The organism is Saprospiraceae bacterium, from assembly GCA_016715965.1.
Taxonomy (GTDB): Bacteria; Bacteroidota; Bacteroidia; order Chitinophagales; family Saprospiraceae; genus Vicinibacter.
Window position 1 is genome coordinate 115,344 of record JADJXG010000001.1, and the last position, 230,686, is coordinate 346,029.

Annotated in this window: 170 protein-coding genes and 2 tRNA genes (2 of these 172 only partly in view); 71 read left to right on the forward strand and 101 right to left on the reverse strand. The window is 39.6% G+C overall.

Annotated features, from left to right (window positions below):
* Window positions 1-414, forward strand: partial view of an Rrf2 family transcriptional regulator gene (locus IPM48_00420; GenBank protein ID MBK9270034.1) — the 3' portion only. Its footprint begins 78 nt before the window's first position; 414 of the gene's 492 nt are visible here — the last part of the coding sequence; its start codon lies off the left edge, out of view; its stop codon occupies window positions 412-414.
* A gap of 51 nt (window positions 415-465) precedes the next feature.
* Here IPM48_00420 and IPM48_00425 read toward each other — a convergent pair whose 3' ends face one another.
* Window positions 466-2,475, reverse strand: coding sequence for a fused protease/ribonucleoside-triphosphate reductase (locus IPM48_00425; protein MBK9270035.1), 2,010 nt, complete (start codon window positions 2,473-2,475; stop codon window positions 466-468).
* A gap of 299 nt (window positions 2,476-2,774) precedes the next feature.
* Here IPM48_00425 and IPM48_00430 point away from each other — a divergent pair, with 299 nt between their 5' ends.
* On the forward strand, window positions 2,775-3,320 hold the full coding sequence (locus IPM48_00430) for a hypothetical protein (GenBank protein ID MBK9270036.1): 546 nt from the start codon (window positions 2,775-2,777) through the stop codon (window positions 3,318-3,320).
* 315 nt (window positions 3,321-3,635) lie between these two features.
* On the opposite strand, the gene IPM48_00435 is transcribed toward IPM48_00430, so the two are convergent.
* The 17 genes from IPM48_00435 to IPM48_00515 all read right to left on the reverse strand — a co-directional run bounded on the left by IPM48_00435 (window position 3,636) and on the right by IPM48_00515 (window position 28,868).
* Window positions 3,636-4,220 (reverse strand): methyltransferase domain-containing protein, encoded by a 585-nt coding sequence (locus IPM48_00435; GenBank protein ID MBK9270037.1) that lies wholly within the window; start codon window positions 4,218-4,220, stop codon window positions 3,636-3,638.
* Window positions 4,221-4,626: 406 nt separating this feature from the next.
* Window positions 4,627-6,213, reverse strand: coding sequence for a DUF1501 domain-containing protein (locus IPM48_00440; protein ID MBK9270038.1), 1,587 nt, complete (start codon window positions 6,211-6,213; stop codon window positions 4,627-4,629).
* A 19-nt stretch (window positions 6,214-6,232) separates the two neighbouring features.
* On the reverse strand, window positions 6,233-7,894 hold the full coding sequence (locus IPM48_00445) for a DUF1800 domain-containing protein (GenBank protein ID MBK9270039.1): 1,662 nt from the start codon (window positions 7,892-7,894) through the stop codon (window positions 6,233-6,235).
* 222 nt (window positions 7,895-8,116) lie between these two features.
* Window positions 8,117-9,163 (reverse strand): response regulator, encoded by a 1,047-nt coding sequence (locus IPM48_00450; protein ID MBK9270040.1) that lies wholly within the window; start codon window positions 9,161-9,163, stop codon window positions 8,117-8,119.
* The gene (locus IPM48_00455) at window positions 9,160-9,537 is read right to left on the reverse strand and encodes a response regulator (protein ID MBK9270041.1); all 378 of its coding nucleotides are present in this window, start codon (window positions 9,535-9,537) and stop codon (window positions 9,160-9,162) included. The genes IPM48_00450 and IPM48_00455 overlap by 4 nt, the downstream gene beginning before the upstream one ends.
* 138 nt (window positions 9,538-9,675) lie before the next feature.
* The gene (locus tag IPM48_00460) at window positions 9,676-14,925 is read right to left on the reverse strand and encodes an AAA family ATPase (protein MBK9270042.1); all 5,250 of its coding nucleotides are present in this window, start codon (window positions 14,923-14,925) and stop codon (window positions 9,676-9,678) included.
* 39 nt (window positions 14,926-14,964) lie between these two features.
* On the reverse strand, window positions 14,965-15,600 hold the full coding sequence (locus IPM48_00465; GenBank protein ID MBK9270043.1) for a DUF1361 domain-containing protein: 636 nt from the start codon (window positions 15,598-15,600) through the stop codon (window positions 14,965-14,967).
* Entirely contained in the window at window positions 15,597-16,763 is a 1,167-nt protein-coding gene (locus IPM48_00470; GenBank protein ID MBK9270044.1) for a small-conductance mechanosensitive channel, read from the reverse strand. Before IPM48_00470 ends, IPM48_00465 begins: the two co-directional genes overlap by 4 nt.
* A gap of 192 nt (window positions 16,764-16,955) precedes the next feature.
* A complete protein-coding gene (locus tag IPM48_00475) occupies window positions 16,956-17,387 on the reverse strand; it encodes a nuclear transport factor 2 family protein (protein MBK9270045.1) in 432 nt (143 codons plus the stop codon).
* 22 nt (window positions 17,388-17,409) lie between these two features.
* Window positions 17,410-20,961 carry a DNA polymerase III subunit alpha gene (gene dnaE, locus IPM48_00480; protein ID MBK9270046.1) on the reverse strand — a complete coding sequence of 1,184 codons (3,552 nt, stop codon included), beginning with the start codon at window positions 20,959-20,961 and terminating at the stop codon, window positions 17,410-17,412.
* A gap of 261 nt (window positions 20,962-21,222) precedes the next feature.
* A complete protein-coding gene (locus IPM48_00485; protein ID MBK9270047.1) occupies window positions 21,223-25,224 on the reverse strand; it encodes a S8 family serine peptidase in 4,002 nt (1,333 codons plus the stop codon).
* A 9-nt stretch (window positions 25,225-25,233) separates the two neighbouring features.
* A complete protein-coding gene (locus IPM48_00490) occupies window positions 25,234-25,770 on the reverse strand; it encodes a hypothetical protein (GenBank protein MBK9270048.1) in 537 nt (178 codons plus the stop codon).
* Window positions 25,767-26,429 carry a hypothetical protein gene (locus tag IPM48_00495; protein MBK9270049.1) on the reverse strand — a complete coding sequence of 221 codons (663 nt, stop codon included), beginning with the start codon at window positions 26,427-26,429 and terminating at the stop codon, window positions 25,767-25,769. The genes IPM48_00490 and IPM48_00495 overlap by 4 nt, the downstream gene beginning before the upstream one ends.
* Complete coding sequence (locus IPM48_00500) at window positions 26,426-26,947, reverse strand: archaeosortase/exosortase family protein (protein ID MBK9270050.1); 522 nt, start codon at window positions 26,945-26,947, stop codon at window positions 26,426-26,428. Before IPM48_00500 ends, IPM48_00495 begins: the two co-directional genes overlap by 4 nt.
* A gap of 3 nt (window positions 26,948-26,950) precedes the next feature.
* Window positions 26,951-27,523: a hypothetical protein gene (locus IPM48_00505; GenBank protein ID MBK9270051.1), complete on the reverse strand. Its 573-nt coding sequence runs from the start codon at window positions 27,521-27,523 to the stop codon at window positions 26,951-26,953.
* 137 nt (window positions 27,524-27,660) lie between these two features.
* Complete coding sequence (locus tag IPM48_00510; GenBank protein ID MBK9270052.1) at window positions 27,661-27,855, reverse strand: hypothetical protein; 195 nt, start codon at window positions 27,853-27,855, stop codon at window positions 27,661-27,663.
* A gap of 176 nt (window positions 27,856-28,031) precedes the next feature.
* Entirely contained in the window at window positions 28,032-28,868 is an 837-nt protein-coding gene (locus IPM48_00515) for a hypothetical protein (protein ID MBK9270053.1), read from the reverse strand.
* Between the two features lie 1,530 nt (window positions 28,869-30,398).
* Between IPM48_00515 and IPM48_00520 the strand changes: the two genes are divergently transcribed.
* The 4 genes from IPM48_00520 (at window position 30,399) to IPM48_00535 (ending at window position 39,015) form a co-directional block, all read left to right on the forward strand.
* Window positions 30,399-30,746 carry a 4Fe-4S dicluster domain-containing protein gene (locus IPM48_00520; GenBank protein ID MBK9270054.1) on the forward strand — a complete coding sequence of 116 codons (348 nt, stop codon included), beginning with the start codon at window positions 30,399-30,401 and terminating at the stop codon, window positions 30,744-30,746.
* A gap of 134 nt (window positions 30,747-30,880) precedes the next feature.
* A complete protein-coding gene (folP, locus tag IPM48_00525; protein MBK9270055.1) occupies window positions 30,881-31,738 on the forward strand; it encodes a dihydropteroate synthase in 858 nt (285 codons plus the stop codon).
* Between the two features lie 66 nt (window positions 31,739-31,804).
* Window positions 31,805-36,619 (forward strand): hypothetical protein, encoded by a 4,815-nt coding sequence (locus tag IPM48_00530; protein MBK9270056.1) that lies wholly within the window; start codon window positions 31,805-31,807, stop codon window positions 36,617-36,619.
* On the forward strand, window positions 36,619-39,015 hold the full coding sequence (locus IPM48_00535; GenBank protein MBK9270057.1) for a Smr/MutS family protein: 2,397 nt from the start codon (window positions 36,619-36,621) through the stop codon (window positions 39,013-39,015). The genes IPM48_00530 and IPM48_00535 overlap by 1 nt, the downstream gene beginning before the upstream one ends.
* Here IPM48_00535 and tsaD read toward each other — a convergent pair.
* Complete coding sequence (tsaD, locus tag IPM48_00540) at window positions 39,009-39,977, reverse strand: tRNA (adenosine(37)-N6)-threonylcarbamoyltransferase complex transferase subunit TsaD (GenBank protein ID MBK9270058.1); 969 nt, start codon at window positions 39,975-39,977, stop codon at window positions 39,009-39,011. The genes IPM48_00535 and tsaD overlap by 7 nt on opposite strands.
* A gap of 112 nt (window positions 39,978-40,089) precedes the next feature.
* Between tsaD and IPM48_00545 the strand changes: the two genes are divergently transcribed.
* Window positions 40,090-40,707, forward strand: coding sequence for a DUF3822 family protein (locus tag IPM48_00545; GenBank protein ID MBK9270059.1), 618 nt, complete (start codon window positions 40,090-40,092; stop codon window positions 40,705-40,707).
* 9 nt (window positions 40,708-40,716) lie between these two features.
* Entirely contained in the window at window positions 40,717-41,283 is a 567-nt protein-coding gene (locus IPM48_00550; GenBank protein ID MBK9270060.1) for an RsmD family RNA methyltransferase, read from the forward strand.
* 357 nt (window positions 41,284-41,640) lie between these two features.
* On the opposite strand, the gene IPM48_00555 is transcribed toward IPM48_00550, so the two are convergent.
* Window positions 41,641-43,293: a sodium:solute symporter gene (locus IPM48_00555; GenBank protein ID MBK9270061.1), complete on the reverse strand. Its 1,653-nt coding sequence runs from the start codon at window positions 43,291-43,293 to the stop codon at window positions 41,641-41,643.
* A gap of 108 nt (window positions 43,294-43,401) precedes the next feature.
* Entirely contained in the window at window positions 43,402-45,870 is a 2,469-nt protein-coding gene (locus IPM48_00560) for a PIG-L family deacetylase (protein ID MBK9270062.1), read from the reverse strand.
* A 99-nt stretch (window positions 45,871-45,969) separates the two neighbouring features.
* Between IPM48_00560 and IPM48_00565 the strand changes: the two genes are divergently transcribed.
* Entirely contained in the window at window positions 45,970-47,049 is a 1,080-nt protein-coding gene (locus tag IPM48_00565; protein ID MBK9270063.1) for a bifunctional 3-deoxy-7-phosphoheptulonate synthase/chorismate mutase type II, read from the forward strand.
* A 21-nt stretch (window positions 47,050-47,070) separates the two neighbouring features.
* Here IPM48_00565 and trxB read toward each other — a convergent pair whose 3' ends face one another.
* Together trxB and IPM48_00575 are read right to left on the reverse strand one after the other, a co-directional pair.
* Window positions 47,071-48,003 carry a thioredoxin-disulfide reductase gene (gene trxB, locus IPM48_00570; protein ID MBK9270064.1) on the reverse strand — a complete coding sequence of 311 codons (933 nt, stop codon included), beginning with the start codon at window positions 48,001-48,003 and terminating at the stop codon, window positions 47,071-47,073.
* Between the two features lie 24 nt (window positions 48,004-48,027).
* Window positions 48,028-48,528 (reverse strand): shikimate kinase, encoded by a 501-nt coding sequence (locus IPM48_00575; GenBank protein MBK9270065.1) that lies wholly within the window; start codon window positions 48,526-48,528, stop codon window positions 48,028-48,030.
* A 50-nt stretch (window positions 48,529-48,578) separates the two neighbouring features.
* Between IPM48_00575 and IPM48_00580 the strand changes: the two genes are divergently transcribed.
* From IPM48_00580 to IPM48_00595, 4 genes are all read left to right on the forward strand, one after another.
* Window positions 48,579-49,052 (forward strand): DUF1573 domain-containing protein, encoded by a 474-nt coding sequence (locus tag IPM48_00580; GenBank protein MBK9270066.1) that lies wholly within the window; start codon window positions 48,579-48,581, stop codon window positions 49,050-49,052.
* A gap of 61 nt (window positions 49,053-49,113) precedes the next feature.
* Window positions 49,114-49,404 carry a preprotein translocase subunit YajC gene (gene yajC, locus IPM48_00585; protein ID MBK9270067.1) on the forward strand — a complete coding sequence of 97 codons (291 nt, stop codon included), beginning with the start codon at window positions 49,114-49,116 and terminating at the stop codon, window positions 49,402-49,404.
* A 69-nt stretch (window positions 49,405-49,473) separates the two neighbouring features.
* A complete protein-coding gene (locus IPM48_00590; protein MBK9270068.1) occupies window positions 49,474-49,929 on the forward strand; it encodes an energy transducer TonB in 456 nt (151 codons plus the stop codon).
* A gap of 2 nt (window positions 49,930-49,931) precedes the next feature.
* Entirely contained in the window at window positions 49,932-51,095 is a 1,164-nt protein-coding gene (locus IPM48_00595) for a T9SS type A sorting domain-containing protein (GenBank protein ID MBK9270069.1), read from the forward strand.
* Between the two features lie 991 nt (window positions 51,096-52,086).
* Here the strand turns inward: IPM48_00595 and IPM48_00600 are convergent.
* Window positions 52,087-55,173, reverse strand: a complete 3,087-nt coding sequence (locus IPM48_00600; GenBank protein MBK9270070.1) for a histidine kinase — start codon at window positions 55,171-55,173, stop codon at window positions 52,087-52,089.
* Window positions 55,174-55,298: 125 nt separating this feature from the next.
* On the opposite strand from IPM48_00600, the gene IPM48_00605 reads away from it, so the two are divergent.
* Entirely contained in the window at window positions 55,299-55,592 is a 294-nt protein-coding gene (locus tag IPM48_00605; GenBank protein MBK9270071.1) for a hypothetical protein, read from the forward strand.
* Window positions 55,593-55,694: 102 nt separating this feature from the next.
* On the opposite strand, the gene IPM48_00610 is transcribed toward IPM48_00605, so the two are convergent.
* Entirely contained in the window at window positions 55,695-56,705 is a 1,011-nt protein-coding gene (locus IPM48_00610; GenBank protein MBK9270072.1) for a DUF1028 domain-containing protein, read from the reverse strand.
* A 146-nt stretch (window positions 56,706-56,851) separates the two neighbouring features.
* On the opposite strand from IPM48_00610, the gene IPM48_00615 reads away from it, so the two are divergent.
* The 8 genes from IPM48_00615 (at window position 56,852) to IPM48_00650 (ending at window position 65,743) form a co-directional block, all read left to right on the forward strand.
* Entirely contained in the window at window positions 56,852-57,523 is a 672-nt protein-coding gene (locus tag IPM48_00615; protein ID MBK9270073.1) for a ribulose-phosphate 3-epimerase, read from the forward strand.
* A gap of 73 nt (window positions 57,524-57,596) precedes the next feature.
* Window positions 57,597-60,080: a carboxypeptidase-like regulatory domain-containing protein gene (locus IPM48_00620; protein ID MBK9270074.1), complete on the forward strand. Its 2,484-nt coding sequence runs from the start codon at window positions 57,597-57,599 to the stop codon at window positions 60,078-60,080.
* A gap of 127 nt (window positions 60,081-60,207) precedes the next feature.
* Entirely contained in the window at window positions 60,208-60,942 is a 735-nt protein-coding gene (locus IPM48_00625) for a T9SS type A sorting domain-containing protein (protein MBK9270075.1), read from the forward strand.
* Window positions 60,943-61,174: 232 nt separating this feature from the next.
* Complete coding sequence (rpsP, locus tag IPM48_00630; protein ID MBK9270076.1) at window positions 61,175-61,717, forward strand: 30S ribosomal protein S16; 543 nt, start codon at window positions 61,175-61,177, stop codon at window positions 61,715-61,717.
* Between the two features lie 146 nt (window positions 61,718-61,863).
* A complete protein-coding gene (locus tag IPM48_00635; GenBank protein ID MBK9270077.1) occupies window positions 61,864-63,249 on the forward strand; it encodes a hypothetical protein in 1,386 nt (461 codons plus the stop codon).
* Between the two features lie 89 nt (window positions 63,250-63,338).
* A complete protein-coding gene (locus tag IPM48_00640; GenBank protein ID MBK9270078.1) occupies window positions 63,339-63,938 on the forward strand; it encodes a PorT family protein in 600 nt (199 codons plus the stop codon).
* A 7-nt stretch (window positions 63,939-63,945) separates the two neighbouring features.
* On the forward strand, window positions 63,946-64,437 hold the full coding sequence (locus tag IPM48_00645; protein MBK9270079.1) for a hypothetical protein: 492 nt from the start codon (window positions 63,946-63,948) through the stop codon (window positions 64,435-64,437).
* A 70-nt stretch (window positions 64,438-64,507) separates the two neighbouring features.
* Window positions 64,508-65,743: a metal ABC transporter permease gene (locus IPM48_00650; GenBank protein MBK9270080.1), complete on the forward strand. Its 1,236-nt coding sequence runs from the start codon at window positions 64,508-64,510 to the stop codon at window positions 65,741-65,743.
* Window positions 65,744-65,767: 24 nt separating this feature from the next.
* Here IPM48_00650 and IPM48_00655 read toward each other — a convergent pair whose 3' ends face one another.
* Together IPM48_00655 and IPM48_00660 are read right to left on the reverse strand one after the other, a co-directional pair.
* Window positions 65,768-66,100 (reverse strand): hypothetical protein, encoded by a 333-nt coding sequence (locus IPM48_00655; protein MBK9270081.1) that lies wholly within the window; start codon window positions 66,098-66,100, stop codon window positions 65,768-65,770.
* Between the two features lie 33 nt (window positions 66,101-66,133).
* On the reverse strand, window positions 66,134-66,667 hold the full coding sequence (locus tag IPM48_00660) for a CvpA family protein (protein ID MBK9270082.1): 534 nt from the start codon (window positions 66,665-66,667) through the stop codon (window positions 66,134-66,136).
* Between the two features lie 255 nt (window positions 66,668-66,922).
* Between IPM48_00660 and IPM48_00665 the strand changes: the two genes are divergently transcribed.
* Window positions 66,923-67,861, forward strand: a complete 939-nt coding sequence (locus IPM48_00665; GenBank protein MBK9270083.1) for a hypothetical protein — start codon at window positions 66,923-66,925, stop codon at window positions 67,859-67,861.
* Window positions 67,862-68,802: 941 nt separating this feature from the next.
* On the opposite strand, the gene IPM48_00670 is transcribed toward IPM48_00665, so the two are convergent.
* Window positions 68,803-69,834: a pirin family protein gene (locus tag IPM48_00670; protein MBK9270084.1), complete on the reverse strand. Its 1,032-nt coding sequence runs from the start codon at window positions 69,832-69,834 to the stop codon at window positions 68,803-68,805.
* A gap of 181 nt (window positions 69,835-70,015) precedes the next feature.
* Here IPM48_00670 and IPM48_00675 point away from each other — a divergent pair, with 181 nt between their 5' ends.
* Window positions 70,016-70,957, forward strand: coding sequence for a hypothetical protein (locus IPM48_00675; protein MBK9270085.1), 942 nt, complete (start codon window positions 70,016-70,018; stop codon window positions 70,955-70,957).
* A 124-nt stretch (window positions 70,958-71,081) separates the two neighbouring features.
* On the opposite strand, the gene IPM48_00680 is transcribed toward IPM48_00675, so the two are convergent.
* The 9 genes from IPM48_00680 to IPM48_00720 all read right to left on the reverse strand — a co-directional run bounded on the left by IPM48_00680 (window position 71,082) and on the right by IPM48_00720 (window position 82,312).
* Complete coding sequence (locus IPM48_00680) at window positions 71,082-71,624, reverse strand: hypothetical protein (protein MBK9270086.1); 543 nt, start codon at window positions 71,622-71,624, stop codon at window positions 71,082-71,084.
* Window positions 71,625-71,797: 173 nt separating this feature from the next.
* Window positions 71,798-72,763: an NAD(P)-dependent alcohol dehydrogenase gene (locus IPM48_00685; GenBank protein MBK9270087.1), complete on the reverse strand. Its 966-nt coding sequence runs from the start codon at window positions 72,761-72,763 to the stop codon at window positions 71,798-71,800.
* 60 nt (window positions 72,764-72,823) lie between these two features.
* Window positions 72,824-73,723, reverse strand: a complete 900-nt coding sequence (locus IPM48_00690) for a glycosyltransferase (protein ID MBK9270088.1) — start codon at window positions 73,721-73,723, stop codon at window positions 72,824-72,826.
* A gap of 196 nt (window positions 73,724-73,919) precedes the next feature.
* Complete coding sequence (locus tag IPM48_00695; GenBank protein MBK9270089.1) at window positions 73,920-74,612, reverse strand: DUF1003 domain-containing protein; 693 nt, start codon at window positions 74,610-74,612, stop codon at window positions 73,920-73,922.
* 131 nt (window positions 74,613-74,743) lie between these two features.
* Entirely contained in the window at window positions 74,744-78,943 is a 4,200-nt protein-coding gene (locus IPM48_00700) for a gliding motility-associated C-terminal domain-containing protein (protein MBK9270090.1), read from the reverse strand.
* A 429-nt stretch (window positions 78,944-79,372) separates the two neighbouring features.
* The gene (locus IPM48_00705; GenBank protein ID MBK9270091.1) at window positions 79,373-79,762 is read right to left on the reverse strand and encodes a hypothetical protein; all 390 of its coding nucleotides are present in this window, start codon (window positions 79,760-79,762) and stop codon (window positions 79,373-79,375) included.
* 5 nt (window positions 79,763-79,767) lie between these two features.
* The gene (locus IPM48_00710; protein MBK9270092.1) at window positions 79,768-80,109 is read right to left on the reverse strand and encodes a hypothetical protein; all 342 of its coding nucleotides are present in this window, start codon (window positions 80,107-80,109) and stop codon (window positions 79,768-79,770) included.
* 80 nt (window positions 80,110-80,189) lie between these two features.
* Window positions 80,190-80,417 carry a YtxH domain-containing protein gene (locus tag IPM48_00715; GenBank protein MBK9270093.1) on the reverse strand — a complete coding sequence of 76 codons (228 nt, stop codon included), beginning with the start codon at window positions 80,415-80,417 and terminating at the stop codon, window positions 80,190-80,192.
* Window positions 80,418-80,800: 383 nt separating this feature from the next.
* Window positions 80,801-82,312, reverse strand: a complete 1,512-nt coding sequence (locus IPM48_00720; GenBank protein MBK9270094.1) for a right-handed parallel beta-helix repeat-containing protein — start codon at window positions 82,310-82,312, stop codon at window positions 80,801-80,803.
* Window positions 82,313-82,540: 228 nt separating this feature from the next.
* On the opposite strand from IPM48_00720, the gene IPM48_00725 reads away from it, so the two are divergent.
* From IPM48_00725 to IPM48_00735, 3 genes are all read left to right on the forward strand, one after another.
* Window positions 82,541-83,230, forward strand: a complete 690-nt coding sequence (locus IPM48_00725) for a glycosyltransferase family 2 protein (protein MBK9270095.1) — start codon at window positions 82,541-82,543, stop codon at window positions 83,228-83,230.
* Between the two features lie 93 nt (window positions 83,231-83,323).
* Complete coding sequence (locus IPM48_00730) at window positions 83,324-84,802, forward strand: glycosyltransferase (protein ID MBK9270096.1); 1,479 nt, start codon at window positions 83,324-83,326, stop codon at window positions 84,800-84,802.
* A gap of 25 nt (window positions 84,803-84,827) precedes the next feature.
* Entirely contained in the window at window positions 84,828-86,177 is a 1,350-nt protein-coding gene (locus tag IPM48_00735) for a hypothetical protein (protein MBK9270097.1), read from the forward strand.
* A 62-nt stretch (window positions 86,178-86,239) separates the two neighbouring features.
* Here IPM48_00735 and IPM48_00740 read toward each other — a convergent pair whose 3' ends face one another.
* The 6 genes from IPM48_00740 to IPM48_00765 all read right to left on the reverse strand — a co-directional run bounded on the left by IPM48_00740 (window position 86,240) and on the right by IPM48_00765 (window position 107,374).
* Window positions 86,240-87,235 carry a hypothetical protein gene (locus tag IPM48_00740; protein MBK9270098.1) on the reverse strand — a complete coding sequence of 332 codons (996 nt, stop codon included), beginning with the start codon at window positions 87,233-87,235 and terminating at the stop codon, window positions 86,240-86,242.
* A 72-nt stretch (window positions 87,236-87,307) separates the two neighbouring features.
* The gene (locus IPM48_00745) at window positions 87,308-88,594 is read right to left on the reverse strand and encodes a hypothetical protein (GenBank protein ID MBK9270099.1); all 1,287 of its coding nucleotides are present in this window, start codon (window positions 88,592-88,594) and stop codon (window positions 87,308-87,310) included.
* Complete coding sequence (locus IPM48_00750; GenBank protein MBK9270100.1) at window positions 88,591-89,136, reverse strand: RNA polymerase sigma factor; 546 nt, start codon at window positions 89,134-89,136, stop codon at window positions 88,591-88,593. The genes IPM48_00745 and IPM48_00750 overlap by 4 nt, the downstream gene beginning before the upstream one ends.
* Window positions 89,137-89,389: 253 nt before the next feature.
* Window positions 89,390-102,127: a DUF11 domain-containing protein gene (locus IPM48_00755; GenBank protein ID MBK9270101.1), complete on the reverse strand. Its 12,738-nt coding sequence runs from the start codon at window positions 102,125-102,127 to the stop codon at window positions 89,390-89,392.
* Window positions 102,128-102,417: 290 nt separating this feature from the next.
* The gene (locus IPM48_00760) at window positions 102,418-106,506 is read right to left on the reverse strand and encodes a T9SS type A sorting domain-containing protein (protein MBK9270102.1); all 4,089 of its coding nucleotides are present in this window, start codon (window positions 106,504-106,506) and stop codon (window positions 102,418-102,420) included.
* Between the two features lie 256 nt (window positions 106,507-106,762).
* Window positions 106,763-107,374 carry a uridine kinase gene (locus IPM48_00765; protein MBK9270103.1) on the reverse strand — a complete coding sequence of 204 codons (612 nt, stop codon included), beginning with the start codon at window positions 107,372-107,374 and terminating at the stop codon, window positions 106,763-106,765.
* Window positions 107,375-107,460: 86 nt separating this feature from the next.
* Between IPM48_00765 and IPM48_00770 the strand changes: the two genes are divergently transcribed.
* Window positions 107,461-108,738 carry a Na+ dependent nucleoside transporter gene (locus IPM48_00770; GenBank protein MBK9270104.1) on the forward strand — a complete coding sequence of 426 codons (1,278 nt, stop codon included), beginning with the start codon at window positions 107,461-107,463 and terminating at the stop codon, window positions 108,736-108,738.
* A gap of 183 nt (window positions 108,739-108,921) precedes the next feature.
* Here the strand turns inward: IPM48_00770 and rimM are convergent, their stop codons facing one another.
* The 3 genes from rimM to mnmA are packed head-to-tail and all read right to left on the reverse strand — an operon-like array spanning window position 108,922 to window position 111,335.
* Complete coding sequence (gene rimM, locus IPM48_00775) at window positions 108,922-109,509, reverse strand: 16S rRNA processing protein RimM (protein ID MBK9270105.1); 588 nt, start codon at window positions 109,507-109,509, stop codon at window positions 108,922-108,924.
* The gene (locus IPM48_00780) at window positions 109,454-110,203 is read right to left on the reverse strand and encodes a hypothetical protein (GenBank protein ID MBK9270106.1); all 750 of its coding nucleotides are present in this window, start codon (window positions 110,201-110,203) and stop codon (window positions 109,454-109,456) included. The genes rimM and IPM48_00780 overlap by 56 nt, the downstream gene beginning before the upstream one ends.
* A gap of 10 nt (window positions 110,204-110,213) precedes the next feature.
* Entirely contained in the window at window positions 110,214-111,335 is a 1,122-nt protein-coding gene (mnmA, locus tag IPM48_00785; protein MBK9270107.1) for a tRNA 2-thiouridine(34) synthase MnmA, read from the reverse strand.
* Between the two features lie 237 nt (window positions 111,336-111,572).
* Here mnmA and IPM48_00790 point away from each other — a divergent pair.
* From IPM48_00790 to IPM48_00810, 5 genes are all read left to right on the forward strand, one after another.
* A tRNA-Gly gene (locus tag IPM48_00790) sits at window positions 111,573-111,645 on the forward strand.
* A gap of 7 nt (window positions 111,646-111,652) precedes the next feature.
* Window positions 111,653-111,738: transfer RNA gene (locus IPM48_00795), tRNA-Leu, on the forward strand.
* Between the two features lie 170 nt (window positions 111,739-111,908).
* The gene (locus IPM48_00800; protein ID MBK9270108.1) at window positions 111,909-112,196 is read left to right on the forward strand and encodes a GIY-YIG nuclease family protein; all 288 of its coding nucleotides are present in this window, start codon (window positions 111,909-111,911) and stop codon (window positions 112,194-112,196) included.
* Window positions 112,197-112,541: 345 nt separating this feature from the next.
* Window positions 112,542-112,829: a GIY-YIG nuclease family protein gene (locus IPM48_00805; protein MBK9270109.1), complete on the forward strand. Its 288-nt coding sequence runs from the start codon at window positions 112,542-112,544 to the stop codon at window positions 112,827-112,829.
* Window positions 112,830-113,653: 824 nt separating this feature from the next.
* A complete protein-coding gene (locus tag IPM48_00810) occupies window positions 113,654-113,950 on the forward strand; it encodes a hypothetical protein (GenBank protein ID MBK9270110.1) in 297 nt (98 codons plus the stop codon).
* A 32-nt stretch (window positions 113,951-113,982) separates the two neighbouring features.
* Here IPM48_00810 and IPM48_00815 read toward each other — a convergent pair whose 3' ends face one another.
* The gene (locus tag IPM48_00815; protein MBK9270111.1) at window positions 113,983-115,110 is read right to left on the reverse strand and encodes a hypothetical protein; all 1,128 of its coding nucleotides are present in this window, start codon (window positions 115,108-115,110) and stop codon (window positions 113,983-113,985) included.
* 520 nt (window positions 115,111-115,630) lie between these two features.
* On the opposite strand from IPM48_00815, the gene IPM48_00820 reads away from it, so the two are divergent.
* Complete coding sequence (locus IPM48_00820; GenBank protein ID MBK9270112.1) at window positions 115,631-116,914, forward strand: T9SS type A sorting domain-containing protein; 1,284 nt, start codon at window positions 115,631-115,633, stop codon at window positions 116,912-116,914.
* A 316-nt stretch (window positions 116,915-117,230) separates the two neighbouring features.
* Here IPM48_00820 and IPM48_00825 read toward each other — a convergent pair whose 3' ends face one another.
* The 4 genes from IPM48_00825 to IPM48_00840 form a co-directional block, all read right to left on the reverse strand.
* Window positions 117,231-117,929 (reverse strand): Crp/Fnr family transcriptional regulator, encoded by a 699-nt coding sequence (locus IPM48_00825; protein ID MBK9270113.1) that lies wholly within the window; start codon window positions 117,927-117,929, stop codon window positions 117,231-117,233.
* A 302-nt stretch (window positions 117,930-118,231) separates the two neighbouring features.
* Window positions 118,232-119,614, reverse strand: coding sequence for a vanadium-dependent haloperoxidase (locus IPM48_00830; GenBank protein ID MBK9270114.1), 1,383 nt, complete (start codon window positions 119,612-119,614; stop codon window positions 118,232-118,234).
* 31 nt (window positions 119,615-119,645) lie between these two features.
* Window positions 119,646-120,128: a hypothetical protein gene (locus tag IPM48_00835; protein MBK9270115.1), complete on the reverse strand. Its 483-nt coding sequence runs from the start codon at window positions 120,126-120,128 to the stop codon at window positions 119,646-119,648.
* 297 nt (window positions 120,129-120,425) lie between these two features.
* Window positions 120,426-121,472 (reverse strand): hypothetical protein, encoded by a 1,047-nt coding sequence (locus IPM48_00840; GenBank protein MBK9270116.1) that lies wholly within the window; start codon window positions 121,470-121,472, stop codon window positions 120,426-120,428.
* 45 nt (window positions 121,473-121,517) lie between these two features.
* On the opposite strand from IPM48_00840, the gene IPM48_00845 reads away from it, so the two are divergent.
* The 3 genes from IPM48_00845 (at window position 121,518) to IPM48_00855 (ending at window position 125,823) form a co-directional block, all read left to right on the forward strand.
* Window positions 121,518-122,246: an outer membrane beta-barrel protein gene (locus IPM48_00845; protein ID MBK9270117.1), complete on the forward strand. Its 729-nt coding sequence runs from the start codon at window positions 121,518-121,520 to the stop codon at window positions 122,244-122,246.
* Between the two features lie 15 nt (window positions 122,247-122,261).
* Entirely contained in the window at window positions 122,262-123,119 is an 858-nt protein-coding gene (gene nadC, locus IPM48_00850; GenBank protein ID MBK9270118.1) for a carboxylating nicotinate-nucleotide diphosphorylase, read from the forward strand.
* A gap of 466 nt (window positions 123,120-123,585) precedes the next feature.
* Complete coding sequence (locus IPM48_00855) at window positions 123,586-125,823, forward strand: hypothetical protein (GenBank protein ID MBK9270119.1); 2,238 nt, start codon at window positions 123,586-123,588, stop codon at window positions 125,821-125,823.
* Here IPM48_00855 and IPM48_00860 read toward each other — a convergent pair.
* The gene (locus tag IPM48_00860; GenBank protein ID MBK9270120.1) at window positions 125,808-126,593 is read right to left on the reverse strand and encodes a segregation/condensation protein A; all 786 of its coding nucleotides are present in this window, start codon (window positions 126,591-126,593) and stop codon (window positions 125,808-125,810) included. The two genes, IPM48_00855 and IPM48_00860, sit on opposite strands and share 16 nt — an antisense overlap.
* A 99-nt stretch (window positions 126,594-126,692) precedes the next feature.
* Here IPM48_00860 and IPM48_00865 point away from each other — a divergent pair, with 99 nt between their 5' ends.
* From IPM48_00865 to IPM48_00875, 3 genes are all read left to right on the forward strand, one after another.
* Entirely contained in the window at window positions 126,693-127,403 is a 711-nt protein-coding gene (locus IPM48_00865) for an SAM-dependent methyltransferase (GenBank protein MBK9270121.1), read from the forward strand.
* 129 nt (window positions 127,404-127,532) lie between these two features.
* A complete protein-coding gene (locus tag IPM48_00870; protein ID MBK9270122.1) occupies window positions 127,533-127,745 on the forward strand; it encodes a DUF2892 domain-containing protein in 213 nt (70 codons plus the stop codon).
* Between the two features lie 48 nt (window positions 127,746-127,793).
* Entirely contained in the window at window positions 127,794-128,069 is a 276-nt protein-coding gene (locus IPM48_00875) for a heavy-metal-associated domain-containing protein (protein MBK9270123.1), read from the forward strand.
* Window positions 128,070-128,117: 48 nt separating this feature from the next.
* Here IPM48_00875 and IPM48_00880 read toward each other — a convergent pair whose 3' ends face one another.
* Entirely contained in the window at window positions 128,118-128,534 is a 417-nt protein-coding gene (locus IPM48_00880; protein MBK9270124.1) for a hemoglobin, read from the reverse strand.
* A 25-nt stretch (window positions 128,535-128,559) separates the two neighbouring features.
* The gene (locus tag IPM48_00885; GenBank protein ID MBK9270125.1) at window positions 128,560-129,933 is read right to left on the reverse strand and encodes an FAD-dependent oxidoreductase; all 1,374 of its coding nucleotides are present in this window, start codon (window positions 129,931-129,933) and stop codon (window positions 128,560-128,562) included.
* A gap of 1,274 nt (window positions 129,934-131,207) precedes the next feature.
* On the opposite strand from IPM48_00885, the gene IPM48_00890 reads away from it, so the two are divergent.
* From IPM48_00890 to IPM48_00920, 7 genes are all read left to right on the forward strand, one after another.
* Window positions 131,208-131,525 carry a hypothetical protein gene (locus IPM48_00890; protein ID MBK9270126.1) on the forward strand — a complete coding sequence of 106 codons (318 nt, stop codon included), beginning with the start codon at window positions 131,208-131,210 and terminating at the stop codon, window positions 131,523-131,525.
* The gene (locus IPM48_00895; protein ID MBK9270127.1) at window positions 131,522-131,863 is read left to right on the forward strand and encodes a hypothetical protein; all 342 of its coding nucleotides are present in this window, start codon (window positions 131,522-131,524) and stop codon (window positions 131,861-131,863) included. The genes IPM48_00890 and IPM48_00895 overlap by 4 nt, the downstream gene beginning before the upstream one ends.
* A 9-nt stretch (window positions 131,864-131,872) precedes the next feature.
* Window positions 131,873-132,319 carry a DUF3592 domain-containing protein gene (locus tag IPM48_00900; protein MBK9270128.1) on the forward strand — a complete coding sequence of 149 codons (447 nt, stop codon included), beginning with the start codon at window positions 131,873-131,875 and terminating at the stop codon, window positions 132,317-132,319.
* 24 nt (window positions 132,320-132,343) lie between these two features.
* On the forward strand, window positions 132,344-132,982 hold the full coding sequence (locus IPM48_00905; protein ID MBK9270129.1) for a hypothetical protein: 639 nt from the start codon (window positions 132,344-132,346) through the stop codon (window positions 132,980-132,982).
* Window positions 132,983-133,078: 96 nt separating this feature from the next.
* Complete coding sequence (locus tag IPM48_00910; GenBank protein MBK9270130.1) at window positions 133,079-133,897, forward strand: hypothetical protein; 819 nt, start codon at window positions 133,079-133,081, stop codon at window positions 133,895-133,897.
* A gap of 11 nt (window positions 133,898-133,908) precedes the next feature.
* Window positions 133,909-134,163, forward strand: a complete 255-nt coding sequence (locus IPM48_00915; protein ID MBK9270131.1) for a hypothetical protein — start codon at window positions 133,909-133,911, stop codon at window positions 134,161-134,163.
* A 47-nt stretch (window positions 134,164-134,210) separates the two neighbouring features.
* Entirely contained in the window at window positions 134,211-134,654 is a 444-nt protein-coding gene (locus IPM48_00920; protein ID MBK9270132.1) for a DUF3592 domain-containing protein, read from the forward strand.
* A gap of 24 nt (window positions 134,655-134,678) precedes the next feature.
* On the opposite strand, the gene IPM48_00925 is transcribed toward IPM48_00920, so the two are convergent.
* Genes IPM48_00925 through IPM48_00935 form a run of 3 tightly spaced genes read right to left on the reverse strand, consistent with a single transcriptional unit; the run spans window position 134,679 to window position 136,228 of the window.
* Window positions 134,679-135,287: a hypothetical protein gene (locus tag IPM48_00925; GenBank protein ID MBK9270133.1), complete on the reverse strand. Its 609-nt coding sequence runs from the start codon at window positions 135,285-135,287 to the stop codon at window positions 134,679-134,681.
* Window positions 135,288-135,311: 24 nt separating this feature from the next.
* Complete coding sequence (locus IPM48_00930; GenBank protein MBK9270134.1) at window positions 135,312-135,629, reverse strand: hypothetical protein; 318 nt, start codon at window positions 135,627-135,629, stop codon at window positions 135,312-135,314.
* Window positions 135,630-135,661: 32 nt separating this feature from the next.
* Window positions 135,662-136,228: a hypothetical protein gene (locus IPM48_00935; GenBank protein ID MBK9270135.1), complete on the reverse strand. Its 567-nt coding sequence runs from the start codon at window positions 136,226-136,228 to the stop codon at window positions 135,662-135,664.
* 151 nt (window positions 136,229-136,379) lie between these two features.
* Here IPM48_00935 and IPM48_00940 point away from each other — a divergent pair, with 151 nt between their 5' ends.
* Window positions 136,380-137,678 carry a serine hydrolase gene (locus tag IPM48_00940; protein MBK9270136.1) on the forward strand — a complete coding sequence of 433 codons (1,299 nt, stop codon included), beginning with the start codon at window positions 136,380-136,382 and terminating at the stop codon, window positions 137,676-137,678.
* Between the two features lie 12 nt (window positions 137,679-137,690).
* Here the strand turns inward: IPM48_00940 and IPM48_00945 are convergent, their stop codons facing one another.
* Window positions 137,691-139,031 carry a hydroxymethylglutaryl-CoA reductase gene (locus tag IPM48_00945; protein MBK9270137.1) on the reverse strand — a complete coding sequence of 447 codons (1,341 nt, stop codon included), beginning with the start codon at window positions 139,029-139,031 and terminating at the stop codon, window positions 137,691-137,693.
* A 5-nt stretch (window positions 139,032-139,036) separates the two neighbouring features.
* Window positions 139,037-140,050, reverse strand: coding sequence for a type 2 isopentenyl-diphosphate Delta-isomerase (locus IPM48_00950; GenBank protein ID MBK9270138.1), 1,014 nt, complete (start codon window positions 140,048-140,050; stop codon window positions 139,037-139,039).
* A gap of 68 nt (window positions 140,051-140,118) precedes the next feature.
* On the opposite strand from IPM48_00950, the gene IPM48_00955 reads away from it, so the two are divergent.
* Together IPM48_00955 and IPM48_00960 are read left to right on the forward strand one after the other, a co-directional pair.
* Window positions 140,119-142,050 carry a hypothetical protein gene (locus IPM48_00955; GenBank protein MBK9270139.1) on the forward strand — a complete coding sequence of 644 codons (1,932 nt, stop codon included), beginning with the start codon at window positions 140,119-140,121 and terminating at the stop codon, window positions 142,048-142,050.
* A 113-nt stretch (window positions 142,051-142,163) separates the two neighbouring features.
* Window positions 142,164-143,387 (forward strand): MFS transporter, encoded by a 1,224-nt coding sequence (locus tag IPM48_00960; GenBank protein ID MBK9270140.1) that lies wholly within the window; start codon window positions 142,164-142,166, stop codon window positions 143,385-143,387.
* A gap of 85 nt (window positions 143,388-143,472) precedes the next feature.
* On the opposite strand, the gene IPM48_00965 is transcribed toward IPM48_00960, so the two are convergent.
* Entirely contained in the window at window positions 143,473-144,192 is a 720-nt protein-coding gene (locus IPM48_00965; GenBank protein ID MBK9270141.1) for a hypothetical protein, read from the reverse strand.
* Window positions 144,193-144,261: 69 nt separating this feature from the next.
* Window positions 144,262-146,931, reverse strand: coding sequence for a hypothetical protein (locus IPM48_00970; protein ID MBK9270142.1), 2,670 nt, complete (start codon window positions 146,929-146,931; stop codon window positions 144,262-144,264).
* A gap of 146 nt (window positions 146,932-147,077) precedes the next feature.
* Between IPM48_00970 and IPM48_00975 the strand changes: the two genes are divergently transcribed.
* Window positions 147,078-147,728, forward strand: a complete 651-nt coding sequence (locus tag IPM48_00975) for a hypothetical protein (GenBank protein MBK9270143.1) — start codon at window positions 147,078-147,080, stop codon at window positions 147,726-147,728.
* A gap of 326 nt (window positions 147,729-148,054) precedes the next feature.
* Complete coding sequence (locus tag IPM48_00980) at window positions 148,055-148,702, forward strand: hypothetical protein (protein ID MBK9270144.1); 648 nt, start codon at window positions 148,055-148,057, stop codon at window positions 148,700-148,702.
* A 105-nt stretch (window positions 148,703-148,807) separates the two neighbouring features.
* On the opposite strand, the gene IPM48_00985 is transcribed toward IPM48_00980, so the two are convergent.
* Window positions 148,808-153,883 (reverse strand): HYR domain-containing protein, encoded by a 5,076-nt coding sequence (locus tag IPM48_00985; protein MBK9270145.1) that lies wholly within the window; start codon window positions 153,881-153,883, stop codon window positions 148,808-148,810.
* Between the two features lie 314 nt (window positions 153,884-154,197).
* Between IPM48_00985 and IPM48_00990 the strand changes: the two genes are divergently transcribed.
* The 4 genes from IPM48_00990 to IPM48_01005 all read left to right on the forward strand — a co-directional run bounded on the left by IPM48_00990 (window position 154,198) and on the right by IPM48_01005 (window position 157,370).
* Window positions 154,198-154,956 (forward strand): glycosyltransferase family 2 protein, encoded by a 759-nt coding sequence (locus IPM48_00990; protein ID MBK9270146.1) that lies wholly within the window; start codon window positions 154,198-154,200, stop codon window positions 154,954-154,956.
* Window positions 154,957-155,114: 158 nt separating this feature from the next.
* On the forward strand, window positions 155,115-155,975 hold the full coding sequence (locus IPM48_00995) for a UDP-2,3-diacylglucosamine diphosphatase (GenBank protein ID MBK9270147.1): 861 nt from the start codon (window positions 155,115-155,117) through the stop codon (window positions 155,973-155,975).
* Window positions 155,941-156,963, forward strand: coding sequence for a glycosyl transferase (locus IPM48_01000; GenBank protein MBK9270148.1), 1,023 nt, complete (start codon window positions 155,941-155,943; stop codon window positions 156,961-156,963). The genes IPM48_00995 and IPM48_01000 overlap by 35 nt, the downstream gene beginning before the upstream one ends.
* 44 nt (window positions 156,964-157,007) lie before the next feature.
* Window positions 157,008-157,370 (forward strand): CoA-binding protein, encoded by a 363-nt coding sequence (locus IPM48_01005; protein MBK9270149.1) that lies wholly within the window; start codon window positions 157,008-157,010, stop codon window positions 157,368-157,370.
* A 58-nt stretch (window positions 157,371-157,428) separates the two neighbouring features.
* On the opposite strand, the gene IPM48_01010 is transcribed toward IPM48_01005, so the two are convergent.
* From IPM48_01010 to IPM48_01030, 5 genes are all read right to left on the reverse strand, one after another.
* Entirely contained in the window at window positions 157,429-158,172 is a 744-nt protein-coding gene (locus IPM48_01010) for a hypothetical protein (GenBank protein ID MBK9270150.1), read from the reverse strand.
* Window positions 158,173-158,259: 87 nt separating this feature from the next.
* Window positions 158,260-159,048 (reverse strand): TIGR00266 family protein, encoded by a 789-nt coding sequence (locus IPM48_01015; protein ID MBK9270151.1) that lies wholly within the window; start codon window positions 159,046-159,048, stop codon window positions 158,260-158,262.
* Between the two features lie 624 nt (window positions 159,049-159,672).
* A complete protein-coding gene (locus IPM48_01020; protein MBK9270152.1) occupies window positions 159,673-162,351 on the reverse strand; it encodes a TonB-dependent receptor in 2,679 nt (892 codons plus the stop codon).
* Window positions 162,352-163,350: a FecR domain-containing protein gene (locus IPM48_01025; protein ID MBK9270153.1), complete on the reverse strand. Its 999-nt coding sequence runs from the start codon at window positions 163,348-163,350 to the stop codon at window positions 162,352-162,354.
* 46 nt (window positions 163,351-163,396) lie between these two features.
* Window positions 163,397-163,963 (reverse strand): sigma-70 family RNA polymerase sigma factor, encoded by a 567-nt coding sequence (locus IPM48_01030; protein ID MBK9270154.1) that lies wholly within the window; start codon window positions 163,961-163,963, stop codon window positions 163,397-163,399.
* Between the two features lie 127 nt (window positions 163,964-164,090).
* Between IPM48_01030 and IPM48_01035 the strand changes: the two genes are divergently transcribed.
* The gene (locus tag IPM48_01035; GenBank protein ID MBK9270155.1) at window positions 164,091-164,999 is read left to right on the forward strand and encodes a hypothetical protein; all 909 of its coding nucleotides are present in this window, start codon (window positions 164,091-164,093) and stop codon (window positions 164,997-164,999) included.
* Window positions 165,000-165,112: 113 nt separating this feature from the next.
* Window positions 165,113-166,531 (forward strand): L-serine ammonia-lyase, encoded by a 1,419-nt coding sequence (locus tag IPM48_01040; protein MBK9270156.1) that lies wholly within the window; start codon window positions 165,113-165,115, stop codon window positions 166,529-166,531.
* A gap of 5 nt (window positions 166,532-166,536) precedes the next feature.
* Here the strand turns inward: IPM48_01040 and trxA are convergent, their stop codons facing one another.
* The 22 genes from trxA to IPM48_01150 all read right to left on the reverse strand — a co-directional run bounded on the left by trxA (window position 166,537) and on the right by IPM48_01150 (window position 195,755).
* Window positions 166,537-166,851, reverse strand: coding sequence for a thioredoxin (gene trxA / locus IPM48_01045; GenBank protein MBK9270157.1), 315 nt, complete (start codon window positions 166,849-166,851; stop codon window positions 166,537-166,539).
* Window positions 166,852-167,060: 209 nt separating this feature from the next.
* Complete coding sequence (acs, locus tag IPM48_01050) at window positions 167,061-168,962, reverse strand: acetate--CoA ligase (GenBank protein ID MBK9270158.1); 1,902 nt, start codon at window positions 168,960-168,962, stop codon at window positions 167,061-167,063.
* Window positions 168,963-169,011: 49 nt separating this feature from the next.
* Entirely contained in the window at window positions 169,012-170,298 is a 1,287-nt protein-coding gene (locus IPM48_01055; GenBank protein MBK9270159.1) for a DUF5103 domain-containing protein, read from the reverse strand.
* Between the two features lie 152 nt (window positions 170,299-170,450).
* Complete coding sequence (locus IPM48_01060) at window positions 170,451-171,749, reverse strand: hypothetical protein (GenBank protein ID MBK9270160.1); 1,299 nt, start codon at window positions 171,747-171,749, stop codon at window positions 170,451-170,453.
* 584 nt (window positions 171,750-172,333) lie between these two features.
* Window positions 172,334-172,783 (reverse strand): DUF1573 domain-containing protein, encoded by a 450-nt coding sequence (locus IPM48_01065; protein MBK9270161.1) that lies wholly within the window; start codon window positions 172,781-172,783, stop codon window positions 172,334-172,336.
* A gap of 81 nt (window positions 172,784-172,864) precedes the next feature.
* Window positions 172,865-174,892, reverse strand: coding sequence for an OmpA family protein (locus tag IPM48_01070; GenBank protein MBK9270162.1), 2,028 nt, complete (start codon window positions 174,890-174,892; stop codon window positions 172,865-172,867).
* Between the two features lie 28 nt (window positions 174,893-174,920).
* The gene (locus IPM48_01075) at window positions 174,921-175,943 is read right to left on the reverse strand and encodes a PorP/SprF family type IX secretion system membrane protein (GenBank protein MBK9270163.1); all 1,023 of its coding nucleotides are present in this window, start codon (window positions 175,941-175,943) and stop codon (window positions 174,921-174,923) included.
* Window positions 175,944-176,915: 972 nt separating this feature from the next.
* Window positions 176,916-178,343 carry a cell division protein FtsZ gene (gene ftsZ / locus IPM48_01080; GenBank protein ID MBK9270164.1) on the reverse strand — a complete coding sequence of 476 codons (1,428 nt, stop codon included), beginning with the start codon at window positions 178,341-178,343 and terminating at the stop codon, window positions 176,916-176,918.
* Between the two features lie 93 nt (window positions 178,344-178,436).
* Window positions 178,437-179,804 carry a cell division protein FtsA gene (gene ftsA / locus IPM48_01085; GenBank protein MBK9270165.1) on the reverse strand — a complete coding sequence of 456 codons (1,368 nt, stop codon included), beginning with the start codon at window positions 179,802-179,804 and terminating at the stop codon, window positions 178,437-178,439.
* Between the two features lie 39 nt (window positions 179,805-179,843).
* Window positions 179,844-180,635 carry a hypothetical protein gene (locus IPM48_01090; protein ID MBK9270166.1) on the reverse strand — a complete coding sequence of 264 codons (792 nt, stop codon included), beginning with the start codon at window positions 180,633-180,635 and terminating at the stop codon, window positions 179,844-179,846.
* A 1-nt stretch (window position 180,636) separates the two neighbouring features.
* The gene (locus tag IPM48_01095; protein ID MBK9270167.1) at window positions 180,637-182,016 is read right to left on the reverse strand and encodes a UDP-N-acetylmuramate--L-alanine ligase; all 1,380 of its coding nucleotides are present in this window, start codon (window positions 182,014-182,016) and stop codon (window positions 180,637-180,639) included.
* Window positions 182,013-183,110, reverse strand: coding sequence for an undecaprenyldiphospho-muramoylpentapeptide beta-N-acetylglucosaminyltransferase (gene murG, locus IPM48_01100; GenBank protein MBK9270168.1), 1,098 nt, complete (start codon window positions 183,108-183,110; stop codon window positions 182,013-182,015). Before murG ends, IPM48_01095 begins: the two co-directional genes overlap by 4 nt.
* Window positions 183,091-184,290, reverse strand: coding sequence for an FtsW/RodA/SpoVE family cell cycle protein (locus IPM48_01105; protein ID MBK9270169.1), 1,200 nt, complete (start codon window positions 184,288-184,290; stop codon window positions 183,091-183,093). Before IPM48_01105 ends, murG begins: the two co-directional genes overlap by 20 nt.
* Complete coding sequence (gene murD, locus IPM48_01110; protein ID MBK9270170.1) at window positions 184,287-185,603, reverse strand: UDP-N-acetylmuramoyl-L-alanine--D-glutamate ligase; 1,317 nt, start codon at window positions 185,601-185,603, stop codon at window positions 184,287-184,289. The genes IPM48_01105 and murD overlap by 4 nt, the downstream gene beginning before the upstream one ends.
* Entirely contained in the window at window positions 185,604-186,851 is a 1,248-nt protein-coding gene (locus IPM48_01115) for a phospho-N-acetylmuramoyl-pentapeptide-transferase (GenBank protein ID MBK9270171.1), read from the reverse strand.
* Window positions 186,852-186,958: 107 nt separating this feature from the next.
* A complete protein-coding gene (locus tag IPM48_01120; protein ID MBK9270172.1) occupies window positions 186,959-188,416 on the reverse strand; it encodes a UDP-N-acetylmuramoyl-L-alanyl-D-glutamate--2,6-diaminopimelate ligase in 1,458 nt (485 codons plus the stop codon).
* A gap of 40 nt (window positions 188,417-188,456) precedes the next feature.
* A complete protein-coding gene (locus IPM48_01125) occupies window positions 188,457-190,580 on the reverse strand; it encodes a transpeptidase family protein (GenBank protein MBK9270173.1) in 2,124 nt (707 codons plus the stop codon).
* Window positions 190,581-190,584: 4 nt separating this feature from the next.
* Window positions 190,585-190,914 (reverse strand): hypothetical protein, encoded by a 330-nt coding sequence (locus IPM48_01130; GenBank protein ID MBK9270174.1) that lies wholly within the window; start codon window positions 190,912-190,914, stop codon window positions 190,585-190,587.
* Window positions 190,915-191,826: a 16S rRNA (cytosine(1402)-N(4))-methyltransferase RsmH gene (gene rsmH / locus IPM48_01135; GenBank protein MBK9270175.1), complete on the reverse strand. Its 912-nt coding sequence runs from the start codon at window positions 191,824-191,826 to the stop codon at window positions 190,915-190,917.
* Entirely contained in the window at window positions 191,819-192,271 is a 453-nt protein-coding gene (gene mraZ, locus IPM48_01140) for a division/cell wall cluster transcriptional repressor MraZ (GenBank protein ID MBK9270176.1), read from the reverse strand. Before mraZ ends, rsmH begins: the two co-directional genes overlap by 8 nt.
* A gap of 358 nt (window positions 192,272-192,629) precedes the next feature.
* Entirely contained in the window at window positions 192,630-193,340 is a 711-nt protein-coding gene (locus IPM48_01145; GenBank protein MBK9270177.1) for a polyprenol monophosphomannose synthase, read from the reverse strand.
* 18 nt (window positions 193,341-193,358) lie between these two features.
* The gene (locus IPM48_01150) at window positions 193,359-195,755 is read right to left on the reverse strand and encodes a transketolase (protein ID MBK9270178.1); all 2,397 of its coding nucleotides are present in this window, start codon (window positions 195,753-195,755) and stop codon (window positions 193,359-193,361) included.
* Between the two features lie 222 nt (window positions 195,756-195,977).
* Here IPM48_01150 and IPM48_01155 point away from each other — a divergent pair, with 222 nt between their 5' ends.
* Entirely contained in the window at window positions 195,978-196,406 is a 429-nt protein-coding gene (locus IPM48_01155; GenBank protein ID MBK9270179.1) for a DUF1573 domain-containing protein, read from the forward strand.
* A 70-nt stretch (window positions 196,407-196,476) separates the two neighbouring features.
* Here IPM48_01155 and IPM48_01160 read toward each other — a convergent pair whose 3' ends face one another.
* On the reverse strand, window positions 196,477-196,995 hold the full coding sequence (locus IPM48_01160; protein MBK9270180.1) for a hypothetical protein: 519 nt from the start codon (window positions 196,993-196,995) through the stop codon (window positions 196,477-196,479).
* 62 nt (window positions 196,996-197,057) lie between these two features.
* Between IPM48_01160 and IPM48_01165 the strand changes: the two genes are divergently transcribed.
* A complete protein-coding gene (locus IPM48_01165) occupies window positions 197,058-198,857 on the forward strand; it encodes a hypothetical protein (GenBank protein ID MBK9270181.1) in 1,800 nt (599 codons plus the stop codon).
* Window positions 198,858-199,060: 203 nt separating this feature from the next.
* On the opposite strand, the gene IPM48_01170 is transcribed toward IPM48_01165, so the two are convergent.
* Window positions 199,061-200,383 carry a T9SS type A sorting domain-containing protein gene (locus IPM48_01170; GenBank protein MBK9270182.1) on the reverse strand — a complete coding sequence of 441 codons (1,323 nt, stop codon included), beginning with the start codon at window positions 200,381-200,383 and terminating at the stop codon, window positions 199,061-199,063.
* Between the two features lie 321 nt (window positions 200,384-200,704).
* Window positions 200,705-201,448, reverse strand: a complete 744-nt coding sequence (gene mtgA / locus IPM48_01175) for a monofunctional biosynthetic peptidoglycan transglycosylase (protein ID MBK9270183.1) — start codon at window positions 201,446-201,448, stop codon at window positions 200,705-200,707.
* Window positions 201,449-201,603: 155 nt separating this feature from the next.
* Between mtgA and IPM48_01180 the strand changes: the two genes are divergently transcribed.
* On the forward strand, window positions 201,604-202,035 hold the full coding sequence (locus tag IPM48_01180) for a hypothetical protein (protein MBK9270184.1): 432 nt from the start codon (window positions 201,604-201,606) through the stop codon (window positions 202,033-202,035).
* A gap of 78 nt (window positions 202,036-202,113) precedes the next feature.
* On the forward strand, window positions 202,114-207,648 hold the full coding sequence (locus IPM48_01185; protein ID MBK9270185.1) for a gliding motility-associated C-terminal domain-containing protein: 5,535 nt from the start codon (window positions 202,114-202,116) through the stop codon (window positions 207,646-207,648).
* Between the two features lie 5 nt (window positions 207,649-207,653).
* On the opposite strand, the gene IPM48_01190 is transcribed toward IPM48_01185, so the two are convergent.
* Window positions 207,654-208,085, reverse strand: a complete 432-nt coding sequence (locus tag IPM48_01190; GenBank protein MBK9270186.1) for a hypothetical protein — start codon at window positions 208,083-208,085, stop codon at window positions 207,654-207,656.
* A gap of 116 nt (window positions 208,086-208,201) precedes the next feature.
* Between IPM48_01190 and IPM48_01195 the strand changes: the two genes are divergently transcribed.
* Window positions 208,202-209,170: a GSCFA domain-containing protein gene (locus IPM48_01195; GenBank protein MBK9270187.1), complete on the forward strand. Its 969-nt coding sequence runs from the start codon at window positions 208,202-208,204 to the stop codon at window positions 209,168-209,170.
* Between the two features lie 12 nt (window positions 209,171-209,182).
* On the opposite strand, the gene IPM48_01200 is transcribed toward IPM48_01195, so the two are convergent.
* Together IPM48_01200 and IPM48_01205 are read right to left on the reverse strand one after the other, a co-directional pair.
* Window positions 209,183-209,902, reverse strand: coding sequence for a rhomboid family intramembrane serine protease (locus IPM48_01200; GenBank protein MBK9270188.1), 720 nt, complete (start codon window positions 209,900-209,902; stop codon window positions 209,183-209,185).
* 7 nt (window positions 209,903-209,909) lie between these two features.
* On the reverse strand, window positions 209,910-210,569 hold the full coding sequence (locus IPM48_01205; GenBank protein ID MBK9270189.1) for a hypothetical protein: 660 nt from the start codon (window positions 210,567-210,569) through the stop codon (window positions 209,910-209,912).
* A gap of 131 nt (window positions 210,570-210,700) precedes the next feature.
* On the opposite strand from IPM48_01205, the gene IPM48_01210 reads away from it, so the two are divergent.
* Complete coding sequence (locus IPM48_01210) at window positions 210,701-211,288, forward strand: thymidine kinase (protein ID MBK9270190.1); 588 nt, start codon at window positions 210,701-210,703, stop codon at window positions 211,286-211,288.
* A 100-nt stretch (window positions 211,289-211,388) separates the two neighbouring features.
* Window positions 211,389-219,416, forward strand: coding sequence for a DUF11 domain-containing protein (locus tag IPM48_01215; protein ID MBK9270191.1), 8,028 nt, complete (start codon window positions 211,389-211,391; stop codon window positions 219,414-219,416).
* A 3-nt stretch (window positions 219,417-219,419) separates the two neighbouring features.
* Here the strand turns inward: IPM48_01215 and IPM48_01220 are convergent, their stop codons facing one another.
* Window positions 219,420-219,845, reverse strand: coding sequence for an SET domain-containing protein-lysine N-methyltransferase (locus IPM48_01220; GenBank protein ID MBK9270192.1), 426 nt, complete (start codon window positions 219,843-219,845; stop codon window positions 219,420-219,422).
* A gap of 64 nt (window positions 219,846-219,909) precedes the next feature.
* Between IPM48_01220 and IPM48_01225 the strand changes: the two genes are divergently transcribed.
* Together IPM48_01225 and IPM48_01230 are read left to right on the forward strand one after the other, a co-directional pair.
* A complete protein-coding gene (locus tag IPM48_01225) occupies window positions 219,910-220,845 on the forward strand; it encodes a ribose-phosphate pyrophosphokinase (protein MBK9270193.1) in 936 nt (311 codons plus the stop codon).
* Between the two features lie 153 nt (window positions 220,846-220,998).
* Window positions 220,999-221,583 carry a 50S ribosomal protein L25 gene (locus tag IPM48_01230; GenBank protein ID MBK9270194.1) on the forward strand — a complete coding sequence of 195 codons (585 nt, stop codon included), beginning with the start codon at window positions 220,999-221,001 and terminating at the stop codon, window positions 221,581-221,583.
* 83 nt (window positions 221,584-221,666) lie between these two features.
* Here IPM48_01230 and IPM48_01235 read toward each other — a convergent pair whose 3' ends face one another.
* The 3 genes from IPM48_01235 to IPM48_01245 are packed head-to-tail and all read right to left on the reverse strand — an operon-like array spanning window position 221,667 to window position 223,355.
* Window positions 221,667-222,116, reverse strand: a complete 450-nt coding sequence (locus IPM48_01235) for a hypothetical protein (protein ID MBK9270195.1) — start codon at window positions 222,114-222,116, stop codon at window positions 221,667-221,669.
* Window positions 222,117-222,154: 38 nt separating this feature from the next.
* Window positions 222,155-222,820 (reverse strand): hypothetical protein, encoded by a 666-nt coding sequence (locus IPM48_01240; protein MBK9270196.1) that lies wholly within the window; start codon window positions 222,818-222,820, stop codon window positions 222,155-222,157.
* Entirely contained in the window at window positions 222,792-223,355 is a 564-nt protein-coding gene (locus IPM48_01245; protein MBK9270197.1) for an RNA polymerase sigma factor, read from the reverse strand. The genes IPM48_01240 and IPM48_01245 overlap by 29 nt, the downstream gene beginning before the upstream one ends.
* Window positions 223,356-223,493: 138 nt before the next feature.
* On the opposite strand from IPM48_01245, the gene IPM48_01250 reads away from it, so the two are divergent.
* From IPM48_01250 to IPM48_01260, 3 genes are all read left to right on the forward strand, one after another.
* Window positions 223,494-224,039, forward strand: coding sequence for a lysophospholipid acyltransferase family protein (locus IPM48_01250; GenBank protein MBK9270198.1), 546 nt, complete (start codon window positions 223,494-223,496; stop codon window positions 224,037-224,039).
* Between the two features lie 110 nt (window positions 224,040-224,149).
* Window positions 224,150-224,986: a T9SS type A sorting domain-containing protein gene (locus IPM48_01255; GenBank protein MBK9270199.1), complete on the forward strand. Its 837-nt coding sequence runs from the start codon at window positions 224,150-224,152 to the stop codon at window positions 224,984-224,986.
* Between the two features lie 65 nt (window positions 224,987-225,051).
* Window positions 225,052-227,421, forward strand: a complete 2,370-nt coding sequence (locus tag IPM48_01260) for a 3-hydroxyacyl-CoA dehydrogenase (GenBank protein ID MBK9270200.1) — start codon at window positions 225,052-225,054, stop codon at window positions 227,419-227,421.
* A 741-nt stretch (window positions 227,422-228,162) separates the two neighbouring features.
* Here the strand turns inward: IPM48_01260 and IPM48_01265 are convergent.
* Together IPM48_01265 and IPM48_01270 are read right to left on the reverse strand one after the other, a co-directional pair.
* Window positions 228,163-228,567 carry a biopolymer transporter ExbD gene (locus tag IPM48_01265; GenBank protein ID MBK9270201.1) on the reverse strand — a complete coding sequence of 135 codons (405 nt, stop codon included), beginning with the start codon at window positions 228,565-228,567 and terminating at the stop codon, window positions 228,163-228,165.
* Between the two features lie 25 nt (window positions 228,568-228,592).
* Complete coding sequence (locus IPM48_01270) at window positions 228,593-229,288, reverse strand: MotA/TolQ/ExbB proton channel family protein (GenBank protein ID MBK9270202.1); 696 nt, start codon at window positions 229,286-229,288, stop codon at window positions 228,593-228,595.
* Window positions 229,289-229,572: 284 nt separating this feature from the next.
* On the opposite strand from IPM48_01270, the gene IPM48_01275 reads away from it, so the two are divergent.
* Window positions 229,573-230,686, forward strand: partial view of a cation:proton antiporter gene (locus tag IPM48_01275; GenBank protein MBK9270203.1) — the 5' portion only. Its footprint extends 488 nt past the window's final position; only the first 1,114 of its 1,602 coding nucleotides appear in the window; it begins with the start codon at window positions 229,573-229,575; its stop codon lies off the right edge, out of view.

Sequence of the window (230,686 nt, forward strand, 5' to 3'; positions counted from 1 at the left end):
GGCATAGCGTCGGTGGCGGAAGCAATTGATGCGCCCAAATCTTTTACGGCAAAAATTCTTCAGAAATTGACCAAAGACAATTTCCCGGTTTCCTCTATTCCCGGACCCAATGGAGGTTTGTTCATGACCCACGAAGGAAAAAATACAACTGTTCTGCAGGTACTGGTACTCTTGAATGAGGACCACGTAATCAATAAATGTGTTTTGGGTTTGCAGGAATGCTCTGAAATAACTCCCTGCCCCATGCATTCCAGGTATAAGCTCATCAAACCTTTGCTGCAGGATATGTTTAACACCAAAACCATTGGAGAATTGGCTCAGGAATTGGCAGACCACCGCATCACCTTAAACAATACAATTGTTCAAAAAAAGAAAGAGCGGAAACGAAATCAAACGCTCAGCAATAACCAATAGAAAAACTATCTTCTATCGGTGAATTCATCTTTTCAAGAGGGTCAGCTGCTTTTATAAAATCACACATTTGTCATTGGTGCAATACCGATCTCCCAAAACATCCTCTCCTAGGCTGACATGGGTGGTTTGACCAATTTTATCCAATAGTTCTACATATCGCTCCCTCGAAATGGCTTCATAGGGCATTTGGGCATAGGCCAATTTTTCTAATCTTGGCAGAAAGCTGATCGACTTTAAATCATATCGGTAAAAATCCAAAACTGTTTTGATTTGTCGGGCTTCATCCGATTTAAAGCTTACCGTTGAAGACACTTGATTGTCCGACCAGTACTTTTGCAGAAAGGCAGCCAAAGCTACTTGTTCCCATACAGTCACTTCCTCCAGATTTCTTCCCGGATTGTGAATGGGAAAAGAAACCACCCAGGAGCTGGGATCCACAAAATCCGGCTCCATCTCAAAGCCAGCAGATTTTAAAATTGGGAGCAAGTGAGAATCCGAAGCCATTCGAATTCTTCTGATGTAATAACTGAATTCCGGAAAATGGCAACCCGGATTGACTCCTGCCAGTAGACTGACTGTTCCACTTGGTTTGACGCTGGTGGTTTTAATGCTCTTCGGAACACAAAGCCAGGATGAATAGATCAGATCCCAGTCCTGAATAATCTGATAGCCATTGACCAGCCATTTGCGCAAGGTTTCGAGGCTGTGTTTTTCCAAAAAATTGGTGATTCCGGAAACAGAGGTACCAATTCTTCTATTCCTTTTCTGCACCCTGTTTGTTTCGGCCCATGTGGTATTGACGAGGGTGGCCGTTTTACCCAATAAATATGCAAACTTTAAGGTGCGAAAGAAATCTTCTTTGGAATCCGCACGAGAAGGAAAGGTCTCTACCAGGCAACACAATTCATAGCTTTCCAAAGTTTGTTCTCCACAAGGATTGGTGCCTTCAGCTTTTATGTCCTTGTGGTCTGGAGGGGCACACATTCTGGAATAAGCCCTAATGTTGTCCATAAAAATATAACCCGGTTCTCCATTTTTTACCGTCTGAGCCACTGATTCGGTCAAGTCAGAGTCCATGTCTGCAATAATGCTGTTGTTGGATGTCCAGCCATAAGCAGCCCGATAGGCCATACTACCTTCATAATCCTGTTTTTCAGAATTCCACTGATAATCTTTTAGGCTTTCATATTCTCTGTTGGATGCAGGGCCCAGAGCAATCTGAGCTGTTCGCCTGACATTACCTGCCACCACACATTGCCCAATTAAATTCATAATGTCCACAATATTGGTGATATTAATGGGCCGGCCATCCATGGATTCCAATAATCTAAAAATCTGCCGGTGCAATTCCTTCAAAGGTCCGGAGCCTGAAGATTTACCACCAAATCCTTTAATGGGCTCGCCTGCTTTTCTGATGTGTGAATAATCGAAATGAACGCTCTTGGTCTTTTCGCCTGAAAAATGCTTTGAAAAAAACGAATTCAATAGCAACTTCAAACTTTCCACCCAGCCCTCTCTGGAGTCGGGGATCTGATAATCCATGACATCCTCCGAAGAAGGGACATGCACCACAAGCTCCCCTGCTCCTTTGACGTCAAATCCAACTCCAACACCCACCATGCTCATGTCCATCATGAAGGCAAATGGTTTTACAGCGTTTTCCGGGGACTCGGAAATGGACGAGGTGGAAACAAAAGCGCAATTGAACAAAGCCTGTCCTATTCTTTTGGTATGGACCAATTCGGTGCCCAGGGCCCACAACATTCTACCCGGAGGCAGAAACTTCATTTTAAACATCCGGTCGTACATTTCTTCTGCAGAGGCCTGTGCTTTGGCTTCATTCCAACCCAGTTGGTTAAAAAGGATATGCTCCATTTGGATGCTGTAGGCGCCTTCCACCACCCTTCGCACGGTCTCAAACCAGGCCTCCTTGGTGCCGTCTGGTTTTATTCGGGAGTAGGTCCTGTAATAAGTCACCATACCCAGTCCGTTGAATCCGAATTCAGGATTCATGTGTCTGTATTTATCCACAAATGAATCGGAAAGCTTAAATATTAACATATAATATATTTGTATTTTATTGTTATATAATTTTTTACACCATTAATATAAAGACTTTTGAATCCTTTAATTGGGCAAATATATTAAGATAATTAAATATACAATTTTTTCATCATATTAAAATGAACCGAATGAAGCAGATCCAAGAATAAAAAACACAAAATACATTTATTATTGTATTGTTATAGAGCTATTTAAACATATATATTATATATTATATAAATTCAGATTAAAAAATATTTTAAAAATAGTTTGTCTGGTGAACTTTAAAAGATATTTTTGTCTTTTATTTTAAATACATGAAAACTTTACGAATTATTCTTTGCCTCTGTGGAATCCTGTTCCGGCAATTTCTCATGGGCCAATTTGATTCCACCACCTCTTCGCTTACTCCAGCCGGACCTCTACGAGGTTTTCACGCAGGAATCGTGCAACCCATTTTGAGCGTCCACAAAGGCAATCTAAACTGGCATGACCGGTTCGACCTGTACTCCATCGGGTTTCCATTTGGCTTTACCCTAAATACCGGAGGGAGATTGCTGTTTGATTTTGAGCTGGTGCCATTTGTACAACCCTTCCTGCTGTCGGAGCAATCCTATCAGGTGCATCTGTTGATTCATCCCGGTGTTTTGCTTCCCTTAACCAAGGGCTGGACCCTGGGACTAAGAGCGGCATTCGAGGCCGGGGCTAATCAATTTGGCTTTACGCCACTGCTAAACAAAGGATTTAAGATAAAATCCGGGCAAGTATTGTATATTGAATTGGTGTTACCTGCCAGATTTGGCCCTCAAAAGGAGGCATGTTATACACAGGTCGCAGGATTGCATGTGGGGATTGGGTTTTAAAGAACTGGGATATTTTGCCCATGACGAGTGAAGAGCTTGTTTGTGATGGATATTACCTCTTTAGTTTGATAATGGATGCCGGAATTGAAAGTAGTTCGATTCAGTCCATCGAGGATATAACCATTTCCAAATGCCAAACGCAGAAATTATGACGCCTTTGGCGTCACAAGTTTTGCCGCATGCGTCACATCGCGGAGTTTATAACGATTAGGCTTAGCTCTGCATTTCCACATTTCTACATTTCTACATTTCTACATTTTCACATTTTCACATTTTCACATTTCCACATTTTCACATTTTCACATTTTCACATTTTCAAATTTTCAAATTTAATTCCATCCAAAGCTCATTGCCCATTCTGGCGGGGATGCTATTGTTGCAGGGCTCCATTTTTCGAATGTGAAAAAAGGGTTCGAACAAGGCCTTGTATTCTTCTGCTGTGCCTCCGAATGGAGGACCTTCCGCATTAAAATGACTGGCGAACAAGAGGCCCACCAATTTTCCACGGGAGCCAAGCAGTGAAGCAGATTTTTTGACATAGGATTCGCGGAGAACGGGATCCAAGGCACAAAAAAAGGTCTGCTCCAGAATCAGATCGTAATTGCCTTCGTGGGAGAAAAAATCATCACAAACCACTTTGATCCCATCCCATCCACCAAATCTTTCGGATAGTGTTTTGCAGGCAGTCGGAGAAATGTCCAATAAAGTAATGTTATGAAAACCCAGTTCGTACAAGGCATTAGCTTCATACGCATTTCCACAGCCCGGGATTAAAATGCTGTCCGAGTGGTCAGGATATTGCTTCATATACTCCACGAGGGGTGTGGAGGGGTATCCGATGTCCCAGCCTGTCTGGCCTTCTTCCCAACGCTTGTCCCAAAAATTTTTATCTAAGCCCATGGATTCAATCTATTCCAAATTAAAATCCAAAAGTATTTTGAATTCTGCACTCACAGCTGTTCAAATTATTTTTTTAGAAAAACAATTTCCAAGTTTTTGTCAACGTTGCTAAAAAACATAGTAAAAGCCCGCCTTGAAAGAAATAGATCATCCAATGGACGCAAAGAAAAACGCGCAAGGAACTTAAGGCCGATTCTACACAATCATTTTCTTTCATTCACATAACGCTTGTGTCTTCACCGCGCTGCGCTTGAATTTCCAATTTCACTAAAAATCAAATTTCCACGTTTCCACATGGCGCTGAAGCAGAATTTAGTACGCTGCAAGCGCACCCTACGCGGAGTTTATTACGCTTCAAGCGTAGCTGCGGTTATCACAATTCCCCATTTTCATATTTCCACATTTTCTACTGTACAATCACCAAAGGTTCTGTTTTCTGATGGTTCCCATTTTGAACCCTGATGTAATAATTCCCCGGCGGATAATTGTCATTCTGGAGTGACAGCTGGTGATGACCGGCTTCCATTTTAGCTGTACAAATATTTTTGACCATCCTTCCCAAAGGATCGATCAAATGAACCGTCGTATAAGCTGCATTGGGAAGGTGAACATGGATCTGAGTCCTTTCCATCATTGGATTCGGAGCAGCCACGATGCTGAGTTGTGCATCCAAATTTTGATAGTCGTCCAGCGAGGTCGTGGTGCATTCATTTTTGATTAAAGGAAGCGATTGAAAGTTCTTAAAAAGAATTTTATCGACCACATCTTGCTTGAGGCAAAACCAATCCTTTAATACCGATGAATAGACCGATCTGAAATCGTATTGCATGGGAAGATTGTCATCAAATGTCGCATTCTGAGGTATGGTTGGGTTCGCTCCGATAATACCGGACTGAACCTTGGAGCCAAACATAAATAAAGGGGCGGCAGCGCCATGATCGGTTCCATTGCTGTCATTGGACTTGACCCTTCTGCCAAATTCTGAAAAAGTCATTCCCAATACGCGCTGATCCAAACTCATTGCTTCCAAATCCCTTTGGAAGGCAAATATGGCCTCTGACAACAAACCCAATAAATTAGCATGTGCTCCGGTTCTTTTGTCGGAAGCTACGACCTGATCCGCGTGGGTGTCAAAACCTCCCAATTCCACCAAATACAGCCTGCTTTTGAGACCGCCCTTGATGATGCGGGCAATCAGTTTGAGGATATCTGCTAGATAATTGCCTGCCGGATAATTTCCGACATTGGTCCCCCTCAAAAAACTCGCCACCAAAGCGTCTGCATAAGATTTGGACTGCCTTGCAATGGTACGTATGTAAGTCAGTTCCTTCCCCAAAGGGGTATTGGGTGCCGGATCGTCAATGCGGGTGGGCCAGGCTCCGAAAATATCCGGATTGGATAGATTCATGGACATCTGTGCATTGGGACCGAGAAACAGCAAGGGCAAATTGCCTCCCACTTGAACGGCCAGCGGATCGGGATTGCTTGCATTCGGATAATCCAGCGGATAGCCGGGAAATTCCTCGTGCAGATATCTTCCCACCCAACCCGTATCGATGTATTTTTCAGAATCGCTCGCGCTGGTCCAGATATCGGTGGATCTGAAATGCGAAAAATTGGGATTGGGGTATCCAACATTTTGTACGATATTTAATTTCCCTTCATTGAACAGGGTTCTTAAGCCGGTCATGGCAGGATGCAAACCCGTATTGCTTACTCCATTAAGTCTCAGGATGGAATTTTCAGGAAGCACGACCTTTTCTCTGGCAGCCACCAATTTGCCATACTGATCAATGGGAATCACCGTATTGATTCCGTCATTACCACCATTCAAAAAAATAAGCACCATCACATGGTCTGTCTCAACAGAGGGGTTCAGCATGCTGTGCAGCCAGCTGTTGGTGCTGTGCGCTTGAAGAGGAATACCATTTACCATGGCAGGAACAGCTACACCTGCTGCTGCGGCATTTCGCAAAAATTTACGACGTTTCATTCAACAACAATTTTATGGGTTAAGATAAATGATATTCTGCCTGACTCAATATTTCCTTGTACAATGCATTCAATCGAATGGTCACCGTATTTTTCAAGGCGGGATCGTTTGGATTGGCAATGTATTCCAGCCATATATCTGTCCAATAGGATTCATTTGGAAGTCCCGCAATTAAATTGGATTTTAGAAAATCAATGGATTTATCAGATATGCTGTAATTGTATAATAATTCTACAGAGTCTTTCACCAATTGGGTGGCGTCTTCCGGCTTTGACAGGGCGGAGGCAAAGCCTATGGTATTCAGCTTCAAACTTACTCCATTGTATTCGATCCCACGGGTGCTGGTAGCCGTTTCTGAGACATTGTTCCTGCTTGCCAGAGTGTCTGCATTGATCCAAATTTCATGATACTGAGGAAACTGATACCAGGCCTGCCATCCTGAAACCAATGGCGGATCTCCAAGATTCAATCCCTGATACGCAGATTCTAAAGTGACGGCGCCCCAGCCGTAGTACAAATTTTGAATTTGGCTGGCGGGAGGAAAAGCCACATTGAATTCCTTGCAGAGGCCCACGTTGAAATCAAGCGGGGACTTAATCACACAACCAATATTGAGCGAATCATAAAAATGTTCGGACTTGAACAATACTTCCAGTGTAGACTTGATGTCGTAGCCCGAAGATTTAAAAATATCGGCCAATGGCCGAATGACATCGGTTTCTGCTTGTGGGCTTATTTCATAATACACAAAAAACTGATACAATTTTCGCACCAGATGTCTTGCAGTTTCCACTTGATCTGTCAGCATGGTGATCAATTCTCCCAATTCCTGCTCTCCATTCGGTCCAAATTTGCCCGTAATCGATTTATTGCCATAAAACGCGGAAAATCTCTTTGTGCTCAGATCGTGCTGGTTGAAATCAAAATAATAGGACACCGGATTGGTCAGTGGGTTGATTCGAAATCCAGTGAGAATTTTAGCCGCCGCTTTTACATCGTCTTCGGTCCAGCCCGCATCCGGTCCCTTGCCTACTGTAAATAATTCCTGCAGTTCTCTTGCATAGTTTTCATCGGGTGCGTTTTTGCTGTTGTACTGTCCATTCAGATAAAAGAGCATGGCAGGATGTACGGAAACCAATTTTACCAATTGGACAAAATTACCCAGCGCGTTTGCCCTCAGTAATTTATAGTAATCATAAGTCACCTGAGCGACGGTCACCGTATCGGACTCTACCGGAAAATGATTAAACCAGAAAAGGGTCATCTTCTCCAGGATGTTCATCTTTTGCTGGATGATATTTCCAGTCCACCAGGCTTTGAACGTATTGGTTCTTGCAATATAATATTGGGGTGGTATCGGGGTGACTACCGGAGCATTCACCCAGGTTTGACCAAAAGGAGTGGTCGGATCCGGCTCTTGCGGTGTGCTGTAGATATTGACCGGAGGTGAAGGCAATGGGTCGTTGGAAACATTCAGGATTCTATTGACCGCCTGCTGCATCCCCAAAGCCACCACTTGCTGCACTTCTTCCGGTTTTACTCCAAAGGTGGTTCTTCTGAGCAGATGTATGGCTTCTTTGCGCGTCCAGGGTCCTCCGTATGGATTGAGACTTCCGCTCGGTCCGGTGGTCGTATTCCTGTTCGAAAAATTCATTGATTTGAGAAAATCCGATCTCTTCATGCGATTCAATTTATTCAAAAATTAACATCCAATTGATTCCATTCAGGATTTTGGAAATAAAAACTCCGTTTGGAATTAATGCATTCCACCCTTCTTAGATGGCAAAACTAAACCAAAAGTTGCATTGCGCTTAAAAATAATTTTGGTGCTTACCCAAATACAATTCGGATGCTCGTTGATTGAAATACATTTATTTAAAAGATAATAAAAGGATGCAATGCATTAATTTTTTGCATCTAATTCGTACAATATGACTTCTTTTAGTTTGTTCTTTAATTTTACATATCCAATGGAATGACAGCGGTACAAATGTTTTATTTGCTGGTAGGCCTCCTCTGTGATGAGGATTTGGTTGGCCGTAGCGGCTGATTGCAATCTTTGGGCGGTATTTACACTGTCCCCGATCACGGTATAATCCAATCTTCGAATGGTGGCCGAACCTATGTTGCCAGAAACCATTTCGCCAAGATTGATCCCGATTGAAATCTTTGGCACAAAATGGCTTTCGAGTGATGAGGCTGGCAGTTTGATAAATTGATCTCTGATGGCCAAAGCCGCATCGATGGCCCGCTCCAGATGGCCTTCAGCTTTAAAAACAGCCATCACACAGTCACCCATAAACTTGTCAATGGATCCATCGTGGGCAATAATGGATCGCGCCATTAAATCAAAATATTCATTGAGCAGAGCGACCACGGTATCAGGCGGTGCAGTTTCACTGACGGAGGTAAATTCACAAATATCAAAAAACGCCACGGTGGCATGAATCATCTCACTTTTCATCAGGGTCTCCTCATAAGCCTGATTGCCCATAAAATGGATGACACTTTCGTCCACATACATTTTGAGAATATTGTTCTCTTTGATTGCCTTGATCGTTTCTTTGAGTTGTTTGACGTGATGGGATGTTTTGATTAGGGTCAGGGTCAAATCTTCAAAATCGATGGGCTTCATGATAAAGTCAAATGCACCGCGGTTCATTGCCGTGCGGATATTGTCCATGTCGCCGTAGGCTGATACAATAATGGATTTTAAGAGCGAAAATTGTTCTGCCATTTTTGACAAAAGCGTGAGACCATCCATTTCAGGCATGTTGATGTCGCTCAGGACTACTTCGATGTCATTGATTTGATGCAGTTTTTCCAAAGCCTGGACGCCATTTCCCGCAAAATAAAATTCCAGTTCCTTGTCGCGGATTTGCTGCCTGAACTTTTGCCGGATTAGGATTTCCAAATCCTCCTCATCGTCTACCACCAATACCCTTGTCATTCCTTTCCAATGTTTAACTTCTCCTTCAACTTTTGAAAGTCAACAGGTTTTGTCAAAAAATCGTCCGCACCTAATTGGATCGCCATGTTGTAATTATCGGCATCGCCATAGGCCGTAATCATATATACCACCGGAGGTGGGGTTGAATATCTCTCCTTAATAATTTTCAACAATTCCAAGCCGCTCATTCCGGGCATATTGATGTCGGACAATATCAACACGGCTTCGTGATCGTGGAGGTTCAGATATTCCAAAGCTTCTTCTCCGGAAAAAGCAAAAATAAATTCCACCCAGCCATCTTTTAGCTCCTTTCTAAACCGCTGTTCGAACAGAATTTTCACATCGGTCTCATCATCTACCACCAATATTTTCATGGATTCAATTCAAATAATTCTGTAAAGATAAAATAGTTTCACCAGATAAGTTCCTGCCAGAGCCCAAAGAGTTTATTGCAGGCCATCTTCTTCAAATAAACAATTGACATGCAAAATACATCAAAATGAAAGCCATGCTCAGGCCAGCGGCAGATCAATGATGAAGTCACTGCCCTTTCCTTCGATGGACTCTACCTGCAATTCTCCGGCATGGGCCTTTACAATATCATAACTCAGGGAGAGACCCAGTCCTGTTCCTTGTCCGGTGGGTTTTGTCGTAAAAAAGGGCTGAAAGATTTTGTCTTTCAAATGCTCCGGTATTCCCACCCCATTGTCAGAAACAGTGATTCTGATCTTATTGCCTTTTCTGACAGATGAAACGACCACGCGGGGTTCGTAATCAGATTTTGTCTGCTTGCATTTCTCATTGACTGCATGAAATGCATTGGTGATCAGGTTGAGTATCACCCTGCCTATGTCCTGAGGAACCACAGAAATTTTTGGCAGGTCTTCGGCCAAATTCAATTCGTACTTTGAATTGAAAAATTTGTCTTTTGCCCTCAATCCGTGGTAAGACAATCTGAGGTATTCATCACACAAATCATTGATGTTGATCCATTCCCTTTCTCCTGTACTGCGCCTGCTGTGCATCAACATGGATTTTACGATGGCATCTGCCCGCTTGCCATGGTGGTTTATCTTGCTGAGGTTGGATTTCAAATCTTCTGCAATTTGGATCGCGTCTTCATAATGTCCCGACTTCAGTTCCTGATTCATCTCGTCCACCAACTCTGCACTCACATCGGCAAAGTTGTTGACAAAATTGAGTGGATTTTGTATTTCGTGTGCGATTCCGGCGGTAAGCTCCCCCAGAGAAGCCATTTTTTCAGCCTGCACCAACTGGGTTTGGGTATCCTTCAGACGATTGTAAGAATTGGTGAGTTCTTCGGTTCTCTGAGCGACCTTCTCTTCCATGCTTTCATACAGCACCGCATTCTGAATGGAAATGGCAATTTGAGAAGATAGCAGATTCAAAAGTTGGATGCGCTCATTGGCAAAAGCCCCGGCCATTTGATTGTTCTCGAGATAAATAATGGCGTACAATTTATTCAAATGGATGACTGGTGTGCCGAGAACTGAACGGATTTTATGGGTTTTGATATAGTCATCGTTTGTGAAATTTCCCTGCCGGAAAGCATCCTCCAACACGAGAGATTCTTTGAGATGGGCCACATAATTGATGACAGATTTGGGATAGCTGAGTGAGGTGTTTTGAGATTCATCCAGGACAAACACCTGATCATTTTCAGCAAAAGCCTTTGGCAATAATCTTTCTCCATCCATTAAAAAAAGAATGCCCTTTTCTGATCCCGCGTTCATCATCAGAATGCGCATCATCTTATCAAGCAGAGATTCCAATCTGATCTGTCCGGCCAGGGCATTGGCAGCATCCATCAGGCTGTTGAGATCGATGTTGTATTCTAAATGACCGGCGTTGGCTTGCTGGTACAAACGGCCAAAAGTCTGTTGAGATTGGCGGACCAATGCATCCAGTTCCTCTTTAAGAATTTCCGATTTTCGAACATAATCCATTTGCAAATAGATACCATGCGACATCTGAAGCAGAGAGATGGCAGGCAATGATCCATCCATATTCAGCAGATACCGCCCGTATCGTTCGAAAATGATGGCCAAATCGATCGGGTATTCAATGGCTTGAGCGTGTTGGATGCTTTTCTGAAAATTGGAAATGACCTGGGCATGGTCGGAAAGATGGATGGCCAATTCTGCAGACATCAGCGCGTAGATGTGTTCAAAATGGACCGGGTTAAAATCCCTCCACAATTTTACCTTCTTCATTCGCTTCCGCATCAATTTGATCCATTTGGTCTTTTCAAGTCCTGTTTTGCCCAAACAAATCTGGCTGTACATCATAAAAGAGAGGAAGGTCCAGCGGGTGACGTTGACCAAACCTATGATCGATTTCAGCAGTGGCTCAGACTTCTGAATAAAATTCAGACCCTCCTCATATTGTCCATACAAAAAACATATTTCTGCCTTCGCAATATAATACATGGCGATCCCGGAAGCATAACGCCTTTTTACCATATCATCCAGCAATACATTCTCATCAAAGTCTTGATAACTCAAACTGGAATTTGAATCTGTCTGGCCCAATAAATTTTTGGTCACGCAAATCTGAATTTGCGAAGTAGCGCTTGCATCAGCAAAATTGATTTCCTTCAGCAAAGGGATGTTTTTCAATTGCTCTTCCAGTGACTTCTTCAAAGGCAGGCTGTTGTTCCAGTAAATGCTGTTGACAACACAATATCCCAAAAAGAACAAATCGCCGGATGCATATCCAGCTTCAATGCCTTTGCGAAACCATTCGGTGGTTCCTTTCAGATGATTTTTCCGATGAAACATTAGCACACCATAAGCAGCAATGACGCGGCATCTGTATTCTAAACTTTCCAGGCGGACATTGAGATCAACAGCGAGTTGGCCAAAATCATCGCATGCTTTGTAATCACCGAATGCTTCACCAAGGACTGCACCGTAAGCGGTATAAGCAAAACTGGATTCCGGGCAATTGCCATATTCCAAACTAAGCTGGACCACTTTTAGGGATGTGAGGGCATATAAATTTTCACGACCCAGAATGTAGGCAGCCGGTCCGATTTCGGTCAGCAGTTTTGCTGCAAGCGTTTTTTCTTTTTGGTCCATTCTTTTGTGCTCCAGAAGTTGAGCTGCCGTCTTGCCCCGCATTTTCCACTTAATGCTCAATATTTCGCCAAGCACGCTCAACTGTCCGGGATTCTCAGCCATTGAAATTCCCAGAAGTTTTAATCCCTTGACACCTTCTCGAATGGCATCTTCGGTTTTACCAAGGGTGGTGTATTGCCTGCTTTTCAGTGCCAGCACATAGGCTTTGTCAAAATCATTCTCCACATTCTGCAAAAGGACTTGTATGCTGTACTCTGCATCTTTCAACTGACCCAGCTGATATGAATTTTGGGCCAAACCGTAATAAAGTTTGTAGCTGGTATCGTATTGTTCCTTCCAAGATTCCTGATCCAGGAGATCTATTCCCGATTTGAAATATCCCAATGCCGTATTGTACGCCATCGACCCCTGGGCTTTTATTCCAGCCCTCAAGTTGAACTCAATTAAGCTTTGGCGCTCCTCTGGATCCAATATAAGCGGCAAGGCCTGATTGTAATGATTGACAATTTCAAGCAGTTGATCTTCCACATCGGGAGCAGACAATGATTTCAATTTTGACAAGGCGGCAAAATGGTGAATGTGCGGTATTCTGGACGGATCCGATGCCTCCAGCACAGTCTCCATAAGACTGTCATGCTGAAATCTGAATTTGGCTTTAAAATCGGAATCGCCGGTTACCAAAAGGAAATTTTCATTGGTAGGAATAATTAATTCTTGCTCAATTGCGGGTTGAAGTCTTTCCAATACAAGGGATGGAGAGAGGTACAAACAATCCGATATGGCCTTCAGATCAAAATGGAAACCGAAGCAAGCGGCCACTTGAAGAACTTCCAGGGTATGTTCCGGTAATTTTTTGATTTTTCCCTTTAATATGTCGAGTACATTACCTGAGGCTTGTACGAATTGAAATTTTTCGTGGTGGATGACCCACTGCTGAATCGCATCCTGATACTCGATCATTTGATCCCGGTGGAGCGTCTTTAAAATCTCTTTCAGATGCATTGGGTTTCCATCGGTCTTTGAAAGGAGCAATCTTGTCAGCAACGAATGATCCTGCTTGCTCAAATTGAAGGTATCGGTCAACAAATCTGAAATATCCTGTTCCGATAAATTTTGCAAATGAATCCAATGCAAATCAGAAAGACCTTTCCATCCTTCGATCATTTTATTGACCGGATGGTAGGGTCCCAAGCCCTCCTTTCGGTAAGAAAGAACCATCAAAAAATGATCGATTTTACCGGCAAAGTCAGTGAGCAATCTCAATGAAGATTCATCGCCCCAATGCACATCATCCAAAAACAAAACCAAAGGGTGTTCAGGCTTCGCAAAAATTCGGATAAATTCTTTAAACGCAAATATCAACCTGGTTTCAATGGCAGACAAACTCAAATCCGTTTTATCCCTGCTGGCACCCGTCAACTGACCCAACTCCGGTATGTAGTCAATCAAAACAGGCAGATTAAGACCAATCGCATTTTTTATTTCTGTAACGATGTCTTGTATCTTTTCTTCTGACTCTGCAGCAATGAGTCGAATCAGATTGCGAAATGCCACCGAAATGGCACTAAATGGAATATTGGATCTTGATTGATTGAATGTATCGGATACAAAATAAATTCTGTTTTGGACCAAATTCTTTTGTACTTCACCCACCAAACTCGATTTACCGGTTCCGTTGTCTCCTTCTACAAGGATGATCCCGGAAGCACCAAAACTCAAACTCTTTATTTTCTCTTCCAATAAATTCAATGCCACCTCTCTTCCATACAATTTCTCCGAAATGGCCAATCCGGAGACCGAATCAGAACTCCCTGGTTTAAAATCAAAATCCCAAAGACCCTCCTTAAATTTATTCAAACAAAGTTTCAAATCAGTTTCCAACCCAAGGATGCTCTGATATCTGTCTTCAGGCATCTTCGAAATCATTTTTTCAATGATCATTCTCAAAGGACCCGGTCTATTCATCTTCTCCAAAAGATTCAGGTCAGGTATTTTGGTGATGTGTCCGTAAGTCAATTCCTGTATGTCATTTGATCCAAAAGTGTCTGTTCCGCTGAGCATGAAATAAAATACCAGACCCAGTGAATAAATATCCGACCTGAAATCAATGGACCTGTTCATCCTTCCGGTCTGCTCCGGAGAAATATATTTCAGATCATTCATCCAATACAATGCACTCTTGAAAGTACTGTATTCCTTCTCTGAATGAGATACAAGGACCAGATCCGTCAGCATGGCCTGGTTGTTGTCTGCATGGTAGAAAATGGTGTCAGGATTTAAATTCTTATGAGCCAGTTGCTTGATATGAATTTGATGCAATACCCCGCATATCGCCAAAGCTTGTTGAAGAAATTCTATATGATCCGGCAAATGATTTCCCACCAACGAACGCAAGGATTGGCCATTAAAATTCTCATACAAAATTCCATGCTTTGACAAAACTTCCAGATTGTCAACAGGCGCAGGAACTCCTTCGATATTTAGCTCCTCGATGATCCGGAGCTCTCTTTGGAGAATGGCCATATCGATGGAAAAATTTGAATCATCTTTCAAACATTTAAACATATAAATCCGATCAGAATCTCTCTTTCTCAATCGAATCCATTCGTATCGCTTCGGGTTTGAAATGCGATCAAAAACAATAAACTCGTTTAAATCCATGCAGTATTTATCTAATTACGCAGCAATAACTTCAAAGCCTCATCGATCGAGATCGACCGTCAATATCAAAATAAAAGACTGTATAAATGTGTAGAGCAATATGATATAGTAGGTCTGTGGATTGTCCGTAACAGGCCAAAGATGGTCAAAAATATCAATGACTACTTTTCCGGGATGGGTAAATAAATCCCATGAATTTAACCTTAAAATTCTCCCTAGATAAATTCCAAAGCTGCTCAGCAATATCGATAAGATAACCATCCAGCCCGCCATGCGTGGACTGAAAACGGTCAGCCATAAACTGTGAATCAACTTAATGGAAAAAAATCCAAAAAACAAGGAAAGAATGGCATACGAAAAAATAATCAGGGTATCATAAATAACCGCTTTGCTTTCAGGCTCAACATGAATCAAATCAGTAATCATGTACGGGGAATTGGGATAGAACAATAACCATAAGCCACTTGCCAATAGTATCCAAATAATTTTACCGCCTTTCAATATCCTGGTCGAAAAGTAAGCGATGACAAAAGGAATCACTCCTAAGAATAAATTGAAAATGATAAAATTGTAGGTATTGTCATCTAAAATGAAGTTCCGAATCATCAAAATGATCAGGTTCAAAAGTGTAATCACCAAAAGTCCGGTGGTACCATAATTTTTTAACCAGCTCATGACAATGGATATGAAGTGGAGGAATCAATGTCAACCGTCGGATCAAAGTCAAAGAGATACGCGACGGTTAACCACAATACCCAGCATACTATTCCAAACAGCAAATAACCAAAATAACCCAAAATCGGCATTTCTGAAAAGATGTGAATTTTGTCCAGATAGGGCACGGAATATTTCCAATAGTTAGGATTGGTAGGAGCATAATCGTGAAACCATTCGCTTCCAAAATTCCAAAATTCCCAAAAAAATCCGGTGAGCAGCGTCGCCAATGCAATCAGAATAATTTTTGACCAATCACCCTTGTTGCTGATATCAACAAATGGTGTCCAGTATTTTCCAATATGCATGGCAGGTATCAGTATGGGCACCAGGGACACCCACAACAGCCAAAACAAAGGATAAGGATAATATCCCATCGCCAACATCGAGCCACAACCCACTGCCAATAAAACGTATTGCAATCCAATGGGAATTTTGATGCGGGGTCCGGTGGAATATTTTTTGTCCAGCTTTGGAAATGTCCTGAGCAGAAAATAGAATTCAAAAATAACAGGCAGGACTGTGGTGTACGACAAGAGTTGCCATGAAATGTTTCCAAAATTGGTAAATATATTGGCGTTTGGATAATACCAGTTTTCCAAAACAAAAAAATTGAGATACTCAAAAACAAACCAACTGAAACTGGAAACCACAGCCAACAACTTCATGGTGTTGATTCTCTCGGATATCAATGATTTTCCTCCATTTCTCTTGTAAACCCATCCATCCAGAAACAAGATGAAACCCCACCACAGCGGAACGAAGGTGTAGTGATCTATGGGCTCTACCAGATCAAACCGGCCCCACATAAAAAACCAACTGACCAACATCAGAATGAGACCCGGTGTGTACCACGCCGGAAATCCTGCTTGATCTCTGGACGGAGCAGGCTCCGATTTTTTAAATCCAAACAAGCTGGGAAAAAGTAGAAAAATCAAAATGAACAGAGCTACCCCACATCCGAAAATAAAAAATGTCTCATTAAATCCGGGTGGTTCATCCACCAACTGAGCCGGAAAATCACCATAACCCGGAGGAGGGCCGCCAAATTTTAAATAGCTTCCCACAAAGGGCAATGTCAGCGTCAAGGCAAAAGCTGCCAAAAGGAGAAAGTAACGTTTCATAAAGGATCTTTTGTTTTGTTTACACAAATGTAAACAAAACCCTAAGAAAATGTAAAAAAGATCTATTATTTATATATTAAATAATTTATTTATTTATATAATTTTAATTATAAATCTTTTGTGTATTAAAAATATACGATAAGTCCTCTCTATTCAGTGGATTTGGCGCGTATTCAATCTATACTTCGGCCATCAACTGGTGAGTTTTGTGCTCTGTCTGAAGAGCAATTTCCAGCCTCCGTATTTTTTTCTCCATACCTGAGCGACGTGCATTTTTAATCCAATCGGTTTTCCCTGCCACTCAACGTCCACGAGAACCTCATACCGGATGAATGCAATTTTTCCTTTCCGTTGAACCCATAGAGACGAACTGTCCACAAGGATCTTCCGATAGATTAATAACTCTTCGCGGTTGTTTTTGAGCAATTCTTCTTTCGTTTCCACCCATCCATTGGAATGGCCATAGCTAAGGTCTTTGTCCAATAATTTCTGAAGACTTTTTTGATCCTTTTGAATCAATGCCTCATTTAATTGGAAACTGTATTGATCAATGGAATGCTGGGCTTCTAGAATACGGACTCCTGAGCAGCTTGAAAAAACAAAAAAAAAGATCCAGGATTTCATTTGTATTTTCATTTTATTTCGCTCATGGATTGATCACATAACTAATTCCCATATCGTCCAAACCTTTTAAAAAATCAGAAGAAATTTGAACTTTTATTTTTGGACCCAGATAGTTTAATTTTATTTCCTGTTCGGTATCCAGAAAAATAATCCGGGGCACCATTTTGTCTCTATGATTTTTAATGAGCTCGCTGAAGTTTTTTAAAAATGAATGATTGATGCTTTTGATATTGATCAGGATATTTATTTTTTTCGCCACTTGCTCCAGAGCCGATGAAAGCAGTGAAATTTTTTCCACCCTCAGTTGGTATTCGCTTTCATTTTGCCTCCAATTGTCTTTGCCAAAACTTCCTTCCACAAAAACGCATAAGCCAGGTTCCAGCAGATTCTTAAAATTCCGATAGTTCTCTTTGAATAGAAAAACGGTTTGAGATCCAAAATGATCCTGCAATACAAAATTACCAAATCCTTCACCGGATTTGTTGATTTTATGAGACACGTTGCTCACAAATCCTGCGAGTCTCACTTTGCGTTCCGGAGCGCCACTTGCCTGCAGCTGTGCCAGTGTTTCCATGGTGGCGTTGGCAGCATATTTCAATTCATATTCATAATCATCGAGGGGGTGACCACTCAAATAAATGCCCGCCACCGACATTTCCTTCTCCAATTTCTCCAAAGTATTCCAAACTTCCGCATCCGGTGGCATTGGAGCTTTGATCTCTTCGTATTCTGCTTCTCCAAAAAGAGAGCCGGCGGTGTTTTTTAAGGAATTCTGATATTGAGCACCCCACCGGACCATGTATTCGATGTAGGAACCAAACTTGTCAAAGGGTGCAAAATACTGCGCCCTGTGAATCTCCTTAAAACTATCAAAGGCTCCACCCATCACACAACTTTCCAATATTTTTTTATTGATGCTATTGCCCAATCGTTTCAAAACATCGGTAAAATCAAGAAAGGGCCCATTGGCATCCCGTTCTTTTAAGATTTCTTCCACCGGCCCCTCTCCTACCCCTTTCAAGGCAGACAGTCCAAATCTTATTTCATTGGAATTGTTGACGGTAAAATCCATGTCGCTTTCATTGATATCGGGACCGAGCACTTTTGTTTTCATTCTTCCACATTCCTGCAAATAAAATTTTAGATTATCGATGGTTCCTTTGTTGGCAGTCAATACGGCTGCCATAAATTCTGCAGGATAATGTGCTTTTAAGTAGGCTGTTTGAAAAGCCAAAATGGAATAAGCAGCAGCATGAGAACGGTTAAATCCGTATTCTGCAAACTTAGCCATTGTATCAAAAATCTGGTTGGCCAAATCTGTCTCAATGCCTTTGGCAATCGCGCGTTCGGTAAAAATGGATCTGTGTTTATCCATTTCTTCTTTTTTCTTCTTGCCCATGGCTCTGCGAAGCATATCTGCTTCACCAAGAGAATAGTCAGCCATAATTTGTGCGACCAACATGATTTGCTCTTGATACACCATAATGCCATAGGTTGGAGCCAGTAAATCGCTGAGATTTTCGTGCGGATATTGGACGGGAATTCGGCCCCACTTCCTTGAAATAAATTCGTCAATATTGGCCATGGGACCGGGCCTGAACAAGGCATTCATTGCAATAATATCCTCAATGTTACCTGGTTTGAGATTTCTCAGGTGGCCGCGCATTCCGTCCGATTCAAATTGAAATATACCGATGGTTGCGCCTTCCTGAAACAATTCTAATGTTTTGGGATCATCCAATGGAATGTTCTTGATGTCAAGTTGAAAATCCTTCCCGAATCTTTTCTTGATATTGAGAATGGTGTTGTCAATGATACTCAATGTAGCCAATCCCAAAAAGTCCATCTTCAGAAGACCAGTGGCTTCAATGACACTTCCCTCCACCTGCGTCACCCACAGGTCGGTATCTTTGGCCGTGGATACCGGAATGTAATTGGTGATATCATCCGGCGCAATAATCACTGCGGAAGCATGAACGCCGGTACTTTTTACAGAACCCTCCAATTGGAGCGCTGTCTTCAGTACCTGTGCTTCCAGATTTTCACCCTGATATATTTTCCTCAACTCCTGCACCCTGGCTTTATCGTCCGGGGTAAACTCATCTGAAATAGTCTGATCCAAATTGAGTAAATCACGCAGGTGCACACCGGGTCTTGTGGGCACCATTTTAGCCAAGCGATCTGCAGAACCCAAATCAAGACGCTTGACCCTGGCCACATCCCGTATGGATGATTTGGCGGCGAGGGTGCCAAAGGTTACGATTTGAGCCACCTGGTTTCTTCCATATTTTTCTACGACATAGTTCAGCACTTTGTCTCTTCCTCTGTCATCAAAATCAATGTCGATATCAGGCATTGAAATTCTTTCCGGATTCAAAAATCTTTCAAAAAGTAAATTGTATTTGATGGGATCAATGTCTGTTATAGTAAGACAATACGCGACTGCTGAACCTGCGGCTGAACCTCTGCCCGGACCAACCCCGACGCCCAACTTGCGTGCAGCCTGACAAAAATCCTGCACGATGAGGAAATATCCCTCAAAACCCATATTGCGGATGATCTCCAACTCATAGTCCAATCTTTGTCTCGTCTTGTCATCCAACAGACCATATCGGTCGCGGGCCCCTTCCATGACCAAATGCCGCAAATAAGCATATTGATTTTCAAACTCTGACGGAATGGGGAATGCAGGCAACAAAATATCCCTTTCCAGATTGGGAGAGAAACATTTGTCCACAATCTCAAGGGTCTGATCCAAGGCCACTGGTAGATCAGAAAAGCGGTCCAGCATCTGAGATTGGGTTTTAAAAAAATACTCTGAGCTTGAAAATTTGAACCTCTCGGGCTCATCAACAAAACTGTTCGTATTGATGCAAAGCAGGATGTCATGGGGCAAGGCATCATCCTCCTGCAGGTAATGAACATCATTGGTGGCAATTACTTTGACCTTGTATTTGTCGGCCAACCAAAGCAATTTTTGATTGACAAACTCCTGACTAATCCCCAGTCCATCTATGTTCTCGTTTCCTTTTTGTCTTTGAATTTCGATGTAAAAATCCTCCCCCAATAGATCCAACCACCATTTTAACAATCTTTCTGCCTCATCCATTCTTCCATGCACAATGGCTTGCGGAATTTCGGCTCCAATACAGCAGCTGGTTGCAATAATGCCCTTGTGGTGCAGTTGAATCAACTCTTTATCTATCCTTGGGAATTTTCCATACATGCCTTCAATAAATCCCAAAGAACAGAGTTTGGAAAGATTGATATATCCTTCCTGACTTTTGGCAAGCAGAAGTTGATGGTACCGCTCATCTTTTTCACCGGATGATTTGACGAATGAATGTTTGTGGCGATCGGGCACCATGTAAAATTCACATCCGAGAATGGGTTTTAATTTTTGTTTTTTGGCTTCCTTCACAAAGGAAAAACAACCAAACATATTGCCGTGATCCGTCAAGGCCACCGCCTTCATTCCATCCTGCTTTGCCTTTACCATCATGTTTGCCACATCCGTTGCACCATCCAATAATGAAAATTGAGTGTGACAGTGCAGGTGACAGAATTCAGGCATGGACAATTTTATTAAGGCCAACAAAGGTAATACAGAACAAGAATATATAAGAAATATTCACATGTATCCAAAGAGATAGACTTCACGACAATTGACCAGCAAATGCAGGCACTTTGGTCAGATGGACTCATTTTCAAAAGACCTTTAGACAGAGTCAATTGCCTCACATCCAATCCATCAGCTTACTGAACTTACCCTCAAAAAAAATGCACGGGTCTTTTACAGACATCCGTAAATCGATGAGAAAAGAAATGGATCCAATTAGGATTTAATCATTCTTTTGAACACCGTATTGGTTGAAGTCCTGATTTCAACGAAGTAAACTCCACTTGAAAATGCAGCAGTATTGAGCTTTATTTCTTTTTCCCAATTGGAATCTTTTTGTTCAAACATCAATCGGCCATCCACCGAATAAATTTTGATGAACAGAAGCTCTTGTTCAGATTGAATATGAACAAAATCACCAAATGGGTTTGGCCTTATTTCGAGGAAAGATCGATTCAAATTCTCACTGGAGGTTCCCGCAAGATCGACCGTTCTAGTGAGAGAGTTGGTCCCGCAATCATTGGAGACTGTCATCTTCACCTGATACATACCTGATCCCGCATAGGTATGGCTTGGATTCAATTGGGTACTGCTGTTACCGTCTCCAAAATCATAGACCACGTTCTCAACAAAGGTCGATAGATTCGTAAAGTCTACGGTCCGTCTATCCGGTCTTATGTTGAATTGAAAACTTGGCGCCGGTGCATTGATCACACTCAACTCCCTTGTTTTAATAATGTCTATGGTGGGTGAAACCAATCTCAAAGAAATAATTCTGGGTCCAATGGAAGAAAAACGAACATTGTGAGGTCCTGCACCATTCGCTGTGCGAGGACTTGAATTAGGTCCGAAATCCCAGCGATAAAGTCCAATACGGGCGTCAGCTGTGGCTGAAAAAGTAGTACTCCTGGTGATACAAACTACTTCCGGATTTCTGGTAATGCTGATCGGAATGGTCTCATCCAATCTTTCATTGACATTGATGTTGTCCAGGTAAAAATGACCATTTACCCCTCTCATAAATCCAAAATTGATAACGACTTTCTTCCCCACAAAATCAGAGAGATCGAAGGTCATTTTTTTCCAATTATTCCCTGCAGTGGGCACCCAGCTTCTATTTCTGCTGGTATCCACCGTCATGATGTCAAAATGTCCGGAATAAAAAATTCTTTTTGCGGCAAAAGAACCTTCACATACCGGCAACACTTCAATATATAGAGAATCGGGAGATCCAACACTACCGCCAAACTTGTGGTAGGCGTAATCAAAATACAAATAAGGATCTGTTGATTGGGTCAAATCAACCGTGGATGAATACAATTCGATCGGTATGCCCAAATAACTAAACAATGGATTGGAATAGCCCAAAACCCGACCTATTGTACCATTTGCCTGAATTTCATGGCTGATGTTCCAATCTGAAACCGGTATTGTATTTCGTGGGATCCAGTTGGAAGGAAATGTGGGACTTTCAAATGTTTCGGTTAAAGGATAAACACCATTTTCATCCGCTATTTTGTCAATTTCAAGCGACAAATAAGCGGTGTCGTTGTAAGGATTCTCATCGGTCTGAAGCGATACCCACAAAGGAATGTCTTTCTTTCCTTCAAAATCAATGGCCAATCCTTCTTTCAGGCTAATCAAAATAGAATCCCTGTAATTGATATTGAGGTTCCATTGTTCGCTTACCAACTGTCCTGCCGAAATGTAATTGATCTGAAATCCGGTAACCTTGTTGACGTTTCGATTGTACACAAATATCTCCGGTCGAATGATCGTCTGACTCCCGCAAGCCACAAAATGCCTGTTGCTCCAGGATGGTCTTATTTTAAGTGCCAGATCATTCTGCACGCTACACGCTACCAAGGTGTCGGGAACATTAATTGCCTTGGTTCGTCTGGACAATACACCATCTCTGTATCCAGCCACTGAAAACCACCATTCATTAAGGGGAGGTGTAATGGGAATGCTTACAAAATTTGTGTCTGTTACAGTGAGTGGTTCCATGTATTTTTCTCCCATGGTATAAATCTGAAAGCTATCCCTGATACCGAGGTTCCAACTCAATGTGACTTCTCCCGGACAATATTTGGAGACCTTCAGGCCAATGACTGCAGCTGCAATGGTAAAATATTCGGATCGGACAGTTCGGTTGCCCTGAATGATTTCAATAAGACAGGAATCCGAATTGATATTAATGGGTACGGTCCAATTGGTCAATCTTGAAGCACCCGGTAATCTGCGGATACTGGTCCAGGTTCTGCCGCCGTTTGGGGAAAAGTTAATCTGTACGGAATCGGGTAATAGAGAAGTATAGTGAATATAAATATTCTCCAAATTGTTTAACTTCTCTCCTCCAGAAGGAAATGTCAGTGTAAGTGGTGCTTCTTCAAAATGATGCAACAAGAAATAAGTTACATTTTGATCCGGCAGGAATTTGCCTTTTACCCTCAGTTTGTATTCTCCGGCTTCCGGGAGATCAATGCTCACCTGTTCAGCATTGTTGAGAGAATCAATTCCGGGACGGGCCTCCTCTGCGAGTGTGTTAGGATTGGGTCTGTGGTCGGGAACCAAAGGTAAAATGACTGTACCTGAGGGACTGATTAATTCCATGTCCAGATCATTAATTAAGACTTTCCTTGCACCCAGTGCGGATTCCCTTTCAGCCCAGTAAATCATAAACTTTGCCTGCAAAACTCCTGACGGCACTGCCATGGTATATTCCTGTGTTTCGCCATGTCCGATGGTTAATTGCTGGTATTTTTTGAGCTCAATGGTCTTGAAGGCCTGATAAGCATCAATGACACCATAACCAAAAACAAAATCCGGACCTCTGGCTCCAATGTCTGTTGCCGTATTCATGATGGCCGCTTTAATCAAAGCAGAGGGTGGATTCTGGCCATTGTTAAACTGCTTGTATGCGTCGTAGAGTAGCGTCGCGACACCGGCCACTCCGGGACTTGCAGCAGAAGTACCTCCTCCTACCTGATAAATATTTCCATCCTGGGTGGTCAGCTGATTGGTGCCCCTCGCTGAAATATGCGGGCTTAAGCGACCGTCTTTTGTCGGTCCGCGACTGCTGCTTCCTTCAATGTCTGCGTTTATTCTCAAATTGGCGGCTGTTAAGACGTTTTTTCCAATTTTGTGACCTCCCGTTATATTGCCCCATTGATTGCCTGCACCATACCCGCAATCCAAATTATTGGAGTTTCCTGCAGAAAATACATGCAATAGGCTTGGGTTCTCCCATATTTGATTGTCGACAATTTGCGTGATGGCTGTATATCCTGCATTGCATCCATTGGAATACGAAGAATTGGTAATCACCACACCGTTCACCTGGTGCAACTCCAGCGTCTTGTCCAGAAAGTCATCCTGATAATTGATCACATAAAGTTCTGCTCCAATAGCCATACCATCTATAACAGGATCAATATTGCCTGCACCGCACAAAATACCGCTGACCATGTCGCCATGGGTGCCATTGCCTCCAAATACTTCGTTGGTGATTCTGTTTTTAAAATCAATGTGGGGCCCAACAAAGCCATCATCTCTGACACAAACTTTTACCCCTTCTCCGGTCAAAAATAAATTTTCCTTGCCGTTTGAAGCCACCCGATGGACTCTGTGCATGGATCTCCCTTCCCGGTCTTCGGGTTGGCCTGGTGCCGGAGCACATGATACGTGCTGAATCCAGGACTCCCTGACCAATTCCAAAACCCTGGATTTATTGACATAAGCATAAAAGATTCTGTATTTGGGCGAATAGCCGATGGGTTGTAAGCCGAATTCATCCGCAAATTCAGTCATATTATGTTCTGAGATTCCAGGCATGTGTTGAATCATCAATTTTTTCTCCAATCTGTCCTCGATCCCACACGGCTGATTCAACCAGATTTCTTCCGTCAGCTTATAAGAAAGATCCAATTTGCTCAATTTGCCATAGGTGGAAGAAACAGAATTTTCGGACAAAAGGGAAGGAATCATGACTAAATACCGCATTTCTCCCAGGTATTCAAGCAACTGAATGTTTTGGCCTGCCAGCATATTTCTCATTTTGTGATCAGGCAGTTTGAGAAACTCAATCACCCGATAATTCATTCCTCCAATCGGAGTACCATGGTCTGTTTGTTCGACGAATCCAATATTATTCTGGGCAATAAGAGAGATAGTACCTGCACTGACCATTGCAATGAGGAGGAAACGAATTAAAATCATACTTAAAATTTAGTCTTTGTTCAAATCAGGAGCCAATTCCGCCTCTAAGATAGAGATATTTTTGATACAGGGGTGCTTGCTCAGGTCCAGGACATTTTTAATGCCTGTTTCCATTTTGATAAAAGAGTTTTTTTCTGCCGTGATCTTGCCATATTCACTCAGACTTTCCGGAGCCATGGGGCCAATGGATTGAAGGATGAGTACCACATTTCTGTTTTCGCCTTTTTCAATTTCTGAAAGTGCTGTTCCGCCTGCTACTTTTTGATCGGGTGTCAGCGCAGATAATTTTACAATGGGAGTTTTGTTCAGGTTTGATTTTTCAAAACTCTTCTTCCATACTCCCTGATAAATATTCTCAAAAATATAATCCTGGATCACCATACCCTGCTTTTCCAAATTTGTTTTATCCAGATCTGTCAATAATCTTCTTGTTTCAATTTGCCCATACACCAAATTCGTACAGAGGTCTTCATTTAAGTTGTATAATCGGATGGGCGAAGAACATGCGCCGAATAAAATGATGAAAGCCAGTAAAGAAAATCTCATAACTGTTTAGTATTGAATAAGCTTAAAAATTGATTCACAAACGAACTTTTTCTAAATCCAAATATCAACCAAAGAATAAAAGCCAGACTCATGTTGAAACCCAGGGTAAAAACGGATACCAGCCATGACAAATTGCCCATTGCAGATTCGGACAATTCATAGATCCCAATTTGTTCGCTTGAGATATGATATAAGACCAGAAAAATACATCTCAAAAATAAAAACATACCTAAGATCAATAAACTCCATACCAGTCCTTTCCATTTCGTTTTCAACTGAATGTTGGTAGCCAGAAAAATAGAAATCAGAAAAAAGAGCGGTACCAAAAACATTTCAAATAATTTAAAACGAACTGATTTGGTAGGAACACTAACCTCTGATAAGCCTGCTGCTCTGGCATCTTCAATGGCTTTTTGGACCAAATAAGGATTGCCATACACCAGATACATGGAAGAATGATCTATTTGACCCGTACTGATATCTTTGTAAATCTGTCCCTCGATATGAGCGGATGGCAAAGCTGCTTTGACTGAAAAGACTACCATCGATCGAATAAAAGCATAGCTGCTGTTGGATAGAAATGACTGGGTTAATATCAAAATGCAAAAGAGGTAGCTCAGAAAAAAAAAGCCAATAAATTTTAGCAATTCCGATCTCATGTATTGGTTTTTGTTTTACCCATCACCCACTGTACCCAAATCAACCACATCAGGATACTGATCATCATAAAAATGACAACACCCCCGTGCAAATGCAGGAATTCAAAAAGAGAAGGGTAATGTATTTTGGCCAAAAACAGGCCTGCGATGCGAATAATATTGAGGATCACCAAAATGATCAAACCATAAATTAAGGCCGGGTATTTGTACTTTGCTGCTACCAATGGTAGGGAGAGTACTGCCGCAATGTATAAAAAAGTGGCTTCCATTCCATCGCAACCCCCTTTGATGCTAACGCCATCCACCTGATTGTGAATTGAATCTCCAGTTACTTCCACTTTAACACCGAACACTGACAAAAACAATTTTGCCATATTGGCTTCAAAATTCAATAGGCCCGGCATGATATAATTCTCGTAAAACCTGGAATAATAAAAACTGTAGAATAAGAGCATCAGGATGATGAAATGTACAAAAAACCTGGCGATCGGCGATAGGTTTCTGTAATATTGAATCATAAGTTAATATTTAACATATTTGACTTGATGAAAATGCAGCAAATCCAATGAATCCGCTTTGTAAAAGGCCAAACGCCCGAGATTCCAACCATCCACCATCAAAAAACAGGAGTGTATGGCCAAAATGAAATAGACACTATCCGGTGACATCAATTTGGTTTTCAAATCCATTTTTACATAAGGCACCATTGAGTTTGCATAATATCGATACGGAATTGTATCCTGAATGGTCAAACTCGAAAAATCTACTCCGTAATATTGGACAGTATCTTTCACGGATCGAAATTGTCGGTAAATTTCCAATCGTTCGTTCTCAAAAACACTATCGTGTGAAAACATTTCCTGCTGCACACGAATGGTACTGTCCGGAACCTTTGTTGCGACCAGAGTTTCTAAAAATTCTTTTTTGGTTGGAATAATTTTGTCCAGAAGAACGGTGTCGTTCAACTTTATGGAATTCATTACCCAGTCTGTCATTTCCTGAGGCCCTTTGATCAGCCTATCCGGACCCTGACAAGAAGGCAAGAAAAAAAGGACAATCCCAAGCAAACAAAGAAATGATAAATTTTTAACCATAATTAAAAAGGGAAGGAAGCGCGTTCATTAATAAAACAATATTTTGCCATCCAAAGAAAATGGATCAATTGGATACAAAAAGTGATAAGGTATCCAGCTTTTTGAGCCGGAGGATCATGAGAACGAATGGAATAAAATCAATCTTTCTCATTAAATAAGAACAATACATGGATCAAGTAGGCCAATATTGGCGTGGCCACCAGCATGCCGATGATATCAGAAGGTGTAAACTCTCCCCAAATGAGGTAAATTAAAATCCAACCCAAAATGGCCAATAAAAAAGCAACCCAAAATGCTTTTTCAAATTTAGATTTGTTAAATGGAAAAAACATCTTGAGTTGCTCTAATTATATTCCAGCTAAAATACCGGTTGATATATTCCGAAAATTAAATTATATATTAATTACTAGTTGGAATGAAAACTGATGGAATGCACCATTCTTTAATAAGTACAAAACATCATAAATTCCTCAGCCATGCGAACTGAATCGCAGAGCGGAAATTGATATTATGCTACTTTTCCTCTTCTTGAGAAGTTGAAAACAGTCACAACAGCAAGGGTCAACAAGACCAATCCAAAAAGGAACAAGCCCCATTGAGTCATGGTTGGTACTGGGTTTCCTCCGATCACCAATCCACCTGCTCCTGCACAAAGATTGATGTCATATCCCAATCCGTTCATACCAAAAGCAGCAACAGCAGCACACATGGCTACCGGAGTCCAAGCCGGACAAGCAGCACCACCAAATGGTGCACCTGAATAGCGACAAGCCATCGGTACGTTACCATTCGCGGTATTGGCGGCTGGAGAAGTCATTCCCCAAAATACACGTGGGTTACCGGTACCTGCTCCTACTGGAAGTAAGCCATAGAAGCTGATCCAATAGCTAGATCCCTGAGTAAGGGTACCAGCCACCTGAGCAGGAACATCGTATCTGGTCAATCCCAAATGAACGAAACCAACTGCAAAATCTGGTGATCTGTGGATCAAAGTACCAGGTATGTTACCTGCGCTGGTCCACAATTCAAAATTACCTGCAATAGCAGTGAAACCCTGAACAAAAGTTGGGATTTCAATGGCACCAAGCCTGTAAGAACAGGATGGGATTACCGGCAATGTAATTCTCTGAGCCAACACCAAAGTACCTCCCCAGTTTTGAGTGGAGTGCAATGCGTTGTTGACGTCATAAGGGTTAAACAATCTGGCGCAAGGATTGCCAGAAGCACAGGGAACGGCCTGAGACGGGATCTGAGACGGGTCGTAAGTAGTAGAAACACCGAACTGTGCGTTCAATCCCGCAACTGTCAATGCCATTACAACTAGTAAATTGGATAATTTTTTCATCATGATTTGGTTTAAATATTTTAAATTAATTTTGGTTGCTTCGTTGGGTGCAACGACCAAATCACAATCAGAACTACAGCGTTCTGAGGAAGTTTTGACTGCTTTGGTAATTACACATAGATATCTCTATCTATGAGGCGAAAGTATGGCGAGTTAATAGACTAGTATATAACAGTATATGGGTATTTTTTATATTTAAACTAATAATCATGTTTAATAATATCATTTATAACTGATTACACCAATAATAAAAGTCCTAATTGCCAGTTGGTGCTAAAAAATCTTTCATTCATTTTTCATTTTTAGAAGCTCCAATGATCGGATCCACTCAAATTCTTGCTTAATTCTACTCCAAATCAAGGACCATTTCGCCAAAAGCCGTTCCGCATGCTTCTTCTGAATTTAAATCAAACCTACAAACTACCAAGGGTTTGTTTCATTTTTATTGCCCCACCAATAATTCTTAAAAGGAGCGCTCTTAACAGGAACCCCCGGTTGGAAGGATGATTGTCAGATATTTAGTGGACTGGGGCCTGCTTCCTCCAAATCCTATTATATTGTTTTCAAAAAAAGAGGCTTCCCTGCCAATTAAAACCCGGGAACTTTTAATCCTTCCCGGAAATCAAGAATTGTGCCTATCTTTTCTCCCTAACCGCTTCTTTAAGCAGTTTTGAATCATACCTTTGATGGAATAGGTGCACCCAATCGATCAAGCTTTTATTGGGTCTTTTTTGATAGGCTTCTGATATGGACGACTCCAAAACATTTGGCTCAGGTATTTGGCCAAAAAGACGTTTGTCCTATATATAAGGTATAATTTCGGCCAAATTTACAAAATTCAGCTAAAACCTTCATTTCGGATTTTTTTCAATGATTTCCGGGTCCTATCATTAAGGCATACACCATTACAGGGATCATCTCAAATCCAGATTTGATCCCAAATTTCAATGCCTTGTATTTTCAGCCATTGGAAATAAAATAATTCTGCTTTTACTCATTGTACTTTTCAACGAATATTGAAAAACCACAGATCGAAAATATAATTCTAAGGATGAACGCCCGCAAATACAGAAGACGACTTGTCTTTTCCAGAATTTTCTGAAATATCATTTGTGATGGCTCTCGATTGGACAAATCCATTTTTAAGAAATAATAAGACCTAAGTATTGAACCCAAATGATGTGTTGGAAATACTAACGCATCTTATTTACTGAAAGCCTGTTTGTCCAAAACATTTGATAAAAGCTGAAATTCAAATCGCAATGGTTATGTTATATACCATCTAAACCCAATAATAAAACCAGCTTAAAAACAAGGTAATTTCCAAGAACTCTTTAATTATATATAAATATTTTAAATGCATATATAATTGAATATGTATAGTATATGTATTTGATTGCGTGTTGTCAACTGCATTGACATTTTATTATTAACTTTTGCCAAACGATCTTGTTATTTCAAAACGTTTCAATAATAATTTCTAAAATATTGAAATACAAATTTTTAAGTCATTCATTTTGAAATCTTCTCATGGCGATTATCATTACTGAAGAATGTATTAACTGCGGAGCCTGTGAGCCTGAATGCCCAAACAATGCCATCTACGAAGGGGGAATCGAATGGGCCTTTTCAGATGGCACCAGCTTGCAGGGTTTGTATCAAATGGAATCCGGTGATGAGGTGGATGTCTCACAAAAAAATGTTCCGATATCCAATGACTATTATTACATCGTTCCGGATAAATGCACGGAATGCACAGGATTCCATGAGGAGCCCCAATGTGCTGCAGTTTGTCCCGTCGATTGTTGTGTTCCGGATCCTGACCGTGTTGAAACAAAGGAGCAGTTGATGCTTAAAAAGGAAAAGTTGCATTTGTAGGTATTTCTTTCAAGTGGCAGGTTTTTAATCACAAGCTTGATTTTCAGTCATTAAAGTGCGCGAAATTGCATACCTTTGACTTGTTTAATCCACACGAGCAAGGACCTGTAAGCCTTTCTTATAGAATATCTAAAATGAATCATACCCAACAATCCATTTTTAGTTGTAGAGGAAATTTATTTACGATAAACTATCCTGCGGTAATGGGGATCATAAACCTGACGGATGATTCATTCCATTCAGAGAGCAGGGTTCAAAAAAGAGATGACATCCTTCGTTTGGCAGAAAAACATTTGCAGGATGGCGCTCAAATATTAGACCTTGGTGCCTCTTCTTCAAGGCCCGGATCTTTGCCGGTGGAAGAAGCCTTAGAAACGGATAAGATTCAAAATGCTGTTTTGACCATTTTAAAAGAATGGCCGGAGGCCATCATCAGTGTGGACAGTTGGCGATCCAGTGTCTGTTCTGAAGCCTTGCTTGCGGGTGCGAAAATGGTCAATGACATCTCTGCTGGAAATTTGGATCCGGAAATTCTTGTCGTGGTTGGAAAATACAGATGTCCTTACATCATGATGCACATGAAGGAGAGTCCAAGCACGATGAACCAATCTCACAATCTGGAATATCAAAATCTGACCTCTGAAATCATCCGATACTTTTCTTTAAAAATCAAAGAAATGGAGCAGTTGAACATCCACCAAATGATCATTGATCCTGGCTTTGGTTTTAGTAAAAACTTACATCAGAATTATACTTTGCTCAGAGAATTGAATTTTTTAAAAATTATTGAAAAGCCAATTTTGGTAGGTATCTCCAGAAAATTTATGATTCAGAAAATCATAGGTGACAGCAGCCAGAATGCACTCAATGGTACAACTGCGGCCCATATTTTGGCACTGCAACAGGGAGCGCAAATTTTAAGGGTTCACGACACAAAGGAAGCCATCGAGGCCATTGCCATTCACAATGCATTCCTTGGAAAACTAAGCTAAATAAATGTTAAGGTATACCAACAGATTGATTTCAATGCGAATAGAAAGCGTTTAAGGAAGATGGCGATGGATCAAAAGAAAAGAGGAAGAATCATTTTAAAAAGGCTTTGGAAGGTGATCCGCATCTTTGGCAGTCTCTTTCTCTTAATATTGACCTTGGCCCTTATTGCATTTGCCTTGCTTTCATTGCCAGGTTTTCAAAAATGGAGTAAAGCTCAACTTCAAATCTGGCTGGACCAACAAATTGAAAATGGAATCAGTTATTCCGATTTTGATTTCAATATCTTTCATGGGGGTAAAATAAATGATCTACTCATACTGGATCATCACAAAGATACTTTGATATATGCCAAGGAATTGCTTTTTACCAACAGCAAATCCTTGACCTCCATCTTCAACAACGAGCTTAAAATAAACCACATCAGCTTGAATCAATCCGTGCTTAGGATTGCCCTGTACAAAGGTGAGTGGGAAAACGGACTGGATTTGTTTATTCGACAATTTGATCGAAAAAGTAAGGAACCCAGAAAAAAGAAAAAACCATTTGAAATTGGGATCCACCATGTTCAAATCAATCAGTCTCGTCACATCAGAATCAGAGAAGATAGTGGGATCAAAGAAGAGTACTTCATTCATTCGGCCAATTTGGAAATTGGAGCGCTCATGTTGCCGGCAAATTACTTTTACTTTAAGGAAGTCCATGTCAGTCAGTCTTCAATACACATTCAAAAATCCAATCCCACTCCACAAGATCAATGGCCCAAAGCACCTGAAAGGGATAGTTCCATTTATTATTGTCGCAATCCATTTATCCTCTATTTTGGAAAAATCTTAATTACTCAGAGTGATTTTCATTATAGCGACCTTTCAAATAAACTTCCAACCACATCCGGGGGATCATCCATTAACTATAAACAATTTTCATTGCACGACATTACCACCGATGTCAGAAACTTTCAATATAGCAATCTTGAAGGTACAGGAGCAATCCAATTGTTTTCCTGCGATATCAATCAATCCAAAAAGCTGCTTGAATTATCATCAAAAAATATAAAAGTCTCCAGAACTGAAATGCAGCTGAATGATTTCAAGTTTGAGACCGAACAAAGCTTGTTAAAAGATACCCTCCATTTGTACTACACACAATACTCCGATTTTTTAACTTTCAACGATGATGTTATTTTGGATTTCAAAACCCATTCAAGTAAAATCAACGTGTCGGACATCTCCTTTTTTGTAGAATCAGCGTCCCGAAACTCTTTCTTTCAAAACAATGAAAGCCTATGTCTGAATTTGGAAGGTGAAATTGTGGGAAGAGTAAACAGCCTGAAGGGATTTGGCATTCAGGCCAGTGTAAAAGATGAATTAAAGTTTGAAGGAGATTTCAGCATTCGCAATACGACACAAAGGGGACGGGAGTTTTTGGACATTAAAATTGATCAACTAAATACTCAATTAGAATTCTTATCGCGAATCATTCCAAATCTAAAAATTCCGGATCCATTAAAAAATATAGGTTCAATTAACTACAGAGGCAACTTTACGGGATATTTTGAAGATTTTGTAAGTTATGGTAGTTTTACCAGCACACTCGGAAAAATAAATTCAGACATCCGGTTGAATTTGCGTCCTGGAATCGCCATGGCCAATTTTTCCGGAGACCTGAGATTTGATCAATTTGACCTTGGCCGTTTGTTCAAAAATGAAGATTTGGGCTATGCCAATTTTAATACCTACATCAAGAATGGGAAGGGTCTTACCCTGCAATCCATCCACGCAGATCTGAAAGCAAACATTGCCAATCTGGGATTCAAAAAATACGATTACAAAAACATTGCGTTTGATGGCAACATTAGTCCAGATCATCTGAATGGTAAAATAGTGATTAAAGACAAAAATCTGGATGTTGATTTTACAGGAAAAATAAGCAACTTCCAAAAAGAACCTAACTTAAATTTTACAGCAATACTGAAGAAAGCAGATTTGAAAGAACTCAAGCTATCAGATGTAAGTATCATTGTGTCAGCGGATGTTCAGGCAGATTTCCGAAATACCTTGATTGACCATTTGGATGGAGATTTGAATTTGTCTAAAATAAGCTTCTATGATTACGGAAAAAATAAGGTACTCTCACTGGGTGACATTTCATTTACACAACAGAGAAAAAATAAAATATTAAGCACAGAAATTAAATCCAATTTCCTCAATGCCTCCATCTCAGGAGAATACAGAACAGCCGGAGTGTACAATCAGCTCATCAGTTATTTACAAAAACATTATGGTCCATTCATTGATTTTCTGAAACCAAATGTAAAAAACAACACAGAGCTCTATAGTTATCATGGTTACATCAAAGGACAAAACCTGTACAGGATTTTCCATTTTATGGATTGGGATGTGCAGATGGATCAATTTATGGTCGATATCAACAATGATTTTAGATCCGATTCAATATTCATGAAAATCAGCATCGACCAATTGTCACAAGGAAAAATCACCATTCCGTATATTGGTCAGACGATTTCAGGAAATTCAAGTTTACTGACCGTGCACACAAACAGTCCGTCCATCCTTTTCAACAAAAAGGCCGTTGCGAATGAAGTTGATTTAAAAGCCATATTCAGCAATGACCGCGCCAGGGTTCTTTTATACTCCAAAGATTCTTCCCGACTAAATACACTGTATGATCTTGGCATCAATATTCTTCTGGCTGGGAAAGACAAATACATCAGTTTTGTGGATCCCAATGTAATCCTGCATGGCAAAAATTGGAAAATCAACGAAAGTTCCAAAATTGAAATTTACCAGACCGATTTTGAAATCAATAACTTCAGTCTTGAAGATTCCACCAGTAAAATTGAAATCGATGACAAGGGCAGACAAGGATTAAGATTGCTGTTTGTCAATTTAAATCTCAATTCTCTAAACAGGTTTATCGGCAGTCCAACTGTGCAGTTTGAAGGATTGTTTGACAGCAGAATTGATATCAAAAATATTTACAAGTTGGAGGATATTAATGCCATTGTCAATATTTCAAACCTTAGAGTCAATCAAAACAATTATGGGAGGACCAAAATAGATTTTGGCTTATCAAATCCAATGGAATCTGCCAAATTGAGTTTTTCCAATCAGTACAAGGAGACCAAAGTAGAGGGAAAGGGCACTTTCAATCTTCCTTTAACCGGCAAATACAAACTTCCCAAATATGAGTTGGACCTTAATTTTAACATACATTCCTTTCCAATCTCTTTTCTGGAAAATTTTATCAGTTCCATTCAAAATACCCAGGGTAGTTTTAATGGCGAGGCCAATCTGAAATATAGTAACAAGAAACTTACAGCCAAAGGAGAACTTATTACCAAAGATGGTTCTACCAACATTAATTATCTCAACACGGCTATAAAATTTGACGAGCAGAAAATTATACTGGATGGAAACCAGATCATATTCAACGACATTATCCTGAGAGATGAGCTCAACAACCCCTTAAGTCTGGTGGGAATTCTTACCCACAAAAACTTTGTAAACTATTCCATTCATGCAAACATCAATAGTCCAAAGGCTCTCATTTTAAATACTTCAAAAGGTCAAAACCCGTATTTTTATGGATATGGACTCAGTTCTGTCAACGCTGATTTTGATGGCCCTCTGGATAGATTGGATATGGGAATATCCGCCAGATCACTCAAAGGGAGTAAGTTAATCCTTCCGATCGATCAGGATCAGGTGGCTGAAGAAAATAAATTTATTCAGTTTGAAATCACAGATACCTCTTCTGAAAAGCTGCCAATAACTCCCAGACCCATTAAAGGATTAAGTCTTAATATGAACATGGATATTACAGAAGATGCTGAAATTCAAATTTTATTTGATGAAAAGACCGGTGATATTCTCAAAGGTACAGGACGTGGTAATCTGCAAATCCAATCCTTGCGAGACAATACGTTTTCTATAAAAGGCTCTTATGAGATTGAAGAGGGACAATACTTATTTACTTTGTTTAATTTTGTCAACAAGCCTTTCAAACTGAAAAGAGGAGGTACCATCCAATGGACCGGTGATCCATTGGATGCGAATATTCAAATCGAAGCTAGCTACGAAAAACTCAGTGTTTCTCCTGCTCCATTGCTCCAGGAATATACGAATTTGGATCAGGTACTTCAGCAAGAGATTAGGAATCGTACGAATGTTGATTTGACCATGTTGCTGACGGGTTCTTTGTTAAAACCAGATATTCATTTTGATCTTTCCTTTCCCGACGCCACCGGCAATTTGAAAAATCTACTCGAAAATAAACTAAGAATTCTCAGACAGAATCCAGATCAACTCAATCAGCAAGTGGCTTCGCTCATTGCATTTCGCACCTTCCTTGGAACAAATACGGGTATTGTCACCGGCTTAAGCACCACCACCATTAGCACCATGAGTGAGTTTTTATCCAATCAATTGTCCATTTTTGTATCCAACTTACTTTCTGAAGCTTTTGAAAATGTGGACTTCATATCTGGGGTTGATTTCAACATAAACTATGATGTGGACAAGAACCCTTTGGCAGAGACAAGACTCAATGAAGGAGAAGTGGCCTTTAGTCTGCGCCACCGTTTGTGGAACGATCAGTGGGCAGTGACCTTAGGTGGCAATTATGGATCCAATTCTCCCATCCTGGGAAATGCCTATTTTAATCCTGAAAGTGTCATTGAATGGAATACTCCGGTGCCGGGACTTAAAATGAGAATTTACTACAAAGCGGTGGAATCCCTTCAGGGCCTTCGACACAGAATAGGTGCGGGCGTGAGTCGAAGGAAAGAATTTGATTCTCTGCTTGATTTTAAGAAAGCACTCAAAAAGGAGTCACAAGAAATCCAAAAAGGCTTAAATTAATGAATTCAAAAAGAGTAACACTTCTCCCGAAAAGCTTAAAAGAAGATTTGGGTTTTGACAAACTCATTCAAATCTGTAGTCAATATGCTGTGGGTGAGGAAGCCAAAAATCAAATTACAAAAATAGAAATCAGCTTTGACACCGATCATATAAACCATCAGCTAAAGACCACTGAACAGCTGTATGAGATCATTTCTCAGCAGTCGATTTTCATTCAGCCTTACAGCCAGGTTGAAAGCGAACTAAAATATCTTAAAATTGAAAATTACTGTCTCTCTGTGGAAGAGATTGTTGCCATTCGCATTGTATTGGAAAATTTATTGCAAATCCGAAACATCGTTGCGCAAAAAGAATGGAGTCATTTGGATTTCATATCCCGGAAAATCGTTCAGGTACCGGATGTGGTATTTTTGGTAAAAACCATCGCTAAGATCATACAAAATGATGGAACCATTCATGATAAGGCTTCAGATGATCTATTTCTCATCCGCAAGAAAATACAAGATCGGAAATCTGATGTCTATCGGGTATTCAAAAAAGTCCTGAATCAATTAAAAATGGCAGAAGTTTTGGCAGAGGGTGAAGAGAGTATCCGCAATGGAAGGTTTGTCTTGCGGGTACTGGCAGAACACAAAAGAAAGATAGATGGAATCGTGCACGGTGAATCAGAGAAAGGGAAAACGATATTTATCGAACCAAAGGAATTGGTAGAATTGAACAATGAAATTCTGGAATTGGAATCAGAAGAAAAAAAAGAAATCTATAAAATACTAACTGCGCTTTGTCAACAAATCAGACCTCATACAGACAGCATACAAGAAAGTTATCATCAATTGGTCGAATGGGATATTTTCCTCGCCAGGGCAAAACTTACCCAATTGCTGGATGCCAAAGTACCCGGACCATCCGAAAATGATTCCATCCAGTTGGTGAGAGCGCGTCATCCATTGTTGTATCTCAAACTGAAGGACCAGGAAAAAACTTTGGTGGCTTCAGACATTGCCTTTGATGAAGCACATAGAATCATTGTGGTTTCTGGACCCAATGCCGGGGGAAAAACCATTTTGTTAAAAACAGCCGGATTGCTTCAATGCATGTACCAGGCCGGTTTACCCGTAACGGTGGATAAGGGTTCGAGGTTGAAGGTATTTAAAAAGATTTTTGCCGACATTGGAGATCATCAGTCTCTTGATGATGATTTGAGTACATACAGCGCCAAACTGAAGAATATGAGGGATTTTGATCGGCTGGCTGACAAGGATACTTTTATCCTTATCGATGAATTGGGTTCCGGCACCGAACCCGTCATCGGTGGAGCCATTGGAGAAGCTTTTCTCGATTCGGTCAATCAAAAAAAAGTAACTGGAATTGTCAATACCCATTTTTCAAATCTGAAAACATTTGCGCATCGAGAAAAAGGACTGCAAAATGCAGCAATGATTTTTGATGATAAAAAGCTATTACCCACCTACCGTTTACAAATTGGCAGACCCGGTGGATCCTTCGCATTAGAAATCGCTCAAAAAATAAAATTACCGGAACACATCGTTCATTCTGCAAAGAAAAAGGCTGGAAATCAAACGGTCCAATTTGAAAACCTCTTAACCAAGCTGGATCAGGAAAATCAAAATCTACAAAAGCAAATTGAAGAATTTAAATTCAAAAAAGCAGAATTGGACAAGCTTATCAAAAGCTATCATGAGCTGCAGAAACAAAATGAATTTAAAAAATTGAAGCTGAAGCTTGACCAAAAACAAATGGAACTTCAGCTGAGCATGAATAAGCAAAAAGAAATTGACAAATATTCAAAAGAGCTTCGAAAGGAAAAAGACCTTGAAAGATTATTGTCAAAAGCTGAAGCGGAAAAAAACAAAGTCGAGAAAAATACGGAAGATATACTCAGGCTGAGCACCGAGATCCTAAATGCACAGAATGGTGGTTCCAATCATGATCTGAAACCAGGCGATTCCGTAAAACTAATCCTAACGGGTATGTTGGGAAAAATAAGCAAGATCGAAAAAGGCAAAATCACGGTGGACACAGAAAATATGACATTCAAGTTAAAGAGAAACGAAATTGTCAAAGTCAAACCGATTATTCATGTAAAACCGGAACGGAGTATAAAATCCGATGTCGAATCTTCGGGTAAAGCATTTCATCCGGTCCTGGATCTGAGAGGAATGAGATTGTTGGAGGCAGAACAACTTTTGGAACAATTTATCGACAAAGCGTTGATATCCAATGTCAACAAGGTACATATCATTCATGGAAAAGGAAGTGGGGCCTTGAAAAAAACCGTCCTTAAAACACTAAGGCATCAGAATTATATCAAGCAGATTTCCCATCCTGAAGAGGACCCGGGAGGAGAAACCATTTCTATTGTTGAATTTCAATAATCTTCACTGACCAATGGCATCCTGGGCATGGGCATCATTTGTTCATCTGCAAACAGCTTCTTCAAATACTTCTGATATCCCAAATAAGCAATCATGGCCGCATTGTCAGTGCAATATTGCAAAGCAGGGAAATACACCTTCCAATGTTTTTGTACCGCCATGGACAAAATGCTGGCCCTCAATCCAGAATTGGCAGAGACCCCACCAGCAATCCCAAGATGGTTGAGTCCTTCATTTTCCATCGCCAAATCAATTTTCCGTATGAGAATTTCTACAATCGTGTGCTGGATCGATGCACAGAGATCGTTGAGGTTCTCTAAAATAAAATGAGGGTTTGCCTTCATTTCCTTTTGCAAAAAGTACAATACAGAAGTTTTAAATCCTGAAAAACTGTAATTGTATCCTTCCATCACCGAAACCGGAAATTTAAATCTGGGATTTCCTTTTGCGGCCAGCTGATCGATCAGGGGTCCTGCTGGATAATCAAGTCCCAACAATTTACCTACTTTGTCAAAGGCCTCTCCAGCTGCATCATCCAGTGTGCCGCCAAGAATTTTATAATTACCAATGGCATTGACCCTAACCAATTGGGTATGCCCACCCGATACCGTGAGACACAAATATGGAAAGCCGGGTTTGGGTTCTTCTATCAGCAACGAACACACATGGGCCTCCAGATGATTTACTTCTATCAAGGGTATGTCTAAAGCCAGTGTCAAGGATTTTGCAAAACCGATTCCCACCAGGAGCGAACCCATGAGACCCGGACCTCTGGTCACTACGATTCCATTGAGGTCCCTTTTATGAATGTTTGATTTATCCAGGGTCTCTCTAAAAATAGGGATCATGGCCTCCAAGTGTTTTCTCGATGCCCATTCCGGGATCACACCCCCGTACTTCCTGTGAATCTCCTGATTATATATAACATTTGTCAGAATTTTTCCATCCTCCATCACAGACATTGAACTATCGTCACAGGAAGTTTCAATGCCGAGCAAAATCACCTTTTCAGATTCCAAAATAAACTTTATCTTGTGCAAAATTACGATAATTAGAATCAAATATTGAGAAGACGTGTTAACATTTGTAGATAGCCATCATTACATTCAAATCAATTCTGAAGGTGAATTGGAATCTGTGGATGAAGCGAAGATAACAGACCACTCTTCGAGGATGATTTCCATCACAGAAAAATTTTATATCCGACCTATCTCCTCCAATGAAGGAACTAATCAAACTTTAATTCCGCTTTATCCAAATGAACAATTGCGGAGACATCCAATTTCCAATTTGAATTACGAGGTTGAATTTACCACTGATAGATCATATTCTCAAAATAAGATACAACACATCGCCGAGTTTGCACAACAAATTGCAAAGGCAGAAGCATGCCGAGAAGCAAGCTGCACTTTTGTACTGATTATTCAGAACAAGGCCGTTGTTATTTCGAAAAGACTGGAGGAATATTTGTATTTTGCTTGTTTGCACTTTACCAATCCGACAGAACTTATTTATCATCTGCAATCCATCTATCTTTCAAAAAACCTGGACAGAGAAACCGATCGACTCATATTCAAAGGCGAGATCAGAGAAGAATCTCAAATCATCCATTTGGCTAAAATTTATTTCAGAAACATAAGCGTACAGGGAAATTTTTCTGATTTTTTGAGTTTTGGATGGCCAATCAATTGATTTGAGAGAATGAGAATTTCTTCGGGATTTCTGAAGGGAAGAACCTTTTACCCACCTGCTGACAACTGGCCCACCAGACCTACCACAGACATAGCTCGTACCGGTCTTTTTAATATTCTGACCAATGAATTGAACTTTGAAATCATCAAAGTTTTGGACTTATTCGGTGGCACCGGCGCTCATTCCTACGAATTTATTTCAAGGGGATGTCATTCTGTAACCTACGTTGATAAATTTGTACCAGCGGTCAAATTCGCAAAACAAAAGGCCAAAGAATTCGACATCGAGGATAAGATAGAAATAATCCATAGAGACTATTTAATGTATATCCAAAAATGTACTCAATCTTATGATTATATTTTCGCCGGTCCTCCCTATGGCTTAAAAGAATTAAATCTGATACCGGATCAAATTTTAAACAGCACGATTTTAAATAAGGACGGATTGTTTGTGATGGAGCACAATCCGGACCATTTTTTTGAGGATCACTCAAATTTTATCAAAAAGAGAAATTATGGTCAAACCATATTCTCTTTTTTTAAGCATGGGTTAAAAGAAGAGACTCTAAATGATTAGTTGAAATTGCGGCTTGCACCCAAACTATTCTTTGCAATGCATCATTTTCTGCTTCAGAAGATTTTGGTGATGAAATTTTTGGGTTTAAATTTCATCACCAAAATCTGCCTCTTTGGGGCTGCTGGTTTAGAAAGGCTCTTTTACTTGTCGGAGATAAATTGTCAAAAATTCAGTCTTCAATAACGTCTAAGGCGTCATGTCGCGGAGTTTATGGCGCTAAGGCTTCGCCCCATTTTCTAATAAACTAAATTCCACACTTATCTTCCCTCATTTTCACATTTTCACATTTTCACATTTCCTCATTTCCCCAATTCTCTAATCCCACCAACTGCGTCGGGGGGGCACGCGAATAATTCTCTAATTAACCAATCTTCCCCTACCCTTCTCAATCAATGCCCCCAAAATAATTACCAACAAGGCACCAACAACATTGTACCAAAGGAAGCCGATGTCAGAAAAGTTGTAAAGCAAAAGGACGGTCAATTGTGCCACGCAAGCCGCTGTAAACACCGCTGTTCCCTTGATCCATTTGACAAAAAAAGCAACCAGAAAGATTCCCAGTACACTGCCATAGAAAAGGGATCCAATGATATTAATAAATTGGATTAAGTTTTCGAACAAACTTGCGTAAAAGGCAAAACCAATTGCCACACAACCCCAGAATACCGTAAATATCTTGGACCATTGCAGTTCAGAAAATCTTTTTCCGGTATCGGGGAATAGTCGCTTCTTTAGGTCCACAGAACTAGTCCCCGCCAACGAATTTAACTCAGCAGAAATAGAGGACATGGCTGCACAAAGTATGACTGCCAATAAAAGTCCAATCAGGCCTTTTGGTAAATAATTTAAGATAAAATACAAGAAAATGTAGTCCCGGTCATTGGCCTCTTCGGCAACACGATTGGTTTGGACATAGTTCTTGACCTCTTCTCTGATTCTATTTTGCGCCTGATCCAATTGATGAAATTCTTTCGAATCGTAGGAGCTATTTTGCAACAATGAAATTCGCTGATTGTGTACCTTCTCCAACTCAGAAGATTTGCTTTGATAAAATAAGTTGTGCTGAATGGCGAGGGTTTCATTCAACTTCTGATTGTAGGTCAGAGGTGTCTTTTCAAACTGAAAATATGAAAATAACAAAACCCCACACAACAATATAAAAATCTGCATGGGAATCTTAACCAAACCATTAAAAAACAAGCCCATTTGACTTTCCCTGATGTTCTTACCACTCAGATATCTCTGCACCTGGGACTGATCGGTTCCAAAATAAGCAAGCGCGAGAAAAAAACCTCCCGTAATGCCCGCCCAAACATTGTAGCGGTTGTTAAAATCCAAATTAAAATCAATGGCTTCCATTCGTCCTGCGTTACCCGCCAGGGAGAGTGCATCCCAAAAATCAAAAGATTCCGGAAATGAATACAATAAAAAGACAAAAACAAATACCATCCCTATCAGGATAATTGCCATCTGTTGGATCTGGGTAACCGTCACTGCTTTGGCACCTCCACCAACGGTATAAAAGATTACCAAAATTCCTACCAAAACCTGAGTTAGTTGAAGGTTCCAGCCAAGAACTGAGGACAAGATAATGGCCGGAGCATAGAGGGTAATGCCTGCAGCCAGTCCTCTTTGAATTAAAAAAATAAAAGCTGCAAAAAGTCTGGTCTTCAGATCAAATCTCTGCTCCAAATACTCATAAGCTGTCAGTACTTTCAACTTGTAAAAAGCCGGAATAAAATAAAACATAATCACCCACATTGCCAATGGCAATCCAAAATAAAACTGCACAAACCGAAGGCCATCGCTAAAGCCTTGTCCCGTCGTGCTGATAAATGTGATTGCGCTGGCTTGTGTGGCCATCACCGTGAGTCCAACTTTCCACCAGACAGAACTGTTGTCGCCTACCACAAAATCCCTCAGGTCAGATTGCTTTCTTGTTCTGTACCAACCATAGATGGCAATAAATCCAAGTACAGCGAGCAATACGATCCAATCAAATACTGACATGCTATTGGGAAAAACGATGCGTAATTAAAAACAAAATGGCGATAATTAATGTCAGGCTCGTTAATAACAAAGCAAGACTCTTCCATTTATCCATTGATGGCCTCATGCTCAGAATGACAATAGATTTGCCCACAATCGAAATGCTCCCGGGACCCCTGCTGGTAATTGTCTAAACCAAGCGATGGAACTGTAAATTAAATACCCCTTGCCCTGTTTTTTGACAAGAAGGCCTGAGTGGAGGGCTTTTTCGCCCGGATCTGTAAAGGAAAGCAATTCATCAAAACCAGAATACAAATCCGGGAAATAAAGTCCCCTTTCTTGTACCCAATGCTCAAAATCATGCGTTGTAATTTTATTGGGTGTGGTAAAAACAGGATGCTCAGGAATCAGAATCTCAACAGGAGAATTTTCATCAGTGACTCTTGCCCTGGAAATTCTAAATGAATCTCCGAGAAAGTCCTTGCTCACCAATTGTTGGGAGGTATTGTATTGAAAAATAACTTTTCCACCTTCATTTGCAAAACGCTCAATACCCGGCTTTGCTTTTTTTAAGTCTCCCTGTGTATTGAAAGCCCGAATTCCAAATACCAGCACATCGTAGTCGGATTTTCCAATGGTTTCAATGGCAGAGGCCGGAAGGATCGTGCATGTAAAACCCATGTCCCTTATTGCTTCATCGGTAAAGTCTCCGGCACCGTCTATGTAAGCGACTCTCTTTTGTTTAATTTTCAAATCAATAACGGTCAGATTTACCAATGCAGGTAGCAAAACATTCTGCCATGAAATGTGCGGGTATTCAATTTTATGATGGGTAAATAATTTCTGTTGATCACTTCGGATGGCCAGTTCCAATTTTCGCGCATTAAAGTCCTTTGTGTATAGAAGAAACTTTACTTTAAGTTTGTCTGATTTTTTTTCAAGTTGGAAATCGATCGATTCCGGCGTCACAGTGATACCTGCTGGCACTTCTAAACTTAATTTGCCCTTCTGATGATCGATGTTGGATGAAATTTCAAACTCAAGCTCACATCCCTTGTCGGAAGAGAGCAGGTACATTTGTTTCAGCTGTTTGACTGTGATTGCAGGTAATACATCCAATCCCTGTATCACTTCCCCCAAGACAGGATCGTCTTTTTTAAAGACAACATCTCTGGTGTACACATAATTCTTACCATGAATCTCAAACTGAAATGCACATTTCAAGGACTTGGCAGCTTCAGATGCATTGACCTGTTGGATGTCATCTACTTCATAATGACCCAAGCCTCTGCCGTGCAACAACCAGAAAGGAGAAGTAAATGGCAGGGAAGGAATGCTCAGCTGTGCAGACCAAAATACCGGTTTGTTCAATTCAACAAATGTGTTGTAATTGGTATCGTGGAGAGATGGTAAAAATTGTATTTTTTTTAGAAGTACCCCTTTCTGGAGTCTGCTGATAAACTCTGCATTCAATTTTTTATGTTCGCCATGGCCAATCGTTTGCTCATCGGCATAAGCTTCGGCGTAGATGCCGGCGCATTGAAAAATAAGCTGACGAACTTCTTTCAGTTTGATTTCCTTCCAATGTCCCAGATTTAATTCTTCAATAAATGATTCTGTTTTTTGCAACAATGGAATGCTTAATTCCGGATGATCCACATCGTAATTTTTGATCAGCTCGTCGATGATTTTCTCCACGTTTCCTCCTCCGTTGAATCTCGACCAACTCAGGTTCAGACCATCAAAGGGAGAAATTTCGTTGGCCCCCTTGGGAGCATCCAATCTTTCAAAATATTCCATTTGACTGCCTCGCTGGCTGTTAATTCCAAAACCCTGTGATTTGTGCATGCTTCTGCTGCGAGCGGAAACCTCCCCATTGGACAATCCTAGAGCAGGATAATATGCGCCAATGTCCAAACTGTACAAATGCGATTTGTCGGCTTCTTCAAATTTCTCGCGGGTTCCCCAAAAAAACCAGGAGGTATTAAAAAGCAATCTTGAAACCCTTACGGGTTCAAGATTTTTGAGTTCATTCACTTTATACAAACTGTTTCTGGCCTGATCGAAGGCCTCTTTGGCAAGGATGGCAGAAGCAGTGTGGTGACCGTGGGTTTTGCCGCTGGTGCGATGATCAAATCTATTGATGATGACATCCGGTTGGATGGTGCGTATGAGTCTCACCAAATCCAATAATATGGTATCCTTCTCCCAGATAGAAAAAGTTTCTTCAGCAGTTTTGGAGTATCCAAAATCGTTGGCTCTGGTAAAATACTGTTGCCCGCCGTCAATTTTGCGGGCCTCCAGCAATTCCTGGGTTCTGATCACACCGAGTAATTCATCCAATTCAGGACCAATTAAGTTTTGACCTCCATCTCCCCGAGTCAAGGATACATAGGAAGTGCGGAGTTTGAGTTCATTGGACAGATAGCTGATCAGTCTGGTGTTTTCATCATCGGGGTGTGCTGCGACGTAGAGAACGGAACCCACCACTTTTAATTTTTTAAGATCCTCCAGAATTTGGGCAGAGTTGGAGGTTTGAGAACCGAGTTGAGACTGTATAAAAATTAAAGCGAAAAAGAATAAGTAAAATCTGTTCATAGACTAAATGCAATAAAACGCGAAGATCCTATTTTGTGGTATAATTAGGTCTAAACAAAGACGGTCTTTTTACATTATTACTCACAAAATCAGTCCTACTTGGATTTACAAAAGGCCATAGAACCTAAAAATCACAGGCAGGTGCTCATTTTGGGGCCCTGCAGCGCTGAATCTCCTGAACAACTGAATGCTCTGGCAAAATCGATCAGGGAGTTTAAACCTGATCTCATCAGAGCAGGGATCTGGAAGCCAAGGACCAGACCGGGACAGTTTCAGGGAAAAGGCGAAATGGCTTTGCACTGGTTACAGGATTTGAAGCAGGAATTTGGGTATAAGGTCTGTACCGAAGTCGCCAATCCCAAACATGTAGAACTCTGCTTAAAGGCAGGTATCGATGTATTGTGGATCGGTGCAAGAACCAGCGTCAACCCTTTTTATGTAGAGGAGATTGCAGAAACCTTAAGGGGAGTCGACATCCCAGTTATGGTCAAGAACCCAATCAATCCTGATTTGGCCCTGTGGCAAGGCGCTATAGAGCGGTTTTACGCGGTAGGAATCCGGCGACTTGCTGCCATTCATAGGGGGTTTTCTTTTTATGGAAATTCGATTTACCGCAATGTTCCTCGCTGGCAAATCCCCATCGAATTGAAGAGAAAATTGCCCGATTTGCAGCTCATTGCAGACATCAGTCATATCAGCGGGCATCCCGAAAATCACCTTGAAATTGCCCAAATTGCGACTGATTTGCACTACGACGGCCTTATGGTAGAAGTACACCCTGACCCAAAAAATGCCCTGAGCGATGCCGATCAGCAGGTTACGGCAGAGTTTTTGAAAAAGGAGATTTTAGACAAACTGATCTACCGCAAGCATAAAACAGAAAATCAGAAATTCAATCAGAGCATCGAAACCATCCGATCCAAAATTGACGGACTGGATCAGCAACTGATCAATCTATTGTCAGACAGAATGCAGCTTGCCAGACAGATCGGCATCGAAAAAGAGAAAGAAGGAATTTCCATTTACCAACCCGATCGCTGGAATCAGATTGTGCACCAATTGCTGGAGACTGCCAAAGAAAATCAGCTGAGCGAAGAGTTTATCTTTTCCTTGATAGAAGCCATTCACATCGAATCCATCCACCATCAAAGCGAGATGATGAACAGGAGACATCAATAAAATTTGAAAAATTAAATTTCTTTATATAACCCCTTTATCCGTTAAATACCTTTCAGCATCCAGGGCCGCCATACAACCTGAACCAGCGGCCGTCACAGCCTGCCTGTAAATCCTGTCCTGCACATCGCCAGATGCAAAAACTCCGGCTATATTGGTTCTGGATGTGCCCGGGATGGTCTTGATATATCCCTGATCATCCATGTCCAACCAATTGACAAATGGATCAGAATTGGGTTTGTGACCAATGGCGATAAAAAAAGCGCTTACAGGTATCTCATTGATTTCCTGTGTCTTGTTGTTGATAATTTTCATCCCCGTGACTTCTTCATCCCCCAGAATTTCAAGGGTTTCTGTATTCCAATGGATCTGAATGGCCGGATTGTTGGCTACCCTCTCCTGCATAATTTTGGAAGCCCTCATTTGATCCCGTCTCACCAATAAATGTACTTTCGGACATAGTTTGGCCAAATAACTGGCTTCCTCTGCGGCCGTATCTCCGCCGCCCACGACTGCCACTTCCTTGCCTCTGAAAAAGAATCCATCGCAAACCGCGCAGGCGGACACTCCCTTATTCATGAGTCTTTGTTCAGATGGAAGTCCAAGCCACTTGGCACTTGCACCGGTGGAAATGATAACCGTATGGCTTAGAAGGACTTCACCGGACTCAGTCCACAATTTGTGAACCGGACCTGTAAAATCCACTTGCGTAATTCTCTCATAACGAATATCCGTCTGAAACCTTTCCGCCTGGGCTTTAAAATCTTCCATCATTTGAGGCCCGTGGATGCCCTTGGGATAACCTGGATAGTTTTCCACTTCAGTGGTTATCATCAACTGGCCTCCCGGCTCAGATCCTGTGAATAATATGGGCTTCATATTTGCTCTGGCTGCATAGATAGCGGCCGTATATCCTGCCGGACCAGAACCGACGATGATGGTATGATGAATGTTCATTTTTAATCTGTATATTTATAAGCTCTACATTAAGAAATGATATTCAAAAAGGTTTAAAAGCTTGGACTGATCTATAGCCTCCAAGACAATATCCGCGCGATTGTAAATGGGATGTCTTTGAAGGTACAATTCAGTGATTTGGGAAATTGAAGGAAGCTCATTCTGGAAAAGAGGTCGGGATCCATGCTTAAGAAAATTAACTAAATTCTCGGGGGCTTGAAACAAATAAACCGAATGTCCTCTTTTTTTCATCCAATGCAGATTGTCAAACCAACAAGGCAAGCCACCTCCTGTAGCAACAACAGAAGGATTTTCTTCCATCAGGGCCAGTAAATACTTCCTTTCAAGCGCTCTGAACTGGATTTCGCCGGATTCCTGCCAGATTGCAGAAATTGATTTACACTGAGCTTGTTCGATTCTAGCATCGGTATCAATCATGGGCAGTTGATACTTTTTAGACAGGGCCAGCGCAAGACTGGATTTTCCAGAGCCAGGCATTCCTATTAAAAAAATGTGCTTTTTCAACGGCATATTAAACAAAGCGAGGTTTATTGGATTTTGTTTTAATTTGAACCATGAAAGAAGTATTTACCATTTTTTGCCTGGCCTTGCTAATGGGCAATTGCAAACCAAAAAGTCAGGATCAAATTAAGGAAGATGACAAAAGCTATTTGGACCCCTACCTGGACGCCATCCGCATTTCAGCCAGCGCAGAGCAACCGGAAGACAGCACACATGGTGCAAAAATTCATTTTAAAGAAACGGAGTTTAATTTTGGGGACCTCAAAGAAGGCGATACCGTAAGAATCAGTTTTCCATTTGTAAACAAAGGAAATGCAAGATTACTGGTCAATAGAGTCAGCACGAGCTGCGGCTGTACACGACCCGAATGGCCTAAAGGATTTATCCAGCCAGGAGATTCCGGAGTAATTACAGCCTTATTTGTGTCAAATGAAAAATCAGGATTGCAAGAAAAGATCATTTCAGTATTTACCAACAGCAATCCCCCGCAAACAGATCTAAAAATCAAAGGAAATGTATTAAAATAGGCCTCTCAATCCTCAGGCTGAATGTTATCTTTGCGAATTAAATCATAAAAACACAATCAATATGGACGGTTTATTGGGCCAATTGCTTCCTTTTCTCTTGATATTTGTGATCATGTATTTTTTCTTTTTGCGACCTCAGATCAAAAAGCAGAAAGAGCAGAACAACTTTCTGGGAAATATTGCAAAAGGAGATCAGGTGGCCACAGGGTCAGGAATGATTGGCAGAATTACAAAAATCGATGATCAGGTGGTAGAATTGCAACTGGATTCCAAATCTTTTGTAAAGGTCCTAAAATCGGCCATTTCAAAAGAAGCAACAGAGTCTTTGAAAGGCAAAAATTATCTGGACTGACAGGATTTGGGATTTTTATTCCATGGGTAAGCGGGTACAACTGTCCTGATATTTGTTTTACTTTATAACATGACCCATCGTCCGAAGAAAAAAAAAGATTTTCTTCCTCAACCAAAATACGAAGGAGGACCCAAAGCCATGGGCTTGTTTATAGACTCCCATTTGGTCTATCCCAAATCGGCCATCGAACATAAAATATCCGGTATTGTCAAGGTTAAAATCGAGATTGACTACCATGGCAATGTCATCAATGCCAGGGCGATGAACCATCTTGGTCATGGCTGTGATGAAGAAGCAGAGAGGGTATCTTCTCTATTAAAATTTGATGTGCCCAAACTTCGTCAAGGTAAGGTCCGGTACTTTAAAACCATCCATATACGCTTTGGTCTGAAACAAACCGCTGTGACCAAACAGACTTTTAAATATCAATTGATACCCGACACCCATGAAACAGAAGTAAAAGGAAATACGAATTATCAATATAAAATTACACTTACAAACACCCATAAACCCAATAATGATTGAAGATGTTAAATCCTGCAGTTTTATCAACGATTGTTTTTTTCTATTCAACCGGAATATTGAGCGCTCAACAAAGGATTGATAAGACATTATACTCAGAATCTGAAAAACGTGAATACATCGTTGCTCTGCCCTCTGATCAAGCTCCTATCGGAGGATTTCCTGTTGTTTTTATGTTTCATGGCACGGGGGGAGATGGAGAAAAATTCTACCAGATTTCAGGATGGAAAGAAAATGCCCTGGCCAATGATTTTATTGCAGTGTTTCCAAGTGCTTTGAGGTATTGCCTTATTGAAGATGGACAACAAAACAGGACCACCAAATGGAATTGCAAAGACCTTTCCGAGAATTTATGCTCCGGTCAACAAATGAAAGATGATGTACTTTTCTTTGAGCAGATGTTGGATTCGCTTAAATCTGAGTTTGAAATTAATCCTTGTAAAATTTATGTAAGCGGTTTTTCCAATGGTTCTTGCTTTGGCTCAAAACTTAGTGTAAAACTTGGGCATAAAATTGCTGCCTATGGGGGTGTTGGCGGATTCATGGGCATTGATGATACTTTGCAAAATGTGGTTTCCGCACCTTTGTGGCTGATGGTAGGAACGAAAGACAATCGCTTTACAGAAGGTTTTGGAATTAAAGAATTTCCATTTAATGATAGTATTTTGATTTATTTTAATGGAGCCGTCCAGAGATATCTCTACTCTCTTCAATTAAAACACGAATACACCAAAGAAGAATTACCCAATGCACTGACGTATCGATTTAATACATCCATCCATCCAAATAAAAATGCGGAGTTTAAATTTACGCTTATTAAAAATTTAACGCATCAATATCCAAATGGCAATAATTTTCCTGTCAATATCAGTCAAATTTTTTGGGACTATTTTAAGGATCTTTGCCAACTTGTGGACGCTGAAGAAATCGCTGAAAAACGTAGCTATTTTCAGATCTATCCCAATCCGAGCCTTTCGGGTGATCTGATCATCGAATCAGAAACAACAGCAATGCTGGATTTGTATCATTTAAGTGGTGAAAATCTGATTTCAGGACAATGGATACAAAGTGGACTCAACAAAATAAAATTGAATCTATCGCCTGGATTTTATTTTTTGAAAATTTATTCCGGGAAGCATTCCCATATTGAAAAACTGATGGTCAATTAAAAGTACCTTTTGGACATCCATGAATGTTAAATGTCCAGGTATTTTTTACATTTTATTTATTGCTTAATGGACAAAAGTAGGACAAGAAAAATAATGTTTAAAAAGACTTAATTTGGTTGGATAAATAATGCTTTTACAATACACCTGTCCAAAATAAATTTAAATTTGAAATGTGACCATTGATTTACAAGTGAATACTAATTTTGAACCGTTATTATAAAATTGAACCCTCATAACAGTTATTGCAATTTAAAAAATATCTTTTGTTTATCAAACTTCATGTATGTTACTTTCTTTTGGCCGTCAAAAGAAAGTAACCAAAGAAAACTCGCGGCTGGACTCCTCGCTCACCCAACTGCAGCTCTTTCGCTATGTGACTGACTGGTGTTCCCCATACGGGGAACATTGGAGTGACACAAAGTCACTCCAAAAGGAGGGAACCGTCCCTCAAAGGGCGGCTTGGAGTGCGCCGCCTCGATGGGCTGTTCTTTTGTTTAGCTTCCCACAAGCGCTAACGCGTTCTTTCGCTTCTCGTGCTGTCGCACTCGACCACTCCTAAAGTCGTGGATCGCTCAATCACTGCGGAGCCCTAAGCCGCATTGAAATGCATAAAAACCATCATTATTCCTGATATTTAAATCTAAATAATGAGTAATATTACGAGCCTTTTCGTCAGCGGCCCAAGAAGGACAGATTTTGGAAATAGCGCCTTATATTGTCGCTCCTTTAACTGAAACTAATATGATGTACCCATCAAACAAACTATCATAATGAAATCATATTATGGAGCGGCAATATACAGCGCCCAAAATCTGTCCCAACAGTGAACTTTGCAAAATGAACCCAATTAAGCCAAATAGAACCAAGGAAGATGCCGCCTTAGAAAAGGCTGCGTTTTTGTCCACTTTTTGAGCGACAAAAAGTGGGAATGTTGATTTGTAAAAATTATTTTGGACATATGTGCTTTTACAATATTATTAAAATACAAGCACTATGAAGCTGAATACGGAATCCGAATTATCACCTTGGTCCCTAAGCTCATATTATCCTCATCCAATAAATCAATAATTTCTTGAGAACCGGTGATGGTTTCGCCATTGTTAATGTACCGCAAACGCTCTTCAGTGAGCTTCATCCCCAAAGATTTTCGGGTTGAATTCATTTGCTGCTTTTGTTGTGCAGAAGCTTGTCGACCGATTCCATTGTCTGTAATTTCTATAATCAGATAAGGCTCGGAAAGGTACAGGTCAATGTGTAATTTTGCATCAGCTTCTTTAGGCAAGAGTCCATGCCATATTGCATTTTCCACATAAGGCTGGAGGAGCAAAGGTGGAATTTCAATAAACTCGCAAGGAACATCAGGGCTAACTGAAACCTGATACACAAATTTATGGTCAAATCGCAATTGCTCCAATTCAATGTAGAGTTTCAAAGATTCGAGTTCACTTTCAAGAGAGACCAACTGGTGTGCCGAATTATCCAAAATAATTCTGATCAACCTTGCGAACTTAGTCAGATACAGCGAAGACTTTTTTAAATCACTTTTAATAATGTACCGATTGATCGAATTCAGACAATTAAAAATAAAATGTGGATTCATCTGAGCGCGCAATGCAGCCATTTTGGATTCTTCAACTTGCTTGTTAAATTCTGCTTTCAGACTTTCTGTGCGACGAACCTGAAATATACGCCATTGGTAAATTCCAAAAATTAATCCTGTCAGAAAAAATAGAACCGAAATTTTAAACCAATTGTGTTGATAAAATGGAGCTTCCACCAAAATATCCAATTTGATTGGATCGCTCCAAACACCACCCACATTGGCTACTTTCACATGGAAGCTATACCTTCCTGCCGGCACATTGGCAAAATGAGCAAATCTCTGATTGATGATGTAATGCCATTCTTTGTCTCTATTGACCAACTGATATGCAAATTGGTGGTAGTCCTGATTGGCATAATCCAGACATCCGAACTCTATGGAAAAATATTCCACTCCCGACCTGATGACAAGCAATCCGGGGAGGCTATCTGACAATGAAACTGAACCCGCATTTGTGCTCATCTCATCCAGATAGACCGTTGGTTTGGTGAGTTGATGGTCAAAAAGTTCGTAGTTCACTTTACAATATTGACCAGGCGCAGACATATAAAAACTTCCCTGTCCTGCATTCGAATAACGAACCAGCAAATTGTATCGGTCAATTCCTACATTTTGCTTGAACTGCATGAATCTATTCTTCTCAATATCGTATTTTAAAATTCCCTTGTAAGTAGAGAGCCACAGGTTGTTTCTCTGATCCAATGCCATTCTGGAAATGATGGGGGTGGTCAAACCTTCATTCACACCAATCACTCGAATCTCAGGTGGTCCGTCCTTCTTCATTGAAATTTTAACCAATCCGATATTGTTGACCGCCAACCACAAATTAGAATTTGCATCTGACGAAACACCAACGATCTTCGCTTCCTTTGCGGTTAAAATATGATCAATTGGAATGTAATTCAAACGATGATCCGATTCAGTGAAGTAGGCCAACTTGGTATCACTGCTCACCCACCTGCGGTGATCGGGTGATATACATGCGTTGGAAATTCGCATGGGTTTGTTTTGAGAATCTGTGTGGATTAACGTCAGCTCATTGAGTTTTTCACTCCGGGTATTCCACTGAAAAAGTGTGCCATTTTCGGTCAACACAAAAATGGAAAGTGAGGAATCCTGAATAAATGATTTAAAAGTGTTGGATGTTTCCGGGCGATGATCGCTGTAAAAATTCTTAATCCTTCTAAGTTTTCTCCTTTCCGGCAAAAACTGGTACAGATAATCCCGTGTCAACAACCAATATTTTCCGTCTGCATCCAATACCAAATCTTTAAGTAAAACTTTGTGATCGATGGACTGATTTGTTTCTACAGAGAGTGCATACAATTCATTGGTGTTCGTATTTAACACATTGAGACCATTGCCCATAAAGGTGGCGAAATAAATTTCATTCCTTTGTGGGTTTTCCAGTATTTTAAAAATATTAAACAGCTCACCATGCTGACTGGACTTGATGGGTAATCGCTTAAATTGAAAAAGACGATTAAAGGGACTGTATTTATAAAATCCGATTTCATCACTAAGGATGATTTCGCCATTTCGACCCAATAATATTTTAGTGATGAAACAAGCCTTTGAATCAAGATTCAGAAGAGGATCCAAAGAATATTTTCCTGTCAGTTTATTAAACACAAGTAAACCCCGATCACCGGACGCCACCCAAAACTCATCTTCGCTTTTAATTTGGAGGTCAAAAGATAAATTAAAATGTCCTTGTTGGATGGAATCAATGAGGTAGTCTCTGGACTTTCCGGATTTTGGATCAAACCAACTGATGGCATTTTCTTCAAAAGAAAGCCACATGGTGGAATCGGAATCATAAATTAATTTATTACAAGACTTGTGTCTTTTATGTTGGAACACGTGCAACAGAGAAAGGTCCTGTTCATTCCATTTGTACAAACCATTTTTGGTGCAAAGCCAATAATTTCCATTCCCAAGATCATGTACAAATTGGACCATATTCAGCTCAGGCCGAATGGGAATATTTCCATTGTCTGTACCTGAGGTAAGGTGCACCTGTAAAAATTCATTTGTTTGCGGGTGATAAATCTTTAATCCCAAATTATACCCACTATACCAGATGCGTCCTTTCTTGTCCTTGTGCAAAATTTTAAATTCATCGTCTATGGCTTTTGATATTTGTGTCTTTTCATTGGAAAAGTGGGAAAACTTTTGGGTCAAAGGATGAAATGTGCTAATGCCACCTTCATGGTACGCAATCCAGATAATCCCATCCTGATCGACATAGAGGTTTTGGCCATAATCATGAAGCAATGAGGTAGAGTCGGACTTGTTGTGTCTGAATACTTTGAATTTGTAGCCATCAAAACGATTTAGACCATCTCTTGTTCCCACCCACAAGAATCCGGAAGAATCAAATGAAATATGGCTGACCCAATTGTTGGATAATCCTTTTAGTTCATTGTACAGTTCAAAAGTTTCAGAAGATTGAGCTCTTATTGAACCTATCAATAAATATATCAAAGCCAGGCAAGTTGCTAAGCTTCTTGAATGTGTTTGTCTTTGAATATTAAATTTAGAAATGCTTGATTTAGAATGCAAAATTTTAGAATGAAGAGGTAAAAGTAGGAAAAATTGTGAATTGGTTTGATGGATATGCAGACTTAGAATTTGAGTTCATTTATGATTGCTTACTGATTCATGAAAATTCTCTCCTTATTTTATTCTTACTTTCTTTTTCCGCAAAAGAAAGTAAGCAAAGAAAACTCGTCACAAAAAAAGGCGATCACGCCGTTGGCGTGACCAGGTTCTCCGAGCGGGCGTCCCCAAGAGTACTTGGAGACTTGATTTCCCGCTCTACTAACCTTTCGCTGGTTTTTTGTGACAATCCCAAATATGAGAAATATTTAGTTGCCGAATATATTTCCTAATTGGATTAAAAGAATCTTACTTTAATTCATGCAACACCTACTGAATGTCTCGTGATGGTCATTCATTTGAAAAATTAGAATTCAGTCTACTGTTGAAATTTTTTACTCAGCAATAACCAACTTCCTACTGCTCCATTGGTCCATTCCCTTGATCAAGATAACATAGGTTCCTGGTTTTATAACATCTGGCAATACGAATATATTCTGTTTAGAATCGCTGTTTTGCAAAACAAATGCTTGCCCTGTCTGATCAAAAAGGGTCATTTCTTGAACAATTGCATCCACGGTTGATTCGACGATGATCTGTCTTCCCTGAATCCACAATTTAAAATTAAACCCAGTATTTTCTCCTTTTGGATCAGCATTGGATTGAATGGTTTTCCAGGCTTCATATCTGGTGTCCAAAGAATCTATTGGATCCAAACCTCTTCTCACTGAACCCACACTGATGTCCAGAAAAAATTCTCCCGGCAAGTCTGTTGGCCTAGCCACACGAATAAAAGAAGATCTCGATGAAAGTCCCTCATTGAGACAGCGGCTGTCTGCTCCAGGGATTTTAGCCGCCCTCATGGCTTCCATCAAGCGGTCTGCCAAACTACCTGAGGATCTTAAAAATCTCGCTTCCATAGAATCAATGACATAATTGCCAATCAAAATATTTCCCTGTATGCTGTAATACCTTCCGGCAACATGCTTTTTTGAATTGAGGCAGTTGGCACCGGTGTATCCTGCAGCAGTAGGATCTGACTGAGGACCTAAAACTGCAGCACCATATTGCCGGATGGAAGGATTCCCTTCAGCATCATTGATGACCAACCAATTGAGCAACTCCTGAGCGTTTAATCCTTCTTCCAATTTGACCGAACCGTTGCCCTGGTTGACCGGATGCCAATAAGACTGGGTATGCAGGGCACCTACTCCCGGCAACAAATGACTTATAATCAATGCCTGATATCCTTCTCTGTCCAAGGATAGACAGGTGGCACCTGCTCCTCCTACTTCTCCGGTCATCGTATCGACAGCTACTATAGAAAAAGTGTGTTGGGCCGGTAATTTATTCTGATATGCTTGAAATAAAATAGAAATGATCAGAAAACAGAATCCAATTTTCATTTTTTGAAATTTAAACAAAGATATTCTTTTGATTCGTAATTGCACAACTAAATTTTCGCGATCTTATAACAATAAAAATTTAACCAATGCAATTTGCCAACATACTACTGTTGAAAAACCATACCTTTGCATGACAATCCAATTCAATGTCCTCAGCTCTTATTTCACCTTCCTTACTTTCCTGTGATTTTTTAAAGATCGGCAAAGAAGTCGAAATGCTCAATGAATCAGAAGCAGACTGGTTGCATCTGGATGTGATGGACGGTTCATTTGTTCCCAATATTTCATTTGGGCTTCCAGTTATTTCTGCCGTCAAAAAAATAAGCAGACTGCCCCTGGATGTCCATTTGATGATTGTGAATCCAGAAAAATACCTCAGTGATTTTAGAAATGCGGGTGCCGACCACATCACGGTGCATTATGAAGCTTGTACGCATTTACACCGCACCCTGCATCAAATCAAAGAAACGGGCGCAAAGGCTGGCGTTGCCCTCAATCCTCATACTCCGGTCGAAGTTTTGTTTGATGTTTTGGAAGAGGTGGATCTGGTCATTATGATGTCGGTCAATCCCGGTTTTGGCGGACAAAAATTTATCTACCGAAGTTTGGATAAGATCAAAAGGCTACGAAAAGAAATCATAGAAAGAAATCTAAATACACTCATCGAAGTGGATGGCGGCGTGGGTTTGCAAAATGCTGAAGTCATCCTCTCTGCGGGAGCACAGGTTTTGGTAGCCGGAAATGCGGTGTTCAATACAGCTGATCCAAGCAAAACCATCCAACAGTTTAAAATGATCTCAGCAGGCAATTTTGTTTGATTTCAATCGTTTGCATTCGATGAGTTTTTCCGGTATAAGGCGGGCGATATACCCATCTTTATTTTTCCTTCTAATGTTGCCATTGGCAAATGGTCAATCAACCATCAAGGGACTAATTACTGACTTTACAACCGGTGAGCCTTTATCTGCTGTAATAGTTTACATCCCACAAACCAATTACTGGACAGAATCCGATGTAAAAGGTCAATACAGTTTAAAGCTAGGAGATCAAATGACTGGGATTTTGAAAATTCAGAAGTTGGGATATGAAACTTTGGAATTTGATTTGAAAAATATTTCTGCAACCGAAAGACTAAATTTCAATCCTAAACTAAAACCCATTATTTCCCAAGAGGTCGTCGTTAAAGATCTGCGCAAAAACGATGAATCGATCATACGCGAAAAAGCCGAATCTTTTGCACTTTTACCTACCGCCAATTCCAATTTGGAAAGCATCTTACCCAGCATTGGTTTGGGAGTCAGGTTTAGCGCCGGCGGTGAACTCTCCAGCCAATACAGCGTGAGAGGTGGCAGCTATGATGAAAACTTGGTTTTCATTAATGATTTTGAAATTCTACGACCACAGCTCATCCGCAATGGTCAGCAAGAAGGTTTGACTTTTCCAAATCCGGATTTGATCAGGGATCTTAGTTTTTCTTCAGGAGGATTTGAAGCTAAGTATGGAGAAAAATCTTCTTCGGTTTTGGATATCAAATACAAAGTACCCGATTCACTGAGGGCCAGCGTGAGTGGCAGTTTATTGGGTTTTTCAACACATTTGGAAGGCTCTTCAGGATTTCTATCCAAAGATAAATCAAAAAATTTCAAATTCCTTTCCGGCTTTCGATACAAAACCAATCAATACTTACTCAATACTTTGGCGGTAGAGGGAGAATACCAACCCCATTTTTTTGATTTTCAAAATCTGCTGAGCTGGGATTTCCATCCCAACTGGCAATGGAGTTGGATTGGAAACATCAACAGTTCCCGATTTAGTCTTATTCCTGAATCCGGAAGTCAGGCCAAGGGATCTTTGTTTTTTATTATCCGGCTAAATACGGCTTTTGAAGGCAGCGAAAGTGACTACTTCAACCAATGGATGACAGGGACCAGTTTGAGTTATTTTCCAAAAAACAGGAAAAATCTGTTTTATGTCAAATGGATTTCTTCTCTCTACCGGGGTCAGGAGGCAGAGCGCTTTGATGTCTTGGGATATTACAGACTTTCAGAAATTGAAAATGATCAAAAAGACGTAGAAGGCCGTGAAGTGCAGTTGTTGGGGACCGGTACCCAACATTTATATGGCCGCAATTATTTAGACAATCTGGTCCATCATCATGAGATTCGATCGGGAATTCAGTTGGGAAATGCAGGCAGTCATGGAAGTCATTATTTACAAGCCGGATTAAACATACGGCAGGAACTATTTCTGGACAGAATTTTAGAATGGGAAAGAATCGATTCAGCGGGATACTCCATTCCATATCTACACGATTCTATAGTATTGAGTCAGTATGTTTCTTCACAAAATCAATTTTCAAATATAAAATCTGCATTCTGGCTGCAAGATCAATTTATTTATTCTATTTCCAACAAATGGAAATCACAGATTAATGCCGGTATCAGAACCCATTACAATCATTTGAATGGCGAATTTTTAATCAACCCACGTCTTAAAATAGAACTCATTCCCAACGATCATCCACAAAATCTTAGATTATGGTTGGCCGGTGGACTTTATCCTCAGGTGGCTTTTTATCGGGAAATGAGGAATCCGAACGGCAGCTTTAATGAAGATCTTCGCGCCCAAAAGTCCTGGCATCTCATCGCCGGACTCAAAAAAGATTTTCTTTGGCCCAGCGTGAGTTCCACCCGTTTTAGGTGGATTTCAGAGATGTATTATAAATCCATGTGGGACATGGTCAGTTATAATCTGGACAATGTTCGCATCCGGTATTCCGGACAGAATGATTCAGAGGCATACGCCATCGGTTGGGACAATCGAATTCACGGAGAGTTTGTGCCAGGTGTGGAATCGTGGGTCAATCTGTCGATTCTGCGGACGCGTGAAAAATTGAATGGAATCCAACATCTGATTCCGGGTAAGAACATCGCAGAATCCACCGAGGTCAATGATGTGCCAAGGCCGGTGGATCAATTGGCTGCCATCAGCTTATTTTTTCAGGATTTTTTGCCCAACAGACCCCAATTTAAAATGCACATGCAGGGGACTGTGGCCAGTGGTATTCCGTATGGCTTTAAAGAGGCCAATGAAATTTTCAGAAACATCTACAGACTAAGACCCTATCACAGAGTGGACATTGGTTTTTCTTACAGCCTTTGGGATCGGGAAGCGAAAAAAAATATCCAAAGCAGAATGTTCAAATGGCTGCATTCCACCAGAAAAGCCTGGGTGAGCATGGAGGTTTTCAATTTGCTCAACACCAAAAATGAGGCCTCTGTCCGATGGATCAAGACCACCAACAATTATGAATTTGCGCTACCCAACTACCTAACTTCCAGACGGATCAATCTTAGGATCAGATTTGATTTTTAATCACTATATTTTTCAATATCTCTTTTGACTTTTATTTACCTGAGATCGTCTTAGCTTGCTTTATAACCGATTTGACGAAAGTCTCAAAACAATGGCTCAGAATGATCTCTCTCATCAGATTAAGAGGATGAAACAATTTGGAATAACTAATTATTTTCAGAAAAATGCCAATATTTATATAAGAGATTTTGATACTTCTTATAAAGAAAATAGGGAAGACTTAATAATTCTTGATAAAGACGGAAAGCTGGTTGAAGAAATAATCTTTACAGGACCTTGGAGCGATCCTTTTGGTAAGTTCAGCGGAGCTATTAAACTTAAGGATGAACCAGGAATGTTGGTGCTGATTGAATCCAACAATAATCCTGCACCAAACCGCGACCGTATCTACTTTTATAAGACAGATGGTGAAGGTAATATGTCCTTGCTGAAAGAAATTAAAGTTAATACTGATTATGTACCTCTTTTAAATTATTTATTAGAACTCGAAAATGGCGATATTCTTTGGAATGCGCTATTTAGAGTAAGGGGCGGTCCAAGCTTTATTGATGACCGCACAATTACCTCTAGATGGTCCAGAGAGAGCCTTGGACTTAGTTCTTCAGCAGATCATGAAAAGGACAATGGGATGAAAGTATATCCCAATCCGGTTAAAAGTACATTGCTTATGTCCAACCCCGATTTTGAAATCAATAGAATCCAAGTATTCGATCTTGAAGGTAAAAAACACATGGATGTAAACTTTTCACCTTCCAATCAACAAACTGTTGAAATCTCTGGCTTGTCTCCAGGCATGTATCTGGTTCAGGCTATAGGTAAACAAGGTCAATTGATTTATACTGGCAAAATAATAAAGGAATAAGATGTTGTTATTAAATTCAAATAAGTACCATTTTAATATTAACTAGTTAATAGATTGTAATTTATATATATTAAATTTTATTAATGAGTCTGAAATAATAATTTTTCAAAACAAATTATTAGTCTGATACTATATAAATCCATACCTTTGCACCCGCTTTAGCCCGTAGAGCCGGATTTCCGGGTAAACGGGCCATGGTCGAATCAAATTATTATTAAATAAAAGCTTACAAATGGCCGTTAAAATCAGACTACAGCGCAAAGGGCGCAAAAAGGCTCCGTATTATCACATCGTCATCGCGGATGCCAGATCTCCAAGAGATGGAAAATTTATCGAAAGGTTGGGATTTTACAATCCCACCACCGTTCCTGCATCCATTGATCTGGATAGAGACAAAGCCTTCGATTGGTTAATGAAAGGTGCTCAGCCAACAGACACTGTTATGGCGATTTTGAAGTACAAGGGCATCCTGTACCGCAAACATTTGGCCAGAGGAGTGGCCAAAGGAGCCATGACCCAAGAGGTCGCTGATCAAATGTACCTCGATTGGATTCAAAACAAGGAAGGGAAAATCGAGCAAAAAATGGCGGAGAGAAAACAGAAGGTGGAACAGTTTCACTCTTCAATGCTCGCTGTCACAAGGGCTCCAAAAGTAAAAGAGGTGGTTTCAGAAGTTGAACCTGTTGAGGCCTTAGCAGAAATTGCCGAAGAACCTGTCAGTACTCAAAATGAAGAAGGAGTAACTGAAGGGAATGATACCCCATCGGAGTCTTAATCCATTTTCGTGAAACTAGATTATTGGAGAAAATAATCTATCCTTTTCACAACATGGAAGTTTTAAAATGACGTTAATCTCACTAAACGCCTGAAAGGAGCCTGTTTCTTTCAGGCATTATCTTTTGAAAAAGTAAATCCAAAAAAATGCAACAAGAACTCGAACTAGACTATAAAGAGAGACTTCAGGCTGTCGCAGAGGTGATACAATCCTCCGACGAACTCGCAGCCTATCTGGAGGAAGAAACTCCCGAACTCTACAAAGCCTTGCAAGAAGCTTATGAGCCTTTGGTGTCTGAGATTTATGAGGAAGTTGCGAAAGACCATCCCCTGCAGTTGATCGCGCTCGAGACGGTTCTTCTGAATCCATTTTTTGAAGGTCTGTTTTTGCCCAGAATTTTAGGATATACTGTATTAAGGGGTGAAATCAACGATCAGGTCAAATACAGCAGACCACAAGAACACTTTAAAGAAGTTTTGGTGGCGATCGCCAATTCTGCCAATTTTGACATGATCAAACAGAGAATTGGTCAAACCGTACAGCTGGGATTTTCACTGAGCAGTGATATTTGGCTTGCCTCCTTGTTGGACCGGATTGAAAACAAGAAGGTCAAATCCTTTTTGCAAAGCATGATCATCGATCGCTTCAGAGACCCAAAAGAGCGATTGGGATTTTTCCAAAGGTATAAAAAACAATTTTCTCACTACAACTACCTAACTTGCAATTTTCCATCCACCATTGGAGAATTGAAAGTAGAAGAAGAGAGTCTCCGCAATTTTCTACTCAACAGAATCAGTCACCAGCTTCCTCATCAAAACTACATTCCCTTCATCTTGCAATTAATTGCAAGAAAAGAATTTCATCGCGAAGCCGAATTCCTTGAGATTATTGCCATTACCGCCAATTTTATCGACCTTGGCACGGAGGGAAATGAGCAACTAATGCAGGTCATCAATCAAAACAGAAACAGTACATTCAACAACATGTATTTTTCCTTTTTGAAAAAAAGTTACAAGGAGGGTATCATTTTCGGAGCAAGCGCGGATCAAAAATTCTACCAGATGTTGGATAATAACATCATCGATGATCTTTTCAAATACTATCGCTTACTGGACACCATTCATTCCAAAGGCTTTGTGCATGAAGATTCCATGGATGCGGTCAGCGCATTTTATAGCCAATACGAAGGTATGTCCATTAACAATGAATGCATTCGATTGAATTTATTGCAGCAATTTCGCAAAGTGGTAGAAAATCTTACCGAGCCTGAATATCATGCCTATTTTGAGATATGCCGCACTTTTGCCATGTACATGAATATTTTTGATCATTCGGCATTCAACAACGAGCTTAAAATTCTGGGAATGACCTATGTGCGCAAATTGCTTGAATTTTATCAGGACAAGCGATCAAAGGAATACCAGGATGTAAAGAAATTTGTCAGTTCTGCCTTTGTGGAATATGAATTTCTGACGGACAAAGAAGTAGCTGAATTATTCAAGGTAAAGAGAAAAGCCAAAACAGCTGAATAAGTTTTGGGGTAGAAAGAGTCACATTTGAATTCTTCCTGTTTGCTGGCAGGTATCGTCAACAATACATTTTACAGAACGTTTATTAACACATGGTCAGAATCCTGATTGCGCTATGTTTTATTGCTTTATGTGTCTGTTCCACATTTGGGCAGGAACGATTTTTCTACGGAGGACTTAAATCGGGTTTAAGTCTGTCACAAATCGATGGTGATGATGCGCTGGGATATGACAAACTGGGAGTACAGGCAGGAATATTTGGAGGATTTGGACTGGGGGGAATCAAAGAACTACAAATAGAATTTTTATACAGTCTCAGGGGATCCAGATCCACTAAAAATGATACCGCCAATGTGAAAATTAATTTGCATTATATTGACATACCCATTATCTTTTGTCTCAAGGACTGGCTGATTGAGGATGACAAATCAGAATATTACCGAATTCATTTTCAGGGAGGTATTTCCCCGGGATTTCTGTTCAATTCCAGCACGTTGAGAGCCGATCATCAATTTAAGAAATTGGATATCAGTTGGTTGGTTGGCGTCCAATACAATGTTTCTCAAAATTTAGGCATTTATAGCAGATACACCTCCTCATTCACCCCGCTTTATACCTATCAAAGGGGAGGAGAAGAAATCAAAATGATCAGTTATTTTATATCTTTGGGCCTGAATTACAGATTTAATTAATCCACTTATGAAGCAATTTCTGTTTTTTATCTGTGCGCTATTGTGTTTAAGCAATTGCCAAAACGACAAAAAATCCAATAAAACGGAAAACAAAACGGTCAACAGAGTGGCCGAATTAAGCACCTTAAGTCCGGAAGTTTTGTCTGAATTAAATAAAAGCTGTACGAGCATTGATGTGATTTCACTTAAAAAGGAAGTCAATGCAAGTATGAGTTTTTCCAATGCCCAAGCGATCCAGTATGTCATTTCATTTATAACCGACGAGAAAGGGTTCTTGTCCGTCTGTCCACCTGATGCCCATTTGGTTTTTCAGAAGAACGGTGAAATTACACATGAAGCAGATATTTATTTTAGCGGACAATGCAACGCCATCGTTTGGACGGATGGTACAAAAATGACTCATGCCAATAAGTTTACACCTGAAGGAGTTGACTTTTTTAAGAATTTTTTGAAACCGCGAAATCCCAACCCGCCAGATTCTGCCATTCAACAACAATAAATGAAATACAGGACGTTCAATCCTTGGTGGCGAGGGTCAAAAATTTCAGTCTGTGATTGAGTCCTTTTTTATGATGGAATCCGGCCTAAGGGCTGCGATGGCCTCTATTCTAGTAGGAGGTTTGTGCGGATTACTTGGATGTTTTATCGTCTTGAGAAACATGTCATTGATCGGTGATGCACTTTCCCATTCCATACTACCAGGAATTGTCATTGCCTTTATGTTTTTTGGATATTCCACCACCGCTTTTTTTTTGGGTTCTGTGATTGCGGGACTCGTATCCGCTTTTCTGATTACACTTCTTCAAAATCACATTCGGGTAAAAAATGATGCCGCCATTGGAATTATTTTCACTTTTATGTTTTCCCTTGGAGTAATTGGCATCAGTTGGCTTTCAAATAGTGAGGGTGTCCATCTGGACCTCAAGGATTTCTTATTTGGAAATGTATTGGCGGTGGAAACGAATGAGTTGATCATTTCTGCCTTCATGGCTGTTTTTGTCGTGCTTCTTTTGATCACGATGTACAGGGGATTATTTACCACCTCTTTTCAATCCGAAATTGCAGCAACGCTTGGTTTCAATAGTCATCTTTTTCACAATATCATGATGTTGATGTTGTCTTTGGTCGTGGTAGCTTCCCTGAGAAGTGTCGGAGTAATCCTCGTAGTTGCGATGTTAATTACACCTGCTTCCGCTGCCTTACTCATTTCAGACCGGTTGCCCAAGGTAATGGTCAGCTCTGCACTGATTGGTATGGTATCTGCTTTTACGGGATTGCTTCTTTCGATTTTGCTCGATACGCCTCCCGGACCATCCATGGCGGTAGTGACCACGCTATTTTACCTATTTGTTGTCCTATTTTCTCCAAAGCGAGGCCTTGTCCCCAACTGGAGAGCAAGGCAAAAGCATGAAATGCGCGTGGTCATAGAAGATATACTTAAGAGATTATTGAGCGATCAATCCGCTAAAAATAACAAGCTTTCAGAATTGCAAGACAGATTAGGACATTCCAATGCCACCTTAAAAAAGTGGCTTAAAAAAATGAAAAAATTAGGCCTCGTGCAATGGGATGGAGAAGATATCCAGCTCACCGAATCTGGTCACTTGAGGGCCCATCAATTGTTGAGAGCCCACAGATTATGGGAGACATTTTTAGCGGAAGAATTGGGATTGGCACCAGACCAAATTCACGATGAAGCCGAGCGTATTGAGCATCACCTGAGTGATGAAGAGATCAATGAGGTGGATGATAGTCTTGGATTTCCCAATACAGATCCACACGGTTCTCCCATACCTAGAAAATGAAAATATTTTCTCTAGATCTCTCCTTTAGTTTTTCCACTGAGACCAGCGTTTTCTGAACCGAAGATAGCTCAAGTCCGATTCATTTGCATAAGCCTCGCGTTCGAAAGAGATCTTTTGGTAAGCCTGCTGGTGATTGTTTCCCTTTAATTTAAAATACAAGAACTCAGCGAGATAAAAGACATAGAAAAAGACAACTCCCAATTCAATCTGCTGCTGCAAATGAATTTTTTCATGATTTATCAGGACGAGGTCCTTCATGGAAGATCTTCTTTTCAACAGCACAAATGGCCACAGACATATTGCTTCAAACTGGTGGAGTCGCAATAATTTGAAAAACCAGGATGCCGCAAGTATCATCTTATGTCAATGGTTCGGTCTAATTTCAATCGGTTATATTTTGTCATCTACCTGATCCATTGCTCTTTGCGTCTTATCCCAAAACTCACTAAAATAGGGTTTGAGGCCGCTAAATACTTCTTTGCTCAGTTCGGGCATTTTTTCAAGTACCGGATAAGCAATGGACTGCTCCTTTGTTTGAGGCCCGATTAATCTGACCTGATCCAAAAACCAAATCAATGAACTGAAAACAACAAGCGTCATAAATCCTGCAACAACTCCTCCTGCTACCTTATTTAAAATATTGAGATGGATTGTTTCAAGAACTTTCTCCAGACCGTGACCGATCATCCGAATCGCTATCATCACCAAAATAAACGTGAGGGCAAAGCCCAATATGATATTGATTCTTGGGTCTGTATCCAAGATTTTTTCCAGTAAATTAATCATCACAAATGAAAACTTCAAAGTGGCCAATAATGCAAATAAGATGGCCAATACACCAAATACAGTTTTGATGATGCCCTTGGTATATCCAAGATAAAAGCTGGTTCCCACCAATATAAGACATACAATATCGACTATCATACAATACTTTTTATTAGTAAAGTGTCAAATAACTCCAGTAAATCCAATCATTTAACCGACTGTAAAGATAAATCTTAAAACATACGGCAAAACATTTTTTTGACCAATGAACTTAAAAACCAGACAGATCCTGATTTTTTATTATTTTTGTCATAATAAGTTAAGTCAGAAGCATTTTATTTTCTCCCCAAAGAATGAAGGGAATTTTTAATTTTTTTGCTGTTGTTTTTATCCACTAAACATCGAATTCAAACTTTGAAGCAACTGATTGTTGTTGCCATTTTTTTTGTATTCCTCTTTTCCTGTCAACAAGAAGAATTCGTCAGCTACCGGAGTTTTTCAACCGGTGTTAGGGATGAATTGACGGGGATTCTGTTTTTTGATGAATTAAACGGAGTCGCTGTGGGTGGAAAGGACTGGACCCTTGGTTTACATATACGGACCGAGGATGGAGGAATCAGCTGGACCCGGGATTCATTGTATGACAAACAGATCTACACCATTGGTAGATCGGTGTACTCTGATCAGTTCCTGGGAGCCGGCATTGATCAACAAATCTATATTTTCCATCCTCAAAAAACCGAGATCGTTAAGTTTGGAGGATATTCATTTTACAGGGGACTTTGCTTTTTAGACGATCGCAAATTATTCTTGGTCGGAGGAGAATCTTTTGGCACAGGTTATGTGGATGTCTTCGATTTTGAAACTCAATCCGCAAAAAGGCTCATTGAGTTGGAGAGGGAAATGGACGCCATCGTACGGATGGGTGAAGATCACTTTATTGCGGTGGGTTGGGGTGTCATAATGATTAGTCATGACAGAGGAGTGAATTGGGATAGCATTAAAATGAATGATCATTGGAGGGACCTGTTTACCATCAATGATACACTGGCTTTTGCAATTGGCATCGGAGGAAGCATTATCAAAACGGAAGATGCTGGATATACCTGGCAAATGATGCGTAACGGCAATAGCCTTTTTGTTAAAGATTTACCACTGCGATGTGTTGCATTTAAAAATCCCATGGAAGGATTGGCTGCTGGAGAAAATGGAACCGTTATCAGAACGGTCGATGGCGGCAAAAAATGGCACAGCTTGGATGGCTTTCCAAAAATAAATTATCTGGATATCATGATCCATCGCGGACAATTCTGGATGTGCGGATCGGAAGGCACGCTTCTTGTGCTGGAATAATTATTCCATTGAAATTATTTTATAAGAAATAACACATCTGTCCAAAATAATTTTAATTGAAAATATGGCTATTGATTTACATGTGTATACAAATTTTGTAACGATATTTTAAAATTGAACCCCATAACAACTATTGCAATTTAAAAAATATATTTTGTTTATCAAACTTCATGTATGTTACTTTCTTTTGGCCGTCAAAAGAAAGTAACCAAAGAAAACTCGCGGCTGGACTCCTCGCTCACCCAACTGCAGCTCTTTCGCTATGTGACTGACTGGTGTTCCCCATACGGGGAACATTGGAGTGACACAAAGTCACTCCAAAAGGAGGGAACCGTCCCTCAAAGGACGGCTTGGAGTGCGCCGCCTCGATGGCCCATTCTTTTGTTTAGCTTCCCACAAGCGCTAACGCGTTCTTTCACTTCTCGTGCTGTCGCACTCGACCACTCCTAAAGTCGTGGATCGCTCAATCACTACGGAGCCCTAAGCCGCATTGAAATGCTTGAAAACCATCATTATTCCTGATATTTCAATCTAAATATTGATTAATATTAAGAGCCTTTTCGTCAGCGGCCCAAGAAGGACAGATTTTGGAAATAGCGTCTTATATTGTCGCTCCTTTAACTGAAACTAATATGATGCACCCATCAAACAAACTATCATAGTGAAATTAAATTATGGAGCGGCAATATACAGCGCCCAAAATCTGTCCCAACAGTGAACTTTGCAAAATGAACCAAATTAAGCCCAATAGAACCAAGGAAGATGCCGCCTTAGAAAAGGCTGCGTTTTTGGTACTCCGCTTTCGCGGCTCCTTCACTTAGAGTGCTGTCGCACTCTACCAAGCTTTTAGCTTGGATCGTTCAGTCGTGCGCGACAAAAAGTGGGAATGTTGATTTGTAAAAATTATTTTGGACAGGTGTGAAGAAATAACTTATTTGAGTCTATGCTCCTTTTTCAAATTTACCGTCTGCGTGTTTTGCAAATCTGCCTTCGCTGCGATCGTGTACCTGATCATACCGACTCCAGGGCCAGCCACCAAACTTGGTGTTGTGAAAATCATCAAAAGCCTGTTGAATTTCCTGTTTGGTATTCATCACAAATGGCCCATACTGAATGACAGGTTCGTTGATGGGTCTTCCCTGCAACATCAATATTTTTGATTCGGTGGATCCGCTGCTTAGGATCAGATCCAAAGTAGGTTCTACAACCGCCAAATGATATTTTGGGATTGGGATTCCGCTTGCATGCAGGTGTTCACCGGAATAAAAATAAATCGTGCGGTTAATTCCTTCTGAAGCAGCCGGTAAAGTAAAGCTTGATCCAGGCTCCAATCGAATGTTGAAAATGGCTACTTCGTTAGAAGGATCTGCCGCCCATGAATCAGGGGGAGGTGCTGGGGCAGACAGGCCATTTAGTTGACCAGCCATCACTTCAATTTCCATTGATTTTCCCTGCTGGTCTTCCATTTTCAATTTTGGAATGCTGCTACCCCACAACATTTTGAAATGGGGTTCCACCATTTTATTTTTCCTTGGAAGATTGAGCCAGATCTGAAACAATTCCAGGGGATTTTCTTCATCCTTTTTAATTAGTGGAAACATTTCTGAATGTTGAACTCCTTTCCCTGCAGTCATCCATTGGACGTCACCCTCACCGTATCTGCCTGATGCGCCCATGCTGTCTGCGTGATCGACCAATCCTTTTCTGACAACGGTCACGGTCTCAAATCCCCGATGCGGATGTCCGGGAAAACCTGGTACTTTCTTACCATGGTACATACGAAATCCGTCCTTAATAATGAAATCGTCACCAAGCGGTCTTCCTTTTAGTGAAACTGCAGGGCCAAGTTCATCGTTGCCTTTTGGAAAAAAATCCTCATGGTGAACACAAAACAGAAAGGGATCCAAAGTATCCCAATTAAATCCCATGGGTTTAATTTCCCGAATGGGCTTTTTAACATTGGCTTGTACCATATCTTCTATTATAGCTGTTTTTCGACCATTGGAAAGACCCAGCCAACCGAGAAACCCGACCGACAATTTTGCCACAAATCCTCTTCTGCTTCTTTTTTCTATTTCCATGCTGAACGCTTTAAACTTGTTAGAAATTAATTGGTCCAAAGGACAATTTTGAATCCTTTCGAAAAACAAATCTATGTTAAAAAAGATCAATTTTAAAGCTATTCTGCTTTTTATATCCTGTTTTAATATTTCATTTCTGATTGCCCAGGACAGTACAGGACTGGCAGGAGACCATTTCTCATTGGAAGCGGCCCTGGAAATGTTTAAAAAAGCTGGATCTCCGGAAGAATTTGAAAAACTGATCAATGAAGAAAACAACAAAGTAAACAACCTCGATTTGAATGAAGATGGCCAGGTAGACTTTGTTAAAGTAAATGAATATCAGGATGGTGATGTTAGACTATTTGTTTTGAGTGTTGACGTATCTGAAAAAGAAACACAAGACATCGCAGTAATCGAACTTGAAAAAACCGGCGAAGAATCCGCCGTTGTCCAAATCATTGGAGATGAAGCCATTTTCGGGGAAAGTCAAATCATCGAACCCGGTAGTCCTGATGACTATTTGAAAGAAGAAGATGATGCAAAAGGCAACGGACCAAATCCATTCTTAGAAGCCCAAACCATTGTCGTGAATGTTTGGTTTTGGCCTTGTGTGCGTCATGTTTATACCATCGGATATCGGCCATGGAGATCAGCCTGGCGTTGGGGCTATTACCCTGCCTGGTGGATACCCAGAAGGCCATGGGGATGGTCAATTTGGCGCCCATACAGATTTGCGTATGCAGGACCTCATGTGCGGTTTGTACACACGAGAAGATGCGTTGGTGGTCACAGAATTTATGCACCCTATCACAGACATTCCACCATAGTAAAAACAAGATACGCACCTGCTCACAGGCATTACAAAGTGACCAAAAGCAAAACCACCGTTACTGGACCCAGAGGAAACAAGCTGACGAAAAGTAAGACAAGTGTCACGGGACCAAGAGGTAATAAAGTCACCCGCAGTAAAACCAGTACAGGGGGAAATAGTGGTAAAGTCAAGCAGAAAAGAACCTCCCCAAGAAAAAAATAAAAAGCTGGTTTTCCATTTGATTTGATGGATAAAATCAGTTGGAATAGAACCACAAATCATCCAAAAAAAAAATACCCGAAATCCAATGATGTCGGGTATTTTTTTTAATAAAATGAAATGTAATTTAAGAACGATTCATCCACCAACCCAGCCAAAGTCCTACCAATCCCCACGAGACCACGGCATCTATCAGGTAGCCCATGGATTGGGTAGAAAACCAGATTGAATTGGTATAGGGTATGGTCAAATACGCAATCAAACCAACCATTACAGAGGCCTGAACGCTTGTCATCAGATTGTTATTTTGGAGTCTCATTAAGATCCAAACCAAAAAAAACAATGCCACAATATCCACCAAAAAACCCCTGAACATATTCATGCCCATGTTGGTGTTTTCAACTTTGTGGTAGGTAACAGAAGCCCAGGGTTTACCCATGTTTTGCTCCATCAAAGCTTGTTCTTCTTCCATGCTGGAACCTGGTGGGACTCCTGGAAGCATGTACGTTCCTTCCTCGGTCAAATTTTGTGCAAGACAGTCCAATATCTGTTGCTGATTGGCTGTATAAGTAAATTCATTGCTGTGGATCCCCAACATGGACCAAGACAAAAATTGCCAGAGGAACAATAAGATGGCACCAACGATGATGCCGATTGCTTGTTTTGTCATAAAATAAGATTTTAAGTTTGTTTGAAGAAATATCTGACAAAGTTAAGCTTGTCTTCCATATTACCAAATCAAATATTGAGAATCAGCCAGGTGCGAAAAACCAAACTTAATGAAAAGCTTATCATGTCAATTGCATGATATTCAAAATCATCCGGTGATTTTCTAATAAATTTCTACGCTTTAATGGTTAAAAGCACATTTCCTACTTTTTGGCCTGTCTCTACATAGCGGTAGGCCTCAACGATTCGTTCCATAGGGTATTTCCGGTCAATAACAGGTTTTAATTTCCCTGCCATCGCCAATTCTCTAAAATAAAGAACGTCCTTCTGAGTAATCGTAGGAAGCGGAAACAGTACTTTCTTAGCTCCCAACCAGGGTGTAATCAAAGCCAGAAAAGGATTCTGAGACATCTTACCCAGTTCGGTGGACATATAAATTCCCTTGTCCTTTAATATTGCTTTGCATTTTCCAAAGGAACTTTTGCCTACAGCATCAAAAACAACATCAAACAAAATATCCAGTTTTGTAAAATCTTCTTTGGTGTAATCAATGACTTTCTCTGCTCCAAGTGAGCTAACAAGATTTATGTCTTTGGAATGACAAACTGCCGTCACTTCCACTCCCATGCTTTTAAGCAATTGGATGGCCGCAGAGCCAATCGCACCAGTACCTCCGTTTATCAACACTCTCTGACCTTTCTGAATGCCAGCAGCCTTTATATTGCTATAAGCGTAATGTACTCCTTCCGTCAATGGAGCTGCCTCTTCAAAAGTCCAGCCTTCAGGAATCAAAGCAATGGGTCCGTTCTCTTTTGCAGTCAGATATTCAGCATGTCCACCAAAGTTGACTTCATTAAAACCAAATACCCGATCTCCTTTTTTATAACGTCCAACGTTTTTTCCCATTCCAACTACTTCGCCGGCAAATTCGCATCCGAGAACTTTGTTTTTTGGGACAATAAGTCCGCTAAAAAAACGCACAATAAAATATTCTGCAGACCTAAATCCGCAATCGGTCCTGTTGACGGTTGAAGCATAGACCTCAATGAGTAATTCGTCGTCCTTGGGAACAGGCATATCAATCTCTGTTAATTGTGCCACTTCAGGAGGACCGTACTTTGTATAAACGATGGCTTTCATTTTATGATAGTATTTTAATTTGCTTCAATATAAATCCATTGGTATCATGGCAAATTGACATTATTCAATATTCCAATCGAGAAATTTTTGCGCTGGTATTTGCTTAAGATGAGGAGCTGTTGGATTGAGTGCTTTTCCTGCAAGAACCAGCCCGTACTTTTCAAGATAGTTCTTGGCCATCTTGTGGCTGTTAAATTCGCTGGCTGCATATTCATGACAAACTTTTGGATCAAAATTCCCTGCATGTAACAAAGCATCCACCATATCACTTTCTACATTGCTTAAATATCCTACATCCGGATGCACCAACTCCGGCAATGCTCCATAGGGCGTGCCAAAAACAGGACATCCATAATACAGACTTTCGATGACCGCCAATCCAAAAGGTTCATGCCAGCGCACCGGAAAAATCAAACCCTTTGATGCATTGACCAATTGGTCTTTTTGGTAACCACCCACCATTCCGTAAAACTGAACTTTCTTTGAGAGGGTAAATCTGATTCCCATTCTAAAATTAAATCGGACTCCTCCAAGTACTTTCAATTGTTCAGTTTTTGTGCGAAGAATGGTATTGATGGCTCCTTTTACATTTTTAACCCGCCAGGCAGCATTTCCCAAAAAATGAAAATACTTCCTTTGTATAGACAGATTGGGCTTCGTGTACTCTGACCAGTCAAGGCCATTGTACACAAAGGAATCACTGGAATGTCGTTGGGCGTGATCGGCAGAAACAAATATACTATTTATGTTCAAGACATCTTGATTGCTTGAATTGCCATGAATGGTGATTACAAATGGATTTTGTAGTTTATCTATGTCATCCGGAGTAAAATGAAAATGAAGTACATCAAAAGGTCCTTCGATCTGAGAAATGATGCTCCTCGTTTCATCCAGTTCTACCAATGGTGCAAAATCACATACAGATCCTTTTTTAACAAAGTAACATACCTGATGACCCATGCGCACCAACTCTTTCCCGAGTGACCAAATGACTCGTTCTGTCCCTCCGTACAGCAAGGCGGGAATTCTACCTTTATGAATAATAGCTATTCTCAATTTTTTTTCAATTTATATCCATCTGATTGGATTCAATCCACAAAACCAATTCAACGCAACTTCCGGAAAAAGCCAAAGGCTCATTCAAATTGAAATTGAATTACTTCGTGATTAATTTTTTCATAAGATCTTCCAAATAGTCTGTTTGCAATTCCTGGATCTCAAGAAGCTTTCTGTTTTGATGAACCAAAAGATGATCGATTTTTTCACTGAGCAATTTAATCTCAAGTTCAGCTTTTAAGTTAATCTTATAATCATGTTCATTCCTCAGTCTGTCCTTTTGTTCTTGTCTGTTCTGACTCATCATGATAATGGGAGCTTGAATCGCCGCGAGGCAAGAAAGCAATAAATTCAATAGAATGAATGGATAGGGGTCAAAAGGCCTGTTGTAGAAAAGGAATCCATTGACACCAATCCATGTCAAAATAAAAAGAAAGAAGGAAACAATGAAGGTCCAGCTTCCTCCAAATACAGCAATTTTATCTGCGATCTTTTGTCCGAAACTAAGTCCAACCTCTATGTCATCATGAATATTTTCTGAGAGTACCGAATTATTCCTGATAGCATCCATTACATCCCGATCGATTGCTTCAAGCTCACCCTTTTCCTGAATGATCAGGGAAGAAAGATAGGCTCTTCTAAATTGATTCAATTCCTGCAATGAAATATAATCATCTTCCGTAAAATCCGGATGGAAGGTTTTAATCATTGATAAAATACCTTGTCTGATATCCTTGCCATAGATTTCCTCACCCTCAGGTATTGCCAGTTTACTAATCGCGCTTATTTTCATTTTTAATAATTTCAATCATCTATAAACGAGTTCTTAAATCATATCTGTTAATGAATTAAAAGACAAGCGTTCAAACAGTGTATTGCAATGAAAAAAATCAAAGTTCATTGATCCATTAATAAAATGTTTGACTACCGGATGAGATGTATGTCCCCTTTAAGCCATTGTGTCTCTCCATTTTTCCATTCCAATTCAATCAAGTACACATACACTCCCGGCATCAGTGGTGTACCATTAAACCTTCCATCCCACCCTTCATCAGGGAGATTGGGCGGAAAGTTGGATTTACTAAAAATCAATGCACCCCAACGATCATAGATACTCATTGACCTGATCAGATGATAGCTGTCCTCCGTAACCACCGGATAAAAACCATCGTTCACTCCATCGCCATTTGGACTAAATGCATTGGGTACCCATACCTCTCTTTTGATAATTTCTATCAAAATGCTAGCCGTGGCTGTGCATCCGTGGTGATTGGCGAATGTGATGGTGTACCTTTTCTCATCTTTCAATCCTATGATTTCGGGTTCCGGGCAACTGGTACAACTTAAGTGTTCAGATGGAGTCCACTGAATCCAGGAAATAGAATCCAAAGGAATCGAGAAAACCGGTTTAATGGAATACTGATCTCCTTCGTTTATTTTAACAGATGGCAGAAGTTGAATTCCAATGGTTGAACCATTTAAAATTTCAAAATCTCTTCTCAAATCACAACCGTTTACATCCCGAATCGTCAAATTGTACCAACCAGTATTCAATGCTGGAATATTTGGGGGTTGGATTGCTTTTCCATTCAAAAAATATTCAAACGGACCTACACCTCCGACTATTTGTAAAATGGAAAGACTGCCTGGTTCACCCGTACATCTGGGTTGGTCCACATCGATCAAAATTTCAACGGGTACATTGAGGTTCTCAAAAACATCAACACTGTCGATATTCTCACACCCATTCGACCGATTTGTCATTTTTAAATAATATTTCCCCACTTTGTCCGCGATTGAAATTAAAGAATCTACACCACGGATCAAATTCCCATCCAGGGTAAACCAATTTAGATTGTATCCCGACAATGGAGCTGTGATTTGGGCAATCAATTGAACACTTGCATTCGAACAATTTAACTCTTGTGGTTTTAGTATTTGAAATTGGGGTATTAATTTATCCTCATGCACCGTAACCCATTTCTCCGTATTACAAAAATTTCCTGAATCCGTAATCTGAATCCTATACATACCTGCCTTGTCCACCATTGCATTTGGCGTATTGGCTCCTGAGAGAATATTACCATTTGTGGTGCTCCAAAAATACATGGCAGAACCAGAATGAGCCATTGCATTTGCCTGCAATAAAACTTGGGTGTTTAAACAAGTCAATGTATCTGGAAATACAATATTCAAAACTGGGGTATCCAGGTCTGGTATTAACTCCAATTGATCGATCGCAATACATCCATTTCTGCGATCCAGAACCCTGAATGAAAACAACCCAGGTCCCTTGACCAAAATTGAATCCAGGTTTGGATTGCTGAGAATAAGACCATCTGAAGTACTCCAATTATAAACTAAATCGAAATGACTTGCCATTCCTGATCCATGCAACCGGACTTGTGAGCTTGAGCAATTCCAAACTTGATCTGGCCCTGCTGTAGCAATTGGAGCAAGGGTATCTATTCTTACTTCGATGCTTGCAATCGACGTACATCCGTTTGTTTGGTCTGTGACCAACAAATAATATATTCCAGAATGAGAAATTAAGGGGTGAAGAGAATCAACAGGGTCAATAACTGATCCAACAGGACCGGTCCAAACGATATCCAATGAGTTATTGTTATTTGAAAAAGCTGTTGCGTGGAGCTGTATCATCTTTTGGATACAGTTCAAAGTGTCTGGAGGAGAAATGGAAACCACCGGCTTGTTTTGATCTGCCATCAAATTAATCATTGCAGAATCGCTGCATCCGGTTTTTTCGTTGATTAATATTAACCAATAGAGTCCGGGTGCACCTGCTTGTATTTGTGGAGTTCCATTACCAGAAAGAATAAGGCCATTTGATGTTTTCCATAAATATGTAATTTCCGGATCTGAGGTACTTGCCGAAGCATCAATGGTCAGCACACTGTCTTTACAGGCAAAAATCTGATCGGGTCCCAAGACAACCGATGGGAGAACTTTGTCTACATCGACAAAAACAGAATCTGAATTGATGCATCCATTCTTTGGATTGAATACTTGCAGAAAATACCAACCCTTTTGATTGACCAAAATAGAATCTGAAAAGGATCCTGTCAGAATATTCCCACCCATTGTGGTCCAGGTAAATTGGACAGAATCCCTTGGATCGACATCTGCTTTCAACTGAACGCTCGAATTTCTGCAATTAATCAAAGTGTCCGGTCCGGCATCTACAAAGGGTATATCCCTCCGATCTGTTATAAATAAACTGTCAATCGATTCACATCCATTGTTTACGTTGATCAGCCTTAGGCTCACTTTACCAGCTGAGTCAACTACTTTTGGAAGCAAACTATTTTCTATGGGAAGTGAAGTTGTGTCAAATCGCCAATGAAATTTATAGTTACCGGGAGAATTGGAAACTAAATTGGTTACACTGAATTGGCGATTCGAACAGTCAATCTCCAAATCAGGACCCAATTCTAAGCGCGGGTTCAATGTATCCAAACCGACATTCCAGTAGGCAGTGTCTCTGCAATGATTGTTGGTATCCGTCAAAATAAGACGATAATTTCCGGGAAAAGAGGAAATGATTTGTGTGCTATCCTGAAGCCGGCTTTGATTGGGTAAGATCCATTCAAAGTTGTATTTCAAACTGTCTTTGGATGGTGCAAATAAATGTACCTGGGTCCTTAGACAATTGAGCATACTATCACCCACGATACTTGCTATAGGTCTGAGCGTATCAGGAGTCACAGCCAATTGTATTTCAAGGCTACAACCTGAAAAATTGTCTGTCACAGTTACACTGTAATTTGTTGCCTGATTGACCAAAACTGATTCCGTATTCTTACCCAACAAAATCAAAGAATCCGGAGACCACCGATAGGAATAATCCCCACTCCCAGTGGCCATATTTACTTTGAGTGTAATGCTGTCCAATCTGCAATTCAATTTTTTATCAGCCAGGAGAAATCCAAATAATTCTTCATCTGCCTCAAACTCAATACTTGCTTCTGTCTCACAACTAACCGCACCATTCGTATAAATTACTTTAACCGTATAAATTCCGGAACCTCTGCCTCGAGCCTGTTGGCCATTCTGCGATAAAATCCTGCCACCGTCAGAAGACCATTCATATCGGATGTCAGGGCCAAATGAAGATCCGATTGCCGTTAAATCAAATGCTTCCGAAAAACATTTGGGTCTTTTGACGATGTCAATTTTTGCTTTAAGATCAATGATTTCAATTTCAACTTCATCCATGTCCATGCACTTTTCAAACAGTGCAATATCATCCACTGCAAAATCATTCCCTCCGCGAATTCCTGAGGATTCGCTCATGCATATTTGTGTAGATGAAGAAGTCGCCGTAAAGCAATATTCAAATCGCTCCCAGCTGCACAGACCTCCTGCTCTGGTTCCACCCACGGTGGCGCCATTTATTTTGATGGTCAGCTGGCCAGGGTTGGATGCGACGACTGAAGTATGCCAAAATTCAAACAGATACATTCTTCCTGCTACGGTGGGAATGGTCTGACACCAAAAATTCGTATTGGCCACAGGATGTCCATTCAATAAGAGCATGTTGCCTCCACCTGAAGTGTGATCTCCACAAGCACTAAACCCACCATTCCATGCCGCAGGGTTGGGCGTAACAAAATATTCCCCCTCCGTAGTATTGACAAAGGTATAAGCATAGTTGGATGAGAAACCCGAGTTGCCGCCTTCGAAATTTCCATTGGTAATAAGATTGTTGGTGGATACTCCTTCTGCTGTAAGCTTATAGATGTATTTTCCAGGAACTCTGGTGGTCAAAAATGGATCTAAAACATCCGGATTGCTCAAGTGAGTGCCGGGAGACCAACGCAGGCTTGTGTACGAACCATTGACAGAACCCTGAAGCTGAATATCTTGGGTCAAATCACAAATGATCAGGTCCGGACCTGCATCAACATCAAAACCGGTACATTGTGCCTGGATCCGATTTGGGTTTATGACAGAAAAAGTAAACCATAGAATCCACATCGGAACAAGTATCTTGCTCATTCGAATTTTCCCCAAATTCGACTGAAGAAATTTTGTCATCAGCCTTTTATAACTCCAAAGCAATGATAAATCAATTTGCAATGACAAAACTTTGTTGAGATTCATGCTTTGTTCGTTTAGAAAAAATAAAACAAATTTAATGTTTGAGTTCTAACATAATACGGGTAAAGATATAACATTCTTTGCTTGAGGCCGCTAAATACAAGCCCCCAATTTAATGAATGCATCAGAAAGGCTATTTACGCAACTTCTTTTCGGACATTCTATAAAATTGAATGATCTAGTATTTGCAGAGAAACTTGACACGACTGCCGACCCGGACAAAATAAACCCCCTCTTGAAGATCTATCAGATTGTTTTCAAAGAACATACCCTTTGCCAATTTCTTTTCTAAAATGACTATTCCAACAGAATCGAAGAGGCTAAATTAAAATCCCGGTTGGTTTCCCGTCTTCAAACAAGCATGTTTCAATTAAAAAATTGACCCTTGTTTCAGAATTGTCAGGAATCGCTTATCGTTGACGGGGAAAAAACTTAGGAAGAGGGCTTTAATTTTGAAATCAATTTTTGAATCAAGCGCCTCAGCTTTTCTTTGATTCCACTTGAATTATCTGAAACCAAACCGGAAACAGCCAATTGAAGCAGAGCAGCCAATGCCTTTTGCCAATTGTGAGTTCCCACTCCCAAAACTGATTTCTTTGTAAAATATCCCAATACCATAGCAGCCACAGCCTTTAGAACATCCTGCAAAATATCTTGGGAGCCGACTACTTCCTTTATGGATTGTTTAATGAGATTGGTTGGTTTAATTATTTCATATGCATTCAAGCATTCCATCTTCAGCTGACGCAGGTTTTCTTCCTTCTTTGTTTCCAGCGCCGCGATGGCTGCTTTTAACTCACTCACGTTTTGAATTTTCTGCATTGGTTCTATTTCGTCAAATGTGATATCAAAGAATTACTCACTTTCAATTTTATTCTTCTGCGCAAAAGAAAATGAACAAGGACTACCAAAATAATATAGACTGCTGCAAGTGCCAGAAATCCAAGATAGAGTTTACCCATCCATTCTCCCATCCAAACCGCGATACCAATGCTCATCATGAGCATAAACAATGTGAATAATATCAAACAAATCAAATGAACAACAAAACTTGAGAACAAACTTGTAAACTGATCAATGAGTTTTAATTTATACAACTCAAGGCTTGTCTCCCAGTATTCCTGAGCTTTTTGGACGAGGGGTTCGTAAAATTTTTCTTCTGGTTCCATGGTTTTTATCTGTCAATATTTAAAGCTTTTTCCATCTCAATGAAAATACTTCCATTTTACCATCCACTCTTCTTGTTGATTTATTGCATTTCATCTTTTGGAGTTTCTGTTTTTTTGTTATCCAGAGTTTCCGAAATGATGTCCAAGAGATCTTCCAATCTGAGCTTGAGATCTTCACTTGTTTCTAAAGCTTTTTTGGAAATTTTTTTCCTTGTTTTTGATCCCTTGGTGGGTGCAAATAAAACTCCCAATAGAGCACCAAGCGCCACTCCAGCAATGACTCCGATTAAAATATTTGATTTACTCATATAGACCAAAATAAATTATAAACTTCCGCATCACAAACGATCAAATACCAGCATCCATTTAAAATCACCTTCTTAAAACAAAGATTGGGATGATCGGAAGGAGAAAATCTGACATTTTTCAACTATAGCGGGGTTGCAAAAATCAAGCCAATGGGTTCAAAAACGAAAATTTTATTAAAAACGAATTGTCAAGTATGGAAGATATCTTAGTTTGAAGCTACTAAAGGAAATAAACAATTTCAGAGAATAAAAAGTTCCTGAGCCATATTTCTTCAACTCGTTCCCTTTTAACCTGAACCAAAGATGGCTTTAAATCATGTTCATTTGATGGACATAATTGGGAAAATTATTCCTATTCCAGCAAGTCTATTATTGAAAAATGCTCATTTTTCAAATTCAAAACAACCCAGGTCAGGGCTGACTGGATCTCTCGGAAAACCCAATAGATCCAATTGTAAAAGGCTTAATGGTTTGGCTTTATTTTCAGCGACGGAAAGACTATCCAAACGAAAATCATTTTCCTCTATCTTTCTGAATAAGCTATCTGTTTTTTGGTAGAGGATGCAAGCTTCGGTATAAGTTGTAATAAAGTCTGGATAATTTCTTTGTGACAAAAGTTCCTTCGATCTAAACAAACAATTCACTAGGCTCAAATTAAATGGAACCAATTTTAGTTCATCACGAACCATCCAAAACTCATCTTCATTGGATCCTGTAATGATACAGTTGGTAAAAGCTGCCTGCAAAGAATTGGACCGAATGTCCAGGCAAAATGGTGGATCTGCACAATAAAGATTCGAAACAAACACCGATGATTCGTCGTTTCCGAAATTGGCAAAAGTGGTATATGCAACCTGCAATTGTCCTCCGTTCTGAAACGAAATCGATTGTTGACCCTGATCAAAAAACAAGCAATTGTTTAACTCCAATTTCGCACTCAAGGCATTTATCCCGGAAAAGGATTGATGGGAAAATACACAATTGCTGATCTCGCATTCAGAAAGGCTGTCCATAGAAAGCCCCTGCAAACTATTTCGAATGTCCGCAAATTTGAAGGTATTGCCCTTTGAATATTTATCCAGTGCAATACCCGACCATTGCCCGGGTAAGTCCTGAAAAATAGGTTCGAGCCGAGCTCCGGTGATTAATACCCTGTTATCTTGTGTTCCGTTGACTTTAATCGATGCATTGGATCCGATGATCAGACGACCATCCTGATAAAAAACAGTGCCTCCTTCTGCATTTTTATAAGAAGCCAGTCCTCCAAAGAAATGAATTTTGGTTCCAGCTTCAATCTGCAGCACTCCGTTGTCCAAAAAAACCACTCCGTACACCACATAAGGTTTTGGATCATTCCAAACCAATGTCGCACCCTCCAGATCAAACCCTGAAACTTGCCGCTGATGGGATTTGGCAGGAAAATAATTGGCATTTTGTCCATACGCCTCAAGTATTAAAGTTTTTGTCCCCCCTGAATTTTCTACGATCACAGAATCTAAAATCACAAATGGACTTATTTCCAGTGGGTCATTTGGTTGGATGGTGACTTCACAAAAAAGATAAATGCTGTCTTTGGAATTAATTTGCAGGTTTTTAAATGATCTGCCGGTCTGTCCATTTAAGTTCAGCCTGAAGTGGGAATTTGATCCCCCTGCAAGGTACAAATTTTCAAGTACTATTCCCTCATTGCTGGTATTGAAGATTTTGATGTAAAGCGTCGTTGAACCGAGGGTGGTAAATACGGTATCAAAACTAAGGGTGTCCGAAGAAAAACGGATCGACAATTCAGATTTATAGTCGGGCTCTTTAAGGCAAGAGGAGCAAAATACCCCACTCAGAATCAATAAAATAATCACTTTAAAACTAATTGTCTGCCCCTGCTTTTTAAAATCCATGAATCAATAAACGGATATAGTTGAACAAAAATATACTACTTTTGCCAAAAATTAGAAAATGTCTGAAAACAAAGTTTCCCACGGCAAAGACTGGTTGATCTTCTTAATTTCAACTGTTGTTATGTGTTTATTGCTTTGGGTTGCACCAGCTTGGTTTTGGGTACCTTTGCCTTTTGTTCTGACATACCTTACCAAAGCATTTGGCGCCCTGTAAGCTGACAGGCCTCCATGTTGGTCGATTTAATAACACCGGCTCTCAATGAAGAGAAAGCCATAGGTTTGGTTATTGAAGATATTCCCAAGCAAACGATACGACACATCCTGGTTTGTGACAATGGCAGCACAGACCAGACCAGAGAAATTGCCGCTTCAAAAGGAGCTATAGTCCTTACTGAACTTGAAAGAGGATACGGAGCAGCATGCTTAAAGGGCATGCAATGGATTGCAGCACTTCCGTTGGAAGACCAACCGGAAATCATCGTATTTATTGACAGCGATTACTCAGATTTCCCGGACGAAATACCAGATTTGATCCAGCCCATTGTTGAAAACAAAGCTGATTTAGTGATTGGATCGAGGGTTTTGGGTAAATCACAAAAAGGATCTCTTACCCAGGTACAAAAGTTTGGGAATTGGCTTGCCACTTATCTGATCAGAACATTATACGGTTATCAATTCACTGATTTAGGACCATTCAGAGCCATAAGATATACCACCCTTCTGGGACTTAACATGAAGGATCGCAACTACGGGTGGACGGTTGAAATGCAGATCAAAGCGGCGAAAAATAAAATTCGGGCCATCGAAATTCCGGTATCCTATAAGAACAGAATTGGTGTCTCAAAAGTATCCGGCACAATTAAGGGCAGCTTTCTTGCGGGTTGTAAAATCCTCTATACTATCTTCAAGCACTTGTAACATTTGGTAAATCTTGTCAATGTTTTGCAAATCAAGAAGTTTGCAGAATTTTAATCTGTGACTAAAGGTTAATTTTGTTCAGAATATTCGGATATGCTACAAACCTTCCTGATTGGCTTATACACGGCCTGCTTAGTGTACATGACATTTTTCTGTCTGGTACAATTGAATTTGCTCAAAGCTTACAGATTGCACCGAAAGAATAAAAAAGTATTAGAGCCTGCGTCTTTGGATGATCCGAACCTGCCCCTGGTAACCATTCAATTGCCTATTTTTAATGAGGTTTATGTGGTGGATCGTTTGATTGACCATATCACTCAGCTGGATTATCCCAAAGAGAAATTACAAATTCAGATATTGGATGATTCGACCGATGATACTTATTTCCTGGCCCAGAAAAAAACGGAAGAATACCAAAGCCTGGGATTTAATATTCAGCATCTGCACAGGGCCAACAGACAAGGTTTTAAGGCTGGCGCATTAAAGGAAGGAATGCTCAGTGCTACAGGAGAGTTTATTGCAATATTTGACGCAGATTTTCTTCCGGAAAGAGATTTTCTGCTAAAGTCCATACCCTATTTTTCCAAGCCTGATATTGGAGTGGTTCAAAGTCGCTGGACCCATCTCAATGAAGATTATTCATTGCTTACCCAATTGCAAGCATTTCAATTGAACGTACATTTTACCGTTGAACAAGCCGGCAGATGTGAGGCAGGACATTTCTTGCAGTTTAATGGTACCGCTGGAATTTGGCGTAAATCTACCATTGAAGACGCAGGAGGATGGCAATCAGATACCTTGACAGAGGATTTGGATTTGAGCTACAGAGCGCAACTTAAATCTTGGAAAATTCAATTTGTAGAAGACATTACCTGTCCTGCTGAATTGCCGGTGGATATTTACGGTTACAAGTCGCAACAATTTCGTTGGATGAAGGGCGGTGCTGAGAATTCAAAAAAATTATTGCCCATTATCCTTCGTTCCAATTTATCCATTAAGTTGAAGTTTTTCTCTGCCCTGCATCTATTGGCCAGCAGTATTTTTCTGGTAATTTTTTGGGTAGCTTTGTTGAGTGTGCCGGTATTGTACATCATGGACGATTTGGGAATGAAAGCCACATTTCTTGGATTTTGTCTTTTGGGTACTTTATCGATGCTGGCAATTTTCTATGAAGCCAATGTGATGACCTGTCATCAGGATCAATCCAAATGGAAGCGACTAAAAAGATTTGGCTTACTGTTTCCAGCTTTCATGGCGGTCTCGATGGGACTTAGTTTTCACAACAGCATTGCGGTGATACAGGGATTTCTGGGAAAAAAATCAGGGTTTGTAAGAACTCCCAAATTCAGCATTGTCCACAATAAGGAATCATTTTTTGACAAATCCTACTTTAAGAGCAAACTGGATTGGAAACTAATGATTGAAAGTTTCATTCTAATGTACTTCGTCTTTGCGATCGGTCTGGGAATTGCGCTTGAATATTTTGCATTTATGATGTTTCATTTTATGCTGATGATCGGTTACGGATTTAACTTTATTTATTCCATGCGTCATTTGAGTTTTAAGTCCTAGAAATTGGTTTAATTTTGTGAATTCGATGAAACTGAATTCACCATTCCCTATTCACCCCACCCAGCTTTCGATTTTTTTTGTACTTTTTATGTCTGCATTACAATATTGCGGACAAAGAGAAGCGTTTTGGACCACCGCCCTACTTTATTTACTCTCCTGCTTGTCTTATCTTCTGATTCTGTTTTCAAATACGGAAGTGGAAAAAATCAGCAGATGGATCGGAATCGGGTTTCTCATTCGGATCATGGGTATTTTTGCATTTCCCTATTTGAGCGATGACATTTACCGCTTTTGGTGGGATGGTTTTTTGATCACAAAAGGGATCAATCCATTTTCGTACACGCCAACAGAATTAATGCAGATGGAACAGATGTCTTCATTGCACAAAGATCTGGGATTGCATTATTCCAAACTCAACTCTCCCAATTATCACAGCGTCTATCCGCCTCTGGCACAATTTGTATTTTCTTTTTCTGCCCGTTTGGCCGGGGCCAACATCTACATTTTCAGTATAATTCTTAAACTTGTTATTTTACTGGCTGATCTCATTATTGTATTCAGCGCAAAGAAAATTCTAAGCATTCTTTCAAAGCATCCAAAAATGCTGCTTATCTATTTTCTCAATCCTTTGGTCATTATGGAACTTAACGGCAATCTTCATTTTGAAAGCTGGATGATTGCATTCATGGGATTGTCCATACTATACTTACAGCAACAAAAAACAATCCTTTCCGCAGCAACTTTGGGAATGTCATTCCTTGCCAAAATGATCAGCCTGATTACTTTCCCCTGGTATCTTTTAACACTTCGAAAGAAAAAGTCAATGACATTTAGCGCCATTCTAATTACATTCATCTCTTTGTTCTTATTGATGATTCCATGGTCAAAAGAAGGCATTAGTGGTTTTCAATTGTATTTTCAGAAATTCGAATTTAACTCCAGCATTTACAAATTGCTACAGCTGTTTGCTGAAGAAAACAAATGGTGGAAATTTAAAGAGAACATAGGATTTATCTTGGCTATAATTAGTTTAATGACCATCCTAACTCTTTGGCTCTATGATCTTTTGGTGGAAAGAGAAACAAAGTATAAATTTCAATCTGTTTGGTATATTTGGATGGTTTACCTCCTGATGGGATCCACTGTACATCCATGGTATTTGACCCCCATCTTATTTCTAGCAGTGTTTTCCCACCCTCTCACTTCAATTGCCTGGTCTTTTATGATCGTTGGAACTTACATACATTACGATCCTGATCTCAAGCATTTATTTTCTGGATTTGTGGTGCTTGAATATTTTTTTCTTTTTGTTATTTTCATAATTGAAATAAAATACAAACCACAAATATTCAAGAATGCTTTTTCTTTAAAATAACAAAGGCCGCAGAATTGAACCTCTGAAGCCTTTCATTCTAAACTGAATTACAAGAGGAATAATTATAACTTTGAAATAAATTCCTTGAGGTCTCCCAATGGAATTTTATTGATCTGAATCAAAATCTTATCATCTTTTATGATTTGTTTCTCTAAATGTCCAAGATAATATTCTGTCTCCCCTTTTCCTACTACAATATACTGAACAGGCTCACCTACCGGCAATGGACCGAAGCAAACTCCACCTTCTGCACCTTGGCAACAAGGAGCAATGATTACATTGTGATTCTTGAAAATACAAAAACTGGAAATGGTAATTTTATCATTGACTCCTTCGGCTTTGATTTCAAGACAAGGTTCCGTTCTATCCACCCCTTCAAATCTCATAAAATAATCACAGTTGACCCATTTGAGACGTTCAGGAAAGCACTCAATACCAATGACCAATCCACCCCCCGATGAATCTCTGGTTTGCCATTCCGTCAGGAAAACATTTTCTGCCATGCTTGGATTCTGATCCGCCTCAATCCAATTGATACCAAAAGGAGTCTCTTCTCCATAAAACATTTCCATATCAGGGTGCACAGAAGAATGATTTTCAACAGGGATTTGAATGGTATAAGTTTTTCCGGGAGCCAGGTCCAAAGGTTTACCTTCGCAGAAGGCCTCTACATGCATCATTCCCGCAGATTCCAAAATACCAGTTCCGGCATTGGTTGAAATCAGATTTCTAGCCATTTGATTTTTCTTATAAGCCCTGATGATCACCAATGTAATAAGTTTATTGGGCAATGGCTGACCATCCAATAAAAATGATTTTGGCTCAAAGATAATTCGGGACTTATCGCTGAAAGAGTGCACAATTCCTGACCAGGCTAAAAATGTCACGGTATCTTTTGTTCGAAAATCTTCTTCCCAAATTGGATGCAGAACATGCCGATCATTGGTAATAAAATTGGGTTCAAATCTGTCAATAAATTGATCAATATCTGTACAAGAAATTCCAATCATTAAAACGATCAAAGAAAACAATCGCATATATAAACTAAACTTTTTCATAATTTCAAAATTTAAAATCAATTCGTACAATCAGATGACTATATCAATCCAATTTTGTTGCACGGGCTGTCATTAATTTATTCTATAACTTAATCCAAATTTGACATTTGTCGATATGTAATTTTCATTCACAGGCAAATCACTTGTATTAAATGGGTTTAGAAAATACATGAGGCCTGGCTCAATAAAAAATCCAATTCTATTGTAAACAGGCATAAACCAATTGACATCCAAACTTGCAAACAATCCCACATTTGTCCTGTAAACTTCAAATCCGCTACCTGATCCTGTTGTAAAACCATTGCGCTGCAAATTGGGCTGAAACATGGTTCCTTTGTGTGTTGCAAATAAATTGATTCCGATTCCTGGTTGGATCGATAAACTGGACCGGCCTACCCTGACCCCGTATGCGATGGACAAGGGAATATGAATCATTCTGTGGTAGTTATGGGTCTTAACAATCCTTGTACCCGGTATTGTGTCCAATCGAATCAGAACCGAATCTTCGTACACCGCCACGATTCGATAATCATCGTTGTTGACGTAGTTAAATTGCTCGTAGATCTGCTGCCCTGCAAAGCCGGCTCTGAAGGTCCAATTTTTCAAATGATAGGCCAATCTGACACCAGCGATGGACGATACATTTTCCTTTTCAGAATTTCTTCTCGCAGAAATATAATTTGACATTTCAGATGCTTGTTCATTCAGGGTGAAGGGACTGTAACCCGGTCCAATATAAGCCTCAATGGCCCACCATTTAGAAGCCTTCCCTGAAAAACTATAACAATCAATTCCTTTGTTTAATTTCTTCAAAGTTTGTATTCCAAGAAGTTCTGGTTGCTTTGGGTCCAATGCCTCCACCTCAATTTCAATTTGCTGCTTATCCTCATGTCTGATGAATGTTTCTGATTCGCTGACAAGACTTTTTTCTTCCTCTGAAATATTCCGTGCCCTAAGACCCTCCTGCGAATTTGGTTTTAAAACATTGGATGTATGCTTGAGTTCAGCTTTCTTTGCTAAGCCTTCGTCATCATAAATGGAGGCTGGAAGGGAATTTTGACTGGCTGATGTATATTCATGGGTCAGGTCATTTATCTTATTCTGATTTGTAGAATTCTGCAATGGCAATTCCTGATCATTTCTCCATGCGGATGAACTTTTTGTTGGCTGAATTGAATTAGATCCCTTATATAAAAACATCCCGATGGTGAGGCCCATGCAAATTATCGGAATAAACCAAAACCGATTCCTTTTCTTCTGAGGTAGATGTGGTTTTACATTTTCCCAAATATATTCCGGCACGTGCTCCTGATGCATATTTGCCATATTTCTGATTTTGTCGGTCCATTCTTCTTTCATAAAGATAGTTTTAATTCAGGGTATTCTTTGCTGAGTCTATTCGCCAAAAAATGTTTTGCTCGGAACAATTGCGATCTGCAGGTGGTCTCTTTGATTTGCAACATTTCAGCAATTTCATCATATTGATACCCCTCTACTACAAACAAATTAAAAACAGTGCGATAACCCACCGGCATTTGGTTCAGATGATTAAGAATGCTTTTGTAATCCATCTGAGAATGGATTTCCGGATTGACTGCCAAATTTTGATGGTGATCAGAAAGATCAAAGTCTTGCGCAGGAAATTTCTTGCGAATTGCCGTCAGGCAGGTATTCACAACGACTCTACGGATCCAGGCGGGAAGAGGTCCTGTTGAATTCCATTGGTGCAAATTCTGGAAAATCTTAATAAAACCATCCTGAAGGGCATCTTCAGCCTCAGTTCGGGAGCTGAAATACCGCATGCACACTGCCATCATTCCAGGCGAGTAGGTATCAAACAATACTTTGCAGGCTTGCTGATTGCCATCAAGACATTTACTCACAAGTAAAGCATCATCCATTGCTCAATTATGACCCCAAATTAATTCGTTTTGTTGCATTGCCCAAAAAAATGAATATTCCACCCTTAGTTTATAACACAAATCATTATAAATGAGAGTACTACATCTAATTCATCCGTTCCCAATTCTCTACTTTACGCCTACTCAATACCCTTCAAAAACCAACTAAAAATAAGAACCCCTCGCCTACCAAGCAAGGGGTTCTTAGAAAACGAAACCGATTACTACACACTAAATCTTCAAAAAGGAGACCTTAGTCGATGAGGACCATCCTCCGCATGTAATTGCCCGAATCCGTTTGAATTAGGTAGTAATAGACTCCAGAAGAACCAAACAAGTTTTTGTGGAGCTCGATTTCGTGATAACCAGCATGAAGTCGTAGCTTTCTTTGATGTATTGTTTTGCCATTGATGTCCAATAATTCAAATACAATTGCTTGATCCTTATTGATCTCAAAGGGTATTCTGGTATTCAAATTGAATGGATTCGGAATATTTTGGTACAATCTGACCGCCGCATTGCTGTTAACTGGATTTTCGTTGTCAAATTCTATCATTACATTTTTCCAGCTTCCATCCACTGAATATGCCTCCGCAGACATGGCCTGATAATCGACATACAAAATTTCTGATAAGTACTGTCTCTTCATAGACCGAATGGTAACTTTCATTTTCCATTCGTCTGCCATATTCTCGGTGTTTACCCATGACAAGCGAATAAGGCCTTCATACGGATCGAGTAATGAATAAGACTCTGATTGCAACGCGCTGTTTGCAGGGGTTTCAATTCCAATGATTTGAGCATTTAGATTTGAAACGGCAATTGCGGCTTGCAGACCTTCCAATGATTGCCATTGTTTTAAATCAAGTTCAAAGCTGTATTCTTCCCCGGCAGCCAAAAGCTTATCTTTTGAAGTCAAAGTAATTTTACCCTGAGTTCTAGACTTGGCATCACTGTCAAAATTGCCTTTTAGATTCGAATCATCCACATCTCCAATTTTTACACCCGTAAAATTGAGGGTGTAGTTTTTATCCAATGATTGAATCATATAGGATTCAGGAAATTCTTCCAGTAAAGGATTTTCAATATCATCCCACAAATAATCCGCCAAAACAAAGCGCCATGAAGTATTCTTTGCAAACCGATCTTGTATTCCTAAAATCAATTTTCTGATCTCTGCAATGTCTGACACAGTAACTGATTTTGACTTGTTGACGTCTGCCGCAATGTACTTATACGGATTGTCAAAAGATTTCACTCCGAGAATGTGCTTTTGAATTTGTACCAGGTCAAAAGTACTGACTCCCTCATGATGATTTAAATCATGATGAGGTTGAGTATTGTAACTGCCACCCAAAGGCATATTTCGAAATGCATAATAACCTGTGTTTGCGGTAGCCTGAGTACCATCTATTCCATTGTTCAACTGCACCGAAATGCCCGGAAGTTTTTTATCCTTGCGACTGGACACAATTCCTTGAACGGTGGCATCTCTTAAAGTCATAGGTGGACACAAACTATCGTCGTCAAATACCTGGAGAAGTGTCTCGCAAATGGTCACATTTCCTGCTTCATCTTTGAAATAAACATTGATTGGACCCAGATAATGGAAACCGGTAGGTATCGAATCACAACATGCAATATGGGTCGTATCCATTGGATCGTTTGGATCAAAGTAAACCATAATCATAGCCGTGTCCGTGCAATTGTCATCCAGGAATGCGATAAACTCGCTTGCGCCAAAAGTTACACACAGTGAACTGTCCGTAATATGCTTGATTACTTTACGACAGGTAACTTCGGGTGCAATTGAATCCTTAACCGTGATGGTCACCTGCTTTGTTGCCACATTGCAACAGGGATCTTCCGCAGTAAAAGTTACAACCGTTGTGCCAACAGGATATAATCCAGAGGCATCATCCATTCCATTTCCTCCAAAAGGTGAATCATTGGTCAATACCACAAACTGCGCATCACAACCATCAATCGTCGCCACCAAACTCACAAAATTGTTACAACTGGTATCGTTGGCGTATAATATGGTATCCATAAATGGCACATTAATAATTGGTGCATTCTGGTCATCTCTGATGATCAACTGGGTGAAGCTGAATGTTTGATCAGAGCAGGTGTCGTAAACTTCCCAATATCTCTCTATCTCGCAACCAGCCCTAAATTTACACAGGTTGGAATCCTGGAATGTAATTCTCAACTTATAACAACTAATGCTGGTATCAGAGACAAACGGCACACCTGTACTCGATGTATCAATGGACTCGCACTCATCCACCGTAATCGGTGATGGAGGCCATTGAATTTCAATACTGTCCAAAGGATTGCTGTTTTCAATAACGATAAGCTGAGAACATGTGGCAGTATTGCCAGAAGCATCTGTCGCTGTGAAATATCTTGTGATGGTACCTATACCACAATCATCCTGATTCCTGGAAACAGAATCTTCTACCATGACACCAGGGCAATTGTCACTTACATCCGGTACGCCAAAATCATCCAAATCATCGGTATTTACATCACAACCAATGGTGAGATCCTGAGGGCAAATAATATCAGGAGGTACATTTTCAATTACCGTCACCATGGTAATGCAGGTGGCTGTATTGCCGCATGAATCAGTTGCAGTGAAAGTGACATTGGTCTTACCAACCGGAAATACAGCTGGTGCATTGTTCATAAATGTTACACCAGAATTGCAATCGTTGTTTAAACTTGGATTGCCAAGATTTACCATGGCACCACACTGATCCATACCTGCAGAAACGGTCACATCTGGTGGACAGGTGATGGAAGGTGCATCCTGATTCTTGGTAATGATAAATTGCTTGAAAGAAAATACTTGCGACGCACTACAATCGTTGGTAGCTCGCCAGGTTCTTTCGACGGTCCGACAAGGATTGCCTGGTCTGATGGTATCCACAAAGTTGAATTTCACCAGTCCGCAATAATTCCTTCTCAAGCTTGGTTCGCCAACAATCTTAGGATCAAGCGTCGGAATACAGGTATATGATGTAAAACTATCCTGAGGCCAAATAATATCGGCCGGATTCAAATTGACATCCAAAGTGATTATTTGGACTCCAGTCAACACCGTATCCACCAAAGGTCTGCATCGTACTCCAACAGTCCAGGTTCGCTCTATTGTAAAACAAATTTCTGCATTGACCCGAATGGTATCGTCATCATAACTTATCTGCAATGAATCGCAACCACATTCAATGGTGGGGTAACCATTCAGAGAATCAGGTAACAAAGGCTTGGCACAATCATTCACTGTAATGTTTGGAGGCAGGATAAGTCTCGGGCCATCCGGGAAGAGGACTTTAATGATTTGATTTCTCCTGTAAGTTTGGGCCTGAGCTCCGGTGCGGCACTCATTGTTTACAGTCCAGGTGCGCTGAATGAGCCTACATGTATCATTGTCTTGCTTGATGGTATCGACGTAGGTGATGGTGACATATCCACAGAAATCTTTCAATAATTTTGGCACCTGATTGACTTTTCCTGTATCGTATTTTCCGGAACAATCATCTACCAAGATGGAGTCACTTCCCCACATGATGTCCTGAAGTCTCAAATCAATCGATACAAAAATTCTCTGCGTGCCTGTAAATGTACCTACAACATCAGGAGGACAGTTGTATACTGATCTCCAACGACGATAGATGGTATAACAAACATTCGGAGCTCCACCCTGCGCTATGGAGTCTGTATAGGTATGAACAACATTAGGACATGGGCAGTTAACCCGTGGAAAACCATTCACATCACCCGGTAAAACGGATGCATGGCAATCTGTCAAAGTAACGTCTGGTGGCACATTGTATCTAACCCCGGTGGCATTGATCACAATCAAAATTTGTCTAAAGCTAAAGGTCTGAGAACCGCTTGTGACGCATTTGCTGAATACGGTCCAGATGCGTTCTACAATTCTTTCATTGCCAGTATTTGAAATTTCCCTGTCGGTGTACATCACCATGACATTTCCTTTAAAATCACAAACACGTGGCGTCTCGCCTACATAAATGGTATCGACAGAACCAAGGCAATTGTCAACAATGACAGAATCCTTTGGCCAGGTAATGTCTGATTCTTTCAAACTTGTAGTAACGATAATGCGCTGTACAAATTCGAATTCATTGTCATTTCCAGGACAGTTGAATTTCGCATCCCAAGTTCTTTCTATCACAAAACAAGACCCGACCGGACCAGGAACTATTTTATCACTGTGTGTGATGGTGACATCAGTACAATTGCAATTGCCTAACTCGGGAAATGAACCCAAATCAACCGGTGATGTCCTTTGCTCGCAATCGGAAACCGTCAGATTGTTTGGCTTTCTGAGACAATTACAAAAATCTACTGTGTTGTTATCCTGAACTTCGACAAATGTTTCACAACAGGATTGCTCACCATTCGTTGCTGTTACACATAATTCAACCACCCTAACTCCGATACTATCACAATCATAGCGAATCGATTTAACAGTGGTGTCTCTACCAAAAGAATACGTCAAATCATATCCACACGGATGGTAACTTCCTCTGTCGAGGTCAGTTGCCCATACTTCCACAAATTCTCCATCAATCCTTCCATCTCCATTGAGATCCCATGGAACCAAACCAACGGACACACCTTTTAGGCAATACGCCACTGGTGCTTTCTTATTTACAATGGTAAATTTAGATTCGCATACCGATTTATTGCCGCACAGATCTTCAAATACATAAACGATTCTGTGTTCACCCAAGGGATAAAATCCAGAAGCATTAATAACAGACCCTACACCCACATGATTATGATCAAAAGTACCATTGCTGTACAAATCAATGTGGTATTCCTGGCGCAATAAATCAGCGGGTGTACAGTCATCTCCGCCCTCAATGGTTAAGATGACATCGGCGCCAAGACAATTGGTATCTCTGATTTCGAAAATTTTATCCTCGCAGTCTCCGGTAAAGTATGGAGCTTCAGTATTGTGAATTTTAATGATTTGTTCATGATCGTAAATAATTGGATTTCCAGCACGATCATAAAACCTGCACCAATTGGTCACCTTCCATCTTCTTAAAACTTTGTAACAGGCGTCGTTGCCGTTTATAATTCTAAAAACGTGGTCTTCATAACTTATTCCGGTCAAATCACATATATCTTCATTCAAAATCGGATATCCCAACCCATGCGGTAAAGTGCCGGGATCTAAAATATCCTGTGCACAAGAAGTCGTATCAAAATCCTTTGGCCAAATAATATCGGCTTCTTCAAATGGATCATCATTGACAATATAAATTCTCTGAACGCAAACATCTTGGCCAAACTGATTTCCTGCAATAAAAATGCGGTCTATATAACCTTCTCTGCATTGATCAATATGGAAACTGTCAATCTCTGTAAAGGTCACATCACAATTGTCAGAAACGGTTGCCGTACCAAACTGCGACAAATCATTCCTGTCGAAGTGATCGTGACAACTTATTGTAATGTCATGAGGACAATATATGTGCGGAATGGTTTTATCCTGCACTTCTACCTGAACCATACAGGTATTTGAATTGCCGTGATAATCTGTTGCCACAAATAAAACTGTAACCAGATTTCCAATATCAGCGCAGCAGAATCTGACAGAATCACGAAGCTGAGTATCCTTAAACTGACAAGGACCTCCTTCGTCCATTCTTCTTACTTTCAAAGAATGAATCAGACAATTGTCATAAGATCCGTCATCAAATACATGGGCTGGAATATCTGCCATTCCAAATCTATCCAAGCTAATGGCAGTTTCCCGATCACATATCGCAGTAGGTGGTGTATGATCCACCACATTCACTCTAAATTCGCAGCTATCCACATTGTGGCACAAATCATACGCTCTGAACTTTAGTATATGATTGCCATAAGGTAAGTTAATGTATCGGGCTGTAAAATCTTTGATAAAACCTCCGGGATAAACCAAATCAATACTGATCTCATTCGAACAATTGTCACTCACTTTTGGCATTGGAATCCAAACGGAGGATTCACAATGGTAACTTCCAGTAATGGCCTCTATGTCATACGGACATTCTAGAACCGGTGCTTCATCATCCACAATTTCGATCAACTGAGAATAAACTACCTGCTCAAAAGTGGTGCAGTACCAGATCACAAATCTCCATACGCGTAAAAATTTCTTTGTACATTTCTTTCCGGTTGGAATATCGAAATCTTCGTAGACTGCCGAATAGTCGCAATACTTGTGATCCAGATTGGGCCAAATGGGAGCACCGAGATAATAAGGATACCCCGTAATTTCAGGAGTTGGTTTCCCTGTAGAGTCCGTTGGAAATTTGTTGCACAGCAATGGATTACCCTTAAGCACAGTCAAGGAATCCGGGAAAATAATGGAGTCTAAAATGATGCGCTTTAAAAAGTATTGCGCGGTACAAATTTTAGACAGGTTACCGCTGGCATCTTTTGCCTGATAGTATCTTGTCACAATTCTTGAGTACAATGGATTGCATTGAGTATTCTCTATTTTCTCATCCAAAAGAATTTTGGTGGGATTGGGATCGCAATAATCATAAGTCAGCGGACCCAAATGAGATTTCATCCTGGTGCAATCAATGGTATCGTTGAGACAAATAATTTCAGGTCTCCATTTATCCTCCACTGTTACTGTCGCCCAACACGAATTGCCATTGCAGACATTGATAAGTTTTGCGGTAAGCACTTTTCCAACGTGACTATAATTGACTGTGGCATTTGGTACCAAGGATCCATCTTTGTTGATCACCATGACACTATATGAATTATAATCATAAGGTCCACCCACCAGCAACATCTGAGGAGTCACTTTGGCTTCGCAATTAAATCCCAATGATACCTGAATATCGCCAAGACAGGAAACAGAACCACCAACAGATCCAATCGTAACCCCCAGATCCAATGGTCTCAGGCACAAATCAGGGTGATACTCTTTTATACTTAAAGTATGGGTGGAATTAATAGCCCCATTCCAGCTAACTGCAACGGCGTGGGAATTGGTACCAGAAGTGATCACGCCACCCGAAGATAAAGTCCATTGATAGGTGCTTCCCTGACGGAAATCCACACTATAACGGACATTGGAACCAGAACAAACATTGGTTTGTGCCTCTCTTAAAATCGGTGAATCGTAATTGCAGCGAACATTTCCAAGACTGACTTTATCGCCAAATTGATTTTCTAAAATAATGTCAAACCCCACTCCGTCTATGTGATAACCCTGCATGGTAAACACCGTGATTGGGCCGTTTACGGACAACTCATCTAAAATGAATCCTCCGATACCCGTAACAAAAGGTGTTGGTGCAGCCGGCGGTGCCGGACTGGAATTGTGGTACAATCCATTGACCTCTCTGATAAACCAAATTTCTCCCGTCCTTGATTCCAAAGTTAGAATGGTTGAAAATTGTCCATTCCCCGGTGTCGTAGCGTTGTTGAGACAAATGCAATCTTCATTCAGAATTTCCAATAAATAAACTCCGGAAATATCTGCATCATCTTCTATGCCCAGGACTTCACCAGTTTCAGGATTTGTTCCGCCTACTTTTTGGATAAATGCCATGTAATCCTCAAGACCATCATTCTCCGGATCGTCATCTGCAGTAGAATCATCATCATCCAACACAAATGGATTGGTAGCAGAATAAATTTCAGCGCGATTGATAATTGGTCCCGGGGCATGGTCATCATCCACTTTTAAACGGATGGCAGCTTGGACACTTTCCCCAAACTTTAAGCCACCTTGAGGAAGTCTTCCATTTTTCTCGCTAAACGTATAGTAAAATTTACGCGGGTGTGGATTCGCGGCAGAAGGTAACCAATCCTGAGTACTTACCAATGTTGTGGCTTCTGGAATAAAATCCACAACTACTAGTTCAGATGCAATCGTACTTCCTTCATTGGTAACTGTGATAACCCACTCTATTTCTTCACCTCTCTGAACAACACGTGCATTTACACTTTTTGAAAGAGTAAGGTCAAAGTTGTTTGGATTTGTATCTGTTCCATCATGATCATCTTCATCCACGTCACCATGATTTGTCAAGTCAGGATTTTCCTGAAATAGATCATTGTCAGATACATTATCCGGCGTAGAATCATAATCAAGGAGTGGACGTCCTGTTGCATCTTCTGCCCAAATGATTTCCGCAAAATTGGGAACCATCACGCCATCACTCCCCAATTTAATGGTCAATGTGATCGGAACAAGGGTATTTTGTCCTGGCAAAATTGGATTCGAAATGGTATAATAAAGCTTACCATCCTGATCCAACGACCAACCCGGATTGACCAATGGATCGAATTCAAAATGTTCATCCAGGTAATCAACGAGTCCGGTCAGCTGAGAGGCTATGTTCCCCTGATTGTACACCCTGATATGAAATGTAACGTCATCTCCATCGCCATACACCAGACTTTTATTTGGAATGGTCTTGCGAAGAGCAAGATCGAATACCGGAATTGGTGCGACATCAATATCATCTTCATCCTGAGCATCGTTGTCCAAAATTTCGTCCGGAGTCGAATCAAAATCAAACGCACTCCAGTCTACTCCATTTGCATTTTCCATTCTGGATATCTCAGCCCAATTTTTTAGGTCATTTAGAGTGGCCGTCCCTAAATCCAACAATACGATTTCAATGGATCTGCTTTGTCCGGGCAAAAGTATGGATGACATCGTATACCTTGCCAAATTTCCCGAAACACTCCAACCGGCAGAAATGGATTCTGGAGAAACAGCAAATCCATTAGGTATGTAATCTGTGATCCGCACATGATTCACCGGAACATTTCCAATATTATTGACAGACATTTCAAATCGAACGGTTCCTTTGTATTTTAGGGAATTTGGGCTGACATTGCTTTTAACCAATGAGACATCCATGATCATTAATCCTTCCGGATCGGAATCATCTTCGTCGTTGATTCCATCTCCATTTAAAATATTGTCGGTAGCAGTCCCAAACACTCCACCCGGATCATTGTCAGCGATTTCATCCGGATTGGAATCGATGTCATATAGAGAAACATCTTTTTGAACAGCATCCCATATTTTCACGATTTCTGCTCTGGCCAGTAAATTATTGGCATTTGCATTGGACTTCACCCTCATTACAATTTCCCTTGTGGCACATTCACCAGGTAAAATATTTTGACTGATGGCATTCACCAATTTGCCAGCTTTTAGCATCCAGCCATTGTTGTCATTTGGACTTATTTCCAATCCTGCCGGTAAATAATACACAAATTCTACCTTGGAAGAAATCATGTTTCCCTGATTGCAAACTCGTATTTGGAAACTGACATCCTGATTCATTTTGACTGGAGTGCTTTGTGTGGTCGTTAATATGAGTGCCATATCCATCACAGGCAATGCTTCACTGTCAGAATCATCTTCATCTCCATCAACATCCTCGATCAAGGATTTCTGTGAACTACTCAGAAAAACAAAATCATCATTCCCACTAATCTGATCGGGTGTACTGTCCCAGTCTTTTAATATGGACTTATTTATATCTTTGAATTCATATATCTCTGCTTCATTGATCAGATCAGCTGGATTGGAAGAAATGACCTTCAATTTAATGGATAGCTCACGTACCTGACCTGCCTCCAATGTAATTGGATCTGTAAAATGAGCCTGGTGGTTGGAATAAATCCAACCCGGGTTTTGATTGGCCACAAACTCCAAACCATTGGGGATAAAATCTACAACGCTGTAAGAACCTACCGGAATCGTCCCTTGATTTTTTATTCTCAATTTGTAAGTGACCATTTGGTTAATTTTGACCGGATCTGCTATCTGAGCAATCTTTACCAAAGCCAGATCAGCCAATTCGGGACCAGATCTATCATGATCATCCTCGTCATTGATTCCATCTCCATCAAAATAATTTTGGGTCGAAGTTCCAATCATTGCTCCGGCGTCGTTGTTTGGGTTTCTATCTGCTTTTGAATCTCTGTCCATCAGATCAATACCATTTTGATCCCTCATTGCTGAAATTTCTGCGGTATTAATCATTGATGCAACGGTCGCGTTGTTTCTAATTCTAAGTGAGATTGGAATACTTTTGGTCTCACCAGGAACGATGCCAGTCTTGTTGAGATACAATGCATGATCAGCTTCTAATTTCCAATTTGGATTCGATGCAACCACAAATTCCAAACCAGATGGTATATAATCTACCAATTCAAATTCAGGAATGGTGGTATTTCCCTGATTTCTCACCATCAAATTGAATTCGATCACATCTCCAGGTTTGTATCCTGAAGCTTGCGGCAATATTTTAACCAGCGCAAGGTCGTGTACATATAATGCCTCTCCATCATGATCATCTTCATCATCCGGATCATTTAGAGCATTGTCCAATGACGTATTCGGCTGGCCACCCAAATCATTTCCATTGATCCGATCAGGAGTGGAATCAAAATCTGAAAGCAACTCGCCTTTCTCATTTCTCATTTCTGATATTTCGGCGAAGTTGACTATTTGACCGATTTGATTCTCATCATTCAGTCTTAATCGTATTGAATGATATTGTACATCGCCTTGTTGAATTGGTGCTGTGTTCCTGAAAGATGCTATTTCCTGATTCAAACTCCAACCAGGATTATCAGAAGCAAGAAAAACCATTCCTGCCGGTATATAATCCACAACTTCGTACTCAGCTACCTCCAATGTGCCTTGATTATGAATCTCAATTTCAAATTCAACCAGATCGCCTTTCTTTAGTGAGCCAAGTGATTTGGTCTTTTTAATCAAAGCAAGATCAAGAATATCTACGATGGGTGGAGTGGTCGATGTATCTGTAGAAGGCATGAGGCCTATGTCCACATTAAAAACATTCTGGCCATTGTTGCCAATCACAATTTTGGCCACCGGCATGCCAATGAATTGCTGACACATTGATTCTGTTCCAAGTATAGCATCATTGTCCCGGACATCCTGAAGTCCTCCCGTTTGTCTATCGGTATGGGTGAGTGACAAGGTATCTTTTCCAACAATCATTGAATTATTGAAAGAAAGATATCTGGTATCATCCAGTACAATATAATACGTATTCCCATATTGCAATGGGTCAGGATTTCCATCCTGATTTAAATCAACATTTGTTTCATCAAATAAATAAGTTCCGGTAGAGGATGTTAAGACGCTGGCCACCCTGATGCAATTGTGATCGTACAATGAAATTCTAATTCCTGCCAATCCCCTTTCATCCGCATCCTGCACGCCATTGGAATTCTTGTCATGCCAAACCAGATTGCCAATTTCAATGGGCACAGCTTCATTCATGATTTCAACATCGCCCAATCCGGATGCTTTTCCAAAAACGCTGGTTGTTGCGTTGTACAACTGGGTGGCACCAAGCAATTTTCCATCGACCGCACTATATCTTTGAAGACCTCCTGCAAAAGATTCGTACAGTGGGTCAAATACAACATTTATTACCTCATCTCTACTGCTCATGGCAGCCAGTGTTCCATTTGAAATCTCCTGATGCAGACTGGGTCCAACAATCCAATAATCTTGACCAAAGAATTCTCCAAAACCAGGTCCTTCAAGATGATTTAGTCCACTTCCGGCCCTTCCGTTTACATAGCCACCTTTTTCGAGAACCCAACCCGAAGGTGATTTCCAGGCCATCAAAATATCTCCTCTTTGGTTTGTAAGCCTTTCCAGGCCTAGACAATACGCATGACCTTTGCGGTCGGAAATTCCAAGGACCATCTCTCCAAATCGGTTAAAATCAAGGTCAGTCAACCAATGAGAAATTCCTTTGAAATCTCTTTGGTCTTTGGGCCAATAAGCTTTAATAAAGTTGCTGTACAAGATTGGAGTGAAAATTCTGGTCACTAAACTGAATTCATAGACTGTAAATGAACAATCACTTTCATTCTGACTGGTTTCTGCGGTACATGTTACTCCGACATAAACAAATCCATTGTAATATTTTATAGCAGAAACTACATAATCCCCTGCATTGCATCCAGGATCTGGGATTTTAATTTCGATTACATTGCCTGCACTGGGGTTTTCCGTTGGAAGCACCACCAATGACTTATTGTACAAATTTGACACAAATAGATAGCGGTCATCATCAGAAATATCCATGTTGCCCAGTCCGACCTTGCCCACCAAATTTCCATAATTGCAATCCACCGCTGACAAACCGTTGACTGATCCTGTTTGAATTCCAAATGAAGCGAGATCAACAAAGGGACTTACTGTATTAGAACTGCGGTCCAAAAGGTAAATACCTCCGGTACCCAAAGGACCAAGGACTGCGCCATATTTGACAAAAGAAGAGGCATATAGTTTTTGAAAAGTTCTATTGTAGGCCAATCCATAAATTGCACCTGTCTGATTTTTTTGCGCTAACTTTTGTGTGGGTGAAATCGAATTAAAGTTCTGCTCCAGACCGACTATGGTTCTGACATCGTGATTGGATTGCAAATCTGCACCACCTACGAAGTTGGTCACCGCAATATTTGGATTTGAAGTCAAATTGTAATCGACGGGTTTGTAAAGTCCAAAATGCGATTCACAGGCCGGGGCTTGTAAAAATCTAACATCTCCAATATGGTGGTCACCTACCCTGGTATGTTCCAGATAATTGGGTTTGTGTATTTCAACAGAATACATTAGGCCGTCTGAAAGCCCAGTAAGGGTGAATGATCCATTCAGATCTGTCAGGGCGCTTGCAGCCAATTGGCCTGAAGCAGAGTATGCACTCAATTGGACAAACGGTATTCCATGATCAAGAGGATCTTTTGATCCATTGTAGTTTTTGTCCATGAAAACCGAACCTGAAATCTGACCTGAGACCGGATTACATTGTCCATGAAGCTGACCCAACGACAGCAATCCGCTCAATGAGACCCATAATAATAAAGGTATTATTGATTTTGGTTCTAAATCAATGCATGTGTGTAAAAAATGACGTTTTCTCATTTTGACGCAAGTTTTGGTATTTAAAGAAATCAATCGCGTGTATCTAAACCAGATACACCGACACCAAAACGCTCTGCGCTAAAGAGAGGCAACTATATTGGGAGCGGACTATCACTAATCCACGGTGCAAACGTATGACAATAATATCATATATTCAAATAAAATATATAAATATTTTTCTATATGTTATTGCCTAAAACAAAAAGACCGGCCTTTGCCGGTCTAAAATTTGTGTAAATAACGGTTTGAAATTATTTCTTTATGTGCTGATTTTCAACACTTTAATTAAATTATTTGAGAACAAATAGTTTTTTAGTCTGAACTCCTGAAGGACCTTCTAATTTGTAGAGGTAGATCCCTTCTGAGAGTATATCTGCTCTTCCTAACTCAATGCTGTTGAGTCCTTTTGAAATGGAAATGGCTTTTCTCAACACCTCTCTGCCCCAGGCGTCCACCAAGCTCAGCGTTCCATTGAAATCGGTTTTTGAATCAACCTGAATCATGGTAAACTCTGAAAATGGATTGGGTATATTCTGAGCCAGCTCGAATCCAGCACCTGTGTTCTGACTGGTTTTTAGATCTATTTGCAACTGACTCACCTGACCTCCCACCAAATAAATTTCATTCGAAATTCCTTTCGTTGATGGCTGATATCCCATAAGGACCTCTGCGTTTAATCCATTCAAATAGAAAAGGACTTCACCTTTTTGAACCGAAACAGGTTTTCTTGCAGCCCATGAAATTCTCAAATTGGAATTATTCTGTTTTAGAATATGCTGTTTGAAATGTTCATCGCTGAGATCAAATTTGGCAGCCAGTACATTGATTTCATCCCCGGTTGGCACGTCCAAATTCAATTGGATACCTTCTACCACCATATTTTCTGCTGCAACGATCGCCATATTATTGCCATCACTGGATTTCTCAGCGTACAATTGGACCGTAGATCTATAACGAGCAGTCACATGATCGTGCAATCCCAGTTTTGCAGAATGGTCCACATCACCCAGTTTTACTCCAACAAAATCCAAAGAGGAAAAAGAACCATTGACTTCGGATGCAAGAATGCTCTCTTTAAAATTCCATGGTGCGTGAACATTGGCAAAGCTTTGAGCGCTTGGGACAAAGATCCAAACCCTGGAGGAGGAATATTCTTCGCTGATACCCAATATTAATTTTCTCACTTCTGTAATATCTCTTGCAGTAATGGAGTTGGATCGGTTAACGTCCGCAGCGATAACTTCATAAGGTGAATCGATAAATTTTTGCCCAAGAATATGCTTTTGTATTTTTATGATATCCTGGGTACTGATCCCTAGTAAGGCTTCATCTTGTTTGTCCACTTTAATATAAGATACCCGATTCACAGGCAGAGGCAAAAAGGCATACGCTCCCTGATCATCTGATTCCGCAGTAAATACCAGTTGGTCATTTTGATCGAACACTTGTAATACTGCTTCAGGTATTGGAGTCTGATTGGCCCTGGTGAGCCTACCACTACCTGATACCAATGTGTTACCACAACTGTTGTTGTTGTCTTGTATCCTCACCTGAGTTTCACAATAATCCTGATTGCCTTCTTCGTCGGTGATATATATTCTGACCGTCCGAACAATAAAGGATTGCCCCTGCAAACTATCGCAGTGATAACTGATCGACGTATGAGAAGTATCGCTGCTAAATGAAATTTTCAAGCGCTCTTTGGGTGTACAATTGTCAGTGCTACCCAAATCGAAATCTTTTGCCCAAATTGATACCTCTCCGGTTGTTGGCATCAGTACAGTGTTGATACCAGCAATACAATAAGGCGTTGGTTTCTTGCAATCTCTCAGAGTAATCAATTGATCACACTGACTCACGTTGCCGCATTGATCCCCTGCAATCCATCTGATCCTGTGAGTACCAACAGGCAATACTCCTGTTGCACGTTTCGAAAGAATTGGAGGTCCAAAACTACCATCGTTGTTTTCGTCCAGCCTATATGACCAGATGATATTTTGTGGATAAGTACAATCATCTTCTCCGTCTGCCGTCAGATCATAATGCGCCAAACACTTTCCGGTATTTGGATCAGCGTATGCGCTTTCATCACAAATATCGATGTCCTGACAACTATAAATATCTGGTGGTATTGTGTTTTGAACCAGGATCACCTGGGTGTATTCCCAAATACCCTTTTGTGTTCTAGCTTCATACTGACACCAATCCAACACCGTCCACTTTCTCAAAATTTTATAACATACGCTGTCCAGTACATCCAACCTTGAATCAGTATAGTTGATGGACAATTGGGCACAACCTACGTTGGTAAATTTAGGAGCGCCTGTTTTATCAGGGTGAGTGTCTGCGGTACGGCAGGAAAATATTTTTACGGTTTCTTCAGGCCATTCGACATCGTCTGCAGAATCCAGGTGATCGTAGGGATTAATGTAAAACGGATCTACATTGATGATCGTAATCACTTGGGTAGCCATCGACATCAAACCCTGTTTGTCCACTGCAATAAATTTTCTCCAGATTTTTCCCTGATTGCAGACCAAGGAATCGGTGACAACTTCAGTGACTGTTACATCACAATTGTCATAAGCGTATCCATCAATTCCGGCAATATAGTTTTTGTCAAAATAGATATCATCCCGGATGATGATTTGCTTGCGATCTGCCTGATTGTATCGAATGACTCCAAAATCTTCCAAATTGGATCTGTCAAATTCACAAGAAATGGTGATGTTGGTCGGTGGAACAATGATCGGTGGCTCTTTTTCCTGAACAACCACTTCCACCATGCATGTATTTTTATTACCATAGGTATCGGTCACTTCCAGGGCCACCATTATAATTTGACCAATATCCTTGCAACAGAATCCAACATATGGACCAAATTCATCTGTACCGTTGTCACAGGTATCATTCATCCGTCTGACCCTAAAGTAATCTATGGCACAATTGTCTATGGAACCGTCATCGAATGTTTCTGCATAGGCTTTGGCCGTTCCATCTGAAGTCAATGTTACCACGGTTCGTTGATCACAAATTGCGATGGGCATTTGATCGTCCACCACACCAATCTCAATGGTGCTGTCAGAGACATTTCCACAATCATCACTTAGTTCATACAAAACCCAAATCCTTCCTTCCGGAGCACCGATCAGATAAAAACACTTTTCGGTGATATTGTAATCAATAAAATCTTTTGTTTTCTCACCTGTATCTCCTGTAAGAGGATCTTCCAGTCGAACAAACACATCGTAGGTCCATTTTCCGCAATCACGGACATTAAAAGGTGGTAATATTTTTCCATACGAACCACAAGTCCAGGGAGCCATACCCACTGTATAATCCTCGGGCAGTTCAAAAGTTGGAGCCTCATCATCAATTACTTTAATCAACTGGGTATATTCATATACTTCCCTTGTACACCAATCAACGATGCTCCATCTGCGCAATATTTTAAAACTCTTGTCGCATACATCAATTCGCAAATCTGTATAGCTTGCCACAAGTGTGTTGCACAATTCACCAAAAGGTGTGCCTGTATAAATAGGTGAAGGATGTCCATTGGGCAATTTTGGAAAGACCTCGTGGCATTTTATGTATGGAAGGTCAAATCCATCATGATGTCTTGGATAAGAAATATCTGAAGTATCCGGTCTTCTCATACAGATTACCTCCGTACATCGGGATTGATTGCCTGATAAGTCTACGGCTACCCATTCTCTAAAAATTTTCCTGAAACAAAGTGAATCACAACCATAGTAGTCCACCTGGTCATTGTAACTTAGCACTACTGCGCCACAAGCATCCCAATTGTACACTTTGAATTTGTATGGAATTCTACGACCACCTGTGGTGTCCCAACCAATGGTGTCGATGTAAACTCCAACAAAATAGGAAGGAATCGGAAATCCAAGATCGTCTGGACCAAATTCATCGTTGCAGCGAATGGTGTCCGGCAAACATTCCAGTACAGGTGCAAGTTTGTCTTCTATAAATACAGCACCCCAACATGAGTTCCTGCTTGGTATGTGCCAGATGGTATAATTAAACAACTTGTTGATGTCTTGAGCACCAAAAATCAAATCCGGTTGTTTTACACCATTCAAATATAAATCAATCGCATAATCCGATGAAAGACCCTGCATGTCTTCCAGAATCGCTTCAGGAGTTAATAATGCATAACAATTCTCATCCAAAGAAATTTGAACAAGATCATTGCAAGCCATAGGGATGAAAGCTTCTGCTTTGATTGAATTTACATTTTTAGATAAAATGGTCCCTGGCTTAAACATAAACACTGTTATGAAGACCAAAGTATATTTTGTAATACTTTTGGCCAAGCTGGACATCTTTTGATTCTGTTGTACGTGTGAGTAATGCATGTGATTCTTTTTGTCTAAGGCCCATGCTGCAAATTATATACCAATTTTTTATAATATAAACCCGCAGACAACAGATTACAATTAAAAACACGACATACATTTATAATAATGTTTGTATTACATATTTTAAAAAATACAAATTATTGAAAAAAAATATTCAAAAAAAAATAAATATGATTCTAAAAACGAATCAAAATTCCCTTTCAAAGGGTTTCAAGAGTCAGCAATGAGCCCTTTTATAGAAAGATGAATTTGCTTAAATCCCTCCTAACTTCACAGATATATACGCCGCCAGAATTTCTACTCCCTGGGTAAAGTGGTCGTTGTTGTTAATGCTGAGATCTACTTTGTCAAGATAGGGTTGTATGTAAAGTTGGTAGGCAGGTGACACATGATTCTCATATCGATAAAGCACATCTTCTAAAGGATAGTTCCTCTCTTCTTGATCTCTCCTGATTCTGCGTATGAGCTTCAACTCATCCCGGGCGTGAATCAAAATACTTAAATCCAGTAAGTTTCTGATTCGTGGTCTATGCAATATAAACAATCCCTCCACGATGAGAATGGGAGCAGGATCAATCTGAATTTCATTCACTGTCGCAAGTTGATTGTTAAAGGTGTACTCTTTCAAACGCACCGCAGAACCTCCAATAAGCTTATGGACATCTTCCACAAATTTATTTTCATCGATGGCTTCAGGAATATCAAAATTGAGAACACCGGAAAGATCTGCTTTCTGTTCGTTACGCGGTTTGTAATAATTGTCCTCAGAAATAATGGCAAGCTGGTTACCAGAGAATTTATTTCGAATCGCTTTGATAAATGCAGTTTTTCCACTGCCGCTTCCACCTGTAATACCAATGACCATATCTATTGTTTTATGGGATCGCAAATCTATTGGCCAAAGTTCTGCAAAATCATATAATTTTCCCATTTAATTCAAAACTCAATTCAATGATCCAGATCTCCAGAGGTCTTTTAGGAATACTTATCTTGTTGGCTGTCTGCTATTTACTTAGTAAGAATCGAAAAAAGATCGATTGGAAAATGGTAGGGACTGGTGTCGTTTTTCAGTTTCTTCTTGCTTTCTGTCTCATCGAAGTGAGTTGGATTCGGAGTTTTTTTGAACTGATTGTTCATTTTTTCTCGATCATGATCGAGAGCAGTCAACAGGCTTCACAGTTTCTGTTTGGTGATTTGGCCAAACCTGGCACACCATACGGTTTCGCATTTCTGGTATTGCCGACCATCATTTTCTTCTCTGCGCTTTCCTCTGTGCTTTATTATTTTGGAATTTTACAAAAAGCAGTTGGAGGTTTTGCCTGGCTGATGCGAAAATCTTTCAAACTTTCGGGAGCAGAAAGTCTTGCAACGGCAGCGAATGTGTTTATTGGACAGACTGAAGCACCCCTGGTGATCAAGCCCTACTTGGAACGAATGACCAAATCAGAAATACTCTGTCTGATGGTGGGTGGGATGGCCACCATTGCAGGAAGTGTTTTTGGTGCCTATATGGCCATGCTCGGTGGCTCGGATGAAGCGAGCAGGATTTATTTTGGGATGCACCTCTTGACGGCATCTATTATTTCAGCCCCGGCTGCTGTTATTTGCGCAAAAATCCTCTACCCCGAAGATCAGAAAGTGGATCAACAGGTGGATATCAAAAGAGCAGATGTGGGTTCCAATTTTTTAGATGCATTGTCCAGGGGCACAACAGATGGATTAAAACTAGCCGTCAACGTCGGAGCGATGTTATTGGCTTTTATGGCTTTTATTTACATGATCAACCTGGCTTTAAATGGAATGGGTGAATATGGATTGAATGATTGGGTGATCCAGTTGACCAATGGACAACACAAGAGTTTTGATTTACAATTTATTCTTGGAATTTTATTTGCTCCTATAGCATGGTTGATCGGTGTCGATGTCCAGTACATTACTTCCATTGGTCAGTTGCTCGGAGAGAAAACCATCTTAAATGAATTTGTGGCTTATTTGTCCCTTGGAGATATGAAATCATCCGGCATTCTGGACGATCGCTCTATCATCATTGCGACTTATGCATTGTGCGGATTTTCAAATTTTGCCAGCATTGGCATTCAAATTGGCGGCATCAGTGCGATAGCCCCAGGTCAGAGAAATGTACTGACTTCCTTTGGATTGTTGGCATTGATTGGCGGGACAATTGCCTGTCTTATGACCGCTTGTATCGCTGGCGCTATGTTTCATTAATTGATCAAAGACGGAAAATCGATTTTAAAATTTGCTTGATCACAGTTCAACCCAACATTCGGGTGATATGCAATTGGGTGTATTTGAGTGGATGTAATTGAATTACTGTGTAGCAGGAAGATCATCCAGCTTGGTGGGAAGTGGCTGAACATGCAATCAATAAATTTTCAAATCAATTCAGTTTCACAATTCCCAAATCCCTTCAGGTAGCTGAACCGTAATTAATTCTTCTTCCGGTTTGAGAATTACAATAAAATGTTCATGAAGGGGTATATGAAAAATTTGACCACCAGATTCTACTTCTGCCATCCATTGGCCCGGAAATTCCTGAATGGAAAGAATATGTCCCAATCGTCCCGATGTGATATCCATCAGCACATATCCTGTTAATCCCATATTTTCAAATTCAGTGTTCTCCATGTTGTTTTTCACAACATCAGGAATACGGGCGTTGTCTGTAAAAATCTCTTTGTGACTTAATAATTTAGCGTGTTCAGGATCATGTACATCCTCAAATTGAATAAAAAATCGACCCTCATCCCGATGACTTTCGATAAAATAGGGTATGTAATTTCCATCTTTGTAAATAAACAATACCCCTTGCTTTAATATTTCATCCCGCAATTCATCTTCCAGTTTTATTTCCAATTCACCATTCAGGCCATGCGCCTTCAGTGTCATTCCAGCTTTAATAAAATCAATCAATGCCAATACTTTAATTGTGACTGTGCAATTTCTGCCGAAGAATAAGTCCTCTTTCTGCTTTTTCATCCCAGCTCAAATTGGGATCGTCAATTTGTGATTTCAACAACCACAATTCGCGATATACCAAACCAATGTTGCCCGCATACCTGGATTCTGAATAAATTCTGTTTAAATCATCTTCATAATCGACTTCTTCCACTTGTACTACATCTTCGTATGTATGGGATCCTATTTGTTCTTTGACCAAAATATTTTTGTAATAATAAGAATCGCCGTTCCAATAGTTAAATGGCTCGAAAAGTTCTCCACGGATGATGATATGGTTTCTATTGGAAAATCTTGAAACACCATTCCATCTTTGAAACTTCCTGACCGGAAAAGCCAATGCGATAAAATCAAGTCCAAACTCAGTCCTGATCATCCAGGATTTTCCGATGGTGGCGAAGGCATTGTCCGCAAATATCCAGGGACCTTCAGGATTTGTACTCCTTGAATAGTCCAGGGCATATTCAATTTCTCCGGGAGCGGTGTGAACTGAGTCAATCACCTGAACCAAAATAAAATTTTTAACAGTATCCCTTTCTATGATATTGGTCTTATTAAAAAAAATCGAATCGGTCTCGTAGATCCACTCGTCTCCAATCTGAAAAGGTACATAGTGGTAACCCACGATTGGTTCATCGGAGCCATCCTTTCCTTTATCACATCGCAAGTTTATCAAAAGGACGGATAAGAATAGAAATAAATAAGTTTTTCTCATGCATCTATTTTTAATCCAATGCGCCTGGCAAATTTGAAAACAGGGAGTTTCTGATGATACCTCCGCAAACAAGATCGTCGCCTTCATAAATCACTGCGGATTGACCCGGAGCAATACCTTTCACGTTTCCGGAAAATGCAATGTGGAGATTTTCCTCCCCCATAGTGATGTTGGAGATATGACCCGGATCCTTGTATCGGATCTTGGTTGTGAATTCATCTCGCGGATCTACTTTTGTATATTTATGCCAGTTGATTTGCGAAACAGTTAAAGCGGGTCTTGACAAATCTTCTTCTTCTCCCAGCACAACGGTGTTGGAATCAGGAAAAATATCTGTCACAAACATAGGTTTGCCAAATGCTTTTCCAAGTCCTTTGCGTTGACCAATGGTGTAGAAGGGATAGCCATCATGGGCACCTAATATCTGCCCGTGGCGATCCACAAACATACCCCCACTCACCTGCTCTTCCAATCCAGCAACCTTTCTCTTTAGGAAGCCTCTGTAGTCGTTGTCGGGAACAAAACAAATTTCATAGCTCTCTGCCTTTTTGGCCAGATTGGTATATCCTCTGTCTGATGCGATCTTACGGGTTTCAGACTTAAGCATGTCTGCCAGAGGAAACTTGCTTCTTTTCAGTGCATCCTGGCTTAAACCCCACAATACATAAGACTGGTCCTTCAACAAATCATGGGCTTTGGAAACGTAGTAACGTCCGTTCAGTTGATTTATCCTGGCATAGTGCCCTGTGGCAATGAATTCGCAATCCAGGCCATCCGCCCTTTTGAGCAAAGCATTCCATTTAATGTGGGTGTTGCACAAAACACATGGATTGGGAGTCCTGCCTGCTAAGTACTCGTCCACAAAATTGTCGATAACCGCATCCCCAAATTCATCTCTGATGTCAAGAATAAAATGATGAAATCCCATGTCAACCGCCATTTTGCGGGCATCTTGCAATGAATCGAGTGAGCAGCAGCCGGTTTCCTTCTTTGAGCCTCCAGAAGAGGCGTAGTCCCAGGTCTTCATGGTGATGCCAATCACCTCGTAACCCTGCTCGTGTAAAAGCAGAGCAGAGACAGCGCTGTCGATCCCGCCACTCATGGCCACCAATACCCTACCAAGCTTACTCATTGTTGAAAATCACAAAGTTAATACATTATAAAATAAAGTAATATATATTTTCAATTGATTTTTTTATTATTTTTTAGGTTCAAACTAAAATCCAGTTTATATATTTGCAACCCAAAAGTTAATTGTCAGGGGGCAAATGTGCTCAGGATTAACATACATCTAAGAATGATTGTTGATTTTATGGATGCTGCTTTGTTTACTTAATCCACAAAACAGTTCGATAAATTACCATCCTATGCGGGAGTAGCTCAGTTGGTAGAGCACGACCTTGCCAAGGTCGGGGTCGCGGGTTCGAGTCTCGTCTCCCGCTCAAAATTGCCCAGGTGGTGGAATTGGTAGACACGCAGGACTTAAAATCCTGTTTGCAGTAATGCAAGTGCGGGTTCAAGTCCCGCCCCGGGTACATAAATCAGAATGAGAGGGAGAGAGAGAATGAGCATGAAATGATCATTCGAGCTCGTTGTCCTTATGAATTATTTCCCATTCTGTTCCTCGCACTATCACTCACTCTAAATCAGAATGAGTATTATTATAATGCATTTGTATCCTGTAAGTTTTTACCTCTTTTCCCTAATGTCATTTATCGTTTATATTATTCATTCAGTCAAATTAGATAAATTCTACATTGGCACGACTGATGACTTCAATAAAAGATTAGAAGAGCATAATCATTTAAAATATCCTAACAGTTTCACGGCCAAAGGTATCCCATGGAGTTTATACCTAACAATACTTTGCAAAACCTCAGGACAAGCCTACAAATTGGAAAAGTATATTAAATCCAGAAAATCTTCTGTTTTTATCAGAAAGTTAAAGTCAGATGAGCGGTTACTTTCAAATTTAATTTCTAGATTAACTTGAAAAAAGTCGACACGCAGTCCCGCTATCCAATTTGAAAGTTTTGATGGAAATTAAAAACAACTATGGATAGCGGGATTAAAATCCTGTTTGCAGTAATGCAAGTGCGGGTTCAATTCCGCTTTGAATAATATCTTAATATTTTATAGTTTTTTCAAAGCGGAACCGCCCCGGGTACATAAATCAGAATGAGAGGGAGAGAGAGAATGAGCATGAAATGATCATTCGAGCTCGTTGTCCTTATGAATTATTTCCCATTCTTTTCCTCGCACTCTCACTCACTCTAAATCAGAATGAGTATTATTATAATGTCATTTGTATCCTGTAAGTTTTTACCTCTTTTCCCTAATGTCATTTATCGTTTATATTATTCATTCAGTCAAATTAGATAAATTCTACATTGGCACGACTGATGACTTCAATAAAAGATTAGAAGAGCATAATCATTTAAAATATCCTAACAGTTTCACTGCCAAAGGTATCCCATGGAGTTTATACCTAACAATACTTTGCAAAACCTCAGGACAAGCCTACAAATTGGAAAAGTATATTAAATCCAGAAAATCTTCTGTTTTTATCAAAAAGCTAAGGTCAGATGAAAGCTTACTTTCTAATTTAATTTCTAAATTAACTTGAAAAAACTCGACACGCAGTCCCGCTATCCATTTCGAAAGTTTTGAAGACAATTAGAAACAAATATGGATAGCGGGATTAAAATCCTGTTTGCAGTAATGCAAGTGCGGGTTCAAGTCCGCTTTGAATAATATCTTAATATTTTATAGTTTTTTCAAAGCGGAACCGCCCCGGGTACATAAATCAGAATGAGAGGGAGAGAGAGAATGAGCATGAAATGATCATTCGAGCTCGTTCTCATTCTGATTTATCTCATAGCGCCAGGAGCGCCACTCCGATTCGCTTCGCATTCTGTTCCTCATTCTCTCTCTCGCCAATAACCTAGGTTACTCCCCATTATTTGGACCTAAAGTATCGTTTGTTATTTTAATAAATTTCATTTTAAGCAGCCTGAATTTTTATCAATTGTGAATATCCTTTCTCAGGTGATTGCCCAGTGGTCTGATGTATTTTTTGGTGATAGTAAACGATATGGTTTTGAACTCCCTCAAAAAGTTCAAAACCATTATTGCATGGATTGAGATAATGAAATCGTACTTTAAGCTTTTCCAAATTCTTTCAATCCTTACATTGCAAATGGTTCGTGGTTTGCTAACAACTTATGTAGAATGGTATATCAACTGTTTCCACATCATTTTCATCATTGCCACATTCTCAGGTGTTTCGGGTTTTGATTTTTAACACAAATTAATTTTTAAATTTATTGCTCAGACAAACAATAACCAGAAAGTGCCCAATATTTTAAAACTAAAATATATTTAATTCTATAATTTTAAAAAATATTTACTAATTTCACCTGAGTTTTAGGAACAATAAAATTATAAACAATGCCACGCTTAACCATCGATGTTGTTACAGATTATAGATATTTGACAGAGTTTGCGCATATTGAGGCCGTCCTGTATGATAATGAAAGCAAACAAACTTATACCTCACTTTCTTCATCTGCGGCTGATGCGGCTGAAACCGGCGGTCACAGAATGTCTGAATTCCCAAACCTAGCCCGTAAAAGCTACACACTGCTTGTGCGTCTTCTGGATACACATTTTCGAACTGTAAAAGGCAAAAGAACCATTATCTCCCTGGCCAATGATCGGGTAACAAGGGTCAGCATCCGACGCTAAAATCGGTATGATGAAGTTTAGAAATTAAGTATCTAATTTCTCTCGATCCAATCAGATATTGCCTTCCTAAAGGTTTTCAATTTCTTTTTATAATGTCTATTGATTCGCTTATTTTTTCGTTCCGGCACATCAACAGATAGAATCTTTTGAATATTTAAAATAACGGGCTTGAATTCTTGAGCATGATTTTTAAATTGTCTGTCAAGAACCTGGCAAACAGTTTCGAGGTTAAGAAGGCCCATCTCCCAGGAGTAAGGGTCCTCCAAATCCCGCTCCGTTCTCCGAGCAGAAGCTTCGAGATTAATGATAAGTGCTTTTACAAATTTTTCAGGATCAGACACATTGTTTTCAACAAGATAAGCATACACATATTGGGTATTATCCCCGTAAATAAAGGCTTCCTCAAATTCTTTATTTGTAAGTATAGCCAGCATGTCTTCTTCATGGTTGGGTATTGATTTGATCTTATCTATGGCCTTGTTTCGAAGCTCAGGCTTAAAAGCCAAAACGTATTTTAAAAGACCATCCACTTTGCTTTCACGAAAACCTTCGACGTATTGTAATGCTTGACGGTATTCTTCCTCACTTTCTTTTCTACTTTCCAATATCCAGGACAATCTTGATGAGATTCGATTTATTTTGTCTTTAATCATTAAATTGCCGTATGTGAGAAGAACGACAGATCCAACCGCAAGACTCACAAAAAATCCAATCTTAATCTGAGCAATGAGCCAGATTGGGAAATGAGCGGATTTAATTTGAAAATTGATTAGGTAAAAACAAGCGCTAAAAACGATCAAAGGAAGCCATACATACATTTTGCTTTTTGCAAGCCAATGCATAAAAAATAAAAACCCGGGCTCATTCCTGCTCTCGCGATATTCAAGACTCCAAAAAGCGCTCGCCACAAAAGCAGCCCAGCCGATGAAGACCAACCAATTCTTGTATTTAAATCCAGGGCTAAAAACACCATCAAAAAAATGATTGTAATTCATGCTCCATGCCAATAGTCCTGAGAAAAGTACAAAACCAAGCAAAGAAATGATATACGCCCAGGCGTAGCCCACTCCGGCATCACCGCCAGGCTGGCCTTTAAGAATGAGGTTCGCTGTAGAAAAATAGATAAAAATTGAAATTAATAGCAATATATTGGCTAACATAAAATTCTATTTATTAAGCGTCCATTAAAACTAAATTTTGTCATTGAAATTAAAGACTGACATGGTACCAAAAAATAGGACTTTGATCTGATCTAGTTAAAAAATAAAATTAGTTCACATTTTACCCCTGCAACAAAGGTAAGCATTGTTCCCAAAAGGTCATGAGCAAATCGAGTTCCGTCTGAAGGTTAAAGAATAGAATGGCTTGAGGAACTCTTGACATTCTTTACACAATCAACTTGGTTTTTGTCCAAGGGTAAAAATACAAAATCATGACTCAATTGGACCACAGTCTTAACTCTTAATGGCTCCGAGTGTCACTTTGACTTTTGAAGGTACCGGGAAACTTCTGTCTTGACTTTTTCCTTGGTTTAGTAAATGGGGACTCCAATTTGGAAACCGCCGCTCAAAAATATTTTTCCAATTAAATTTGGATTCCGCACATACAAGATATTAAATTTGTTCGTTGGTGTACCCTTTGTACACCAACCCAACTTTGTGCTCATTAAAAATAAACCGGATGAAAAAATTGGTTTTGCCTTTACTATTGATCACCTTTTCACTTTTACAAAATACCCTATTGGCCCAACAGGATTTTGATCCTCTGGATTATCCTCCGGTTCCGCTACCGACTTACAGCCCTCCGTTTGATCCGTCGGAGAGGACAAATAAACTGCTCATCTACCATGTGCAGGACAAAGTATTTGACACATTGATCAGCAACCAGACCCAAAATTTTATCAAGCCAAATGATGCGCTTGAAAACATAACGAAAGACCTTGCTTTAACCCACAGGCCGTATGATTACACATTTACCAATTTAATGCCTGCAGACCAGCTTGCAACTTTTCCGGCCTACCCTATTTCTACCGCGGTCAAATTGTTTATTACATTTTACAACCCCAGCAATGGTCAGAATATACCCGGCACCTGCTCAGGAGTTTTGATTCATCCGGGATTTATTCTCACAGCAGCGCATTGCGTCAAGAGCAAGTTTGATGCTAGTTATGCATCTTCATGTTATATCCTTCCGGCTTATAACTTAAACAAAAGACCTTTCGGCCTGACCACGATGAATAAATGGTATGCTCCTACGCAGTGGACCTCCAATGGTAATCTGGATTACGACATCGCCGTCATGAGTTTGACTGATGCAATCGGTCATCAGGCTGGTTTTTTGGACTGGGGCTGGCACGACAACGACAGTTTTTTTATCCAACCGGAAAATGTATTTTACAGTTTTGGATATCCGGCTTATGATGCTTTCAATAATCCGGTATTTGAAGAAGGTGAAAGAATGTACTATATGAAAGGGTACATGGATTCAGTCAACCTAGTCAATTCTGCCTGTCACAGCAACCAAGCCTTTCAGGGACAAAGCGGCAGCGTTCTATACCATCAGGACAGTCAGAATCGCAGAAAAGTATATGGAGCCCTGAGCCACGGCAGTATATTTCCACCTCATTTTAGCTGTCATGCCATATTGGATTCATTGACCTACGAATTATTCAAAACGGTAGTTCCTGATATTACTGAAACCAAAGATGCTGGTCTTGAAAAACAAATACTCATTTATCCCAATCCTGTTAAAGATTTTGTGGTCATCGATTTTTCAGCTGTGCAATCCGCTGAAGTCAATCTTTTAATTTTTGATGTTTTTGGAAAACTGATACTCCAACAAAAAATCACAGGGCAGCAGCAAAAGATCGATTTGAGCTCAATTCCATCGGGCAATTATTTCTTAAAAACCCAAATTCAAGGTCAAATCGCCAATGGCCGGATTTGTAAGGTTGATTCATTCTAATCTATTGGAGACTTAATTAAAGCTTGAATAATGCATTCATCAAGCTTATAAATCAAGTAGGTGTTATCCATTTTAGGACTGAAACATCAAAAGTTTGTCTTTGTGTTTTTTTTTAAGAAATAAGTGCCCGAAACCAAGTTTGCATTTACAAAATAATAGTTTAGCCAAGTAAAAATAATATATCAGAAATTGCTCTTGCCTTTCGATTCCTAACAATTCTTTCATGGTTAGATTTTGAAAAAAAGAATCATTCCAATTTATTTATCCAATAAAATGATATCTTCTTTAAAATGGATTGATTGAACTCTATAAAGAACTAACTATTTTCTTTCAATAATTTCATCAGTTCATCAGTATTGTGAATAAGCAATTGCCTCCCCTTAATTTGAAGGTAATTCGAAGCCTTTAGTCTATTCAGAATTCTTACAACTGTCTCTAACGTAGCGCCAACATATTCAGCGAGCTCAGTTCGCTCAATTGTAATAATTCCTTTCTTCACCCCAGACAGGTTGTATTGCTCATGCAAAATCAATAAAGCAAGGATTAGCCTCTTCTTCACCGGAAAGTCTTGGAATACTGTCATTCTGTTCATCCAGATTGTAAAGTCTTTTGCCAGGGCGGTTAGCATATTTTTAAGAAAAATGCCTGAGTTTGAAAGTAATTTTCTTATGACCTCCTCCGGAATAAAACTAACTTCTGAATCTTCAAGCAAAACCGCAGACACTGGATTTTCAACCTCTGCAATCAATTGGCGATACCCAATCAGATCCCCGTCAGAATGGATGTAAGTAGTCATTCTCCTGCCATTGTATGATTCCTGAAAAATTTTAACCTTACCTGAAATCAACCAATACACTCCCTTTGGAAATGTGCCCTGACGAAACAATATTTCACCCCGCCTACTCTTTTTTGTCTTAGCATTCTCCTTTAGAAATTCAATGTCATTTAAAGGTAGTTCCCTAAATATGAAACTGTTTTGAATTAAATATGGCTGAATTGTTTGACTAAGGTTCATCTTTGTATTGACCGACTTACATACAAATGGATGGTTTAATTAATAAAACAAATGGTTGATTGTTTAACCAGACCACTATTGTTCCCGGAAAGATTTAAAGCAAACAATTAGAAATAACTTAAATAATCTCAATTAAACGGACTCTGAACAGAACAAATTCATCGGGTCAAAAGGAAACATTTGGATCAGGTACCAATATTAAAACATCAAGTCTAATTGAATCGGCAATACCATTAAATAGTTTCAACAATTATTCAAAATGTTTAATTGAATCTAATTAGAGATGCAATATCCGCATGCGTTTATTTCCATGGAAGTGCATTGACTTTACGGCCTATGGAGTAACCCAATTCCAAAGCAGCATCTGAATCCATTCGAAAATGAACACCTATCGGTAGTCTTGAATATGCATTTTCTTGTGCCATTTCATAAAAACTGAAATAACTGCGCGGAATACCTATAAACTCTGTCCGTGATTGATGACATCGATCCGTTAACTCAAAATTAGGGCCGAATTCATTCGTTAGAACCTCAGCCGCTGCGGCACCAAAAGTTCCATGACCACTAGGATAACTTGGAAATGCCGGTGTAAAAAATTGTCCAGACCCATCCGGACACATGATGCTGTTCCAATTCTTATCTCCTATCACTTCTCTTATGTATTCTACAGGACGCAACACATTGTACCTGTATTTTTCTGCCCAACATCTGATACCCGCATCACATAAAGCCATTCCGACCTTTGCGCATACAACCACTGACTTTTCGAGATCTGTTCTGTTTTTCTCCATCGCCTGCAATGAAATAGCGATCCATCGTCCTGCCGGGGAGAAGGTCAGTGCCGGACAATCATCACTCCAGAATTCCGCAATCCATTTGTCCTCATAATTTTTTCCGCTTTTGATTAAGTTGATTTTCTGAGCCGTCTCCAAAGCTTGGATATATAACTCGCTGTTTGGATCCGAACTAAATGCCAACGGAGCATTACATTTTACATCTTTACTTGCCGCAAAAGAACGTACCTGACCCCAATTGGGCAATAAAGCCGAACTAAAATTTGGATAGGTTGGCTTCCATAGACCAGGACCTTTTGGTGGAACATAACTTGGATCTGTGTTATGTAGAAATCCATCATGTCCTGCAAAATCCGATTTCGACCAAATATAAACTGCATCAGCTACGGCTTTTCCCCATTCAACTGATTTGGCAAGAATCTCTGGACTCTGATCGTTTTGATATTTCTGTGTAAAGTAATTGCTAGTTGCGATCATTCTTGAATAAATTTCTGAAGGTGCTGTAGGAAACAACTTTTGAACGATGTTTAAATAAGCGCTATTCAGGGCAATCGGGTAATGAATATCAGAATTCGCCCTCCTGGGCATCTGCAAACCAGAAAAATAGTCTCTAAATGACTTTTGGGAAGGCATACCGGGAATCAGCGTTTCATAAGCAACCAAGCCGATGTACGCATAAGACCTTGCCGCAACCGGAGGAAGGTATCCTGGTGTAAATCGCTCCACATCCAGGATTAATTCATTCCATTTCCGAACCACTTCATTGTCAAAACTGGACGCAAACTTTTCACCAGAATAGACATCTTCAGGTCGCTGACATGCGCTTAGAAGACAAAAGAAGCTTATTACTAATAAAATTAGTTTGTTAAAAGAAAATAATTGTTGTATCATTTGATTAGATTTAGAATTGAAATAAATTGGTTTAATTTGATTGGATTAATTTAAATTTACCGACATATCTATGATAAATTTGAGGATCGGCTTGTGACACATCTTTAAAGAATTGGTACTTCTCTATTTCGAATTTTTGGTATTGCTCAGCCAGTAATCGAAGTTTAATTGCAAGGATTTCATCCATTTCAGCAGCATTATCTACAATTTTGTGAACTTGCTCATTCAATTTATTATAAGACATAAACATTCTCATATGATAGGCAGAGTTCGAATTCAAGAAAATATGGCGATCAACAGGTGGAAGGTCTGCGGGCAATTCATCTCGAAGCTTCCGAGAGGTTAAAGCCCAAAGTTCTTTTATGCATGAATCCAAGTCTCTATGCCTTTGATTGAGTTCCTGTGCAATGAATAACAGTTGTTCAGCTTCCTTCTCCCAGTCCCTGCTTTCTCCACAGCCCATAAAAAAGGTACTTAATAGTGAATAAAGGAATAAGATCCTCAAATTTTTCATACGGATAGCTTCATTTCCAGAGGCAAAGTTTTGGAGAAAAATTTAGGGGAGGTTTGATAATTGTCAAAGAATGAAAAAAAAAATCAGGATCCCTTAATCTTCAATGATTAAGGAATTGAATAGATATGCAAAGCTACCTTCAATATCTGCCTATTTCAATTTCAGTAAAAAATAATTACAAAATGATGAAATACTTCTATTAAAGATTAAGGTTCTCGTTGGCCTACCTTTATTAATAGCACTAAAACCCAAAAATTAATATGAGCTATTAAATAAACCCAATACGATCAATAAAATTTACTCATCTACCGGCTTAAACCTGCTTTCTTCCAGGATTTTTTGGCCATCGCTTGCCTTGATTAAATCAGACATACTGGTTCTTGGTTTTCTTTTCATATAAGCCTCGATGATGTAGTAGCCAATGTAGCTCCCAGTTTGACCGGGAGCCTGTTGTGGCATCCCCGGTGAATCCGGACTCGGATGAATGTATTTTTGTATTTTCATGAAGTTATTCTCAAACAATAAATTTTCTCCGGTAAAAAAAGCCCAGATTGCTCTGCGGTTTTTACTGCACCACTCCAACTCTTCAGAAGAGTATTCAAACAATACAGTATCGTGTACAGAAGGAATTAATCTCGATAAAATGTACAGTCTTTTTCCCCTATGGATTATAAAGTCCAAAAGCCGACTGCCGGGTTCGGGCCCTAACCGATCGTCCACCCATATTTCCCAGGTCTTTTTTATCAGATGGTCTTTGTTGAATGTCCTGGCCAAATAGTTGGAAAAACTGGGATTGGCAGGATCGATCAATTTGTAATCAAAATCCGGCCCTAAAAAAAAATCCAAGCCTATACCAAGGCCATCCAAAGAATCTGTATCTTCAAAAATAAAATTGCCAACATTAAATCCGCTGATCAAGGTATAGAATCGGGGTGTCCTGAAATCCGGAAAATAATACCTGGCCAAACCACAACTCTGACCAAACATCTTTTCAAGCCATCCCAGCTCCATGTATCGATCATTGGTTAAATTTAACAAATTGTAAGAACTGGAATCTCTGTAAAACTCCATCGCCCTGCTAAAAAATTGTGTATCCAGGCTGTCCAAATTTTCTGCCCATCCCAATATTTGCTCAAAATAAATCCTGCTTATATTGGGATATTCCTCCATCATTTTGATCAAAGATCTTTCGATCTGTTGGGTATCGACCTCAAATAATTTTTTCTCCATGCGAATCAGGGAGATTTCAGGAGATAGATTTGGATCAAAATCTGATGGAATCCTGCTGTTCTTAGAAGTACAGGCCACAAAAATTAAAAATAAGAGAATAAAATTGCGCTTCATTGACTAATTTTACATTCCAATCACAATAACGATACAAATTAAGACATGGTACCAATTCATTTAAAAAAATACTGCTTATTGCTCTTGAGTTTGCCTTATTGGCTCAATGCCCAGGATCAATTTGACTTGGTGGACGTAGCCTTGTTGACAGGACCTTCGATTAGCTGGATGCATACTGATAACAATACCATAAATTCCAAAGGAATCAAACTTGCCTATAAAATTCACGCAATTGCTGATTTTGCCCTCAACGAGCGATTTAGTATTACCGGTGGAGTGGGTCTTTCGCTGGGACTTGGTGGCAATCTGGTCTATCAGACGGGCGGAAATCTTTGGTCCGAATCTTCTCTGAACATCCCAAGGGGTGATTCTTTACCAGATGGCGTCCAGCTGGGATACAGGGTCAATTATATTGATTTTCCAATTGGTTTCCGGATGAAAACCAATCAGTTTGGAAAATTTCGCTTTTATGCACAGGTTCCGGAATTGATGCTGGGAATACGCACCCGCGCAAAGGGGAGCATTGAAGGTGAGGGCGTAAATACCTCTGGTGAACAGATTAAAAGTCAAATTGGATTTTTTCAGCTTGCCTGGGCGCTTGGCGCCGGCACAGATTATTATTTATCGGACAAAATCACGCTTACCGGTGGATTTCGGTTTTTTCAAACCCTGGCAGATGTCACAGATGACTCTGGTAGATTTAGAACCGGCAACAAAGAAAATTCCAAAGCATACATCAACAACATTGACTTCAGAATAGGACTCATTTTTTAATCCCCATTTTTTATTTTGAGAGATTTTCAACTTGAATCTTACATTCGGGATGCTCTTCATGAGGACATTGGCACCGGTGACATCACTTCTTTGGCCTGCATCCCTGAAAATTCAAATTCCAAAGCCATTCTTTTGGTAAAGCAAGAAGGAATTCTCGCCGGTGTGGAATTCGCAGAAGCAGTATTTCGACAGTTTGATGCAGAACTCAGGTTCGAAAAAATCTTAAATGACGGAGCAAACGTCCAATATGGCGATCTGGCTTTTCATGTATCCGGATCTACCAGAGCTATACTGCAGACCGAAAGGCTGGTACTTAATGTGATGCAGCGGATGAGCGGGATTGCAACACTCAGTTCGTTGTACGCGAAAGAGGTGGCCGATCTCCCTGTTAAAATATTAGATACCCGCAAAACAACAGCGCTCAACCGATTTATCGAAAAATGGGCCGTGCGAATCGGTGGTTGTCACAATTACCGGGATGGATTGTACGATTGGTTTATGATCAAAGACAACCACATCAAAGCATGTGGAGGAATCCAAGCAGCAGTCGAAGCTGTACATCAATACCGTCAATTCCATGGACTTGAAAAAATTGGAATCACGGTTGAAGTTAAAAATAAGCTGGAGTGCGAAGAGTTGATCCAGATTGGAGGAGTGACAAGGGTTATGTTTGACAATTTCGAATTGGAAAATCTTCGGGAAGCGGTAGTTTTTGTCAACCATCGCTTTGAAACCGAAGCTTCCGGTGGCATCACCCTGAATAATCTTCGGTCGGTCGCAATGACCGGAGTCGATTATATCTCAGTCGGCGCGCTCACCCACAGTGCCGGAAGCCTCGATTTAAGCTTGAAGATCAAGGAGCAATGGTCCTAAACCGGATTGGTGATCAAAATAAAGGTGCTCAAGGCCACCGATAGAATAACTACCAACCAGAATCTGACGTCCTTGTAGAAAACCACGGGGGTTTGGTCTGTCTTCATACCATCTCTGATTTTGAAAATAAATAAATAATGACAACTTTTTTGCCCTTGAGATGAATCTATTCGACTTTACACCTTCGATTTCTGTATACCATTGGATCGCTGATGTACATCTCATCGGACCATCAATGGTATCCAAAAACGATGCCATATCATTTTGATGTAATATGTCCCTGTTTACTGGCATCTTAAGGCATATGCCTCAATTTTTTATGATATGTCCCCTTAAATTTTTCCAAAAATCATGGATATTCTAAAAAATACCAAAAGAGCATTAGTTGCTGTATGTATTTTTTAAACGATATGTCCATTGAAATCAAACATGGATTGGCAAAAAAATACCAAATTTGTATCATCAGATGAGAATGCAGGAAGCAGAATTGAACATATTGGGCATCAGACACCATGGCGCGGGTTCCTGCAGACGCATGATGATGGCTTTGGAACAAATAAAACCTGATGCACTCTGCATCGAACTACCTAAAGAGGTTGAGCAAATTTTACATCAACTTTCAGAATCTGGCAATGAATGCCCCCTGGCTTTTTTACTCTACGAGGAAGCACAAGCTAATAATTGCTACTACCTGCCTTTTGCAGAATTCTCACCTGAATATCAGGCCATCTTATTCGGATTGAAACACCATATTCCTGTCTTTGCCATGGATCTTCCCGCGAAATATGCGCTCGCCAACCGATCATTTGGAACCAATGACTCCAAGAATTTAACCCTCGAACAAAAAAATATGATCAGGGATCCACTGGGATACCTGGCCTCCATGCAGGGGTACAAAGACAGTGAGATTTGGTGGTCAAAATATTTTGAGCATTGGACAGAACATTCCGGTCTTTTTGATATGATTCAACAACTTATGTGTGAATTGCGCCATAAGAGCAATCATCTCGATGATGCAGAGACTTTGATCAGAGAAAAATTCATGCGCGATCAGATTCGAAAATGTCTGGCACAGGGTTATAAAAAAATAGCCGTGATTTGTGGTGCTTGGCATGGACCAGTGCTCACGATGGACCATATCCATCAATCCAGTCATGAAAAACCACCGACACTGAAATCCGTCAACACTTCTTGTACCCTGATCCCTTGGTCTTATCAAAGACTTGTGCTCAACAGGGAATATTCGGCTGGAGTGAAATCACCCGCATGGAATGAATCGCTATTCTTACATCCAGATTCGGCCTTGTCTGATTGGTTGACCAAAGCTGCCTGGGAGTTCCGGAAATTTGGATATTCCATTGGGACTTCTGAAATCATAGATGCTGAAAAACTGGCATATCAACTCACTTTATTAAGAGGCCTTTCGAAGCCAGGCATTCAGGAATTGGAAGAAACTTTAATTTGCATTTTCGGTCAGGCGGATCCGGGAAAGATTCAGCTTTTATCAGAAAAGATTTTTGTTGGCAGCAAAATCGGAAAGTTGCACACCGATCAAAGTAAACTTCCCTTTGTAAAAGAATTTAAAAGTCAGATAAAAAGTTTGGGTTTACTTGGGTACTGGGAGCAAGAAAATGAAAAAACGCTACAGCTTGATCTGAGAAAACCTAAACATCTCGAAAAAAGCAGATTTATCCACAAATGCTTTTTGCTTGAATTAAATTGGGCGATTCCTGTGTCCTTGGATTTTGTTGCCCAGGGTAATTTTCACGAACATTGGAATTTTGCATGGTCTCCGGAATTGGAAGTGGACTTGATCCATAAAGCCATTTTAGGAAATTCTATGGATGAGCTAGCAAGTCGATTGTTGGTTGATTTTATTCAATCCAAGGACGTCTCTTTGGCAAAATTAGGCATGTTGATGGAACATGCTCTGAAAGCTGGAATGGATCAACTCATTACCGGCATCAGTCAGAAAATACATGCACTGTGCATAGACATCGAGGATGTCATGGAATTATCCAAGTTGTTGCGACCCTTATTAGCAGGTTTGAGTTATGGAAGTTTGCACAACTATCATGTGGAAAATACCCGCCAATTAATAGAATTTATTCTGCCGAGATTGGTTTTCAATTTTGGACACCAATGCATTGGGATCCAGGATGAAAAAGCAAGGTCATTGATGCAGACCATGCTTACCATTCACAGTTCTTTTTACCATTGTCAAATGGAGGAATTAAAAGCGGAATGGAAAGAACAAGTGAAAAAATTCAGCGCCCAGATTTCTGTACATCCGATCATCCGTGGCAAAGGAATAAACCTGTGTTTGGACGAGCAATGGATCTCCGATCAGGAATATGGAGACAGACTGATCATGGAATGTGGAGATGCCCATTCGCCCAACAATACAGCATTGTGGTTGGAGGGATTTCTCTTGTCCGGATCTGCCTTTTATTTAAACAAAGATGAGATGATTTTTACTTTGGACAACTGGCTTCGTCAATTGTCCGACGAACAATTTAAAACGGTATTGCCCTTGTTGAGAAGAAGTTTTAGTCAGATCAGTTATGGTGAACTGATCCGGATAAAAAGTAAGATCAATCAAGGAAACAAAAATTTGCAAAGCCTCCATCTTTATCAATGGGTGTGGAGGGAAGATTTAATTAAAAAAACCATTGAAAAATTAAAGCCTCAATCTTTAGCTTGATTATCTTCATCCCTTACACCAGAATTTTCAGATGCCTCCTCGGTCGCTTCTTCAATCCAAAATTGATTGATCAAATCTCCTTTAATGATAGACAGTTGTTGGAGGTTGACCATTTCAAGAAGTGCAAGAAAAGTAACGATGGCGTGAATTCTGTTGTCGCAGGACTCAAATATTTCCATAAAATCCACCCGCGACTTAGTACGCAGCAGTATTTTTATTTTTTCTTGCTGATCGGAAATCTGATATTCGTAATCAAAAATCTTGTGAACAACAGCCGGAGGTTTGTTGAACCGATCCATTACCTTTTGGAAGACCTTCAGCAAATTGTACAAACTCAATGTTTCCCATTCGGCATCGACAAGGGCTTTTTGAGAAAGGACTTCAAATTCAGTCTTAAGATTTCCTCTTGGCATTTTCAAAGATTGCTCGTCCTCAAAATTTGACAATTCCTGAATGACTTCCTTGACCGCCTTGTACTCCAGTAGTTTTTGTACCAACTCTCTCCTGGGATCCAGCTCCTGGTTGTTTTCATCCAATTCTTTACGTGGAATGAGCATCTTGGCCTTGATTCTGATCAGGGTGGCTGCTACCAAAATGAATTCACTGGCCAGGTCAAGATTGAGGGATTCGATGTGCCGGATGTATTCCAAAAAATCACCCGTTATTTTTGCAATCGGTATGTCGTGGATATCCAGTTCGTCCCTTTCTATAAAAAACAGCAACAGGTCAAATGGACCTTCAAATTGCTGTATTTTAATGGTATAACTCATAAAATCCCCAAAAGGAATGCGAAGATAGTGGATCTCAAATAATTGTATCCAGATAATCATTGGCAATAATCTTAAATTTGCAATAATAAATCCTTCAAAATGAGCTCAAAAGCCTGCCTTTACCTTATTCCCGTCCCTCTGTCAGGTGCAGGTATTGGCCAAATGTCCACCGAGGCAATCGCCACTGCGCATCGGCTGAATTTTTTTATTTCCGAGAGGCCAAAAACAAGCAGAAAGTGGATCAAGGATATCGGACATCCCTTGCCGCAGTCTCAAATCACGGTGATCGATATTGCCGATATCTCTGACAATGTTGTATTTAATAACATGGTACAGCTATTGGGTGCAGACACAGACATGGGTTTGCTTTCTGAGGCTGGTATGCCTTGCATCGCTGACCCGGGATATGAATTGGTGGCGCAGTTGTCCCAATTGGGCCATAAAGTCAAACCCCTCTCGGGACCCAACAGCATGATGATGGCCTTGATGGCATCCGGCATGCCAGGACAGAATTTTACTTTTCACGGATACCTGAGTGCCAAAAAAGAAGAGCTGAGAGAAGAATTGATTAAGATCTCAAAAGCGGCCAAATCCACCGGATTTACCCAGATATTTATGGAAACTCCCTATCGGAATAAGCAAGTTTTCAGCACTTTGCTCAGTGTTAGTCCTCAGGAAATGAAGCTCTGCGTGGCAGCGTCCATTGGAGCTCCGAATGAAGCCATCCTAACTTCAAAAATAAAAGAGTGGAGAAAGCTGGACCTGAATTCTTTCATCGATCATCCTGCAATATTTTTACTTGGTGCGTAATTTGTCCTTGGTTTAACAGAAAATCGTCGGAACAGCACCCAATACCAAACAATATCATTTGAAAAGGTGAGCATTGTTTCTGTCATTTTATTTCAAGCAAAATAGATTTGCTGAATAAAACAAACTACCATGATAAAAAATATGGGTTCCTCTGACAAAAGCATTCGAGTCATTATTGCATTTACGATTGCTGTACTTTATTTTATGAATGTTATCACAGGGACGATCGCCATTGTTGCTTTGATTCTTGCGATTGTTTTTTTAGCCACCAGCTTTATTGGATTTTGTCCTTTGTATTATCCTTTTGGTTTCAACACTTGTTCCAAAAAGGAAAATACTTAGACCTGGAACCATGTCTATATGCCTATTGTTATTCAATAAAAGATAGTTATGCACACTGCTACAATAAAAATTGCCAATTTGAAGTGCAATGGTTGCGCAAATACCATACACAAAAAACTTCAGGAATTAAATGGTGTTAGGGAGGTGGATGTAAATGTAGAGGATGATGAGGTAAGGGTGAATTATGATGAATCTATATTAGAATTGGATAAGGTAAAAAAGACATTGTTGTCCCTCGGTTATCCTGAAGCAACAGAAGAAAATGGACTACTCACCCAGCTAAAAAGTTATGCCAGTTGCATGGTTGGCCGCTTTGGACCGTAGGAATTCATTCAGAAATTATTTGTAAGAACTGGATGATGTAGATCGTCGCTATGCAGGGTCCTCCACACTGGCCATCATGTTCTTGGCAAGTGTATTGTAACACAATGCCCATGCTTGTTCTAATTCAGCATTCCAATCAGATTTTAAGGCTACTTCCAGTGTCCAAAGCAGGGATTCTCCCACCATGTAATAATGCTTTGCTTTGACACCATATTCCACATGTCTTTTGGCCATTTCTCTGATCTCGACCGACAATTCTTCCAGTTGATCCAATTTGTTGACAATCAGGTTGAGCATTTCCATCAATTTAAGGTACTGTTGGTTCATGTCCTTTGAAAATAATTTTTGAGTAGCAGGATAATCCGCAAACAATTTGTTGTAGAACGCATTGCCCACGACCGCCGGATCAATATTAGATATTATTTTCCAACTCTCTTTTATGATTTCAATTTGGCGGTCAGTCATCTGCAGTCATATTTAATGCATCCCCTCAACCTGCCTGAATTTCATCTACTGCGTCTTCTCCACTTTGGATGGCTCCCTCCATAAATCCCTGCCAGTCTGCCAAATGCTCGCCTGCAAAATAAACATTTCGGAACGATTGCTTTAGTACCGGCATGACATCAAACCACTGCCCTTTACCATAGAATGCATACGCACCAAAAGAAAATGCATCCTGTCCCCAATAATACATGAGTTCTTCTTTGATGTATTTTTTAACATTGCCAAAAGCTGGTTTGAGTGCATCTAGAATAATCTCTGCGCGTTGGGGCTTGCTGACTGATGCCAATGCATCCGCCTTGTCTCCGGCCGCATAACAGATCAGTACGCCTGTCTTTGATCCCTGATTTTTAGTGGCGTGGTAAAAATAATGCGCCGGGGTATCTGTGATCATGTCAAAATCATCGCGCTTCCATAATTTTTCGCGAAAAACGATCGGAAATTTACCGATTCTGGAATACTGCAATTCCTTTATTGCGTCAAGTGTTTGACTAGGCAAACCTGGGCGCCAATCAATTTGTAAGATAGAATAAGTGGGAATGGTACAAATCAATTTTTCAGCCTTGAACACCTTTCCACCGGCACAAGTCACCACTACTTGCTTGTTGCTCGTTTGATCGACGCTGATGGCTTTGTGATTCAAATGGATATTTTCCGCACCCAGATGTTCCACCATTTTCTTCACCAAAGCAGAATTGCCTCCCTTTATTTTATAGTCCATCTCATTTTTCTCGCTGCTTTCCGCATATTCTGCAAATGCGGCGTAGGCTGAAGTATGTCGGATGCTCTCTCCAAAATCGGTAGAATCCAGGAGCTCCCTCAAATGAAGATCCCTATACTCTAGATTTTTTAAGCTCAAATATCTCCACCAATCTGTCTTGTCCAAATTCTTCTTTTGGTTTTCTGACATATCTTCCCAAATAGCTGATTTGTTATTCCAAAAATCATTCATACCGGCACTAAAATCCCAGTTTCCTGTTTTGGAATGCTTTCCATTGTAGCAGAGATCTGTTTCAAATTGATTGTTTTCAAGGATCAATCCAAAACGCTCACACAATTTGGTCAATTTCTCATGAGAAGCACCGACCCATTCTGCTCCTAGTTCGATCACCTGGTCCTTTGAGGAATTCGGAGAATGAGAAAATACCCTGCCTCCTACCCTTCCGCGCGCTTCCAGTATGGTAACGCTTATACCTGATTCCTTTAACTTCATGGCAGCTGACAATCCAGCCAATCCTGCTCCCAAGATCAAAACAGATTTAGCGGCCGGGACCAATTGATTGGCAGCTTTTGCACGATTGGACAAGGCCATCAAGGATGTACCATACACAGTGCTCTTTACAATAAATTCTCTCCTCTTCATGGACCAATATTGAAATAACTAGAAATGAAAAATTTGAAAAAACAAATATCTATATTAAATTAGAACTAATTGATATAAATTTACGTAACATCTGAAATAGCTTAGGATCAATGTCAGTGGTCACAAATTGAACCATTAAATATTCTGAATGAGTGTACCACCCTATGAATATCCTACCAACGTATAACTTCCCAGAAACAAAAAAACCTCTCCTATTTTTTTACTTTTGTTTGCGTACCTTTAAATTTGGTTAAAAAGGGAAGATCAATACAATGTTAGAAAATGGATAAAATCACATTTGTCCAAAATAATTTTTAGAAACTAACTTTTCCACTTTTTGTCGCGCACGACTGAACGATCCAAGCTAAAAGCTTGGTGGAGTGCGACAGCACTCTAAGTGAAGGAGCCGCGAAAGCGGAGTACCAAAAAACGCAGCCTTTTCTAAGGCGGCATCTATCTTGATTCTATTTGGCTTAATTGGGTTCATTTTGCAAAGTTCACTGTTGGGACAGATTTTGGGCGCTGTATATTGCCGCTCCATAATATGATTTCATTATGATAGTTTGTTTGATGACTGCATCATATTAGTTTCAGTTAAAGGAGCGACAATATAAGGCGCTATTTCCAAAATCTGTCCTTCTTGGGCCGCTGACGAAAAGGCTCGTAATATTACTCTTTATTTAGATTTAAATATCAGGAATAATGATGGTTTTTATGCATTTCAATGCGGCCTAGGACTCCGCAGCTCGGGTACCCAACCAGCGAATTTCGCGGTCATGCTAAAAACTGTCTGAGCCAACTGAGGAGCAATCTACAATGACAGAGTTGGCGAAGCGAGGATTGTGGAGCCAAGTAGGCGAAGGTAGAGGCGAGTTTTTTTAGCATAGCGAAAGAGCTGCAGTTGGGTGAGCGAGGAGTCCAGCCGCGAGTTTTCTTTGGTTACTTTCTTTTGACGGCCAAAAGAAAGTAACATACATGAAGTTTGATAAACAAAAGAAATTTTTTAAATTGCAATAACTGTTATGGGGGGTTCAGTTTTATAATAACTTTTCAAAATTATTATTCACTTGTAAATCACTGGTCACATTTCAAATTTAAACTTGTTTTGGACAGGTGTGGGATAAAATACAGTCTAAATAAAACACAAAAACAATTAATACTTTCCATTTTTGTAAAATTGTAAGAATTTTATAAAAAACAAACCGCCCACTTCAATAAAATATTCGATTTTTACATCTGCTTCTTAAAAATATCCAATATTATACGGATCATACATGGCCCTGTCAACTATTTTTACCAATTTACTTTTAAAATTATATTGGCCAGTCATTGTCCTCTATACAATCATCCTGCTTGCCTTTCTGATGCTATACTTTACGGAAATGGACAATTGGTCCAATCGAACTTATTACAACTGGATGAATTTTAAAAGAATTACCATTGGCGTTGGAATTGTGATTGGTTCATTATTTTTCAAATACAAAGGGCAGACCCAAATCTCACTTTGGATCCTATACCTTCCGATTGCCTTTTCCATCATTGTACTTCTCTTTGGACTTTTCTTTGTGTATTTTTATTCTAAATCAATATGAAGCTTCAAAACATCATTGAATATGCGAAGGATAGATTGGAGAGAATATTCTGGCCTTTGATTTGCCTGTATTTTATTTATTTATTATACAAGTTGTACGATTATTACAATGGATTGAAATATCCGGTGAATAAGGAATTCTACGATCACTTGTTCAAAGAATGGGCTCTGATCGTGTGCGTGGTTTTGGCAGCCGCCTTCTTGTTCAAGCTGACCGGACACAAAAAGTTAGCGAGTCTTATTTTAGCCGTGCCGGCTGTAATTTTTGGAAGCATCCTGTTACTATCGCTGCTGATTGTGGCATTTCTTGCGATCCTCTTTATACTTTTTGGAAACTAAACAAAATGAATGATGGAAATACAAAATATCCTCTCTTATCTGGGTTCCGGATTTTCACTGATCGGGATTTATATGATCATAATTTCCTATCAGAAATCAAATGAAAAAAAACATACCCTCGCTAAAGGAAAAGTGGCCGAAGGTACTGTTATAGAATTGAGAGAAAATCCGGGGGACTTGTCTGGAAATGACAAAGGAAATGGTTTCGCTCCCGTTGTTGAATTCCGAACAGACCATGGTTTGTACAAGCATTATTCTACCACCTATCGATTTCCAAGTCCTTACTCCCTGGGACAAAAAGTGAAAATATACTACTACATCTACAAATCAAGATATGAATTTGCCTTGCAGGACGATGAACCCGGTTCACTTCCGGGGACGATGATGAAATGGGGAATTGCCTTTTGCATCCTTGGTTTGCCCTTACTTTTTCTTAAAATGTCCAAATTGTTTTAAAGAAAAATATTCATCCGCCAACCAATGCCAATCATTGTCCTCACGCAAGCATTCCTCTTTCACTATGCAGGAACAGTATTGGAGTTGCCCGAAGAACTCGAAATAGATGGATGGAATGAGGACGAGCGGCTCCGTGAAAAAATGGACTACCGCAACAAACAATGTTATCATCTTCCTGACAATGGAAGAGGGAAGTCTTGTCTGTTGCCCATTCACTATACCAAGCCATGTCCTGTTTCACTTTTGCCTTACCTTCAATCTGAGAGTGGCCCCTGTCGGATCACATCGACCAATGAAGAATTGAGATTCCTGGATCCATCAGATTTAACAAGACCTACCGGTAATTTTTCAGAATTGGTTCGTCTGGAAGACGCATCACAAGTTAGAAAAACAATTATCTCACTTGAGTCCCATCACGCCAATGCTTCTGAAAAAATGATGGTAAAATCATGGAATTCCATAGAAATGAATGCAACATCAATTATTCATGAACAAGGTAAGACCTTGGTGGATTGTTCTTTACTTCCAGCAGGATTCTATGCGCTGCATCGATGGAAAACAAATCAGTTTGTTCCAATACTGAGTTTCATTAAAATGTTTCCACTTGTGGTGAATTTTGATCTACATTTTGTCCAATTTGAAACCACTCAAACAATCTGGTGAGCATTTCCACACTGATTGAGATACAGAAAATTCCTTCCCGGTGGAATCCAAACTAAATTGTAATTTTGAAACCAAAATCCACCACCCAATTATCCAATGGAAGAAAACCAAAAAAATTACTTTGGCATCATTCAGGTAATAGACATACATAACTTTATTCCCAAAGATTTGGAAGAAGACAGCATTCTGAATCCCATTCCTCCATTTACAGAAAAAAACATTAAAATTGTTCATTACAATGATTGCCAGCAAATCATCCTGTGGTTGCCAGAACACGGAATGTTTTATGATGACCTAGAAATTATATGGATGCCTAAGGGCACAAGCATCTATTCTGAGAAAATTGATAATATCCTTGGCGGAAGTGTTCATATTTTAATTGACTCTCTGTTTATTCCACCTGGAAAGTCAAGACTCGAGATTACTAAAAAAGATGGTGTCAGACATATCATTCAGTGGGAAAAATTTGAATTCGGGATCTTACCCGAAATACCAAAGCTTGATGCCGAATCCAACAAATCTGATTCGGAACAGAAAAACCCCATTGTTTACAGAGATGGATTTGGGAAAATCATTCCCGATGAAGATTTGATCATGAGGGAAAATGCCTTGATGAAAATCTACGAAAAATTTTCAAGAAAACTTGAATTTAAAGATCAGGGAAGATCATCCACCATCACATTTATCCAGGGAGATCAAACGGCATCATTTTATTCGGAAATCGGAGGTGGCGACTGTCTTTTTTACATTGACATTCCCACCGCTGAGGAATGGGAGCAAAAAACAGGATTTCCAAGATCTGAAAGAGATGAGATTGTTCGTTTTATTGCTGATACCGCTCTCCGAAAACAAACGGTCTCCTCCGGATCCTACTATGAAATCAATGATCGCGACATTGTGTTTAAAATCAAATAAAATACCAACAAATGAAATATCTATTTTGGATCTTATGGTCGATAGAATTTGTATTTATGCTTTGGTGGCTTTTCGATGAACTAAAGTTAAAATACTTATCCATGAATCCATCTGTTTATCTTGGCTTTCTCTGGTTGATCATTGCCCTTGTCACAAAAGTTCTGATAAAAGCTGATAACACAGCACTTTGGATGGTCGGGATTCCTGCTGCATTATTGGCAGTACTTGGTATTTTGGTCTTGTTGTATATTGTTCTTCAAAAATGAAATGATTCAATTTGGACCATCAGGACAATTTTCAAAAGAAAACTATTTTGGAATATATTGAAACTTTTAAACTTTTATTCCTGCTAATGTTCGCTTTGGCAGGATCTTTACTGTTCTATATTGGAATCAGAGAAGCAAGGGAAAACTATCATATCTTCAGGAATGGAATTGAGACAGAAGGGACGGTCGTTGATTTATACCACAGACCCATGAAAGTAAATGAGAAAACATCAGGATCAAAAGCACCGGTTATCCAGTTTGTGACGAATCAGAACATTCAGATCAGGTTTTATTCGACCAGCTTCTCCAACCTAAGCCATTACGAAATTGGACAAAAACTGAGAATCTGGTATCTCCCGGAAAATCCACAAAAAGCCAGTTTAAATGGAAAAGATGCCTGGCTATTGTCTGCCTCCTTTTTGGTTTTTGGCTTTGTCATTTGTTTGATTTTCTATCCAATGCTCATCAAGAGGCTATTCCAATTTTTATAATCCGATTGAATAAATTTAGGATTTTCAATTTTGCTTATACAACATCCTTTCAATGGACTGCAATACTTCATCCCTGTTTTTGGCTGATTTGATAAATGATGGCAATTTCTCCACCATGGTCATTTTAAACCGATGGGTGGATCTTTCTCTCAATTCCGCTTTCACATAATTCTTTATTTCTATTAGGTGCGTTTCATTGTACGCCCATAAGACATTTCCTCTCACCTCATCCTGATACCATAGGTCCAAACCAAAAGCAGGATCTATAATACCTTCGTCGTTGTATTTCATCACGAATGTCTCCCAATTTTCGCGTATTTTGCTTTTCTTATTGCATTCAGGGCAATGGGCCAATAGGTACGATGGCATTGTTTTTCTCTCTTCTATTTTTAAGGATAGTTTTGATGAACAATGCATGCACCAACCTGTACCTGAAGACCTGTAGCGCGTCCGATCCAATGCATTCTCAGAAAAAAAACATTTACTACATCGCAATTTTGCAGATTTGAAGCGAAGGAATTCATTCACTTTGATTTCAGCCCTGCCCTTGCACTTTGGACAATGCACGATAAAAACATCCATCAAATCATACATTCGGATGGGGTCACCATTGTATCTGTTGACATTTGTCATCCCTGCCTCATTTGTTATAATATATCAATTCCACTTACCTCCGGATCCGATCAAAATAGTAAGCGTCCATAATACAAACAAGCCTGCAACGATCAAAGGAATGTAAAACACCGCGTAACCTAATTTTGAATAATTGGGATTCCTGATTAGGAACCAGGAAGCAATGGCAAAAAAAGAAAATACCGATGCGACAATCAAGTTTTTTCCTGGTTCAAAAAAGGACTCTTCATGACCGAGTGACCTGTTCGTAAAATATACAAACAAGTGCATCGCTGACAAGTAGATATAATACAATGCCACCAGTCCATAAATTCCAATCACAATCTGATAAAATAATTTCATGCCAAAGTCATTAGAACTCAAAAATAAAAACTTTAATCATAATTCATGGTCGCGATATAATCTATTTTCCAAATGCCATTCTCCTTTGACATTTCGAAATCGTATCCAAATTCTCCTTCAAGGCGGACCACCATCTTACCTTCCTCATTTTTAGTCACATGAAATACCAATTGATCGATTTGATTTAGTATAATTTCTGGCTCTTGTGTGATCAGCACCAGGTCAAACTCAAAACCTTCCGGTGGTCCTTCATTCTGCAAATTTTCCTTCAAATATTTTTCTTTCATGATGAAGTACTTCATCCATTCCTTTTCATATACCTTGGAGACAAATCCGCTGGACAACAAATAGTCCAGGTATTTCTGACATTCTTTCAGGCTAACCTGGTAATTTCCATCCTTGTCCTGGAAGGTAAATCCAAAATTGTTGGACTTTTTATAATTCAATTTATACCATTTTAAAAATGACTTGACAGTTTTTTTCATTTCTGTTGAATCATGCAATATGAGTCGCAGGGCATCATTGGGCGAATTTCCGGCCAATAAATGATATTGAAAAAATACTCCAAAAAACATAGAAAGCATCCATCCTTTACCCATAATTCTATTTTGTTTCACTCGCAAAGTTGCACCCGCCTTACCATATAAGCAACTATATTTTTTGAATATTTTTAAAAACCCCCTATGTTTCCATTGATTTTGTAAACCTTTTTAGATAACAATGGTCTAAATGGGATAAATTAGTTTTGAAATGAAGTACTTTTTCCTTTTTCTCTTTGCTACTACACCCGGTTTTTCCCAATCTCTCTATTTTCCGCCTACCATCGGGAGTCAATGGGAAACTATCTCAGCTGAGAGCCTCGGATGGTGTACCGATCCAATTGACGAGCTGTATCAATATCTTGAAAATGAAAACACAAAGGCTTTTCTGGTCCTTAAAGATGGAAAGATCGTCCTTGAAAAATACTTTGACAGCTTTACACAGGACAGTCTTTGGTATTGGGCTTCTGCGGGCAAAACAATGACTTCTTTTTTAATTGGTCTGGCACAGCAGGAAGGAAAATTAAAAATATCAGATTCCAGCTCGAAATATCTCGGCAAGGGTTGGACCAGTTGTACTGAATCTGACGAATCTGATATTACCATCTGGCATCAATTGACCATGACCTCCGGATTGGATGACCGCAATGTTGATGCAGATTGCACCTCACCCGAATGTCTGGTTTGTTTTAGAGATCCGGGTGAGCGATGGTCCTACCACAATGCACCCTATACATTATTGGATGGCGTGATTGAAAACGCAAGCGGCCAAACCATCAACCAATTTATGAGGGAAAGATTGCTGGCTTCTACAGGGATCGCAGGGATTTATTTAAAGCTCGGATACAACAATGTGTTGTTTAGCAAACCCAGGGTGATGGCTCGTTTTGGCTTGTTAATGCTCAATGGAGGAAATTGGAATAACACACCCGTTTTAAGGGATTCCGATTATCATTATGACATGATTCATTCCAGTCAGGATATCAATAAGTCTTATGGTTATTTGTGGTGGCTCAATGGTCAGGAATCTTATATGGTACCTGGCTTGCAGTTAGCCATTAATGGTTCGATCAGCCCCAATGCACCTGATGATATGTATTCTGCGATGGGCAAAAACGGTCAGATACTCAATATTGTACCCTCCCAAAATCTAATTGTTGTCAGGATGGGCGATGCACCAAACACGGGTTTGGTTCCTTTTACAATGGCAGACTCCATTTGGAGAAGATTGAGCCAAATCATTTGTCTTTCCAGCCAGGCAAAAAATGAGTCTCTTGATCAAATCAGCCTGCATGTTTCTCCCAATCCGGCCCGTGATCGAATTGCGATAAAATCTATAGATGCAGAACAGCTTGAGATTTTTAACAGTCACGGACAACTCATCTTTCAAAGTGACATGAAGAATTCAGAACTTGAATTACCATCTTCCGGCTGGTCGAAGGGATTGTATTTTGTTCGGGCAAAACGAGCCAATGGCCAGTTGCTCACTCAAAAATTGATCCTTGAATAAAAATAGTTGAGATCACTTTTGCTCGCTTCGCAAATCATCCAGGAATTTACGAACTTCTGAAAAGCTAACTTTTTTATTTGAAAAATGCTCAAGAGCAAGATCCTCCTCATTTGGCTTTGCACCAAAATGATTCAATATATTGGTAAGATGCATTTTCATATGCCCTGCCTGAATACCTGTTGTAATTAATGATCTGACTGCCGCAAAATTTTGGGCGAGCCCAGTGGCAGCAGTAATCATCATCAACTCCTCTGCAGAAGGATTTCCCAATAACTCCAATGAACGCTTGGCAATCGGATGAATGGAAGTCAATCCTCCAATGGTGCCAAGAGCAAGGGGGATTTCCAACCAAAAGTGAAACAATCCATCCTGAATGCTACAATCGCTCAGACTTCTATACACTCCATCACGAGCTGCATAGGCGTGTCCACACGCTTCTACTGCTCTGAAATCATTGGCTGTTGCTATTACCACAGCGTCAATACCGTTGAAAATACCTTTGTTGTGGGTCACCGCTCGATAAGTGTCAGAACGTGCTATTTTAATGGCTTTTTCAAATCGGTCTGCAAACTCAGAGGGGCCAATCCCTCCGGCAAATTGTCCAAGCTCATTGATTGGGCAACTCACCCAGGCCCGTACGATGCACTCCGGAGTATAATTGGACAAAATGGACATGATCATTTCTACATCTCTCTGATCGTCCTTCAGAAAATCATTCTTTGTCATAAAATTCTCAAAACTCACAGAGAATGATTCAAGACAGGAATTGATAAAATTGGCGCCCATGGAGTCGCAGGTTTCAAAAGAGATCCTCCATTGGTAGTATTGGTCCAGATCTGGTATTCTAATTAGTTCGATACCGATCAATCCACCACCCCTTTTTTCCATATTGGATAAAATTGCTTTGGCATCGGCTCTCATTCTTTTTTCGATCTCCGGAATCCAGCTGCGCAACAAATGTTCTTCACCATTCCATAGAAAATGAATTTGACCCAGCTTTTTTGTGCTCAGGACCTTTACCTGAATACCACCCCGATCCATCCAATATTTTGCTGCCGATGCGGCTGCCGCCACCACGCTACTCTCTTCAATCACCATTGGGACACAATAAGTTTTGCCGTTGATGAAAAAATTAGGCGCTACACTAAATGGCATGGGAAAATTGGAAATGGTGTTCTCTGAAAAGCCATCCAATATTTTCTGCTGTTCTTCACTGTGATGCCAGTAACTCATCAGCTCATGCATAACATTTTCAGGATCCTTGAAGAAATTCTCTACGATCCATTTGATCTTGTCTCGTTTCCGCAATTTGGAAAATCCTGAAATAGATTTTGAATAGTGTACTCCGGACATGGAATTTAAGATTTAATACTCAGAAATGCTCTGGACAATAACAGACCTTTCATCTGGTCTTCAAAAAATTCCTGAAGACTTTCATAACTGATCACTGCATGTTTTAAAAAGGCTGATGCCATGCCATAAATAGAAGGCATCTGACTAAGTCGGAGTAAATAATAGGCATCCAAAAAATGACTTATTCCACCGGATAGTATCAAATTTCTGGTCTGTGCTGAATGAACAGCCATAAAATGATTGACCCCAAGCACCATTTCTGAAGCCTTGTGACCTACTTGAGCCAGTGCTTTAAATCGCTCTAATTTTTCCGGATCATCGCGGAGCAGTTCCAATATGGCAAAATTGGTTCCTCCAAAAGCCCCTAATTCGATTGCTTCCAGAGGCAATCTAAGCAAAGCGTCCATGGATTTTCGGCCCATACCTTGTCCGACTTCCTTGACGATGATAGGAAAATCAAAAAGATCCAAAATCATCTCGATGCTCTTCAGTGGGCTTTGACGGAAGCGATCCCCTTCTGTCTGCATGGCTTCTTGCAATGGGTTGAGATGAATCACAAGGCCAGTGGCTTCAGTGATCTTCACAACCTCGGAGATCAAATGGGTCTTTCCATCCCCAATCCACTGTTCAATTTGTGCAATGCCAAGATTGGCAAAAAGTGGTTGATTTCCCAAATATTTGCGCACCTCAAAATCAGATCGGGATGAGGGTTCATCAATCAGTTTTCGACAGGATCCAAGGCCCATTCCCAATTTGTAATCTCCACATAATCTTGCGAGATTTTGATTGATGGAGGCTGCTCTGCCTGTACCTCCTGTCATACTTGAGATCCAAACTGGATAATCGAGTGGAATTTCTGAAAAAAGGCTGGGCCATCGTTCTCCTTCAACTGGATGAACGCCATGAACGGGATCATACTCAAACCTCATATCCAGTGAATCTATCGAGGTGGCTGACTTAAAAGCCAGTAAAATATGATCTTCCTTCCGATCCGTAGAACTTTTCTGTGCAGGGTCCATAAAAAATTAAAACTAAAACAAGGAAGGCCGTGAGTTGTTCTCTGTCCGTTAAAATCCTGAAGATCACAATGCACTTGGCTGCTGAGAAGGACAAATTTCGGGTCAATCGGACCTTCCTTGGAATTCAAAGATTCTATCTTTGGTGCATTACAAGGTGCATTGGTCCTTTTCTGGTAAAATCCTTCCTGGCAGGTTTCATAACATGGCTGACTTTAATTCTTCCCATTCATGCGATTGCCCAAAAGACGGACACTGTAAAAAACAATGTGCACGTCGTGCACGCTGAATTTATGCGATTTGAAAGACAGGGAGGAAAAGAAATTCAGTATCTGAGTCAGGACATCGCGGTTTTCCATAAAAAAACCTGGCTCTTCTGCGATTCAGCAGTGATCGACGGCCAAACCGTGGTCGCAATGGGCCATGTCAGGATTGTTGAAGGCGACAGCCTCCAGATCTTTGGTGACACCCTTTTTTATGATGGCAGGCTATTGAAATCCAGTTTTAAAAACAACGTCGTTTTGATCCACCGCGATCGCCATCTATTTACGAACGAACTCGACTATGATCTCAAAAAAAGAATTGCCTCCTACCTGACCGGGGGACTACTGAGTTCTAATACAACGCAACTCACCAGCATAAAAGGTTACTACCATGCCAAAGAAGAAAGAGCTTATTTTAAAGATAGTGTCAATGTACTTTTAGAAGATCAAATGAATTTGCAGTCTGATTCTTTGATTTTTGACGCAAAAGAGAATAAAGTACTGTTCACAGGACCTACTTTTATTTTGCAAGCTGACATGAAGCTATACACCGATGATGGATTTCACGACATCACCGGAAAAAAATCTGTCTTCACAGGTCATCCCAGATATGCCAAAAAGGATCAGAAGGCAGATGCCGGTCGCATTGTGTCATTGCATAATGAGGACATTGTTATGTTGATGGACAATGCCTGGATTAGAGACAGCCTGCAGGAAGCCAGTGGAGACAGCATTGTGATTGACAACAAAAAAGACCTGGTAAAAATTTATGGGAATGGACGTTACAAAGACAAAGACCGGATCTTGAAAGGCGATGTTTTGCATTACAATCGCAGGACCCAATCCCTCGAAGTGGAAGGGAGAACCACTGTCAACGAAGGATCTCAAATTATCGAAGCAGACAGAATCCTTTACTCCGGTGACGAAGATTTTGGAAGAGCTTATGGGAATGTCCACTTGAAAGATACTGTTTCTGGTATGACCATCCAAAGTGATACCTTTTATTACAACAAAAAAGAAAAAACCCTGATTCCCGTAGGAACCAGAAAATACATATCTACTCCAATTGATCAGGATACGATGTACCTGACCGCAGATAGTTTGATTTCAGTCAGAAAAATTGACGGTGCCGATACTTTTACAGTGATGAGGGCTTATTACAAGGTCAGAATCTGGAGTCAGAAATTTCAGGCACTCTGTGATTCTTTGTATTTTGATGGTCGGGATTCGACCTTTAGACTGCATACATTACCAGTGATGTGGTCTGACTCGACCCAGTTTGTCGGTGACACCATTCTGGTTTTGATAAAAAACAAAACCATGGATCAAATCCACCTGCAAAACAAAGCCTTTGTATTGACAGAGTCCGTTAGCGGTCTAAACAATCAAATGAAAGGTCGTTACATTTTAAGTCAATTCAATCATTCGAAAATTGATTTTCTCGATGTAAAAGGAAATGCAGAGTCTCATTATTTTATTCAGGATGAATCAAAATCATACATCGGCGCCAACTACATTAAATGCAGTAAAATGAGAATCTATTTTGCCGGTGAACAAAAAATAGACAAAATACATTTCTACACCACCCCGGAAGGAAATATGTTACCCGTTGAAGAAGGTAAAACCAAAAGACTTGAGGGATATGAATCCAGATTTGGAGAGAGACCCGTAGATCTGGAATCCATCCTATCTCCCAATCAATTGCTCATTGAACAGAACGGAAACATAGAAGAAAAATAATACTTCAAAAATTGGTTTCCCAAAAATTTCCTTTTGGTTCAATAATGTTTTGTGAATCTATCTAACACTAAGCAAGGATGTGAAGTTTTTCATTCATTTTTGCCTATGTCCTTATGAAATCAATCCGGCAATTTATTCTTAATTCTTATTCAGGCATTGACAGAAATGTATGGATTCTCGCCACGGCTATGTTTATCAACCGTTGCGGGAGCATTGTGATGTTGTTTTTAGGGGTGTATTTGAGCAAAGAATTGAATTATTCCATTACGCAGGCAGGTGTGGTGATGAGCATGCTTGGTCTGGGAAGTCTGGCCGGTTCCTTATTGGGGGGAATTCTCGTGGACAGGCTCGGATATTACAGGGTCCTGGTGAGCACCATCACCATCAGCGGATTGGTACTGCTGGTGGTCAGTCAGGTCAGCAATTACTATCTCATGTGTCTTCTGATTTTTCTTTTTACTGCAACCGGTGATGCTTTTAGACCAGCTAACATTACAGCCATGACGAGTTTTTCGGATGCATCCAATTATACGCGTACGATCGCACTCAACCGACTTGCCATGAATTTAGGATTTTCAGTGGCACCTCTCATTGGAGGATTTCTGGCAGCTGTTCACTTCAGAAGTATTTTTTGGGTAGATGGATTGACTTGCATCGCTGCAGGTATTTTTTTGATGGTGCACATTGGTCGGGTACACCGCGAAATAAAAAAATCGGATTTACCACCCATCGTCAAAGACGTTCAAAACGGAGCAGGCTTTTCCTCTCCATGGAAAGACAGTTTCTATCTTTGGTTTTTGTTGGTTTGTTTTTTATACGCCACTTCTTTTTTTCAAATGTTCTCCACCCTGCCTTTGTATTACAAAGATGTCTATCATCTGAGTCCGGGAGGAATCGGTCTCCTCATGGCCATGAACGGCCTTGGTGTTGCTTTGGTGGAAATGTTTGTGATCTATATCATCGAAGGAAAACTAAGCCAATTCAGTTTTATCAAAATCGGTGGCGTTTTGTTGGTCATTGGATATCTTTTAATGAATTTTTTTCACGGTTATTCCATTTTGGTGGTTTCAATGCTTGTCATCACCGCAAGTGAAATTTTGGCCATGCCATTTATGGCTAGCTTTTGCATGAGGCGAGCTGGCAGTCTTTCCATGGGCCGATACATGGGATTGTATTCCACGGCATGGGCTTTGGCATTGATAGCTGCTCCTTTTCTAGGGACCCAGGTCATCGACCGTTTTGGTTATGAGCTGCATTGGTATGTATTTGCAGCTGTTTCCGCCTGTTCAGTCATTCTGATGTATCTGATTAGAAACGGGGATGGACTAAAAGTATAAAATCAGATAGTGATATTTCACTGGATGGATTTATTAGATCGATTGGAAAGTCATAGATCCATTTTTTAATTTGAATCTATATAATTTACATTTTTATTACCTCTGCATATTTCTGTTTTCCATTTCTCCATTTAAATTCCAGAAGATAATGACCCGGCAATAATTGATCTGTTTGGATTTTCCAAATATTGACATTTTCAGAAATGCGATATACGCCTATCTCTCTTCCCAGGACATCTTTGATCACAATCGAATGGATGGCATACTGCCCAAAAATTATCTCGAGATGATCTGAAAATGGATTGGGAAAAATACGGATACCCTCATTCATTTGATCATCAAATACACCTACCGTACTTACAATGGAAAATTGGATGATTCTTTCGCACAAATTTTCATCGGTCACGGTGAGTTGATAATCTCCGGGAGCAAGGTCTTTGATCTCATCTGTGCTCGCTCCAGTGCTCCAAGAATATGCATAGGGTGGTATCCCTCCGCTTACAAATGCCTTGGCTTCGCCATCCTGACCTGTACTGGACTTTGTTTGTACTGAGGCAATCAACAAATCTGGACTGGTGATCGTATACTGCAATTCTTTTTGACAATTGTTGACATCTCTCAAATAAAGGATATAGTTTCCCGCCTGTACATCACTTAGATCCTGAAGGGTTTGACCCGAAGACCAATAATAGAAAAAAGGTGCCGTACCAGAAATCGGCGTTACTTTAATTCCCCCCGTTGGCTCACCAAAACATTTTACATTTTCAATGGTGGACTGCACTGCAATTGAATCAAAATTTTTCACTTCAAAATTTTCTGTGTAGATGCATCCGGATTCATCTTTTAATTCAATGGTATAATAACCACTACTAATTTAATCGATGCTCAATTCCTTGGAACCAGTATGCCAAAGCACTTCAATATTTCCCATTCCTCCGGAAGGCGTGGCTTCGACTTTTGCTCCAATGTCCTCACAAGCAGGATAGACTACAAGACCGGAAAGGACTTCTCGATGAACTTTCAGTTTCACCAAATGAATACTATCACATCCGTTAGTTGCCCGATAAATAAATGACAATGTGCTATCTTCAAAGTATTCCACATCGCGATACAATTCCCCATAACAAAGCCATTTCTCTTCTTCGGTCTGAGATACAGGCAACACTTCAATCTCAGTTCTTATAATGCTGTCACATCCCACAGACGATAGAAGGGTGTCAAAATAAGTCCCTGTTTGAAGATACTTTTTGGTAGCAACTGCCACAAATTCACCCTCACAAATCTGAAAATATTGGGCAAATAAGGTTTCATATTCTTTCACAATGATCGTATGCTGGCTCAGCTTATTGTTTTTGGTGACTGTAAGGGTGTAAGTACCAGCGGAAGTAATATCGACCGTGCGGGTAAGAGGACCGTGGGACCATCGGTATTGGCCTCCAGGAATGTTCGCAGTGAGTTGCAATGGCTCCCTTTTGCACAATGGAATTTCACAACTTGGGATGGTGTCTGGCATTCTCCATTTGAGCACCACTTTAATTTGAAGTTCGGCATCGATTCCAAGATCTGTCCGGTCGTCGATGGCTGTAAAAACCCATTTTCCTGCAGGATCGAATCTGCCCAAAGATCTGCTAAACCATACTGTATTTTTTTCACCAAAGGCCACATTTTCTCCCGGCTTAAAATTGGATCGGTAAATTCCGATTCCACTGGGTGAGGTATAGGAAGTCAATACACTTCTCGCCCATGAAGTGCCCTTTGCCGTAATCCCATGCTGTATTTCTACCATTAGATCCTGTGCGTAGGGGGGTATTGATCCAAACAATCCGGCTGGAAAAACAAAGCTGTCCCTAATCTCAGAATTGTCCACCATCATTTTTAACTCTTGAAAAACCGAATCCAATCTACCGGGCTTTACCGGACAACCAAGATTGACCCTAAATTCTTCGACGTCCAAGGTATCAGAAGCCGCATATTCCGTGCAATTGTCTGAAACTGCTGCAGTATAAATTCCCGAATATTTTACATCCAAAAAACTGTCGTTTTTGCCGGGCATTTTATAATCGTGGTGAAACCAATCGTAGGTGTAATTTGCATCTACAGGCTTAGCCTGCAATTTGATGACATCTCCATCAAAATAAGGACCCTGTAAATTGACCTGTTGAGTGGCATTGAATTTTGCCTGCAAACAAGTTTTGGTGTTAATCGCATTTCGTAAAACATCACCGGGTTCTTTGCCAAATCCCTTTGAAAAATTGATGCCATAAGAACTGAGATGACAATAACTCATGATTGTACCTCCACCTACGGGTGCAGGACCCGGTGGACAGGAACCCACATCCGGAGGCTGGCAGTTGTCTATCTGACTGTTTTTGGCTGGCCCCCACACACAACTGTGGGTGTGCCAACTGCCGAAATTATGACCCAATTCATGCGCCATCACTTCTACGCTCCAGGAATAAATGGGGAGCTGCTGGAATGTATTATTAATCCAGGCATAGGAAAGCGGCCCCAATTGTCCATTCCAGTTGGTACACATACCATTGACAAAGGCGATCCCACCTTGTTGTTGGGCTGTAGCTGTACTTAAAAGCTGCGCAAGGTCCCCGTTAAAATTATTTCTTCTGTAATTGGCGTATGCAAGTAGTATGTTTTGCAAAGTGGTTTTGGGAAAAGGGTCTGGAGTGGTCCATACCATAATGTCTGATATTTCCAGATTGACTCTTTCAGCAGCATACAAGGTCTTAACCACATTAAACAATCCGGTCACATAATTGACCACCTGACTGACCTGCAAATTTCGATCCTGCAACATCTTGTAGTCACACTCCAAAAATACCCGGACGGTTCTGCATCTCGTATCAAAAATGGTTTGAGATTCGACCATGTTGTGCAAGAAAGAGCTTGCATCTCCAGGCTCCTCTACCCCACACTGATACTCCTGTTTTTTGATTAGATCACTCTCATAAAAACTGATATAATTCTGATTGGAATGCTCTTCACCGGAATGGGACTTAAGAACTGCAATATTTAAGTTCCCCCTTTCTGGTAGAGAAACTACTCCCATGATTTCATCAGAAAAAAAACTCATGGCGACCAAGGAGCCATCGATGCCAGCAACCACCCCCTTGAAATGCCTCGCTCTTACTGGCTTAATGCCATTAGGGTCTTCAGATGTCAAAATCCTCGATTCCTCAGAAAATATTTTATGTTCCATCAGAATCAATTCCATTTTTTGACCTTCTACAGGTAACTCCATTCTGAACGCATGGGACTGATTCATGTATATTGCATGCAAAACTTCTCGATTCAAGCGAAGAAGGGTAAAATGACTCAAGTTCTTGGTCACCGCAATAGCTTCGTCTTGATTCAATGTATTAAATTCAACTTTTCTAAAAGGAGAATACAATTCGGTTTTCCCAACTTGGATTTGTCGTGTGCTGATGTCTTCAATGATGGAATGATTTTGCCCCCATAAGGTGGGCTGAGCAATAAAAAATGAAACAACAATAAATTTGGTAAGCCAGTTGATTAAAACTCTTTGCATCTGAGGGATATTTGGTTCCAAAATTAGACAAAATTCAAACATATCTAAGGTTTTTAACAGTCTTCGTGTGTTTACAATTTCACCCAATTGAAAGAAATATCATTTGGATAGAGGTAAAATTTGTATTTTACCACAAAATATACCCCATGATTAATCTTAATTCATTTACTTTTAACTGTTGCAATTCAATTTTTTATGCCAGGATTATTTTCTTGACTTCCTGTGTGATTTTAAGCCCTTTGGTCCTAGACAGTCAGGAAACGGCTGTTAAATTATTGGAGTGCCGCTGGTCAGATTCAATGCAAATGGCATTGCACAAAAAAGAAACCGTCGTGTTAAAAATTAAATATGGTAAGGAATATAGAAAGTGGATAAACCATTCTGATATGGCCCTGGTCCTGGAGGGTGTCCAAAATGGGAGTTTGCTGGTGACAAACGATCGGAATAAACTTATTAGAATACCAATAAATGGAATCGAAACCATTCAATTAATAAACGCTAAAGCAAAAAAGAAAAGTGGCTTGCTAATTTTTGGTGTGATTCTATCTATATTAGGTTCATTGTTGGCCATATTGTCACTTCCATCTGTCCTTGATTCTTTTAACGGTAATGCAGGATCTTTTAACGATGGAGGATCCAGGGGCTGTTCCTTACTCATGTTTGGATTACTTGGCGTTGTCGGAGGAATTATTTTGTCAGTCGGGGGAACTTATAGATACTCAGAATTTGATAAAATAAAACGGGAGATCAGATTTGACGATCCCCAATGCAGGTGTGAGTGGAATGAAAATCCTTGATCCTATATTTCCTATAAAATATTATCTGCTTATAGAAAGTTTGATTTTCAGCCATTTTGACCATAACTTATATCTTGAGTCATACAGTCAGAAAAAAACCTCCAAGATCAAAGAACCATTTACTTTTTAAAAAATCCGCTCATATAGCAAGGCTTAATGCTGCTTACCTGCCTGAGGATCCGCCGTTTTGAGATTTTTATAATGAGGATCCAAAACATAGGAAAGGATTAAATCTGAGTCCAAAATGAATGTCTGTGTTGGAAGACGAAAATAAAAATCAAATAATAAAATAAATACTCCTAAATTAGCCTTCAAATAACAACTTTATGAATCACTCAATTTTTCACACAAACTATTTTATCACAAGAGTATTTACCCTCTTTATCACTTCATTTCCATTTTTTTTAATGGCTGATTTCTCTGCTTTTGCTCAAACATCACCCCAATTGATTCTCCATTGTGACTGGGAAGATTTGGCCAAAACGAGTTTTTACCGGGGAGATCCTGTGGTACTTAAAATTAAACAGGAACCTGACTACGAAGAGTGGGCAAAATATACTGGCAGACCACTTGTTTTAGAGAATTTCGAAAATGGAAGCCTGGTATTTGCCCTTTCGAATAAAAAGAAACTTAGGGTTCCGCAAGCAGCAGTTGATACGATTCAACTGATCAATGCCAAAACCAAAGGTCAAAGCGGTTTAAATATTGCAGGTATCTCCTTGAGCATTCTTGGTTTATTATTTGGTATCGGTGCCATCTTTTCTGGAAAGAAAAGATCTGATTCTCTATTGGATGAAGTGGACAATGTCGCGTCATCCTGTTTGCTTTTACTGCTTGGCATAGTATTTTTTTTGGTGGGTTCAGTTTTATTCTTAAGCAGCCTCCATCCAAAGGTTTCAGAAAAAAATAAGCTGGGTAGAGAAATTGCATTTGACAACCCAAGATGCAAATGCAGCTGGACTGAGCATCCTTAATTATATAAATATCTAAAACAACTATATCGTACAAAAAATAAAAAAGCCCCTCCACTTCATTATGGAGAGGCTTGATCGTCTTTTCACACCTTGGTTAAAAGTGTATTATCGCTGTACAATAAATCTTTTCATAATGGCTGAGCCATCCGAATAATCCGACTTCAGATGATAAACTCCTTCCGGCCATGCCGACAAATTTAAAATCTCTGTTGCCGATTGCACCACCGGTTGATACCAGACCTGCTTACCGGTTGCATCATAGATAGCATAAGCGCTTGGAATTTGATTTCGAAATTCCAATTTAAGTTGATGGTCCGCTGGGTTTGGCATTAGAATGACTTCATTGGTAAATGAAATATCCGTTTGTGAAGTCCTGAATTCCGCATCTGTTTTTTCTGCTTCTTCTTCACATTTTGGAAAACAAGTCAATTCGGCAGGTTGAAATATGAAATTGCTCCTACCACCACCAGACAAGCCATTCAATGGTATTACCTCAATGCAATAATCTTCAATTTCACCATACAGCACATTGGTACAAGGATCCACCGGATAGTTACCAAATGCCATGGCAATTCGAATACGAACTTCCCTTCTGGAAGGAATATCTGGCACAATGATGTTTCCACAGACCTGTGTATTCCCAACTCCGTATAAAATGAGTTCACTTAAATTCTGGAAAACTCCATCGCCATTATAATCGATCCAGGCTTTCCAATACACGTTTTGTGGTTTGGATTTATATCCTGGTGTCAGACAGATTGCATAACTATTTCCTGCGCGAATGGCTCCGCAAGGCGCAGGATAATATTTATAACCACCATCGTCTCCCGAAATCTGGTTTATACCTGCAAATTCGACCTGCTTGATCCACATAATGCTGCTATTGATGGCGGTAACAGGACAATATCTGGTCACAGAATCACAATCAACTTTTAAATTAAAATGACAGGTATCGCTGCCTCCTTCTTTGCTCGCCACATAGCTAATCAAATAATTCCCACAATCTGCGATACTGCCTCGCTTTGGACCGGCGATCTGTGTAAGTTGATAACATGGGACTTCCATCACAAACTCTCTGGACTCAAGGCCATTCTGGTCATTCCATGTTCCGTCCGGAAACATCTCAATGTAATCATCAATTGGATTGAGTGCATTTGGCTGTCCAGGTTGCCAGTTGGTGTAAGAAAAAGGACTTCCATCGATCCATTCAAAGCGACCTTCGATTCTTCGATCAGTACCTCCAATCCAAGCCGTTTGACCCATGAGCTTACTGGCCACGAATTGATTTTCAAATTGATCTTCTATGACTGCCAGTTTTCCCCCATTCAATTCACTGATGGTTTTCGCTTGTTCCCAGGTCTCTGGTGAAAGCGAACAGAAGTAACGATTGCCATTGTATTCACCCATGTAAATAAATCCAGGGATATGACTGATACAAGGTGTGCAATATTGTACTTGGGGTAAATCCCAGCTTGTTACAGCTCCATTTAAAAAAGGGTTGGTGCGGTACACGGTAATGTCTGCCGGACATTCTACACTGATTTCTGTATTGATCACTGTAATATTGAATGAAACGGACTTTTCGTTGCCGCAAAGGTCTATCGCTCTGTAAGTAACGGTGAAGCTGCCGGGACCAGATCTAATTCCTTGTTGGTGGGATGACTCTACAATTTGCAATCCACATGGATCCGTAGCGATGGGTTCGGGCCAAGTAACCACCACTTCGCACTGACCTTTGGCATCAATGGTTAGATCTGCAGGTACATTTGTAAATTCAGGTAATTCGGTATCTTCCAAAATAATGTTTTGTACACATTCTGCATACAAGGAAGGTATCAATGGATCAATGGCTTTCCAGGTTCTTCGGATCACCATAGCACCCGTACATGGACCATTGCTCACAATGCTATCTACGAAACCAATGTCGGGATCTAAACAATATAAACTTCCAGCTATTCCGGATGGCAATCCTGTTACCTCCGGAGCAATAGAGCTACCCGGACAACCCTTGTAATCTGCTGGGCAGACAATGGACGGATTGGATCTACAGCATTCATCAGTTACTGTAATGGTAAACTGACAGATTGATTGATTACCGCAAGAATCGGTTGCGGTTAATGTCACTGTTGTAGTTCCTATTGGAAACTGGCTTCCTGAAGTATGGGAAGAACTAAGTGAAGTTGCACTGCATTGGTCATCCAATTTTGGGTCTTGCCAATAAGCATAAGCTACACAATTATATTCAGGTGTGATGGTCTGGTCAGGAGGACAATTCACAAACACCGGTGGACTGGCATCATCAAAAGAAATTATTTGCACGCAAGTGCTATGCAGGATGGGATTATTTGAATCGCGCGCTTGCCATGTTCTTTCGAGAACTTTGGTACAACCCTGATCCAATATTACAGAATCTGAATAACTCACGATAATATTACCGCATTTTGCATTGGATTGTTCCACAACGGGGTATCCTGTTACATCAGGATGGGTGCTCAAATTGATACAGCCTGAAAAATCCTGAGGACATCGAATAATGGGAGGCTTGTTGCAGCAATCCTCCTCTACTGTAATTGTAAATAAACATTCACTGGAATTGCCACATTCATCTTCTGCTGTAATTCTTACTGTGCTAACTCCCAATGGAAATCTTGTTCCAGAAGAATCTGAACTGAAAATGGTAACGGACGAACACTGATCGCTTGCCTGAATAGATGGCCAATGGACCGTTGCATAACAATCTGCTTCCGATTCGATGGTGATATCAGCAGGACATTTCAAATCTGGTGCTTCATTGTCATAGAAATCAATGAGCTGAATACAAGTAGAAATCAAGCTCTGGTTTGAAGGATCGCGGGCGACCCAATTTCTCCTGATTTGCAAAACACATCTCGTCAAATTTAAAGTATCATCTCTAAATTCAACAATTGGATCTAAGCATTTGGGGTTTGATTTTTCAACCCTTGGATAACCTGTTAAATCAGGATGGGTATTTCCGGGAGGACAAGACAAATAATAGGGTGGACAATGGATGACCGGAGGCTTGTTACAGCAATCTTCTATCACTGTAATGGTAAAACTGCAATTGCTCATGTTGCCGCATTCATCCTCTGCAACCACTGTAACTGTTGAAACTCCCAATGGAAATCTCGAACCACTGGAATCGGAGCTGGTTATAACCACCGATGAACAATGATCGCTTGCCTGAATGGTCGGCCAATGAACTGTGGCAAAACAATCTGCCTCTGAAACGATCGTGATATCGGCCGGACAGTGTATATCCGGTGCTTCATTGTCATAAAAATCGATGAGCTGAATACAGGTAGATATCAAACTGGAATTCGATGGGTCTCGAGCTACCCAGTTTCTTCTGATTTGCAAAACACATCTCGTCAAATTTAAAGTATCATCTCTGTATTCAACGATTGGATCCTGGCATTTTGGATGTGATTTTTCAACCCTTGGATACCCTGTAATATCAGGATGGGTATTTCCGGGAGGACAGGACAAATAATAGGGTGGACAGTGAATCACAGGAGGAAACTTGCAGCAATTTTCTGTAACAGTAATTGTAAACCTGCATACACTTTCATTACCACATGCATCTCTGGCCGTTACAACCACTGTTGTTGTTCCGATCGGAAACCTTGATCCTGAACTATGTGAAAGCGTCAGCTGCACTGAAGAACAATGATCGGATACTTGAATGTCTGGCCAATGCACAGTAGCAATACAATCTGCTTCAGGGTCCACTGTCACATTCGGAGGACAGGAAACCAATGGTGCAGTTTTGTCTTTACGTTCTATTCTTTGAATACAATTCGATACCAAATGTGGATCACCTGGATCTGTCGCCACCCATTTTCTGAATATCAACAAGTCACAGGTCTCTGCTCTTATGGTATCATCAACATAATGCAACAAAGGTGGAGGACAGGTAGGATCTGCTGATTTGGCCACAGCCAAACCTGTGATCAAAGGGTCCGCGGATCCAGGACAATCTGAATAATCTTTTGGACAATCCAAAATTGGCGGTTTGTTACAGCAATTTTTTACAACTGTAATGGTGAACGAACATCTCGATGAATTTTTACAAGAATCAACTGCTTCATAAACCACCGTATGAACTCCCACCGGAAATCGGTCTCCCGACTTACTTGAACTCGCTACGATTAAAAGTTTACAATGGTCTGAAACATGGGGTTCGTTCCAATGGACAGTTGCCATGCAATCAGGATCTGAGTTTACGGTAATATTGGGAGGACATACCAACAATGGTCTTTCTTTATCCTCCAGGGTAATTTTTTGTACCTTAATGCTTACAAAAAGTGGATTGTCTGGGTCAGTTGCTTTCCAGGTTCTTTCGATAACTAAGCTGCATCCTTGATTGAATATAATTTCATCTTCAAAGCTTAAAACAGGAGGTTTGCAATGCACCGTTTCTGCCCTGGCCACTGCCCTTCCAGTAACAGCGGAGTCTGTCGAAGTGCCGGGACATCCGACAAAATCATGTGGAATCTCTAATTTGGGAGGTTCATTGCAACAGACAGCCACCACCGTAACATTATAACTACAGGTACTGATATTGCCACAAGGATCAACCGCGGTAAATACAATTCTGGTTTCGCCTTCCTGCAAAAGACTACCATTTGGATGGGAAGAAGTCAAGCAAACATTTCCACAATGATCCGTCACTAGAGGTGTATGATAGTTGTACAAAACCACACATTTATCATTGGAATTCAAAGTCAGATTGGGAGGACAGTTGTGAAATACGGGTGCCACTTTATCCTCATAATAAAGATATTGAATGCAAAAATTTCTTACATTCGAATTGGTGGGATCTTCAGCAATCCAAATCCTTTGTATGGTCTTTTCATTGGGACAACTGCCAGGTGTTACACGGTCAGTATAACGGACAAGAGGCTGTTTGCAATTGACATGCCCGGGTTTCGCCTTGGCGCATCCAGTGGCATCAGGATTTTCGGTGGCACCTGGGCATAGTGTCAGGTCAGGAGGACAATCAATGATCGGCGGAGTCTCACAATCTACAAACTGCGCAACTTCTGACTGGAACCCCTTGCCAACAACAGTTGGTAAACTACTCTTAATCGTAATTGGCTGTGCATGACCATAAACAATTGACAAAGCCAACAAAATGGGAAGTATTAAAAATTTATTCATAACTAAAACTTAAATTCTACAAAGTCAAAAAATATCAGTGTAGAGTTCTGAGAGATTGGGGAGTCTTGAAAGTTTTAGAGTCGTAAAGGTAAATCATTCTTCACTACATAAATCCTAAATCCTATTAACCAATTGTAAGTATTTTACCTATCGAAAAATAAAAAAATGTTTGTTTTTTCTAATTTACAATTTTACATTATACATAAACCATTGTTGTCATTTTCGTAATGAAAAGAATACAACAATGTTTGAAATTAATTTATATTCAAAAATTACATATCTTTGATTCTAATATCACCAAAAAATAATTGTCTGTGTCCAAATTATCGGCGATTGTGATCACATACAACGAATCTATGCATATCAAAAAATGCATTGAATCTCTTTTGCCGGTGGCAGACGAAATTGTCGTGCTGGATTCCTATAGCACAGATGATACACCACAAATTTGTAAAAATCTTGGTGTTCGTTTTTATCAAAAAAAATTCGAAGGCTATGGACCTCAAAAACAAGCTGCCGCCAAATTGGCCCAATATAATCATATACTTTCCCTGGACGCAGATGAATGTTTGGATCCAGATTTGACAAATGCAATTTTACACGAAAAATCATTGGGCTTTAAGGATCTCTATCTCTTAAACCGAATTACCTGGTATGTTTCTGGTTGGGTAAAACACTGCGGGTGGTATCCGGATCTTAAAATCAGATTATGGAATACATCCAAAGCGGGTTGGACCGATGACAAACTGCATGAAACAATTATTGCAAAAAATAAAACGGAAAAGGTTCAAAAGCTTAATGGACATCTCTTGCATTTTAGCTATCTTTCGAAAGAAGAGCATTTCAAACAATTGGAACATTTTGCTTCAATCGCGGCCAGAGACCTTCAAGAAAAAGGAAAAAAAAGCAACATGGTAAATCTATATCTCAAACCTGTCTATAAATTTTTTTCCATCTATATTCTGAAAAAGGGATTCTTGGATGGTCACATTGGCTGGAACATCGCATGCAGATCAGCTTTTGGTGTAAAAAGAAAATATGAATTATTAAGAGAATTTGGAAAAGAGGATTAATTCCATTGCCGCAAATATTGAAAAAACCATCTTCTCAGCTCTACTATCACCAAAATAGATCCAACCTATTTTGAGGTAATACAAAATTAACAATAGCCGCACAATAAGTTAAAGGAGAGAACTGAACTTTGTACTTGAAGCTTGAATATTCCGAAAGGATGGGTATCAAAGAAAAACGAAAATTAGAATTGGTTGTTTTGAGTGACTTGCACCTGGGAACCTATGGATGTCGCTCGGAAGCCATTTATGAATACCTCCAAAGCATCGATCCTGAAACCATCATACTCAATGGTGATATCATCGATATTTGGGCCTTTGACAAAAACTATTTTCCTGAATACCATATCAGAGTAATCCAAAAATTACTGAAAATGGCAGCCAAAGGGTCTAAAATATTTTACCTACTTGGCAATCACGATGAAGCCATTAGACGATATGCTGATTTTGAATTGGGAAACATTAGAGTGTGCAACAAACTGGTACTCCATTTGAATGGCAAAAAAACTTGGATTTTTCATGGAGATATTTTTGACCTATCCATACAACATACCAAGTTCCTTGCCAAACTAGGTGGTAAAGCTTATGATTTTTTAATATTGCTGAATGCTTTCATCAACCAAATATGCGATTGGTTTGGTTGGGAAAAATTTTCGCTTTCGAAAAAAATAAAGGGAAGCATTAAACAGGCAGTTAAATACATTCAGGATTTCGAGACCACAGCCATTCAACATGCAGCAGATCAGGACTATGATCAAGTCATTTGTGGGCATTTGCACAATCCGGTCATTCGTACAGAAAGGATAAAAGGAAAAAATATCACCTATCTTAACAGTGGAGATTGGATCGAAAATTGTACGGCATTGGAATATCAAAACCAGGAATGGTGTTTGTACCGCCACCCAAATGTTTACCACAAAAAAAATTCATCTCCTACCCAAGTCGATTTTGCCCCCTCAGTCAAAATTCCAAATACTCAATCATTGTATGAAGATATTGTATTCGATTCAAGGTACAGGTAATGGCCATCTAAGTCGCGCCATTAGCATACATCCCTATTTATCAAAGTATGCAGCCGTCGATTACCTGATTAGTGGTTCCAACTTTTCTCTGAATGCTCCATTTGATTTCAGGTATCATTTGCAAGGTATAAGTTTTAAATACAATTCCAAAGGCGGTATTGACTACCTCAGCACCCTCCGAAATCTTGATTTAAAATCATTCCACAAAGAAATTGATCGTTCTCCGGTCGAAGATTACGATTTGGTCATCAATGATTTCGAACCAATAAGCGCTTGGGCATGCAACAGGAAAAATGTACCATGCATTGCAATGAGCCATCAGGCTTCATTTCTCTCTTCGAAAACTCCTATACCGGCCAATTCCATGGACATTGTTGCGCAAATGGTCTTAAAGAAATTCGCACCAGCCCATGATAAAATCGGCTTTCACTTCAAATCCTATGATCAGTTCATCTACACTCCGGTAATCAAAGACGCTATTAGAGAGGCAAATATCAGAATTGGTGATCATATTACTGTTTATCTTCCTTCGTTTGGGCTTTTCTATTTACGAAACCTGTTGAGTTCATTTACCAACTACCAATTTCAGGTTTTTCATGCCGAAGTCGAAGAAGACTTAAAATATAAAAACATTGAATTTAAAGGAATTTCGCAAATGAGTTTCAACGAAAGTCTTATAAATTGCAAAGCTGTTATTGCAAATGCAGGATTTGAAATTCCATCTGAGGCATTTTACTTAGGCAAACCAATGATTCTGATTCCTATTCAAAGACAATTTGAACAAATTTGCAATGCTACTGCAGCCAGTTTGCTAGGAGCTCAGGTGATTTTCAAATTGGGAGATTCATTTAGAAATCAACTAGAGCATGCACTTCAATTTCTCCACCCGATCAAGTTGAACTTCCCCTTACATTTTCACCTTTTCATAGAAGATGCCCTTGAAAAAGCCGATCGGATCCGAGCGAAAATAAGGGTAAAAACCATATAATATTCTGGCCAAAACAAGATTGGAATCCAAATGTTGCTTATGACATGGGTAAAAGAACATTGGTTTTAGGTGCCAGCGATAATCCCACAAGATTTGCATATTTGGCAATTAATATGTTGGCCGAATATCAACATGTGGTTTTTGCAATTGGGCAGAGAAATGCCATCGTTGGTCAAACGACAATCGAAAAGGAGAGGTCACTTATTAAAGAAATCGACACACTTACACTCTATATTAACCCTCAAAGACAACGAGATGAATATTCCTTTATCCTTGCTCTGAAACCCCGCAGAATTATAATGAATCCAGGTACAGAAAACGAAGAGTTAACAGCTCTTGCCAAGGCCCACGGAATTGAAGTCATTGAGGCTTGCACCTTGGTGATGTTGAGAAGTGGTCAATACTAAATATAAAAAAAGAACCATTTGATATTCTCAAATGGTTCTTTGGTATTTACTTAAAAGACTAATTAAAATTAAAGAGACTAGCCCTCTTGCTACAAGAAGTCCGTCCATAATATCCCAATGCCAAATTGGCCTCCAAAACAATAGACACAAATGCAGGATTGGTGCTCACCTCAGAACTTGCATGGGTTCTGTTTTGCTGACTTGGTGTTGGAAATGCATTTTCCTTACCCCTTCCATTTACCATATCGGTGAGGCTATATCCCAATCGGAACCCAGCCATCAAAGTAAAGGTTTCGTAATTTAAAATATATCCACCAATTCCAAAAATTCCTGAGTAGTATTTATCTATAAAATTTGCGGTGACTTCGCCATTAATGCTTCCTGGTCTTGAATCTTCATTCGTCACCTTTCGCAAAAATGAAATCTGAGGTCCCAACTCCAAATAAACTCCATCTTTCTGCATCCGATACAATATTGCAAGATCGCTATTCGACCACTTTAAGGTATGAATAAAACCCGGTGTGTTGTCATAAGCATAATCAAATTTTTGCTTGTTACCGGACAACATAAAATCCACAGTTATTCCATTAAAAAGTCCGAAAAAGAATCCAAACTTCCCCCCAAACCCATAACCTGAAGACAGATTATGTTCATAGACTCTATCGTCAAAAAGTTTGGTATTAATCAAGCCAGTCAATCCATAAGATGTTTTCAAGCCAACATCCCACCAGGCATATACTTTTTGACCATCAGCGTTAAAGAAAGTGGCCAATAAAACCAACAATAAAATAGTTTTTTTCATTTCAGAATTTATTTTTTCAATTAATAATTTACCATTTAAAATAGATTTAGTCTTGAATTTCTTCCATCAATATCGCATGAAATAATTCTATTCACCATCCAGAATATTTCCAAGGCCTCCCAAAATACTACCTTCTTCTCTTCGTCTGAAGCCTCCGTACTGCACAATTTTTCCTGCAAGACGGCTAATGGGTAAGGATTGAATCCAAACAGTGCCGGGACCTCTTAACAACGCATAAAAAAGTCCCTCACCACCAAACATCCAATTTTTAATTCCCCGGATAAATTCAATGTCAAAATCAATCTGACTGGTGTAAGCTACCACACAACCAGTATCAATTCTCAATATTTCTCCAATGCCCAACTCTTTCTTCGAAACATATCCACCTGCATGCACAAATACCATACCATCACCTTCCAGTTTCTGCATGATAAATCCCTCTCCACCAAAAATGCCTGTACCAAGTCTTTTTTGAAGTTCAATTCCGATGGAGACTCCACGCGCCGCACACAGAAAAGAATCCTTTTGGGCAATTATCTTTCCGTTGTACTGACTCAATGACAGTGGAATAATTTTACCGGTATAGGGTGCAGCAAAACTTACACGGGCCTTACCATTTCCTTCATTGGTATATGTCGTCATGAATAAGCTTTCACCAGTTAATAATCTTTTCCCGGCATTCATCATCTTTCCAAAAAAACCTCCCTGATTGTTATCGCTGCCGTCCCCAAATACTGTGGACATTTTGATACCATCCTCCATCATCAAAAATGCACCACTTTCCGCGATGGTGGTCTCTCCCGGATCCAATTCGATTTCTACATATTGAAGCTCTTCTCCGTAAAGCTTGAAGTCTATTTCGTCGTTCCTCATCATCAAACATGAATAAAAGACAAAAGTAAATCAAGTGCTCCAAATCACCAAAACATTAATGGAATTCATCTATAGAATAAGAATTGATAGAATTGATAATCAATTTGTTAAATTAATGTAATCCATGCATTATAAGTTATTAAAGCAGTACCTTATGACAGAAACACCTGGCCTTTGGAAATGCCTTTGGCCTCAGCATCTTGCTTTTAGATACAGCAAATATTTTCCTGACAGGCAGCCTGAGACCACTCCAGTTTACCGGACCAATCAATCCGATGAATGCCGTTATATACCATGATTTTTAATCAGCTACCAAATAATTCAAAGCCAATTGACAAAGAAGAGAAGTGCTACAATGCCTCAAATTCCTCGCTCAAATCCTTCAAACATTTGGCACAAAGAAGAATTATCAACCAGGAATCCTTACTCTTAGCGGTTGGATCGAAATGTCCTCCAATTTCATTTTGTTGTCTTTTAAAAATATTTCTCATTTTAAAAATCCTGGTTCAGATCCAATACCCCAAACATTCTTTAAACAAGAATAAGGTATAGCTCAAAGGAAAATTACATTCAATCCAACCACAAACCGTAAACAGAATCCGATCGCATCAACCTAGTTCTATTTACCTAAAAACTGTAGTTGATATAAAGATTGAGAGTCCTCCTGAGCAGGTTGACTTCGGATCCTGCAATCTTTATTTCAGGAGGCTGATTGGGACTTAAAGGATTGAAAACTGGAATTCTAAATACGTATTGGATATACTTCACATTTCTTCGATCTTCCAGATTTAAAATTCCAATTCCTGCCGTAAGTGCAGATTGATTCCAGCGGTAACTGTAATTTAAATCTAAGTCAAATCTAAAGTACATCGGCAAGACTTGTTGCACTTCATTGATGGATCTCACATTTCTCTCTCTGTCTCCCACCAAAAACAAATCAACATAAGGCTGTGGAGAACCATAAATATGATACAAATTCAAACTCCAGTTCTTATATGAAAAAGTCTGCGAAAATTTTAGTTGATGGGGTCTTACCAGAGCTTGACTGTAGGGATTTCCTTGATTAATTTGAGGAAACCGGACAGTTGAATTTATCCAGGACCACGAAGCATTGAGTTGGTAATATTTAAAGGCTCTAAAGACTGAAAAATCCATTCCATACGATTGACCCGTACCACTGTATATCACAGTTCTGGGTAAAGACGGCGGGCTTGTTGCAGGATCTTGTATAGTCAAAGGCACATTGTAAACCTGTTCAGCAACACCGTTCAATTTTTTAAAATAAAATTCCAGCACAAATTGCCACTTTCTCCAATCAATCATATTTTGAAGCTCCCATTGATCGCTAATTAGCACTTTAAAAGCTCTTTCATCGGCCTGTGTCCAAAAAGAAAATGGTCTTCCAAACCGATCTTCAAAATCAACTTGCCTTAAGTACTGATAATACTTTCCCCACCTTACCGATGATTTCCAATTCTTCAACCATCGGTACTCAATTTGAAGTCTTGGAGACGCGTCCAATAAATTTCTTCGGTCATATCTACTCAACCTGATGCCGGGACCTATATACAATCGTTCAAAGAATGAAAATTTGCCCTGGTAATAGGCGTTAAAATCATTGCCATTCCTTAAATGAACATTAAAGATAACATCCCGGTTAATGATATTTCTGAAGAGTGTACTGTCGTAATGATTCCATTCAAATCCAAGTTGATGATTGCTATTTTTTGCGGTATATTCATGATCAAAACGGAAATGGTACACGTTCATTTGATTGTTGAATAAAGTCAGATCTTGAATATTGCGCGTCCTGGGTGAGTCCAATCGAGATGTCGTTATAACACCAAGAATTTTTTGCTGATCGTCAAGACTGGAATTTGAAAAACTGATCCTACTTTGAAATCTACGCGACCATGCAAATTCAGATGAAAATGAATAAGCCCTGTTTATCCAACTTGCAGTATCGTTAAAATTTTCAACCACTCTTAAATTTCCGGAAACACTGGTGTTCTGGTAGTTGGTCACCACCTTGTCCACAGACCTAAAAAAAGAAGCTCCAATGCTCCACATTTTAAGTGGCCTTGCATTGAGTTTCAAATATACATCGTTGAATCTGAATTCAGGATTTGCAGGAACAAAGCGTTTTTGATCTCTTGAAATATTCAAAGCACTTGAATTGCCAGAATGAAGAAGATTTGCAAATGCATCTGAGTCTCCCAAATTGGTTGTCGAAGCCCTACCGGCGAATAAAACTTCAAGACGATTTTTTAAAATTGGGGCTTGAACAAACAGGTTGGAATTCAATAAGCCAATTTCAGATTTGACAGTTATTTTGCTTGCAATTGGCTGAGATTTCATACGAACCATTGAAGAGGTCCTTCCACCGTAGTTAGAAGGAAAATAGCTCTTGTATATCTCCACACTGTCCAGCATGAACGGATTTATATTGCTAAAAACTCCGAAAAAATGATCCACAGAGTAGAGAGTCAATTGATCCAATAAGATCAGGTTTTCTTCGGTGTTGCCCCCACGGATTTGCAACCCGGCGCTAAGGTCGTTGGCCCCATTCAATCCGCTCAATTGTTGAATGCTGCGGAGAGGGTCTCTAAACACGCTTGCTGTCAATAAATCTGTCTGTGTCAATTTTAAGCTTGGCGAATAAAAATTCGATGCATTTGAAGGATGCTGACTTTTAACATCTGTTATGGTGATAATTTCGAGCATTTCAATCTGAGGAATCAATTTAATTTCCACAAACTTTTTAACGATCGGAAGAGAAATTCTATTCAAATGATACCCCAAATAACGGAATTCAAGCCATTGATTTGTCTCCTGGGACTTATACTCAATTATAAACTGTCCCTTTTCGTCCGTACTGAACAATTGTCTGTCTGGCATTAATAGAACACTTACCCCAATCAAAGGCTCTTGGTTCCAATCATCCGTAACTATTCCAGAAATCCTGATATCCTTCCATTCTTTTTGCGGAGGGCTTGTTCCTGCCTCAGAGTCTTTAGTAAGGACAACCAAAAAATGCTCGTCATTTTGTTTGATCACATGGGCGATTTCCAAATCAGAAAGTGCCTTGACAAATCCATTGAGATCCTTTTGCAATAAGTTTAGTGGAGCCTTTGAAACATTGGTAGATTCAGCGTCAAAGGCAAAATGAACTTTGTATTGATTTTCAGCTTTGATCAAAAGATCGTGCAAACTTATGTACTTTGATTCTGACTGACCATAAATAGAAATGAGGAATGAGTTAAATACCAACCACAAGGAGGTACGAACTAAAAACAACCATTTCATCTATTCTTTACTTACAGTCAAACTGCCGTCCTTTAATTCAAATTTTAATTGCATGGGTACGCTGATTGATTGTATGGCCTCTTCCATATTTCGAATATTAAAGAAACCCGTATATCTCAGTTGCCCCATTTCCGGGCTTAAATTTATGGCTTTTATAGCATATTGTCGTTGGAATTCCTTCAACACCTCAACCAAGGCTGCATTTTCATAATAAATAACACCATCTTTCCAAAACTTTAATTCTACTGGATTGAAAGCCGCCTTGGTCTCGAAATTCTTCGATTCGCTGGTATTATAGTTGGTGACTTTTTCACCCGGTAATAAAACATGAACTTGATTGGATTGATGAAATTGAACGGATACTTTTCCAGAAAAACAATGCACTTCCATTTTTCCTTCGCGATCAAAAACATTAAACTCGGTACCCAGTACTTTTACTATACCAGAAGGAGATTGCACTTCAAAAGCTGTTCCTTTTTCTATGGAAAAAAAGGCTTCTCCTTCAAGCTTCAATATTCTGTTCTGCCTGAAAGAATTACCCTGATAGCTGACATTGCTTCCTGAATTTATCATCACCTTAGATCCATCCGGCAACGTCTTTTCAAGTTTCATGGCATACGGTGCATCCAATACAACTTCATTGGACGAAAGTATCAGATCACGGAATACAACAAATAAAAATAGGGAAGCTGCAGCAAGTGCCCACCAAATAGATTTACTTTTCCACTTTAGCAATTGCTTACCTTCTTGGGCATCCATACTTTGGTCGATCCGGTTCCAAAGTCGATCTTGAGCAGCCTTGTCATTTGCCAAATTTTCGAATTTAAAAAGACGAAGCATTTGGATGGCTTTATTGGCCTGATTTTCAAGTCCGGGATTTTCCACAAAAAGCTTTTTCCAGTCAGGTCCTGATGTGTCAGAAGGATCTTTTACCCAATCAACAAACTGCTGATCCTGTATCAGGTCTTCCCAGTTGTAATTTGAATAATCCTTCTTCATTTTTTCCTCTTCAAACTAAGTAAAGTTAAATCATTGCCTTTTGTACTCAAAAGCCTGCGATTAAACACAATAAAATTCCAAAATGCTCCTTCAAACGCAAAATTGCGGTCGAAATAAGGTTTCGCACGGATTGGTATTGAAGGTCCATGGTGCTGCATATCTGCTCATAATCAAGTCCTTCTGAGTATTTTAAGTAAATGGCTTCCTGTTGCCGCTTGGTCAACAAGCCCAATGCCGTTTTTAATTTAATCTGCATTTCGCGATCAGTCTCTCCTTGAATAAATGCCATTTCAAAATTGGCGGATTCATCTGCCTTGTCAAACTGATCTGTAAGTTCGTGATTTTTTGCATTTTTTTGACCCGCGGATTTTATGATCCTCCTTCTCAGTGATCCAATCAGATAGTTCTTAATACTATCCGTATCTCCAAGTGTGCCCCGCAAACGCCAAATATCTGTAAACAAATCATGAATGCAATCCTCTACCACATCGCGTGAAGGAGTTAAACGCAAACCATAATTCATTAGAGCACTGTAATACAAATTGTATATATCCCTAAGCGCTTCAGAATTCCCTTCTTTAAGAAGTTTCCAGTTATTCAAGTCCTCCTTCACAGGCCACAAAATTGATTCTTTTTAAACAAAATTTGAAATATTTTTTACTTTAAAGAGTACATTTTAGACCAATCCAGCTTTAATCTTTTGTATCTAACATTTTTAATCATCAGTTAAACGTAAAATTATGAAACCAGTAAGAAATTTTTTAGCCATCCTAAGTTTAGGGATTATCCTTGCAGGATTTTGGTCTTGCCAAAAAGACGAGAGCTTAACATCAAATGATGCATTGGCTTCCGGAGAAAACGAATTATTAACAACCACGCTTGCCTCAGATCCTGATGCGTCACAGAATCCTTGCTACAAAATTGTTTTTCCAGTGCAAGTGAAATTACTCGATGGTACCATCGTGAGTGTAGAAAATCAAGAAGAGTTGGACAAAATTTTGCGCAAAGCTTCTACCAATCCAAGAGCAGGCAGAGCACACATCGTTTTTCCCTATGACGTCATTCTGAAAAACGGAACTCAAGTCACCGTCCACAATCAAGGTGAGATTGAAAGAATTCTCAAGGGATGCAGAACAAGGGTAAATCCTGATCCAGGTGCACAACTTTGTTATACCCTGAGTTATCCATTGACCTATTTACTGAAAGATGGTTCTACGATCACCATTCAGAATAAAGAGGAACATGAAGCTTTCCTTAAAAGATGGGCTGCAAGTAACAGAGAGAGACCACAATTGACTTATCCATATAATGTGACCCTGAGAAATGGTGATGTTCTGACAATAGCCAATGACGAAGACTTTCGCAAACTTCAGGAATTGTGTAAAAGACACCGTAATCCGGTAGATCCAAAACCAACCCCATGTTTTGAATTGCAATTCCCTTTGAGCGTAAAGCTTCAAAATGGTGACATCATAATTGTAAATTCTCCGGAAGAATTAAACCGTTTGATGCAAAACAGACCTACCGCAGCCAATAGAAACTCAATCCAATTTCCTTATGATGTAAAATTGGTTAAAACAGGGGAAATTATTACCATTGAAAATGAAGAAGACTTAAAAACACTGCTTGAAAATTGTAAAATGAGATAAACGTCATTTTCTTCATTAGTCAGAATAAAGCCCGGGAATTATTACCGGGCTTTTTATTTTTAGCAAATGTAAAAAGTGCTACATAGCTTTGCAACCAAATATTCTATGAAAGAATGGAGAGAATAAGCGTTTTTGATATTTTTAAAATTGGCATTGGCCCTTCCAGTTCACATACCATGGGACCTTGGAAAGCTGCATTAGACTTCATCCAAATGCTTGGCCAAAAAAATATCTTTGACAAGGTCGAACAGGTAGAAGTAGAATTGTTTGGTTCACTTGCAAAAACTGGAGTGGGGCACGGGACTGATCTTGCGGTAGTTTTGGGATTATCGGGATATCATCCGGAAACAATCCCGGTTGAAAAAGCAGAATATACCTATAAAACTTTACATAATATTTCTCAGTTGAACTTGGGAGGTATCCGAACAATCCCATTCGACGCCAGGCAACATATTTTATTTCACAAAGACCAAAGTTTACCAAAACACGCCAATGCATTAATGTTTAGGGCATTCTTGAAAAATCAAACTTCGGTGAGTGATACTTATTATTCTGTGGGAGGAGGATTTATTGTAAAAGAAGGGAGTGAGGACTTGACAGAAATACGGCACATGCCTTATCCAATTGATTCCGCATTTGACGTTAAAAAATGGTGCTCCACATTGAATTACTCAATTTCCAGTTTGGTGATGCAAAACGAACTAGCATTGAAATCAGAAAATCAAATTCAACAAGATTTATTAAAAATTTATGAGGTGATGCTGGATTGTATTTATCAATCCTGTCAAAAAGAAGGAGAGCTTCCGGGAGGATTAAAGGTGCAGAGGAGGGCAAAAAATATTGCAGATCGCTTACTGGGAGGCAGGAAACCAAATGACGCAGAACAATTCTTTCAACTTATAAGAACGACACCAACTAATTTTACGGATACCCTCAATTGGCTAAGTTGCTTTGCTTTGGCAGTCAATGAAGAAAATGCAGCATTTGGGAGAATTGTCACCGCTCCGACCAACGGAGCAGCTGGCGTCATTCCGGCGGTCTTAATGTATCATATTTGCTTTAATCAAAACAAAGGTATTGAGGATGTTTATAAATTTCTTCTCACTGCCGGAGAGATTGGAAGTCTGTTTAAAAAAGGTGCAACCATTTCAGCCGCTATGGGTGGTTGCCAGGCAGAAATCGGTGTTTCTTCCGCAATGGCTGCTGCAGGTTTGACGGAAGTGCTTGGAGGTAATTACGAACAATGCCTGATGGCCTCAGAAATTGCCATGGAACACCATCTCGGCATGACCTGTGATCCGATTGGAGGGTTGGTGCAGGTACCTTGCATAGAGAGAAATACCATGGGTGCCATTAAAGCGGTAACAGCCGCTCAAATTGCATTGCAGTCAGATCCTTCCAAAGCATTGGTTTCACTAGATGCCGTTATCAAAACCATGAAAGAAACTGCTTTTGACATGAACCATAAATACAAAGAAACTGCAGATGGTGGTTTAGCCATCCACATTCCTGTCAATATTGTGGAATGTTAAGCAACTTAGTTCTTGGCCGGCTGCCGATGGTTTTGAACCAGTTTCTCTAATTCGGAAATAGAAGGGACTCCTGATTTCCTCCACACAATCTGGCCATTGTGAAATAACATTAATGTAGGTACAGATTGAATTCGATAGGCTTGTGATGCACTAGGATTTTTGTCCACATCGATCTTCAGTATCACAACATCATCACCCATTCTACTTTTTAATTCCTTTAAAACTGGGCCCATCATTTTACAGGGTCCGCACCATTCCGCAAAAAAATCAACCAACACCAACTTGTCTCCTTGGATGTACTCTGAAAAACTCTTTCCCATGATAGATATTTACCAATCAAAAACGCAAGACTTACCCGCAAAGTTCCAAACCTCTCCATTTGAAAGTCCAATTGTAACAAAGGTTACATAGGGTCATTCTGATCAAGTTCAAATTGGAAAATTCAATTTTTGAAAGGGTCTATATTGGATTGGGTTCTAAAAATTATTTATCTCAATTTTTCAACAAAACGATGGAACTCAATCACGCGTTATTTCGCATTTTGGCAAATCTGTCGAACCACATCAATATCCAGTAAACTGGTTAAATCACCAAAATCAGTTCTCTCTCCATCTGCAATTTTTCGCAATATTCTGCGCATGATTTTACCACTCCTCGTTTTGGGCAATCCTGACACAATTTGAATCTTATCTGGCTTTGCAAATGACCCAATCAGATTTTGCACCATCTTGCCTATATCTTGTATCAAATTATCCTCTTCCTTTTGCAAATTTTGACATATCACAAATGCATAAATACCCTCTCCTTTGATCGCATGAGGGTACCCAACTACAGCGCTCTCAACAATGTCCGGATGTTCGTTGATGGCATTTTCTAATTCAGCAGTACCAATGCGATGACCGGATACATTTAAAACATCATCTACCCTGCCGGTAATCCTGTAGTTCCCTTGCTCATCCTTGAAAGAACCATCTCCTGTGCAATACATTCCATCTACCTGTGAAAAATAATTTTGTTTACATCGCGCATGATCCCTGAAAGTGGTTCTGATCATACCAGGCCAGGGGCGGTCAATAAACAAAGCTCCCGTTTGATGGGGCTCTGCAACAAAATTCCCGGATTGATCCAACAATACCGGAGAAACTCCCGGCAATGGCAATGTGGCATAAGTTGGTTTTGGGTCTGTAATTCCTGCCAGATTGGAAATCATAATTCCTCCAGTTTCAGTTTGCCACCAGGTATCGACAATGGGTATTTGTGATCTTCCAATTACCCTGTCATACCAGTGCCAGGCCTCCTCATTGATAGGCTCACCCACCGTACCCAATACTTTCAAGCTATCCAAAGCGTATTGTGCAGGTATCAGATCTCCATACATCATGAGACTTCGGATGGCGGTAGGAGCAGTATAAAGAATATCCACTTTGTACTTGTCTATGATTTGCCACAATCTGCCAGCATCAGGCCAGTTTGGAATCCCTTCAAACAGAACAGATGTCGCACCGGCAGACAAAGGACCGTACACCAGATAGCTATGACCAGTGATCCATCCTGCGTCGGCTGTACAAAAATGAACTTGCCCCTTTTTGTATTGAAAGACATTGACAAAAGTGTAATTCGTCCAGATCATGTATCCGGCAATGCTGTGGACAACTCCCTTTGGCTTTCCCGTCGAACCTGATGTATATAAAATAAAAAGCGGATCCTCCGAATCCATCTCAACCGCTTCGCAAAAATCTTCTGATGGATCCAGTTGCTCATGGATCCAAAGGTCTCTCTCTGGAAACATTCTTACCGGATGGCCTGTCCTTTGAAATACAAAAACATTCTTGACAGCATTGATCTCTGACAAAGCTTCGTCCAGAATACTTTTCAAATCAACTACTTTAGCACCACGAAAAGCTCCATCACAGCAGATCACGTATTGAGCCCCACAGTCCAGAATTCTGTCCTTGATAGAAGATGCAGAAAATCCACCAAATACAACCGAATGAATAGCACCGATTCTCGCACATGCAAGCATAGCAACAATTAATTCCGGGACCATGCCCATGTATATGATGACGCGGTCGTGTTTTTTAACTCCTCTTTTTGTAAGCAGATTGGCATATCTACAAACTTGGACACTCAATTCGCGATAACTAATCCTTCGACCGGTTTCTGAAGGATCGTTGGATTCCCAAATAATTGCTATCCTATCAGGATCAGATTCTACAAACCGATCCAGACAATTCTCGGTAATATTGAGCAATCCACCTTCAAACCACTTAATGGTTGGAGTTTCAAATTCCCATTCCAAAACCTTGGTCCACTTTTTTCTCCAAACAAAATGCTGTGCAACCCTCTGCCAAAAACCTTGCGGATCGTCCATGCTTTGCTTGTAATCAGCCAAATATTGCTGATAAGAATTGATTTGATACGCTTCAAACATCTAACATTTTATGATAGAATTCAACGGCAATGATTGTAATAAAAAAAAATTATCGGTTTGAATTAAATCTCCCTGCAAAAACCATTTGATCATATCTCCCGCCAAATGGTCTGAAATAAATCATTACAAAATAATCGTTCTCGGTTTCATACCAATCTCCTTCATAAAGACTGGTATTGATTGATGCGTCGTCATTCAAAGTAGCATAAAGGTAGTCAAACACCGCATTTTTAATATAAAATTTACCCTTATAGACTTTTTCTTGATGGTTGTATTCCAACCTAAATTCTTCCTTGAGTTTCCAGTCTGTGATGGCCCCATAAAGATATACAGGGTAATCTGATTCAATATTTGTTTTAAGAACCGGATGACACCATACATATTCACTTAAAAAGTCTCCTTGCTCATTGATCTGATCTTCAAATCCTACATAATATCTGCCATTGAAATCAAACTCAAATCGATACAATTGATCTGCCCGCGAGCTGTCTGTTTTAAAATAACAATGAAAATCATTTCCCTTTTGATCCCAATAAGACACACCCATGGTTCGATGCTGAATTGATCGAACATCCTTTCTTCTAAATTCTTTCATGGCTGGATAAAGTATTCCATCCTGCTTGGTGTAACTTAATTGGTTACCATTAAAGAAAAAAGGATCTCCAAGAATCATCTTGTTTGACAGACTCCCATTTTGCCAAACCTCTACCCTGATTTCTTTGGCTGGATTGACGATCGTCGTTCTGTTGGTTCCAGTTACGGTAAAAGTCATGCTCTGGTGGGTTCTTGACTTTTCAGGGTCGATCGGAATTTGAAATCTTGGAACAACTTTAAAACTATTGTCTGTCAAATAGATCCTTTTAGTCAGATAAATCTCTCCGGCATTGTCGTACACTACCAACAAATAATTACCCGTCACCTTGAAGCTATAATCTCTTCCAGGCAGGGGTGCCTGGTAATGTACATAAGGAAGGTAGGTCTGCGATGAAGCCCTAAATGTCCGTATTTCCATTTCATTGAAGCCACCAAGATATTCCATGAGTTGTAAATTGGAAGCTGTCCAATCTCGGTTGTAATAACAATATCCGTAAAAAAGATTTCTTGGAGAACCCTCCAGAAGATCAAAGTGCAAATCCAAGGTATAAGGCCGATCTAAATACAAAATGGGCATGGCTACCGGATCGAGCCCCTCCCTAAAATGCACTGTTCTCACCAGAGGATGATAGACCGAATCTACAGGCAAAATAGCAGAATAATCTGGTTGAGCAGACAAGCTGATATTCATACCCATAAAAGACAATAAAACAGTAATTAAGAAGCTTTTGTATAAATCCATATCCAAATTAAACAAATACAACGAAAATTTTTGAAATAGAGTTCATCCTACTCTTCAACACTATCATCGGGATCTTAATTAGGGGGTAAAAAACACAAAAAAACCCCCGACTTTGCAATCGGGGGTTCCAATCTTAAAATAACCCTAATTATTTATCTGATAGCGTTGATTCCTTTTCCTATATCAAATCCTTGTCTTTCCCCAGCTTCAATACTAAATCGATAGTGAATTCCACCGTACAATGCAGCTGACGATACTTCAGTCAACATATGGTCAAAAGACTTAAAAGATCTTGGAGATCCATCAATGTCTTTGCGATACTCATAAGTCTTGTCTGTGAAGGCATAATTATGTCCAAACAGGCTACCCAAAACCTCAACGGAAGCTGCTGCAACGGAGGACAAACCACTTGAATATTCCGGAGTTGCATTCGGGTTGACAAATGGTAAAAAATCATGATCAATATACTCTCTGATATACATTTCTGGTCGCATTGTAAAGTAAGTATATTTGGTTTTCCAAGTCATCACTGTAGCATCGTGTATTGCAATTCCCAATTTCATAAAAGCGTATGCGCTGAATCCTAAATCTTTGTTCTCTGTCTTTAAGATCTGACCTAAGATTGAAAGCATGTGTCCAGCAGGAGTTATTGAATTCTCTTGCTCATCGTTCCAGTACTTCACCATTTGAACTTCTTCTTTGCTCAAATTTTCAACTTTGTTTCTCACCTCCAAGGCATGGGTATAAATAACTGAGCTTTTTTCTTGTGAAAATTGAGGTGGGACAAGTGTTTCAGTTCTGACTTGGTTGTAATTGATAAAGGTGCGCACCTGACCCCAATATGGTTGAAGTGGTTTTCTGACTGTTGATGAAGGAGTCCATAGTCCCTGACCATTGGGAGCAGTAAAGTGCTCAGGGTAATTATTTAATGAGCAGTCTTCCTGACCATCAGTTTGAGAATACCTGTAAATGGCATTTGCCTGAGCCTGACCATAATTAATAGAATTAGTAATGGTGTTTTGATCCAAACCTTTGCTTAATTTTTCAAAATTAATCTTGTAGTGTTGCTCCAGAATATCCCATCCACCTTTTGTGGTGTTTCTATAAAACAAGCCATACAGCTGGTACATGGCCTCATTAAAAGCCAAACCCCAATCCATGTCTGAATGTGTGACAGAAGGTATGGTACCAGGCTTAAAGCCATTTAATTTTCCTTGCATGGATCTGTAGTTCTCCATACCAGGTACGAGTAATTCATACATGCAAAGCCCAATATATGCTTGAGCCCGTGCTGCAACTGGAGGAGTGTACCCAGGAGTCACCTTAATGAGTTCAAAGGAAAGGTTCATCCATTCAACAGAAAGATCTGAGGAGGTTTCGGTCAATTTCTTCACCAAAACCGGATTGACGATGGGCTCATCTTTTACACAGGAAGTAGTAAAAAGTAGCATTGATGCTATGCAAAACGCCCAAAATTTTCTAATAAATAACTGATCTTGCATCATGTCTTTAGATTTTATAGTTTTCAAAAATTTGATCTAAAAAGTAAGGCCTATGGTGTTGGGCCTTAACAACATGATTGCAGGTCCTGCAATCCACAAAGGATCGCAGAACAAAGGGAAGAATACGCCACAAATATAAGTCGTACAATTTGAAAACTGCAAATTTTTTTTGAGTTTTTTGTAAAAATCAGGGAAAACCCTTAGATAATAAAGAATCAAATATAATTAATTTATATGTTTATAATGTTATATATTAAAAATATATATATTATAATAAAAACTATGTTATTAATTATCTTTTTGACTTTGGCTTGATATTCAATGTGTTAATACATATATTTTGGTTTACTGTGTTTTCTCTTCATTAATTTAACACATTGTATAATCTGTCTCAATCCTCTGTTCAAATTCTAACATCAACGAGGACTAAGAGATAAACCCGTATTAGAAAGCAAACAACTACAGATAAGAATAATTCTCAGTTTAAATTCTTCAAAATTCCAATTAGTATAAATTTACCCCTTTGGCCAACATCATTCTACCGAAAGATATAGCTTGACAGAAGCAGTCCCTGATTCAGTATTTGCAAGGATATCTATATCAATGATTTGAGGACCAGATTTGTCCTTTGAATCGTACCTGACTTTGATGGAAGACCTTGCTCCTGGCATCACTGGCTTTCTGGTATAGTCTAAAGTGGTGCATTCACAACTGGTCATTTGATCAATCACCAAAGGAATATTGCCCTGATTGGTAAACCAAATTTCTGTTTCCCGAATTTCTGATCTTCTGACAATTCCAAGCTGGTAATTTGCTGAATCAAAAACCATTTGGGCAAAGCGCGCAGTATCAATCATGCTGGAATTAATGGAATCTGCATGAATATTCTCATTTTCTTTTTGCATTGCAGATATCTGCTTCCGATGGTACATGCAGCCATCCATGAGACCCATTAAAATCAAAATCCAAAAGAACCTTAGCATTCTTTATCCTTTAATGAATAAAACCATTGCATCCAGCCTACATGAGATGGATTTGGTTCAATTAAAACCATTCATGAATGATTACTTATTCTGTGGTTTGTAAGCCTTGTTGAGTACTTCCTTTTTTACTTCTATGCTGGTAGGACCTTCAAGAATTTTGAATTCTGTCCTTCTGTTAAACCGATGCTCTTCGTCTGTGCAATCCTCTCCATTGTTACAGTGGTTTAAGATTTTTGTTTCCCCGTATCCCTTGGCTTTAATTCTTTTGCCTTCGATACCTTTGTTTACCAACCATCTTCGAGCGGAGTTGGCTCTCCGTTCTGACAATTTTAAATTGTAAGAGTCGTCACCTCTGCTGTCAGTGTGCGAACTGAGTTCAATGACCATTTCTGGATATTTTGTCATAATATCGAGAAGTGCTCTAAGGTCAGGTTCTGATTCAGGGAGAATTTTGTCATCATCAAAGTCATAATAAATTTTATTAAGCCTTATGTCTTCGTTGATGGTGATTATTTCAAACTCTGACTCTGGTGGCATCATCTTTAAAATAAACTCTCTGTTAATCACTTGATCTTTCTCTATTCCAACTGTGTTTAACTGGATTTCTTGTGGAAAGTAACCATCTTTGGCAATGACCAGTTTATAGGATTTGTCCTTGTCAAGCAGGTAGTTGACTTGATTCCCCTCCGGGTTACTTTTGGATTGAATATTGGCTTCTTTTCCACCCACAATTTCTATTAATTGTCCGGTGACTCCCTTAATTGCCTTATTGTTTTCGTTTTTGACGATTGCATTCAATTCAATTACCAATTTGCGTTTGCTCACGGTGTAAATATCATCACAACAGGTTTTGCCTTTTAATGATTTTGATTCTGGATCAGGCCTGTTGGACACCAGAAAACCAATTTCTGACTGAGGATTCATTCGATAATAAATATCATCCACTTCTGAATTTATTGGTTTACCCATATTGTTTGGCTTGGACCAATTGGATCCGTTCCAAGTGCTATTAAAAACATCAAAACCACCTAAACTGGGCAGTCCATTGGAACTGAAATACAAAGTACCCTCATTATAAAAAGGACATATGTCATCAGAAGCGGTATTGAGCTCTCCCAGGTTAACTGGATCGCTGTATTGACCTTCACCTGTTTTATTTGCATAATATAGATCGAAGCCACCCTTTCCACCTGGAATATTGGCGGAAAAGAAAAGCACTTTTGATCCAAAAAGTTCTCCTTCATTTGGATGGCGCGACAAATAATCTCCATTGACACCAGTCACTTCAATGGCTGGGCTCCAGCCAGAAGCCGTCCTTGAAGAAGCATATATTTTACTTTCTTCCATAAAGCCACCATCGGACAAAACCCTTGTAAAAAACATGGTATTTCCATCCCTGCTGAAACTAACATTGGACGAATGATAACCTTCACGGTTAATTAATTCTTCCAATTCAACGGGCTTACTCCAACCTTTTTCCTTTTCTAACATTGAACTGAAAATTTTTGAGAAATGGATTCCTTCATCAGATTTAGATGATTTGTCAGACAAGGATCCAAAATAAAGGCTTCCTTCCGGATGGAGGGCCGGACTTGCTTGTGATTCTGAGTTATTGACAGGACTTCCAATATTTTTAACAACAAGTGAAAGGTCTTCCCTTGTGTTTTCGAGCAGGGCAATTCCGTCGAGCTCTATTTGAGCAATGGCTTTCAACTCGTCATTTTGACCTTCGCCCAAATACCTGTTGAATTCAGCGGCTGCCTCCGTGTATTGTGCGTTCATTTTAAGTGCCCTGCCATAAGCTACTCTGTTTTCAAAAAAAAGATTGTTCTTATCTCTGCTCAATACTCTGCCATACCAAACGGCGGATTTATTGTAATCGCGAAGCAGGAAATGGGCTTGTGCAATTTTAATGGCCACATCCTTTTCCTTATTTTCTTTATAGGCTTTTTCATATTGCTCCAAAGCCACATAATACTGTCCTTTCTCGATTTGTTCATCTCCTGATTTCACCAATGCAGCAGGTGTATTGCTGTTATAAGGTTGTGCAGCCAAAAAGAAACCGCAGCAACAAAAAAGAAATGAAAAAATACTTGTTCTGAATTTCATAAAATATGGAATGTATAGAGGATAAAAGTTAAAATCTCGGGCAAAACACTTTTGGCTTAGGGTTAGGCTTTTTGACAATATTTCCTGTGTATATGGCCGCCAATTCGACCGCTCCAAATCCTGATGGACTTTGTGCGGAAGTCTGGCCTGAAACGGTGAGATCAAAACCAATTTGGAATCGTATGTTCTTGATATCCATTCCGGCCATTATTTCAAGTGCATCTCCAAGTCTGTATCCCAAACCACCATTCAGTCTGATTTCCTTTTCAGAATTGAATAAATAACTGACCATACATTGAGGGGCTATCTGTGTGTTGGATTTAAGATTGCGAACCCAAATCATAGGAATCAAATCAAGTTTGTCGTTTAGACGATATTCCAGCGAGGCATGCGCGGAAATCATCGATCCAAGTCGATTACCAATTCCGCCCTGTGAAAGTGAAACTCTTGGATTATTGACCCTGGCTACATTGACACCTGTCACCAGTTTGTGCTTTTTGGTTCCCAAACTGGTGGTATATGCCAAACCAACTGAGATATCACGATAATTGGCCCGATCCTGCAATTTCATCAGATCAGGACTTTGTCCACCTCCGATGCTATTTTCAAAAATGGCTTTCTCTTTGTCCTTAATATTCATAGTGACTGCACCATATTGCGCCCCCACTGAAATATCGCTATTTTTTCCAATACCGAGGTGATAAGCCGCAGCAGCAATAAAGCCTCCTGAACCCAGGGATATCACTCCGGAGCGATCTTGGAGAAAATTCATGCCAAATCCTACCCAATCCTGTTTTCTAAACCCTTTTGTCAAATTGGCATCAATAAAAAAATGAATGGTCCTAAACTCTGAGCCAATGCCAGTAACAGCAGCAACTTGATCTCTAAAAATGCCTCCTATTCGATAAGACCCGTTGAATCCACCAGTTTGAGCCGGATTAACGTGCAGAGGTGAAAAAGAAAATTGAGTAAAGTGGATATCTTGAGCGCTTAGTTTCTGAATCATAGAAAACAACGCACAAGTGATAAACACCAAAATTTTAAGTTTCATATGGCAATTATAAGAAAGCCGAAATATACAGTATTTTATGTTGAGGGCATTTAAATATTTGTAGTATCCAATTTTAAAAAAAAATTAAAACATTGTAAATCTGTAATTTATGTTTTCAATTTAAGCCATAGCTGCAAGAAATCTTTAATTGCTTTTGCTTTTCTTCTTATTGGCACTTCGGCTGTCCAGGAATAAATTGAGTATTTTTTATTAAAAATGAAAAACAGCCGGTTTGATAAAAAACACAAAAGTATTGAAAGAACAATGGAGACTAAGGATGGAGGGTAATCATCCAATTTTTAACAAAGCCAATAAGCGAACAAGATCAATGGTAACAATCCCACTTTATCGGCAACCAGTGGAAATGAGTATTTTAACTGTATAAAAGAAATTGGTGAAAGGAAAAATTAAGGAGGGCTTACATGGATATTCTATCCATACTAACATTGAAGCAATTGAATTAATTGGGAGTAATCAACGAAATAAAAGTAGAATTCAATTCAATTACTTCTATTTGTCTAAAGGAGAAAAATCGATGTGCAATCGTTGATTATTATTTATTAAGCCAAATGGATCTATTACAATTTTAAGCTTCACCTACCTCCAATTATTTCAAACTACATTCTAAAAACTCTTTCCTAAATAAGCTTATTTGAGACAAAGGTATTTTTCATGAATGTCAAAATAACAATATAGATTGGACTCCTCGCAAGCTTAACGCCATAACTATTTAGTTACCACCCGCTGGTTCATATTAGAATCGATTGCACCCAATAGCTAAAAAAAACAATCATTTTTGTTTGACAAATTTTCCTTCATTGATAACGAATTTCCAGAGAAGGCTTGCATTTGAATCGAAAATGGCCGATCATTAAATTCAATTTCCCATTTTGTATAATAAAAATTGGCCAGGGAACCACCCCTGGCCTAATAAACCAATCTCATGAAAAGGTATGAAAAGACGAAGCCTCTTTAATCTACGTTGTCGTGGAGAAAGGAATTCTCCTCCCGGATATCCAGACGATTCTCCTCATCCATAAAAATCCGGGTTTTGGACATGGCCGTCTCTGAAGACGAATTGACCTTGTCCAATCTAATTTGCTTGCGCTCGTATGCAGGTGTGTTTTCCGCTTCAGCCAAGTTGCGACCTTCGCTAAGTGGTTTTCTTCCAATCGACGATTTGACAGCGTTTGGGTCTGCAGCTTGAATAGTTTGATCATTGATATGATAACTGTCTATTATTTTATCTTCCTTTCTGTCTATTGGGTCTGGTTTTGAATAAAACAAGAGACTGTTAAATCGATTGTCTTCTTTTGTATGACTTTCAGGAATTGGATCATCAAATTCGATCGTATTGGAGAGCTCAGAGGAGTGTGAATCCATCAGGGGTTTATCCTCTTCATCCAGATCTATAACTACTTTTCGAACTTGTGTCTCTGTCGCTGATCGGTTCTTATAACCTTGACCAAAACCTGTAGCAATTAGTGTAACACTGATTTGATCTTCGAGACTTTCATCCACACAAGATCCCCAAATCAAATCGGTATCAAATCCGGCTTCCTGTTGCACATATTCAGTGATTTCAGCGACCTCATCCATGGTGATCTCCGGAGATTTTCCAGTCGTGATATTCAAAAGGATGTGCTTTGCCCCGCGAATATCGTTGTCCTCAAGTAATGGAGAATTGAGTGCGCTCTCAATGACCCTGCGCGCTCTGTCATCACCCTTTGCATAAGCACTACCCATAATTGCAACGCCACTGTCCTTCATGACAAAGTTGACATCTTCAAAATCAACATTGATATAGCCTGGCACTGTAATTATTTCAGCGATTCCTTTTGCGGCAGTGGCCAAAATATTGTCTGCATTGGAAAATGCACTGGACATTGAAAGGTTGCCATACATTTCCCTCAATTTGTTATTGGAGATAACGATCAATGAATCAACATTTTGTTTTAACTGATCCAGACCCTCATAGGCCAATCTGGCTCTTCTTGGTCCTTCGAACTGAAAAGGGAGGGTCACGATTCCAACGGTAAGGATTTCAAGTTCTCTGGCAATTTTAGCGATAATTGGGGCTGCACCCGTACCGGTTCCACCACCCATTCCTGCTGTCACAAAAAGCATCTTGGTATCCTTCTCCAGAAATCGTCTCAACTCTTCGACAGATTCAAGGCATGCTTGTCTTCCCACCTCAGGGTTGTTACCTGCTCCGCGACCGACCGTCAACAAAGGTCCAAGCTGAATTTTATTGGGCACGGAACTTATATCGAGACTTTGATGATCTGTATTGCAAACTGCAAAATCAACCCCTCGAATACCGAGATTATACATTTGGGTCACGGCATTTGTTCCGCCGCCACCGACTCCGATCACTTTTATTATCGATTCTTGAGTCATATAATCTTTTTTAATATCTATTTATGCCGTAAAGATACGTAATTATATATTATATAATATAATAAATTATAGATTTTTTTTATATTTAGTCCACTAAAATTCAGAATCGGGGCTTGCTTCAAAGAATTCCTTGACTGAAATGTATCCTTTGTTGACCACTTTTCCAAACCAGGACTCTTTGCGCGATTCAGCTTCAGACTTGGTAGGCATCGGTTCAAATCCAATGGGCAGTTCTTCTTCCTGAAGATCAAAGGTTCGTTCCGGTAACTTTCTTTTTTCTTCTTTCTTTTGAGGCAATTTTTTAAAACCCTCTAAAATTAATCCGACTCCGGTTGCAAACATAGGGTTGGATATTTCGTCCATGTAGTGCGAACTTAAATGTTGGGTGGGATGACCAATTCTTGCAGATAATCCTGTTTGAAATTCCGCCAATAGGTCCAGATTTTTTAACAGCGAACCGCCACCTGTCAGTACAATTCCAGCAGAAATTTTATTTTCATATCCGCTTCTATGGATATCCCACATCACATATTCAAAAATTTCCTCCACCCTCGCCTGAATGACTCTGGAAAGATTTTTCTCAGATATTTCCTTTGGTTCCCTACCCATTAAGCCCGGAATGGTTATAATTCGGTTGTCCACAATTTCTTCACTCAAAGCTGAACCAAACCTTACTTTTAATTTTTCCGCTTGCTCGATGGTAACTGAACAGCCGGCCTTTATATCCTTGGAGATGATATTGCTGCCAATAGGTATCACCGAAGTATATCGAATAATTCCTTCATTGTAAATGGTAACATCGGTTGTGCCACCACCGATATCGACCATAACTACACCTGCTTCCTTTTCTTCCTTGGCCAAAACCGATTCTGCGGATGCAAGTGGTTCCAAAGTAATGCTTTCTGCCACAAGACCTGCTTTCTCAATGCAGCGGAGAATATTCGATGCTGCGGATGTATTCCCTGTGATGATGTGAAAGTTGGATTGTAGCCTTGATCCAGACATTCCGATCGGATCAATGATTCCCTCCTCTTCATCCACTGTAAATTCCTGAGGAATAACGTGTAGAATCTGATCCCCGGGAGGCAGGGCTATCTTGTACATATCCTGTATTAATTTATCAACGTCGGCTTGGGTGACTTCTTCTTGGGGATTGTTCCGATACAATACCCCCTGATGTTGAAGACTTTTAATGTGTTGCCCAGCAATACCTACATGCACACGTTGAATTTCCTGCTTGCTCATTTTTTCTGCCAGATCAATTGCGTCACAAATGGCTTTGACGGTCTTGTCAATATTGGAGACAACTCCTCTGATCACACCCTCTGAACTCACTTTTCCATATCCGAGAATTTCTATTTTGTTCAGAATGTTTCTCCTTCCTACCACTACACAAACTTTAGTAGTTCCGATATCCAGTGCTGCTACGATGTCAGGATTTTGAATATTTTGAGTTTCCATACAGATAAGATTTATTGATTCTAACTTAATTTTTTCCCTTTATAAAATTGAACTGTTTTTCTTACATACCACCTGATCTTTGTTTTGAAGATCAATGGTGGAATAGACATTCCAGCCTTCAAATCGCAAACCTTCACGATAAAAAAACTGAAGCTTGTCCAACTTTTCCTGAATGTGGTCCACTTTCCCAAATAGAATCTTCTCAGATCCAATTTTTGGCACAAAAACTACATCCCCGGATGCCTGTACATCAATTTGTTCTATAAGAGATTGGGCAAATGGGTTTTTGGCGATTTCGAGCGCAAGATAGTAAATATTTTTAATATGTAATTCATTTCCTTTCAACACATTCCTAACTCCTTGATGACCAGATAATCCTGTGGCCACCGGAACCCTGGCTGCATATCGGGACGAACAAGGAATTTTATTACCCTCGGTGTCAATGTAATATTGCCTGCCTTCCAAATCCAAAATCCTCAACACTGGATCTCTTTGGAAAATATCAACATGCAAATTTTGGTTGGCATCCAGGTAGATCTCCGCATGATGCACTACTGGAAGAGCTTCCAGTTTACTTTCAAGTCCGACCGTATTCAAGGCATAAGTTTTAATTCTTCTCCAATCTTTTTTGTAGAACTTTAAAACTGCCTCCCGGATGTCTTTTTCATCAATCAGAATATTCTCAGAGGTAGGTCTTAAAATCTGAATTTTAAGCTGACCCGATTTTTGCAATCTTTGCTGCCGGATGGCAAACAACCAAACAATTGATACCATCACCATGGTGAAGATGTAGATTGCAATACCGATGCCCAATTTTATTTTTCCTTGCATGCTACTTCAATTTTTTAATGATTTCTTCTGTATATAGATCCAGATCACCTGCCCCCAAAACTAAAATGACATCAGTCTCCATTAGCGCAATTCTTGCAGCCAATTCAGATTTCGCAATAAAGTGCTTTGCCTTATTTTCAATTTGGTTAAGTATGCTCCAGGAATCAATTCCTTCAATAGGATTCTCTCTGGCGGGATACAATTCAACAAGAATAATTTCATCCAAGGTGCTTAATACTCTTGCAAAATCTGATGCAAAATCTCTGGTCCTTGTATAAAGATGGGGTTGAAAAATTCCCGTTAGCTTTCTGCCTGGATAACATTCGCGAGCTGCCTTGATGGCAGCTTCCAGTTCTGTAGGGTGATGGGCATAATCTTCAATTAGAACATTTTGAGGGCTTTCATATTTCCAATCAAACCTGCGATCAATCCCTTTAAACTGTTGCAAAGCTATCTTCACATCCTCTTCAAAAAAATCCATTCTTTCTGTCACATCTTTCACCACTCTGATTGCCACCGCAGCATTGGATGCGTTGTGGTTTCCTGGCAAACGAAGTTGAATATTGCGAATTTCAAATCCAGTTTCATCCATAAAATCAAAATACATCCAACCATTTTTAGTTTCTTTTACAAGGACACGAACATCAGCGTTGGATTGAGTCCCGTAGGTGAGAAATTGTACTTTGTCGCCACATCTTTTTCTAAAAGTTTCCAATTCTGATGGAGCGATTCCATGGTACATATATAACCTACCTCCCGGCTTAATTTTATCTACAAATTGCAAATAACTATTCAACATGGTCATTCTGTCACCGTAAATATCAAGATGATCAGCATCCAAAGAACCAATCACGGCAATATTAGGACTCAATTGTAAAAACGAGCGGTCAAATTCATCGGCTTCTTCAAGCATCCAATCGTCTCCGCGATCAATTAAATTGGAAAAATGGTTCTTCGATATACCACCTAAAAAACCAGTAAACGGAACTCGACAATGGTCCAGCAATTGTGCCATTAGGACACTGGTGGTCGTCTTTCCATGGGTGCCAGCGACCGCGATGTTTTTATAGTTAGAAGTTAACAGTCCAAGGACCTCCGACCTTTTTTTTAATTTATCCGGCCATTGGCTTAAGTAAACAAATTCCGCAAGGTCTTTCGGAATGGCCGGAGTGTAAACAACCATTTCCACTCGCTCTGGTATAAGCTCCGGACTATCTGTATAATGAATAGAAATTCCCTCATGAATCATTTGGTTTGTCAGATCAGTTGTATTGCGATCATACCCAAAGACTTTGGCTCCTCTTTGATGAAAGTACCTTGCTAGAGCACTCATCCCTATTCCACCGATTCCAAGAAAGTATATGATTTTGGGAAGATTCATTGAGTCTGAATAAATGTAATAATCTTTTGTGCTATTTCATCTGCAGCTTGGGGTTTGGCCAATTTTTCCAGATTACTTCTGATCTCAGCCTGCCTTGCATCGTCATACAATAATGCGATGGTGGCATCCCATAATTTCCTCAAGGCATCTTCATCCTTGACCAGTACGGAGGCATTTCTCTGTACCAATGACATTGCATTTTTTGTCTGGTGATCATCGGTCACATTGGGTGATGGAACCAAGATGGAGACAGTACCTGTAACTGCTATTTCGGAAATGGTCAAAGCTCCTGCTCTGCAGATGGCTACGTCGGCAACAGCGTATGCAAAATCCATTCGATCTATAAAGCTAAATATTTTAATCTGATTTTCAAATCCATCCAACTTTGACCTGATCTCATTTTCATACATCTTTCCTACTTGCCAAATTAACTGTATATTTTCATTGGCCCTGATCAAAGGATATGCCTGAATGATCACTTTATTCATGGTAGCTGCTCCAAGACTTCCTCCAAAAACACAAATGGTCTTCTTGGTAGGATCCAAACCAAAGTATTGATAGGCTTCTTGTTTGTCAACTACCATGCTAAAACTTTTCCTGACGGGATTTCCAGTTACATACAGTTGAGAAGATTTGAAGTATGGACGCACATCATCAAATGCTGCACAGACCATTGACGCGTATTTGGCCATCCTTCGATTGGTCAAACCAGGGTATGAATTTTGCTCTTGAATGACGATTGGAATCCCCAACCACTTGGCGGCCAACATGACAGGGCCGCTAGCATATCCTCCAACACCTACTACAATATCAGGGCGAAATTTCTTCAAAATCCCAACTGATTTGGTCAAGGATTTTCCCAATTTCCACAGGACTTTAAGGTTGACAAATATTTTCTTTCTGTTAAAGCCACGAATATCCAATCCAATCACATTATATCCTGATTTTGGAACTTCTGTCATTTCCAGCTTGCCAAGCGCTCCCACAAACAGGACCTCTACCTCACTCACTTTTGCCCTCAATGCATCTGCCACTGCAATAGCAGGAAATACATGTCCCCCTGTACCTCCTCCGCTAATTAACACTTTCATCATCCAGACTAATTTTGTCCTGTTGGATAGTTTCTTCAGATGTTTCATCCAGTTTAAGACTGCTGATGTGTTTGCTAACACTCAGAATCATTCCAAATGCAATACTGGTGATTAATAGGGATGTCCCACCCATACTGATAAATGGGAGTGTGAGTCCGGTAACCGGAACAACGCCAAGCGAAACTGCCATGTTGGCGTATGCTTGGATTACAATACTAAAACCGATGCCAATGGTCAACATTGCTCCGAAAGCCCTTGGAGATTTGGTAACTATACTGACACAATGGGCCAATAATAAAGTGTATAAAACTATCAAACCGATTCCACCAATCAAAATTCCCCATTCCTCACAAATGATGGCATAGATAAAATCGGCATAGGAATAGGGTATGAAATTTCTCAGCATACTGTGTCCCGGACCAACTCCAAACCAGCTACCTCTGGCAATGGCAATTTTGGCTTGTTGCACCTGATATCCACCATCATTTCCCAAGAATTCATTTATTCTGCTCACCCAGGTATTTACCCTAATCGCATCCGGTAAAAACTGGCCAATGTAAACCAGTAACCCAAACATGCATACTCCAAGTATCCCTAAGACCAAAATATATTTGAAAGATACTCTGCCTACAATCATCATCAGCACGCAAGTCACAAACAATAAAGCAGAAGTACTGAAATTCGATGGTGCAATCAGTCCGCAAACGATCAAAATTGGAAGAATGATTGGCATAAAAGATGTCTTAAAACTCTTAATGTAGTCCTGCTTGGCTGAAATCGACCTGGCCACATAAGCAATTAAAGCAATCCTTGCAATATCAGAAACCTGAAATGTGATATCCAGAAATGGCAATTGGATCCACCTTCTCGCATTGTTGATATTTACTCCAAAAAATAAGGCATATACCAAAAGGCCTATTGAAACAATAAGGAAAATGGGTGCATACTTATTAAACTCAGTATAATCAACATTGGAAACCAGCCAAGCCAGGGCAAGTCCGACGACTATATAAGGTACATGTTTAAATAAAAAAAATACAGTGGAATCAGTTTGAAATTTAGTCAATGACAAAGACGCGCTATAAACAGCAAGCATGGAGCATAGAGAAAGCAACAGAATAATGGCCCATAGAAAACGATTTCCTTTGATTTCCTCTCTGAGATCTAAAATAAATTCATTCATGATGCGATGCTTTGTTTTATTTTTAAAAACTCATTCTTAAATTGATCTCCTCTATCCATGTAATTTTTAAACAAATCAAAACTGGCACAAGCTGGTGACAACAAAATGACATCCCCCGGACGTGCTTGCAACCATGCCTCTTGCACTGCCGAAGTAATATTATTGGTATCAAAACAAACAGTTGTATGGCGAAAGGAGTCCAAAAGCTTCATATTATCTACACCCAATCCGATCAAAGCTTTTACTTTTTCCTTCACAAAGCTTTGCAATGAATCGTATTCATTGCCTTTATCCTGACCTCCTGCTATCCAAATCACAGGTTTTTTCATGGCATCCAATGCCCAATACACCGAATCTACATTTGTGGCTTTGCTATCATTTATAAATTCAACACCATTTATTTCTCCCAATGATTCCAATCGGTGCGGATCGTTGACAAAACTGTTAAGTCCCTTTTGTATCTGCTCCTCCTTCAGACCTAAAATTTCCAGCGCTCTCAGCACACATGCCATATTTACTGCATTGTGTTTTCCCTTTAGCGAAGTACCACGAAGTACAGCCACTTTCCTATCGTTTATCCACACCTGGTCACTTTGATCCAATTCTATTTGAAGCTTGTGGATTCTGGATTGAATGGGGTAAAGTTCGATTGATTTGCTGATGACCGGATCGTTTCCACTTACAATGAAATCATCTTGCTCATTCTGAAATAAAGCAATTCTAAATTTTGAATCGATATAATTCTGAAAATTGTAATCATAACGATCCAGATGATCCGGAGTAATATTTAAAATGATGGCAATGGAAGGTCTAAAAGTATTGATATGGTCCAATTGAAAACTGCTTACCTCTATCACATAATAATCATACGTAAATTCTGCAACACTCCTCGCAAATGAATAACCTACATTTCCAACCTTTGCCACTTGAAATCCTGATGTCTCTAGGATATGGGCGCATAAATTTGTGGATGTAGTTTTACCATTGCTTCCGGTGATTGCAATTATTTTACCCTTGCAAAAACGGAATGCGAATTCAATTTCAGAAATAATCTCTACCCCTCTCAATAACAAATGATTGACAATGGTGGAATTGCTTGGAATTCCCGGACTAATTACCACCAAGTCCGGCACCATGTCATAGGCAATTACGTGACCATCCTCTTCAAAATCGATTTCCAGTTCGATAAGTTTTGATTTAAAATCCACTGGAATTGACTTCTGATCACTGACAAAAACCACCATGCGCTGTTGATGGGCCAACAATGCGGCTCCCATGCCACTTTCACCTGCTCCAAGAATTAATACCACCATTTATCTCATTTTCAAGGTTATGATGGTAAATACTGCAAGAAGAAGAGTGATAATCCAAAATCTGACCGCTATCGTTGCTTCATGCATTCCCTTTTTCTGAAAATGGTGATGCAAAGGAGACATCAAAAAAATACGACGCCCTTCACCATATTTCTTTTTGGTATATTTGAAATAACTTACCTGAATCATCACAGAAAGATTTTCTACCAAAAAAACACCACAAAGCAAAGGAATCAACAATTCTTTTCTCAAGACAATCGCCAAAACAGCAATTATACCTCCAAGTGTCAGGCTTCCTGTGTCTCCCATAAAAACTTTAGCAGGGAAAGAATTGTACCACAAAAATCCGACACAAGATCCTAGAAATGCAGCTGCAAAAATCACTAGTTCTCCGGTAAATGGAAGATAAAAAATGTCTAAATAATCTGCAATGATTGCATTGCCTGATACATAGGCCAAGACAGCCAGCGTAGCTGCAATTATGGCAGATACACCAGTAAGCAATCCATCCAATCCATCGGTAAGATTGGCAGCATTGGACACAGCAGTCACAATAAAAATAACGATCGGAATAAACAAGATCCAAATAAAAGTCCTTGAATTGTCTCCAAAAAACTGAGTTATCCAGGCATAGTCAAATCGATTGCCCTTTAAAAATGGAACATTTGTCAATGAAGTTTTTACATAGACATATGGATCGTTCAGATTTTCCGGGTTGTAAATTTCTTGTTGAATATCATACTTAAAAAACATGGCTTCTGATTTAGACATCCTCACAACGACATCCTCATGATACAACATAGCCAAAGAGACCACAATACCCAACACAACCTGACCTAAAATTTTAAATACAGCTTTCAGACCTTGCTTGTCTTTCAAAAATACTTTAATGTAGTCATCTGCAAATCCAATAATCCCCATCCATAATGTAGTGAATAGTAACAATTGAATGTACACATTGTCCAACCGCGTCAGCAATAAACTAGGCAACAAAATGCCCAAAATAATGATAAGTCCTCCCATAGTGGGTGTACCTTCCTTCTCCTTTTGACCCATCAAACCTAAATCCCTGACTGTTTCTCCGATCTGAAGGTTTTTTAGTGCGCGAATAATGCTCTTTCCAAACCACATGGTTATCAGCAAGGATAGGATGATCGCTAGTCCCGCCCTAAATGAAATATAATTAAATAACCTACCACCTGGCAGATGAAAAAGTTTCTCTATAAATTGAAATAAATAGTACAACATGGCTTTTCATTATGATCGGAAATTTAACAGTACAGCAGGGATCCAATCCCTTTGGTTGCAATCCTCTGCTGTAACTGTTAAAACCAACCTGAGAATGATAATAGAACCTACTCTATTTTCTTATATAATTTTAACAAAAATGTTTTCAAAATCTGATAATCATCAAAAGGTATCTTCACACCCTTTATTTCCTGATACTTTTCATGCCCTTTGCCTGCAATGACAATGATGTCCTCATTCTGACCAATGGCACATGCCGTCTTAATGGCTTGCTCTCTGTCCAGTACAATCGTATATTTCTGTTGATCCTCTAAAAGAATCCCAGACTCCATTTCCTCGACAATTTGATGTGGATCTTCATCCCTAGGATTGTCAGAAGTCAAAATAAGCTGATCGCTTAGTTTTGCTGCTACAGAAGCCATCAATGGCCTTTTCGATTTATCCCTATTTCCACCACAACCCAAAACCGTAATGATTCTTTGATTTTTCTGTCTGATGTCTCTGACATTGGACAAAAGCTTTTCTACTGCATCTGGCGTGTGCGCATAATCGACAATGCCAATTCTTTTCTTGTTTCCTTCTCTAATCAGCTCAAAACGACCACTTACGTTTTTAAGATTTGACATGTGCATTAGAACTTCGGATTGACTCTCTCCAAGTTCTAAGGCCACAGCAAGCACCGCAGCTAAATTTGAAGCATTGAAGGTACCTGCCAAACAAGAGTGCCATTCTGTCTGCTGATATTTCAGGTGCAATCCCTCGATTGCATTGTTTAGCACTTTGAGTTTATAGTCTGCGATATTTCTTACACCAAAATACTTCACTTTGCTACTTGTATTTTGCACCATCATTGGAGAATGCTTGTCATCGGCATTTACAATCGATGTTGAGCCTTTCGGAAGTTGATCGAAGAACTTTTTCTTCGTCTCAATATAATTTTTAAACGAATGATGATAATCCAGATGATCTTGTGTAATGTTGGTAAACACGGCCATCCTGAATTTCAATCCTTCAATTCTTCGCTGATCAATGGCATGGGAACTAACCTCCATAAAAACATGAGTACATCCATTCTGAACCATGTCTGCTAGCAATCGATACAGCTGTACAATATCCGGTGTTGTATGAGTAGATGCCATTACTACATTTCCATACTTATTTTCGACAGTGGATAACAGGCCTGTTTTATAACCCAATACAGTAAACAATTCATACAGAAGTGTGGTCACCGTAGTTTTTCCATTGGTTCCTGTAACACCTACTAAAATCAATTGACTGGAAGGGTCCTCATAGTAATTTTTTAGCAAGGTGACCAGAATCGGCAAAGAATGATTTGTTTGCAAAAAACAAACCTCCGGATGAATCTCCTGTGGTAGATTTTCACACAATACAATTCTAATTCCTTTCTGTATTACTTCAGGAATATATTTATGTCCATCGGCTACAGTTCCCTTCCTCGCGACAAATATTTCACCGGGAACAACATTTCTGGAATCCAAATTAAACCCACTTACTTTTTTGTTTGAATCTCCAATGATGGTCAAATTCAAATCATCTGGTAATATTTGGGATAAATCTTTCAAAGAACTTTTATTTTACAATCATTTATTGTAACTGAATCTCAATCCTGCGATCTTGATCCAACCAAAACATTCCGGGCTCAATACTCTGCCAAACTACCTTACCCAAGCCACTAATGCTGGCAGAAACACCCTGCCGGTCCAAGATATACATGGCATCCCTCAAACCCATACCTTTTAAATCAGGCACCCTTTTCTCACTTAATTGCTGAGGTAAAGTGTAAATTCCATCCTTATTGGCAATTGTTCTTACCCATTCGTTCTTCGCTCCACCCCGAAATGGCAATCCTATATGGTGAAATAAAACCTCAAAATCTTTAGAGAATCCATGATTTCCTACGGGCAGCACATCATTGGTTAAAAGGGGTTTTGGTTGATCGTTTATAAAACCGGCCATCTTGCTTTGATTCCTCATACATTTGTCAGCGATTTTAAGAAATGCAGGTGCTGCAGCCTGTCCCCCATAATATCCTCCTTGTGTAGGATTGTAGATGACCACAATGCAACTATAAACAGGATTTTCTGAAGGAAAAAATCCGCAAAATGAAGCCTGATATTGCTTGTTCTCCAAACCTGTCACATAATAATTGGTGACTGCGGTTCCTGTTTTTCCTGATATATTGAAATGATCAGATTGGATAACTTTCCCAGTCCCATTGGAAACTACTCCGGCCAATAAAACATTCAGCTGTGTTAAGGTTTTCTCTGAAAACATACCTTGAACCAATACTTTTGGTTCGATCTGTTTGATCACTTTATCATCGTCAAGGATATGTGAGACCAGATAAGGCTTCATCATATTTCCTCTGTTGGCCACTGTATTGTAAAAATTGAGGATCTGAAGAGGTGTAAGCTGGAGTTCATATCCCACACTCATCCATGGAACTGATGTTCCATACCACTTTTCCTTATTTTCATCCGGATGTTTTATCACTGGATTTGATTCCCCTTCCAATTCAATTCCAGTCTTTTTGTGCAGTCTGAATTTTCGATAATAATCTGCAAATTTTCTTTGTCCGTCCGGCATTCCAAATACCTGATATGCCAATCTCGAAATTCCTACGTTGGATGATTTTTCAAAAGAATATTGTAAATCGCTGAGGCTTACTCCGTGTGATTCGGAATCCTTCATCTTTTTGTTGTAGAAATAAGCTTCTCCTCCATTTAACTGAACCGGTGTTTTAAGATCAACGGCTCCCTCTTCCAACATAGCCGCTACAGAAGCGAGCTTCATGGTACTTCCCGGTTCAGTGGAATAACCCAGTGCATAATTAAAATCCTCCACCAATTCGCCCATCTGGTCAAAACCCAAATTTGCAATGGCTTTGATTGCTCCGGTTTTAACCTCCATCACAACAGCACAGCCTTTCTGCGCACCATGTTTGACGATAGCCTCTGACAATGCTTCTTCAGCTACCTCTTGAATTCCAACGTCAATGGTTGTTTGTACATCACTTCCCCTTTTCGCTTCAATTTCTATGACATCATCCACGGGTAGATAGAGATCAGGCCCCACTTTTTTCATCAACCTTTCTCCCTCTTGTCCTTTGAGCCAAGGATCAAAAGAACTTTCAAGACCAATGGATGGTGCGTTGTCTCTTTTCAATCCAATGGTTCGGCTGGCCAATAATTTAAAGGGTTTCTCTCTTCTGTCTTTTCGAATAACAATGAGACCACCCTTGTTTTGACCTGCACGAAGAATTGGATATGTTTTTAAAAGCTCTAGTTGATTGTAATCCAGAGATCTTGCAATTAACAAATACCTATTCTTCAATTTTCTTTCTCGGATCAGCCAGTTTTTAACTTGTTGCACAGACTTGTCTTGCATCAAATCCCTTGCCAGGAAGTATGCCAGAGAGTCCACTTTGGCATTGAAGATCTCCGAAGTTAATCCTTTGGCTCTGGTGTCTAATCGTATTTCAAAGAACGGCAGTGACAAAGCAAGCGGGCTGCCATCGTCAGAAAGAATTTTTCCTCTTTCGGCTTCAATGGAGACCAACTTAAAATACAATTCATCTGCTTTCTGTCTCCAATCATTTCCTTCGATGGCTACAATACGGATCGCACTCCAAATCATAAAAAAGGCTACACAACCAAACAGGCCGAGTATAACATAAACCCTTATTAATAATTCTTTCTTGCGATCCATAAAATTATTGATCCACCTTTAATATTTTTCTGGGCGCGTTTTCTCTGATATAAATCTCACGATCCTGCACTTTTTTGGAAAGCTGTCCTTCCATACTTTGATACATGATCCCTGATTTCAAAGACCAAAACACCCATTTCAATTCCTTAATCTCTTCCTGAATCATTTGACTTTTTTGCAAATGCTTCTCTGCGTATTGCACATTGGCCGCATAAAGAAAGCCCAATACAAAAATCAATCCTATATAGGGCAGGTTTTTGTAAAATAGCATTGTGTGAATGTTATTGTACTTCTTCCTGTTTATTTTTGGCGGCTTATGAAATTCCGTATTCATTTAAATTTGTTTTTCTCCTACCCGCATTTTTGCAGAGCGGGATCTGCTGTTATTTTCAACTTCGTGATGGTCTGGCACAATAATCTCTTTGTTGATTTGCTTCATGGTTTTTACTTTTTTTCCAAAAACTTCTTCATTCGATTTTAATGGCCATTCTCCTTTGAGAAATGATTTGACAATTCTGTCTTCCAAAGAATGATAACTTATTACAACTATTCTACCACCTTTAGAAATTAGTTCCTCAGACTGTGACAGTAATTCTTTCAAACTTTCAAGTTCACCATTCACTTCAATTCTAAGCGCCTGAAAAACTTGTGCCAGAAACTTCTGACTTTTGCCATACACAAATGGGCTAAGCCAATCAGCAAAAGACTCGCAGGTATTGATTTTTAATGCCTTCCTTTCACGGACCCATTTCTGTACCAAAGGGCGCGCATTGGTTATTTCTCCATATTCAGTGAGAATTCTAAACAATTCCTCTTCTGAATAATCTGTGAGAACTTTTTCGGCGGTCAATTCCTGCTCAGCATTCATGCGCATGTCCAAAGGTCCTTTTTGCTGGAAGGAGAATCCTCTTTGGCCAATATCAAAATGCCAGGAGGACACACCCAAGTCTGCTAGCAATCCATGGATTTTTGTGACTCCAAAGTATCTTAAATATTTTTTCAAATACCTGAAATCAGATTTGATCAGATGCAATCTTTTATCGCTGATCTGATTTTCCAATGCGTCAGCATCACGGTCAAAAGCAAAAAGTTTTCCATCATTGTCCAATCGATTCAGAATTTCCTTGCTGTGACCACCTCCTCCAAAAGTAGCATCTATATAAATCCCACTTTTGTCGGTTATCAACGCATCTACCGAAGACTGAAGCAGTACCGGCCGATGAACATATATTGCTTTATCAGACATCTTTATGTCTGAATACTTCCTCTGCCAGGGATGCGAAATCTGATGGTTCATTCTCGATCATCTTGAGGTAATGCTCTTTGGACCAAATTTCAATTTGGTTGTGATATGCCAAAAGCATTACATCTGAATCAATATCAGCATGTTCGAGCAATGTTTTTGGCAACAATATCCGCATGGAAGCATCCGGTTCCACCTGAGTAGCACCTCGATAAAAAAACCTGGCAAATTCTCGATTCTTAATATTGTAGGGATTGAGCTGGTTGACCTCTTTGGTCTTCTCTTCCCAAACATCCTGGGGGTACAGGATAATGCATTTCTCAAAACCGCGATTGATCACAAAGCTTTTCACCTGAAGAGGGCTTAGCATCTTCATCAAATTAGAAGGCAATCGCAGCCTGCTCTTGTCGTCTAATTTGACTTCATATTCTCCACTCAGATGATACATTCTTTGAGCTCACGTTGGTTTGATGGCTCAAAAGTAGAAATATTTCCCACTTTCACCCACTTTTTGCCCCTAAAAATGATTAAAAATCATATATAAATCTTCCTGAGGGTCAAGATATAATCAAATTATTGACAAAATATCACGAATTTGATGACAATTTTCGTTTGTAATCAATTCTTAATATGGGTTCTATACATAGATATATATTTAAATGTATAATCAATTTAAATAGTTTAATTTAAAGATTATCTAAAATCATATATATATAATGAGATGAATGCTAATCTGGAAATCCTCAGGTTTGCCAAAATTTATATGAATAACGGAGTAAGAAAAATCAGCTCCTTGAATCTTGGGTTTAGGTTTTCAACCTCATTTGAAACACTCCCCAAAGTGCTTCCCGGATGATCCAGATATTCATTTTGGATTTTCCTTTGACCCTGTCAGGAAAAAGGATTGGAATTTCAACAATCTTGTATCCTTTTTGATAAGACCTGTATTTCATCTCAATTTGGAAGGCATAACCCACGAACCTTATATTTTCCAAATGAATATTCTCCAAAACTTCTCTTTTGTAACAAACAAATCCAGCTGTTGGGTCCATCACTTTCATTCCTGTAATTGTTCTGACATACAAAGAAGCTCCCCGGGATAAAGCCAGGCGCAAAAATGGCCAATTGACGACTCCACCACCTTTAATGTATCTTGATCCTACTGCTACATCCCCTAAATGAAGGGCACAAGCTGCTCTGAGTTCGATCAACTTGAAAGGAGGGTGACTAAAATCAGCATCCATCTCGAGGATGTACTCGTATTTCCTCTTAAGTGCCCATTTAAAACCAGCAATATAGGCTGTACCCAGACCAGATTTCTCAGTTCTCTCCAAGAGATGTATTTTTCCCGGATATCGTTTTATAAGTTCAACGACCTCTTGCGCTGTACCGTCCGGTGAGCCATCGTCCACGACCAAAACTTCAAACTCAACTTCCAACTCCATCACTGCTGATACAATGGAATTGATGTTCTCAATTTCATTGTAAGTAGGAATAATGACCAGTGAATCCGACACTCTTTGTAGATTTATAAATTATTTTGAGCCAAATCTTTGGGGGTTGTATTCCTCCATTAATCTCAGGATAGAAAACGCTACATCTTCTGCATTGGGTTTTGAAAAATAATCACCATCGCTGCCGTATGGCGGCCTGTGTTCTTTTGCGGTTAAGGTGACAGGAGATGCGTCCAGATAATGATAAGCTCCCTGTACTTCCAAGACTTGTTGAAGAATAAAAGCACTTGCTCCTCCCGGCACGTCTTCATCGAGCACCATTAATTTATTTGTCTTTTTAACAGATTGAGCAATTTCATGATCAAGATCCAATGGAAGCAAGGTTTGAACATCGATGAGCTCAACAGAAATTCCTTTCATTTCAAGCATTCCGATGGCTTTCTCAGCAATTCTCACACAAGATCCATAAGTGACCAAGGTCAAATCTTCACCGGGAATTAAAATTTCTATTTTACCCAATGGAACAGTGTATTGACCAAGGTTAGAGGGCAGTTTTTCTTTCAGGCGGTAACCATTGAGACACTCAATGACGAGTCCTGGATCGTCTCCATTGATTAGGGTTTGATACATACCTGCGGCCTGTGTCATATTTCTAGGGACACAAATGTGAATCCCTCTCAAAGAATGCAAGAGCATCCCAATCGGAGAGCCTGAATGCCAAATACCTTCCAGTCGGTGCCCTCTTGTACGAATGATGGCAGGTGCTTTTTGTATTCCATCTGATCGATACCTTACGGTTGCCAAATCATCCATCAAAGCAGAAAGAGCGTATACAATATAATCCAAATATTGTATCTCAGCAATGGGTCTAAGACCTCTCATACTCATTCCGATTGCTTGCCCAACAATGGTCCATTCTCTGATACCGGTATCAAATACCCTCAATGGCCCAAACTTCTCTTGTAGACCAGCAAATCCCTGATTGACATCTCCGATCATACCTACATCTTCTCCAAAAGCAATGACTTCTGGTCTCGTGGACATTAGCTGATCAAAATATTTGTTTAGAATCTGATATCCGCTTACTTCTACCGGTTCTAGACCAAATTCAATACCAACGGTGGGATTTGGGGTCTTTTGGCTGAGAAGGTGATCATGGTAATCTTCTTTGGCTTCCAGATAAGCTGAATCTACCCATTGTATCAACGATGAATACCATTCTTTGCTTGCTGGTTGTTGAAACAAAAGTGTTCTGGCTTCAGTGATCAACTCATGGCGGCTTAACTCTTTGGCTTTTTGAATTCTATGAATTAGCTCTGAGACAGCTGAGTCAGATTGATAGGGTTCCAGCAGTCTGATAAATTCAGTTTTGATAAGTAAATTTTGAGCCATAAAATCGTTCCAGGCTGCATTTCTTTGTTCTCTAACGTATTCCTTTGCGATATTTTTAAATTGCCCGATTAGATCTTCATCCGCCAAATGGTGTTGAATGATCCATTGCTCAAATTTGAGATTACAATCGTTTTCTTCTTCCCATTTCATTCGGCTCTTGGACTTATACCTCTCATGCGAGCCCGAGGTAGAGTGACCCTGTGGTTGAGTTACTTCCATTATATGGAATAGACCAGGAATATGGTCCTTTCTCATCGTCTCAATCCCTTTGTGAAATGTGTTGACCAATGTCGGATAATCCCAGGCCTTCACCTTATAAATGCGAATGCCATTACCGTTTTCCTGATATTCAAAGCCGGACAAAGCTTTACTGATACTTTGCTTCACTGTTTGGTAGTCGATGGGAACACTAATTCCATAGCCATCGTCCCAAACACATACAGCAAGAGGTACTTTCTGTACCGCGGCTGCATTCAAAGTCTCCCAAAACACCCCTTCAGAGGTTGAGGCATCACCTATGGTCACAAATGAAACTTCATTCCCTTTTTTTGAAAAAAGCTTGCTCGAACCCTTCAGGTTTTTGTTTTCATTGTAGTGTTTGGAGGCGAGGGCCAATCCCAATGCTCTTGCCATTTGACCACCTGTACTGGATATATCCGATGAAACATTATATCGCTTGGTTTGATCCAGCCAATCACCATTTTCATCCAACAAAGGTGTAGCGAAATGGGCATTCATTTGTCGGCCACCTGAAAATGGGTCATTTTTGGGATCTGCATAAAGCTGGGCAAAATATTCCTTTACACTGCACAAATCGAGGGCCATCATAAAGGTTTGATCTCTGTAATACCCTGATCGAAAATCTCCCTTTTGGAAAGCCCTTGCCATGGCCAGCTGGGGCAATTCTTTCCCGTCCCCTAAAATCCCAAATTTTGCTTTCCCTGTCAATACTTCTTTCCGTCCAAGGAGCGACACCTCTCTGGAAACAAGACACACCCATAAGTCTCTCAAAACTTCCTGTTTATATTGGGCATCCGGTCCTTTAATGGCCTCCAACAGGGCAGCAACTGGATTATAAATACTCATAATAATACGATTCGACGGCAAAAATAAAAGAATCCATCAAGGATTCCACCACAAAATAGGCCATTCGGACAGAATTAAAAATCTTATCCCTTTTAACACGAGCTTAACACACAATTTTGACTAAGAAGAGTCTAAATGTTGTTATATTGTTTTATTTTTGTATCTTAAAATTAAAAAAAACATTTTCACATGAAAAATCTTTTTCTCCTGTTGATTGCCCTTATGGGTAATGTTGCACTTTCTGCCCAGAATTCAGCCCCAGCTACCACCCCTCAAAAATCCAGTGGCGGGCCAAAAATGGTCTTCGAAAACACTTCCGTAGATTACGGAGAGATTAAAAAAGGATCTGAGCCTGTTCGTAAAGTGAGTTTTACCAACAAGGGCACCGAGCCTTTGATCATTAAAAATGCCAGAGGATCCTGTGGATGTACCGTACCTACTTGGCCGAAAGAACCTGTAATGCCAGGTGAAGCCGGTGTGATTGAAATTCGCTACGACACCCAACGCCCGGGACCCATCAATAAAACGGTGAAGATCCAGACCAATGAAGGTGATGAGGAATTGACCTTGTACCTTAAAGGCAACGTATCTTCAGACGACGAGGAGACTGTTCCAAAGAATGGAGGTAATATCCTCAATCCAAAAGGATAACAAGAGTTTTTAGTTAATAAAGGGATTATGAAAGCCCATCCGCATGACAATGTGGATGGGCTTTTTGTTATTAATTTTGGCTAATTTCTCTTTTTGTCATCTGACACCATCGTGGACAAGGACCCACCATAGAATTTGTATCAGATGAATAGACCAATTGATATATATGTTTTGAATCCTCTTTAAATTCATTGTCGGTCAACTCCAAACCGATAAACATGCCAATTTTATTGTTTTTATGATCAATACCTGGATAAAACCGGACCGCCGGGTATGAATTATTGGTGGCACTCTGGTAGGCTTGCAACAAAACGTTCGTTGGAATGGTGTATCCAACGGCATTAGTACCCGCTCCCCCTACATTTACATACCTCATAAAATAAGCTCTTGCAGAATCTATCCCAAGTTTAGTATTGACAATTCCAATGCCTTCATTGGTACAGATGATTGAGTCCTTAAATTTTTCACAGCAATCATTTATTGTGAAATCTGAGGATGAATCATGATCCGGCTTACAGATTAAAAAATAAGACAATACAAGGCCTAATATCAGACCACCCAGTGCATAAATAAGATTTTCAGTTTTCATTTTGTTTTGAATTTAAATTGTGATTTTGAAGCAAATATAACATATCATTTTATATTTGCAAGATGTTCCGCAACTATTTGTTTAGTTTATTATGGTCTCTTGGAATCATTGCTATTTTTCAAAATACTTTAGAAGCCCAGTTAAAAAAGCAGGATTCTCATCTCCTGATTTCAGGAAATAGAAAGTACATTAGCTCATCGTGCTATCCATCTGGCCACCAAGCTTACCATAACAAAAATGATCTCATTCTAGCAGAGGGTATTCTATACGAATGCTTGTTAAAAGAGGTCACAAATCAAAATACTGAGAAATCCTGCCAAATAATTGCTGAAATATTTTCTTTTACAGATTTGATTCAAAACCAATCTCCTCAATTTACTAAAATACTGGAAATTGCAAAGAATTTACTATCCAGCGAAAAATCAAAAGAACTGAAATGGATATTATCAAAATCTCTTGCTGAATACCACTGTTATTCCAATAACGAAAATGAAGCCGTCAATTTTGCAACACTTTCCTATAATTTAGCAAAAGAAATCAACTCACTCGAAAAACAATGTGTCTCACTTACCCTGATGGGAAAAGCATTCCATCTCAATAAAAGTCCCAATGAGGCTCTGCATCAATTCTTGGGGGCTTTATTTTTGGCTTACCAATCGGACAATATTGAACTTAAATTCATTACCAACAAGGAAATATCCGATTTCTATTTGGATATGAATATTTTAGACAAAAGTATTTTATATAAAAATGAATTGAATGACATATTAAAAGATCAAAATACTTTCGACTCCCTTACTTATTTTCACAATAGGCTGGAACTCTTGGACCTAATTTCTCTTAAAAATAATGGCGAATATGATATTTCTGCATTGACCGAAATTACTCATTTTGCAAGTCAGAATGGATTTCGAAGACTATTTAATTTCGCCATGGCTTTCTTAAGAACATCCTTTCTAGATTATGGCAAATACGAACTTTTATTGTTAACCCTTAAAAATCAATACCCAGAAGAATATCAAAGACTTAAATCAGAAGATACTCTAAATTATTATAGGCTAAATGCTTACTATTTTCAATCTCAAAATCATAAAGATTCAGCACAATATTATTATTCTAAATTCATTCCTTACACGACAACTACAATATTCCAAAACGGATTTATTAGCATCGCTTTTAAAAAATACGCTGATTTTCTTTCCTCATATGGGAATAGCAAAAAAGCTGAATTCTATTACAAGGCTTCATTGTCACATGCCAACTTAAGTAGAATAAATAGTTATATTTTATCATCATTGTCCGCCTTGATTGGTTTTTACAAATCAGTCGGAAACTACAAAGAGGGATTTCAACATTTGGAAAACTTCAACAAAATTAACAATGAAATCCTATTGCACACCCATGATGAAGAAATATTCAAATTGGAGTCAGATTATCAGGAAAAAATTCTTGACGAATCAAGAAAAAAGAAATTAACACAACAATTACACCATCACCAAACCCAATATGACCTTATTGCAATTTTCATCGTATTGGTTTTCCTTGGATTGATGCTGATGGTCCAGTACAAGATGCCGGTCTGGCTCATCCGAAGTCTTGGATTCTTAAGTTTTATCTTTCTTTTTGAATTCCTAATTATAAAGTTGGACAAACAAATCCATCAGATCACCCATGAAGTCCCATGGAAATTATTTTCTATCAAGGTGATCATTATTGCGATCCTGCTACCGCTACACCATTACGTCGAGAAGAAAGCCCTTCACTTTTTGGTTCATAAAAGAGAAGGGCCAGATCGATTGGTAAAATTGAATCCAATCCAGAGTTTGAAAAAATGGTTTATAAAGCTAAACTCACCGGAATGAATTTTTTGGGATGCATGGCTATTCCGAAATACTTCATTTTTTGCAATAACTGACGAGCAAATAAAAACAGATTCATACTTGTTTGTCTTCCCGTGCCATTCAGAAAGAAATGAAGGGATGTTGAAATGCAAAGGGAGATTCTAAAAAAGTCTCGAACAATTTCTATTGAGATAAATGAACCCAATAGTTGAATTCATCAGAGCCTAATCAATCACCAGTTTCACAGATTTTATGCCCTTTTTGCTCTCCACTGAAAGCATATACAATCCGGAACTCATATTTTGCAAATCAAGTCTATTGTTTGAGGAACCAACATTCTTCCATACAGAAACGATTCTACCATGCACATCGATTAGTCGAATGCTGTTCGATTGAATAAAATCATCTTCTGGCAAATCAACTATAATGTAATCATGAGCCGGATTGGGCAAAAAAGAAATTTCTTCACTGTCATGACTTAAAGATGAGGATTCCGAGATCAGGTTATGAATGGAATAATAATTTTTTCTCAAGGTATAGGGCACATACTTATTCGAATTTCCATCCCAGTTTTCGGTGAAATACAAAACAACATCATGTTCTGTATCTCTTGTATATATATATCTGGTGGAAGGCACAAATTCCATCCTGTTCTCAACAAACAAAAAACTGCTTGTAATGGTGTTATATCCTGCGGCATTATACTCATATTCGAACTTCAAATGTGGTTTCCAGGTAGAATTCTGCTTATTCCAGTACTTCTTGTACCGTTCAATCAAAAGTATACCCTGATAGACGTCCTCCAAAAGCCAAGCCAAAACAAAAGAGTTTGTATTGGCGTCCCAATAAGAATCTTCCTCGCGGATCTTATTCCCTAAACTATCATATGTATATTCTGTAATTGAACTTGGTATGAATTCTTTAACAGTCGGATCAAATTGAAACTGCTCAAATAAAACCAAGCGCTTATCGGTATTGTAGTGATACACCCACAAACTGGAGGATACAAATTCATTACTCTCATACCGGTAATTTCTTATAACTGAATATAGTCCCTCAGCATTGTATTCCAATTCCACCTTTGTGCTATGTACCCAGTCCTTTATAGCATCATCCCAGTTATCATAAATGTATTCTGACAACTGAGCTTTGGAATCATAAGTATAATTGGTCTGATATCTGGGAAGGATGGAACCATCGGCATTGTATCTAAACCCAAAATTATAAATATATTTGCCTTCTGAGTCATATTTTATAGTGTACTTAGATTTCAGAATTTCATTTGCAGATGCATCCAGATCATAAAACTCTACTGAATCCATTAATTTGATCAAGGGTGAACGCCCAGTCAACTTCATTCTATCCTGTTCTGATCTTGTATTCATTCTTGTGTGAAATGACGGGAACTTGTAGGGTCTATCCTCACCAAAATATTGAGGTATACCATCAATTCCTTCCTCAGAATTCCGATCAAATGGTATAACTTGCGCAAAAAGGGATACCGACCATAGTGTAAAAATAACGGTTGAAAGTAATTTTTGATTCATCATCATTGTATTTTGTAAGTTAGTTATTTTTTAATTAAAGTTGACCATTATTAATATCTTGTACTATATAGAAAGCATAAGATTTCAATTGACTTGGGATAACTAAGGGACTTTGATGTAAAGAATTTAGTTCCTCCATGAATGAAAATTTGAAATATCATTTTATCACCGTATCATTTGATAATGCAAAGCTAGACTCAGGCACCTGGGGTACATTATGCGATTTAGTAAATGACCTATTATTTGAGCGGATGGTTTGGTTTCTGAGCGGATTACAGTTAGAAAATATCTACCGGAAATAGTTTGGCTTAGTCCATCCTTTTACCTTTTCGAAAATCCGAAATGATCCAGTAAAACCTGCACTTTTTTATCCGACTCTATCTGCTCCATCTGGCGCAATACCCATGGAGTCCTTAACAAAACCCAGGAAGATGGCGGGGCTACTTTGTAGCGGATCGGGTTTGGTAAGCTCGCTCCAATTCTGGCTGCTTCCTCACGCCCCATTTTGATGGCAGGCTTTTTAAAAAAGGTCTGGCTGGCTGCTTCGATTCCAAATATCCCGGATCCCATTTCAACTGTATTCAGATAAACCTCCATGATCCTTTTCTTGGTCCAAAGACATTCGATCATAAATGTAAAATACACCTCAAGACCCTTTCTAAACCAGCTACGACCCTGCCAAAGGAAAACATTCTTTGCGACTTGTTGGCTAATGGTAGATGCCCCTCTTTTCTTTTTCTTGCTCTTTTTATTGTATTCCAAAGCTTTCTCAATACTTTCAAAATCAAAACCAGAATGCTCGAGAAACAATTGATCTTCTGCAGCCATCACAGCCAGCGGAGCCATTTTACTGATTCGGGAGGCTGATATGTAGTCCCGTTTCAAACCCCTCCCTGCCAACAGGCTTCCAATCTGGGTTGTTGTAATGGGTGGCATAAGCCAGATCAAGAGGATCATATATACCCAATGCAGAGCAATAATCAGGCTAAAAAAAAACAATAGCTTTTGCCATATTTTAAGGTGTTTGTAAAACAGGACAATTTTCTTAAACGCGGCGACAAGCATCGCATAAAATTAAAACTAAAATCACATTGAAATAAAAATATTATTCCTGCAATGTTTTAAAACATTGCTGCAGGGATCCAATGATCAGCATCCATTCAGGATTTAATATTTCCAGAGATGTATAATTGGGTATCTTTGAGTCTAAAGCAGCAGGCATGTGGTATGGTTTAAAATTTGGAATCCTGTTTTTGTTGATTTGTTTCTTTGTATTGCCATTATTCAGAGTTGAAGACCCATTCAGAACCATTTCTCTCCAGTTGTTTGCCAAATCGCACCGCGCTCAGATTACAGAGCATATATGCAATCCGGACCGCATTTATTGGTACGAATATGATCTTGGCAAGAACCATTACAGGCAGAGGTATGATGGTTATGTAGCTGCACTGGACGAATCCATTCATCCTGACCAAAGATGTCAGGGACCATTGGTCAAACCGGCAGAAATAGAAATAAAATATTTTCCATTATTTTGTTACTGGAGTGAACCGATTCACAAAATCACCACAAGCTTTATAGAACTTTGGATGTTTATAATCATCAAGTTTGCTGCTGTCTTTCTCCTTCTTTGGACTTTTATCAGAAAATAAGGCAGCTATTTATTGGATTTGGGGGTCTACTGAGCAAAAAACCTTATTTTTACCTAACAATAGCCTATTTTACCATCCATGAAGTATCTTTCTCTGATCCTAAGCTTAGTTTTTTCAATAAATTCAGGAATCTGTCAATTCCTGGAAATTGAAGAAACAGGTACATTAAACTTCAGTTTGTGCAGAGAAAATCGCATCAGGCTTTCCCTAAAAAACAATTCTCCAAACCAGCTAAATGATATCAGACTTAAAGCTTTTTTTCCTTCGGGTTTGGAATATGTTCCGGGGACGGTGAGTCTTGCGTCTGAATTCAACCTAAATACCCTTCATACACCTGAGTTTATGATTTCATCAATTAATCCAGGTACCAGCATTGAGATCTCTATGATTCTCCAGGCACAGTGCCAGCTGTACGATCTGGTCAATATGGGACTTCTTTTTAATAATCAATGGATCGCTGAATACAACTTTGGCCAAGACTCCATCATAGGGGTAAGCTACAGCATCAATACTGGTTTTTTGGTAATTTCAAATGTTCCTTCTATCAGAAAAGAAGCGGGTTCTCAATTTACACGACAGATAACAATTACCAATTCCCGGCTTGGCCCTGTGAGCAGTTTCTATTTTGAAGATGTACACGATCCTCTAGAAATCTTATCTAACTCCGGAACCACCCTTGTTCAGAATGATACCAGTCTGAGATTAGAAATTAAAGCTGAGCACCTATTAAATATTGGTGACCGTGATTCCCTTTTTGAAGAGGGAGAATCGATCGTGATTACAGAAATGATCAATCATAAAACCTGTCTCAATGAGCTTATCAATTCAAAATTCAGGGTTTTCTGGGGATGTGATTCTAACATTTGTCAAAGCTACCTTGAGGCGTCTCAAATTGATTTTACTTTGCCGTCAAGTCAGGCTTTATTGGACTTTGACCCAAAACCAAAGTTTCCTGAATGCATTTGCGATCCTGATGGAGCCACCCAGGAATTTGTGATTTATAACAATGGCGGTGCCGTGGCTGAAAATCTAATGGTCAGTTTCAAAGCTAGTACAGCACTTTCTAGTTTTGATGTTGCTTTCTTGAAAAATAGTTTTAGAATTGTTGGTCAGGGTCAAATTATTTCCATCGATTACATCAACCAGGTGACAGGAACCTATTGTTTATTTGACAGTGCATTTCATGAGGTAAAAATAACGCTGGCTAACCTGAATCCATCCGGACAGATCAGGATCTTATTCGATTATGTGACCTGTAAATCAATCCAACCGGAAATCGCCACCAATTTTCCATATTTTTATTCATTTAGCTATAATTCGGTTTGCGTTCCAAACAGTACAAGGAGCGGCAATGAGCGTGCTATCAACAATTTTTCTAAAGCCAGTTCCGCCAGAATTGGCCTAAGATTGAGCCCAGTGGAAAGTCCGTTGATGGATCAAAAAATCTACGATGCGATTTCCAGCATTGGTTTTAATGAAGCCATAAGCAATAGAAATCTCAGTATTCGGTATACGATCCCCTGCCCTTTTGAGTTGATTGATACCTCCTTCTTATTGCTTGGAAAAAATGCCATCGTCAGGAATATTGATTTTTCATATCCGATCATTGTTGATTTAGAATATTTACCTCCTTTTCCAAAAGATTTTACTTTTCAGTTTCCGTTAAAACTTAATTGCGAACACTTCTGTCTTGATTCCATAGAAGCTGCTGAAATTAAATTATTGAGCAGTTGTCCCAGAGAACAGGATATCAGAGCAGATATGTTGGTTAAAATATGCGCACAGGTTAATCTTAGTTGTGAAAATACCATTTACAAATGTGGTGCCAATTCATTAAGTGATCCTGGTTTTGAATTGGCTTGCATCAACAGATCACAAACTACAGATTCCATCCCTGCCTACATTTTATTTGAAGATAGCCTCTTTAGGAAAAATATGGGTACATCTGATTTTGACAATGATCGATTTGAAAACACTGGATCCAATGATTTAACTCAAGCCAAACTAAAAAATTTTGTTACCGGAGATACGATCGTCGTTGAGTTTGCCGGCACTGTTGCCATCGACAATGAGAACCTACAGTACGACTCGCTCACCATCGTGATGACTTCGGAATTAAGCTATTCATACGCTACATCCTATATTGATATCGTTGATAAAAGTTCCGGGATCAAATATTCCCTCGAATATCCTGTTCTGGATACTTTTAGCTCCATCAATCCGCTTGCCAACTGTGCAAAACCCATTATCCAGACGAATCCCTTGGGCAAAGGATTTAAAATTCCAATTGTGCCTGAAGAAATCATTAAATATAAGTCCGACTTTCCGCCAAATTTTGTATTCGAGCAGGGAGATAGCATTTATTGTAGATTCGAGGCAAGAATCAGTTCATTTACGAATCAGAGAATAGCGGCGCTTCCAGTCATCAAAAGAATGGCATTGAATTCAAGACAGATTCCTTCTGAATACCTCTATTCCTGTTTGGTAGATGTGGACACAGTTCTATTGACCTCTGTTGGTCTTTTACGCATTCCACCAAGCCCTGTCCAGTATATCTGTGCGGATCAGGTAAGACTTTCTACGCAAATAATCAGACTCAATCCAAACACAAACAATTTTTTTACCCACGAATACAGACCTCTCGTCAAAATTGATTCAATTTATCTGACGGGTTTGAGCGGTTTAAGATACATTGGAATTGAACTCGCTCTTTATTATCAAAGTGATACAGGGACGGTTCTCTACCGACTTGATACCATTCCGGTTCGATCCTTATCACCAACATTATTTTACCTTTCAGAATCTGAACTTCAGCCTTATATATTTGATGAAAGCTATGAGCTTAGGATCACACCACTGGCGATTCTTGAAAATTGCCTTGAAGCCTCAGGCAATATCACAACAAGCGTATTTTACAGTGGACCCAATCATGGATTGTTTTTTATTGATCAATTCTTTAATACTTTTTACAACTCACATGTCTCTACCATTAATTCCAGCATTCAAATTCAAAATGCCAATCAGTTTGTCAGCCAATCCACAAAAACCATTTTTGCTTTTGGGAATAACATCCAGTGGACTCTCAACCTTGGTGCACAATCCGGTTCAGGATATTTTTATTTTGATATATGGTCTGTCAGAAATTCCATCCAATCATTACAACTAAAAGTTAATCCGGACATTCCAATAGTACAAATTTCCGATAAAAGATTCAGGATTGGAAGTTTTAAAGCTCTGACTGCCTACTCCATCGATTTTCTTGCCGATATTCTGAGTTGTGATCAGGATACCATTTATATAAGCAGTCTTTGGGTATGTGATGACAGTGAGCAAGCTGAAATCAATAAATGCAATTTAGATACTTTCAGTGTTTACATCCTCCCTGAAGACCCTGAACTGGAGTTGGATCTGATGCAGGAATCCTCCCTCAATAAATTGTGCGATACGCTTCCGGAGATCCTTGTCCGACTATACAATGCAGACCGTGGAACCGCCAGGGAGGTTTATCTTGATATGGAGTTACCATCAGGAATTTCCTGGTTGCCTGGTAGTTTGTATTTTAGTTATCCTGCTGGGAGTCCGTACAGACCGCTTCCCAATCCGACTTTGATAGGAATAAACATTTACAGGTGGAATATAGAGGATCTGGATCCTGTCTTAAAACAAAATGGACTGAAAGGGGTGTTTTCAGACCCGGAAAATACCATACTATTCAAACTATCTGCGTTCACCAACTGTGATTTAATGATAAATGGTTCGATCAACGCAATGACCAGTGGAAAGAACACCTGCGGGATCATTCAAAATACCATCACCAAGACAGGCCCTACTATAAAAATAGAAGGTGCAGAAACGAACAAAGAATTAAGCATACAACTTTCAGAAAATGTAAAAAGTCTATGTGCCGATACCAGTGAAATCCTTGTTCAACTAATTCCTGCCTATAAGCCAGATATCAGAGATACGCTAGTAATCAGAATTCCTTCTTTTCTGGAATACATCTCAGGCTCCATCATCAACCTGAGCAATCACAATATTCAGGAAGCACTGATCATTGATTCATCCAACTATTCTATTTTAAAATTTGGACTTGGTCAACTTGGACAGGCCGGTCAGGCCATTCGTTTTTCTATAAAAATAACCGGGATCAGGTCTATCTATTGTACCCAAACTGGAATAGATGCTTTTTCTTACTTCCAAACAAGTCTTTTTTGCCAGGCTGACCAAACGCATTGCAATGTATTCATACAAACAGGAAGTACCAGTTTGGAACTGAAAAGGGATCTACCAGAAATTAATATCCATGGTTTTGAAATCAGTCCGGGAACAGACCCCCATAAAACAAAATTGAAATTTGAAATTGAGGTTCTCCATTTTGATAAAATTGAGGATGATAAAATCTGCTTTTACCTGATTGGCGACAAGGATGCTAATTCCAATTGGAATCATGAGGATTCAGTGCTGACAACAATTTGTATTCCAAAACAGGAGCTTGCTAGAAACGGCATCCATAGTTTTGAATTGGAGCTTGATTTACTAACTTTAATTTCTTGCAGTTATTTACTAGCTGTATCTGAAAATACCTGTATCTGTGGACTTGACACCCTGGCCTTTCAAATTAGCTCTGGTATTCATCAGGTCTATTATGACAGCATCTGTACAGGCGTTCAAATGACCATCGGTGTAAACGATATCCCGGAATATAAATACAAATGGTTTTCCGCAGATTTTTCTTGCGATAGTTGCTCCTCACAATTCATCAAATTGAACAACCCATCCGACAGCATTGTGCAATTTAAATATGTTTTGACGGAGTTCTTAGATTCATTGTGTCAAAATACGTATGAATACCATATTTTAGTTTTCCCGAAACAGAACGGAACCAAAACCATTCATACCGTATGTCCTGGTGAAATGGTCAGTCTTTCTGCTAACAATCAGAAAAATTTTATTTGGTCAGGATCAGGAATTACTAATCCAAACGCGCCAAATCAGAATTTCACACTTACAGATAGTATGGAAGTTTATTTGAGCTATGAAGATGAAAAAGGATGTCCGATCCTAGATACATTTTGTTTATTTCCATTACATGGAGATTTCAATTTTACAATTTCAAGGGATACTACGATATTAGCCAGGTCCAAGGTCATTTTATGCGCTTCGGGGGGGAAATCTTATAAATGGTCTCCCGCAGCTGGTTTGGTTTGTCCGGATTGCCCTTGCATTGAAGTAAGCCCGGACCAAAATACAAGATACACGGTCACGATTATAGATAGTCTTGACTGCCCGCATGAACTTGGAGTGGATATTTTTGTCATTGGCACCGTTTGCGATTCTACGGATGTATTTATTCCCAATGCGTTTTCACCAAATGAGGATCAAAAAAATGATGTGCTCTACGTTCTTTCCAATCAAACCCTTTTACAAATCCATTTGGTTATTTACAATCGATGGGGTGAAAAAGTATTTGAGACTTTTAATATAAAGCATGGCTGGGATGGAACTTACAATGGTGAAAAGCTAAGTCCTGATGTGTATGGATACTATCTCGAAGTCTGGTGTCCGGATCGACCAAAATTTACAAAAAAAGGAAACATCAATTTGTTGAAATAAAAGTCTTATTGCTTAATTTGCTCAACATCAGTTAATAGATACATAAGGCGATTGATGTCTTTGTTGTTCAATTTCAACTTTCCTTTAATTTCTATGGGTTCAGAAGTATACGGGATGGGTTGGCGAGCCATGACCTCAAGAACTGTCTCTGGCCCAGCAGCTCCACAAAAAAAACAACTGCTGTATGGAAATGCCGAAAAAACAAATTCCTTATGGCTCTTGTAGCCATCTGTAGGAATGATGTATCCTTTTATCTTAATGGGTTTTCCTTCCAGTGCTTTTAATTCTGGACTAAAAATTGGTTTATCTACTTTAATTCCTAAAAGCTCATCATACTCCTTCTTGTAAGTGACTTTTGCTAAAATGGGCCAATAATTAATTTCAGACTGGGCTGAAATCAAAGAAAAATAAAAGGTGCAAATAATAACTAAACCTATGGTCTTTTTCAATACTTTGAAAGAAAAATTAAATTTAACTTTACACAAAAATACCAAATACTATGGACTATTCTGTCCAAAACTTAAGTAGACGATCGTTTTAACAAAAAATTATAATGTCGCAGTCATTCAGAACCATTTTTCCAGAATTTGAGGCCCCCTTTAAAATCGACCATCGAAGCAAAATATGGTGCATGGGATCTTGTTTTGCAAACGAATTATATCACAATCTGCATCAATTGCATTTTAATATTCTATTCAGTCCTTTTGGTATTGCCTTTAACCCAATCAGTCTAATGGACCATGTACATAAAATATGTAACAATGAACAAATTACCAGAAAGGATTTGATCCATCACGACGGATTGTACCACTCATTGTCTCACCATGGATCATATTCAGAAGCGGATGCGGAATCCATGCTCAGAAACCTCAATCAAAAAATTTCTGAAGCACGCGATTGGATCTTGGACGCTGATTTTCTGATCATAACCTTGGGGTCTGCTCACTATTACAGTTGGAAAGATAGCGAACAAACTGTTTCAAATTGCCATAAAATCCCGGCTTCATTCTTCCAAAAAAAAAGAACCAATCTTGAAGAAGTCCTTCCAATGTTTCAGAGAGCTATTTCAACGCTAAATAGATTAAACAACAAACTTAAAATAATATTAAGTGTAAGTCCGGTAAGATACCTGAAGGATGGATTTGTGGAGAACAACAGAAGTAAAGCCATTTTACTGGAAACTGCACACAGAATAAAGGAAGAATTTGATCAAATTTATTATTTTCCTGCTTATGAAATATTCATGGATGATTTGAGGGATTACAGATTTTGTAAAAGCGATCTGGTGCACCCAAGTGATCAATCCATAAAATACATCATGAATTATTTTATAAATGGATGTATGACCGTTGAAACAAGGTCATTCATTTTAAGAATTCAAAAAATAAATGATCAACTCAATCACAGACCAATACATCCGGCCACACCTTCACATTCCAAATTTCTGGATGAGCTTAAAATCAATATCGAGCAATTGAAAAAAGAATACCCTTCCATCCACTTTAATTGGAAATTGGAGTAATGCCAGAATACTTTAGGCAATGTTTGTAAAGTCATCGTCCTTGAGATAGTTGGAATTGGCTTCCTCTGCCTCTTTCCTTCTTTGTGTTAAAGTTTTATCGAATACATCCCGGGAAAAAAAATATTCTCTGGGAACATCCTCTGTTTTCCGCTTTCGAATATATTCTTCTTCACCATGTTCCCTAAAGTCCCTAAAAACAAAAGCAGCCCAAAGACCGGCAAATGCTCCCAATAAATGACTTTCCCAGGATACCCGTTCATCCATTGGCAAAAAACCAGCGGTGTAACCACCGTACATGATTGTGACTATAATCATTAATGCCACAGAACGAATATTTCTTCTAAAGAATCCACTAAAGAAAATAAATGAAATCAAACCATACACCAAACCACTGGCACCAAGGTGTGCAGAGTCCCTTGCAAACATAAATACAGCAAATCCGGTACAAAACCAAATCATAATAAAAACAAACCAGGAAATACTTCTATAAAAAAAAAACAAAACCACTAAAGTCACCAAAAGTGGACTCACATTACCCAATAAATGCTCCCAGGATGCATGTATAAAATGACCTGTAAACATACCATACCAATGCCCAAAGTCCCTTGGATAGATGGACCAGATAAATTTATTCGCTGTGAAGAGGTTGTAATACAAATGAATCAATATCAGAGCAAGACAAAAACCACCTGAAATGATCACGGAGGTGATTAATCTATCTTTGTGATTCATTCCAATGTTAATTTAAAAATCGACGTTGAATCAACTTCAAAAATGAATCAACGAATTTCTCCTTTTCCGGCCTGTCCCATTGAAATGTGGGAATTACATTTTTGACCAAATACATTTTTGCATTTTGGAGGTCTCCGCATCCATCCAACTCTGTCAATGTCCGATTGAAAAATTCTTTATCACCCGCAAAAAGCTCATTCTGAGCCAAAATTCTCTCATTGAGTCCAATTCCTGATTTCAAATCCTTTATTGGGATTAACTCAAGTTTTTCAGATAAATCCGAAATCTTCAGGCAGTCAAAAAGATGCTTGTACTTTTCCAATAAGTCAGTTTCAGAATTTTCATTGGACCCTGTTTCATTTATAGTTTCAACTTTCGGATGAGCTGTCAGGATTGAATTATTTTCAGAATTTAAGTGTTGAGGAGGTGAAACAGAACGCTTATTGTTTTCAACCAGCGATTCAGAAGACTGCAATTTCGCCTCAAAATTATGAATGGCTGAAAGGTCTTCCGGTGCTGTTTTTAATAACTGAATTTGCTGATAAATTCTTCTGACATAATCTAGCATCAGATCTCTTTCGCTTGAACTCAATTCTTCGTGGTCGGCATATAGTTCGAGAATCTGTTCGAATTTGCGAATGAGTTTCCTAATTGATTGAAAATCCATATTTTATTTATTAATCTGAAATTCAAGACCTCAAGAGAACTTGATATAACGGGACAAAGGTAGGACTTCTTGTATCCAATTGGGTGAAAACAATACATTTATACATAAAGTTTTCGGATATTTGGCCCGCCATGTTTTTAGAACCAGGATTTAAAAGCCAAAGAAGTGGATGGATTGAAGTCATTTGCGGTTCCATGTTCAGTGGGAAAACAGAAGAATTGATCCGCAGACTTAAAAGAGCCAGAATTGCCAATCAAAAAGTAGAAATCTTTAAACATAGCAACGATACGCGATATGATGAACAGGAGGTGGTTTCACACGATGAAAATGCAATGCTTTCCAAACCCATCGGGCATTCCCATGAAATTCTGAATTTGGCTCCTGAGATACAGGTCGTTGGAATCGACGAAGCCCAGTTTTTTGATTTAGATCTACCCAAATATTGTCAGGAGCTGGCTGAAAATGGAATTAGAGTGATTGTTGCAGGATTGGACATGGATTTTAAAGGAGAACCCTTTGGTCCTATGCCATCCTTGCTCGCTGTTGCTGAATACATTACGAAAGTACATGCCATTTGTCCACACTGTGGCAACCTTGCCACACATTCCTACAGGTTCAGCAAAGAAAAAGACACCATTATTTTGGGTGAAAAAGACAAATATGAACCCAGATGCAGAACCTGTTTTAGAATGGGCAATATCATGATTTTCAACCATTAATATTTATAATTCATTATAATACAAGATTATATATTAATAATATAATCTTAATATGATTGGCACGTAATTTGCAGTAGTCTGCTATACTCACACGCTGCTTATGAAATCGCTATTGTGTTTTTTCGTCAATCTAATGGGATTGATGATTTGTCAAGCTCAGGTCTCTGGTTTGGTTTTCAGAGACTATAATCTGAATGGCTTAAGGGATTCCACAGATTTATATTTTGAGCCGGGAGAGCAAGGCATGATAGTTAAATTAACTGACCGTTTTGGAAATGTACTGCAAACCTCATCTGACAGTCTTGGATATTTCAATTTTCAAACTTTAGCAGGCCCCTCGTATAGAATTGAGTTTTTCCCAATAAAAACAATGGACTTTTCTGGTCCAATCAATAATGCCGGTACCGCCTCTTCTGTAAGATTTATCCATGAAGATCCAACATTTATAATTTATGGAATCAATTATCCGGAAGATTATTGCCGCGATGCCAAAATTATGACCCCATGTTATGTCATTGGGGATCCACTGCATCCCAATTCTGACTTTAAAGACCTTGAAGCTTTTGTTTCCTGGAATGCTTCCAATGGAGGAAAAGATTTTAATTCCATAGTCCCTCAAATGCAGGGAGGAATGGCAGATAATCTCGATAAATTGTCTACTGCAAAAGAAATTGGATCCTGTTGGGGATTGGCCTACCAAAAACAAACCAATACAATTATTACCTCGGCCGTTTTAAAAAGACATGCCGGAATGGGACCACAAGGTCCGGGCGGACTTTATTTTATTGATGGCCAAACAAATACTGTTATAGGATCTTTGGATTTGAATTCAATTGGTGTCCCCAGCGGTTTATTTCCCAATAATGCCGACAGACATTTACCACAAACTTTTCCGCCCATATCTGCTGATTCACTTGCATTTAGCTCCGTGGGTAAAATTTCCTACGGTGGCATGGAAATAAGCGAAGATGGAAAAACATTGTATATCGTTGGATTACATACTAAAAAATTATATTCAATATTTATAGATCAACCGTTCAGAATGCCGTCCCTCATTGATGTGGACAGTTTCGCAATACCTCAGCTCAATTGTCAAAATGGTCAATTCCGGCCATGGGCAATTAGGCAGAGAAGAGGCAAACTGTACATTGGTGGTGTTTGTGATGCATCGGGAATAGGTGGGAATTCATCAGACTTGATTGCAAATGTTCAGGAATTTGATCCCATCAATAAATCTTTCACAACGGTACTAGATTTCTCATTTGATTATGAAATTATTCCAGACAATCCCCGATTTTTTCCATGGGTCGATGTATGGGATCCCATGTGGCCACAAGCACCCGCGGAGTTCTTTCAAAAACCCCAACCCATTTTATCTGATATTGAATTTGACGGAGATGATTTTATGATTTTGGGTGTGATGGATCGTTTGAGTTTACAGACCGGAGTAAATCAAATGAGTACTTCAGGTACAGGCACCTATTCCGTTTTATCGCTGGGTGATTTATTAAGAGCCAGTCTGAATAGGAATACTGGAAAATTTGAATTAGAGCACAATGCGTCCGATGGAATCCGTCAAACTGCGGGGCGCAATACTGGTTTTGGCCCGGGCGGAGGAGAATACTATCATGGGGACGTGGCTGTTGACCATGCCTTGGCAAATATTGAACCAGAAAGTTTGGCTGGAGGTCTGGCCCATTGTCCAGGTTCTCAGTTGATCATCAGCACCTCAACAGATGTATATGATTCATATACCAACGGTGTCGTTCAATTGGATAATCGGTATGGTTCGTGGGAAAAAAGATTCCAGATCATTCCGGCAGATTTTACCCTTTACATTGGAAAATCCAATGCCCTTGGCGATTTAAAATTAAGATCCACTCCTGCACCTTTGGAAATTGGCAATTATGTGTGGAGAGACTTAAATGGTGATGGTATTCAGGATCCAATTGAGCCCCCTCTTCCAGACATCACATTGGAGTTATTACACAATGGAACAGTCATTGGTCTTGCAACCACCAACTCTTTGGGTCAATACATTTTTTCAAATGCGCCTCCTCCCGCAGATAACCCATTTCCAAATTCTTTTATCTATGGAATCAATGAATTGACTGAAAATGAAACTTACACGGTCAGAATTCCAGACTATTCCTCTCAAATCGGATTAGTTAATTTATTAGCTACCACAGCACCAGGTATAAATCCTTTACTCCATGAAATTGACAACAACGGATTACAAAATGGTATACACATCGAAACCCAATTAAAATCAGGGCTTTTTGGTCATAATAACCACAGCATTGATTTTGGATTTAATCCACAGATGCATGGAGAAGTGTCCAATCCACGTATTAATATTTCTCCTTGCAACGGTCAACTGGGAAGTTTTGATCTGGACATCACAGTCGATGTCATGAATGGACCTGTTGGAGACTTAATGGTGGTCTTATCCACTGGTGAAAAAAGGAGAGTACCCGGTAAATCAATGGGAACCATTCAATATACCTTTAAAAATATTCCAACCAATGGGATTGAAGATGTGACTCTGCAAATATACTATGTAAATGATACCACCATTCGATTAGAAATCCCCAATGCTTTTGATCAACCCGCACCCTGCTGTGAGAACAATTATCAGATTTGCACCAATCGAGAAAATATTATTGAACTTTCTGCACCCGATGGCTTTCAATTTTATTGTTGGTACATCTCGAGTTCGGGAACTGTCATCAGTAAGTTACAAAATTTACCCATCTTAAGTACTACTGCAGGATTGGAAGACAGTGTGGAAACTTATTATTTTATCGCGATCGATTCATTGGGCGATACCATCAGACAACATTGTGGTTACACCATCACTATGATTGAATGTTGTGGCATAAAAGTAACAAATCAATTCCAAACCGAATGCAATAACAATGGTACATTGTATGATTTGACAGATGATTGGTTTGCAGTTTTTCTGCAAGTGGACAATCCTGATCCTGGTTTATCCAACCAGTTTGAAGTGGTCTTTAATGGCGATGTTATGAAAACCATTCCTTATGGAAGTGGCGATGTGGTGGGTACTTCCATTAATCGACCCTTCAAAGCAGATGGGCAATCAATCTACAAAATTATCATTCGAGACGTGGATAATCCAACCTGTCAGGATTCTGTTATAACTGCAATTAGCAGCTGTCCGGCGCCACAGATCAAGTTGGAAAAAAGTTTAATTTCAACTGAAGTTCAATCAGATGCAAGTTACATCGTCAGATATAGAATAACTGTACACAACGAAGGAGATGATGTTGGTTTTTATAATCTCATTGATGATCCTGAATTCGACAATGATTTGATTATCAATTCAAGCTTTTACACCACCAACATTCCAGGCAAAGGGGGTGCCGCACTTTTAGGAACCGGACCATGGACTTTGGTCAGCAATCAGTTAATCCAACCGGGAACGACACACACAATTTCTATTACATTTAATGTACGCGCAGAATTAAGCCAGAATTCTCAAGGAGATGGAATCTATACGCCATGTGGCACTGCGTTAGGAAATCTGCCTTCTTCAGGAGAGGGTTTGTTTAACAGAGCTTTATTGGATCTTGGAGCCGACGGATCTAATGACTTAATCGACACCGTTTGTGCAGAATTGGCCATTTTAACATTGGACAAAGAAATTTTAAGCACAAATCAAACAGAAAAAAATCAACACGAAATTCTATACAGAATAATTGTAAAGAATAATGGTGGTATATCGGGCAGCTATAACTTAATTGACAGACCGGGATGGGATGATGATATTAGCATTACCAGTGCCGAACTGAAAACTAGTTTTGGAATGGAAATCCTATTACCCAATAATGTGCCCTTGATTGGATGGATAATTGCACAAAATAGATCCCTTAATCCATTGGGATCAGATACATTTCTATTAACGATCCATGGTGAATTGGATTTGAACCCTTCTAGTTTGGGTAATAATAGCTACAGAACTTGTGGATGGACAAATCCGTTGATTCCAAGAACTGGTGAGGGTCTTTTTAATGTTGCGATGTTGGATCTCACCAATGACCTTCGTCCTGAAAGAAGAGACAGCATTTGCGGTGATCTTTCCCAAATCATCCATACAAAATCAATTTCTGGTTCAAATTACCATTCTGACGGTACCCAGACTTTGACTTATCAAATATTGGTGGCCAATGAAGGTGGCAAATCGACCCAATATTCTTTGTGGGATAAGCCTCAATTTGATGACGACATTGTAATATTGGATGCAAAATATACCATCAATTCTGAACCAGAGCAAACCATTGGTAATATTCTTCCTTCTTCTGGATGGCAATTGGTTTCCCAAAAATCTCTCGATGGCTCAAAGGTTGATACTATTCTCCTACAAGTCCATTTAATGCTCGATTTAAGCGATTCAAGTCCGGGAGATCAAGTGTTCAATGACTGTCAATATTTTGGAGACCAATACATCCCTGAGAATGGCTTATTCAATGAATCCCTATTGGATTACAATTCTGATGGTATACCAGATCAGAGAGATACCGTTTGCTCTCAGTTTGATTATTATGATTTGGCACTCCGAAAAATTAGTCTCAACATCAATCCTGTCAATAAAGGATCCAATGCTGCATTTAGGATAACGGTTTTCAATCAAGGAAATCAAATCGCAAAGAAAATTCAAATTTTAGATTATTTGACTTTGGCTTATGTCTTTGATCCCAACAACAATCCGGGTTGGGTAAAAACCAATGACAGCACCCTCAGCTTTGAGATAAGTGAATTGGCTCCGGGTGATTCCTTGAACATTGACCTCATTCTTCAGACAAGCTCGTTTATTCAAGATAAACCATTTGACATCAATGCCTCTGAAATTGGCTCCTTCCTATCCATCGAACTTAAACAAACAGTAGATGTGGACTCGTCGCCAGATGCTGATAAATACAATGACAATCAACCAACACCCAATGGACCGGATGATGATCAGATTGCAGGAAAAAGAAAATTTAGAATTCATGAAGATGAGGATGACCACGACGTTGCCACAACTTCATTTTTTGACCTTGCACTAAGAAAAGTATTGGTGACTCCGCCACCTTATAGATACAATGACATTCTCAACTTTAAAATATCGATATACAACCAAGGTAATGTGGCATCCAGCAAAGTAGATATTGTGGATTATATACCAAAAGGATACCAGTTTGAACCTTCAATCAATCCTGGATGGTCCTACCATGGAGATAAAGCAATTTACACCCATACCCAAGAAATTGTTCCAGGTGATAGCGCTGAAATTTTTATTTATCTGACTTTTATTCAGACAGATCATCCTTCAAAATGGATAAACGAAGCAGAAATACAACATTCCTACATCAAATATTTTCACTTGATTTATTTTGTACAAAATGATCTGGACAGCAAGCCTGATTCAATAAAAGGAAATGATGCCGGAGGTTATGTCAAATCAGATTCTGATGATCATATCAACGATGATGGACTGGATTATAATCTTGATGGAATCACAGATGAAGACGATCACGACCCTGCTGTACCTTTTGTTTGGGACCTTGCGCTCGTTAAATATCTAAAATCTGTTGCGCCCCATTTTCCAGAACAAAATCTTGAATTTGTCATTACGATTCACAATCAGGGGACAGATACGGTCGGTAGTGTGGGCATTCTAGACTACCTTACTTTGGCCTATCAATTTGACCAAAGTTTAAATCCGGGTTGGGTACAGAATGGCAAGTTCTTAGAATATTTTCTTCAAAGCAAAATAAATCCTGGTGATAGTGCATCGATTTCATTGTTTTTGAAACTAAATAAAGGCAAAAGGCCTTTGGACGATTACATTAATTATGCTGAAATAAAAAGTTCCTCGGACATTAGAGGCAACGATCGAACAGGGTTTGATTTGGACAGTGAAGAAAGCTCAGACAGTGATGAAGAGAGAACAGTTATTCCGGGTGGATTGGATGACAATAACACCTTGAGGAATGGTGCAGCTGGTGTAGAGGATGACCATGACCCCGCCGTACCAGAAATATTTGATTTGGCTTTGCGCAAAACCTTACTGACAAATACACCGGTGAAATACGGTCAGGAAATCGAATTTAAAATTACCATCTTCAACCAGGGTTTAATTGCTGCAAGTGAGATAGAAATTGTCGATTATCTTCCAGAGGGCTTGGAATTTGTATTACAGGCTAATTGGAATTACAATCCGGTCAACAGAAAAGCATACTATATTTGGTCTGGAATTTTAGAATCAGGTGACAGTATTGAATTGTCCATCCGATTAAGGGTGCACTCCAAATATTCTGGTGGAATGGAATTGACCAATTATTCTGAGATTAAATCTGCCAAAGATTATTCAGGTTTAATTTACACCAGAGATATTGATTCATTTTTTGATGAGGATCCTTTCAATGATATTGGAGGTGAAGTGGAGTCAGCTACTGACAACCATATTACAGACGATGGCTTTGATTCTGATCAGGATGGAATTCAGGACGAAGATGACCATGATCCAAGCTTTGTTCCTTTGGTTGATTTTGCACTAATCAAAGAAATACTTACTCCATATTCTGTTGCAGTTGGTGATACTGTACTTTTTAAGATGGTTGTATACAACCAAGGAAACATACCCAGTAGCAGAATCACAGTAATTGATTATATAAATCATGCATTTGAATTTCCAACCAATCAATTTCCAGGATGGGCTTATAACCTACAAAACAATATGGAATATACCTTTCAAAATACCTTGTTACCAGGTCAATCTGATTCAGTATATCTTCGATTAAAAATAGGCCAAGTGAATCAGGTTTCTGATTTATTCAACTATGCAGAAATTCTCAGGGTTTGGGATACCATTCATCAGGAAATTGCCCATTTGGACGCAGATAGTTATCCCGGATCCAATACTGCACGAGAGCAAGAAGTAATCCCCAGTCATCCCTGGGATAATGTGAAGGATCAGGGTGGTAATGCGGTCAATCAAGACGAAGATGATCACGATGTTGCAGGAGTTTTCGGCAGAGCAAAACTCGGTGATATGGTTTGGCATGACAAAAATGCAAATGGAATCATGGATTTTGGGGAAGAAGCAATCAAAGGGATTGTGGTTCAATTATTTTCTTTGCCCAATAAATCCTTCATCAAATCAACCAGTACCAATTCAAATGGAAAGTATTTATTTGAAGATTTACCTCCAGGTAATTACTATGTTCGATTTATTGTTCCCTCGCCGTGGATAGTTACTTCGGCCCTGTCAGGTAGTAATCATGAATTAGATTCTGACCTGGACGGAACTTTTGGCAATGGGACCACCAGAATGATTACACTCAATGCCGGAGACGAAGATCTAAGTTGGGATCTTGGATTGTATCAGTGTATGCAAATATCAGGTGCAATATTTTATGACAACAACAAGGACGGGATTAGACAAGCCAATGAAAGTGGAATCAATGGATTGACCATATACCTACATGATCTATCGACCAAAAAAGTAATCACGACAACTCGGACAGCTTATGACGGGAAAGAACCTGTTTTCCATGATGGAAACTATAGGTTTTGCGTAAAACCTGGCGCCTACTACATTCGGGCTCATGCACTTTCCGGATTTGTTGTTACAAAATTCCAACAAGGAACTGATCAAAAAATAGATTCTGATTTATCTGAACAATTTGGACCATTTACCAGTATTCCAATTTCAGGATTATCTTGTGACACCATTTCAAATCTTGGAGGGGGAGTTTTCAATCCCAATTGGATAAAACTTGAAAAAGAACAAATCGAAAAATGGGATGGCAATGTTGATGATTCCAATAATTTCTACTCAATTACCAATAAGGATACTGACCATAATGACATTGTAATTTACCCAAATCCGGCACACAATGAACTCTATCTACATTATCCATGTGATTCAGAAAAAGGTTTTCTAGTGGAAATAATGAACCTGTATGGCCAAAACGTTCCAATATTTAAGATGGAATATGATCAGAAAAATGAATATCAAAAATTCGACATAAGTCATCTCCTCGACGGAACTTATCTTATAAAAGTAATTTGCAACGATGTACAAACTTACAGAATGCTGCAAAAAATATCCTCACGATAATTTTTACAAGGTAGAAGGCAAACGAATTCTCCTGATTCGTTTGCCGGTTGTATCAAACCACAATTCATCGGTGCAGTTGGGATCACCATGGTAGTTTACTGTAATTTCAATTCCGGGCAGAATATCTTCAATGGCATAAAAATCAATATTTCCGTTTTCTTCATCGTAGACAAATTCTGCATTCGGTTGATACGAATGATTGTAAATCGAACCAAAACCCAAAGCAATTGCCGCTTCCTGATCAAATTTCCCCCAAACAAAATAATAATCGTGAAGTTCGGTCTGATGAATGACATCCACCTCGTTCTCAGGGATGACAATGACTGGGCAAACTTCAATGAGATCACCTGAATTAATTTTTGCAGCAGTAAAAACTCCCCTTCCTGATATTTCAGAATGCATGACAAATAGACCAGGTATGCGTTGCATATTGTATGAATAGCTAATTTGTAATAAAGCAAAATTACTACCTTTGAACTTCTATTTCAAAACTATGGTGGATGTTAAACTATTTTCGGGAACTCAATCCAGGTATCTAGCCAGTCAGATTGCTGACCACTATGGAGAATCTTTAGGCAATATGACCATCCAGAAATTTTCGGATGGCGAAATGCAACCAGTTATTAACGAATCCGTTAGAGGTACCTTTTCATTTTTTATTCAGTCCACCTTTTCTCCAGCTGATAATCTTCTGGAGCTTTTGCTGATGATTGATGCTGCCAAAAGGGCTTCCGCCGATTACATTACCGCTGTCATACCTTACTTTGGCTATGCAAGACAAGATCGCAAAGACAAACCAAGGGTGCCCATTTCCTCCAAATTGATTGCAAATTTGATTCAGGCCGCTGGTGCACACAGAATTATGACCATGGATCTCCACGCAGATCAGATTCAGGGGTTCTTTGATATCCCGGTGGACCATCTCAAATCGGAGGCCATTTTTATGCCTTTTCTGGAACAAACAGATCTCACAAATGCCATATTTGCCTGCGCGGATGTAGGAGGAGTCAAAAGAGCCAGAGCCTATGCCAAATATTTTCAAAAAGACCTGGTAATTTGTGACAAGTATCGCAAAAAAGCCAATGAAGTTGAAGGAATTACAGTTATCGGAGATCCTGCCGGTAAAGAGGTTTATTTGATTGATGACATAGTTGATACCGCAGGAACTTTATCAAAGGCCGCTGATGCATTGATCGCAAAAGGAGCTACAAAGGTAAAAGCCATTTGCACCCATCCTGTCTTGTCTGGAAAGGCATACGACATCATCGCAAATTCTGCCTTGGACGAACTGGTGGTTTCTGATACCATTCCATTGCTAAAGAGCTCTCCAAAAATAACTGTCCTGTCCTCTTCCAAACTTTTTGCAAGGGCCATCCGAAATACACATGAACACAGATCTATTACCGCTTTGTTTATGGATAAAGGATAAATGTTAGGCCCATAATAATTTATATATTAATTTATTTTATCATAAATTAATTCTCTTCGCTAGACTTTAACATTTCGTTGTTTAAATTTCAACTGTGGTAAAAAATATTTCTTACCTTTGCGCTCCTTTAAGTTAAATTAAAAGAAATAAGTAATGGAAACAGTACGCATTCAAGGCCTCTTGAGAGACAAAAATGGCAAAGAGGCTGCTAAACGGTACCGGGCCCAGGGTTTGGTTCCTTGCGTTTTATACTCCAAGGATGATCATGTTCAATTTTGTGTGAATCCAGCCGATTTGAAACATCTTGTTTTTAGTCCGGATTTTAAAGTAGCGGAAATAGACATTCAAGGTAAAGCTTATAAGTGCATCTTAAAGGAAATCCAATGGCACCCTGTGACAGATGCAGTTGTTCACATTGATTTTTTGCAATTAATTCCTTCTGTTCCAGTAAAAGTGGAATTGCCTATTCGTCTTAAAGGAGCGGCCCAAGGTGTCAAATCCGGGGGAAAACTGATCCAAAGGATGAGAATGGTTAAAATTAAGACCGTTCCAGAAAATTTGATTTCTGAAATGCAGGCTGATGTAACGAATTTGGATCTTGGACAGACCATGCGAATCAGGGATATCCGTACGGAAAAGGGAGTTGAAATCCTGACTCCTGCGGCGACACCGATCGTTTCAATCGAAATCCCAAGGGCTTTGAAAACAGCGGAGGCTGCTGCTCCTGCCAAAAAGTAAAGATTTCTAAGTTATTAGTATATATATTTAGGGCCTTAATTTCTAATTTTTGGTCTCTCGAGGTTATTACAACAGATAAAGTTTTATTTTTCCTTTCTTTCCCTGAGTTTTTTTAACACCTCCTGGTTAAATTCTCTTTCTGCCCCTTCTAATTTTGCCAATTTGGCAGCCGGCAATACCGCTGCAAATTTTTCATAATAGGCTTTTTTTATTGCCAATTCTTTTTCATCAAAGGCTAGTTGATCATCTATTTCTTTGCGTGGATCTGTTTGATTATTATTGGATTGATTCTTCCGATAATTTCTCTTTGACTTTCTTAAGTCTGATTTTTGTCTGGAATACTCATTGTAGATGGGCCAGAATTTGGTGGATTCTTCCGTGCTCAAATTGAGTCTGGTTGTAATAAATGCAGCTCTTCTTGCTTCCAATTTTTCGAGAGCATCATCCTTTCCCTGTACATTTTCCATTTTCTCAGATTGCGCATATAAGCTCAATTGCATAAAAGTTGCTGCAATAATTATCGCAAGTCTCATTGTGTTTTTATTATTTCTATAAATCATATTTTCAATTCTTAGAGGTTTAAATCTTCTTCTTCCAACTCATCCAATAAATCATCCATAGCTCCTGCAGATGGCTCAATCAAATCTTGTATGTTAGGCAATTCTTCTGCTAAATTTTCAAGACTATAGTCTGATTCGTTCAGGACGATGTATTCATAGAGCTCTTCATCGGTCAAGTCTTTTGCCCAATCATTTTGTGCTTGAATCAGATTAATATGGTACCACCAACTAAAAGCTACAATAATGATGACAGCTGCCGCAACTGAATACCAGGTCTTCAAAAATTGAACAACCTTGCCTGTTGATTTTAAGGAGGCTTTCTTTTGGATGGATGACATCACAAGCTCTGGCATTTGACCAAAATATCCATCTGGAACTCCGAACTCCTCCGGCAGATTTATAAGTCCACTTTTATCAAGGCCTTTGATCAATTCTATCTGTTTCGAAGGAAATTCAGAAAAGTAACTTGATGGTATAGTCATTGATTCATTTCCTTCTTCCTTGCTATAAATGCCGGCTTCCAGTGATATCAGATTCATTACATAATCCACATTTGTAGAAAAATAATCATCTTTTGTTTTGAAAGCAGACTGTAAGGAACCATCATAAGTATCCAGCACAGACTCAAAACCATGTTCATTGATTTCTTCAGAGATTCTTTTGACTGGATTGCACATATTCTTGAATTTTTTTTACCGCATGATGAAACGAAGATTTCAAAGCTCCTTCACTGGTTTCCAGCAATTCCGACATTTCCTTATAAGGCATTTCGTCGTAATACCTTAAGTGAAAAACCTGTCTTTGCTTTTCCGGTAAAGTCAAAATGGCTCGTTGCAAAATCTGGTTGGTTTCGTCACCAACATAATAAGGATCTGCCTGCAACCTTAGAATGGCAGGATGTGTAGCCAATTCATCCAGAGATTCCGCAAACTGCCTTTTCTGTTTCTCGAGAAAACTCAGAGATTCATTACCCGCGATCCTATACATCCAGGTGTAAAGACTGCTTTTACCTTCAAAAGACCCTATGTTTCTGAAAATCTTGATGAAGGTGTTTTGCAATACATCATCAGCATCTTCATGGTTTAAAACCATTCTCCTGATTTGCCAATAGAGCTTTTCCTGATATTTCTCCACAAGAACTCTGAAACCTTTGTTCAGAGTGTTTGGATCGGAAAGCCATTCCAGAATTTGTCGGTCTTCCTCCGTTGTCACTTGGTTTTTATTTGTCTCTTTGACCATGCTTCGTGCTTATCGTTTAATTTCATTTCCAATTTTATCAAATCGGCCTTAGCAAATTGCAAAAATGAGAGATAATAAAGTAAATTTGTAAAATAATTTGATGAACCAAACATGAAAGTGATTTGCAAATGGTTATTGAATATTCTTGGATGGAGGGTTGAAGGCGCAGATTCCTTGCACAACATAAAAAAGTTTATTATCATTGTTGCCCCACATACTTCTAACTGGGACTTCCCACTGGGCCTTTTGGTCCGAAAAGCCCATCAATTGGATATGGTAAGATACCTTGGCAAGTCCAGTTTGTTTAAATGGCCTATTGGGTGGATATTCAGAGCCCTCGGAGGCTATCCTGTGGATCGCAGCAAATCTACAAACATGGTCCAATCATACGTTGAGGTTTTTAATGCCCACGACCAATTTGCCATAGTCCTCGCCCCAGAAGGCACACGCAAAAAAGTAGAACACTTTAAAACAGGCTTCTACTATATTGCGAAAGGCGCAAAAGTGCCCATTATACCTTGCATTTTTGATTGGGAAAACCAAACAGTCCGGTTTCTTGATTCATTTGTACCCGGCGAGAATAGTGAGCGGGATCTGCAATATTTGGAATCTTTATTTAAAGGGATTAAGGGTCGGAACCCTGAATTGGGTATCTAGAAAAATTAAAAATTTTGATCTTTCGTTGGCTCAGGACCCATTTAACATTCATTTAAGCAGAAGCTTATTAAACAATGTGTTATGTTTGTAGTCTAATATTTTATATGCCGATGAAATCCATTTACCTGATTTTAGGAATCACTTTTGTGGGTCTGTGCTTTTTATCCAACCGGGCCGGGAGAGCGAGCTCCCAAAATTTAGGCTCCACAGGTGCACCTAAGGAGCAAACGGTTTGTAAAAGCTGTCACAATGGCCCGATCGATGTTAGCGTATCCATTCATTTATTGGATGGAATGGATACAGTGAACACCTGGGAACCTGGTAGAAATTATACGGTCAGGGTGGCTGTACATCATACTGGAGGGACTGTTCCGAAAGCTTACGGCTTCCAGTTAACTGCAATCAACGCGCCGCTGAATTCAGATGGTCCCAGCATACAGTCAATTTCTCCTTTAAGTGCTAATGTGAAATTGGGGACAGCTCAGGGTCGTTTATATGCTGAGCACAATGACAGGAGTACCACTCCGGTTTTTGAAGTAAGTTGGACAGCACCTGAGTCGGGATTTGGTCCGGTTAGTTTTTATACTGCCGCTAACGGAGTGAACAGTGACAATAATCTGACAGGCGACGGTTCTGCTAAAGTGGCTGCACAATGGAATGAAAAAATGAGCTCAAATTCTAATAAGCTGTCTTTAAACCGCTCAATTAGTTTGTATCCGAATCCGGCAAGTGAAGCAAGCTTTGTAAAAGATGAGGCTGGTTTAGTTCATCGAATCGTGATTAGAGATTTGTTGGGCAAATTATTGAAATCTGAGATTCTGGATGTAGGTAAAAAGTCTATCCTAATTTCTGATTTGCAGGATGGGGTTTATATGGTACAGTTTTTCGCAAAAGATTCTCAACTGATAAAGACCCAGCGTTTGGTCAAGAGAAATCTAAGACCATAATTTTTGCACCAGCTTTCTTCCTTATCGGGACAGCTACCTTATACACCATGGAATCCAAATCAAGAATGAAAACAAGAAGAATAAAAAAAGTGGCTGTTTTGGGTGCTGGATTAATGGGATCCTCCATTGCATGTCATTTTGCCGGTTGCGGATTTGGTGTATTGTTGTTGGATCTTCCTTTCGAGGGTCCGGATAGAAACAAAACAACCAAAGAAGCATTGGATCGGTGTATTAAAGCAAAACCATCCAATCTTTTTCACAAAAACTTTATCAATAGGATTGAATGTGGAAACCTGGAGGACAATATGTCCGACTTAAATCAGGTGGACTGGATTGTAGAGGTGATCATAGAACGCCTTGAAATTAAAAAAGAGCTTTACGAAAAAATTGAAAAACACCGCAAACAAGGGACAATCATCACCAGCAATACTTCCGGAATTCCTGTACACTTGTTGATCCAAGAAAGGAGCGATGATTTTAAAAAACATTTTTGCGTAACACATTTTTTTAACCCACCCAGATATCTACCTTTGTTAGAGGTAGTTCCTTCCGAATTTACCCAGGCGGATGTGATCCAGTTTATCCTAGATTTTGGGAAGAGATTCCTTGGAAAACAGGTGGTATTGTGCAAAGATACACCTGCCTTTATTGCCAACCGCATTGGCGTACCTGTCATGGGCAAAATTTTTGAACTTGCCTATGGGCTTAAGATGAATATTTCAGATGTCGATAAATTGACAGGACCTGCTCTGGGCAGGCCAAAGTCAGGTACTTTCCGTCTTACAGATGTCGTAGGATTGGATACTGCGCTGATGGTGATTAAAGGATTAAAACAAAACTGCCCCAACGATCATTTGCTCCAAAATTTAAGCGCCCCACCCTTCTTGGAATTCCTCGCTGAAAATAAATGGTTTGGCAATAAATCAGGTAAGGGATTTTTTGTAAAGACCGGATCAAATGATTCTACAGGAAAACCCATCATTGATGCTTTGGATCTCCAAACTTTGGAATATAGACCGGACCCAAAAACTTCTTTGGAGAGCATTCAGATTTCCAAACAAATTGATGATTTGCCAAAGCGTTTAAAAGCTATCCTAAAATGTAAAGATGCTGGTGGAAGTTTGATTCGAAAATCATTTGGTTTTTTATTTGGTTATACTTGTCATCGAATTCCTGAAATCAGCGATCATCTGTACAGCATTGACCAGGCCATGCGCAATGGGTTTGGCTGGGACATGGGACCCTTTGAATATTGGGATGCGGTTGGATTTGACCAGGGATTGGAATTGATCTCGGAAGCTGAAATTATGCTTCCTGAATGGCTCGAAAAACTAAAGCAGTCAGGTATAAATACATTTTACCAAGTGAGACAAGGTAAATTGTGTTGTATCAATCCAATTACATTAGACTTCGAACCCCTGCCCGGCCAGGAAGATATCATCCAACTCCATTATCTTTCACAAGAAAAAACGATTTTTAAAAATTCAGAAATTAAACTGTATGACATTGAAGAAGGAGTACTGTGTCTTGAATTTACCAGCAAATACAATGCAATAGGAGAAGGAATACTCAAAGGAATTCAGGAATCCATTCAGATAGCAGAAGATCAAGGTTGGAGGGGTTTGGTCATCGGTAACAATTCGACCAATTTTACCGTAGGGGCCAATTTGATGCTGATTGGAATGGCCGCATTCCAACAGGAATACGATATGCTGGATCAGGCGATCCGAATGTTTCAACAAACTTCTATGCGCTGCAGATATTCAGCGGTTCCCGTGGTTGCAGCCACTCAGGGGTATGTCTTCGGTGGAGGCACGGAATTATTGATGCATTGCGATGCTGCGGTCTGTGCAGTTGAATCCTATATCGGACTGGTAGAAGTGGGGGTTGGATTGATCCCAGGTGGTGCAGGAACCAAAGAATTTGCTTTGAGGTTTAGTGATCAGATGAAAGTTGGAGAAGTTCATATTCCACAACTCATCGAAAGTTTCAAAACCATTGCCATGGCTTCTGTAGCTACTTCAGCTTTCGAAGCTTTTGATTATGGATATCTGTTGAAATCGCGCGATAGGGTAAATATCCATAATAAGACCCAGATTTATCAGGCCAAACAACGTGTTTTGGATCTATCAAATCACTACACCCAACCAATTCCAAGAAACGACATTTACGTCCTGGGAAGGGCTGGATTGGGCACCTTATACTCCGCAGCACACTCTTTATTAAGAGGTGGTTTTGCTTCTGAGCACGATATAAAAATTGCAAGGAAGATAGCATTCGTTTTATGTGGTGGAGATTTGTTTGGTCCACAAATGGTCAGCGAACAATATCTTCTCGATCTTGAAAGAGAAGCCTTTCTTTCCTTGTGTTCTGAGCCAAAAACGATGGAGCGAATCCAGTATATGTTGGAAAATAATAAACCTCTGAGAAATTAATACGCCTGAGTTCAATCTCTTCCAAATACCAATTGAGCCTTTGCACCAACGGATAAATTGTCCAAACAATTCTCTGAAAGAACCTGTGAATAAGTAGGACTTAGAGATAAAGGAATAAGCATCACAAGGCATCATAAAATACAACATCAATTCTGACTTCAATTATTACAAGCTCTTATGATGTGCAGATGGGTTGGACTGGATTCCTGGGTAAAATTCATTATAATCCCAGAATACTCATTAGAATTCTATTACGAACCAAAATAGCTTTAAAATCAAACCTCTTCCCGAAATTTGTCCTTAATGAAATTAAATTGACCAAACAAAGTATTGTTTGGTTCCTTCCTTAGCGAGTGAAATCGTTCACTCGCTTTCCGACCTTGTCGGAACCAGTCAGTCATGCGCAAATTTCTTGCGAGGAGTCCAGTTTTTATTGGTATTTTGACTTTCATGACGAATCCCAATGACATTTTTGAGTTTAAAAAGATACACATCAAGTCCAAATCACAAAATGAACCATTTCAACATAACTATTAAAATTTCTGTCTGAATCAAGATCTCAACTAACTGTGGCAAGGTTTTCAAAACCCTTAAATGGTTGAGTGGATCTTAGCATATATACCCATAAGATCTGTCAAACAGAGTATATTGGGTGGCAATAGGCGGGTAATAGCGCAATAATTTTGTAAAAATTTCGAATTTATAATTCAACTTCATGTTGCAAAGAGAAAGTGTACAAAATCACTTGGTCCTTTCTGTTGCGAGCACCATTTTTACGTGAAGATTGACCCCAATCTGTAAAACATCAACAAGGTCTTGCACCTTTAAATTTTGATCCAATCTCAATACAACTGTCAAATCAGGTACTTTGGTAAGGTATTTCCTCAAAGTTGGTTCCAATTGATCGTATGGCACTTCTTGTTTTTCAATATAATATCTGAGATCTTTGGTTACTGAAATACTGATGGGCTTTTTTGAAGTTTGCTCACTTTGTTTGGAAGAGGGCAACATCAATTTGATCACGTTGGGATTGGCCAAAGTCGAAACAATCAAAAAGAACAACAATAGAAAAAACATAATGTCATTGAGTGACTCAACACTTAATTCTGCTCCTTCTCGGTGGCGACCTCTTCCTCTGATCTTCATGATTTGATTATTTTAAGAAAGAGAATTAGTGTTTAACGGGTGTATGAAGCATATCCATAAATTCAATACTACTTCTTTCAAGCGTATTTACTTCCTCATCGAGCATCATGGTCAAAAAATAATAACCCAAAAAAGCCAATATACCGACCAACAAACCTCCGGCTGAGGTGAGCATTTTTTGGTACAGTCCACCAGAGATTACGCCTACGGATAAATTGTCTGTCAAAGAAATATCATAAAATATCTTGATGACCCCCATGATAGTACCTAAAAATCCAAACATTGGAGCCAACCTCGCGATCAAAGAAAGATAAACGATTTTTTTCTCCAATCGAAAGGTCTCTACCCTTCCTACATTTTCAATTGCATTTTCAATTTCAGGCATGGGTCGTCCCAGACGTTGCAATCCCTTTTCCACCATCCTTGCCAAAGGAGTGTCACTACTGGCACAGATGCCCTGTATTGCTGCAATATTGGCGCTACCGATATTGGCTCTGAGATTCTGCATGACTCTTTCGTCTTCCTTGACAACTGCTTTGATCGTCAACCATCTTTCGATGAAAATATACAAAGCAATAAAAGACAAGAGAATTTGAATACTGATGATGACGATACCCAATGGACCACTATTGATGATGATATCAACAATGCTTTGTGATGCTAACTGAGATTCAGGTGGAGTAAGATCAGTTGCTGCTGGATTGGCTTGTAAAAAAAACATCTGCTTTAGTTATTTTGCTTTTAAACGTTTTCTATTTGGCAGTTTAGTATATCTATAACAGAATTACTTCCAAATTTCGCCACAAATGTAATTTTATTTTAATATAATGACCAAAAAATATGACCGATGCGGATAACAACAAGTCCAAATATCTGATTTAATGTACTGATTTATAAATATTTAAGTAGTATATAAATTCAAACTATTCATTCATTTGCGCCATCGGTAAATAAGGCAAGCTAAATTTTGACATTCATTTTGTAGAATTGACTTATTATTGCCATATGCCAGAATTTATTGCCATTCATTCACTTTGGTTGTCTATTGCTTTTTTGGCTGGAATCGCCACTAAAAGATTAGGACTACCTCCTCTGGTGGGATTTATGCTTACCGGAATAGGACTAAATCTTACAGGATATATTTCCCAAAATGTCAATCCTTTGCTGGAGGCTTTGTCAGAGATCGGCATCATGTTGTTGTTATTTACGATCGGCTTAAAATTAAAAGTAAAGACTCTGATAAAGCCTGAAATCTTAATTCCTGCCAACCTGCATATTCTAATCACGACCCTTTTGATTGGTGGAACTGTATTTGGACTATCTTATTTTGGGGTACAATATTTTATCGGATTGGATATTTGGGCTAGTCTCTTGATTGGGTTCAGCCTCAGCTTCTCAAGTACTGTATTTGTGATTAAGGTATTGGAGGAAAGAGGAGAGATACAAGCATTTCATGCTAAAATTGCAATTGGCATCCTGGTGATTCAAGACATTGTTGCCGTCGTTTTTCTAAGTTTTTCTTCAGACAAAATGCCTGGTCTGCTGATACTTGCTCTGCCCTTGTATTTATGGCTGGTATCCAAAATCATGTTTTGGATTTTAGATCAGACTGGACGAGGAGAATTGCTCACTCTTTTTGGGTTGGTCAGTACTTTCATTGCAGGTGCATCTGCCTTTGAATTTTTTGGTTTGAAATCTTCCCTGGGTGCTCTGGTTCTTGGTATGTTACTGGTCAACCACAAAAAGTCAGGAGAGCTGTATGACCGGATCATGAATTATAAAGATTTTTTTCTCATTGCATTTTTTGTGAAAATCGGATTGACAGGCGTGATTAATTTGGATGTCTTCGTGGTCTCTTTGATCCTCTTGGTTTTTTTATTTTTTAAAATGGGGCTGTTTGTCTATTTATTTTCATATTTTCCCATTAAACCCCGGACCTCATTTTTAAGCTCAGCCTCCCTTTCCAACTACAGCGAATTTGGTCTGATCACCGGGGTCGCCGGAGTCCAAATGGGCTTGTTGAATCATGAATGGATTCTTATTTTTGCCATTTTGATGTCCTTTTCATTTGTGATTGCATCTCCCTTCAACAGTAAAATTCATTTGATATTTGACAGAT

Excerpts from the sequence above, each read along its gene's own strand:
- IPM48_00530 (MBK9270056.1), top strand. The coding sequence starts at position 31,805 with ATGGATCAAAAGAAAAGAGGAAGAATCATTTTAAAAAGGCTTTGGAAG.
- IPM48_01000 (MBK9270148.1), top strand. The coding sequence starts at position 155,941 with ATGAAGATATTGTATTCGATTCAAGGTACAGGTAATGGCCATCTAAGT.
- IPM48_00495 (MBK9270049.1), bottom strand. The coding sequence starts at position 26,429 with ATGAGATCGGAATTGCTAAAATTTATTGGCTTTTTTTTTCTGAGCTAC.
- IPM48_01225 (MBK9270193.1), top strand. The coding sequence starts at position 219,910 with ATGGTGGATGTTAAACTATTTTCGGGAACTCAATCCAGGTATCTAGCC.
- IPM48_01160 (MBK9270180.1), bottom strand. The coding sequence starts at position 196,995 with ATGAAAACTGAAAATCTTATTTATGCACTGGGTGGTCTGATATTAGGC.
- IPM48_01025 (MBK9270153.1), bottom strand. The coding sequence starts at position 163,350 with ATGAAGAAGGATTATTCAAATTACAACTGGGAAGACCTGATACAGGAT.
- IPM48_01130 (MBK9270174.1), bottom strand. The coding sequence starts at position 190,914 with ATGAATACGGAATTTCATAAGCCGCCAAAAATAAACAGGAAGAAGTAC.
- IPM48_01205 (MBK9270189.1), bottom strand. The coding sequence starts at position 210,569 with ATGGATTTTCAATCAATTAGGAAACTCATTCGCAAATTCGAACAGATT.
- IPM48_00445 (MBK9270039.1), bottom strand. The coding sequence starts at position 7,894 with ATGAAGAGATCGGATTTTCTCAAATCAATGAATTTTTCGAACAGGAAT.
- IPM48_00690 (MBK9270088.1), bottom strand. The coding sequence starts at position 73,723 with ATGGGTCATCAGGTATGTTACTTTGTTAAAAAAGGATCTGTATGTGAT.
- IPM48_00895 (MBK9270127.1), top strand. The coding sequence starts at position 131,522 with ATGAAGCTTCAAAACATCATTGAATATGCGAAGGATAGATTGGAGAGA.
- IPM48_01260 (MBK9270200.1), top strand. The coding sequence starts at position 225,052 with ATGAAAACAAGAAGAATAAAAAAAGTGGCTGTTTTGGGTGCTGGATTA.
- IPM48_00560 (MBK9270062.1), bottom strand. The coding sequence starts at position 45,870 with ATGAACAGATTTTACTTATTCTTTTTCGCTTTAATTTTTATACAGTCT.
- IPM48_00935 (MBK9270135.1), bottom strand. The coding sequence starts at position 136,228 with ATGGGTAAAGGATGGATGCTTTCTATGTTTTTTGGAGTATTTTTTCAA.
- IPM48_00970 (MBK9270142.1), bottom strand. The coding sequence starts at position 146,931 with ATGCAAAGAGTTTTAATCAACTGGCTTACCAAATTTATTGTTGTTTCA.
- tsaD (MBK9270058.1), bottom strand. The coding sequence starts at position 39,977 with ATGTCTGTGATGGAGGATGGAAAAATTCTGACAAATGTTATATATAAT.
- acs (MBK9270158.1), bottom strand. The coding sequence starts at position 168,962 with ATGTTTGAAGCGTATCAAATCAATTCTTATCAGCAATATTTGGCTGAT.
- IPM48_00425 (MBK9270035.1), bottom strand. The coding sequence starts at position 2,475 with ATGTTAATATTTAAGCTTTCCGATTCATTTGTGGATAAATACAGACAC.
- IPM48_00695 (MBK9270089.1), bottom strand. The coding sequence starts at position 74,612 with ATGAAAATAAGCGCGATTAGTAAACTGGCAATACCTGAGGGTGAGGAA.
- IPM48_00730 (MBK9270096.1), top strand. The coding sequence starts at position 83,324 with ATGCTACAAACCTTCCTGATTGGCTTATACACGGCCTGCTTAGTGTAC.
- IPM48_01240 (MBK9270196.1), bottom strand. The coding sequence starts at position 222,820 with ATGTGCAATCCAGTCAAAAGAATCTCTGAAGAAATCAATGAACATGGT.
- IPM48_00810 (MBK9270110.1), top strand. The coding sequence starts at position 113,654 with ATGCCACGCTTAACCATCGATGTTGTTACAGATTATAGATATTTGACA.
- folP (MBK9270055.1), top strand. The coding sequence starts at position 30,881 with ATGAATCATACCCAACAATCCATTTTTAGTTGTAGAGGAAATTTATTT.
- IPM48_00660 (MBK9270082.1), bottom strand. The coding sequence starts at position 66,667 with ATGATAGTCGATATTGTATGTCTTATATTGGTGGGAACCAGCTTTTAT.
- IPM48_00975 (MBK9270143.1), top strand. The coding sequence starts at position 147,078 with ATGATTAATCTTAATTCATTTACTTTTAACTGTTGCAATTCAATTTTT.
- murG (MBK9270168.1), bottom strand. The coding sequence starts at position 183,110 with ATGATGAAAGTGTTAATTAGCGGAGGAGGTACAGGGGGACATGTATTT.
- IPM48_00880 (MBK9270124.1), bottom strand. The coding sequence starts at position 128,534 with ATGACTGACCGCCAAATTGAAATCATAAAAGAGAGTTGGAAAATAATA.
- IPM48_00900 (MBK9270128.1), top strand. The coding sequence starts at position 131,873 with ATGATGGAAATACAAAATATCCTCTCTTATCTGGGTTCCGGATTTTCA.
- IPM48_01010 (MBK9270150.1), bottom strand. The coding sequence starts at position 158,172 with ATGAAAAAAACTATTTTATTGTTGGTTTTATTGGCCACTTTCTTTAAC.
- IPM48_00840 (MBK9270116.1), bottom strand. The coding sequence starts at position 121,472 with ATGAAGCGCAATTTTATTCTCTTATTTTTAATTTTTGTGGCCTGTACT.
- IPM48_01005 (MBK9270149.1), top strand. The coding sequence starts at position 157,008 with ATGGGTAAAAGAACATTGGTTTTAGGTGCCAGCGATAATCCCACAAGA.
- IPM48_00780 (MBK9270106.1), bottom strand. The coding sequence starts at position 110,203 with ATGAGAAAAACTTATTTATTTCTATTCTTATCCGTCCTTTTGATAAAC.
- IPM48_01060 (MBK9270160.1), bottom strand. The coding sequence starts at position 171,749 with ATGCTACTTTTTACTACTTCCTGTGTAAAAGATGAGCCCATCGTCAAT.
- IPM48_00890 (MBK9270126.1), top strand. The coding sequence starts at position 131,208 with ATGGCCCTGTCAACTATTTTTACCAATTTACTTTTAAAATTATATTGG.
- IPM48_00725 (MBK9270095.1), top strand. The coding sequence starts at position 82,541 with ATGTTGGTCGATTTAATAACACCGGCTCTCAATGAAGAGAAAGCCATA.
- IPM48_01115 (MBK9270171.1), bottom strand. The coding sequence starts at position 186,851 with ATGTTGTACTATTTATTTCAATTTATAGAGAAACTTTTTCATCTGCCA.
- IPM48_01070 (MBK9270162.1), bottom strand. The coding sequence starts at position 174,892 with ATGAAATTCAGAACAAGTATTTTTTCATTTCTTTTTTGTTGCTGCGGT.
- IPM48_00505 (MBK9270051.1), bottom strand. The coding sequence starts at position 27,523 with ATGGTTAAAAATTTATCATTTCTTTGTTTGCTTGGGATTGTCCTTTTT.
- IPM48_00645 (MBK9270079.1), top strand. The coding sequence starts at position 63,946 with ATGAAGCAATTTCTGTTTTTTATCTGTGCGCTATTGTGTTTAAGCAAT.
- IPM48_00620 (MBK9270074.1), top strand. The coding sequence starts at position 57,597 with ATGTTGCCATTGGCAAATGGTCAATCAACCATCAAGGGACTAATTACT.
- mnmA (MBK9270107.1), bottom strand. The coding sequence starts at position 111,335 with ATGAGTAAGCTTGGTAGGGTATTGGTGGCCATGAGTGGCGGGATCGAC.
- IPM48_00910 (MBK9270130.1), top strand. The coding sequence starts at position 133,079 with ATGGAAGAAAACCAAAAAAATTACTTTGGCATCATTCAGGTAATAGAC.
- IPM48_00670 (MBK9270084.1), bottom strand. The coding sequence starts at position 69,834 with ATGGTACAAGCCAATGTTAAAAAGCCCATTCGGGAAATTAAACCCATG.
- IPM48_00475 (MBK9270045.1), bottom strand. The coding sequence starts at position 17,387 with ATGAAATCCTGGATCTTTTTTTTTGTTTTTTCAAGCTGCTCAGGAGTC.
- ftsA (MBK9270165.1), bottom strand. The coding sequence starts at position 179,804 with ATGGAAACTCAAAATATTCAAAATCCTGACATCGTAGCAGCACTGGAT.
- IPM48_00510 (MBK9270052.1), bottom strand. The coding sequence starts at position 27,855 with ATGTTTTTTCCATTTAACAAATCTAAATTTGAAAAAGCATTTTGGGTT.
- dnaE (MBK9270046.1), bottom strand. The coding sequence starts at position 20,961 with ATGCCTGAATTCTGTCACCTGCACTGTCACACTCAATTTTCATTATTG.
- IPM48_00830 (MBK9270114.1), bottom strand. The coding sequence starts at position 119,614 with ATGATACAACAATTATTTTCTTTTAACAAACTAATTTTATTAGTAATA.
- IPM48_00520 (MBK9270054.1), top strand. The coding sequence starts at position 30,399 with ATGGCGATTATCATTACTGAAGAATGTATTAACTGCGGAGCCTGTGAG.
- rsmH (MBK9270175.1), bottom strand. The coding sequence starts at position 191,826 with ATGTCTGATAAAGCAATATATGTTCATCGGCCGGTACTGCTTCAGTCT.
- IPM48_00955 (MBK9270139.1), top strand. The coding sequence starts at position 140,119 with ATGCACTTGGCTGCTGAGAAGGACAAATTTCGGGTCAATCGGACCTTC.
- mtgA (MBK9270183.1), bottom strand. The coding sequence starts at position 201,448 with ATGCTTGTCGCCGCGTTTAAGAAAATTGTCCTGTTTTACAAACACCTT.
- IPM48_01065 (MBK9270161.1), bottom strand. The coding sequence starts at position 172,783 with ATGCTAAGGTTCTTTTGGATTTTGATTTTAATGGGTCTCATGGATGGC.
- IPM48_01125 (MBK9270173.1), bottom strand. The coding sequence starts at position 190,580 with ATGGATCGCAAGAAAGAATTATTAATAAGGGTTTATGTTATACTCGGC.
- IPM48_00985 (MBK9270145.1), bottom strand. The coding sequence starts at position 153,883 with ATGAATAAATTTTTAATACTTCCCATTTTGTTGGCTTTGTCAATTGTT.
- IPM48_00745 (MBK9270099.1), bottom strand. The coding sequence starts at position 88,594 with ATGAAAGAAGAATGGACCGACAAAATCAGAAATATGGCAAATATGCAT.
- IPM48_00635 (MBK9270077.1), top strand. The coding sequence starts at position 61,864 with ATGCAACAAGAACTCGAACTAGACTATAAAGAGAGACTTCAGGCTGTC.
- IPM48_01015 (MBK9270151.1), bottom strand. The coding sequence starts at position 159,048 with ATGATGAGGAACGACGAAATAGACTTCAAGCTTTACGGAGAAGAGCTT.
- IPM48_00750 (MBK9270100.1), bottom strand. The coding sequence starts at position 89,136 with ATGGATGATGCTTTACTTGTGAGTAAATGTCTTGATGGCAATCAGCAA.
- IPM48_00885 (MBK9270125.1), bottom strand. The coding sequence starts at position 129,933 with ATGAAGAGGAGAGAATTTATTGTAAAGAGCACTGTGTATGGTACATCC.
- IPM48_00950 (MBK9270138.1), bottom strand. The coding sequence starts at position 140,050 with ATGGACCCTGCACAGAAAAGTTCTACGGATCGGAAGGAAGATCATATT.
- IPM48_01235 (MBK9270195.1), bottom strand. The coding sequence starts at position 222,116 with ATGAGACTTGCGATAATTATTGCAGCAACTTTTATGCAATTGAGCTTA.
- IPM48_00595 (MBK9270069.1), top strand. The coding sequence starts at position 49,932 with ATGTTAAATCCTGCAGTTTTATCAACGATTGTTTTTTTCTATTCAACC.
- IPM48_00925 (MBK9270133.1), bottom strand. The coding sequence starts at position 135,287 with ATGACAAATGTCAACAGATACAATGGTGACCCCATCCGAATGTATGAT.
- IPM48_00555 (MBK9270061.1), bottom strand. The coding sequence starts at position 43,293 with ATGTCAGTATTTGATTGGATCGTATTGCTCGCTGTACTTGGATTTATT.
- IPM48_00945 (MBK9270137.1), bottom strand. The coding sequence starts at position 139,031 with ATGTCCGGAGTACACTATTCAAAATCTATTTCAGGATTTTCCAAATTG.
- IPM48_01020 (MBK9270152.1), bottom strand. The coding sequence starts at position 162,351 with ATGAAATGGTTGTTTTTAGTTCGTACCTCCTTGTGGTTGGTATTTAAC.
- IPM48_00740 (MBK9270098.1), bottom strand. The coding sequence starts at position 87,235 with ATGAAAAAGTTTAGTTTATATATGCGATTGTTTTCTTTGATCGTTTTA.
- murD (MBK9270170.1), bottom strand. The coding sequence starts at position 185,603 with ATGGTGGTATTAATTCTTGGAGCAGGTGAAAGTGGCATGGGAGCCGCA.
- IPM48_00610 (MBK9270072.1), bottom strand. The coding sequence starts at position 56,705 with ATGAAAATTGGATTCTGTTTTCTGATCATTTCTATTTTATTTCAAGCA.
- IPM48_00515 (MBK9270053.1), bottom strand. The coding sequence starts at position 28,868 with ATGAAAAAATTATCCAATTTACTAGTTGTAATGGCATTGACAGTTGCG.
- IPM48_01210 (MBK9270190.1), top strand. The coding sequence starts at position 210,701 with ATGTTTTTAGAACCAGGATTTAAAAGCCAAAGAAGTGGATGGATTGAA.
- IPM48_00700 (MBK9270090.1), bottom strand. The coding sequence starts at position 78,943 with ATGAATCTCAACAAAGTTTTGTCATTGCAAATTGATTTATCATTGCTT.
- IPM48_00490 (MBK9270048.1), bottom strand. The coding sequence starts at position 25,770 with ATGAGATTTTCTTTACTGGCTTTCATCATTTTATTCGGCGCATGTTCT.
- IPM48_00500 (MBK9270050.1), bottom strand. The coding sequence starts at position 26,947 with ATGATTCAATATTACAGAAACCTATCGCCGATCGCCAGGTTTTTTGTA.
- IPM48_00715 (MBK9270093.1), bottom strand. The coding sequence starts at position 80,417 with ATGAGTAAATCAAATATTTTAATCGGAGTCATTGCTGGAGTGGCGCTT.
- IPM48_01090 (MBK9270166.1), bottom strand. The coding sequence starts at position 180,635 with ATGCAAGGAAAAATAAAATTGGGCATCGGTATTGCAATCTACATCTTC.
- IPM48_00845 (MBK9270117.1), top strand. The coding sequence starts at position 121,518 with ATGGTACCAATTCATTTAAAAAAATACTGCTTATTGCTCTTGAGTTTG.
- IPM48_00870 (MBK9270122.1), top strand. The coding sequence starts at position 127,533 with ATGATAAAAAATATGGGTTCCTCTGACAAAAGCATTCGAGTCATTATT.
- IPM48_00465 (MBK9270043.1), bottom strand. The coding sequence starts at position 15,600 with ATGAGCTGGTTAAAAAATTATGGTACCACCGGACTTTTGGTGATTACA.
- IPM48_00580 (MBK9270066.1), top strand. The coding sequence starts at position 48,579 with ATGAAAGAAGTATTTACCATTTTTTGCCTGGCCTTGCTAATGGGCAAT.
- IPM48_00995 (MBK9270147.1), top strand. The coding sequence starts at position 155,115 with ATGGGTATCAAAGAAAAACGAAAATTAGAATTGGTTGTTTTGAGTGAC.
- IPM48_00550 (MBK9270060.1), top strand. The coding sequence starts at position 40,717 with ATGAGAATTTCTTCGGGATTTCTGAAGGGAAGAACCTTTTACCCACCT.
- IPM48_00430 (MBK9270036.1), top strand. The coding sequence starts at position 2,775 with ATGAAAACTTTACGAATTATTCTTTGCCTCTGTGGAATCCTGTTCCGG.
- trxB (MBK9270064.1), bottom strand. The coding sequence starts at position 48,003 with ATGAACATTCATCATACCATCATCGTCGGTTCTGGTCCGGCAGGATAT.
- IPM48_01270 (MBK9270202.1), bottom strand. The coding sequence starts at position 229,288 with ATGTTTTTTTTACAAGCCAATCCAGCAGCAACTGATCTTACTCCACCT.
- IPM48_00855 (MBK9270119.1), top strand. The coding sequence starts at position 123,586 with ATGAGAATGCAGGAAGCAGAATTGAACATATTGGGCATCAGACACCAT.
- IPM48_01180 (MBK9270184.1), top strand. The coding sequence starts at position 201,604 with ATGTGGTATGGTTTAAAATTTGGAATCCTGTTTTTGTTGATTTGTTTC.
- IPM48_01265 (MBK9270201.1), bottom strand. The coding sequence starts at position 228,567 with ATGAAGATCAGAGGAAGAGGTCGCCACCGAGAAGGAGCAGAATTAAGT.
- rpsP (MBK9270076.1), top strand. The coding sequence starts at position 61,175 with ATGGCCGTTAAAATCAGACTACAGCGCAAAGGGCGCAAAAAGGCTCCG.
- IPM48_00710 (MBK9270092.1), bottom strand. The coding sequence starts at position 80,109 with ATGGAACCAGAAGAAAAATTTTACGAACCCCTCGTCCAAAAAGCTCAG.
- IPM48_00960 (MBK9270140.1), top strand. The coding sequence starts at position 142,164 with ATGAAATCAATCCGGCAATTTATTCTTAATTCTTATTCAGGCATTGAC.
- IPM48_01230 (MBK9270194.1), top strand. The coding sequence starts at position 220,999 with ATGGAAACAGTACGCATTCAAGGCCTCTTGAGAGACAAAAATGGCAAA.
- IPM48_00625 (MBK9270075.1), top strand. The coding sequence starts at position 60,208 with ATGAAACAATTTGGAATAACTAATTATTTTCAGAAAAATGCCAATATT.
- IPM48_00735 (MBK9270097.1), top strand. The coding sequence starts at position 84,828 with ATGAAACTGAATTCACCATTCCCTATTCACCCCACCCAGCTTTCGATT.
- IPM48_00865 (MBK9270121.1), top strand. The coding sequence starts at position 126,693 with ATGAGCTCAAAAGCCTGCCTTTACCTTATTCCCGTCCCTCTGTCAGGT.
- IPM48_00435 (MBK9270037.1), bottom strand. The coding sequence starts at position 4,220 with ATGGGCTTAGATAAAAATTTTTGGGACAAGCGTTGGGAAGAAGGCCAG.
- IPM48_01155 (MBK9270179.1), top strand. The coding sequence starts at position 195,978 with ATGGGTAATGTTGCACTTTCTGCCCAGAATTCAGCCCCAGCTACCACC.
- IPM48_00650 (MBK9270080.1), top strand. The coding sequence starts at position 64,508 with ATGATGGAATCCGGCCTAAGGGCTGCGATGGCCTCTATTCTAGTAGGA.
- IPM48_01035 (MBK9270155.1), top strand. The coding sequence starts at position 164,091 with ATGAAACCAGTAAGAAATTTTTTAGCCATCCTAAGTTTAGGGATTATC.
- mraZ (MBK9270176.1), bottom strand. The coding sequence starts at position 192,271 with ATGTATCATCTGAGTGGAGAATATGAAGTCAAATTAGACGACAAGAGC.
- IPM48_00755 (MBK9270101.1), bottom strand. The coding sequence starts at position 102,127 with ATGAGAAAACGTCATTTTTTACACACATGCATTGATTTAGAACCAAAA.
- IPM48_00720 (MBK9270094.1), bottom strand. The coding sequence starts at position 82,312 with ATGGATTTTAAAAAGCAGGGGCAGACAATTAGTTTTAAAGTGATTATT.
- IPM48_00535 (MBK9270057.1), top strand. The coding sequence starts at position 36,619 with ATGAATTCAAAAAGAGTAACACTTCTCCCGAAAAGCTTAAAAGAAGAT.
- IPM48_00905 (MBK9270129.1), top strand. The coding sequence starts at position 132,344 with ATGCCAATCATTGTCCTCACGCAAGCATTCCTCTTTCACTATGCAGGA.
- IPM48_00455 (MBK9270041.1), bottom strand. The coding sequence starts at position 9,537 with ATGAAAATATTGGTGGTAGATGATGAGACCGATGTGAAAATTCTGTTC.
- IPM48_00460 (MBK9270042.1), bottom strand. The coding sequence starts at position 14,925 with ATGGATTTAAACGAGTTTATTGTTTTTGATCGCATTTCAAACCCGAAG.
- IPM48_00800 (MBK9270108.1), top strand. The coding sequence starts at position 111,909 with ATGTCATTTATCGTTTATATTATTCATTCAGTCAAATTAGATAAATTC.
- IPM48_01055 (MBK9270159.1), bottom strand. The coding sequence starts at position 170,298 with ATGGATTTATACAAAAGCTTCTTAATTACTGTTTTATTGTCTTTTATG.
- IPM48_00470 (MBK9270044.1), bottom strand. The coding sequence starts at position 16,763 with ATGAAACGTTACTTTCTCCTTTTGGCAGCTTTTGCCTTGACGCTGACA.
- IPM48_01185 (MBK9270185.1), top strand. The coding sequence starts at position 202,114 with ATGAAGTATCTTTCTCTGATCCTAAGCTTAGTTTTTTCAATAAATTCA.
- IPM48_00930 (MBK9270134.1), bottom strand. The coding sequence starts at position 135,629 with ATGAAATTATTTTATCAGATTGTGATTGGAATTTATGGACTGGTGGCA.
- rimM (MBK9270105.1), bottom strand. The coding sequence starts at position 109,509 with ATGAAAAAGCAGAAAGAGGACTTATTCTTCGGCAGAAATTGCACAGTC.
- IPM48_00915 (MBK9270131.1), top strand. The coding sequence starts at position 133,909 with ATGAAATATCTATTTTGGATCTTATGGTCGATAGAATTTGTATTTATG.
- IPM48_00615 (MBK9270073.1), top strand. The coding sequence starts at position 56,852 with ATGTCCTCAGCTCTTATTTCACCTTCCTTACTTTCCTGTGATTTTTTA.
- IPM48_00675 (MBK9270085.1), top strand. The coding sequence starts at position 70,016 with ATGTTAAAAAAGATCAATTTTAAAGCTATTCTGCTTTTTATATCCTGT.
- IPM48_00685 (MBK9270087.1), bottom strand. The coding sequence starts at position 72,763 with ATGAAAGCCATCGTTTATACAAAGTACGGTCCTCCTGAAGTGGCACAA.
- IPM48_00940 (MBK9270136.1), top strand. The coding sequence starts at position 136,380 with ATGAAGTACTTTTTCCTTTTTCTCTTTGCTACTACACCCGGTTTTTCC.
- IPM48_00485 (MBK9270047.1), bottom strand. The coding sequence starts at position 25,224 with ATGATTTTAATTCGTTTCCTCCTCATTGCAATGGTCAGTGCAGGTACT.
- IPM48_00980 (MBK9270144.1), top strand. The coding sequence starts at position 148,055 with ATGAATCACTCAATTTTTCACACAAACTATTTTATCACAAGAGTATTT.
- yajC (MBK9270067.1), top strand. The coding sequence starts at position 49,114 with ATGGACGGTTTATTGGGCCAATTGCTTCCTTTTCTCTTGATATTTGTG.
- IPM48_00450 (MBK9270040.1), bottom strand. The coding sequence starts at position 9,163 with ATGACAAGGGTATTGGTGGTAGACGATGAGGAGGATTTGGAAATCCTA.
- IPM48_00760 (MBK9270102.1), bottom strand. The coding sequence starts at position 106,506 with ATGCATTACTCACACGTACAACAGAATCAAAAGATGTCCAGCTTGGCC.
- IPM48_00820 (MBK9270112.1), top strand. The coding sequence starts at position 115,631 with ATGAAAAAATTGGTTTTGCCTTTACTATTGATCACCTTTTCACTTTTA.
- IPM48_01040 (MBK9270156.1), top strand. The coding sequence starts at position 165,113 with ATGGAGAGAATAAGCGTTTTTGATATTTTTAAAATTGGCATTGGCCCT.
- IPM48_00440 (MBK9270038.1), bottom strand. The coding sequence starts at position 6,213 with ATGAAACGTCGTAAATTTTTGCGAAATGCCGCAGCAGCAGGTGTAGCT.
- IPM48_00860 (MBK9270120.1), bottom strand. The coding sequence starts at position 126,593 with ATGAGTTATACCATTAAAATACAGCAATTTGAAGGTCCATTTGACCTG.
- IPM48_00705 (MBK9270091.1), bottom strand. The coding sequence starts at position 79,762 with ATGCAGAAAATTCAAAACGTGAGTGAGTTAAAAGCAGCCATCGCGGCG.
- IPM48_01170 (MBK9270182.1), bottom strand. The coding sequence starts at position 200,383 with ATGAATCAAAAATTACTTTCAACCGTTATTTTTACACTATGGTCGGTA.
- trxA (MBK9270157.1), bottom strand. The coding sequence starts at position 166,851 with ATGGGAAAGAGTTTTTCAGAGTACATCCAAGGAGACAAGTTGGTGTTG.
- IPM48_01200 (MBK9270188.1), bottom strand. The coding sequence starts at position 209,902 with ATGAATCACAAAGATAGATTAATCACCTCCGTGATCATTTCAGGTGGT.
- IPM48_01075 (MBK9270163.1), bottom strand. The coding sequence starts at position 175,943 with ATGAAACTTAAAATTTTGGTGTTTATCACTTGTGCGTTGTTTTCTATG.
- IPM48_00875 (MBK9270123.1), top strand. The coding sequence starts at position 127,794 with ATGCACACTGCTACAATAAAAATTGCCAATTTGAAGTGCAATGGTTGC.
- IPM48_01150 (MBK9270178.1), bottom strand. The coding sequence starts at position 195,755 with ATGAGTATTTATAATCCAGTTGCTGCCCTGTTGGAGGCCATTAAAGGA.
- IPM48_00835 (MBK9270115.1), bottom strand. The coding sequence starts at position 120,128 with ATGAAAAATTTGAGGATCTTATTCCTTTATTCACTATTAAGTACCTTT.
- IPM48_00640 (MBK9270078.1), top strand. The coding sequence starts at position 63,339 with ATGGTCAGAATCCTGATTGCGCTATGTTTTATTGCTTTATGTGTCTGT.
- IPM48_00815 (MBK9270111.1), bottom strand. The coding sequence starts at position 115,110 with ATGTTAGCCAATATATTGCTATTAATTTCAATTTTTATCTATTTTTCT.
- IPM48_01165 (MBK9270181.1), top strand. The coding sequence starts at position 197,058 with ATGTTCCGCAACTATTTGTTTAGTTTATTATGGTCTCTTGGAATCATT.
- IPM48_00770 (MBK9270104.1), top strand. The coding sequence starts at position 107,461 with ATGATCCAGATCTCCAGAGGTCTTTTAGGAATACTTATCTTGTTGGCT.
- IPM48_00590 (MBK9270068.1), top strand. The coding sequence starts at position 49,474 with ATGACCCATCGTCCGAAGAAAAAAAAAGATTTTCTTCCTCAACCAAAA.
- ftsZ (MBK9270164.1), bottom strand. The coding sequence starts at position 178,343 with ATGACTCAAGAATCGATAATAAAAGTGATCGGAGTCGGTGGCGGCGGA.
- IPM48_00825 (MBK9270113.1), bottom strand. The coding sequence starts at position 117,929 with ATGAACCTTAGTCAAACAATTCAGCCATATTTAATTCAAAACAGTTTC.
- IPM48_00680 (MBK9270086.1), bottom strand. The coding sequence starts at position 71,624 with ATGACAAAACAAGCAATCGGCATCATCGTTGGTGCCATCTTATTGTTC.
- IPM48_01095 (MBK9270167.1), bottom strand. The coding sequence starts at position 182,016 with ATGAATCTTCCCAAAATCATATACTTTCTTGGAATCGGTGGAATAGGG.
- IPM48_01250 (MBK9270198.1), top strand. The coding sequence starts at position 223,494 with ATGAAAGTGATTTGCAAATGGTTATTGAATATTCTTGGATGGAGGGTT.
- IPM48_00655 (MBK9270081.1), bottom strand. The coding sequence starts at position 66,100 with ATGATACTTGCGGCATCCTGGTTTTTCAAATTATTGCGACTCCACCAG.
- IPM48_01220 (MBK9270192.1), bottom strand. The coding sequence starts at position 219,845 with ATGCAACGCATACCTGGTCTATTTGTCATGCATTCTGAAATATCAGGA.
- IPM48_01105 (MBK9270169.1), bottom strand. The coding sequence starts at position 184,290 with ATGAATGAATTTATTTTAGATCTCAGAGAGGAAATCAAAGGAAATCGT.
- IPM48_01195 (MBK9270187.1), top strand. The coding sequence starts at position 208,202 with ATGTCGCAGTCATTCAGAACCATTTTTCCAGAATTTGAGGCCCCCTTT.
- IPM48_01255 (MBK9270199.1), top strand. The coding sequence starts at position 224,150 with ATGAAATCCATTTACCTGATTTTAGGAATCACTTTTGTGGGTCTGTGC.
- IPM48_00805 (MBK9270109.1), top strand. The coding sequence starts at position 112,542 with ATGTCATTTATCGTTTATATTATTCATTCAGTCAAATTAGATAAATTC.
- IPM48_00765 (MBK9270103.1), bottom strand. The coding sequence starts at position 107,374 with ATGGTCATTGGTATTACAGGTGGAAGCGGCAGTGGAAAAACTGCATTT.
- IPM48_01215 (MBK9270191.1), top strand. The coding sequence starts at position 211,389 with ATGAAATCGCTATTGTGTTTTTTCGTCAATCTAATGGGATTGATGATT.